Origin of the sequence: Pseudomonas sp. Marseille-P9899 (assembly GCF_903166565.1) — a bacterium.
Classification (GTDB): Bacteria; Pseudomonadota; Gammaproteobacteria; order Pseudomonadales; family Pseudomonadaceae; genus Aquipseudomonas; species Aquipseudomonas huaxiensis.
Map to the genome: position 1 here is coordinate 335,884 of NZ_CAESCG010000004.1, position 230,686 is coordinate 566,569.

General features: G+C 63.7%; 196 protein-coding genes, 1 tRNA gene, 2 pseudogenes and 2 riboswitches (1 of these 201 cut by a window edge). Of the genes and pseudogenes, 101 read left to right on the forward strand and 98 right to left on the reverse strand.

Features of this window, described 5'->3' with window-relative positions; genetic code table 11:
- Positions 1-237: 237 nt before the first annotated feature.
- A pseudogene (locus HWV67_RS21325) lies at positions 238-552 on the forward strand (thymidylate synthase); the annotation flags it as partial.
- Positions 553-605: 53 nt separating this feature from the next.
- Here the strand turns inward: HWV67_RS21325 and cadR are convergent.
- Complete coding sequence (cadR, locus tag HWV67_RS21330) at positions 606-1,049, reverse strand: Cd(II)/Pb(II)-responsive transcriptional regulator (RefSeq protein ID WP_175652659.1); 444 nt, start codon at positions 1,047-1,049, stop codon at positions 606-608.
- Between the two features lie 84 nt (positions 1,050-1,133).
- Between cadR and HWV67_RS21335 the strand changes: the two genes are divergently transcribed.
- The 7 genes from HWV67_RS21335 to HWV67_RS21365 all read left to right on the forward strand — a co-directional run bounded on the left by HWV67_RS21335 (position 1,134) and on the right by HWV67_RS21365 (position 10,117).
- Complete coding sequence (locus HWV67_RS21335; RefSeq protein ID WP_175652660.1) at positions 1,134-3,419, forward strand: heavy metal translocating P-type ATPase; 2,286 nt, start codon at positions 1,134-1,136, stop codon at positions 3,417-3,419.
- An 8-nt stretch (positions 3,420-3,427) separates the two neighbouring features.
- Positions 3,428-4,297 (forward strand): LysR family transcriptional regulator, encoded by an 870-nt coding sequence (locus HWV67_RS21340; protein ID WP_175652661.1) that lies wholly within the window; start codon positions 3,428-3,430, stop codon positions 4,295-4,297.
- 129 nt (positions 4,298-4,426) lie between these two features.
- A complete protein-coding gene (locus HWV67_RS21345) occupies positions 4,427-5,491 on the forward strand; it encodes a putative 2-aminoethylphosphonate ABC transporter ATP-binding protein (protein WP_175652662.1) in 1,065 nt (354 codons plus the stop codon).
- A 1-nt stretch (position 5,492) separates the two neighbouring features.
- On the forward strand, positions 5,493-7,217 hold the full coding sequence (locus HWV67_RS21350; protein ID WP_175652663.1) for a putative 2-aminoethylphosphonate ABC transporter permease subunit: 1,725 nt from the start codon (positions 5,493-5,495) through the stop codon (positions 7,215-7,217).
- A 46-nt stretch (positions 7,218-7,263) separates the two neighbouring features.
- Positions 7,264-8,289: a putative 2-aminoethylphosphonate ABC transporter substrate-binding protein gene (locus tag HWV67_RS21355; RefSeq protein WP_175652664.1), complete on the forward strand. Its 1,026-nt coding sequence runs from the start codon at positions 7,264-7,266 to the stop codon at positions 8,287-8,289.
- 146 nt (positions 8,290-8,435) lie between these two features.
- Positions 8,436-9,563: a TIGR03364 family FAD-dependent oxidoreductase gene (locus HWV67_RS21360; RefSeq protein ID WP_175652665.1), complete on the forward strand. Its 1,128-nt coding sequence runs from the start codon at positions 8,436-8,438 to the stop codon at positions 9,561-9,563.
- Positions 9,560-10,117: a phosphonate degradation HD-domain oxygenase gene (locus tag HWV67_RS21365; RefSeq protein ID WP_175652666.1), complete on the forward strand. Its 558-nt coding sequence runs from the start codon at positions 9,560-9,562 to the stop codon at positions 10,115-10,117. Before HWV67_RS21360 ends, HWV67_RS21365 begins: the two co-directional genes overlap by 4 nt.
- A 51-nt stretch (positions 10,118-10,168) precedes the next feature.
- Here HWV67_RS21365 and HWV67_RS21370 read toward each other — a convergent pair whose 3' ends face one another.
- Positions 10,169-11,533 carry a GTPase/DUF3482 domain-containing protein gene (locus HWV67_RS21370; RefSeq protein WP_175652667.1) on the reverse strand — a complete coding sequence of 455 codons (1,365 nt, stop codon included), beginning with the start codon at positions 11,531-11,533 and terminating at the stop codon, positions 10,169-10,171.
- Positions 11,526-12,905 (reverse strand): DUF2868 domain-containing protein, encoded by a 1,380-nt coding sequence (locus HWV67_RS21375; RefSeq protein WP_175652668.1) that lies wholly within the window; start codon positions 12,903-12,905, stop codon positions 11,526-11,528. The genes HWV67_RS21370 and HWV67_RS21375 overlap by 8 nt, the downstream gene beginning before the upstream one ends.
- A 77-nt stretch (positions 12,906-12,982) precedes the next feature.
- On the opposite strand from HWV67_RS21375, the gene HWV67_RS21380 reads away from it, so the two are divergent.
- Positions 12,983-13,501, forward strand: coding sequence for a dihydrofolate reductase (locus HWV67_RS21380; RefSeq protein ID WP_175652669.1), 519 nt, complete (start codon positions 12,983-12,985; stop codon positions 13,499-13,501).
- 55 nt (positions 13,502-13,556) lie between these two features.
- Here the strand turns inward: HWV67_RS21380 and HWV67_RS21385 are convergent, their stop codons facing one another.
- The gene (locus HWV67_RS21385) at positions 13,557-14,948 is read right to left on the reverse strand and encodes an L-cystine transporter (RefSeq protein WP_175652670.1); all 1,392 of its coding nucleotides are present in this window, start codon (positions 14,946-14,948) and stop codon (positions 13,557-13,559) included.
- A 243-nt stretch (positions 14,949-15,191) separates the two neighbouring features.
- Between HWV67_RS21385 and HWV67_RS21390 the strand changes: the two genes are divergently transcribed.
- The 4 genes from HWV67_RS21390 to darG all read left to right on the forward strand — a co-directional run bounded on the left by HWV67_RS21390 (position 15,192) and on the right by darG (position 18,650).
- Positions 15,192-16,247 (forward strand): haloacid dehalogenase-like hydrolase, encoded by a 1,056-nt coding sequence (locus tag HWV67_RS21390; protein ID WP_175652671.1) that lies wholly within the window; start codon positions 15,192-15,194, stop codon positions 16,245-16,247.
- Positions 16,248-16,309: 62 nt separating this feature from the next.
- Entirely contained in the window at positions 16,310-16,924 is a 615-nt protein-coding gene (locus HWV67_RS21395) for a DarT ssDNA thymidine ADP-ribosyltransferase family protein (RefSeq protein ID WP_256680161.1), read from the forward strand.
- On the forward strand, positions 16,921-17,565 hold the full coding sequence (darT, locus tag HWV67_RS21400) for a type II toxin-antitoxin system toxin DNA ADP-ribosyl transferase DarT (protein ID WP_175652672.1): 645 nt from the start codon (positions 16,921-16,923) through the stop codon (positions 17,563-17,565). The genes HWV67_RS21395 and darT overlap by 4 nt, the downstream gene beginning before the upstream one ends.
- The gene (gene darG, locus HWV67_RS21405) at positions 17,562-18,650 is read left to right on the forward strand and encodes a type II toxin-antitoxin system antitoxin DNA ADP-ribosyl glycohydrolase DarG (protein ID WP_175652824.1); all 1,089 of its coding nucleotides are present in this window, start codon (positions 17,562-17,564) and stop codon (positions 18,648-18,650) included. The genes darT and darG overlap by 4 nt, the downstream gene beginning before the upstream one ends.
- A gap of 55 nt (positions 18,651-18,705) precedes the next feature.
- On the opposite strand, the gene ilvD is transcribed toward darG, so the two are convergent.
- Entirely contained in the window at positions 18,706-20,547 is a 1,842-nt protein-coding gene (ilvD, locus tag HWV67_RS21410; RefSeq protein WP_175652673.1) for a dihydroxy-acid dehydratase, read from the reverse strand.
- A 338-nt stretch (positions 20,548-20,885) separates the two neighbouring features.
- On the opposite strand from ilvD, the gene HWV67_RS21415 reads away from it, so the two are divergent.
- Complete coding sequence (locus HWV67_RS21415) at positions 20,886-21,368, forward strand: DUF2867 domain-containing protein (RefSeq protein ID WP_157969695.1); 483 nt, start codon at positions 20,886-20,888, stop codon at positions 21,366-21,368.
- Between the two features lie 67 nt (positions 21,369-21,435).
- Here the strand turns inward: HWV67_RS21415 and HWV67_RS21420 are convergent, their stop codons facing one another.
- Positions 21,436-22,632, reverse strand: coding sequence for a class I SAM-dependent rRNA methyltransferase (locus HWV67_RS21420; RefSeq protein ID WP_175652674.1), 1,197 nt, complete (start codon positions 22,630-22,632; stop codon positions 21,436-21,438).
- A 155-nt stretch (positions 22,633-22,787) separates the two neighbouring features.
- Here HWV67_RS21420 and HWV67_RS21425 point away from each other — a divergent pair, with 155 nt between their 5' ends.
- On the forward strand, positions 22,788-23,654 hold the full coding sequence (locus HWV67_RS21425; RefSeq protein WP_175652675.1) for an HDOD domain-containing protein: 867 nt from the start codon (positions 22,788-22,790) through the stop codon (positions 23,652-23,654).
- 3 nt (positions 23,655-23,657) lie between these two features.
- Entirely contained in the window at positions 23,658-24,470 is an 813-nt protein-coding gene (gene mutM / locus HWV67_RS21430) for a bifunctional DNA-formamidopyrimidine glycosylase/DNA-(apurinic or apyrimidinic site) lyase (RefSeq protein WP_175652676.1), read from the forward strand.
- A gap of 308 nt (positions 24,471-24,778) precedes the next feature.
- Here mutM and ggt read toward each other — a convergent pair whose 3' ends face one another.
- The 6 genes and pseudogenes from ggt to HWV67_RS21460 form a co-directional block, all read right to left on the reverse strand.
- Positions 24,779-26,464: a gamma-glutamyltransferase gene (gene ggt / locus HWV67_RS21435; protein ID WP_175652677.1), complete on the reverse strand. Its 1,686-nt coding sequence runs from the start codon at positions 26,462-26,464 to the stop codon at positions 24,779-24,781.
- Positions 26,464-26,715 (reverse strand): YfhL family 4Fe-4S dicluster ferredoxin, encoded by a 252-nt coding sequence (locus HWV67_RS21440; protein ID WP_175652678.1) that lies wholly within the window; start codon positions 26,713-26,715, stop codon positions 26,464-26,466. The genes ggt and HWV67_RS21440 overlap by 1 nt, the downstream gene beginning before the upstream one ends.
- A gap of 111 nt (positions 26,716-26,826) precedes the next feature.
- On the reverse strand, positions 26,827-27,306 hold the full coding sequence (gene coaD / locus HWV67_RS21445; RefSeq protein ID WP_175652679.1) for a pantetheine-phosphate adenylyltransferase: 480 nt from the start codon (positions 27,304-27,306) through the stop codon (positions 26,827-26,829).
- Positions 27,307-27,561: 255 nt separating this feature from the next.
- Positions 27,562-29,160, reverse strand: a pseudogene (locus tag HWV67_RS21450) (GMC family oxidoreductase N-terminal domain-containing protein).
- 17 nt (positions 29,161-29,177) lie between these two features.
- Positions 29,178-29,699, reverse strand: a complete 522-nt coding sequence (locus HWV67_RS21455; protein WP_175652680.1) for a twin-arginine translocation pathway signal protein — start codon at positions 29,697-29,699, stop codon at positions 29,178-29,180.
- A 22-nt stretch (positions 29,700-29,721) separates the two neighbouring features.
- Positions 29,722-31,137, reverse strand: coding sequence for a coniferyl aldehyde dehydrogenase (locus tag HWV67_RS21460; protein ID WP_256680162.1), 1,416 nt, complete (start codon positions 31,135-31,137; stop codon positions 29,722-29,724).
- A 165-nt stretch (positions 31,138-31,302) separates the two neighbouring features.
- On the opposite strand from HWV67_RS21460, the gene HWV67_RS21465 reads away from it, so the two are divergent.
- Together HWV67_RS21465 and HWV67_RS21470 are read left to right on the forward strand one after the other, a co-directional pair.
- Positions 31,303-31,968: a TetR/AcrR family transcriptional regulator gene (locus tag HWV67_RS21465; protein ID WP_095156356.1), complete on the forward strand. Its 666-nt coding sequence runs from the start codon at positions 31,303-31,305 to the stop codon at positions 31,966-31,968.
- A 29-nt stretch (positions 31,969-31,997) separates the two neighbouring features.
- Entirely contained in the window at positions 31,998-32,852 is an 855-nt protein-coding gene (locus HWV67_RS21470; RefSeq protein WP_175652682.1) for a sulfurtransferase, read from the forward strand.
- Here HWV67_RS21470 and HWV67_RS21475 read toward each other — a convergent pair.
- The 6 genes from HWV67_RS21475 to HWV67_RS21500 form a co-directional block, all read right to left on the reverse strand.
- On the reverse strand, positions 32,849-33,847 hold the full coding sequence (locus HWV67_RS21475) for a hydrolase (RefSeq protein ID WP_175652683.1): 999 nt from the start codon (positions 33,845-33,847) through the stop codon (positions 32,849-32,851). The two genes, HWV67_RS21470 and HWV67_RS21475, sit on opposite strands and share 4 nt — an antisense overlap.
- Positions 33,848-33,886: 39 nt before the next feature.
- Entirely contained in the window at positions 33,887-35,335 is a 1,449-nt protein-coding gene (locus HWV67_RS21480; protein ID WP_175652684.1) for a M16 family metallopeptidase, read from the reverse strand.
- Positions 35,328-36,686, reverse strand: coding sequence for a M16 family metallopeptidase (locus tag HWV67_RS21485; RefSeq protein WP_175652685.1), 1,359 nt, complete (start codon positions 36,684-36,686; stop codon positions 35,328-35,330). Before HWV67_RS21485 ends, HWV67_RS21480 begins: the two co-directional genes overlap by 8 nt.
- A 93-nt stretch (positions 36,687-36,779) precedes the next feature.
- The gene (rsmD, locus tag HWV67_RS21490; RefSeq protein WP_175652686.1) at positions 36,780-37,361 is read right to left on the reverse strand and encodes a 16S rRNA (guanine(966)-N(2))-methyltransferase RsmD; all 582 of its coding nucleotides are present in this window, start codon (positions 37,359-37,361) and stop codon (positions 36,780-36,782) included.
- On the reverse strand, positions 37,361-38,836 hold the full coding sequence (locus tag HWV67_RS21495) for a M16 family metallopeptidase (protein WP_175652687.1): 1,476 nt from the start codon (positions 38,834-38,836) through the stop codon (positions 37,361-37,363). The genes rsmD and HWV67_RS21495 overlap by 1 nt, the downstream gene beginning before the upstream one ends.
- Positions 38,833-40,185: a M16 family metallopeptidase gene (locus tag HWV67_RS21500; RefSeq protein WP_175652688.1), complete on the reverse strand. Its 1,353-nt coding sequence runs from the start codon at positions 40,183-40,185 to the stop codon at positions 38,833-38,835. Before HWV67_RS21500 ends, HWV67_RS21495 begins: the two co-directional genes overlap by 4 nt.
- A 234-nt stretch (positions 40,186-40,419) precedes the next feature.
- Between HWV67_RS21500 and ftsY the strand changes: the two genes are divergently transcribed.
- The 4 genes from ftsY to rpoH all read left to right on the forward strand — a co-directional run bounded on the left by ftsY (position 40,420) and on the right by rpoH (position 44,559).
- On the forward strand, positions 40,420-41,898 hold the full coding sequence (ftsY, locus tag HWV67_RS21505; protein WP_175652689.1) for a signal recognition particle-docking protein FtsY: 1,479 nt from the start codon (positions 40,420-40,422) through the stop codon (positions 41,896-41,898).
- Complete coding sequence (gene ftsE, locus HWV67_RS21510) at positions 41,895-42,566, forward strand: cell division ATP-binding protein FtsE (RefSeq protein ID WP_095156349.1); 672 nt, start codon at positions 41,895-41,897, stop codon at positions 42,564-42,566. The genes ftsY and ftsE overlap by 4 nt, the downstream gene beginning before the upstream one ends.
- Positions 42,563-43,591 (forward strand): permease-like cell division protein FtsX, encoded by a 1,029-nt coding sequence (gene ftsX, locus HWV67_RS21515; RefSeq protein ID WP_175652690.1) that lies wholly within the window; start codon positions 42,563-42,565, stop codon positions 43,589-43,591. Before ftsE ends, ftsX begins: the two co-directional genes overlap by 4 nt.
- 113 nt (positions 43,592-43,704) lie before the next feature.
- Positions 43,705-44,559 (forward strand): RNA polymerase sigma factor RpoH, encoded by an 855-nt coding sequence (rpoH, locus tag HWV67_RS21520; RefSeq protein ID WP_095156347.1) that lies wholly within the window; start codon positions 43,705-43,707, stop codon positions 44,557-44,559.
- A 70-nt stretch (positions 44,560-44,629) separates the two neighbouring features.
- Here rpoH and mtgA read toward each other — a convergent pair whose 3' ends face one another.
- Positions 44,630-45,331, reverse strand: a complete 702-nt coding sequence (mtgA, locus tag HWV67_RS21525; protein ID WP_175652691.1) for a monofunctional biosynthetic peptidoglycan transglycosylase — start codon at positions 45,329-45,331, stop codon at positions 44,630-44,632.
- A gap of 69 nt (positions 45,332-45,400) precedes the next feature.
- On the opposite strand from mtgA, the gene HWV67_RS21530 reads away from it, so the two are divergent.
- The 4 genes from HWV67_RS21530 to trmB all read left to right on the forward strand — a co-directional run bounded on the left by HWV67_RS21530 (position 45,401) and on the right by trmB (position 47,653).
- Positions 45,401-45,772: a DUF423 domain-containing protein gene (locus HWV67_RS21530; protein ID WP_175652692.1), complete on the forward strand. Its 372-nt coding sequence runs from the start codon at positions 45,401-45,403 to the stop codon at positions 45,770-45,772.
- A 102-nt stretch (positions 45,773-45,874) separates the two neighbouring features.
- A complete protein-coding gene (thiS, locus tag HWV67_RS21535) occupies positions 45,875-46,075 on the forward strand; it encodes a sulfur carrier protein ThiS (protein WP_095156493.1) in 201 nt (66 codons plus the stop codon).
- 48 nt (positions 46,076-46,123) lie between these two features.
- Positions 46,124-46,918, forward strand: a complete 795-nt coding sequence (locus HWV67_RS21540; RefSeq protein WP_175652693.1) for a thiazole synthase — start codon at positions 46,124-46,126, stop codon at positions 46,916-46,918.
- 9 nt (positions 46,919-46,927) lie between these two features.
- Entirely contained in the window at positions 46,928-47,653 is a 726-nt protein-coding gene (gene trmB, locus HWV67_RS21545) for a tRNA (guanosine(46)-N7)-methyltransferase TrmB (RefSeq protein WP_175652694.1), read from the forward strand.
- A gap of 112 nt (positions 47,654-47,765) precedes the next feature.
- Here trmB and HWV67_RS21550 read toward each other — a convergent pair whose 3' ends face one another.
- From HWV67_RS21550 to HWV67_RS21590, 9 genes are all read right to left on the reverse strand, one after another.
- Positions 47,766-48,092: a DUF3392 family protein gene (locus tag HWV67_RS21550; RefSeq protein ID WP_095156343.1), complete on the reverse strand. Its 327-nt coding sequence runs from the start codon at positions 48,090-48,092 to the stop codon at positions 47,766-47,768.
- A 9-nt stretch (positions 48,093-48,101) separates the two neighbouring features.
- Entirely contained in the window at positions 48,102-49,316 is a 1,215-nt protein-coding gene (gene hemW, locus HWV67_RS21555; RefSeq protein WP_256680163.1) for a radical SAM family heme chaperone HemW, read from the reverse strand.
- Positions 49,313-49,909: an RdgB/HAM1 family non-canonical purine NTP pyrophosphatase gene (gene rdgB / locus HWV67_RS21560; RefSeq protein WP_110970329.1), complete on the reverse strand. Its 597-nt coding sequence runs from the start codon at positions 49,907-49,909 to the stop codon at positions 49,313-49,315. The genes hemW and rdgB overlap by 4 nt, the downstream gene beginning before the upstream one ends.
- Positions 49,906-50,340, reverse strand: coding sequence for a DUF4426 domain-containing protein (locus HWV67_RS21565; RefSeq protein WP_175652695.1), 435 nt, complete (start codon positions 50,338-50,340; stop codon positions 49,906-49,908). Before HWV67_RS21565 ends, rdgB begins: the two co-directional genes overlap by 4 nt.
- A gap of 23 nt (positions 50,341-50,363) precedes the next feature.
- On the reverse strand, positions 50,364-50,984 hold the full coding sequence (metW, locus tag HWV67_RS21570) for a methionine biosynthesis protein MetW (RefSeq protein ID WP_095156339.1): 621 nt from the start codon (positions 50,982-50,984) through the stop codon (positions 50,364-50,366).
- 7 nt (positions 50,985-50,991) lie between these two features.
- A complete protein-coding gene (gene metX / locus HWV67_RS21575; RefSeq protein ID WP_175652696.1) occupies positions 50,992-52,131 on the reverse strand; it encodes a homoserine O-succinyltransferase MetX in 1,140 nt (379 codons plus the stop codon).
- Positions 52,132-52,279: 148 nt separating this feature from the next.
- On the reverse strand, positions 52,280-52,870 hold the full coding sequence (locus tag HWV67_RS21580; RefSeq protein WP_095156337.1) for a YggT family protein: 591 nt from the start codon (positions 52,868-52,870) through the stop codon (positions 52,280-52,282).
- A 10-nt stretch (positions 52,871-52,880) separates the two neighbouring features.
- Positions 52,881-53,699, reverse strand: a complete 819-nt coding sequence (gene proC, locus HWV67_RS21585) for a pyrroline-5-carboxylate reductase (protein WP_175652697.1) — start codon at positions 53,697-53,699, stop codon at positions 52,881-52,883.
- 38 nt (positions 53,700-53,737) lie between these two features.
- Positions 53,738-54,424, reverse strand: a complete 687-nt coding sequence (locus tag HWV67_RS21590; protein WP_175652698.1) for a YggS family pyridoxal phosphate-dependent enzyme — start codon at positions 54,422-54,424, stop codon at positions 53,738-53,740.
- A 67-nt stretch (positions 54,425-54,491) separates the two neighbouring features.
- Here HWV67_RS21590 and HWV67_RS21595 point away from each other — a divergent pair, with 67 nt between their 5' ends.
- Complete coding sequence (locus HWV67_RS21595; RefSeq protein ID WP_175652699.1) at positions 54,492-55,526, forward strand: type IV pilus twitching motility protein PilT; 1,035 nt, start codon at positions 54,492-54,494, stop codon at positions 55,524-55,526.
- Here the strand turns inward: HWV67_RS21595 and HWV67_RS21600 are convergent.
- The gene (locus HWV67_RS21600) at positions 55,523-56,149 is read right to left on the reverse strand and encodes a C40 family peptidase (RefSeq protein ID WP_175652700.1); all 627 of its coding nucleotides are present in this window, start codon (positions 56,147-56,149) and stop codon (positions 55,523-55,525) included. The two genes, HWV67_RS21595 and HWV67_RS21600, sit on opposite strands and share 4 nt — an antisense overlap.
- A 157-nt stretch (positions 56,150-56,306) precedes the next feature.
- Here HWV67_RS21600 and HWV67_RS21605 point away from each other — a divergent pair, with 157 nt between their 5' ends.
- Positions 56,307-56,726, forward strand: a complete 420-nt coding sequence (locus HWV67_RS21605; protein WP_175652701.1) for an NINE protein — start codon at positions 56,307-56,309, stop codon at positions 56,724-56,726.
- A gap of 50 nt (positions 56,727-56,776) precedes the next feature.
- Here the strand turns inward: HWV67_RS21605 and HWV67_RS21610 are convergent, their stop codons facing one another.
- From HWV67_RS21610 to HWV67_RS21620, 3 genes are all read right to left on the reverse strand, one after another.
- The gene (locus tag HWV67_RS21610) at positions 56,777-57,466 is read right to left on the reverse strand and encodes an SPOR domain-containing protein (protein WP_175652702.1); all 690 of its coding nucleotides are present in this window, start codon (positions 57,464-57,466) and stop codon (positions 56,777-56,779) included.
- A gap of 1 nt (position 57,467) precedes the next feature.
- Entirely contained in the window at positions 57,468-59,204 is a 1,737-nt protein-coding gene (gene argS / locus HWV67_RS21615) for an arginine--tRNA ligase (protein WP_175652703.1), read from the reverse strand.
- Positions 59,205-59,307: 103 nt separating this feature from the next.
- A complete protein-coding gene (locus HWV67_RS21620; protein WP_175652704.1) occupies positions 59,308-61,527 on the reverse strand; it encodes a primosomal protein N' in 2,220 nt (739 codons plus the stop codon).
- Between the two features lie 169 nt (positions 61,528-61,696).
- On the opposite strand from HWV67_RS21620, the gene rpmE reads away from it, so the two are divergent.
- Both rpmE and HWV67_RS21630 read left to right on the forward strand, forming a co-directional pair.
- Positions 61,697-61,909, forward strand: coding sequence for a 50S ribosomal protein L31 (gene rpmE, locus HWV67_RS21625; RefSeq protein ID WP_175652705.1), 213 nt, complete (start codon positions 61,697-61,699; stop codon positions 61,907-61,909).
- Positions 61,910-62,316: 407 nt separating this feature from the next.
- Positions 62,317-63,585, forward strand: coding sequence for a malic enzyme-like NAD(P)-binding protein (locus HWV67_RS21630; protein ID WP_095156327.1), 1,269 nt, complete (start codon positions 62,317-62,319; stop codon positions 63,583-63,585).
- Positions 63,586-63,726: 141 nt separating this feature from the next.
- Here the strand turns inward: HWV67_RS21630 and HWV67_RS21635 are convergent, their stop codons facing one another.
- Positions 63,727-66,156, reverse strand: coding sequence for a penicillin-binding protein 1A (locus HWV67_RS21635; RefSeq protein ID WP_371929321.1), 2,430 nt, complete (start codon positions 66,154-66,156; stop codon positions 63,727-63,729).
- 185 nt (positions 66,157-66,341) lie between these two features.
- On the opposite strand from HWV67_RS21635, the gene pilM reads away from it, so the two are divergent.
- From pilM to HWV67_RS21690, 11 genes are all read left to right on the forward strand, one after another.
- On the forward strand, positions 66,342-67,250 hold the full coding sequence (gene pilM, locus HWV67_RS21640) for a type IV pilus biogenesis protein PilM (RefSeq protein WP_175652707.1): 909 nt from the start codon (positions 66,342-66,344) through the stop codon (positions 67,248-67,250).
- Positions 67,250-67,798, forward strand: a complete 549-nt coding sequence (locus HWV67_RS21645; RefSeq protein WP_175652708.1) for a PilN domain-containing protein — start codon at positions 67,250-67,252, stop codon at positions 67,796-67,798. Before pilM ends, HWV67_RS21645 begins: the two co-directional genes overlap by 1 nt.
- Positions 67,795-68,676, forward strand: a complete 882-nt coding sequence (gene pilO / locus HWV67_RS21650) for a type 4a pilus biogenesis protein PilO (RefSeq protein ID WP_175652709.1) — start codon at positions 67,795-67,797, stop codon at positions 68,674-68,676. Before HWV67_RS21645 ends, pilO begins: the two co-directional genes overlap by 4 nt.
- A 20-nt stretch (positions 68,677-68,696) precedes the next feature.
- Positions 68,697-69,965, forward strand: a complete 1,269-nt coding sequence (locus HWV67_RS21655; RefSeq protein WP_175652710.1) for a type IV pilus secretin PilQ — start codon at positions 68,697-68,699, stop codon at positions 69,963-69,965.
- A 4-nt stretch (positions 69,966-69,969) separates the two neighbouring features.
- A complete protein-coding gene (gene aroK, locus HWV67_RS21660; protein ID WP_095156321.1) occupies positions 69,970-70,488 on the forward strand; it encodes a shikimate kinase AroK in 519 nt (172 codons plus the stop codon).
- Positions 70,489-70,588: 100 nt separating this feature from the next.
- Positions 70,589-71,686: a 3-dehydroquinate synthase gene (gene aroB, locus HWV67_RS21665; protein ID WP_175652711.1), complete on the forward strand. Its 1,098-nt coding sequence runs from the start codon at positions 70,589-70,591 to the stop codon at positions 71,684-71,686.
- A gap of 16 nt (positions 71,687-71,702) precedes the next feature.
- Positions 71,703-73,349 carry an SPOR domain-containing protein gene (locus tag HWV67_RS21670; protein ID WP_095156319.1) on the forward strand — a complete coding sequence of 549 codons (1,647 nt, stop codon included), beginning with the start codon at positions 71,703-71,705 and terminating at the stop codon, positions 73,347-73,349.
- Between the two features lie 365 nt (positions 73,350-73,714).
- Entirely contained in the window at positions 73,715-78,160 is a 4,446-nt protein-coding gene (gene gltB, locus HWV67_RS21675) for a glutamate synthase large subunit (RefSeq protein ID WP_175652712.1), read from the forward strand.
- A gap of 120 nt (positions 78,161-78,280) precedes the next feature.
- A complete protein-coding gene (locus HWV67_RS21680; protein ID WP_110970348.1) occupies positions 78,281-79,699 on the forward strand; it encodes an FAD-dependent oxidoreductase in 1,419 nt (472 codons plus the stop codon).
- 128 nt (positions 79,700-79,827) lie between these two features.
- The gene (gene hemE, locus HWV67_RS21685) at positions 79,828-80,892 is read left to right on the forward strand and encodes a uroporphyrinogen decarboxylase (RefSeq protein ID WP_175652713.1); all 1,065 of its coding nucleotides are present in this window, start codon (positions 79,828-79,830) and stop codon (positions 80,890-80,892) included.
- Between the two features lie 106 nt (positions 80,893-80,998).
- Positions 80,999-81,352 (forward strand): NirD/YgiW/YdeI family stress tolerance protein, encoded by a 354-nt coding sequence (locus tag HWV67_RS21690; RefSeq protein WP_095156314.1) that lies wholly within the window; start codon positions 80,999-81,001, stop codon positions 81,350-81,352.
- Positions 81,353-81,492: 140 nt separating this feature from the next.
- Here HWV67_RS21690 and HWV67_RS21695 read toward each other — a convergent pair whose 3' ends face one another.
- Complete coding sequence (locus HWV67_RS21695; RefSeq protein ID WP_218585612.1) at positions 81,493-82,758, reverse strand: MFS transporter; 1,266 nt, start codon at positions 82,756-82,758, stop codon at positions 81,493-81,495.
- A gap of 121 nt (positions 82,759-82,879) precedes the next feature.
- Here HWV67_RS21695 and HWV67_RS21700 point away from each other — a divergent pair, with 121 nt between their 5' ends.
- A complete protein-coding gene (locus HWV67_RS21700; protein WP_175652715.1) occupies positions 82,880-83,767 on the forward strand; it encodes a LysR family transcriptional regulator in 888 nt (295 codons plus the stop codon).
- Positions 83,768-83,773: 6 nt separating this feature from the next.
- Here HWV67_RS21700 and HWV67_RS21705 read toward each other — a convergent pair whose 3' ends face one another.
- From HWV67_RS21705 to HWV67_RS21810, 22 genes are read right to left on the reverse strand one after another with little or no spacing between them, the layout of a single operon-like run.
- Complete coding sequence (locus HWV67_RS21705; RefSeq protein ID WP_175652716.1) at positions 83,774-84,220, reverse strand: excinuclease; 447 nt, start codon at positions 84,218-84,220, stop codon at positions 83,774-83,776.
- A 16-nt stretch (positions 84,221-84,236) separates the two neighbouring features.
- Positions 84,237-84,680: a hypothetical protein gene (locus HWV67_RS21710; RefSeq protein WP_110970354.1), complete on the reverse strand. Its 444-nt coding sequence runs from the start codon at positions 84,678-84,680 to the stop codon at positions 84,237-84,239.
- Between the two features lie 28 nt (positions 84,681-84,708).
- Positions 84,709-85,935, reverse strand: a complete 1,227-nt coding sequence (locus tag HWV67_RS21715; RefSeq protein ID WP_175652717.1) for a beta-ketoacyl-ACP synthase — start codon at positions 85,933-85,935, stop codon at positions 84,709-84,711.
- On the reverse strand, positions 85,935-86,663 hold the full coding sequence (fabG, locus tag HWV67_RS21720; RefSeq protein ID WP_175652718.1) for a 3-oxoacyl-ACP reductase FabG: 729 nt from the start codon (positions 86,661-86,663) through the stop codon (positions 85,935-85,937). Before fabG ends, HWV67_RS21715 begins: the two co-directional genes overlap by 1 nt.
- A complete protein-coding gene (locus HWV67_RS21725) occupies positions 86,660-87,127 on the reverse strand; it encodes an ApeP family dehydratase (RefSeq protein WP_095156307.1) in 468 nt (155 codons plus the stop codon). The genes fabG and HWV67_RS21725 overlap by 4 nt, the downstream gene beginning before the upstream one ends.
- Entirely contained in the window at positions 87,124-88,323 is a 1,200-nt protein-coding gene (locus tag HWV67_RS21730; protein WP_175652719.1) for a beta-ketoacyl-[acyl-carrier-protein] synthase family protein, read from the reverse strand. The genes HWV67_RS21725 and HWV67_RS21730 overlap by 4 nt, the downstream gene beginning before the upstream one ends.
- Positions 88,320-88,814, reverse strand: a complete 495-nt coding sequence (locus HWV67_RS21735; protein WP_175652720.1) for a hypothetical protein — start codon at positions 88,812-88,814, stop codon at positions 88,320-88,322. Before HWV67_RS21735 ends, HWV67_RS21730 begins: the two co-directional genes overlap by 4 nt.
- Positions 88,811-89,554, reverse strand: coding sequence for a class I SAM-dependent methyltransferase (locus tag HWV67_RS21740; RefSeq protein ID WP_110970359.1), 744 nt, complete (start codon positions 89,552-89,554; stop codon positions 88,811-88,813). The genes HWV67_RS21735 and HWV67_RS21740 overlap by 4 nt, the downstream gene beginning before the upstream one ends.
- Positions 89,551-90,798: an NAD(P)/FAD-dependent oxidoreductase gene (locus HWV67_RS21745; RefSeq protein ID WP_110970360.1), complete on the reverse strand. Its 1,248-nt coding sequence runs from the start codon at positions 90,796-90,798 to the stop codon at positions 89,551-89,553. Before HWV67_RS21745 ends, HWV67_RS21740 begins: the two co-directional genes overlap by 4 nt.
- Positions 90,785-91,945: a sodium:proton antiporter gene (locus tag HWV67_RS21750; protein ID WP_175652721.1), complete on the reverse strand. Its 1,161-nt coding sequence runs from the start codon at positions 91,943-91,945 to the stop codon at positions 90,785-90,787. Before HWV67_RS21750 ends, HWV67_RS21745 begins: the two co-directional genes overlap by 14 nt.
- Positions 91,942-94,260 (reverse strand): MMPL family transporter, encoded by a 2,319-nt coding sequence (locus HWV67_RS21755; RefSeq protein ID WP_175652722.1) that lies wholly within the window; start codon positions 94,258-94,260, stop codon positions 91,942-91,944. The genes HWV67_RS21750 and HWV67_RS21755 overlap by 4 nt, the downstream gene beginning before the upstream one ends.
- Positions 94,250-94,849 carry an outer membrane lipoprotein carrier protein LolA gene (locus HWV67_RS21760; protein WP_175652723.1) on the reverse strand — a complete coding sequence of 200 codons (600 nt, stop codon included), beginning with the start codon at positions 94,847-94,849 and terminating at the stop codon, positions 94,250-94,252. Before HWV67_RS21760 ends, HWV67_RS21755 begins: the two co-directional genes overlap by 11 nt.
- Positions 94,846-95,271 carry an acyl-CoA thioesterase gene (locus tag HWV67_RS21765; protein WP_110970364.1) on the reverse strand — a complete coding sequence of 142 codons (426 nt, stop codon included), beginning with the start codon at positions 95,269-95,271 and terminating at the stop codon, positions 94,846-94,848. The genes HWV67_RS21760 and HWV67_RS21765 overlap by 4 nt, the downstream gene beginning before the upstream one ends.
- Positions 95,264-96,808 (reverse strand): HAL/PAL/TAL family ammonia-lyase, encoded by a 1,545-nt coding sequence (locus HWV67_RS21770; RefSeq protein WP_175652724.1) that lies wholly within the window; start codon positions 96,806-96,808, stop codon positions 95,264-95,266. Before HWV67_RS21770 ends, HWV67_RS21765 begins: the two co-directional genes overlap by 8 nt.
- Positions 96,789-97,721: an LpxL/LpxP family acyltransferase gene (locus HWV67_RS21775; RefSeq protein WP_175652725.1), complete on the reverse strand. Its 933-nt coding sequence runs from the start codon at positions 97,719-97,721 to the stop codon at positions 96,789-96,791. The genes HWV67_RS21770 and HWV67_RS21775 overlap by 20 nt, the downstream gene beginning before the upstream one ends.
- Entirely contained in the window at positions 97,718-98,452 is a 735-nt protein-coding gene (locus HWV67_RS21780; protein WP_175652726.1) for a glycosyltransferase family 2 protein, read from the reverse strand. The genes HWV67_RS21775 and HWV67_RS21780 overlap by 4 nt, the downstream gene beginning before the upstream one ends.
- On the reverse strand, positions 98,445-100,118 hold the full coding sequence (locus tag HWV67_RS21785) for an acyl-CoA synthetase family protein (protein WP_175652727.1): 1,674 nt from the start codon (positions 100,116-100,118) through the stop codon (positions 98,445-98,447). The genes HWV67_RS21780 and HWV67_RS21785 overlap by 8 nt, the downstream gene beginning before the upstream one ends.
- Positions 100,115-100,660: a hypothetical protein gene (locus HWV67_RS21790; protein ID WP_175652728.1), complete on the reverse strand. Its 546-nt coding sequence runs from the start codon at positions 100,658-100,660 to the stop codon at positions 100,115-100,117. The genes HWV67_RS21785 and HWV67_RS21790 overlap by 4 nt, the downstream gene beginning before the upstream one ends.
- Positions 100,657-100,911, reverse strand: a complete 255-nt coding sequence (locus HWV67_RS21795) for an acyl carrier protein (protein WP_110970370.1) — start codon at positions 100,909-100,911, stop codon at positions 100,657-100,659. The genes HWV67_RS21790 and HWV67_RS21795 overlap by 4 nt, the downstream gene beginning before the upstream one ends.
- Positions 100,912-100,920: 9 nt before the next feature.
- On the reverse strand, positions 100,921-101,190 hold the full coding sequence (locus HWV67_RS21800) for a phosphopantetheine-binding protein (protein WP_175652729.1): 270 nt from the start codon (positions 101,188-101,190) through the stop codon (positions 100,921-100,923).
- A complete protein-coding gene (locus tag HWV67_RS21805) occupies positions 101,162-101,977 on the reverse strand; it encodes a lysophospholipid acyltransferase family protein (RefSeq protein WP_175652730.1) in 816 nt (271 codons plus the stop codon). Before HWV67_RS21805 ends, HWV67_RS21800 begins: the two co-directional genes overlap by 29 nt.
- Positions 101,953-102,669: a beta-ketoacyl synthase chain length factor gene (locus HWV67_RS21810; RefSeq protein ID WP_175652731.1), complete on the reverse strand. Its 717-nt coding sequence runs from the start codon at positions 102,667-102,669 to the stop codon at positions 101,953-101,955. The genes HWV67_RS21805 and HWV67_RS21810 overlap by 25 nt, the downstream gene beginning before the upstream one ends.
- A gap of 318 nt (positions 102,670-102,987) precedes the next feature.
- Between HWV67_RS21810 and HWV67_RS21815 the strand changes: the two genes are divergently transcribed.
- Complete coding sequence (locus HWV67_RS21815; protein ID WP_175652732.1) at positions 102,988-103,761, forward strand: ParA family protein; 774 nt, start codon at positions 102,988-102,990, stop codon at positions 103,759-103,761.
- A gap of 174 nt (positions 103,762-103,935) precedes the next feature.
- On the opposite strand, the gene selO is transcribed toward HWV67_RS21815, so the two are convergent.
- From selO to betI, 6 genes are all read right to left on the reverse strand, one after another.
- Positions 103,936-105,396 (reverse strand): protein adenylyltransferase SelO, encoded by a 1,461-nt coding sequence (gene selO / locus HWV67_RS21820; RefSeq protein ID WP_175652733.1) that lies wholly within the window; start codon positions 105,394-105,396, stop codon positions 103,936-103,938.
- Positions 105,397-105,454: 58 nt separating this feature from the next.
- Positions 105,455-108,793, reverse strand: a complete 3,339-nt coding sequence (mscK, locus tag HWV67_RS21825) for a mechanosensitive channel MscK (protein ID WP_175652734.1) — start codon at positions 108,791-108,793, stop codon at positions 105,455-105,457.
- A 40-nt stretch (positions 108,794-108,833) separates the two neighbouring features.
- Entirely contained in the window at positions 108,834-110,576 is a 1,743-nt protein-coding gene (locus HWV67_RS21830) for a potassium/proton antiporter (protein WP_095156287.1), read from the reverse strand.
- A 292-nt stretch (positions 110,577-110,868) separates the two neighbouring features.
- Positions 110,869-112,566, reverse strand: coding sequence for a choline dehydrogenase (gene betA / locus HWV67_RS21835; RefSeq protein ID WP_110970378.1), 1,698 nt, complete (start codon positions 112,564-112,566; stop codon positions 110,869-110,871).
- An 83-nt stretch (positions 112,567-112,649) separates the two neighbouring features.
- Complete coding sequence (gene betB / locus HWV67_RS21840; RefSeq protein ID WP_175652735.1) at positions 112,650-114,122, reverse strand: betaine-aldehyde dehydrogenase; 1,473 nt, start codon at positions 114,120-114,122, stop codon at positions 112,650-112,652.
- A 29-nt stretch (positions 114,123-114,151) separates the two neighbouring features.
- Positions 114,152-114,817, reverse strand: coding sequence for a transcriptional regulator BetI (betI, locus tag HWV67_RS21845; RefSeq protein ID WP_175652736.1), 666 nt, complete (start codon positions 114,815-114,817; stop codon positions 114,152-114,154).
- A 480-nt stretch (positions 114,818-115,297) separates the two neighbouring features.
- Here betI and HWV67_RS21850 point away from each other — a divergent pair, with 480 nt between their 5' ends.
- Positions 115,298-117,244, forward strand: coding sequence for a BCCT family transporter (locus HWV67_RS21850; protein WP_256680174.1), 1,947 nt, complete (start codon positions 115,298-115,300; stop codon positions 117,242-117,244).
- Between the two features lie 86 nt (positions 117,245-117,330).
- Here the strand turns inward: HWV67_RS21850 and HWV67_RS21855 are convergent, their stop codons facing one another.
- From HWV67_RS21855 to HWV67_RS21870, 4 genes are all read right to left on the reverse strand, one after another.
- A complete protein-coding gene (locus tag HWV67_RS21855; protein ID WP_175652738.1) occupies positions 117,331-118,890 on the reverse strand; it encodes a diguanylate cyclase in 1,560 nt (519 codons plus the stop codon).
- 152 nt (positions 118,891-119,042) lie between these two features.
- Positions 119,043-120,221, reverse strand: coding sequence for a choline ABC transporter ATP-binding protein (gene choV / locus HWV67_RS21860; RefSeq protein WP_110970383.1), 1,179 nt, complete (start codon positions 120,219-120,221; stop codon positions 119,043-119,045).
- Positions 120,218-121,066, reverse strand: a complete 849-nt coding sequence (gene choW, locus HWV67_RS21865) for a choline ABC transporter permease subunit (protein ID WP_175652826.1) — start codon at positions 121,064-121,066, stop codon at positions 120,218-120,220. The genes choV and choW overlap by 4 nt, the downstream gene beginning before the upstream one ends.
- Before the next feature lie 65 nt (positions 121,067-121,131).
- The gene (locus HWV67_RS21870; RefSeq protein ID WP_095156279.1) at positions 121,132-122,079 is read right to left on the reverse strand and encodes a choline ABC transporter substrate-binding protein; all 948 of its coding nucleotides are present in this window, start codon (positions 122,077-122,079) and stop codon (positions 121,132-121,134) included.
- Positions 122,080-122,529: 450 nt separating this feature from the next.
- Here HWV67_RS21870 and HWV67_RS21875 point away from each other — a divergent pair, with 450 nt between their 5' ends.
- Together HWV67_RS21875 and HWV67_RS21880 are read left to right on the forward strand one after the other, a co-directional pair.
- Entirely contained in the window at positions 122,530-123,906 is a 1,377-nt protein-coding gene (locus HWV67_RS21875; protein WP_175652739.1) for an L-serine ammonia-lyase, read from the forward strand.
- Positions 123,907-124,301: 395 nt separating this feature from the next.
- A complete protein-coding gene (locus tag HWV67_RS21880) occupies positions 124,302-125,405 on the forward strand; it encodes a GlxA family transcriptional regulator (protein WP_095156277.1) in 1,104 nt (367 codons plus the stop codon).
- A 96-nt stretch (positions 125,406-125,501) separates the two neighbouring features.
- Here HWV67_RS21880 and HWV67_RS21885 read toward each other — a convergent pair whose 3' ends face one another.
- From HWV67_RS21885 to choX, 5 genes are all read right to left on the reverse strand, one after another.
- Positions 125,502-125,762, reverse strand: a complete 261-nt coding sequence (locus HWV67_RS21885; RefSeq protein WP_095156276.1) for a hypothetical protein — start codon at positions 125,760-125,762, stop codon at positions 125,502-125,504.
- A gap of 275 nt (positions 125,763-126,037) precedes the next feature.
- On the reverse strand, positions 126,038-126,508 hold the full coding sequence (locus HWV67_RS21890; RefSeq protein ID WP_175652740.1) for a thioesterase family protein: 471 nt from the start codon (positions 126,506-126,508) through the stop codon (positions 126,038-126,040).
- A gap of 14 nt (positions 126,509-126,522) precedes the next feature.
- Positions 126,523-127,488: an L-carnitine dehydrogenase gene (locus HWV67_RS21895; protein WP_175652741.1), complete on the reverse strand. Its 966-nt coding sequence runs from the start codon at positions 127,486-127,488 to the stop codon at positions 126,523-126,525.
- A gap of 16 nt (positions 127,489-127,504) precedes the next feature.
- A complete protein-coding gene (locus tag HWV67_RS21900; RefSeq protein WP_175652742.1) occupies positions 127,505-128,389 on the reverse strand; it encodes a 3-keto-5-aminohexanoate cleavage protein in 885 nt (294 codons plus the stop codon).
- A 177-nt stretch (positions 128,390-128,566) separates the two neighbouring features.
- Positions 128,567-129,499, reverse strand: coding sequence for a choline ABC transporter substrate-binding protein (choX, locus tag HWV67_RS21905; protein WP_175652743.1), 933 nt, complete (start codon positions 129,497-129,499; stop codon positions 128,567-128,569).
- 171 nt (positions 129,500-129,670) lie between these two features.
- Between choX and HWV67_RS21910 the strand changes: the two genes are divergently transcribed.
- Positions 129,671-130,618 carry a GlxA family transcriptional regulator gene (locus HWV67_RS21910; protein ID WP_175652744.1) on the forward strand — a complete coding sequence of 316 codons (948 nt, stop codon included), beginning with the start codon at positions 129,671-129,673 and terminating at the stop codon, positions 130,616-130,618.
- Between the two features lies 1 nt (position 130,619).
- On the opposite strand, the gene tssM is transcribed toward HWV67_RS21910, so the two are convergent.
- From tssM to tssH, 4 genes are read right to left on the reverse strand one after another with little or no spacing between them, the layout of a single operon-like run.
- Positions 130,620-134,297 (reverse strand): type VI secretion system membrane subunit TssM, encoded by a 3,678-nt coding sequence (gene tssM, locus HWV67_RS21915; RefSeq protein ID WP_175652745.1) that lies wholly within the window; start codon positions 134,295-134,297, stop codon positions 130,620-130,622.
- Positions 134,294-135,736 (reverse strand): type VI secretion system protein TssA, encoded by a 1,443-nt coding sequence (gene tssA, locus HWV67_RS21920; protein ID WP_175652746.1) that lies wholly within the window; start codon positions 135,734-135,736, stop codon positions 134,294-134,296. Before tssA ends, tssM begins: the two co-directional genes overlap by 4 nt.
- On the reverse strand, positions 135,733-136,476 hold the full coding sequence (gene vasI, locus HWV67_RS21925; RefSeq protein ID WP_256680164.1) for a type VI secretion system-associated protein VasI: 744 nt from the start codon (positions 136,474-136,476) through the stop codon (positions 135,733-135,735). The genes tssA and vasI overlap by 4 nt, the downstream gene beginning before the upstream one ends.
- A gap of 14 nt (positions 136,477-136,490) precedes the next feature.
- On the reverse strand, positions 136,491-139,058 hold the full coding sequence (tssH, locus tag HWV67_RS21930) for a type VI secretion system ATPase TssH (protein ID WP_175652747.1): 2,568 nt from the start codon (positions 139,056-139,058) through the stop codon (positions 136,491-136,493).
- A gap of 491 nt (positions 139,059-139,549) precedes the next feature.
- Between tssH and tssB the strand changes: the two genes are divergently transcribed.
- The 13 genes from tssB to HWV67_RS32205 all read left to right on the forward strand — a co-directional run bounded on the left by tssB (position 139,550) and on the right by HWV67_RS32205 (position 154,409).
- The gene (gene tssB / locus HWV67_RS21935; protein ID WP_175652748.1) at positions 139,550-140,053 is read left to right on the forward strand and encodes a type VI secretion system contractile sheath small subunit; all 504 of its coding nucleotides are present in this window, start codon (positions 139,550-139,552) and stop codon (positions 140,051-140,053) included.
- 67 nt (positions 140,054-140,120) lie between these two features.
- Positions 140,121-141,602 (forward strand): type VI secretion system contractile sheath large subunit, encoded by a 1,482-nt coding sequence (gene tssC / locus HWV67_RS21940; RefSeq protein ID WP_175652749.1) that lies wholly within the window; start codon positions 140,121-140,123, stop codon positions 141,600-141,602.
- Positions 141,599-142,045 carry a type VI secretion system baseplate subunit TssE gene (gene tssE / locus HWV67_RS21945; protein WP_175652750.1) on the forward strand — a complete coding sequence of 149 codons (447 nt, stop codon included), beginning with the start codon at positions 141,599-141,601 and terminating at the stop codon, positions 142,043-142,045. Before tssC ends, tssE begins: the two co-directional genes overlap by 4 nt.
- 22 nt (positions 142,046-142,067) lie before the next feature.
- Complete coding sequence (tssF, locus tag HWV67_RS21950) at positions 142,068-143,834, forward strand: type VI secretion system baseplate subunit TssF (protein WP_175652751.1); 1,767 nt, start codon at positions 142,068-142,070, stop codon at positions 143,832-143,834.
- Entirely contained in the window at positions 143,798-144,817 is a 1,020-nt protein-coding gene (gene tssG, locus HWV67_RS21955) for a type VI secretion system baseplate subunit TssG (RefSeq protein WP_175652752.1), read from the forward strand. Before tssF ends, tssG begins: the two co-directional genes overlap by 37 nt.
- On the forward strand, positions 144,814-146,145 hold the full coding sequence (gene tagH / locus HWV67_RS21960) for a type VI secretion system-associated FHA domain protein TagH (protein WP_175652753.1): 1,332 nt from the start codon (positions 144,814-144,816) through the stop codon (positions 146,143-146,145). Before tssG ends, tagH begins: the two co-directional genes overlap by 4 nt.
- A complete protein-coding gene (tssJ, locus tag HWV67_RS21965; protein ID WP_175652754.1) occupies positions 146,145-147,164 on the forward strand; it encodes a type VI secretion system lipoprotein TssJ in 1,020 nt (339 codons plus the stop codon). Before tagH ends, tssJ begins: the two co-directional genes overlap by 1 nt.
- Positions 147,161-148,498: a type VI secretion system baseplate subunit TssK gene (tssK, locus tag HWV67_RS21970; protein ID WP_175652755.1), complete on the forward strand. Its 1,338-nt coding sequence runs from the start codon at positions 147,161-147,163 to the stop codon at positions 148,496-148,498. Before tssJ ends, tssK begins: the two co-directional genes overlap by 4 nt.
- Position 148,499: 1 nt before the next feature.
- The gene (gene icmH / locus HWV67_RS21975) at positions 148,500-149,366 is read left to right on the forward strand and encodes a type IVB secretion system protein IcmH/DotU (RefSeq protein WP_175652756.1); all 867 of its coding nucleotides are present in this window, start codon (positions 148,500-148,502) and stop codon (positions 149,364-149,366) included.
- Between the two features lie 120 nt (positions 149,367-149,486).
- Positions 149,487-150,005: an Hcp family type VI secretion system effector gene (locus HWV67_RS21980; protein ID WP_175652757.1), complete on the forward strand. Its 519-nt coding sequence runs from the start codon at positions 149,487-149,489 to the stop codon at positions 150,003-150,005.
- Positions 150,006-150,348: 343 nt separating this feature from the next.
- Positions 150,349-152,964 (forward strand): T6SS effector BTH_I2691 family protein, encoded by a 2,616-nt coding sequence (locus tag HWV67_RS21985; protein ID WP_175652758.1) that lies wholly within the window; start codon positions 150,349-150,351, stop codon positions 152,962-152,964.
- Positions 152,965-154,149 carry a DUF6708 domain-containing protein gene (locus HWV67_RS21990; RefSeq protein ID WP_175652759.1) on the forward strand — a complete coding sequence of 395 codons (1,185 nt, stop codon included), beginning with the start codon at positions 152,965-152,967 and terminating at the stop codon, positions 154,147-154,149.
- A complete protein-coding gene (locus HWV67_RS32205) occupies positions 154,146-154,409 on the forward strand; it encodes a PAAR domain-containing protein (protein WP_175652760.1) in 264 nt (87 codons plus the stop codon). The genes HWV67_RS21990 and HWV67_RS32205 overlap by 4 nt, the downstream gene beginning before the upstream one ends.
- Positions 154,410-154,431: 22 nt before the next feature.
- Here HWV67_RS32205 and HWV67_RS22000 read toward each other — a convergent pair whose 3' ends face one another.
- From HWV67_RS22000 to HWV67_RS22020, 5 genes are all read right to left on the reverse strand, one after another.
- A complete protein-coding gene (locus HWV67_RS22000) occupies positions 154,432-155,475 on the reverse strand; it encodes a GlxA family transcriptional regulator (protein ID WP_175652761.1) in 1,044 nt (347 codons plus the stop codon).
- A gap of 128 nt (positions 155,476-155,603) precedes the next feature.
- Positions 155,604-156,455: an ABC transporter permease gene (locus HWV67_RS22005; RefSeq protein WP_175652762.1), complete on the reverse strand. Its 852-nt coding sequence runs from the start codon at positions 156,453-156,455 to the stop codon at positions 155,604-155,606.
- Positions 156,452-157,303 carry an ABC transporter permease gene (locus HWV67_RS22010; RefSeq protein WP_175652763.1) on the reverse strand — a complete coding sequence of 284 codons (852 nt, stop codon included), beginning with the start codon at positions 157,301-157,303 and terminating at the stop codon, positions 156,452-156,454. Before HWV67_RS22010 ends, HWV67_RS22005 begins: the two co-directional genes overlap by 4 nt.
- Entirely contained in the window at positions 157,300-158,397 is a 1,098-nt protein-coding gene (locus HWV67_RS22015; protein ID WP_175652764.1) for a quaternary amine ABC transporter ATP-binding protein, read from the reverse strand. The genes HWV67_RS22010 and HWV67_RS22015 overlap by 4 nt, the downstream gene beginning before the upstream one ends.
- A gap of 106 nt (positions 158,398-158,503) precedes the next feature.
- Positions 158,504-159,355 carry a glycine betaine ABC transporter substrate-binding protein gene (locus HWV67_RS22020; protein WP_175652765.1) on the reverse strand — a complete coding sequence of 284 codons (852 nt, stop codon included), beginning with the start codon at positions 159,353-159,355 and terminating at the stop codon, positions 158,504-158,506.
- A 581-nt stretch (positions 159,356-159,936) separates the two neighbouring features.
- Between HWV67_RS22020 and HWV67_RS22025 the strand changes: the two genes are divergently transcribed.
- The 6 genes from HWV67_RS22025 to HWV67_RS22050 all read left to right on the forward strand — a co-directional run bounded on the left by HWV67_RS22025 (position 159,937) and on the right by HWV67_RS22050 (position 167,198).
- Positions 159,937-160,659: a GntR family transcriptional regulator gene (locus HWV67_RS22025; protein WP_110968727.1), complete on the forward strand. Its 723-nt coding sequence runs from the start codon at positions 159,937-159,939 to the stop codon at positions 160,657-160,659.
- A gap of 92 nt (positions 160,660-160,751) precedes the next feature.
- The gene (locus HWV67_RS22030; RefSeq protein ID WP_175652766.1) at positions 160,752-162,071 is read left to right on the forward strand and encodes an NAD(P)/FAD-dependent oxidoreductase; all 1,320 of its coding nucleotides are present in this window, start codon (positions 160,752-160,754) and stop codon (positions 162,069-162,071) included.
- A gap of 190 nt (positions 162,072-162,261) precedes the next feature.
- Entirely contained in the window at positions 162,262-163,590 is a 1,329-nt protein-coding gene (locus HWV67_RS22035; protein ID WP_175652767.1) for an MFS transporter, read from the forward strand.
- Between the two features lie 41 nt (positions 163,591-163,631).
- Complete coding sequence (locus tag HWV67_RS22040) at positions 163,632-164,534, forward strand: dihydrodipicolinate synthase family protein (protein ID WP_175652768.1); 903 nt, start codon at positions 163,632-163,634, stop codon at positions 164,532-164,534.
- A gap of 1 nt (position 164,535) precedes the next feature.
- Positions 164,536-166,026 carry an aldehyde dehydrogenase gene (locus HWV67_RS22045; RefSeq protein WP_175652769.1) on the forward strand — a complete coding sequence of 497 codons (1,491 nt, stop codon included), beginning with the start codon at positions 164,536-164,538 and terminating at the stop codon, positions 166,024-166,026.
- Positions 166,027-166,292: 266 nt separating this feature from the next.
- Positions 166,293-167,198, forward strand: coding sequence for a DMT family transporter (locus HWV67_RS22050; RefSeq protein ID WP_175652770.1), 906 nt, complete (start codon positions 166,293-166,295; stop codon positions 167,196-167,198).
- 27 nt (positions 167,199-167,225) lie between these two features.
- On the opposite strand, the gene HWV67_RS22055 is transcribed toward HWV67_RS22050, so the two are convergent.
- A complete protein-coding gene (locus HWV67_RS22055) occupies positions 167,226-167,432 on the reverse strand; it encodes a DUF3079 domain-containing protein (protein ID WP_175652771.1) in 207 nt (68 codons plus the stop codon).
- A gap of 339 nt (positions 167,433-167,771) precedes the next feature.
- On the opposite strand from HWV67_RS22055, the gene gabP reads away from it, so the two are divergent.
- The gene (gabP, locus tag HWV67_RS22060) at positions 167,772-169,175 is read left to right on the forward strand and encodes a GABA permease (protein WP_175652772.1); all 1,404 of its coding nucleotides are present in this window, start codon (positions 167,772-167,774) and stop codon (positions 169,173-169,175) included.
- Positions 169,176-169,445: 270 nt separating this feature from the next.
- On the opposite strand, the gene HWV67_RS22065 is transcribed toward gabP, so the two are convergent.
- Entirely contained in the window at positions 169,446-169,751 is a 306-nt protein-coding gene (locus tag HWV67_RS22065) for an NIPSNAP family protein (protein WP_175652773.1), read from the reverse strand.
- A gap of 216 nt (positions 169,752-169,967) precedes the next feature.
- Between HWV67_RS22065 and HWV67_RS22070 the strand changes: the two genes are divergently transcribed.
- Genes HWV67_RS22070 through HWV67_RS22080 form a run of 3 tightly spaced genes read left to right on the forward strand, consistent with a single transcriptional unit; the run spans position 169,968 to position 173,771 of the window.
- Complete coding sequence (locus HWV67_RS22070; protein WP_175652774.1) at positions 169,968-171,326, forward strand: glutamine synthetase family protein; 1,359 nt, start codon at positions 169,968-169,970, stop codon at positions 171,324-171,326.
- Between the two features lie 49 nt (positions 171,327-171,375).
- Positions 171,376-172,461 (forward strand): polyamine ABC transporter substrate-binding protein, encoded by a 1,086-nt coding sequence (locus tag HWV67_RS22075; protein WP_175652775.1) that lies wholly within the window; start codon positions 171,376-171,378, stop codon positions 172,459-172,461.
- 14 nt (positions 172,462-172,475) lie between these two features.
- Positions 172,476-173,771 carry an NAD(P)/FAD-dependent oxidoreductase gene (locus tag HWV67_RS22080; RefSeq protein ID WP_175652776.1) on the forward strand — a complete coding sequence of 432 codons (1,296 nt, stop codon included), beginning with the start codon at positions 172,476-172,478 and terminating at the stop codon, positions 173,769-173,771.
- A gap of 146 nt (positions 173,772-173,917) precedes the next feature.
- Here the strand turns inward: HWV67_RS22080 and HWV67_RS22085 are convergent, their stop codons facing one another.
- Positions 173,918-174,787, reverse strand: a complete 870-nt coding sequence (locus tag HWV67_RS22085; protein WP_175652777.1) for a helix-turn-helix domain-containing protein — start codon at positions 174,785-174,787, stop codon at positions 173,918-173,920.
- 208 nt (positions 174,788-174,995) lie between these two features.
- Here HWV67_RS22085 and HWV67_RS22090 point away from each other — a divergent pair, with 208 nt between their 5' ends.
- Positions 174,996-175,724, forward strand: coding sequence for a TorF family putative porin (locus HWV67_RS22090; RefSeq protein WP_175652778.1), 729 nt, complete (start codon positions 174,996-174,998; stop codon positions 175,722-175,724).
- A 15-nt stretch (positions 175,725-175,739) separates the two neighbouring features.
- Positions 175,740-177,605, forward strand: coding sequence for a CocE/NonD family hydrolase (locus tag HWV67_RS22095; RefSeq protein WP_175652779.1), 1,866 nt, complete (start codon positions 175,740-175,742; stop codon positions 177,603-177,605).
- 341 nt (positions 177,606-177,946) lie between these two features.
- Here the strand turns inward: HWV67_RS22095 and HWV67_RS22100 are convergent, their stop codons facing one another.
- The 3 genes from HWV67_RS22100 to HWV67_RS22110 form a co-directional block, all read right to left on the reverse strand.
- A complete protein-coding gene (locus tag HWV67_RS22100) occupies positions 177,947-179,254 on the reverse strand; it encodes a J domain-containing protein (protein WP_175652780.1) in 1,308 nt (435 codons plus the stop codon).
- A gap of 6 nt (positions 179,255-179,260) precedes the next feature.
- Positions 179,261-180,952, reverse strand: a complete 1,692-nt coding sequence (locus HWV67_RS22105) for a molecular chaperone HscC (protein WP_175652781.1) — start codon at positions 180,950-180,952, stop codon at positions 179,261-179,263.
- Positions 180,953-181,125: 173 nt separating this feature from the next.
- A complete protein-coding gene (locus tag HWV67_RS22110) occupies positions 181,126-181,752 on the reverse strand; it encodes a LysE family translocator (RefSeq protein WP_095158762.1) in 627 nt (208 codons plus the stop codon).
- 290 nt (positions 181,753-182,042) lie between these two features.
- Between HWV67_RS22110 and HWV67_RS22115 the strand changes: the two genes are divergently transcribed.
- Positions 182,043-182,117 (forward strand) — tRNA-Gln (locus HWV67_RS22115).
- Between the two features lie 308 nt (positions 182,118-182,425).
- A complete protein-coding gene (locus HWV67_RS22120) occupies positions 182,426-184,126 on the forward strand; it encodes an amidase (RefSeq protein ID WP_175652782.1) in 1,701 nt (566 codons plus the stop codon).
- Positions 184,127-184,183: 57 nt separating this feature from the next.
- Here HWV67_RS22120 and HWV67_RS22125 read toward each other — a convergent pair whose 3' ends face one another.
- A complete protein-coding gene (locus HWV67_RS22125) occupies positions 184,184-184,450 on the reverse strand; it encodes a hypothetical protein (protein ID WP_095158760.1) in 267 nt (88 codons plus the stop codon).
- A gap of 84 nt (positions 184,451-184,534) precedes the next feature.
- A complete protein-coding gene (locus tag HWV67_RS22130) occupies positions 184,535-185,107 on the reverse strand; it encodes an RBBP9/YdeN family alpha/beta hydrolase (protein WP_256680166.1) in 573 nt (190 codons plus the stop codon).
- Positions 185,108-185,212: 105 nt separating this feature from the next.
- On the opposite strand from HWV67_RS22130, the gene HWV67_RS22135 reads away from it, so the two are divergent.
- From HWV67_RS22135 to HWV67_RS22145, 3 genes are all read left to right on the forward strand, one after another.
- Positions 185,213-185,728 (forward strand): sigma-70 family RNA polymerase sigma factor, encoded by a 516-nt coding sequence (locus tag HWV67_RS22135; RefSeq protein WP_175652783.1) that lies wholly within the window; start codon positions 185,213-185,215, stop codon positions 185,726-185,728.
- Positions 185,725-186,693: a FecR domain-containing protein gene (locus HWV67_RS22140; RefSeq protein ID WP_256680167.1), complete on the forward strand. Its 969-nt coding sequence runs from the start codon at positions 185,725-185,727 to the stop codon at positions 186,691-186,693. The genes HWV67_RS22135 and HWV67_RS22140 overlap by 4 nt, the downstream gene beginning before the upstream one ends.
- Before the next feature lie 109 nt (positions 186,694-186,802).
- Positions 186,803-189,262, forward strand: coding sequence for a TonB-dependent siderophore receptor (locus HWV67_RS22145; RefSeq protein WP_175652785.1), 2,460 nt, complete (start codon positions 186,803-186,805; stop codon positions 189,260-189,262).
- 45 nt (positions 189,263-189,307) lie between these two features.
- Here the strand turns inward: HWV67_RS22145 and HWV67_RS22150 are convergent, their stop codons facing one another.
- A complete protein-coding gene (locus tag HWV67_RS22150) occupies positions 189,308-190,318 on the reverse strand; it encodes a hypothetical protein (RefSeq protein WP_256680168.1) in 1,011 nt (336 codons plus the stop codon).
- Positions 190,319-190,415: 97 nt separating this feature from the next.
- Between HWV67_RS22150 and HWV67_RS22155 the strand changes: the two genes are divergently transcribed.
- Positions 190,416-191,483, forward strand: a complete 1,068-nt coding sequence (locus HWV67_RS22155; protein ID WP_175652786.1) for a helix-turn-helix transcriptional regulator — start codon at positions 190,416-190,418, stop codon at positions 191,481-191,483.
- Between the two features lie 81 nt (positions 191,484-191,564).
- Here HWV67_RS22155 and HWV67_RS22160 read toward each other — a convergent pair whose 3' ends face one another.
- The 4 genes from HWV67_RS22160 to HWV67_RS22175 all read right to left on the reverse strand — a co-directional run bounded on the left by HWV67_RS22160 (position 191,565) and on the right by HWV67_RS22175 (position 198,176).
- The gene (locus HWV67_RS22160; RefSeq protein WP_175652787.1) at positions 191,565-194,009 is read right to left on the reverse strand and encodes a TonB-dependent siderophore receptor; all 2,445 of its coding nucleotides are present in this window, start codon (positions 194,007-194,009) and stop codon (positions 191,565-191,567) included.
- Positions 194,010-194,106: 97 nt separating this feature from the next.
- Entirely contained in the window at positions 194,107-195,096 is a 990-nt protein-coding gene (locus tag HWV67_RS22165) for a FecR family protein (RefSeq protein ID WP_175652788.1), read from the reverse strand.
- Positions 195,093-195,581, reverse strand: coding sequence for a sigma-70 family RNA polymerase sigma factor (locus tag HWV67_RS22170; protein WP_175652829.1), 489 nt, complete (start codon positions 195,579-195,581; stop codon positions 195,093-195,095). Before HWV67_RS22170 ends, HWV67_RS22165 begins: the two co-directional genes overlap by 4 nt.
- Positions 195,582-195,719: 138 nt before the next feature.
- Positions 195,720-198,176 carry a TonB-dependent siderophore receptor gene (locus tag HWV67_RS22175; protein WP_175652789.1) on the reverse strand — a complete coding sequence of 819 codons (2,457 nt, stop codon included), beginning with the start codon at positions 198,174-198,176 and terminating at the stop codon, positions 195,720-195,722.
- A gap of 180 nt (positions 198,177-198,356) precedes the next feature.
- Here HWV67_RS22175 and HWV67_RS22180 point away from each other — a divergent pair, with 180 nt between their 5' ends.
- From HWV67_RS22180 to HWV67_RS22195, 4 genes are all read left to right on the forward strand, one after another.
- Positions 198,357-198,875, forward strand: coding sequence for a sigma-70 family RNA polymerase sigma factor (locus tag HWV67_RS22180; RefSeq protein WP_175652790.1), 519 nt, complete (start codon positions 198,357-198,359; stop codon positions 198,873-198,875).
- On the forward strand, positions 198,872-199,825 hold the full coding sequence (locus tag HWV67_RS22185) for a FecR domain-containing protein (RefSeq protein WP_175652791.1): 954 nt from the start codon (positions 198,872-198,874) through the stop codon (positions 199,823-199,825). The genes HWV67_RS22180 and HWV67_RS22185 overlap by 4 nt, the downstream gene beginning before the upstream one ends.
- Before the next feature lie 147 nt (positions 199,826-199,972).
- Positions 199,973-200,998, forward strand: a complete 1,026-nt coding sequence (locus HWV67_RS22190; RefSeq protein ID WP_175652792.1) for a hypothetical protein — start codon at positions 199,973-199,975, stop codon at positions 200,996-200,998.
- Between the two features lie 88 nt (positions 200,999-201,086).
- On the forward strand, positions 201,087-202,103 hold the full coding sequence (locus tag HWV67_RS22195; protein WP_256680169.1) for a hypothetical protein: 1,017 nt from the start codon (positions 201,087-201,089) through the stop codon (positions 202,101-202,103).
- A gap of 98 nt (positions 202,104-202,201) precedes the next feature.
- Here HWV67_RS22195 and HWV67_RS22200 read toward each other — a convergent pair whose 3' ends face one another.
- Positions 202,202-202,615: a hypothetical protein gene (locus HWV67_RS22200; RefSeq protein WP_175652793.1), complete on the reverse strand. Its 414-nt coding sequence runs from the start codon at positions 202,613-202,615 to the stop codon at positions 202,202-202,204.
- A gap of 806 nt (positions 202,616-203,421) precedes the next feature.
- Between HWV67_RS22200 and HWV67_RS22205 the strand changes: the two genes are divergently transcribed.
- The 8 genes from HWV67_RS22205 (at position 203,422) to uca (ending at position 212,773) form a co-directional block, all read left to right on the forward strand.
- Positions 203,422-203,847 carry a hypothetical protein gene (locus HWV67_RS22205; protein WP_175652794.1) on the forward strand — a complete coding sequence of 142 codons (426 nt, stop codon included), beginning with the start codon at positions 203,422-203,424 and terminating at the stop codon, positions 203,845-203,847.
- A 318-nt stretch (positions 203,848-204,165) separates the two neighbouring features.
- Positions 204,166-204,531, forward strand: a complete 366-nt coding sequence (locus tag HWV67_RS22210; protein WP_175652795.1) for an SMI1/KNR4 family protein — start codon at positions 204,166-204,168, stop codon at positions 204,529-204,531.
- Positions 204,532-204,824: 293 nt separating this feature from the next.
- Positions 204,825-204,924: riboswitch (guanidine-I (ykkC/yxkD leader) on the forward strand.
- Positions 204,925-204,983: 59 nt separating this feature from the next.
- Positions 204,984-206,048, forward strand: coding sequence for a putative urea ABC transporter substrate-binding protein (locus HWV67_RS22215; RefSeq protein WP_175652796.1), 1,065 nt, complete (start codon positions 204,984-204,986; stop codon positions 206,046-206,048).
- Positions 206,049-206,070: 22 nt separating this feature from the next.
- Positions 206,071-206,886, forward strand: coding sequence for an ABC transporter permease (locus HWV67_RS22220; protein ID WP_110972910.1), 816 nt, complete (start codon positions 206,071-206,073; stop codon positions 206,884-206,886).
- Positions 206,883-207,683: an ABC transporter ATP-binding protein gene (locus HWV67_RS22225; RefSeq protein WP_175652797.1), complete on the forward strand. Its 801-nt coding sequence runs from the start codon at positions 206,883-206,885 to the stop codon at positions 207,681-207,683. The genes HWV67_RS22220 and HWV67_RS22225 overlap by 4 nt, the downstream gene beginning before the upstream one ends.
- Positions 207,684-207,685: 2 nt before the next feature.
- Positions 207,686-208,414 (forward strand): urea amidolyase associated protein UAAP1, encoded by a 729-nt coding sequence (locus HWV67_RS22230; RefSeq protein WP_175652798.1) that lies wholly within the window; start codon positions 207,686-207,688, stop codon positions 208,412-208,414.
- A gap of 9 nt (positions 208,415-208,423) precedes the next feature.
- Positions 208,424-209,059 carry an urea amidolyase associated protein UAAP2 gene (locus HWV67_RS22235; RefSeq protein WP_175652799.1) on the forward strand — a complete coding sequence of 212 codons (636 nt, stop codon included), beginning with the start codon at positions 208,424-208,426 and terminating at the stop codon, positions 209,057-209,059.
- A gap of 156 nt (positions 209,060-209,215) precedes the next feature.
- Positions 209,216-212,773 carry an urea carboxylase gene (uca, locus tag HWV67_RS22240; RefSeq protein WP_175652800.1) on the forward strand — a complete coding sequence of 1,186 codons (3,558 nt, stop codon included), beginning with the start codon at positions 209,216-209,218 and terminating at the stop codon, positions 212,771-212,773.
- Between the two features lie 45 nt (positions 212,774-212,818).
- On the opposite strand, the gene HWV67_RS22245 is transcribed toward uca, so the two are convergent.
- The 3 genes from HWV67_RS22245 to HWV67_RS22255 all read right to left on the reverse strand — a co-directional run bounded on the left by HWV67_RS22245 (position 212,819) and on the right by HWV67_RS22255 (position 216,821).
- Entirely contained in the window at positions 212,819-215,266 is a 2,448-nt protein-coding gene (locus HWV67_RS22245; protein WP_256680170.1) for a TonB-dependent siderophore receptor, read from the reverse strand.
- A 95-nt stretch (positions 215,267-215,361) separates the two neighbouring features.
- Positions 215,362-216,315: a FecR domain-containing protein gene (locus HWV67_RS22250; RefSeq protein ID WP_175652801.1), complete on the reverse strand. Its 954-nt coding sequence runs from the start codon at positions 216,313-216,315 to the stop codon at positions 215,362-215,364.
- Positions 216,312-216,821: a sigma-70 family RNA polymerase sigma factor gene (locus tag HWV67_RS22255; protein ID WP_175652802.1), complete on the reverse strand. Its 510-nt coding sequence runs from the start codon at positions 216,819-216,821 to the stop codon at positions 216,312-216,314. The genes HWV67_RS22250 and HWV67_RS22255 overlap by 4 nt, the downstream gene beginning before the upstream one ends.
- Before the next feature lie 99 nt (positions 216,822-216,920).
- Positions 216,921-217,122, forward strand: a riboswitch (cobalamin riboswitch).
- A gap of 146 nt (positions 217,123-217,268) precedes the next feature.
- Here HWV67_RS22255 and HWV67_RS22260 point away from each other — a divergent pair.
- Genes HWV67_RS22260 through HWV67_RS22280 form a run of 5 tightly spaced genes read left to right on the forward strand, consistent with a single transcriptional unit; the run spans position 217,269 to position 221,942 of the window.
- Entirely contained in the window at positions 217,269-218,285 is a 1,017-nt protein-coding gene (locus tag HWV67_RS22260; RefSeq protein WP_175652803.1) for an ABC transporter substrate-binding protein, read from the forward strand.
- Positions 218,285-219,325, forward strand: a complete 1,041-nt coding sequence (locus HWV67_RS22265) for a FecCD family ABC transporter permease (RefSeq protein WP_175652804.1) — start codon at positions 218,285-218,287, stop codon at positions 219,323-219,325. The genes HWV67_RS22260 and HWV67_RS22265 overlap by 1 nt, the downstream gene beginning before the upstream one ends.
- Positions 219,322-220,113, forward strand: coding sequence for an ABC transporter ATP-binding protein (locus HWV67_RS22270; RefSeq protein WP_175652805.1), 792 nt, complete (start codon positions 219,322-219,324; stop codon positions 220,111-220,113). The genes HWV67_RS22265 and HWV67_RS22270 overlap by 4 nt, the downstream gene beginning before the upstream one ends.
- An 18-nt stretch (positions 220,114-220,131) precedes the next feature.
- On the forward strand, positions 220,132-220,569 hold the full coding sequence (locus HWV67_RS22275; protein WP_175652806.1) for a pseudoazurin: 438 nt from the start codon (positions 220,132-220,134) through the stop codon (positions 220,567-220,569).
- A gap of 35 nt (positions 220,570-220,604) precedes the next feature.
- Positions 220,605-221,942, forward strand: a complete 1,338-nt coding sequence (locus tag HWV67_RS22280) for an OprD family porin (protein WP_175652807.1) — start codon at positions 220,605-220,607, stop codon at positions 221,940-221,942.
- A 7-nt stretch (positions 221,943-221,949) separates the two neighbouring features.
- Here the strand turns inward: HWV67_RS22280 and HWV67_RS22285 are convergent, their stop codons facing one another.
- Complete coding sequence (locus tag HWV67_RS22285; RefSeq protein ID WP_175652808.1) at positions 221,950-222,453, reverse strand: GNAT family N-acetyltransferase; 504 nt, start codon at positions 222,451-222,453, stop codon at positions 221,950-221,952.
- Positions 222,454-222,569: 116 nt separating this feature from the next.
- On the opposite strand from HWV67_RS22285, the gene HWV67_RS22290 reads away from it, so the two are divergent.
- From HWV67_RS22290 to HWV67_RS22315, 6 genes are all read left to right on the forward strand, one after another.
- The gene (locus HWV67_RS22290) at positions 222,570-223,172 is read left to right on the forward strand and encodes a tetratricopeptide repeat protein (protein ID WP_175652809.1); all 603 of its coding nucleotides are present in this window, start codon (positions 222,570-222,572) and stop codon (positions 223,170-223,172) included.
- A 98-nt stretch (positions 223,173-223,270) separates the two neighbouring features.
- The gene (locus HWV67_RS22295; RefSeq protein ID WP_110972922.1) at positions 223,271-224,173 is read left to right on the forward strand and encodes a LysR family transcriptional regulator; all 903 of its coding nucleotides are present in this window, start codon (positions 223,271-223,273) and stop codon (positions 224,171-224,173) included.
- Between the two features lie 295 nt (positions 224,174-224,468).
- Positions 224,469-226,049: a flavin monoamine oxidase family protein gene (locus HWV67_RS22300; RefSeq protein WP_175652810.1), complete on the forward strand. Its 1,581-nt coding sequence runs from the start codon at positions 224,469-224,471 to the stop codon at positions 226,047-226,049.
- A gap of 19 nt (positions 226,050-226,068) precedes the next feature.
- Complete coding sequence (locus tag HWV67_RS22305; RefSeq protein WP_175652811.1) at positions 226,069-226,575, forward strand: RidA family protein; 507 nt, start codon at positions 226,069-226,071, stop codon at positions 226,573-226,575.
- Positions 226,576-226,707: 132 nt separating this feature from the next.
- Positions 226,708-229,080: a TonB-dependent receptor plug domain-containing protein gene (locus HWV67_RS22310; RefSeq protein ID WP_371929322.1), complete on the forward strand. Its 2,373-nt coding sequence runs from the start codon at positions 226,708-226,710 to the stop codon at positions 229,078-229,080.
- Positions 229,081-229,631: 551 nt separating this feature from the next.
- Positions 229,632-230,686, forward strand: the 5' portion of a protein-coding gene (locus HWV67_RS22315; RefSeq protein ID WP_110972925.1) for an LLM class flavin-dependent oxidoreductase. Its footprint extends 280 nt past the window's final position; only the first 1,055 of its 1,335 coding nucleotides appear in the window; the start codon lies at positions 229,632-229,634; the stop codon falls past the right edge of the window.

The following is a 230,686-nucleotide window of genomic DNA, read 5'->3' on the forward strand; positions in this document are numbered from 1 at the left end:
TCCCCCGACATTATGGATAGCACATTGCCAGGGTGAGTCAACTTCTTGGCTGCAGGCCCCGTATTTCGGGGGCTTCAGGAGAAAGGGAACTGCGGGCGGGACTTAAAAAAACTGGTGGTTTATCCAGCATTAGGGGTTGCGCAGGTAATGTGCAAAAGCTATAATGCACATATACCAAGTTGCTTGGAAGGCATTACAAGTCAGCGTAATGTGCAGTAAAGGTGGGGGGTGAAGCTATTGGGCACGCCGTTCAACCTTACCGAAGGCGCTGCGCTGCTGTCGCTGGTGGGTCGCCTGACCGGCTACACGCCGCGCTGGTTCACCTATTTCATCGGTGACGCGCACGTCTACGAGAACCACCTGGACATGCTCAACGAGCAGATGCGCCGCGAGCCGCTGGCAGCGCCGAAGCTGGTGATCAGTGACCGCGTGCCGGAGTTCGCCAAGACCGGTGTCTACGAGCCGGAGTGGCTGGAGAAGATCGAACCGAGCGACTTCAGCCTGGAAGGGTATGAGCACCATCCGCCGCTGACGGCGCCGATGGCGGTTTAACACTGCCGCAGTTGGAGCTGGCTTGCCAGCTCCAACTGGGTTCGTGGCCAGCCTCAATGCCCGTGGCTTCTTCCCACATGCGAATGCTCCGTCTCCGGCACTGAAACCGCCCCATTCACCTCCAGCCTTTCCAGAATCGCGCAATGCTCGCCTTCGGCCTGACAGCGCCGACGCAGTTCTACCAACTGCTCCTGCAACGCCATCAATCCGTCGATCCGCGCCTGTACATGGTCGATATGCTCGTCGATCAGCGCGTTGACGCTCCCGCATTGGTCCTGCGGGCTGTCCCGCAGTCGCAGCAGGCTGCGGATTTCTTCGAGGGTCATGTCCAGCGTCCGGCAGTTGCGGATGAAGGTCAGCCGCTCGACATGGGCCTGGGTGTAGACCCGGTAGTTGCCGTCGCTGCGCGCCGGTTCCGGCAGCAGGTTTTCACGCTCGTAGTAACGGATGGTTTCCACCGCGCAGTCGGTGGCCTTGGCCAGTTCGCCGATCTTCATCTGCAAATACCTCGACAGGTTGCTTGACCCTATAGTGGCTACAGGGTGTTCACTTGGCAACAGGACATTTAGGGACAAACCTTCATGAATCAGCCTGTCAGCTCAGATTCACTCAAAAAGCCACACGATCACGACCATAGCCAGCACGATCATGCGCATGAGCATAAGCACAGTTGCTGCGCGCCCAAACCGGCCGCGCATGCCCACGGTTGCTGCTCCGGCTCTTCTGAAGCTCCGGCGCTGATTCAGTTGCGCGAAAGCGCCAGTGCTGACGCCCGGCTCAGTCGTTTCCGCATCGAGGCCATGGACTGCCCGACCGAGCAGACGCTGATCCAGAACAAGCTGGGCAAGCTCGACGGCGTCGAGCAGCTTGAATTCAACCTGATCAACCGCGTCCTCGGCGTGCGCCACACGTTCGCCGACACCCAGGCCATCGAGCAGGCCATCGCCTCGCTCGGCATGCACGCCGAGCCAATGATCGCCAATACCAGCGAAGCCGCACCGGCCCCGGCGAAGAAGGCCTGGTGGCCGCTGGCGTTGTCCGGCGTTGCTGCGCTGGCTGCGGAAGTCGTCCACTTCACCAATGCCGCGCCGGAATGGGCGGTGGCTGCGCTCGCGCTGGTGGCCATCCTCGGCTGTGGTCTGGGCACCTACAAGAAGGGCTGGATCGCCCTGAAAAACCGCAACCTCAATATCAACGCGCTGATGAGCATCGCCGTGACCGGCGCTGTGCTGATCGGTCAATGGCCGGAAGCGGCCATGGTGATGGTGCTGTTCACCCTCGCCGAAGTGATCGAAGCCCGCTCGCTGGACCGTGCACGCAACGCCATCGGCGGCTTGATGCAATTGACCCCCGACGTGGCCACGGTGCAGCAGGCCGATGGCCAGTGGCGGGAAGTCGAGGTGGCGCAGGTGGCCCTGGGCGCTCGGGTGCGTTTGCGGCCGGGTGAGCGGGTCGGGCTGGATGGCGAGGTATTGAGCGGACAGTCCACGATTGACCAGGCGCCCATCACCGGTGAAAGCCTGCCGGTGGAAAAAGGCCCGGGGGACAAGGTTTTCGCCGGCACCATCAACCAGTCCGGCGAACTGGAATACCGCGTCACCGCCGCCGCCGGGCAATCGACCCTGGCCCGGATCATCCACGCCGTGGAAGAAGCCCAGGGCGCACGGGCGCCGACTCAACGCTTCGTCGATCAGTTCTCGCGCATCTACACGCCGGCGGTCTTCGCCTTTGCTCTGGCGGTGGCGGTGATTCCGCCATTGTTCATGGCCGGCGCCTGGTTCGACTGGATCTACCGCGCCCTGGTGCTGCTGGTGGTGGCCTGCCCATGTGCACTGGTGATTTCCACGCCGGTGACCATCGTCAGCGGCCTTGCCGCCGCGGCGCGCAAAGGCATTCTGATCAAGGGCGGCGTGTATCTGGAGGGTGGGCGCAAGCTGGACTTCCTCGCCCTCGACAAGACCGGCACCCTGACCCACGGCAAGCCGGTGCAGACCGACATGCAGGTGCTCGACACCCTGTTCGAAGACCGCGCCCAGCGCATCGCCGCCAGCCTCGCCTCCCGTTCCGATCACCCGGTGTCCATGGCCATTGCCCGGCACGCTGAGGAAAACGCGTTGGCGCTGGAGTCTGTGGATAACTTCCAGGCCCTGATGGGGCGTGGCGTCAGCGGTGAGGTCGGTGGCGTGAGCTATCACCTGGGTAACCACCGGTTGGTTGAAGAACTGGGACTGTGCTCGCCGCAACTGGAAGAAAAACTCGACGCCCTGGAGCGCCAGGGCAAGACCGTGGTGTTGCTGCTCGACAGCTCCGGCCCGCTGGCGCTGTTTGCCGTGGCCGACACGGTCAAGCAGAGCAGCCGCGAGGCCATCGCCGAACTGCATGAGCTGGGCATCCGCACCGTCATGCTGACCGGCGACAACCCGCACACCGCCGATGCGATTGCCGCCCAGGTCGGTATCGACGAAGCCCGCGGCAACCTGCTGCCGGCGGACAAGCTGGCGGCCATCGAAGAACTGTATGGCAAGGGGCACCGGGTCGGCATGGTCGGCGACGGTATCAACGACGCCCCGGCGCTGGCTCGCGCCGAAATCGGTTTTGCCATGGCCGCAGCCGGCACTGACACCGCCATCGAGACCGCCGACGTCGCGCTGATGGACGACGACTTGCGGAAAATCCCGGCCTTCGTCAGGCTCTCGCGGCAAAGCGCGGCGATCTTGGTGCAGAACATCGTTCTGGCCCTGGGGATCAAGGCGATCTTCCTGGCGATCACCTTCGCTGGCATGGCCACCATGTGGATGGCAGTGTTCGCGGACATGGGCGTCAGCCTGCTGGTGGTCTTCAACGGGCTCCGGCTGTTGAGAAAGTAAGAGGTTGTATGTTGAGTTCCGAGCTGAAGGCGTTTTTCATGGTGGCCCGCCTGGGCAGCATCACCCTTGCCGCGAAGAAGCTCGGGCTCAGCCAGCCCACCGTCACCACGCAGATCCGCAACCTGGAAAGCAGCTACGGCGTCGAGCTGTTCTACCGTGGTGGCCGACGCCTGGCGCTGAGCGAAGACGGCGCGCGGCTGCTGCCGATGGTCAAGGTGCTGTTGCAGCAAGAGGCCGATATCGAGTTCTTCCTGCGCAACAGCGGGCTGGGGCAGGGCGCATTACGGGTGGCGGCGACGGCGCCGTACTACATCCTTGATCTGGTGAAGATCTTCCGCGAACGTCTGCCGCAGGTGGAGGTGTCGGTGGAAATCGGCAACTCCCAGCAAGTGCTGGAGCTGCTGGAGGATTACCGGGTGGATGTGGCGGCGTCCTCGCAGTTGCTGGAAGACACCCGGCTGGTGCGGCGGATACTGGGCACCGATCCGCTGGTGGTGGCGGTGCACCGCAGCCATCCGCTGGCGTCGCGCGATTCGATCCCGCTGGCGGCGCTGGCCGGGCATTGCCTGTTGATGCGCGAGCAGGGCTCGACGACCCGCAAACTGACCGAGCAGATGCTGGAGGATGCCGGCGTCAAACCGGGCGCCTTGCTGGAGATTGGCAGCCGCGAGTCGATTCGCGAAGCGGTGCTCCGGAATATCGGCATCAGCATCATTGCCCGGCATGAAGTGCCGCATAACCCGGAGTTGCGGGTGATCTGCCTGGAAGGGGCGCCGGTGATGCATGAGTATCTGTATTGCTTGAAGGAGCGGCGTCAGGCGCGGTTGCCGGCGGCGTTTCTGGGATTGGCGCAGGAGATGTCGGCGCTGGAGTCCTGATTCTTCTTTGCCCTTGAGGCCCCCAAACAAAATCTGCCAATACCACTATCACCAGCTTTTGCCCCAACGCCACAGAACCTTCTTAAACCCTCCCTAGCATGACCCTCATCTGTACGGTGAGGTCCTGTCATGAACAACACGCTCGCAAATCCCGGCGCCCAGTTGCGCGTTCGCGGTATCCACAAGCGCTTCGGCGCGTTCACGGCGTTGAACGATGTCTCTCTCGATGTCGCCGCCGGCGAACTGGTCTGCCTGCTTGGCCCATCTGGCTGCGGCAAGACCACGCTGCTGCGCTGCATCGCCGGGCTCGAGCGCCAGGACCGCGGCGAACTGAGCATCGGTGAGCGTGATATCTCCACCTTGCCGCCTCAAGCCCGTGACTACGGCATCCTGTTTCAGTCCTACGCGCTGTTCCCCAACCTCACCGTCGAAGCCAATATCGCCTACGGCCTGGCGGGCGCTGGGCGCAATGAGGTGCGCCAGCGCGTCGGCCAGATGCTGGAACTGGGGGGCCTGACCGGCAGCGAGAAGAAATACCCCGGCCAGCTTTCCGGTGGCCAGCAACAACGTGTGGCCCTGGCTCGTGCCTTGGCGCCGGCCCCTTCGCTGTTGCTGCTGGACGAGCCGATGTCCGCGCTCGACGCCCGGGTCCGCGAACACCTCTGCACTGAGCTGCGCCAACTTCAACGCCAACTCGGCATTACCACCCTGATGGTGACCCACAACCAGGACGAGGCCATGTTGATGGCCGACCGCATCGCCGTGATGAACAACGGTCAGGTCGAGCAGTACGCCACCGCCCAGGAAATCTACGACAAGCCGGCCACGCCGTTCGTCGCCGAGTTCATCGGCCAGGGCAACTGGCTGCCGTTCCAGCGCTGCAGTGACAGCCATGCCCAGGTTGGCGGCCTCAACCTGCGTCTGGCGCCCGGCGCGCGGGCGAGCGGCAGCGGTCGGTTGTTCTGCCGCCCCGAGGCGATCAGCGTCAACCCGATCGTGCATGAAGAAAACCTGTTCCCGGCGCGCCTGCGCGAGATCACCTTCCTCGGCAATCGCTGCCGCATGAGTTTCGAGCTGCACCAGTTGCCCGGTCATGCCCTGCTCGCCGAAGTGGCGCCAGAAGCCATGCCGCAACTGGGCTCGCAAGACATCTGGGTGGCGCTTCCGCCGCGCAGCCTCCAGGTGTTTGCCTGAGATGGCCGCGCCAATCGTCCTGCCGATCGCTCACGCGAAGGCCAGGTCGCGCAGCGGTGTTGCGTTCGGTGACCGTCTCTTCGTGGTCGGCGGCAAATGGCTGCTGCTGATCTTTCTCGCCATTTCGGTGCTGATGCCGCTGCTGGCGATCTTCTGGCGCGGCTTCAGCGGCGACGCCGGGCAAGGCGGCGGCCTGGTCGCAGCGCGCGCGCTGTTCGCCAGCGAAAACTTCCACTGGCTGCTCGGCAACAGTCTCAAGGTTTCCGTCAGCGTTGCGGCCATCGTCGTACCGCTGGCTTACCTGTTCGCCTACGCGCTGCAACGCACCCTGATTCCGGGCAAGGCCGTGTGGCGCGGGATTTCCCTGCTGCCGCTGCTGGCGCCGTCGATGTTGCCGGCCATCGCGCTGGTCTATCTGTTCGGTAACCAGGGGCTGCTGCGCGGGCTGCTCAGCGACAACATCTATGGTTTCTGGGGCATCGTGCTGGGCGAGGCGATCTACACCTTCCCGCATGCGCTGATGATTCTGCTGTCGGCCTTGTCGCTGGCCGATGCGCGCCTGTTCGACGCCGCGTCCAGCATGGGCGCCGGGCCGTGGCGGGCGTTTCACAGCATCACCTGGCCGGCCACCCGTCAGGCCGTGTTCGCCGCGTTCTGCCTGGTGTTCACCCTGACCATCACCGACTTCGGCGTGCCCGTCGTGGTCGGCGGCGATTATCAGGTGCTGGCGCTGGAAGCCTACAAGGCGGTGGTCGGACAGCAGCAGTTCGGTCGCGGCGCACTGATCGGCATGGTGCTGTTGATCCCGGCGCTGCTCAGCTTCGGCGTCGATGCCTGGCTGCGCCGCCGTCAGGGTGAGGCCATGAGCGGCCGGGCCCAGGTGTTCGAACCGGCTGTGTCGCGGCGTCGCGATGCCTGTTTCCTCGCCATTGTCCTGCTGGTCTGCGCCGTTCTGTTGCTGGTGGTGGGCATGGCGGTGTACTCGTCGCTGGTGAAGTTCTGGCCCTACAACCTGTCGCTGTCGCTCAAGCATTACCAGTTCGATGAAACCGCTGGCGGTGGCTGGCTGGCCTACCGCAACAGCCTGACCATGGCGGTCGGCACTGCACTGATCGGCAGCGTGGTGATCTTCAGCGGCGCCTACCTGATGGAGAAGACCCGCGGCCAGCGCGCCCTCAACCTGATCCTGCGCCTGCTCAGCTTTGTGCCGATGGCCGTGCCGGGGCTGGTGCTGGGCCTGGGCTACGTCTTCTTCTTCAACCTGCCGGGCAACCCGCTGCATGTGCTGTACGGAACCATGGTGCTGCTGGTGATGTGCACCGTCGCTCACTACCTGACCACCGCGCAGATGACCGCCACCACCGCCCTGCGCCAGCTCGACGGCGAGTTCGAAGCCGCCGCGTTGTCGCTGAAAGCGCCGCTGTACCGGCACTTCATGCGGGTCACCGTGCCGATCTGTCTGCCGGCGTTGCTGGACATCATTCGCTACCTGTTCGTCTCGGCGATGACCACGGTGTCGGCGGCGATCTTCCTCTACAGCCCGGACACCATCCTCGCCGCTGTCGCCGTGCTGAACATGGACGACGCCGGCAACGTCGGCGGCGCGGCCGCCATGTCGACCCTGATTCTGCTGACCAGCGCGGCCGTGTCGCTGCTGCTGGCCTGGGCCTCCCGTGGCCTGCTCAGCCGTTCCCAGGCCTGGCGCCAGCGCGCGCCGGGCCATTGATTGCGCCAACCCAACCTGACCAACGTCCCTTCAAAGGAACCGCATCATGTTCAAGCCACTCGCTCTTGCCGCTGCCGTCCTCTCCGCGTTCAGCCTGCAGGCCAGCGCCGCGCAGACCTCGCTGACGGTCTACACCGCGCTGGAAGCCGAACAGCTCAAGAGCTACAAGCAGGCGTTCGAAAAGGCCAACCCGGACATCGAGATCAAGTGGGTGCGTGATTCCACCGGGATCATCACCGCCAAGCTGCTGGCCGAGAAAGACCGCCCGCAGGCCGACGCCGTGTGGGGCCTGGCTGCATCGAGCCTGGCGATCCTCGATCAGCAAGGCATGCTGCAAAGCTACGCACCCAAGGACCTGGCCAAGATCGGCGGCAACTACCGTGACCCAGCCAACCCGCCGGCCTGGGTGGGCATGGACGTATGGGCCGCGACCATCTGCTTCAACACCGTCGAAGCCGAGAAGCAGGGCCTGAGCAAGCCAGTGAGCTGGCAGGACCTGACCAAGCCCGAGTACAAGGGCAAGATCGTCATGCCGAACCCGGCGTCGTCCGGCACCGGCTTCCTCGACGTCAGCGCCTGGCTGCAGACCTTCGGCGAGCCGCAGGGCTGGGCCTACATGGACGCCCTGCACCAGAACATCGGCCAGTACGTTCACTCCGGCTCCAAGCCGTGCAAGCTGGCAGCCGCCGGTGAGTTCCCGATCGGCATCTCCTTCGAATACCCGGCCGTGCAGCTCAAGCGCCAGGGCGCGCCGCTGGACATCGTGCTGCCGAAAGAAGGCCTGGGCTGGGAGATCGAGGCTACCGCCGTGATCAAGGGCACCCCGAACGAAGCGGCGGCCAAGCGCCTGGCCGACTTCTCCGCCAGCCCTGCGGCGATGGAGCTGTACAAGGAAAACTTCGCCGTGCTGGCTCAGCCGGGCATCGCCAAGCCGCAGACCGAACTGCCGGCGGACTACGAGCAGCGCCTGATCAAGAACGACTTCGCCTGGGCCTCGAAGAACCGCGACCAGATTCTGAGCGAGTGGCGCAAGCGGTATGACGGCAAGTCGGAGAAGGTTGCCCAGCAGTAACAAGCGGGGACCGCTTTGCGGTCCTTCGCGAGCAAGCTCGCTCCCACAGGTACCTGAGCCGGACTTTGTGGGAGCGAGCTTGTCGGAGCGCCGAACCGTCGCGAAGGGCTGCAAGGCAGCCCCAAACAACACATGAAGGACTCTACATGACCGATTTCCTGATTGTCGGCGCCGGCATCCTCGGCCTCTCCCACGCCTACGCCGCCGCTCGTCGCGGCCTGCGGGTGAAGGTCTTCGAACGCAGCGCCACACCGCTCGGCGCCTCGGTGCGCAACTTCGGCCAGGCGCTGGTCAGCGGCCAGCCGCCGGGCCAGATGCTCGACCTCGCCCGCGCCAGCCGTCCACTTTGGGCCCACTGGGCCGAACACGCCGGCTTCGCCCTCAAGCGCAACGGCTCGCTGCTGCTGGCGCGCACCGCGCAAGAGCGCGATGTGCTGGAAGCCTTCTGCGAAAGCCGCGCGGTCGAATATGGCTACCCGGCCCGCCTGCTCGAAGGCGCTGAACTCAACGCCCTCTACGACGGCCGTTTCAGCCATCACCGCGCAGCCCTGCATGGTCTGGAAGACCAGCAACTCTATTCCCGCGAAGCCCTGCCGACCCTGGTGGCCTGGCTGCGTGAGCAGATGGGTGTCGAGTTCCACTTTTCCACCCTGGTCCGGGATATCGAACCGGGTCGCCTGAGCACCACGGCCGGCACCTTCAGTGGCGGGCAGATCGTGGTCTGCTCCGGTCACGACTACCAGACCCTGCTGGCCGAGCCGATGGCCGCGCTGCAACCGCAGGTCTGCCGCTTGCAGATGCTCCGTGCCCGTCCGCGCTTCCAGCTGGACTTGCAACACTCGTTGCTCACCGGCCTGAGCTGCCTGCATTACGGTGCCTACGCTGACCTGCCGCAGGCGGCAGCCTTGCGCGAGCGGGTTCAGTCCCACAGTCCCCATCTGCTGGAGCACGGCATCCACCTGCTGATCAGCCCCACGCCTCACGGTGAGCTGATCATCGGCGACTCCCACGCCTACGGCAGCGATGCCTCGCCGTTCAACGCCGAGCAGGTGGACAACTGGATGATCGAACTGGCCGAGCACACCCTTGGTGGGCGCATCGAAGTGGTCGAGCGCTGGCAGGGCGTTTATGGCTCGGGTGGTCCGGGGCCGTTCTCGTTGCTGCCGGTGGCGCCGGGGATCAGCGCGGCGCTGATGCACACCGGCGTCGGCATGAGCGTTGGCCCGGCGCTGGCCGAGCGGCATGTGGCGCGCTTGCTGGGCGAGGTGTCGTGAGATCGCCGGAGCAGGTGGTGGACGCCGTGTTCGCCCTGTATCAGCAGCATGGCGACGCCGATTACATCGGTGAGCCGGTGTCGCAGTTGGAGCACATGTCCCAGGCCGCGCAACTTGCCTTGGCCGAGGGCTTCGACGATGAGGTGGTGCTGGCGGCGTTTTTCCACGATATCGGGCATATCTGCGGCGGGGCCGAGGGCGACATGGACGGCTTCGGCGCGGTCAGCCACGAGCGGGTCGGCGCCGAGTACCTGCGGCGCTGCGGCTTCGGTGAGCGCATGGCCAGGCTGGTGGAGTATCACGTCGAGGCCAAGCGCTACCTGACGCTGCGCCAGCCGGGTTATTACCAGCGCTTGAGCGAAGCGAGCCGGCGAACCCTGGTGTTTCAGGGTGGGGTGATGAGCGAGGCCGAGGCGGGTGCGTTCGAGCAGGACCCGCTATGCGCGGTGAGTTTGCGTATGCGGGTGTGGGATGAAGAGGCCAAGCTGAGTGAGGTGCCGGTGATAGACCTGGAGGTGCTCAAGGCAAAGGCCATTGGGCTGATTCTGCGGTGAGATTGAGGGCCCTATCGCTGGCGTGCCAGCGATAGGGACTTCCAGCCTGGCTCAGATCTCCTGCACCAGCGCTTCAATCTGCTCCAACCGCTCTGCCTGACTCAACCTGGCCCCCGGATTCAACGACGACCACTGCGGATGCGCCCGCGCCTTGCTCAGCGCAGCCGGCAGTTTGCCTTCGCGCCAGGTCTGGTCAGGCGGGGTGTCCAGTTTGATCCGGTTCATCGCCGCATGCCCGCGGCTGTCCAGCGCTTGCAGCAGTTGCTTCTGCCGCACGGCGAGCAGGCGCAACACCGCATCGTCCACGGTCAGTTCCTGTTGCCCCTTGAGTTTGCCCAGCAACCGCGAACCATAGCTGCGCGCCGTGCCCAGCGCGCCACCGGCGATGGCCCCGGCCAGCGCTGCGACGCCGAGGGTCAGGCCGCCGACCGCGAGGTCGATCCCGGCGCCGGCCGCGGCACCCGCCACAACACCGCCGCCCAGGCGAATGCCCAGTTGCTTGAGGGTTTCCGGGTTGAACAGGTCATCGCCCCAGCGCCCGTCCAGTAACGGCAGGTCGCTGGCGTTGGCGTCTTCGCGACGGAAGGCATACAGCTTGAGCAGTGCTTCGACGCAGCGTTGCTCGCGTTGGCGAATGGTGTCGCGCAGCTCGCGCACGGCGGCGGCTTCTTCGTCCGGTTTGGCCACCACGCTGCGCCGGCACGCTGCGCAATCCACCAGCAGTTCGGCGATCAGGCGTTTGCCGCTGTGCTGGCGAAGCTGGCGTTGCGCCTGCTGGTCGTCGATCAGCCGTTGCAGGGCCGGGCGAGCGTTTTCCAGCATCAGGGCGAGGCTCTCGTACAGCCGTCGTTCGCCGTCTTCGGGTGGCGCAACGCTGTCGAAACGCACCAGCGCGTGCAGCCCCAGCCGGGCCAGGGCCTCACGCCAGTCGGGTTCGCGGTGGTCGCTGCTGGCGGCGAAATTGAGCACCGGCAGCAGCGGCTTGCCGCAGCCGGCGAGCACTTCCAGTTCGTCGCGGTACTTGGCCAGCACCGGTTCGCGGGCGTCGATCACATAGAGCCCGGCGTCGCTGGCCTGCAACTGGCGCAACACCTTGGCCTCCTGTTCGAAGCGCTGGCGCGCCTCGCTGCTTTGCAGGAAGCGTTCGAGTCGCGCCGGGCCGTCGAGGCGCTCGCCGGGGCGCTCCAGACGTTCCAGATAATCGAGCAGGGCGATGGCGTCTTCCAGGCCGGGCGTGTCGTACAGCTCCAGTAGCGGCTGGCCGTCCACCGACAGCCGTGCACCTTCGACATGCCGGGTGGTGCTGGGGCGATGGGACACTTCACCGAAGCCGACATCGCGGGTCAGGGTCCGCAGCAGCGAGGTCTTGCCGACATTGGTGTGGCCGACCACGGCCAGCTTCAGCGCTTTAGTCATGACCGTGCTCCAGCCAGTTCAACGGTGCCGTGTCGGCGTAGGGCAAGGCCAGTTGGTCCAGGGCCTGATGCCAGTCGCCAAGACGCTCGGCGTCCAGCGCCTGGCCGGGTGGCGGCTGCATCAGCCAGATACGCGTGGCCGCCGCGCTGCGCGCCAGCTCGGCGAGCAGTGCGAGGCTGCCGCGATCCGGCGAGCGCCGTGGGTCGCAGGCAATCGCCAGGCGCGCCGGAGGAAAGTGGCTGAGCTGTTCCAGCAGGCGCTTGCGTGATTCGCGGCTGTCCAGCACGCCGGCGTTGGTCACCGAGGCCGGCAGGGCGGGCGGCCACGGACGTTGGTCGTCCAGTTCCAGGCCGACCAGCAGCGCGCCGTCGTGCTGCACGTCGTCCTGACCGCGTTCGATCTGCGGCAACTGATCGGGGGCAGCATCGTTTACGCCGAGGCGTTCGCTGCTGGGCATCAACGATTCGCGCAGGGCGCTGTAGCCGGGGAGTTTGAGGTCGAGGGCGAGCCGCGCGCGGCCCTGGCGCCAGCGCCACAGGCAGAGCGCCGCCAGCAGCAGGCGCGGCAGGATACCGTAGACGACAAGCACGCCGAGCAGCCAGCCGGCCCAGGCCTGACGGCTCAGTTCCAGCGCCGGCTGGCTGTCGCCGCTGGCGCGGATCATCGCCGCGTCCGGGGTGCTGAAACCGAGCAGGGACGGCAGGGCGCCGAGGGTTTGGGTCAGGCTGACGAAGGTGTCGGGCTGGAGCAGCGTGGTTTCCCAGACAAAACCGTAGCGCCGGGTCGAGAGCAGCATCAGCAGCAACACCAGCGCCGCGAGCAACGCCAGCAACCACAGGCCGTGGACCAGCGTGCCGAGCAGCCAGCGGGTCAGGCGCTGGCGTTGCAACAGGACCAGTAAAGCCGGGGCTAGGTGCGCGGCCTTGGCGTCGCGGGCGAGTTTTTCGCTGAGCCAGAGCCACAGCCGGCCGAGGCTCGCGCCCTGATCGCCGGCCATGGAAAGGCCGGTGGCCCAGCCCAGCAGCAACAGGAGGTTGAGCCCGAGCAGGCTGCCCAGAGCCCAGAACACATTCACCGGACGTTGACCGTCGCCAAGGGCGGCAAATGCCAGCCCGGCACCGCTGACCAGCGCCACCACCAGCAGCGCCAGCAAGGCCAGGCGGGCCCCGCGTTTGTAGTGTTCCAGCGCCTGGCGCAGGCCGTCGCGTTCGGCCAGGAAGAGGGCGCGGTGTTCGATGCGCTGGGCGAGGTCGCCGCCCTGCTGGCGGGCGCGGCGATTGGCTTCCTGGTCTTCCAGGGGCCCCGTGTGTTCTTCGCGCAGGCGCACCGCTTCGGTCAGCCAGCGCTTGTCCAGGTCGGTCAGTCCAGTCACGTACAGCTTCCGTTGAGCGAGTCAGTCTGGAAGCATAACCCAGGCATCCGCGAACGGGCTTTGCTATCCTCGCCGCCATGAAAACATCACGCCCTCTCAGCCTGATCGCGGCCCTCGCCGAGAACCGCGTCATCGGCATCGACAATCGCATGCCCTGGCATTTGCCGGGGGACTTCAAGTACTTCAAGGCCACCACGCTGGGCAAGCCGATCATCATGGGTCGCAAGACCTGGGATTCGCTGGGCCGCCCGCTGCCGGGCCGGCTGAACCTGGTGGTCAGCCGCCAGGCCGGCCTGCAACTGCAAGGCGCCGAGGTGTTCGCCTCGCTGGAAGACGCCATCGTCCGCGCCGACCAGTGGGCGGCGGAGCAGGGCGTGGATGAGCTGATGCTGATCGGTGGCGCGCAGCTTTACGGGCAGGCGCTGGAGACGGGACTGGCGGATCGCTTGTACCTGACCCGGGTGGAATTGAGCCCGGAAGGCGATGCCTGGTTTCCCGAGGTGGATGAGCGGGTCTGGACCAAGGTGTCCAGCGAGCAGGCGCCGGCGGAGGAAGGGAAGCCGGTGTATCACTTCGAGGTTTGGGAGCGGGGCTGAGGTTTTTCGGCCTTTTCGCTGCGGTTCGGCGCGCCGAACCGCAGCAATCAGAGTCCTACGAGTGACTCAACTGCACCTGCTCGTCCGCCGCCAGCAGCGTCTTGTCGGTCTGCCCCATGATCTGGCTGGTGATGGTCCCCGCCGTCATCGCGCCGCTGACATTCAGCGCCGTGCGGCCCATGTCGATCAGCGGTTCGACCGAGATCAGCAGCGCCACCAGCTCCACCGGCAAGCCCATCGCCGGTAGCACGATCAGCGCGGCGAAGGTCGCCCCGCCACCCACACCGGCCACCCCGGCCGAACTCAAGGTCACCACTGCCACCAGCGTCGCGATCCAGAGCGGATTCAGCGGGTCGATGCCGACTGCTGGCGCGACCATCACCGCCAGCATCGCCGGATACAGCCCGGCGCAACCGTTCTGACCGATGGTGGCGCCGAACGAGGCGGCGAAGCTGGCGATAGCCTGCGGCACGCCCAGGCGACGGGTTTGCGCTTCGATGCTCAGCGGAATGCTGGCGGCGCTGGAGCGGCTGGTGAAGGCGAAGGTCAGCACCGGCCAGACCTTGCGCAGGAAGCGCAGCGGGTTGACGCCGGAAAGGCTCAGCAACACGCCATGCACCACGAACATCAGCGCCAGGCCGATGTAGGACACCACCACGAAACTGCCCAGCTTGAGAATGTCGTCCAGGTTCGAGCTGGCGACCACTTTGGTCATCAGCGCCAGCACGCCATAGGGGGTCAGTTTCATCACCAGGCGCACCAGGCGCATCACCCAGGCTTGCAGGGTTTCGATGGCGGCGAGGGCGCGGTTGCCCTTTTCCGGTTCGTCCTTGAGCAACTGCAGCGCGGCCACGCCAAGGAAGGCGGCGAAGATCACCACACCGATGATCGAGGTCGGCCGGGCCCGGGCCAGGTCGCCCACCGGGTTGCTCGGGATGAACGAAAGCAGCAGTTGCGGGATGTTCAGGTCGGCGACCTTGCCCGCGTAATCGCTCTGGATCACTTGCAGGCGCGCGGTTTCCTGCGTGCCGGCCACCAGCCCTTCGGCGCTCAGGCCGAACAGGTTGGTGAGGACGATGCCGATCAGCGCGGCGATCGCGGTGGTGAACAGCAGCGTGCCGATGGTCAGCACGCTGATCCGGCCCAGCGACGAGGCATTGTGCAGACGCGCCACGGCGCCGAGGATCGAGACGAAGATCAGCGGCATGACGATCATTTGCAGCAACTGCACATAACCGGTGCCGACCAGGTCGAGCCAGCCGATGGTGGCTTTGAGCACCGGGTTGCCGGCGCCGTAGATCGCATGCAGCGCGGCGCCGAACAACACGCCCAGCACCAGGCCGACCAGCACTTTCTTGGCCAGGCTCCAGTTGCCATGACGGGTTTGAGCCAGGCCTAGCAGCAACGCCAGGAACACCAGCAGATTGAGAAACAGCGGCAGGTTCATTGAAGCTCCAGAAAAAACGACACGCATCGCCTCTGTGGGCGGTGGCTGAATCGAAAATGCTAACAGTCTGAAAACAAAGAACTTTATATCGATATGGAATTACTTGAGTCGTTTTTGGAATAACAGCAGGTCGTTTTTGGATAAGTGCCTGCCGTTGAGGCCGTTGCCGGGGTCGCTGTCAGAGCGGGGCGCGATCAAGGGACTGCTTAGGGTGGAGCGGACCCTTTTGCAGGAGACCCGCACATGACGTTCGCTCCGAAAATCCTCGCCGCCGGCCTGGCCCTGCTGTTCGCCGGGCAGACGCTGGCGGTGGAGTTGAAACACTGGCCGGCCCCGGCCGCGAAGCAGCTCGACGCGATGATTGCCGCCAATGCCCACAAAGGTAACTACGCGGTGTTCGACATGGATAACACCAGTTACCGCTTCGACCTCGAAGAGTCGCTGCTGCCGTTCATGGAAAACAAAGGCCTGCTGACCCGCGACAAGCTCGACCCCTCGCTCAAGCTGATCCCGTTCAAGGACACCGCCGAGCACAAGGAAAGCCTGTTCAGTTACTACTACCGCCTCTGCGAAATCGACGACATGGTCTGTTACCCGTGGGTTGCGCAGGTGTTTTCCGGCTTCACCCTCAAGGAACTCAAAGGCTACGTCGATGAGCTGATGGCGTCGGGCAAGCCGGTGCCGAGCACCTATTTCGAGGGCGATCAGGTCAAGGCCATCGAGGTGCAGCCGCCCAAGGTGTTCACCGGGCAGACCGAGCTGTTCAACAAGCTGATGGAGAACGGCATCGAGGTCTATGTGATGACGGCGGCTTCCGAAGAGCTGGTGCGAATGGTCGCTGCCGATCCGAAGTACGGTTACAACGTGAAGCCGCAGAACGTCATCGGCGTCAGCCTGTTGCTCAAGGACCGCGCCAGCGGCGCGCTGACCACCGCGCGCAAGCAGATCAGCGCCGGCCAGTACGATCCTGCCGCCAACCTCGGCCTGGAACTGACCCCGTACCTGTGGACCCCGGCCACCTGGATGGCGGGCAAGCAGGCGGCGATCCTCACCTACATCGATGAGTGGAAGAAACCGGTGCTGGTGGGCGGCGACACCCCGAGCAGCGACGGCTACATGCTGTTTCACAGCGTCGATGTGGCCAAGGGCGGGGTTCATTTGTGGATCAACCGCAAGGCCAAGTACATGGACCAGATCAACGGGATGATGGCCAAGCACGCGGCGGCCCAGGCCAGGGAAGGGTTGCCGGTGACGGCGGACAAGAATTGGGTGGTGGTGACGCCGGAGGAGATTCAGTAGAACTGTAAAGCCATATTTCTCAGGCTTGCTTATCTTTTGGATCCAATGACAGAGTGGCCATCATGTTGATGGCCATTTTGCGTGGGGTATCAGTGGTGAGCATTCGCGATAGAAGCTTTATTTATCATCTAACCAGCTTTGAAAATGTCTCTTCAATCCTGCGCAACGGGTTGCTGCCAAGAGCAGAGCTGCACCCTCGAGACTTTGCGGATGTAGCGGATGCAGAAATCATCGAAGGGCGAATGAACAACGGATTGGAAACATTTGTTCCATTTCATTGGTTCTCACGAAACCCATTCGACGGACGGGTTCAAGCTGACCACCCTGAAACAGCCTTCGTGTTGATCGCTGTTTACCGCGAGCATGCCAGAGATCAAGGCTGGCAAGTGATCCCCCGCCATCCATTGGCTGGCGGACGTCTCGAAATCATGGCGTATGAGGACGGCATAAACGCAATTGATTGGGAACTCATGGATCAGCGGGATTATTCAAACGCTGCCTGTCGTCATGTCTGCATGGCAGAATGTCTCTCCCCTGCTCCGGTTCCGGTTGGTGACTTCGCCAAAATCTTTACTCCGTCCGAAGCGCTCAGATTGAGAGTCGTGGAGCTGGCGCAAGAGCTTGGCCACCCGAGGCTCTGGATAGAGGCAAATCCCAACATGTTTTCAACCAGATGATTTTCAAGAACCTCAACGCTCAAAAAGCCCTGATCTGGAGAATCATTCATAGGGACAATCTGCCGTGGGTGTTATCCCACGGATTGGATGCTGTAGGGACCGGCAAGCTCACTGGCAACTACGTAAGCATTGGTAACCCAGACCTGATTTGCAAGCGCTTCCAGCGCACGGTGCACATTGCCCCTGGCGGTACTTTGGCAGACTACATTCCTTTCTACTTCACGCCTTTCTCGGTAATGATGAAGAACATTCATTCGGGGTGGGGGGTCCAGCAGCGGCCAAATGAAGAGATCGTGATTCTTGTCTCTAGTCTGTACCATCTCCAATCAATGGACCTTCGGTTCATCTTTACGGATGCTCATGCCTATCCGGATTGGACCGGCTATTACAGCGATCTGCAGCACTTGAACAAGATCGACTGGCCTCTCTTACAGCACCGGGACTTCAAGCGCGACCCGGATGACCCGCGTAAAATGGAGCGCTATCAGGCTGAGGCGCTGATCCATGGACACGTACCCGTCGCTGGTCTTCTGGGTATTGTCTGCTACAACGAAACTGTGAAACGAGGCGTCGACAAGGAGGTTCAGCGATGCCAGCTGAATCTCCCCGTGCATGCTCGACCTGGGTGGTATTTCCAATGATTCGCTTTACACAAGGTAACCTGCTGGAGGCCAAGGCCGAAGCATTGGTTAACACCGTCAATACCGTAGGGGTGATGGGTAAGGGGATCGCGCTGATGTTCAAGGAGCGCTTTGCCGAGAACTATCGACTTTATGGTGCTGCCTGCAAAGCGAGTGAGGTTGTCACCGGAAAAATGTTTGTAACAGAGGTGCGCGAACTGGATGGGCCACGCTGGATTGTGAACTTTCCCACCAAACGTCATTGGCGATCGCCTTCTCAACTGACCTGGATCGTTGAGGGGTTGCACGACCTGCGCAGTTTTGTCGTTGCCAATAGCGTTTCATCCATTGCAATACCTCCCTTGGGGGCGGGCAACGGCGGGTTGCCTTGGGCGTCCGTACGAGAGCAGATCGAGGCGATTCTTGGTGATCTCGACGCGGATGTTCTGGTTTTCGAGCCGACTGGAAAATACCAGAACGTGTCAAAGCGGAGTGGAGTTGAGCAGTTGACGCCGGCTCGCGCGCTGATTGCCGAGCTGGTACGCCGATATTGGGTATTGGGTATGGAGTGCAGCCTTTTAGAGATTCAGAAACTGGCTTGGTTTCTGGAACGGTCAATAGAGCGCTTCACACCTGGCAATAATCCCCTGGCCCTGAAGTTCGTTGCGCACAAATATGGGCCCTATGCTAATCGCCTGGAGCATTTGCTCGACAATCTCGACGGTAGCTATTTGCATTGTGGAAAACGCATCGGTGACGCTGGCCCTTCTGATGTGATCTGGTTTGATGATGGGCGCAAGGCATTTGTGCAGGCGTATTTGAATAGTGAAGCCAAGCTTTACCTACCTGCTCTTGAATTTACTGCTGATCTAATTGATGGGTTCGAATCGCCCTTCGGTATGGAGCTTTTGGCGACAGTAGACTGGTTACTGTCTCGAGAGGGCGTTGCACCTGATGTTCCCGTTATCAGAGAGGCCTTGAAAGGCTGGTCCGGTGGTGCAGGAGCAGGTAAGCGGAAAAGCAATATCTTTGACGATGAGTCGCTGAAAATTGCTCTTGAGAGGCTGTCAGCTTTCGGGGCTGGGCAGTTGCAGCCAGCGCATTGAGAGCATAAAAAAACCGGCACCCAAAGGCGCCGGTTTTTTCATTCCGCTCTACGACTCACAGCCCGTCGAGCAGAGCCTTGTCACGCACCGCACCCTTGTCGGCACTGGTGGCCAGCAGGGCGTAGGCTTTCAGCGCGGTGGTCACTTTGCGCGGACGCTGTTCCACCGGTTTCCAGCCTTTCTGGTCCTGAACGACGCGGCGCGCCGCCAGTTCTTCATCGCTGATCAACAGGTTGATCGAGCGGTTCGGAATGTCGATCAGCACCTTGTCGCCGTCCTTAACCAGGCCGATGGCGCCGCCAGCAGCAGCTTCCGGCGAGGCGTGGCCGATGGACAGGCCCGAAGTACCGCCGGAGAAACGGCCGTCGGTCAGCAGGGCGCAGGCTTTGCCCAGGCCCTTGGACTTCAGGTACGAGGTCGGATACAGCATTTCCTGCATGCCCGGGCCGCCTTTCGGGCCTTCGTAGCGAATGATGACGATGTCGCCTTCCTTCACTTCGTCGGCGAGGATGCCGCGTACCGCGCTGTCCTGGCTTTCGAAGATCTTCGCGTTGCCTTCGAACACGTGGATCGACTCATCGACGCCCGCGGTTTTCACCACGCAGCCGTCCAGTGCGATGTTGCCGTACAGCACGGCCAGGCCGCCTTCTTGCGAGTAGGCGTGCTCGACGCTACGGATGCAGCCGTTTTCACGGTCGTCATCCAGGGTTTCCCAACGGGTCGACTGGCTGAACGCGGTCTGGGTCGGGATACCGGCCGGGCCGGCCTTGAAGAAGTGGTGCACCGCTTCGTCGTCGGTCTGGGTGATGTCCCACTTGGCGATGGCTTCTTCCAGGCTGCGGGTGTGCACGGTCGGCACGTCGGTGTGCAGCAGGCCGCCACGGGCCAGCGAACCGAGGATGCTGATGATGCCACCGGCGCGATGGACGTCTTCCATGTGGTACTTCTGGATGTTCGGCGCGACCTTGCACAGTTGCGGCACTTTGCGCGACAGGCGATCGATGTCGCGCAGGTCGAAGGCAAGCTCGGCCTCCTGGGCCGCGGCCAGCAAGTGCAGGATGGTGTTGGTCGAACCGCCCATGGCGATGTCCAGGGTCATGGCGTTTTCGAACGCCTTGAAGCTGGCGATGTTGCGCGGCAGCACGCTCTCGTCGTTCTCGCCGTAGTAGCGTTTGCACAGCTCGACGATGGTACGGCCGGCGGTCAGGAACAACTGCTCGCGGTCGGAGTGGGTTGCCAGGGTCGAACCGTTGCCTGGCAGCGACAGGCCCAGGGCCTCGGTCAGGCAGTTCATCGAGTTGGCGGTGAACATGCCGGAGCACGAACCGCACGTCGGGCAAGCGCTGCGCTCGTATTCGGCGACTTTCTCGTCGCTGGCGGTGGAGTCGGCGGCGATGACCATGGCGTCGACCAGGTCCAGGCCGTGGCTGGCCAGTTTGGTCTTGCCGGCTTCCATCGGGCCGCCGGAAACGAAGATCACCGGGATGTTCAGGCGCAGGGACGCCATCAGCATGCCGGGGGTGATCTTGTCGCAGTTGGAGATGCAGACGATGGCGTCGGCGCAGTGGGCGTTGACCATGTACTCGACGGAGTCGGCGATGATCTCGCGGCTCGGCAGCGAATAGAGCATGCCGTCGTGACCCATGGCGATGCCGTCATCCACCGCGATGGTGTTGAATTCCTTCGCCACGCCACCGGCGCGTTCCACTTCGCGGGCGACCAGTTGGCCCAGGTCCTTCAGGTGCACGTGGCCCGGGACGAACTGGGTGAACGAGTTGGCGATCGCGATGATCGGCTTCTTGAAGTCCTCGTCCTTCATACCGGTGGCGCGCCACAGCGCGCGGGCACCGGCCATGTTGCGGCCGTGGGTGGACGTTTTGGAACGGTAATCAGGCATGAAGCACTCCTGGCGGCTAATCCGGTATCAATGAGGGGAGTGAGCTTCTCTTGTCCGTGGTACCGCAAGGCAGGTGGCCGCTGGTACGGATGAAGCCGAAGACGCCGCGGGATCGCCGTGCGCTCGGCCAGAGCTCATAAACCCGCCGGGGGATGACTGGCGATGAATAGGCCGATTCTACACCGCTGGCGGGCTTAGGGAATGGCGCAATAGACAGTTGGCGCGCGCGGCAAGGCGCTTTGTGTCGCAGACAAGCCCTTTTTTGGTCGGGCTCGCTTTCCGGGCGACGGGGCGCTACCGTGATCGGCTTCTCGTCCTGGACTTCCATGGAGGAATTTATGGTCCACCCTGCCGATGTTCCCGCCAGCAGCGTCCTGCGCATGCTCTCCACAACGGCCTGGTTCTTCGATTGCTTCGCCCGCCGGGTAACCCCCGAACAGGGCCTGACCGCGCTGGACGCCTACCAGCGCATGAGCCGCGCGGTGCCCGATTGGGTCAACAAGGCCATCCGCCTGCGCGACATGCTGGTCCGGCCCTTCGGCCTCAAGCCGGTCGCCGGCTTCAACCTGCGCGAACAGCAGACCCCACGGGTCGGCGACAACCTCGACTTCTTCCAGATCGCCGCGGTGACAGACAAGGAACTGGTGCTGTCGCTCAAGGACAGCCACCTGGATGTACTGATTTCCGTGCATCTGGACCCCAACAACCAGCTCAGCCTGACCTCCATCGTCGAACCGCACAATGCACTGGGTCGCTTCTACATGCGCCTGATCGCGCCGTTTCATCGGCGGGTGGTGAGGTCGATGTTGGGCAGGATCTAGTCCGCCACGGTTCGCGCCCATAAAAAATCCCGGCACCAGGCCGGGATTTTTCATTTCAGCGGCGCACTCAGCTGTTAGGCAGCAGGCGGCAGGTGATGCTCTTGATGTAGCGGGTTTCCGGGATTGCCGGGTGTACCGGGTGGTCCGGGCCCTGGCCGCCGCGCTCGAGTAGCTGAATGTTGCGGTCCAGGTGGCGGGCGCTGGTGAGCAGGATGTTCTGCAGGTCGTCTTCCGGCAGGTGCATCGAGCACGATGCGCTGACCAGGATGCCGTCCTTGCTGAGCAGGCGCATGGCCTGTTCGTTCAGGCGGCGGTAGGCGCCTTCGCCGTTTTTCAGGTCTTTCTTGCGTTTGATGAAGGCGGGCGGGTCGGCGACGATCACGTCGAAGCGCTCTTCCGAAGCCTTCAGCTCGCGCAGCGCGGCGAACACGTCGCCTTCGATGCAGGTCATTTTCTCGGCGAAGCCGTTCAGCGCGGCATTGCGCTCCACGCCATCGAGGGCGAAGCTCGAGGCGTCGACGCAGAACACTTCGCTGGCGCCGAAGGCCGCAGCCTGCACGCCCCAACCGCCGATGTAGCTGAACAGGTCAAGCACACGCTTGCCCTTGACGTACGGCGCCAGGCGCGCGCGGTTCATGCGGTGGTCGTAGAACCAGCCGGTCTTCTGGCCTTCCATCACCGGCGCTTCGAACTTCACGCCGTTCTCTTCCAGCGCAACCCACTCCGGCACTTCGCCGTAGGCGGTCTCGACATAACGCTCCAGGCCTTCGGCATCACGGGCGGACGAGTCGTTCTTGAACAGCACGCCGCTCGGCTTGAGCACCTGGATCAGCGCGGCGAGGACGTCATCGCGGTGACGCTCCATGGCCGGCGAGGCCAGTTGCACCACGAGGATGTCGCCGAAACGGTCGACCACCAAGCCCGGCAGCAGGTCGGAATCGCCGTAGACCAGGCGGTAGAACGGCTTGTCGAACAGGCGCTCGCGCAGCGACAGGGCGACGTTCAGGCGGTGCACCAGCAGCGACTTGTCCAGTGCCAGCTTGACGTCGCGCGACAGCAGGCGGGCGCAGATCAGGTTGTTCGGGCTCAGGGCAACGATGCCCAGGCCCTTGCCGCCTGCGGTTTCCAGAATGGCCTGGTCGCCGGCCTTGAAGCTGTGCAGCGGGGTGGCGGCGACGTCGATTTCGTTGCTGTAGACCCACAGGTGGCCAGCGCGCAGGCGGCGGTCGGCGTTGGCTTTGAGGCGAAGGGTGGGCAGGGACATGACGTCGCTCCGGGAAAAAAGAGCGGGAGTATAGCCTGTCGACCAGGCGAGCACTGCGCCGGCGCGACAAATTGCAGGCCAGCGGACGGTATTTTGCGTGGCGCCCCACTGTACTGATCAGGTTAGAATTCGCCGTCAGCCGCGAGTGTGAATTTATGACCCCGGAACTAACCGCCGAACAGATCCAGCAAGCCTTGCAAGGCATCAGCGTCCCGCCCCAACCGCAGATCATGGTGGACCTGCAGATGGAGCAGTACATGCCCGATCCCGACCTTGAGGTGATCGCCAAGCTGATTTCCCAGGACCCTGGCCTGTCTGGCGCGTTGCTGAAGATCGTCAACTCGCCGTATTACGGCCTGACCAACAAGATCGCCTCGATCCAGCGCGCGGTGAACCTGCTGGGCAGCCGTTCGATCATCAACCTCATCAACGCCCAGTCGATCAAGGGCGAGATGAGCGATGAAACCATCGTCACCCTCAACCGTTTCTGGGACACGGCCCAGGACGTGGCGATGACCAGCCTGACCCTGGCCAAGCGCTTTGGCTCCCAGGCGGTGGACGAGGCCTATGCTTTGGGCCTGTTCCACGATTGCGGCGTGCCGCTGATGCTCAAGCGCTTCCCCGAATACATGCGTGTGCTGGAAGACGCCTACGCCAGCGCCGGCGACAACCAGCGGGTGGTGGACACCGAGAACCAGGTGTTCAACACCAACCATGCGGTGGTGGGCTACTACACGGCCAAGTCCTGGCGCCTGCCGGAGCATGTCAGCACCGCCATCGCCAACCACCACAACGCCCTGGCGGTGTTCAGCGACGACTCGCCGCGCAATGCGCCGCTGAAGAACCTGCTGGCGATCCTGAAGATGGCCGAGCACATCTGCGCGTCGCACCGGGTGCTGGGCAACCAGAGCGTGGACCACGAATGGAATACCGTCGGGCACCTGGTGCTGGACTATATCGGCCTGTCGGAATACGACTTCGAGAGCCTCAAGCAAACCATCCGCGAACTGGGCAGCCATTGATCGATGCCGGAACTACCTGAAGTCGAAACCACTCGTCGGGGCATTGCCCCTTACCTCGAAGGCCAGCGTGTCAGCCGGGTGATCGTGCGCGAGCGCCGTCTGCGCTGGCCGATCCCTGAAGACCTTGACGTGCGCCTGTCCGGGCAGCGGTTCGTCTCGGTGGAGCGCCGCGCCAAATACCTGTTGTTGAATGCCGAGGTGGGGACGCTGATCAGCCACCTGGGTATGTCTGGCAACTTGCGGCTGGTGGAAATCGGCTTGCCGGCGGAAAAGCACGAGCATGTGGATATCGAGCTGGAGTCCGGCCTGGCGCTGCGCTACACCGATCCGCGGCGCTTCGGCGCGATGCTCTGGAGCCAGACGCCGTTGGAGCATGAGTTGCTGATCCGGCTCGGCCCAGAGCCGCTGACTGACCTGTTTGATGGCGAGCGGTTGTTCCAACTGTCTCGCGGGCGGTCAATGGCGGTGAAGCCGTTCATCATGGATAACGCCGTGGTGGTCGGGGTTGGCAATATTTATGCGACCGAAGCGCTGTTCGCGGCGGGCATCGATCCGCGCCGCGAGGCGGGCGGGATTTCCCGGGCGCGCTACCTGCGGCTGGCGATCGAGATCAAGCGCATCCTCGCGGCGGCGATCGAGCGAGGCGGCACTACCTTGCGAGACTTCATTGGCGGGGATGGTCAGCCGGGATACTTCCAGCAGGAGCTGTTCGTCTATGGGCGGGGCGAGGAGCCGTGCAAGGTGTGTGGCACGGTGTTGCGGGAAGTGAAGCTGGGACAGCGGGCCAGTGTGTTTTGTCCGCGGTGTCAGAAGTAGATCTTAGTTTTGCTGCATAGGTATCTATACATCTCGCAGGCAAGCACCGCGCTTCAGGTCACAGCGAACGGTGGGAGCGGATTCATCCGCGAAGGGCCGCGTAGCGGCCCTAAACCCATCCAGCACACTGTTTCTGCCTAGACTGGATCTCACATTCAGGCATCTTGAATGTCGACAGATACTCTGGATATAGACAGCCACCTCGTGCTGGATGGTTTTGGGGCCGCTACGCGGCCCTTCGCGGATGAATCCGCTCCCACAGTTTGCGGTGATGCTGACGCTCTGGGCTTGCCAGCGATGAGGCCATCTCAGGGCTTCACCACCTCTGAACTGCCCACCCCCCGCGGATCACTCGCCGCCTCCAGCTTTCCATCCCGCTTGTCCCAGAACAGCACCTGCTGATTGCCGTAGCTGCGTCCCAGATCCTTCAGCTCATAACCGCGTGCCCGCAGCGCCTGCTGCTCCGCCTTGCTGAATGCGCCCGGCTCATGTTCCACCACATCCGGTAAATACTGGTGGTGATAGCGCGGAACCTCCGGCCAGGTATTCACCGGCCGACCGTCCAGGTATTCCAGCATCGACAGCAGCACCATGCTCGGAATTCGGCTGCCGCCCGGCGTGCCGAAGGCTGCGAACTCTCCGGGGCTTTCGATGAAGCTCGGGCTCATGCTCGACAGCGGTCGCTTGCCGGCCGCCACGGCGTTGGCCTGGCTGCCGCTCAGGCCGTAGCTGTTGCTGCCGTGCGGGTCGGCGGCGAAGTCGTCCATTTCATTGTTCAGCACCACGCCGGTACCGGGCGCGGTGAAGGCTGCGCCGAAAGGCAGGTTGACGGACAAGGTCGCCGCCACGGCATTGCCGTCGGCGTCGATCACGGCGAAGTGGGTGGTGTGGTCGCCTTCGCGCCAGGCGGGTGACGGCGGCAGGCGGCTGCTCGGTGTGGCGTCGTGCACGTCGATGCTGTCGGCCAGCTCAACCAGGTGCGAGCGCGACAGCAGGCGCGGCACGGGGTTGTCCACATGGTCCGGGTCACCCAGCAGGCCACGGTCGCGGTAGGCCCGGCGCAAGACTTCCAGCACATAGTGGGCGCGCTGCACCTTGTCGGCGCTTTGCCATGGCAGTCGCTGGAGCATCGCCAGGCTCTGGGCGATGGCCACGCCGCCGGCGGACGGCGGCGGGGCGCTGATCAGTTCGCGCTGGTCGGCCAGGCGATAACGCAGCGGTTCGCGCTCGGCGGTGCGGTAGTTGGCGAGGTCGTCCAGGCTCCAGATGCCACCGGCCGCGTTGACTTCCCGCACCAGCGTTTGCGCCACCGGCCCTCGGTAGAAACCGTCGCGGCCCTGATCAGCCAAGCGCTGCAGGGTGGCGGCCAGTTCCGGCTGGCGGATCGCTTGGCCGAGGGCCGGTACTTCATTGCGGTCGAGAAACAGTCGGGCGCTTTCGGCGTCGTCGCGCAAGGCGCTGAGGCGCATCGTGGCGCGGTCGCGGTAGATGCGGTCGACGGCGAAACCCTGGTTGGCGAGGCGAATCGCCGGCGCCAGGCTGCTGCGCAGCGGAAGCTTGCCGTAGCGCGCGGCCAGTTCGTCCAGCGCTGCGGGCAGGCCGGGGATGGCCGCCGCCAGCGGACCGTTGATCGACAGGCCGGGCTCGACCTTGCCGTCTTTCAGGTACATGTCCGCCGTGGCGTTGCCCGGCGCCTTTTCGCGGGCGTCGATAAAGCGGTAGCCGGTGGGCGTGCCGGGCTGGCGCAGCAGGAAGAAGCCGCCTCCACCGAGGCCCGAACCATAGGGCTCGACCACGGCCAGTGCGGCGCTCACGGCAATCGCCGCGTCGAAGGCGTTGCCGCCCTGACTGAGGATTTCCCGCGCCGCGGCAGTCGCCTCAGGATGGGGCGTGGCGATCGCCGGGCGCCCCGGTCCGTCGGCCAGGGCCGCAACGCTGTACAGCGCCAGGCTGGCGCCGAAGAACAACGATCGGAGAGGGGCGACGCCCCGCATCAGGCCTTGCCGGTAATACGGCGGTATTTGGTCATCAGCTCGTCTTCGGTTTCCGGGTGGGCTTCATCCAGCGGGATGCAGTCGACCGGGCAGACTTGCTGGCATTGCGGTTCGTCATAGTGGCCGACGCACTGGGTGCACAGGGTCGGGTCGATCACGTAGATCTCTTCGCCCTGGGAGATGGCGGCGGTCGGGCACTCGGGGTCGCAGACGTCGCAGTTGATGCAATCGTCGGTGATGATCAGGGACATGGGGACTCCGGCCAGGCTCTTGCGCACTGGCAATTGAAAACCAATGGGCGCAATTGTGCCGTATTAGCGCCCGCAGTGCACGCGGGCGCGGGTTTCAGGCCGGAGTTGAGATTACTTCTTGAATCGCTCGGTGAGGGCTTCAGCCACTACCGGGTGGACGAACTTGGTGATATCGCCGCCCAGCGCCGCGATCTCGCGCACCAGCGTCGAGGAGATGAACGAATACCGCTCCGACGGGGTGAGGAACAGGCTTTCGACGTCGGGCGCCAGTTGCCGGTTCATGTTGGCCAGCTGGAACTCGTACTCGAAGTCCGACACCGCACGCAGGCCGCGCAGGAAGACATTGGCGCCTTGCTCCTTGGCGAAGTGCGCCAGCAACGTGGAGAAGCCAAGAACTTCGACGTTGGGCAGGTGCCGGGTCACCTCGCGCGCCAGTTCCACGCGTTGTTCCAGTGGGAACAGCGGGTTTTTCTTGGGGCTGGCGGCAACCGCGATGATCACATGATCGAACAGGCGTGAGGCGCGTTCGACCAGATCGCCATGGCCCTTGGTAATCGGGTCGAAAGTACCCGGGTACAACACTCGGTTCATCGCGTCGTCCTGGCAGGAGGGCGTTAGGCTCTGTATGAAAAACCTTGATACTTGGTGATGCTGCGTTGAAAACAGCCTCGGAATGCTCATTTACAACCCGTAAACTCCGCTTCCTCGGCTGTTTTCGCCTTGCCTGACCTTCGTCTCAAGGCTTTTCATACAGAGCCAGGGACTCGGATGGTAGCGCAGCCGATACTGTCGGGCCAAGTCGCCATCACCGGCCCAACGGACTATAGACAGCGCGGCCCGCTGTTGTCATGCAGGCATTTTCAGGCGTTTGGCGAGCTGCTCGCTGAGCCGGGCGCTGATGGCGTAGACCGACAATTGCGGGTTGGCGCCGATGCTGGTGGGGAACAGCGAGCCGTCGTGGATCGACAGGTTTTCCAGTTGATGATGCCGGCCAAGGCTGTCGCAGACGCTCTGGCGCGGGTCTTCGCCCATGGCGCAGCCGCCCATCACGTGGGCGCTGCCGAGACGGGTGAGGAACAGTTCCAGCGACAGGTCGTCGATCATCGAGCGGGCTTACGCAAGATTTTTCGCGGGGCGCGCATGGCTGTGCAGCGGCAGGACACTTTCGGCCCCGGCAGCGAACTGAATCTGCGCCATGCTGTGAAATGCCCGGCGCACGCCGTCCCAGGCATAGGCCGACACCGGGTAATCGAGCACCGGCGTGCCGTCTCCGCGCAAATGCACGCTGCCGCCGACGCTGTCCGGGTGGAAACCGTCGCGCAGCAGGGCCAGCATCACGTGGGTGTGGGGCAGGTCGGCCATGCGCAGGGCGTTGTCCTCGCCAAAGCCGCCGAGCAGCGTGGCGGCCAGGGCCGGGTGCAGCGGCGGTACTTCCAGCTTGTAGCCCATGGCGCCGGTGACGCCGCCGCGCCACTGGAAGTGGTCGCTGTAGATCGACTGCGGCGCGCCGTAGAACGGGTTCACCGGTTCGGCGAAGCGGGCCGCGCTGAAGTTGACCAGGTGCAGGAAGGTTCGCTTGCCGAGACGCTGATGCGGGTCCGGGGCGTCCGAGCGCAGCAGCAGGGCCGGGCTGTTGATGCCACCACCGGCCAGCAGGTAGTGCCGCGCCCTTACCCGGATGCGCCGATCCGTGGGCGCGACGCAACGCGGGTCCATGGCCACGCAGTGCAGTTCGCGGATGCGCTGGCCGTCGTGTTCGAAACGTTCGGCGCGGGCGAGGTAGAGCAGCTCGCCGCCTTTTTCCAGCGCCGCCGGAATGCTGGTGACCAGCATCGATTGCTTGGCGTTGAGCGGGCAGCCCATGCCGCAATAGCCAAGGTTGCCGCAGCCGCGCACATTGCGCGGAATCACCTTCCAGTCCAGGCCGAGGGCCGAGCAGCCACGGCGCAGCACGTCGTTGTTGGCGTTGGGCGGCACCTGCCAGGGCGCGATGTTCAGGCGTTGCTCCATGCGCTCGAACCAGGGCGCCAAGTCATCCGCGCCGAGGCCGCTGACGCCGTGTTCGCGGGCCCAGTGCTGCAAGGTCGGTTCCGGGGTGCGGAAGCTGGACGTCCAGTTGATCAGCGTGGTGCCGCCCACGGCGCGGCCCTGCAGGATGGTGATGGCACCGTCCTTGCTCATGCGGCCGATACCTTCCTGGTAAAGGCGGGCGTAGGCCTCGTGTTCGAGCATCTTGAAGTCGCTGCTGGTCTGCAGCGGACCTTCCTCGATCAGCAGTACCCGGTAACCGGCCGCGCTGAGGTGTTCCGCGCTGGTGGCGCCGCCCGCCCCGCTGCCGATGATGGCGATGTCGGTTTCCAGGGTCAGGTCCTGGCTCAGGGCGGAGCCGTCACGGGTTTTCCAGCCACGGACGAGGCCGTCGCGGAACAGATCGGGTACGGGCATGGGCGGGCTCTTGTCGGTCAGAATTTCGGCGGGCCGGGATAACCGCAGGTGCCCCAGGCGTCGGGCAGGCTGTACCAGGCCATCAGCAGCAGTTGCAGCAGCGAGCAGTAACCCTGGCGCAGCAGGTTCAGCGCGCTGTCCTGCCAGCGCAGCAGAAAGGCGCGGATGTCTTCGACGCTGGCCTGTTCCCAGGCGCCCCAGATGCCGGTGAGCGGACCGCGGGTCAGCGGCAGGGCGAGCACGTCGAGCAGTTGCCGGGTGAGCGCGAGCATTTCCGGCGAGAGGCTGGCCAGCGTGTCGTCGAGACGGGCGAGCACCGCTTCCGTAGCGCTGACGGGCGCGGCACCCGCGAGAATCACCGGCGTGATGGCGCGTAGCAGTGGCAGATCAGCGGTGCGCAGTACGCCGAAGCCGCTGGCCGGCGTTTCGGCGGTGCAACCGAGCAGGCTGGCGCCGCCGAGAAACAGCGTGGCGCCGAGGCTGAACTTGAGCAGGCCGCGGCGGTTGAGCGCGGCGGCGTGGGGCAGGCATGTTGTCATTATTGTCGGGCCTGTGCAGCGATCAGCGGATGAAGAAACGGTACACCAGTTGTTGCAGGCGCTTGCCATAAGGCGGGTAGATCAACCGCGCCAGGTTCAGGCGTTGCTTGGCCAGCACGCCCTTGGCCTGGCTGAAGGTCTGGAAGCCCTCGTAGCCGTGGTAGTGGCCCATGCCGGAAGGGCCGACGCCGCCGAACGGCAGGTCATCCTGGGCGACGTGCAGCAGGGTGTCGTTGAGGCAGGCACCGCCGGAGTGGGTGTTTTCCAGTACCAGGCTCTGTTCGCCGCGCTCGTAGCCGAAGTAGTAAAGCGCCAGCGGACGCGGTCGCTGATTGATGTAGGCAATGGCTTCGTCGATATGCCGGTAAGGCACGATGGGCAGTAACGGACCGAAAATTTCGTCCTGCATCACCTGCATCTGCGCGTGGGTGTCTTGCAACAGATAGGGCGGCAGGCGGCGACCTTGCCGCGGCTCGTCCGGGTACAGATTGGTCACTGTGGCGCCTTGCAGGCGGGCGTCATCAAGGTAGCCGTTGAGCCGGGCCAGGTGGCGATCGCTGATGATCGCCGTGTAGTCCGGGTTGCCCTGCACCTGTGGGTAAAAGCGTTTTACTGCCTCGCGGTAAGCGTCGATAAAGCCGGCGATCCGCTTTTCCGGCACCAGCACGTAGTCCGGCGCGACGCAGGTCTGCCCAGCGTTGAGGGTCTTGCCGAAGGCGATGCGCTCGGCGGCGTCGGCCAGCGGTACGCGGGTGGAGACGATGGCCGGGGATTTGCCGCCCAGTTCAAGGGTCACCGGGGTGAGGTTATCGGCGGCGGCGCGCATCACGTGGCGGCCGATGCTGGTGGCGCCGGTGAACAGCAAGTGGTCGAACGGCAGGCGGGAGAACGCCTCGCCGACGTCGGCCTCGCCCAGCACCACGCTGACCATGTCCGTGGGGAACACCGATTCCAGCAGGTTCTTGAGCACCAGCCCGGTGGCCGGCGTGGTTTCGCTGAGCTTGAGCATCACCCGATTGCCCGCAGCCAGGGCGCCGGTGAGCGGGCCAATGGCGAGAAACAGCGGATAGTTCCACGGCACGATGATCCCGACCACGCCCAGCGGTTGGTAGTGCACGCGCGCACTGGCCGGCTGGAAGGCCAGGCCGACGCTGCGGCGCCGGGGCTTCATCCAGTGGCCGAGGTGTTTTTCCGCATGGGCCAGGCCCAGCACGCTGGGCATCAGTTCAGCCAGCCGGGTTTCGTCGGCGCTGCGCCCGTTGAAGTCCTGGTCGATGGCGGTGACCAACTCGTCCTGCCGCTCGATCAGCGCCTGGCGCAGGGCCTTGAGCCATTGCCGGCGCTGGGCCAGGGGCGGCATGGGTAGGCGGTTGAAGGCGGCGCGCTGTTGTTCGAACAGGGCGTCGAGCCAGTCCAGTTGGGGCATCGGGACCTCCATGACTAATTGTTTCGGCTAGAGCATATACTCTAGTTGGTCTTTTTGTGTGGCTCTGTCGGGCCTCATCGCAGCGCTGAATTCCCCTGCATTCAGCAGATGCACGCACCCCATTGAGGCCGTAAGATTAACCAAACATTTCAAGCTCACGCTTTTGGAGCTGGCGTCATGGCCCCGCGTATCAAGACCCGCGAGCGCATCGTGCAAAACAGCCTGGAGCTGTTCAACCAGCAGGGCGAGCGCAGCGTCAGTACCAACCACATTGCCGCGCATATGGAAATCTCGCCCGGCAACCTCTACTACCACTTCGCCAACAAGCAGGAAATCATTGCCGAGTTGTTCAGTCAGTATGAGGAACAGGTGGAAAGTTTCCTGCACCCGCCCAAAGGCCGCCTGGCCACGGTCGAGGACAAGCGCTTCTACTTGAAGGCGATCCTCGCGGCGATGTGGAACTACCGCTTCCTGCACCGCGACCTCGAACACCTGCTCGACAGCGACAAGGAACTGGCCGCCCGCTACCGGCGCTTTTCCCAGCGCTGCCTGTTGCAGGGGCAGGCCATTTACACCGGCTTTGTCGAGGCGGACATCCTGGAAATGAACACGGTGCAGATCGAGTCGCTGACCCTCAACGCCTGGATCATCCTCACGTCCTGGGTCCGCTTTCTCTGCACCACCCGGGAAAATGCCGCGCATTTGAGTGAAGAAGCCATCAAGCGCGGCGTTTATCAGGTGCTGGTGCTGGAGCTCGGTTTTGTCACCGCCACGGCGCGCCCGGCGGTGGACGCGCTCTGCGAAGAATTCTACGTACCGCTGCAGCAGGCGCTGGAGCAGTAACGCCCCGTTCAATCGATATGGAGACTGTCATGCCTCACGCGCAACTGATTGCACCCCGGCAACTGGCGGAACGCCTCGGCGAGCCGAAGCTGGTGATTCTCGATTGTCGTTTTGCCCTGGAAGATCCGGATTACGGCCAGCGCAGCTATGCCGAGGGGCATATTGCCGGGGCGCATTTCGCCGATCTGGAACGCGACCTGAGCGCGCCAGTGGTCAAGGGTGTGACCGGGCGCCATCCGCTGCCGCAACCGGAGCGGTTGATCGAGCGCCTGCAGCAATGGGGTATCGATAACGACAGCGACGTGGTGCTCTATGACGACGGCCCTGGCGCGTTCGCCGCGCGGGCCTGGTGGTTGCTCGCCTGGCTGGGCAAGCGCAGCGGCGTGTACCTGCTCGATGGCGGCCTCAAGGCCTGGCACACGGCGGGCCTGCCGCTGAGCCTGGATCTGGCGGACAAGCGCGAAGGCACGTTCAGCGGCGAGCCGGATTCGGCGTTGCTGATCAGTGCCGAGCAACTGCGCGAGCGCCTGGGCGACCCGGCGCTGACCTTGCTCGACGCCCGCGCCCTGCCGCGTTTTCGCGGGGAAGTGGAGCCGATCGACCCGGTGGCGGGGCACATCCCCGGCGCGCAATGCGCGGCGTTCACCGACAACCTGGGCGCCGATGGCCGCTTCCTGCCCGCTGACCAGCTCAAGGCACGCTTCGCCAAACTGATCGGCGCGCGCAAGCCGGAGTCACTGGTGGCCTACTGCGGTTCCGGGGTTACCGCCTGCCACAACCTGTTCGCCCTGAGCCTGGCCGGTTATCCGCTGGCGCCGCTGTACGCGGGCTCGTGGAGCGAGTGGATCAATAATCCGCAGCATCAAATCGCGACCGGCGATTAACGCCCCGCCTGCTGCGCCAGCCACTCGGGGATACGCCGTTCCAGGTAATACCCCGGCTGGCGCAGACTGCCATCGATAAAGCCGACATGACCGCCATGCGCGTGCAGCTCAAGGTGGGTGGTAGTGGCCAGCTCACCGGCTTCGGGAAGGCTGTGGCTGAACACGAACGGGTCGTCGCGGGACTGGATGATCAGCGTCGGTGTGCGGTTCTCGCCCAGGTAGTAGCGGCTGGACGAGCGCTTGTAATAGTCGTTGGCGTCATCGAATCCGTTGAGCGGGGCGGTGACGCGTCCGTCGAAGTCCCAGAAGGTGCGCAGGTTGGTCAGCGGCCCGAGCCGCGCCAGGGTTTCCAGGCCTTCGTGCTGGCCATGGTGCTGGAAGTGCCGCTCCTTGTTCTTCAGGTAGGTGATCATTTCGCGGATGAAATGCGCCTGGTAGACCCGCGAGAAACCCAGGCCGATGCGGTCGGCGCACTGGTCTAGGCGAAACGGCACCGACACCGCCACGGCAGCCTGCAGCTGGCTTGCCGATCCGGTCTCGCCCAGGTACTTGAGCAGCACATTCCCGCCCAATGAATAACCCACCGCGTACAGCGGCGCCGACGGACGCTGGGCGCGCAGGTGGGCGATCACTTCCGCCAGGTCTTCGCTGGCGCCGGAGTGGTAGCTGCGCGGCAGCAGGTTCGGTTCGCCCGAGCAACCGCGCCAGTTCACCGCCACGCTGGCCCAGCCGCGGGCGTTCAGCGCGTGTTGCAGGCCGAGCACGTAATGCGAGGAGGACGAGCCGGTAAGCCCATGCAGCACCAGCACCAGAGGCGCGGTGTTGTCGTGGGGGCCGCTCCAGTCCAGATCAAGGAAATCGCCGTCGGCCAGCCACACGCGCTCGCGCTGGTGCGCCAGCGCTGTCGGCTTGCGCCACAGCGGACCCCAGAGGGTTTGCAGGTGAGGGTTGGAGAGGCCGAGGGCCGGGCGAAAATCGGAGGGAAGGCAGGACATGTCGATTATCCAGTGATGTCCTGCCTAACTTGCCACAAATCAGTAACGCTGTACCGCGGCGAGTGGGGCTTCGGACGGATAGCGAGGCGGCAGGTCGGTTTGCTTTTCGTCCGGGCCGATGCTGATGAACACGGCACGCTCCGGGTCCAGGTGACGCTGGAGCGCCGCCTTGATGTCAGCGGGCGTCAGGGCCGGTGCGTGTTGGAGGTTGGCGAAATACTGGTCGAGTGCTGCCCGGTCACCGTTGAACTGGGTCAGCAGTTCCGCCAGCGATCCGTTCTGTGACACCTGTTTCAGCGTGTGCACGGCCAGTTGCTGCTGGGCTTCGTCCAGTTCCTCCTGAGTCGGCCCCTGGCTGATCAGTGTTTTCACGGTTTCCAGCACCAGGTCCTGGGAGGCATCGTTGTGGCCGGCCGCAACATCCCACTCGATCCCCAGCATGCCGGCTGAGTCCAGGGCGATCAGATTGGCCCTGATGCCATAGCTCAGGCCCCGCGCGACACGCAGTTCTTGCATCAGGCGGGAACTGATGCCGCCGCCCAGAATCTCGCTGGCGAGCAGCAGCGGAAGGTAATCGGGGTCGTTTCGGCGCACCGTCAGCGCAAAGGCCAGCATCACGGTGGTCGCCGAGCCTGGGCGTTCGAGGTGGAGGATTTCCGGCTCGGCCAGGGCCGGAACCGGCAGTCGAGGCTGGGCGGTGCCTGTCGGCAGGGCTTGGCTGATCTTCTGCGCGATGGCCTGGGCATCGGCCTGGCTGAGATCGCCGACGATGGACAGGCTGAGGTTGCGGGCAACGTAATGGCTGGCGTGGAAGTTTTCCAGCTCCCGGACGGTCAACGCCTTGACCGTCTCCGCTAGGCCATGGGACGGCTCGGCATAGGGGTGACCGGCGAACAGGTGACGGTACAACCCGTTCTTCAGCATCGCGGCAGGTATGTTCCGCCGCCGTTCCTCGATCGCCAGCCATTGCGACTTCATGAGCTGCAGTTGCGCGTCCTTGAGGGCCGGGCGGGCGAGCATTTCGATCAACAGATCAACCGCCGCGTCCCGCTGTTCGGGCGCGCTGAGGCTGCGCAACGACAACTTCACGTAGTCCCGATGGATCGACTTCGAGAACTTGACCCCCAGGCTGTCGAGCCGCTCGGCCAGTGCGTAGGCGCTTCTGTCCCGGGTATCTTCATCGAGCATGTACAGCGTCAGTGCCGCCAGCCCCGGCTTGTCGGCGTCGGCCGCGCTGCCCGCCGCGATACGTATCTCGAGGTCGATCATCGGCAGTTCGCGGGCCGGCACGAACAGCACGCGGCTGCCCGCTTCGGTGTTCCAGGACTGCACCTCGGGAACGCGGATGTCAGTTTGCTGCCTGTCCGGCCCCGGCACCGAGGTCAGTCCGCCAAAACCATCATTCTGTTGCGCAGTGGCGAGGGCCGCATATGCCCAGGCGCACAGCAGGCCGGCGCCCATTCGCAGGGCTCTGTTCAGGTCACTCATGCGTGCGCTCCTTGTCGTGCATGTAGGTCACGGTCAGGCGCTCACGGGTCAGGTAGTCGCGAACCACGCCCTGTATCTGTAGCGCCGAGACCTTCTGAACCTCGCGGATTTCCGTGTCGAGCAGGGTCGGGTCGAGGCCGCTGGCGGAAAAGATGCCGATGGCGTCGGCCTGTCGATCCATCGAATCGCGCTCGAACACTATGCTGGAGGTGAGGCGGGCCTTGGCGCGTTGCAGTTCCTGCGCGCTGGGAGGGGACTGTCGGAGGTCCTCGATCAGGTTCCAGATCGCATCCTCCGCCTGGCGCAGGCTGATCTGCTTCTCCGCGTTGGGGAAGGCGTGGAGGGAGAACAGCGAGTCGCCTCGCTGGTAGGCCGAGTAATCGGAGCTGATATACGTCAGCAGTTCTTCCTCGCGCGCCAGTTTGCGCGTCAGGCGCGAGCTGACACCTTCGGTGAGCAGGTGCGGGAGCAGGCTCAGGGCATAGGCAGGGGCAGGGGATTCGGCGGTCGCGAGGCTGGGCGTATTGAAGCGCATGCTCACGCCTTCGTTTAGCCCCGGCAAGGTCACCTTCAGCCGTCGCTCCCCCGGAGGATCAAGCTCTCTGGGTACCCGGCTGGCGGGCAGTTCGGCTTTGCGCAGTGCGGCGAACTGCCGCTCGACCAGTGGCCGGAGCTGACTCAAGGTGATGTCGCCGACGATCACCAGCGTGGCGTTGTTTGGGTGGAACCAGGCTTGGTGCCAATTGCGCAGATCGTTCACGGTCATGCGTTCGAGGTCATGCCGGTAGCCGATCGTCGGGGTGCGATAGCTGCTTTGGCTGTACGCCACTGCCTGAGAGCGTTCTCGGGTCAGCACGAAAGGGTCGTCGTCATGGTGGGTAAGACGCTCGGCCATGACCACGGCGATTTCACGGTCGAACTCCGCCTCACCGAGCCGCGCACTGCCCATGGCATCGGCCATGGCCTCCAGGGCGACTTCCAGCCGGCTGACGGGCAAGGTCTGGTGGAACACGGTGGCGTCATCGAGGGTGAAGGCGTTTTCTTCGGCGCCGAGGCGGGACAGGATCCGGGAGTACTGTCCGGGGGCGATTTTGCTGCTGCCTTCGAACATCAGGTGTTCGAGGGCGTGGGAAAGGCCGGACTGTCCGGGTGGCTCATAGCTGGAGCCGACGTGGTACCAGAGCTGGGAGACCGCCAGAGGCGCCCGGTGGTCCTCACGCAGGTAAACCCGCAGGCCGTTGTCGAGGGTGAACTGCTGGAGTGGCGGTGGCGGGGGATTTGCGGCGGCCGCTGAAGAAAGGGCAGCGAGTAGAGCACCGGCAAGGCAATGCCGACGGTGGGGGGATCGCATGGTGGGAAGCTCCGCGGGTGATGGGCGGAGTAGTGTCCGTGACCGGAAAAACCGCCTGCGGTACTTAGGTCTCGCAGGCGGTTTTGGCTCAGATCAGCCGCGCTCCCACAGCGCGTAGTGCACCTGACCGGCTTTTTTCTCGCGGTGCAGGCGCCAGTTGCCCGGCAGGTTCAGCGACGAAGGCGAGATCTCGCTCTCGGTGTAGATCCAGGCGCGATCGGCCAGCCAGCCGCGCTCTTCGAGCAGGGCGCAGGTGCTCGGCAGCAGGTCCTGGTGGAACGGCGGGTCAAGGAACACCACGTCGAAGGCCAGTTTCGGTTCGCCCTGCAGGTAGCGCTGGGCATCGCTCTGGAACACCTGGCCACGCGGGCAGCGCAGCAGTTCGAGGTTCTGCCGCAGGCTGGCGATGGCCGCGGAGTTGCTGTCCAGCGCCACGGAGTCGCCGGCCCCGCGGGACAGGGCTTCCAGGTACAAGGCGCCGCTGCCGGTGAAGGCATCCAGCACCTTGGCGCCTTCGATGTGCGCGGCGAGCCAGTTGAATACGGTTTCCCGCACCCGGTCCGGCGTCGGGCGCAGGCCGGGGGCACTGGGGAAGCTCAGGCGACGGCTGCGCCATTCGCCGGCGATGATGCGCAACTGGCCTGGGCCCGTTTGCGGCTTGGATGGACTGGCCATTAATGCTCCGGTACGCCAAGCGGCTGCTCGGCGGGTTTATCGAGGGGTGGTGGCAGCGGCTGCTGCGGCACCTTGGGTCCGGCGGTGACGATCACCAGTTTGTCGGCCGACAGGTGGCGGTTCAGCGCGTCGCGAACCTGTTCCACGGTCAGTTCCTGGGACTGGCGCATGTAGTCTTCAAGGTAGGTCAGCGGCAGATTATAGAAGCCGATGGCGCCCAGTTGGCCGACGATGCTCGCGTTGCTGGCATTGGACAGCGGGAAGCTGCCGGCCAGTTCACGCTTGGCGTCGTCCAGTTCCTGCTGGGTCGGGCCGGTCTTCAGGTAATCGCTGAGGAGGTCCTGCACCAGCTTGAGAGTGCCTTCGCTGAGTTCCGCGCGGGTCTGCAGGTTGATCATGAACGGCCCTTGCGCCTGCATCGGCACGAAGGTGGAGTAGACGCCGTAGGTCAGCCCGCGCTTCTCGCGCACTTCGCTCATCAGACGGGTGCCGAACGAGCCGCCGCCAAGGATCTGGTTACCCAGCGAGAGGGCGGCGTAGTCCGGGTCGTTACGGTCGATGCCCAGTTGCGCCAGCAGCAGGTGTGTCTGCTTGGACGGGAAGTCGATGTGCGTCGCGCCGGCTTTGGGCTCGGCGGGCGCTTCGACCTTGGCCAGCGCCGGGCCTTTCGGCAACGCGGCGGACACTTGCGAGGCGATGGCCTCGGCGTCGGCGCGGCTGAGGTCGCCGACCAGGGCGATCACCGTGTTGCCAGCGGTGTAGGCCTTGGCATGGAAGGCGCGCAGTTGTTCCAGGGTGATCGGCGGAATGGTCTTGGCGGTGCCGTCGCTCGGGTGGCCGTAAGGGTGCTGGCCGTACAGACGCTCGAACAGTTCCTGGCTGGCAAGCTTGCCGGGGTTCTGTTTCTGGTATTCGAAGCCGGCGAGGATCTGGTTCTTGATCCGGGCCAGGGCGTCTTTCGGGAACGTCGGCTTGCCCACCACTTCGGCGAACAGCTTCAACGCCGGCTCGCGCTTGTCGGCAGCGCTCAGGCTGCGCAGCGAGGCTACCGCCATGTCGCGGTAGGCGCCGTTGCCGAAGTCGGCGCCCAGGCCTTCGAAGCCCTGGGCGATGGCGCTGACGTCCTTGCCGGCCACGCCTTCGTTGAGCATGGCGTTGGTCAGCGAGGCGATGCCGGGCCTCGCACCGTCATGGCTGCTGCCGGCGGCGAAGGTCAGGCGCAGGTCGAACATCGGCAATTCGTGGGCTTCGACAAACAGCACCCGGGCGCCTTCGGCGGTGTTCCAGGTCTGGATGTTCAGGGCGCGGTGGCTCGGTGCCTTGCCATCCAGCTCGGCCAGCGACTGCAGGGTGTTGGTCGGCTTGGCGGCGGAGGCCGGGGTGCTGTCGGCGTAGGCGGGCGCGGCCAGGGCTACGGCCAGCGCGAGAATGCCGAGGCCCTTGAGGTTGAAGCGGGGCAGGGTCTGCTGGCTCATTGGGCGCGCTCCTCGGGCAGTACATGGGCGATGCTCAGGCGCTCGCGGGTGAAGTAGGTGCGCGCGGCGTTCTGGATGTCCGCGGGAGTCACGCTTTTCAACTCGTCCAGCTCGTTGTCGATCAGTTTCCAGGACAGGCCGACCGTCTCCAGTTGGCCGATGGTGGTGGCCTGGCTGCTGATGGAGTCGCGGTCGTAGACAAGGCCTGCGATCACCTGGGCGCGCACGCGCTCCAGCTCTTCGGCGCTTGGCGGAGTGGTCTTCAGTTCGTCAAGCAACTGCCAGATACCGGTTTCGACCTGGGCGAGGGTCTTCTTCTTCTGCGTGTTCGGCGTGGCCGAGAGCACGAACAGGCTGTCGCCACGGGTGAACGGGTCGTAGCGGGTCGATGCACCGGCCACCAGTTCCTGGCCGCGCTCCAGGCGGCTGGCCATGCGGGCGCTGTAGCCGCCGTCGAGCAGGGCCGAAATCAGGCGCAGGGCATGCACTTCGCGGGGATTCTTCGCGGTGGCGAGGCCTGGCACGTTGAAGCCGTAGATCAGGCTCGGCAGTTGCGTGCGCACATGCACGGTCAACTGGCGTTGGCCGGGTTCAGCCAGTTCCAGCGGCAGCTTGGTCGGCGGCAGGGTACGTTTCGGGATGCCGGCGAACCAGCGGTCGGCCAGCTTGCGCACTTCATCGACGGTGATGTCGCCGACCACCACCAGGGTGGCGTTGTTCGGCGCGTACCAGGATTCGTACCAGTGACGCAGCTCTTCGACCTTCATGCGTTGCAGGTCGGCCATCCAGCCGATGGTCGGCGTGTGGTAGCCGCTGGCCGGGTAGGCCATCGCCTTGAACAGCTCGAATGCCTTGGAGCCAGGGTTGTCGTCGGTGCGCAGGCGGCGCTCTTCCTTGATGACCTCGATTTCGCGGCTGAACTCGTCGGCCGGCAGGCGCAGGCTGGCCATGCGGTCGGCTTCCAGTTCCAGGGCGACGTTCAGGCGGTCACGGGCCAGGACCTGGTAATAGGCGGTGTAATCGTCGCTGGTGAAGGCGTTTTCCTCGGCGCCGAGGTCGCGCAGGATGCGCGAGCCCTCGCCGGGGCCAACCTTCTCGCTACCTTTGAACATCATGTGCTCAAGAGCGTGGGACAGGCCGGTCTGGCCCGGGGTCTCGTAGCTGGAGCCGACCTTGTACCAGACCTGCGAAACCACCACCGGGGCGCGATGGTCTTCGCGCACGACGACTTTCAGGCCGTTGTCGAGGATGAATTCGTGGGTGGGTTGCGGGTCGGCGGCGAAGGCCGCGAGGGGCAGGCAAATCGTGCTGAGCAGCAGGCCAGCGGCACGGCGGGCTAGAGCATTCATTCGTAGTTCAACCTGTTGGGCTGCCCGCATGGCCTTAGCGTCGGCGGGCTAGGAGGTGCTAGGATACTGATCCGGTTGCCTGGCGACCATGCCTGTCGAGGATGTCGCCGCAAAGGCCCCCCGACAAAATAGACGACGCGCACGAACGAGCCGGATTTAAAAGAGTCTCTTCTGCGTTAAAAGAATTCTGACGCGCCAAGCAGGCGCATCGCCACCCTGAGATAGCCGTCTTCCATGTTTGGTTCCAACGACGACAAGAAAACGCCGGCTGCGCCCGGCGAAAAGAAAGGCCTGTTCGGCTGGCTGCGCAAGAAGCCCCAGCAACCTGTTGTCGAACAGCCTGAAAGCCCCGCCCCGATCGCTCCCGAGCCCGCTCCCGCCGTAGTGCCGGAGCCTCAGGTCAGCGCGGCGCCGGCCATCGCCCCTGAAGTGCTGGCTCCGGTTGCGCCTGAAGCGCCGCTCGCCGCACCGTCCAGCCTGGTGCTGCCGGTGCCGGAAGAGCCGGTCGCGCTGGTGCCTGACCTCGAACCTCACCAGCCACCGGTCATTCCCGAGCGGCCGGTTGATGTTGTGCCTGTCGAGCCCGAGCCCGAGCGGCAGCCCGCGCCAATCCCGCAACCCGAGCCGGTTCAGGTCGCACCTGCTCCCGAGCCTGTCGCGCCGATCGTCGAGCCTGCTCCGGTGGTTGTCGCTGCGGCTCCTGCTCCCGTTCCAGTCCCGACTCCGGTGGTCGAAGCGGTTGTCGAGCCTGCGCCAGCCCGCGCGCCTGTAGAAGAAGCCAAGACCGGCTTCTTCTCCCGCCTCAAGCAAGGCCTGTCGAAGACCAGCGCCAGCATCGGCGAGGGCATGGCCAGCCTGTTCCTCGGCAAGAAAGCCATCGACGACGATCTGCTCGATGAAATCGAAACCCGTCTGCTGACCGCTGACGTCGGTGTCGAGGCCACGTCGCTGATCGTGCAGAACCTCACCCAGAAAGTCGCCCGCAAGCAACTGGCGGACGCCGACGCGCTGTACAAATCGCTGCAGGACGAGCTGGCCGGGCTGCTCAAGCCGGTGGAGCAACCGCTGCGCATTCAGTCGCAGAACAAACCGTTTGTCATCCTGGTGGTCGGCGTCAACGGCGCCGGCAAGACCACCACCATCGGCAAACTGGCCAAGAAGCTCCAGCTCGAAGGCAAGAAAGTCATCCTGGCCGCCGGCGACACCTTCCGCGCCGCGGCGGTGGAGCAGTTGCAGGTCTGGGGTGAGCGCAACAACATCCCGGTCATCGCCCAGCACACCGGCGCCGACTCGGCCTCGGTCATCTTCGATGCCGTGCAGGCCGCCAAGGCCCGTGGTGTCGATGTGCTGATCGCCGACACCGCCGGTCGCCTGCACACCAAAGACAACCTGATGGAAGAGCTGAAGAAGGTTCGCCGGGTGATCGGCAAGCTCGACGCCGATGCGCCACACGAAGTGTTGCTGGTGCTCGACGCCGGCACTGGCCAGAACGCCATCAACCAGGCCAAGCACTTCAACCAGAGCGTTGAACTGACCGGCCTGGCCCTGACCAAGCTGGACGGCACCGCCAAGGGCGGGGTGATTTTCGCCCTGGCCAAGCAGTTCGGTCTGCCCATTCGCTATATTGGCGTAGGTGAAGGCATCGACGATCTGCGCGCGTTCGAAGCAGAATCCTTCGTTAAAGCACTGTTTGCCGAGCGGGAGCATCCATGATTCGATTCGAACAGGTCGCCAAGCGTTATCCGAATGGTCACGTTGGCCTGCATGAGTTGAGTTTTCGGGTACGGCGGGGCGAATTTCTGTTCGTGACCGGTCACTCCGGTGCCGGCAAGAGCACCCTGTTGCGCCTGCTGCTGGCCATGGAGCGTCCGACCAGCGGCAAGTTGCTGCTGGCCGGCCAGGATCTGGGCCAGATCACCAATGCGCAGATCCCGTTCCTGCGCCGCCAGATTGGCGTGGTGTTCCAGAACCATCAGTTGCTGTTCGACCGTACCGTCTTCAATAACGTCGCCCTGCCGTTGCAGATCCTCGGCCTGTCCAAGGTCGAGATCGCCAAGCGGGTCGACTCGGCATTGGAGCGGGTGGCGCTTTCCGACAAGTCCGCGCTGTTCCCCGGCGACCTGTCCACCGGCCAGCAACAGCGCGTCGGCATCGCCCGCGCCATCGTTCACCGCCCGGCACTGCTGCTGGCAGACGAACCTACCGGTAACCTCGACCCGCGCCTTGCCGCGGAGATCATGGGTGTTTTCGAAGATATCAACCGCCTGGGCACCAGCGTGCTGATCGCCAGCCACGACCTGGCACTGATCGCGCGTATGCGCCATCGCATGCTGACGCTGCAGCGCGGCCGCCTGATCGGCGATGGGGAGGCCGGGCAATGAGTGCGACACGCAGTCCAAAAGTATCCGAGCGCGTAGCGCCGAAACCGGCCGACACGCAATCGGATAAAAAGAAGAAGGGCCACGACGATGACGACGGCCCGGATTTCCGCACCCTGCTGCACGCCTGGCTGGAAAGTCATCGCGCCAGCCTGGTGGACAGCCTGCGACGCCTGGGCAAGCAGCCGATGGGCAGCTTCTTCACCTGCCTGGTCATGGCGGTGGCACTCAGCCTGCCGATGGGCCTGTCGCTGATCCTGAGCAATATCGAACGGCTTGGCGGCTCCTGGCAGCGCGCCGCGCAGATTTCCCTGTACCTGAAGCTGGACGCCAGCGCCCGCGACGGCGAGGCCCTGCGCGAGCAGATCAAGACCCTGCCGGGCGTGGCCGATGCCGAGTACGTGAGCCGCGAACAGGCGCTCAACGAGTTCCAGCAGCAGTCCGGTCTCGGCGAAGCGCTGCGTGAACTGCCGGAGAACCCGCTGCCCGGCGTGGTGGTGGTGACCCCGGCGGAAGTCGATAAAGCGACCCTTGAAGCCCTGCGTCAGCGTTTGTCGGAGCTGCCGCGGGTTGAGCTGGCGCAGCTCGATCTGGTCTGGGTCGAACGGCTGGCGGCGATCCTCAAGCTGGGTGACCGCTTCGTCTTTGGCCTTACCGTCTTGCTGGTCTCCGCGCTGCTGCTGGTGATCGGCAACACCATCCGGCTGCATATCGAGAACCGCCGGACGGAAATCGAAGTCATCAAGCTGGTCGGTGGAACCGACAGCTATGTGCGTCGTCCCTTCCTTTATATGGGTGCGCTGTACGGTCTGGGCGCGGGGATTCTGTCCTGGGGCGTGCTGGCATTCGGGTTGAACTGGCTGAATGACGCGGTGGTCGACCTGTCAGGGCTGTATGGCAGTGATTTCGCCCTGGCCGGCGTGCCGTCTGCCGATGGTCTGTCGCTCTTGCTTGGTGCGGTACTGTTAGGGTATATCGGTGCATGGATCGCGGTGGCCCGACATCTGAGTGAGCTGGCACCACGATAGTGTCTTTTTGCTGGTATTGACTCTTTTGGTTTTCAGGGAACTTGTTTAGCGGTTTCCGGTCAATGTTGGCAGTGCCCATGGGCACGAGTTTAGTGAGTCGGAGGTTTTTTCGTATGACCACTTCGTTGCAACCTGCCTACGCCTTGGTCCCGGGTGCGAACCTGGAGGCCTACGTACATACGGTGAACAGCATTCCACTGCTGACTGCCGAGCAGGAGCGTGAACTGGCCGAGAGTCTCTACTATGAGCAAAATCTTGAGTCTGCTCGGCAAATGGTGCTCGCGCACCTGCGCTTCGTTGTACACATCGCCCGCAGCTATTCCGGCTACGGGCTGGCCCAGGCCGACCTGATCCAGGAAGGCAACGTCGGCCTGATGAAAGCAGTCAAACGCTTCAACCCGGAAATGGGCGTGCGTCTGGTGTCCTTCGCGGTGCACTGGATCAAGGCCGAGATCCACGAGTTCATCCTGCGCAACTGGCGGATCGTCAAGGTTGCGACCACCAAGGCGCAGCGCAAGCTGTTCTTCAACCTGCGCAGCCAGAAGAAACGTCTGGCCTGGCTGAACAACGACGAAGTGCATCGCGTCGCCGAAAGCCTGGGTGTGGAGCCGCGGGAAGTCCGCGAGATGGAAAGTCGCCTGACCGGCCAGGACATGGCCTTCGACCCGGCTGCCGAAGCCGATGACGACAGCGCCTTCCAGTCGCCAGCCAACTACCTGGAAGACCACCGCTACGACCCGGCTCGCCAACTGGAAGATGCCGACTGGAGCGACAGCTCTTCGAACAACCTGCACGAAGCATTGCAGGGCCTGGACGACCGTAGTCGCGACATCCTTTATCAGCGCTGGCTGGCCGAGGAAAAGGCCACGCTGCATGACCTGGCGGCCAAATACAGTGTTTCGGCGGAGCGTATCCGCCAACTGGAAAAGAACGCGATGAACAAGGTGAAAGCCCTGATCGCAGCCTGATTTTCCAGGTGTCAGAAATAGAAAGCCCGACTCGAAAGGTCGGGCTTTTTTATTGGCTGTAGGGCCTGAATCACCGCCCCTGCAACTGCTCCAGATAACTGTCGCTACCCAACTGCCCCATTTGCTGCCGAATCCACCCGGCTCGCCGCGCTACATAGCTACTTGGCCGGCTGGCACTCCAGTTGCGCGGGTTGGGCAGTACGGCGGCGAGCAGGCTGGCCTGCTGGCGCGACAGCCGGCTGGCGTCGACGCCGAAGTGATGGCGGGCGGCGGCCTGGGCACCAAATACGCCGTCATCCCATTCCGCACTATTGAGATACACCTCAAGAATCCGCTCCTTCGACCAGAGCAATTCGATCAGCGCGGTAAACCAGGCTTCCAGCCCCTTGCGCACCCAGCTTCGGCCCGACCAGAGAAACTGGTTCTGGGCCCCCTGCTGGCTGAGGGTGCTGGCCCCGCGGACACTGCCGCCGCGCTCGTTATGCGCCAGCGCCGCCTGGATGGCCGTGAAGTCGAAGCCCCAATGGCTGGCGAATTTCTGGTCTTCGCCGGCGATGACCGCCACTTTCAGCTCATCGGAGATCCGTTCCCAGGGTTCCCAGTCGCGCTGCAAATCGATGGGCTGGCCGTCGAACCAGGACTCGATCTTGCGCTCGACCATCAACGCCGTGCCTGGCGGCGGTACCCAGCGGAAGATCAGCACCAGCACTACGCTGCCACCGGCGAACCAGAGCAGGGCACGAGCAAGGCGTCGAATTACGGATGACAGCATGGTGATGGCTTGGCCGGGGCGGATGAGCGGGCCATTATACAGGCCCTGTGCACCCCAAGGAGTTGTTCCATGCTTCGTAGCTTCCTGATGCTTGCGGCGTTCTTCGGCTTTACCGGCGTGGCCCTCGGCGCCTTTGCCGCCCACGGACTCAAGGGCCGGCTGACCCCTGAATACCTGGCGATCTTCCACACCGGCGTCACCTATCAACTGGTTCACGCGCTGGCGCTGATCGGCGTCGCGGTGCTCAGCGTGCACCTGCCCGGACGGCTGGTGAACTGGGCCGGCGGTCTGTTCGCCCTCGGCATCCTGCTGTTCTCTGGCAGTCTGTACCTGCTGACCCTGAGCGGTATCAGCAAGCTCGGTATCATCACGCCATTGGGCGGAACCGCCTTCCTCGCCGGCTGGTTATGCCTGGGTGTGGCGGCCTGGCGGATGAACTGACTCGCGGGTCGAAAATCGTGACGAATGGTGTCGCCCGGCCTTGGGTTCGGGCGCGGATCGGCGCTAGAATGCGGGCCCCTAAAAATAATGGCGGCCGTGCGCATGCGCATTCAACTGAACGGTGAACCCTTCGAATTGCCCGACGGCGAGAGCGTCGCGGCCCTGCTGAGCCGGCTTGACCTGGTTGGGCGTCGGGTGGCGGTCGAACTGAACCTGGACATCGTGCCGCGCAGCCAGCACGACAGCACCGCGTTGAGCGAAGGCGACCAGGTGGAAGTTGTCCACGCCATCGGCGGCGGCTAGGCCCCCGCGCTTCACCTGCAAGTCCCTCAACCTTCAAGAGGATTACCGATGAGCAACGTTCGTAGCGACAAGCCCTTCACCCTGGCCGGTCGTACCTTCCAGTCGCGCCTGCTGGTTGGCACCGGCAAGTACCGTGACATGGAAGAAACCCGCCTGGCCATCGAGGCCTCGGGCGCCGAGATCGTCACCGTCGCCGTGCGCCGGACCAACATCGGCCAGAACCCGGGCGAGCCGAACCTGCTCGATGTACTGCCGCCAGACCGCTACACCATCCTGCCGAACACCGCCGGTTGCTACGACGCGGTCGAAGCCGTGCGCACCTGCCGCCTGGCGCGTGAACTGCTGGACGGCCACAACCTGGTCAAGCTGGAAGTCCTGGCTGACCAGAAGACCCTGTTCCCCAACGTGATCGAAACCCTCAAGGCCGCCGAAGTCCTGGTCAAGGACGGTTTCGACGTGATGGTCTACACCAGTGATGACCCGATCATCGCCCGCCAACTGGCCGAAATCGGCTGCATCGCAGTCATGCCGCTGGCCGGACTGATCGGCACCGGTCTTGGGATCTGCAACCCGTACAACCTGCAGATCATCCTCGAAGAAGCCAAGGTGCCCGTGCTGGTGGACGCCGGTGTCGGTACCGCTTCCGACGCCACCATCGCCATGGAACTGGGGTGCGAGGCGGTGCTGATGAACTCGGCGATCGCCCACGCGCAGCAGCCGATCGTGATGGCCGAAGCCATGAAACACGCCATCGTCGCCGGTCGCCTCGCCTACCTGGCCGGCCGCATGCCGAAAAAACTCTATGCCAGCGCCTCGTCGCCGCTGGATGGCCTGATCAAGTAAGAGCCTCTGATGACTGAATCGCAAGAATCGCCGATCGCCGCCGAAGGCGAAGAGCGCCAACACCGCCGTATCAAGAGTTTCGTGATGCGCGCCGGGCGCATGACCGAAGGCCAGCAACGCGGCCTGGACCAGGGCGGCCCGCTGTACATCCTGCAACTGGCTGATAGCCCGGTCGACTACGACCAGGTGTTCGGTCGGTCGGCGCCACGCACCCTGGAAATCGGTTTCGGCATGGGTCACTCCCTGCTGGAGATGGCCGCCGCCGCGCCGGACCAGGACTTCATCGGTGTTGAAGTGCACCGTCCGGGTGTCGGCGCACTGCTCAACGGCGTAATCACCCAGGGCCTGAAAAACCTGCGGGTGTACGACTGCGATGCCATCGAAGTGCTGAACAAGTGCGTCGCCGATGGCAGCCTTGATCGCCTGATGCTGTTCTTCCCGGATCCGTGGCACAAGAGCCGTCACCACAAGCGCCGCATCGTCCAGCCGGAGTTCGCCGAGCTGGTGCGTCGCAAGCTGAAGGTGGGCGGTGTATTCCATATGGCGACCGACTGGGAACCGTATGCCGAATACATGCTGGAAGTCATGAACGTCGCCCCGGGTTATCGCAACCAGGCGGCGGACGGCACCTATGTGCCGCGTCCTGAAGAACGCCCGATCACCAAGTTCGAACGCCGCGGCGAGCGGCTGGGGCATGGGGTTTGGGATCTGAAGTACGAAAAGCTGGCTGATTGACGAACGGGACCGCTTTGCGGTCCTTCGAGACGGTTTGGCGCTCCGACAAACTCGCTCCTACGGTATACGCGCTCTTGTAGGAGCGAGCTTGCTCGCGAAGGCCCGATAAGCATCACCCCCGCCGATCAGCCACCACGCCGATCAACACCAGCACCACCAGCAACACCGGCGCCAGCGCATAGTTGTTGAACTGGCCCAGTCCCTTCACCACCCATGGGGTGGCATAGATCAGCGCAGCGCCGCTGCCGATCAGCACCAGCAGGGCCATGAACGGCACCCGCAAAGCCCCGGCCAGGCCGCCGAGGCGTCCTTCGACCCAGCTTTTGATATCGGTGCCGAACAGCACCAGCAGGCAGCCGACCAGCGCCAGCGAGATTTCCGAAAGGTTGCTACGGCTCCAGCGGGAGATGGTCGAGAGCAGGTCGAGTACCAGGTCCATGCGCTTTCCTTAGGTCAAGAAGTACTGCAACAGGTCGTTGAGGAACAACTGGCCACGCGCGGTGGCGACCAGTCGCGTCGGTTCGACTTGTAAAAGGCCTTTTTGTTCTGCTTCCCGGCGCGCCGCAGTGAGTTGTTCCAGTGGCAGCCCGGTTCGCTGGCTGAACAGCGCAGCGTCGACGCCGTCGGTCAGGCGCAGGGCGTTCATCAGGAATTCGAAGGGCAGCTCATCTACCGGCAGTAGCTTTTCGCCGGCCTTGAAGGCCTTGGCCGGATTCAGGTAGTCCTTGGGCAGGCGGGTTTTCCAGGTGCGCAAAATACGGCCATCCGGATGACTGAGCTTGCCGTGCGCACCCGCGCCGATACCGATGAAGTCGCCAAAACTCCAGTAGTTCAGGTTGTGTCGCGCCGCCCGCCCGGCTTGGGCGTAGGCGGAAACTTCGTACTGGTGGAAGCCGTTTTTCGCGAGCAGGGCCTGACCGGCTTCCTGGATATCCCAAAGGATGTCGTCTTCCGGCAGCACCGGCGGCTGGTTCCAGAACACGGTGTTCGGCTCCAGGGTCAACTGGTACCAGGACAGGTGCGTCGGGCCGAGGTCGATGGCTTGTTGCAGGTCGCCGAGGGCGTCGTCCAGCGACTGGTCCGGCAGGCCGTGCATCAGGTCCAGGTTGAAGTTGTCGAAGCCGGCATTGCGCGCCATGGCGGCGGCGCGGATCGCTTCGTCGCCGTTGTGGATGCGGCCGAGGGCTTCGAGCTTGGCCTGCTGGAAGCTCTGGATGCCGATGGACAGCCGGTTGATGCCCAACTGCCGGTAAGCCTTGAACTTCTCTTGTTCGAAGGTCCCCGGATTGGCTTCGAGGGTGATCTCGATATCGCTGGCAAACGGAATGCGCTGCTCAACCCCGACCAGCAGGCGGCCCAGCGCCTTGGCGCTGAACAGGCTGGGCGTGCCGCCGCCAAAGAAGATCGAGCTGATCGGCCGGCCATACACCGCAGGCAATTCCTGGTCGAGGTCGGCCAGCAGCGCGTCGACGTAGGCCTCTTCAGGCAGCTCGGGGGTGGCGGCGTGGGAGTTGAAGTCGCAATACGGGCATTTGCGCACGCACCACGGAATATGGATGTACAGCGCCAAGGGCGGCAGATGCGGCAAGGCCGCCCTTGGTGTTTGGGACGTGAAGCCAGCCTCGCCCAGATGCAGTGGCTGTGCCGGCGTTTTTTCGGTCATGCCAGGCCCAGACGTTGACGCAGCAGGCTCATGGCGCGGGCGCGGTGACTCAGTTGGTTTTTCTCGACAGGGGCCAGTTCGGCGCTGGAGCAGTTGCGCTCAGGCACCCAGAAAAGCGGGTCGTAGCCGAAACCGTGCTCGCCGCTGGCGGCGGTCAGGATGCGGCCGTGCCACAGGCCTTCGCAGAGGATCGGCAGCGGATCGTCGGCATGGCGGACCAGGGCCAGCACGCAAACGAACTGCGCGCCACGCTCGGCTTCCGGCACGTCTTTCAGTGCGTCGAGCAGCTTGGCGTTGTTCGCCGCGTCGCCCTTGCCGTCGGCATAACGCGCCGAATAGATACCCGGTGCACCACCGAGGAAGTCCACCGCCAGGCCCGAATCGTCGGCCAGTGCCGGCAGGCCGGAGATGCGCGCGGCGTTGCGGGCCTTGAGGATGGCGTTCTCGACGAACGACAGGCCGGTTTCTTCCGGCTCGACGCTGCTGAATTCACCGATGGAGCGCAGTTGCACGGTGTCACCGAGCATGGCCTGCAGTTCCTTGAGTTTGCCGGCGTTGTGGCTGGCCAATACGAGTTGCTTGATGTTCATCATTCGCCTGGGAAGACTTCCTGGTTGAAGCTGAAGGTGTTGTTGGCGTCACCCGAGCCGACCGTGATCGAGAAGGTCAGGGTTTCCGGCTGGTCCACCGGGAACTGGGCCAGGTAATAGACGGCGCCCTGGTCGCTGACCTGTTTGAAGCTGAGGTTGCTCTTGCGGCTGGTCAGGTCACTGACGGTGCCGCTGACGTTCGCGACGCCCGGCTTGCCGGCCTTGAGCACGGCAATGTTAAGCACGCCCTGGTTCTTGCTGCGTACCAGCCCGCTGGCCTGCGCCGTTTGGGGCTGCAGGAAGGTGGAGTTGAAGACGCTGTAATGCACGGTGACATCGCCGAAGACTTCCTTGCGCTCCGGTTTTGCGGCATCGGCAGCCAGCACTGGCAGGGCCAGGCACAGGCTGAACAGAAACATGGCTAAGCGACGCATGATCGTATCCTCTGGTGGACGGGTTAAACCGCGACCTTATGCTCCTGCAGGCCGGGGCTGCTTACACGATAAATGCCGATTTCCCCTAAAAGATTAGGCCAAAGCCGACCGCCCCATCCGTTGCGGTGACGATTGTCCACCGCCAGGCGGTTGAGGACCTGCGCACGGCGTTCGCTGCACAGGGCCTCGAAGTCTTCGAAGGTGCAGAAATGGATGTTCGGCGTGTTGTACCAGGTATACGGCATGAAGTCCGAGACCGGCATGCGACCCTTGGTCGCGAGGTACCAGCGGCAGCGCCAGTGGCCGAAGTTGGGGAAGGTGATGATGCACTGGCGGCCCACCCGCAGCATTTCGTCGAGGATCCGGTCCGGGTACTCCACGGCCTGCAGGGCCTGGGTCATGACCACCACGTCGAAGCTGTTGCTGGCGAAGTTGCCCAGGCCCTTGTCGAGGTCCTGTTCGATGACGTTGACGCCCTTGGCCACGCACTGGGCGATGTTGTCGGCGTCGATTTCCAGGCCATAGCCGGCGACCTGCTTGGTGTCGCGCAGCGAAGCCAGCAGTTCACCGTTACCGCAACCGAGGTCGAGCACGCGGCTGCCGGCGGGGATCCAGTCCTGGATGATTTCCAAATCGGCTCTCATGGATTCCTCAGCAGACGATGCGGTTCATGTAGTTGGAGAAACCCTGGATGTAGCGCGGGGTCGGGATCAGGAAGGCGTCGTGGCCGTAAGGCGAGTCGATATCCAGGTAGCAGACGTTCTTGCGCGCGGCGATCAGGGCGTCGACGATTTCCCGCGAGCGGGCCGGGGAGAAGCGCCAGTCGGTGGTGAAGGACATCACGCAGTAGTCCGCCGTGACATGGGCCAGGGTCGCGGCCAGGTCGCCGCCGTGGCTGGCGGCCGGGTCGAAGTAGTCCAGCGCCTTGGTCATCAGCAGGTAGGTGTTGGCGTCGAAGCGGCCGGAGAATTCCTCGCCCTGGTAGCGCAGGTAGCTTTCGACCTGGAACTCGACACTGTGGAAGTCGTAGTTGAGCTTGTCGCTCTTCAGCTCGCGGCCGAATTTCTCGCCCATGGAGTCATCGGAAAGGTAGGTGATGTGGCCCACCATGCGGGCCAGCATCAGGCCGCGCTTGGGGATCACGCCCTGGTCCTGGAACGAGCCGCCGTGGAATTCCGGGTCGGTGAGGATGGCCTGGCGTGCCACTTCGTTGAAGGCGATGTTCTGGGCCGAGAGCTTGGGTGCCGAGGCGATGTCCAGGCAGTGGCGCACGCGGTCCGGGTAGGTGATGGTCCATTGCAGCGCCTGCATGCCGCCGAGGCTGCCGCCTACCACCGCCGCCCACTGGTGGATGCCCAGTCGGTCGGCCAGGCGTGCCTGGCTGTGCACCCAGTCTTCCACCGTCAGCACCGGGAAATCGGCGCCGTAGGGCTTGCCGGTCGCCGGGTTGGTGCTGCTCGGGCCGGTACTGCCGTTGCAACCGCCGAGGTTGTTCAGGCTGACCACGAAGAAACGGTTGGTATCGATGGGCTTGCCGGGGCCGATGCAACTGTCCCACCAGCCGGGCTTGCGGTCATCGACGCTGTGGTAGCCGGCCGCATGATGGTGACCGGACAGCGCGTGGCAGATCAGCACGGCGTTGCTGGCACGGCTGTTGAGCGTGCCGTAGGTTTCGTAGGTCAGCTCGTAGGAAACCAGGGAGCGGCCGCAGGCCAGGGCCAGGGGCTCGTCGAACTGCGCCAGTTGCGGTGTTACCAGACCGACCGAATCTTCGGGAAAGACAGTGGACATCGACCCTGCTCACATCTGAATGAGGCGTAAGTCTAAAGACCACCGGAGTGGGCGGCAAGCAATGTGCCGGGGGTTGCGGGAATCGATGCCGGGCCCGGCGCCACGGGTGTTCGTGGCGCGGGCCTGGCGGGTGTCGCTGACGCTGCGATCAGACCAGTCGACGCAGCACTTCGGGCATGAGGGTCATGGCCGCGAGGTTGTTGATGACCAGCATGTCGAGCAGCTTGAGCGCCATGAACGCGAGGATCGGCGAGATGTCCAGGCCGCCCAGGTTCGGCAGGATGCGGCGGAACGGGGCGAGGAACGGATCGCAGATCTGGTTGATCAGCTCGGCGCCCGGGTTGTGGCTGCCGGGTGCGACCCAGGACAGGATCACGCTGATGATCAGGGCGTAGAAGAAGATGTTGAGGAACAGCGCGGTCACCCCGATCAGCGACCAGATCAGCAGCTGCAAGGGGTTGCCGATGGTGCCGTAGAGCAGCATCAGGATCGCGCCCATCAGTGCCATCTGCACGATGATCGCCAGCACCAGCGAAGACATGTCCAGGCCGAACAGGCTCGGGATGATCCGGCGCATGGGTTTGAGCAGCGGCTGGGTGGCGCGCACGGCGAACTGGCTGAGCGGGTTGTAGAAGTTCGCGCGGACCAGTTGCAGGATGAAACGCAGCATGATGATCAGCAGATAAAGACTGCCGATGGTCTGCAGGATGAAAATTGCAGCGGTACTCAGTCCAATCATTTCACGCTCCTTAGTTGCCCAGTTGTTCGGCCATTTCTGCCGAACGATGTGCTGCGGCGCCTAGCGCCTTCTCAACCAGTGCTTCGAAACCATCAGCCTGGAACGATTTGATTGCCGCTTCGGTGGTGCCGTTGGGCGAGGTGACCCGGCGGCGCAGCTCGGCGGCGTCGACATCGCTGGACACCGCCATGTGCGCGGCGCCTAGCGCGGTTTGCAGGGTCAGCCTGGAAGCGGTTTCCCGTGGCAGGCCGAGTTTTTCGCCGGCGGCGGTCATGGCTTCGATCAGCAGGAAGAAGTACGCCGGGCCGCTGCCGGAAACGGCGGTGACCGCGTCCAGTTGTTGTTCGCTGTCCAGCCACAGGGCGATGCCCACTGCCGAAAGCAGTTGCTCGGCTTGCTCGCGTTGCGCTGCGCTGACGTCAGCGGTGGCGTACAGGCCGCTCACGCCCTGGCGCAGCAGTGCCGGGGTGTTGGGCATGCAGCGAACGATCGGCTGCGCGCCGAGCCATGTGTTCATGCTGGCGCAGGTGATGCCGGCGGCGATGGAGACCACCAGTTGCTCAGGCTTCAGGCTTGGCTTCAAGGCTTCGCAGACCGCTTTCATGGCCTGCGGCTTGACCGCCAGTACCACCACGTCGGCGCCTTCGACGGCGCTGGCGTTGTCTTCGAACAGTTCGATGCCGTGTTCGGCGTGGATCTTCGCCCGTTGTTCGGCACCCGGGTCGCTGGCGCGGATCTGCGCGGCTTCCAGGCCCTGGGCGCGCAGACCGCCGATCAGGCTGGCGGCCATGTTGCCTGCGCCGATAAAGGCAATACGAGTCTTGCTCATGTCAGGTCCTTGGTAGAAGAAGGTGAAAAGTGCATGGATCAGGCCTGGCCATAGTCGCGGGCACCGAACAGCGCGGTGCCGATGCGGACCCAGGTTGCGCCTTGGGCGATGGCGCTTTCCAGGTCGTGGCTCATGCCCATGGACAGGGTGTCGAGGCCCAGTCCGAGGCTGTCTTGAAGCTCCCGCACACGGGCGAAGGCGGAGTCTTGCGCGGCGCGGTCGTCGGTGGGTTCGGGAATGGCCATCAGGCCGCGCAGGCGCAGGTTCGGCAGCGCGGCGACAGCGGCGGCCAGGGCCGGCAGTTCTTCGGGCGTGCAGCCGGACTTGCTGTCCTCACCACTGACGTTGACCTGCAGGCACAGGTTCAGCGGCGCCAGGTTGGCCGGGCGTTGTTCCGAGAGGCGTTGTGCGATTTTCAGTCGATCCACCGAGTGTACCCAGTCGAAATGTTCGGCAATGGCGCGGGTCTTGTTCGACTGAATGGGGCCGATGAAGTGCCAGGTCAAGGGCAGGTCGGTCAATTCTTCCTGTTTGCCGAGTGCTTCCTGAAGGTAATTCTCGCCGACATCGCGTACGCCGGCGGCGAAGGCTTCACGCACGGCTTCGGCGGGTTTGGTCTTGCTCACGGCCAGCAACTGGATGCTCGCAGGGTCACGTCCGCAAGCCGCGGCGGCGGTCTGGATGCGCCCGGCAAGCGTGGAAAGGTTGTCTGCTATGGTGGACATGGATTCGATGCCAGCGGGTCATTGGGTCCGGGGCATTCTACCCGCTTGTCAGTCTTTGGGGAGTCTTATGGAAATGACCGGGCTGTTGGCCCTGGCGCTCAGGGAGAGCGCTTCCGATCTGCATCTGGCGGCTGGCCGGGTGCCGAATATCCGTGTGGATGGGCAGATGCGCCCGCTGGATCTGCCGCCTCTGGAGCCGGCGGCGATGCGGGCGCTGCTGGCGCAGATCATGAGTGAACGGCAGCAGCGCGAGTTCGAGGAGCGCCGCGACCTGGACTTCGCCGTGGCCTTGCCGTACACACCGCGTTGCCGGGTGAATGTCTTCGAGCAATTGCATGGCGCCGGGGCGGTCTTGCGCTTGCTGCCGGAGCGGGTGCCGAGCCTGGAGCAACTGGGGCTGGGAGAGGCGTTCAAGCGGTTGGTGGACGTGGAGTCCGGGCTGGTGCTGGTCACCGGGCCCACCGGATCGGGCAAGTCCACCACCCTGGCCGCGCTGGTGGAGCACCTGAATCGCCAGCGCGCCTTGCACATCCTCACGCTGGAAGACCCTGTCGAGTTCATCCATGAGCCGCTGCGCAGCCAGGTCAATCAGCGGGAAATCCACCGCCACAGCCTTGGTTTCGCCCAGGCCTTGCGAGCGGCGCTGCGTCAGGACCCGGATGTCATCATGCTCGGCGAGCTGCGCGACCTTGAAACCATCCGCCTGGCCCTGACCGCCGCGGAAACCGGGCATCTGGTGCTGGCGACACTGCACACGGCGTCGGCGGTGAAAAGCATCGACCGCATTGTCGATGTCTTCGCCGGCGAGGAAAAGGCGATGGTGCGCAGCTTGCTGGCCGAGTCGTTGCGGGCGGTGGTGTCGCAAGTGCTGGTGCCGCGAGCGGCAGGCGGGCGGGTCGCCGTGCAGGAGATCCTGGTGGCGACCCCTGCTGTGCGCAACCTGATTCGCGAAGGCAAACAGGCGCAGTTGTATTCAGCAATGCAGACCGGCGCGGGGCAGGGGATGCAAACCCTGGACAGTTGCCTTCAGGGGTTGCTGGCGCGGGGAGATATCAGCGCGCAAAGCGCTCGGGCGAACATGCGTTCGCCCTCGGCTTTCTAGCGCTTGGCCAGGCGCAGTTGCTCTTGCTGTTGCGGCAGCACGCGCTTGGCCACTACGTAGCGTTTGTCCCAGTAAGGCTTGTTCAGCGTGTCGATGGTGACGCGCTTGCCGGTACGCGGGGCATGGATGAAGCGGTCGTTGCCGAGGTAGATGGCAACATGGTTCACCCGACGGCTCTTGATGTTGAAGAACAGCAGGTCACCCGGCTTGAGGTCACTGCGATCGACTTTCACGCCGTGGTCGCCACTGGCCATCGCGTTGGAGGTGCGCGGCAGGTCGACGGCGTCGATGTCGTTGAAGGCGTACTTGACCAGGCCACTGCAATCGAAGCCCTTGCCTGGGGTGCTACCACCCCAGCGATAGGGCGTTCCCAACTGGTTCACGGCGCGGCTGAGCACGTCGCTGCTCTGGCTCGGCGGCATCTGTGCCACCGTCTGCGAGGCGCCGTGGGTGCGGCGCGAGTGCTGGGGCTTGCTGGCTACGCTCTTGGTAGAGCGGGTAGCCGTGGAATGGGCGGTCGATCCGGAAAAGCCGGTGGGAAGACGTTGCTCACGGTTGGTGGCGTGGGCGGCCAGTGGCAATAATAGGCAAATAGTTAGCCATGTCTTGAAAAATGAACGCATTAGGCAGGGCTCTTGTTGGTGTAGGCGCGCAACTTTATAACAGCTTTTTGGTCATTTTCTGATCCACTGGTCGTCTCAAAAGTGTCATACGTCGGCTTGATCGGAAAAAGTCACATATTTGCTTAGAAAATTTTTCGATAAACCCGGGAGGCTATGAATGAACGGTTATCAACAGGAAGGGCGTCCTGACACCCACAGCAAGGTCATTGGTTACCTGTTGTGGATCTTTGGTTTTCTTGGCGCGCACCGCTTCTATTACGGCAAGCCGGTCACGGGGACGATCTGGTTCTGCACCCTCGGTCTGTTGGGTATCGGTTGGCTGATCGACCTGTTTCTGATTCCGGCCATGGACCGAGAAGCGGATCTGCGCTTCCACGCAGGGCCACTGGACTACAGCGTGGCGTGGCTGCTGCTGACATTCCTTGGGGTGTTCGGTGTGCACCGGATGTATCAGGGCAAATGGATCACGGGTGTGATCTACCTGTTCACTGGCGGGCTGTTCCTGATCGGTGTGCTGTATGACTTCTGGACCCTGAACACGCAGGTTTCGATGAAGAACGCGCAACAACGCTACTGAACAAAAAAGGCCCTGATTCGCATCAGGGCCTTTTTATTTGTGGCGGGGGATTACTGGCGAGTCTGGCGCTGCTGCAACAGCAGGTTGTTGAAGCCACTGCCGGCCAATTGCTTCTGAGCCACGGTCAATTGTTCACGGTTGCTGAACGGACCGACCAGCACTCGGTACCAGGTCTCTTCCTTGACCGTGCCGGACTCAACTTGCACCGACTGACCGAGCAGGATGATCTGCGCGCGGACTTTGTCGGCATCCGCCTGTTTGCGGAATGAGCCCGCCTGCAGATAGAACTGCGTGGTGGCGGCCGGCTTGATCACGGGCGGCGCCGGGGGCGGCACTTCGCCGTTGAGCGCGGCCTGGGCCCGGGCGGTGTCGATCTTCGCCGCTTCTGCTGGCGTGACCGGCGGTTGCGCTGGCACTGGCGGGGTTTTCTCGGGCACGGCTTCCGGCGGCACGATCACTTCCGATTCCGGCAGCAGGGTATAAAAGTCGTACTTCGGCTTCACCGGCTGCTGCGGGCTGGGCGGCGTCTTGTTCGCCTCGGCGACCTTATCGGCCTTCTGCTGCTCGGGTTTCTCCCGCTTGACCTCATCCCGACCCGGTTCGAGCTTCATCAGGAACACGATGAAGGCACCGACCGTCAGGCCGATCGCCATCCACAACCAGCCCGGAATCGGCTTTTTCGCTGGTGCCTGGTAGCGGCTGGCGCCGCGCTTCGGGGCGGGTTTCTTCTTGGCTGCCAACTTACATACGCTCCAGGGTTTCCAGGCCCAGCAGCTCCAGGCCCTGTTTCAGGGTACGACCGGTCAGTGCTGCCAGACGCAGGCGGCTCTGTTGTTGTTCCGGGGTTTCGGCACCGAGGATCGGGCAGTTCTCGTAGAAGCTGGAGAACAGGCCGGCAACGTCGTACAGGTAGCTGCACAGTACGTGCGGCGTGCCTTTTTCGGCGACGTTGTTGAGGATCTCGGCAAACTGCGCCAGGCGTGCGGCCAGGTCTTGTTCCTGCTGAGCTTGCAGAACGATCTGACCTTCAACTTCGCTGAAGTCCTTGCCGAGCTTACGGAAGACACCGGCCACGCGGGTGTAGGCGTACAGCAGGTAAGGCGCGGTGTTGCCTTCGAAGTTCAGCATCAGGTCGAAGTTGAAGCTGTAGTCGCTGGTGCGGTGCTTAGACAGGTCGGCGTATTTCACGGCGCCGATACCGACCACCTTGGCGATGGCGCGCAGGTCGTCTTCCGGCAGTTCCGGGTTCTTTTCCTTCACCAGGGTGTAGGCGCGTTCCTTGGCTTCGGTCAGCAGGTCGATCAGCTTCACGGTGCCGCCGTCGCGGGTCTTGAACGGACGGCCGTCCGCGCCGTTCATGGTGCCGAAGCCCATGTGCTCGGTCTGCATCGGGTGGTTGATGAAGCCGGCGCGACGGGCCACTTCGAACACTTGCTGGAAGTGCAGGGCCTGGCGCTGGTCGACGAAGTACAGCGCGCGGTCGGCGTGCAGCACGTTGCTGCGGTAGCGCACGGCCGCCAGGTCGGTGGTGGCGTAGAGATAGCCGCCATCGGCCTTCTGCACGATCACGGGCAGCGGGTCGCCGTCGGCGGTCTTGAATTCTTCGAGGAACACGCACTGTGCACCATTGCTTTCGACCAGCAGGCCCTTGGCCTTGAGGTCGCTGACCACGTTGGCGAGGTCGTCGTTATAGGCGCTTTCGCCCATCACGTCGGCCGGGGTCAGTTTGACGTTGAGCAGCTCGTAGGTCTTCTGGCAGTGCGACAGCGAGATGTCCTTGAAGCGGGTCCACAGCGTCAGGCAGTCGGCATCGCCGGCCTGCAGCTTGACCACCAGGCCGCGGGCGCGGTCGGCGAAGGCTTCGGACTCGTCGAAACGCTTCTTGGCGGCGCGGTAGAAGTTTTCCAGGTCCGACAGCTCGTCGCTGGTGATCGGGTTCTCTTCCAGGTAGGCCAGCAGCATGCCGAACTGGGTGCCCCAGTCGCCAACGTGGTTCTGCCGGATCACCTCGTCACCGAGGAACTCCAGAACCCGGGCCACGGCGTCGCCGATGATGGTCGAGCGCAGGTGACCTACGTGCATTTCCTTGGCCAGGTTCGGCGCGGACAGGTCGATGACCACTTTCTGCTGCGGGCCGGCCTTGTGCACGCCGAGCTTGGCGTCGGCCAGGGCGGCGTCCAGGCGCGAAGCCAGGGCCTGGGTGTTCTGGAAGAAGTTGAGGAAGCCGGGGCCGGCGATCTCGACCTTGCTGATCTGCGGATCGGCAGGCAGCGCGGCGATGAGCTTCTCGGCCAGGTCGCGGGGCTTCATGCCGGCCGGCTTGGCCAGCATCATGGCAATGTTGCTGGCGAAATCGCCGTGGGTCTTGTCCCGGGCGTTCTCCACCTGGATCGCCGGCGTCAGCCCTTCAGGCAGCACACCGTCGAGGGTGAGTTGGGTCAGGGCTTGCTGGATGAGCTGGCGAATGGTGTCTTTCATGGGATTCTCTTTCGACCGCAAGCGCGGCGGCGCTTCGATGCGCAGGTGGAAAAACTGGGCATTATCCGTTGCTGGTGCAAGGTTGCCAACCTTTGGGCCGGCGCTAGTACAGATCTACCGGGTCCACATCCAGTGACCAACGCACCTGGCGCCCGCTGGGTAACTGCTCCAACACTAGCAACCAGGCGCTGATCAGTCGATGCAGCGGCGCCCGCGCATTGGCCTGAAGCAGCAATTGTGCGCGGTAGCGGCCGGCACGGCGTTCCATCGGCGCCGGGACCGGCCCCAGCAATTCGATCCCATGCAGACCTTGCTCGGCCAGCAATCGTTCGGCTGCGGAGCAGGCTTCGTCGAGAAAACCTTCGGCCTGGCCCGGTTTGTGTGCCTCCGCGCGCAGCAGCGCGAGGTGCGCGAACGGCGGCAGACCGGCGGCGCGGCGCTCGCTCAGGGCCTGCTCGGCAAAGGCGAAGTAGCCCTGCTCGGTCAGTTGCACCAATAAAGGATGGTCGGCGAGGTGGGTCTGGATGATCACTTTGCCCGGCTCTTCGGCCCGCCCGGCGCGCCCGGCCACCTGCACGATCAACTGGGCCATGCGCTCGGCGGCGCGGAAGTCGCCGGAGAACAGCCCGCCATCGGCATCGAGGATCGCCACCAGGGTGACCCGCGGGAAGTGGTGCCCTTTGGCGAGCATTTGCGTGCCGACCAGGATGCACGGCTGGCCGCGCTGGATGGTGTTGAACAACTGGTTCATCGCGTCTTTGCGCGAGGTGCTGTCGCGATCCACCCGCAGAACCGGGAAATCAGGGAACAGAATGCTCAGGCGCTCTTCGGCGCGCTCGGTGCCTGCGCCCACCGGTCGCAGATCGACGTGGTTGCATTGCGGGCACTGGCGCGGAATGCGTTCTTCATGCCCGCAATGGTGGCAGCGCAGCTCGCCGGAGCGCTGGTGCACGGTCATTCGCGCGTCGCAGCGCGGGCATTCGGACAGCCAGCCGCAGTCGTGGCAGAGCAGGGTCGGGGCGAAGCCGCGGCGGTTGAGAAACACCAGGACTTGCTGGCCGGCGGCGAGGGTCTGGGCGATGGCCTGTTGCATCGGTCCGCTGATGCCGCTGTCCAGCGGTCGGCTTTTCACGTCCAGGCGCAGGAAGCGCGGGGCTTGGGCGCCGCCGGCGCGGTGGTTCAGGCGCAGCAGGCCGTAGCGGCCGGAGTGGGCGTTGTGCAGGCTTTCCAGCGATGGCGTCGCCGAGCCCAGCAGGATCGGGATGTTTTCCTGCCGCGCACGCACCAGCGCCAGGTCGCGGGCGTGGTAGCGCAGGCCTTCCTGCTGTTTGTAGGAACCGTCGTGCTCCTCGTCGATGATGATTAGCCCGGGATTCTTCATCGGCGTGAACAGTGCCGAGCGAGTGCCAATGATGATGTCGGCCTCGCCATCACGGGCGGCGAGCCAGGCGTCCAGGCGCTCGCGGTCGTTGACCGCCGAGTGCAGCAGGGCGATGCGCGCATTGAAACGCTGCTCGAAGCGGGCCAGGGTCTGCGGTCCGAGGTTGATTTCGGGAATCAGGATCAGCGCCTGCTTGCCGGCTTCGAGGGTTTCGCGGATCAGTTGCAGGTAGACCTCGGTCTTGCCGCTGCCGGTCACTCCGGCCAGCAGGAAGGCGTGAAACGTATCGAAACCGGCGCGCACGGCGTGGAAGGCGGCGCGCTGTTCATCGTTGAGCGGCAGTTCCGGCTGCGCCAGCCAGTGTTCGTGGCGGGCCTGCGGGGCATGGCGGCGCACTTCGACCTCCACCATCTCCTTGGCCAGCAACAGGTCGAGGCTGTCCTTGCTCAGCCCCAACTTGCCCAGCAGGCCATGGGCGACGCCGTGGGGATGCTGGGCGAGGGTGGCGAGGGCTTCGCGCTGGCGCGGCGCGCGGGCGATGCGCGGATCGTCCTGGCGAGCGTTGGGGGCGACTTGCCAGAAGCGCTCCTGACGCGCTTCGGCGGGTTCGCCCTGGCGCAACAGCACCGGCAGCGCCCAGCTCAGGGTGTCGCCGAGGCTGTGCTGATAATACTGGGCGGTCCACAGGCAGAGCTTGAACAGCGCCGGCGGCAGCGGCGAGACCGGGTCGAGCAGGACGATCGCCGGCTTGAGTTTGTCTGCGGGCACTTCGCTGTGCTCAGCGACCTCCACCAGAACGCCGATCATCTCCCGGCGGCCAAACGGCACGCGCACGCGCATGCCCGGTGTGAGCGTCTGGCGCGCCATGCTCGCCGTGGCCCTGTAGTCGAACAGCCGCCGTAGTGGCGAGGGCAGGGCAAGGCGAAGAATGACGTCGGACACGCGGAGGCTTCTCTGTAAGGGTAATTCCAGATGCCCGCGAGCCTAGCAGACGACAGTCGGTGCAAGCGACAACTTGCGCTGGGGCTTCGCTCTGGTATTATTCGCCGCCTAATTACGTGCGGTATTCAACAATGGTGTTGGGTGGCGGCACGCAGTCGAGGAAATGGCCATGAAAGCAGATATTCATCCAGTTTACGAAGTGGTTGCGGTCACCTGCAGCTGCGGCAACAAGTTCGAAACCCGTTCGACCTTCGGCAAAGCACTGCCAATCGACGTGTGCAACGAGTGCCACCCGTTCTACACCGGTAAGCAGAAGACTCTGGACACCGGCGGCCGCGTACAGCGCTTCGCAGATCGTTTCGGTACGTTCGGCAAGAAGTAAGAATGCGCTTGGCTGGCCCTATGGGTCTGGCCTGGTTGCAAAAAAAGGCGCCCCTTGTGGGCGCTTTTTTGTGGGCGCGATTTGGCAGTTGCCGGCGTTGGCGTTCTGCCTGGCGACCATTTCGAAGCGGTGCTGGATCGTTCCCGCAAAGGGGTGCTGAAACCGGGTCAGCAGCGTTGGTTGCTGCAATTGACTGGCCCGAGCATGCCGGAAAGGGTCAGAAGATAAAAAATTGTGGACATTTTTTTGCTCGATTGTACACATCGAAAGCCGCGTGCTACGCGGCTCTTGGCGGAAAGTCGTAGCTTAAAGGCCTTGACACAAGTGACCGGGCAGTCTTGTCGGCCCTTTGCTCTTTGCGTATCCTCGGCGGTCCGTCAGAACAGTAAACAAGCGGAATGCCCACCATGTCAGACCTGAAAACTGCCGCTCTTGAATATCATGCTCAGCCTCGTCCGGGGAAACTGAGCGTAGAGCTTACCAAACCAACCGCAACCGCTCGTGACCTGGCGCTGGCCTACAGCCCGGGCGTCGCGGAGCCGGTGCGTGAAATCGGTCGCGATCCCGAGCTGGCCTACAAGTACACCGGCAAGGGCAATCTGGTAGCAGTGATCTCCGACGGTACCGCCATTCTTGGCCTGGGTAACCTCGGCCCACTGGCTTCCAAGCCAGTGATGGAAGGCAAGGGTGTTCTGTTCAAGCGTTTCGCCGGTATCGACGTGTTCGACATCGAAGTCGACTCCGAAAGCCCGCAAGCCTTCATCGACACCGTCAAGCGCATCTCCATCACCTTCGGTGGCATCAACCTCGAAGACATCAAGGCACCTGAGTGCTTCGAGATCGAGCGCGCCCTGATCGAACAGTGCGACATCCCGGTTTTCCACGACGACCAGCACGGCACCGCCATCGTGACCGCCGCCGGCATGATCAACGCCCTGGAAATCGCTGGCAAAACCCTGGCCGACGCCAAGATCGTCTGCCTGGGCGCCGGTGCTGCGGCCATCTCCTGCATGAAACTGCTGGTGAGCATGGGCGCGAACATCGAGAACATCTTCATGGTTGACCGTACTGGCGTGATCCACGCTGGCCGCGACGACCTGAACCAGTACAAGGCAGTATTCGCCCACGCTACCGACAAGCGCAGCCTGGCCGATGCCCTGGACGGCGCCGACGTGTTCGTCGGTCTGTCCGGTCCGAACCTGCTGAGCGCTGAAGGCCTGAAGTCGATGGCGCCAAACCCTATCGTCTTCGCCTGCTCCAACCCTGATCCGGAAATCTCGCCAGAGCTGGCTCACGCCACTCGTAACGACGTGATCATGGCTACCGGTCGTTCCGACTACCCGAACCAGGTCAACAACGTTCTGGGCTTCCCGTTCATCTTCCGCGGTGCTCTGGACGTTCGCGCCAAGCGCATCAACGAAGAAATGAAGATCGCCGCCGCCAACGCTCTGAAAGACCTGGCCAAGCTGCCAGTTCCGAAAGAAGTCTGCGACGCGTACGGTGTTGCGGGTCTGGAATTCGGCCGTGAGTACATCATTCCGAAGCCAATGGACTCGCGTCTGCTGACCGTCGTTTCCGATGCCGTGGCCAAAGCCGCCATCGAGACTGGCGTAGCGACCCTGCCGTACCCAAAACACTACCCGCTGACCAGCGTGGATGAAGTGTTCAACGGTTGATCCGCTGACGTAACAAAAGAAAGCCCCGGCTCGTGAGAGTCGGGGCTTTTTTGTTGGGCAAACATGATGGTTTGGTGCGGAACCTGTGTGCGGCTGTTAGCCGCGAAGGGCCGCCACAGAATTGTGAGCGGCCAGCTTCAGTCAGAACAGATCCATCGGCGCCGCTTCATCCGCTGGCAGCGGGCTGCCCGGTGCGCTGCCATTGCCCAGTTCGTTGACCGAAGGCGGAGTGTCCTCGGCCTTGAACAGTTCGAAGTAGGCATTCGGCGTCCCCGGCGTTGCCGCGCGGCCACTGACCGGATCGACCCGCAAGCTGAGGATGCCTTCCGGCTCCGGCAGCCGGTGCTCGGGTTTGCCCTTGAGCGCGGGGCCCATGAAGCTCATCCAGATCGGCAGCGACACCGTGCCGCCATACTCGCGACGGCCCAGGGTTTCAGGCTGGTCGAAGCCCGTCCAGACCGTCGTGACGTAGTCGGCGTTGTACCCGGAGAACCAGGCGTCCTTGGATTCGTTGGTGGTCCCGGTCTTGCCGGCCAGGTCGTTGCGGCCCAGTGCCATGGCGCGACGCCCGGTGCCGCGCTTGATGACGTCCTCCAGCATGCTGGTGAGGATGTAGCTGGTACGCCCGTCGATGATCCGCTCTGCGGTCAACGGCACCTGTGGCTGCGTGGAAGGCGCTGCTGTGGCATCGGTAGTGATCGCCTGCACTTGCGGCGCAGCGATGCCAGCCTGGTCTTCCTGCCCCGACGGAACCCGCGCCGGATTGGCGGTGAACAGGGTTTCGCCGTTTCGGCTGTCGATACGATCGATCAGGTACGGACTGATCTTGAAGCCGCCGTTGGCGAAAGCACTCCAACCGGTGGCGATTTCCATCGGCGTCAGGGTCGCGGTGCCCAGTGCCAGGGACAGGTTGCGCGGCAGGTCCTGCTTGTTGAAGCCGAACTTGGCGATGTAGTCGATGGTCTTGTCGACGCCCATGCTTTGCAGCAGGCGGATCGACACCAGGTTGCGCGACTTGTACAGCGCCTCGCGCATACGGATCGGGCCGAGGAAGGTGTTGGTGTCGTTCTTCGGGCGCCAGACTTTGTCCAGGTACTCGTCGACGAACACGATCGGTGCGTCGTTCACCAGGCTGGCGGCGGTGTAGCCGTTATCCAGGGCCGCGCTGTAGACGAACGGTTTGAAGCTGGAGCCCGGCTGGCGCTTGGCCTGCATGGCGCGGTTGTAGTTACTCTGCTCGAACGAGAAACCGCCGACCAGTGCGCGGATCGCGCCGTTGTTCGGGTCGAGGGTGACCAGCGCGCTCTGTGCGCCGGGCACCTGGCTGAAGGCCAGGCTGCCGTCGTCCATCCGGCGGACCCGGATCAGGTCGCCGACCTGCGAAACATCGCTCGCCTGCTGCGGGCTGCGGCCCTGGCTATTGGTGTTGAGGAACGGGCGCGCCCATTTCATGGTGTCCCAGGCAACGGTGGCCTCGTCGCCAGACCTGGTCAGCACGCGCAAACCGGACTTGTCGACCTGGATCACGATGGCCGGCTCAAGGCCGCCCATGTTGCGCTGCTTGCCCAGCTCCTGCAGCCACGCAGCGCGGGTCTTGCCCTGCAGGCGCGATTCGGGGCCGCGGTAGCCGTGGCGCTGATCGTAGGAAGTAAGCCCGTCGAGTACGGCATTGTTGGCGATAGCCTGTAGGTCGCTCGGCACCGTGGTGGTGACCCGGAAACCTTCGGTGTAAGCGTCGCTGCCGTAGCGGCCGACCATTTCGGCGCGGGCCATTTCGGCGATGTAGGGCGCGTTCACTTCTGGCGTCGGCACGTGATAGCTGGCGTTCAGCGGCTCGGCCAGGGCGGCCTGGTAGCTGGAGTCGTCGATCTTGCCCAGCTTGTACATGCGCCCGAGGATCCAGTCGCGGCGCTCCTTGGCCCGGGCCGGGTTGGCCAGCGGGTTGAAGCGCGACGGCGCCTTGGGCAGGCCGGCGATCATCGCCATCTGCGCCAGGCTGATGTCGCGGATCGACTTGCCGTAATACACCTGCGCTGCGGCTTCGATGCCGTAGGCACGGTTGCCCAGGTAGATCTTGTTGACGTACAGCTCGAGGATTTCGTCCTTGGTCAGCTCCCGCTCGATCTGCAGGGCCAGGAGGATCTCGTTGGTCTTGCGCGAGAAACTGCGCTCGCTGGACAGGAAGAAGTTCTTCGCCACCTGCATGGTGATGGTGCTGCCGCCGGTCTGGATGTGCCCGGACTTGACCAGTTGGGAGGCGGCACGCATCAGGCTGCTGGGGTCAACACCGTAGTGGTTGAGGAAATTGTCGTCCTCGGCTGACAGCAACGCCTGAATGAAATGTGGGGGAATATCCGCGAAACGGATTGGAGAGCGGCGCATTTCGCCAAACTCGGCGATCAGCTTTCCGTCACTGCTGTACACCCTCAGGGGTATCTGCAACTGGATGCTTCGCAGCGCCTCGACCGAAGGGAGGCTGGGACTAAGATACAGAAACGCGCCACTCAGACCGAGTACGGCTGCGCAAATGACTGCGACGAAAGACCACCAGAAGAACTTCAGCAGGCGTATCAAGGCTTTGGGATGTCCAGTTGGAGTTTTGGGTTGAGCGCAGGGCCCGGCGGGCCGGAAAAACGCTGGGCATTATAAGCAATTTTCACTTCCCCGCGTGATTTGCGCCGGGTGTCAGGAGGGCGCCACTGGCGTCTTCCTGATCCTGGACGCTCTCGCTTTTTCCATGGAAATGAGGAAACAGGATGTTTGGACGCTCAGGCTGGGATGCCGGTTCACTGCTGGGGGTGGAAATCGCCTCTTGCGCTGTCAGGGTGCTGCAACTGGAACGCTGGGAGGAGGGGCTTCGCGTACGAGGCTGGGCGGTCGAGCCACTGCCGCGCGGTGCCGTAGTGGACGGCCGGGTGATTGATCATGAGGCGGTCGCCGCGGCCTTGATGCGCGCCTTTGCGCGCAGCGGCGCGAGTCGTCGCGAAGTTGCGCTGGCGGTGCCAGCCTCGGTGGTGATCCAGCATGCCGTGGCAATGCCGTCGGAGCTCGATGACGATGAAATCGACGAACGGCTGCGTGACGAGGCCGAGCAGTTCATTCCCTTCGCGGTGGAAGAGGCCGCGCTCGATTACCAGGTATCTGCCGGTGCTCCGGGCTTCCTGAGCGTGGCGTTCACGGCTTGTCGCCAGGAGTGGCTGGATGGCATGGAAGCGGTCATGGACCTGGCCGGCTTGCGGGCGCGGATCGTCGACATCGACAGTCATGCCTGGCAGCGGGTGTTGAACCGCCAGCCGACAGGACTGGCGGCGGTGCTGCAACTGGAGGCGGATGGCTGGGTGTTCCAGGCATTCACCAAGGAAGGCACGCCGTCGTTCAGCGAGCGCCATGTGCCGCTTGAGCCGCAACTGGAGAGGCTGGTCGAATTTGTTGACTTGTGCCTGCTACGTGAGCCGGGTGCGATGCCGGACCAGCTCTGGCTCGCGGGTGCGCGTGCTGACTGGGATGGGCTGGCCGGGCAATTGCGGCAGCGCCTCGGTGTGGTGACGCAGCCGTTCGACCCACTGGCGACGTTGCTTGAGCCACAGCAGGGCGCCGCCGACCTGCGTCAGGCCGCGCCGATGCTGGGTGTGGCCTGCGGGCTGGCGCTGCGAGGGTACGCCTGATGCATGCGGTCAACTTGTTGCCCTGGCGGGAATGGCGACGCCAGCGGGCGATCCGCACCTTTCAATACGGGTTGCTGGCGGCGGCGCTGCTGGGCGGACTGCTGATGGTGGTCGTCTTCGGACTGCTCAATCAGCGACTGAGCGCGCAATTGAAGGAAAACAGCCGCCTGGATGAACGGACTGCCGGGCTTGATGGCCCGGTGGCTGAGGTCGAAGGCCTGGTGGTCCGGCGTGACGCCCTTGTTGAGCAGCGCAACGAGCTGCAGGCGTTGCGGCGCCAAGGCCAATCCAAGGCCGAACTGCTGAACCACCTGACGCGGATCGTGCCGGCACAGGTCCGGCTCGATGGGCTGCAACTGGCCGGTGATGAACTGAAGCTGTCCGGGCTGGCCCGCTCGGGCACCGACGTCGCGCATCTGCTGCGCAACCTTGGGCAATCGCCTGGCTTGAGTGCTCCGGACCTTCAGGAAGTGAAGTCGTCCAGCCAGGGCGAGCGTTTTCAGATAGTGGTCAGCCTGCGCCCGGCCGCAGCTGTAGAGCCGTCATGAACGTGTCGCTGAGCACGGGGCCGCTATGGTCGAGGCTGGTGAAGTACTCCTGGCCAGTGAAGGCGCTGCTGATGGGCGGCTGCCTGTTGATCATTCCGCTGGCGGGCTTCGTCATTTATGGGCGTGGTCTGGTCGAGCGCATTGAGCAGGCTGAAGTTATCCACAGTCAGTCGCAGTCCCACTGGGAAGGCAGATCCGCACTGGCGGCACGGCTGGAGACGCATCAGGAGCAGGTGCGACAACTGGAGGCTGAACTGGCAGGCAATCGGCGCGAGTTGTTCGATGACGACGGCTTGGCGAGTCTGCTGCAAAACCTGACGCGCCTGGGTGTGGGGCTGACGTTCGAGCAGGTGACGGTCGAGGACGCCAGGACGCGGGAGCACCACGTCGAACTTCCTATCCAGGTGCAGGCCACGGGGGACTACTCGGCGTTGCAAGGGTTTCTCTCGGGGCTTGCCGGGCTTGGTCGGCTGGTCGCGATGCAGGAGTTGCATGTGGCGGCACCTGATGACCGTCCCACCGGGCCGCTGCATGTGCAACTGCGCCTCCAGGCTTACCGCGCTGCGCTGGTTGATACCTTGCCTGAGGTGTCGATGCTTCAGTCTGCGGAGCCTCGTGATCCATTCACGGCCGCTGAGTCGCTTGCGAGCGAGGCCGCGCCTTTGGCGGGGGTGACGATGGTCGGGCATCTGCGTGGCCAGCAAGGGCAGGTGGCGTTGGTCCGGGTCGGCGAGGTGCTTTATCCGCTGCGCGAGGGTGATCTGCTGGGGCCGGAACGGGTAGCGAGTATTAATGAGGGGCGGATCGAGTTGATCGCGCCGGAAGCGGCTGGGCCGATCCCACGCGTACTGCGCCTGGGATCGGTGGCCGAGGGATGATTAGCGTGAAAGGAGACGGAATGAACAGGATGTTCAGGTCCTTGGGGTTGTGCGTGGTGGTGCTGTTTTCGCCCCTTGTCGGCGCGGTATCTGCGCCTGGAGGTCACAGCGGCAAGCCGCTTTCGCTGAATTTCCAGGATGTCGAGGTGCGTGCGGTGTTGCAGGTGTTGGCTGACTTCACTGGGGTCAATCTGGTGGTCAGCGACGCGGTGCAAGGCTCGGTGACGCTGCGCTTGCAGGACGTGCCATGGGATCAGGCGCTCGATACGGTGCTGCGCAGCAAGGGGCTGGGCAAGCGCTTGGAGGGCAACGTGCTGATGGTGGCGCCGCTGGCGGAGTTGAACAATGCGGGGCTGCCATCATCCGGGGTGCGGGAGCAGGCCCTGCTGCAGGTCAATCACGCCCGGGCCACGGATATCGCTGCGTTGTTGCAGCCACTGTTGCAGGACAGCCCGGACGAAGCGCCCTGGGGTGCAATCAGCGTCGATGAACGCACCAATATGCTGATCACCAGCCAGAGTCCGGAGCGCCTGGAAATCCTGCGCCAGTTGCTTGGGCAACTGGATGTTCCGGTCCGTCAGATCATGATCGAAGCCCGTATCGTCGAAGCGAATGTGGACTACGAGCGAGGATTGGGCGTGCGCTGGGGCGGCTCGCTGGCGGGCGGCAGGTTGAAAGCCGTGGGGGCTGAGGCGCCAACCTTCGTCGATCTGGGGCTGGACAAGGCCACCTCAGGCATCGGCTTCGGCCTGGTGGGCGATGGCCGGCTGCTGGATCTGGAATTGAATGCCATGGAGAAGTCCGGAAACGGTGAAATCATCTCCCAGCCCAAGGTAATGACCGCTGACAAGGGAACCGCGCGGATTCTCAAGGGCAGCGAGGTGCCTTATCAGGAATCGGGGGCCAATGGCGCCACATCGACCACCTTTCGCGAGGCGTCGCTGTCGCTGGAAGTCACGCCGCAGATCATGCCCGGCGGGCGGGTGAGCATGCAGGTCAAGGTCACCAAGGACGAGCCGGACTACCTCAATCTTCAGGGCACGGTGCCGCCAATTCGCAAGAACGAGCTGAACGCGCGGGTGCAGATTGCAGATGGCCAGACCATCGTCATCGGCGGCGTGTACTCGACAACCAAAAGTAATGTGCAGGATAAGGTGCCATTTTTGGGCGATGTGCCGTATGTTGGGCGGCTGTTTCGTCGCTCCGCCATCATCGAGAAAAAATCCGAGCTGCTGGTCTTCCTGACTCCGCGTATCATGAATGACCAGGCGATTGCTGTGAGTCATTGATTCTGTGCGAAATTTGATACTTGTTGGGCCGATGGGTGCTGGCAAAAGCACCATCGGCCGCCTGCTGGCCAAAGAGCTACGCCTGCCATTCAAGGATTCCGATAAGGAAATTGAATTGCGCACGGGCGCCAATATCCCATGGATCTTCGACAAAGAAGGTGAGCCGGGTTTCCGTGACCGCGAGCAGGCCATGATCGCCGAGCTGTGCGCTGCCGACGGCGTCGTCCTGGCGACCGGTGGTGGCGCGGTAATGCGCGATGCCAACCGCAAGGCTTTGCACGATGGCGGCCGGGTGATCTACCTGCATGCTTCGGTGGAGCAGCAGGTGGGACGTACCGCCCGCGATCGCAATCGCCCCTTGCTGCGTACCGCGAATCCCGAGGAAACCCTGCGAGCATTGCTGACGATGCGCGACCCGCTGTATCGGGAGATCGCCGACCTGGTGGTCGAAACCGACGAGCGGCCACCACGCATGGTGGTGCTGGACATTCTCGAGCGCTTGCAGAAGTTGCCGCCCCGTTAGCGCATGACTATCCTCGGCGACCAGTCATGCCGTGACAGGGCAATCCGTTATCGCGCGGGCCGAATGTTCGAGCCCGCGCCTTTGTTCTTTGTGGGGACACATGCAGACACTTAAGGTCGAACTGGGCGAACGCAGCTACCCGATCTACATCGGCGGGGGCCTGCTGGATCAACCCGAACTGCTGGCGCCGCATATCGCGGGTCGGCAGGTCGCCATCGTTTCCAACGAGACCGTCGCGCCGCTGTACCTCGAACGCCTGAGCCGTACCCTTGGCGCTTACTCGGTATTGCCGGTGGTGCTGCCGGACGGCGAGTCCTTCAAGAACTGGGAAACCCTGCAACTGATCTTCGATGCCCTGCTCACCGCACGGCATGATCGCCGCACCACTGTGGTTGCCCTCGGTGGCGGCGTCATCGGTGACATGGCCGGCTTCGCCGCCGCCTGCTACCAGCGTGGCGTGGACTTCATCCAGGTACCGACCACGCTGCTGTCCCAGGTCGACTCGTCCGTGGGCGGCAAGACCGGCATCAACCACCCGCTGGGCAAGAACATGGTCGGCGCCTTCTATCAGCCCAACGCGGTGCTGATCGACACCGACAGCCTGCGCACCTTGCCGGCGCGCGAGTTGTCTGCGGGGCTGGCCGAGGTGATCAAGTACGGGCTGATTTGCGACGAACCTTTCCTCGGCTGGCTCGAAGAGCATGTCGATGCCCTGCGCAACATCGACGCCGTCGCCCTGACCGAAGCCATCCGCCGCTCCTGCGCCGCCAAGGCCGCCGTGGTCGGCGCCGATGAGCGTGAGACCGGAGTGCGCGCTACGCTGAACCTCGGCCACACCTTCGGTCACGCTATCGAGACGCACATGGGCTATGGTGTCTGGCTGCATGGCGAAGCAGTGGCAGCCGGTACGGTCATGGCCCTGGAAATGTCCATGCGCCTCGGCTGGATCAGCCAGCAGGAACGCGACCGTGGCATTCGCCTGCTGCAGCGCGCCGGATTGCCGGTGGTACCGCCGGAGGAAATGACGCCGGCGCAGTTCATGCAACACATGTCGGTGGACAAAAAAGTGCTCGATGGCCGTCTGCGTCTGGTTTTGCTGCGTCACATGGGCGAGGCCGTGGTAACCGACGACTATCCGCAAGAGATTCTTCAGGCCACGCTGGCGGCGGATTACCGCGCAATCGTGGCCCAGCTTTGAGGTTGATGAGAGTCCGATGACCAGTTTGCATGCCGACGAGGCCTTTCTCGGCCACTATCAGTTGAATCACGACCCCTTCGCCGCTCGCGTCCCCGGGTTCAAATTCTTCCCTGCCCAGCGCAAGCCGGTCCTGGGGCAACTGCACCACCTCGCCCGTTACAGCCAGTTGCTGCTGGTGGTGACCGGCCCGCAAGGCGCCGGCAAGACCCTGCTGCGCCAGGCCCTGGTGGCCAGCACCAACAAGCAGTCGGTGCAGAGCGTGGTGGTTTCCGCTCGCAGCGCCAGCGATGCGGCCGGCGTTCTTGCCCAGGTGGCGCAGTCGTTGGGCGTGGCCAAGGCCGAAGTGCCGCTGATTCTCGCCCAGGTGGTGCAACTGGGCTTGACCGGCCAGGAAGTCTATTTGCTGGTCGACGATGCGGAACAACTTGGCGAGTCGGCACTCCAAGCGTTGCTGGAACTGGCGGCGGGCACCGCGGAAGGTCGTCCCCACGTGTTCTTGTTCGGCGAGCCGTCACTGATCGCCGGCCTGGAAGCGCTGGAAATCGAGGAAGAGCGTTTTCATGTCATCGAGCTGCAACCCTACACCGAAGACGAAACCCGGGAGTACCTGGAGCAACGTCTGGAAGGTGCGGGGCGTGGCATCGAGGTGTTCACCAGTGAGCAGGTCGTCGATATTCACCACAACTCCGACGGCTGGCCTGGGGTCATCAACCAGGTCGCCCGCGATACCTTGATCGAAGCCATGATCGCCAGCCGCTCGACGGCGAAGCGACCATCTGTGGGGTTCTCTATGCCGAAGAAACATGTGCTGGCGCTGTCTGCCGTAGTAGTGATCGCTGTCGGCGCCGCCGTGCTGATGCCGAAGAAAGGCGACCAGCCGAAGACCGGCGCACCCGCCGAGCAGGCGCAACTGCCGCTGGGACAGGGGCAGCCGAGCAATGCACAGTCGAACAATGGCGGCCCGGCGATCGAGTTCGCCGGCTCGTCGCAGCCAATGCCACTGCCGCTGGTAGGCCAGTCGCAACCGGTAATGCGCGGTCCGCTGGCTGAAGCGGCCGGCATGAGTGAGGGTGAAGAGTCCGGTCCTGCCGGCAACACTGCGCTGCAACCGCCGACGGTGACCACCATCGCACCCCCTGCGGGCGCGGTAGCAGGCCCGGCGCCGACCCCGGCGCAGCCAATCCAGCCGTCTCAGACCATCGCCTCCGCACAGCCGGTTGCGCCTGCTCACCAGCCTGTCGCTCCAGCAGCCGCCAAGCCGGTTGCACCTGCGCCCAAGCCCGTGACTGAAGTGGCGACTGCCAAGCCCGCCGTTCCTGCCGTCAAACCTGCGGAAAAACCGGCCGCCAAGCCGGCTGCGGCACCTGCCGGTACGGCCGGTGGTGGCTGGTATGCTTCGCAAGCGCCGGGCAACTACGTTGTGCAGATCCTCGGCACCAGCTCCGAAGCCACCGCCCAGGCCTACGTGAAAGCCGAGGGTGGCGACTATCGCTACTTCAAGAAAAACCTTCAGGGCAAGCCGCTCTACGTCGTGACCTACGGCAACTTCTCCAGCCGCGATGCAGCCCTCAATGCAATCAAGGCCTTGCCAGCCAAGGTCCAGGCTGGTAAACCTTGGCCTCGCACTGTCGCCAGCGTCCAACAAGACCTGTCGACCCGCTGAAATAGCTCGGTGGCACTACCCCCGCCACCTGCTGAGCGACTCCTGAACCCTAGTCAAGCCTGCTGCGTCGAACGCGGCAGGCTTTTCTGTCCCAGACTGCCGGCCACAAGCTGCGTGTTGCAGTCCAGGCTGAAACGCTTCAGACTCGAGCATCGCTGTTATCACGGCATTCGCTTAAAAACATTCAAAAATGCGACATGGATTTTCGCTGATTCGTCAGCAAATTTGTGGGCGTCCCTGTCGCTGTGCAACAATGGCACCCGTATTGCCCCCGCAAAGCTGGCGTTCGTTCGGCGTGGATGGTAAGTGGTTGTATTAAAAAGAGATTTGCCTTTGTGAGAGGCGAACCTGGTGAGAATGTGTCTATGAAAACAGGTCTGTACCATCCCGAAGAATTCAAGGACAACTGTGGTTTTGGCCTGATCGCCCATATGACGGGCGAACCCAGCCACCACCTTTTGCAAACGGCTATTGAAGCCCTGACCTGCATGACCCACCGCGGTGGGATCAACGCCGACGGCAAGACCGGCGACGGTTGCGGTCTGCTGATGCAGAAGCCTGATGCGTTCCTGCGCGCAGTTGCCAAGGAGCATTTCGGCAACGAGCTGCCCAAGCAGTACGCCGTGGGCATGGTGTTCTTCAATCAGAACGACGCCAAAGCCGAAGCCGCGCGCGAAAACATGAACCGCGAGATCCTCGCTGCCGGCCTGCAACTGGTGGGCTGGCGCAAGGTCCCGATCGACACCAGCGTTCTCGGCCGCCTCGCCCTCGAGCGCCTGCCGCAGATCGAACAGGTGTTCGTCGGCGGTGAAGGCCTGAGCGATCAGGAATTCGCCATCAAGCTGTTCAGTGCCCGTCGCCGCTCTTCGGTTGCCAACGCCGAAGACACCGACCACTACATCTGCAGCTTTTCGCACAAGACCATCATTTATAAAGGCCTGATGATGCCGGCGGACCTCACCGCCTTCTATCCGGACCTCAGTGACGAGCGCCTGCAGACCGCGATCTGCGTGTTCCACCAGCGCTTCTCCACCAACACCCTGCCGAAGTGGCCGCTGGCGCAGCCCTTCCGCTTCCTCGCCCACAACGGCGAAATCAACACCATCACCGGTAACCGCAACTGGGCCCAGGCCCGTCGCACCAAGTTCGAGAACGAACTGATCCCGGATCTGGAAGAGCTGGGCCCGCTGGTCAACCGCGTGGGTTCCGACTCGTCCTCGATGGACAACATGCTCGAACTGATGGTCACCGGTGGCATCGACCTGTTCCGTGGCGTGCGGATGATCATTCCGCCAGCGTGGCAGAACGTCGAGACCATGGACGCCGACCTGCGCGCCTTCTACGAATACAACTCCATGCACATGGAGCCGTGGGACGGTCCTGCCGGCGTGGTAATGACCGAAGGTCGCCACGCGGTCTGCCTGCTCGACCGCAACGGCCTGCGCCCGGCGCGTTGGGTTACCACCAAGAACGGCTACATCACCCTGGCGTCGGAAATCGGCGTGTGGGATTACAAGCCTGAAGACGTCATCGCCAAGGGCCGTGTCGGCCCGGGCCAGATCTTTGCCGTGGACACCGAAACCGGCCAGATCCTCGACACCGACGCCATCGACAATCGCCTCAAGTCGCGCCATCCGTACAAGCGCTGGCTGCGCCAGAATGCCCTGCGCATTCAGGCCGACCTGAGCGACGACCAAGGGGCGGCGAGCTACGACACCGACCAGCTCAAGCAATACATGAAGATGTTCCAGGTCACCTTCGAAGAGCGTGACCAGGTACTGCGTCCGCTCGGCGAGCAGGGCCAGGAAGCCGTGGGTTCCATGGGCGACGACACGCCGATGGCGATCCTGTCGCAGCGCGTGCGTTCGACCTACGACTACTTCCGCCAGCAGTTCGCGCAGGTGACCAACCCGCCGATCGACCCGCTGCGTGAAGCTATCGTCATGTCGCTGGAGATCTGCCTCGGTGCCGAGCGCAACATCTTCCAGGAGTCGCCCGAGCACGCTTCACGGGTAATCCTCAGCTCGCCAGTGATCTCGCCGGCCAAGTGGCGTTCGCTGATGAACCTCGACCGCCCTGGCTTCGAGCGTCATGTCATCGACCTCAACTACGAAGAAAGCCTGGGTCTGGAAGCTGCGGTGCGCAACATCGCCGACCAGGCCGAAGAAGCCGTGCGCGCTGGCAAGACCCAACTGGTGCTGACCGACCGTCATATCGCACCGGGCAAGCTGCCGGCTCACGCCTCGCTCGCTGTGGGCGCCGTGCACCACCGCCTGACCGAAAAAGGCCTGCGTTGCGACAGCAACATCCTGGTGGAAACCGCCACTGCCCGTGACCCGCATCACTTCGCCGTGCTGCTCGGCTTCGGCGCCTCGGCGGTCTACCCGTACCTGGCCTACGAAGTGCTGGCCGACCTGATCCGCACCGGCGAAGTGCTGGGCGATCTGGACGAAGTCTTCAAGTACTACCGCAAAGGCATCTCCAAGGGCCTGCTGAAGATCCTGTCGAAGATGGGTATCTCCACCGTCGGCTCGTACCGCGGAGCACAGCTGTTCGAAGCGGTTGGTCTGTCGGAAGAAGTGGTTGGCCTGAGCTTCTGTGGCGTTGCCAGCCGCCTGAAAGGTGCGCGTTTCGTCGACATCGAGAATGAGCAGAAACTGCTCGCCGCCGAAGCCTGGAGCCCGCGCAAGCCGATCCAGCAGGGCGGTCTGCTGAAGTTCGTCCACGGTGGCGAATACCACGCCTACAACCCGGACGTGGTCAACACTCTGCAAGCCGCCGTGCAACAAGGTGACTACGAGAAGTTCAAGGAATACACCGCGCTGGTGGACAACCGTCCGGTGTCGATGATCCGCGACCTGCTCAAGGTGAAGACCGCCGACCAGGCGCTGGACCTGAGCGAAATCGAACCGCTGCAAGCGATCCTGCAGCGCTTCGACTCCGCCGGTATCTCCCTGGGCGCGCTGTCGCCGGAAGCCCACGAGGCGCTGGCCGAGGCAATGAACCGCCTGGGCGCGCGTTCCAACTCCGGTGAGGGCGGCGAAGACCCGGCCCGCTACGGCACCATCCGCAGTTCGAAAATCAAACAGGTCGCCACCGGTCGTTTCGGTGTCACCCCCGAGTACCTGGTCAACGCCGAAGTGCTGCAGATCAAGGTCGCTCAAGGCGCCAAGCCGGGCGAGGGTGGTCAACTGCCAGGCGGCAAGGTCAACGGCCTGATCGCCAAGCTGCGCTACGCGGTTCCGGGCGTGACCCTGATTTCGCCTCCGCCGCACCACGACATCTACTCGATCGAAGACCTGTCGCAACTGATCTTCGACCTCAAGCAGGTCAACCCGCAGGCGCTGGTATCGGTCAAGCTGGTGGCGGAAGCCGGTGTCGGCACCATCGCCGCCGGTGTGGCCAAGGCCTACGCCGACCTCATCACCATCTCCGGTTATGACGGTGGCACCGGTGCTTCGCCGCTGACCTCGATCAAGTACGCTGGCGCCCCGTGGGAACTGGGCCTGGCCGAAACTCACCAGACCCTGCGCGGCAACGACTTGCGCGGCAAGGTCCGGGTCCAGACCGACGGCGGCCTGAAAACCGGCCTCGACGTGATCAAGGCAGCCATCTTGGGCGCCGAGAGCTTCGGCTTCGGCACCGCGCCGATGATCGCCCTGGGCTGCAAATACCTGCGCATCTGCCACCTGAACAACTGCGCCACCGGCGTAGCGACCCAGAACGACAAGCTGCGCAAGGACCACTACATCGGTACCGTCGACATGGTGGTGAACTTCTTCACCTACATCGCCGAAGAAACCCGTGAGTGGCTGGCCCGCCTGGGCGTGCGCAGCCTCGGTGAGCTGATCGGTCGTACCGACCTGCTGGAAATGCTGCCGGGCGAAACCGAGAAGCAGAAACACCTCGACCTCAGCCCGCTGCTGGGCAGCCCGCACGTGTCGGCCGACAAGCCGCAGTTCTGCGGAGTTGACCGCAACCCGCCGTTCGACAAGGGCCTGTTGGCCGAGAAGATGGTGCAGATGGCCCTTCCGGCGATCCGCGACCTGAGCGGCGGTGAATTCGATCTGGATATCTGCAACTGCGACCGTTCCATCGGCGCGCGGATTTCCGGTGAGATCGCCCGTCTGCACGGCAACCAGGGTATGGCCAAGGCACCGATCACCTTCCGCTTCAAGGGCACTGCTGGTCAGAGCTTCGGCGTGTGGAACGCCGGTGGCCTGAACATGCACCTGGAAGGTGACGCCAACGACTACGTCGGCAAAGGCATGACCGGTGGCAAGCTGACCATCGTGCCGCCAGCCGGCAGCCCGTTTGCCACCCAGGACAGCGCCATTATCGGCAACACCTGCCTGTACGGCGCCACTGGCGGCAAGCTGTTCGCCGCCGGTACCGCGGGCGAGCGTTTCGCCGTGCGCAACTCCGGTGCCCACACCATCGTCGAAGGCACCGGCGATCACTGCTGCGAATACATGACCGGTGGTTTTGTCTGCGTTCTGGGCAAGACCGGCTACAACTTCGGCTCCGGCATGACAGGCGGTTTCGCCTACGTGCTGGACATGGACAACAGCTTCGTCGACAAGCTGAACCATGAACTGGTGGAAATCCAGCGGATCACCGGCGAGGCGATGGAGGCTTACCGCAGCCATCTGCACCGCGTGCTGACCGAGTACGTCGAAGAAACCGGAAGCGAATGGGGCCGCGAGCTCTGGGAAAACCTGGACGACTACGTTCGTCGCTTCTGGCTGGTCAAGCCGAAGGCGGCAAACCTGAAGAACCTGCTCTCCAGCACCCGGGCCAACCCGCAATAAGCAGCTGCAAGTGGCAAGCCTCAAGCTGCAGCCAAAAGCAGTGTGAGGTTTGCCTGGCAACGTGATCGTCTTGCGGCTTGCAGCTAATAGCTTGCAGCTGCTGTTAAGAGGTTTAGAAAAATGGCTGAACGTCTGAGTAATGACTTCCAGTTCATCGAAGTCGGGCGCAAGGATCCAAAGAAGAAGCTGCTGCGCCAGCGCAAGAAAGAGTTCGTGGAGATCTACGAGCCTTTCAAACCCCAACAGTCGGCCGAACAGGCCCACCGTTGCCTGGGTTGCGGTAACCCGTACTGCGAGTGGAAGTGCCCGGTGCACAACTTCATCCCCAACTGGTTGAAGCTGGTCTCCGAAGGCAACATCCTCGCGGCCGCGGAACTGTCGCACCAGACCAACACCCTGCCGGAAGTCTGCGGTCGCGTCTGTCCGCAGGACCGTCTCTGCGAAGGTGCATGCACCCTCAATGACGGCTTCGGTGCGGTCACCATCGGCTCGGTGGAGAAGTACATCACCGACACCGCCTTCGCCATGGGCTGGCGCCCGGACATGTCCAAGGTCAAGCCGACCGGAAAGCGCGTCGCCATTGTTGGCGCCGGCCCTGCTGGCCTGGGCTGCGCCGACATCCTGGTGCGCGGCGGCGTGACCCCGGTGGTGTTCGACAAGAACCCGGAAATCGGTGGCCTGCTGACCTTCGGCATCCCCGAGTTCAAGCTGGAAAAGACCGTGCTGAGCAATCGCCGCGAAGTCTTCTCGGGCATGGGTATCGAGTTCCGCCTGAACACCGAGGTGGGCAAGGACGTGACCATGGAACAACTGCTCGAAGAATTCGATGCGGTGTTCATGGGCATGGGTACCTACACCTACATGAAGGGCGGCTTCCCGGGCGAAGACCTGCCGGGCGTGCATGACGCGCTGGACTTCCTGATCGCCAACGTCAACCGCAACCTGGGCTTTGAAAAGTCGCCGGAAGATTTCGTCGACATGAAGGGCAAGAAGGTCGTGGTGCTGGGCGGTGGTGACACCGCGATGGACTGCAACCGCACCTCCATCCGCCAGGGCGCCAAAGCCGTGACCTGTGCGTATCGTCGCGACGAAGCGAACATGCCTGGCTCGCGCAAAGAGGTGAAGAACGCCAAGGAAGAAGGCGTGAAGTTCCTCTACAACCGTCAGCCGATCGCCATCGTTGGCGAAGACAAGGTCGAAGGCGTGAAAGTGGTCGAGACCCGTCTCGGCGAACCGGACGCCCGCGGCCGTCGCAGCCCCGAGCCGATCCCGGGCTCCGAAGAGATCATCCCGGCCGACGCCGTGGTCATCGCCTTCGGTTTCCGTCCGAGCCCGGCGCCATGGTTCGAGCAGTTCGGTATCCAGACCGACAGCCAGGGCCGCGTGGTCGCTCCCGAGAAGGGCGCGTTCAAGCACCAGACCAGCAACCCGAAGATCTTCGCCGGTGGCGACATGGTCCGCGGTTCCGACCTGGTGGTAACGGCAATCTTCGAAGGCCGCAACGCCGCCGAAGGGATTCTCGACTACCTGGGCGTGTGATATACCACTGGGCGCAACAATAAAAACTATTGACCCAGGGCACTCTGATAGACAAAAGGCACGGTCTCCACCGTGCCTTTTCTTTGCCTGTCTGAGAAAATGCCCGCACTTTTTTTCCGGATGCCGACATGACTGCCTTGAAGAACGATCGTTTCCTGCGCGCCCTGCTCAAGCAACCCGTAGACGTCACCCCGGTGTGGATGATGCGCCAGGCCGGCCGCTACCTGCCGGAGTACCGCGCCAGCCGTGCCAAGGCCGGTGATTTCATGAGCCTGTGCATGAACCCGCAATTTGCCTGCGAAGTGACCCTGCAGCCGCTGGATCGCTACCCGCTGGACGCCGCGATCCTCTTCTCCGACATCCTCACCATCCCCGATGCCATGGGCCAGGGCCTGTACTTCGAGACCGGCGAAGGCCCGCGCTTCAAGAAAGTCGTCAGCACCCTGGCCGACATCGAGGCGCTGCCGATTCCTGATCCGCAGAAAGACCTGGGCTACGTGATGGACGCGGTCAGCACCATCCGCCGCGAACTGAATGGCCGCGTACCGTTGATCGGTTTCTCCGGCAGCCCGTGGACCCTGGCGACCTACATGGTCGAAGGCGGCTCGTCGAAAGACTTCCGCAAGACCAAGGCCATGCTCTACGACAACCCACACGCCATGCACCTGCTGCTGGACAAGCTGGCGCAGTCGGTCACCAGCTACCTCAACGGCCAGATCCTCGCCGGTGCGCAAGCGGTGCAGATCTTCGACACCTGGGGCGGCAACCTGTCGGCGGCGGCGTACCAGGAGTTCTCCCTGGCCTACATGCGCAAGATCGTCAGCGGCCTGATCCGCGAGCACGAAGGGCGCAAAGTGCCGGTGATCCTCTTCACCAAGAACGGCGGCATGTGGTTGGAAAGCATCGCCGAGGCTGGCGCCGACGCGCTGGGCCTGGACTGGACCTGTGAAATCAGCGACGCCCGCCGTCGCGTCGGTGACAAGGTGGCGCTGCAGGGCAACATGGACCCGACCGTGCTCTACGCCAAGCCGGAAGCCATCCGTGCCGAAGTGGCGCGTATCCTCGCCAGCTACGGCCATGGCACCGGCCACGTGTTCAACCTCGGCCACGGCATCACCCCGGAAGTCGATCCTGAGCATGCAGGTGCGTTCATCAACGCGGTGCATGAGCTGTCAGCTCAGTACCACCAGTAAAAGCGAAACGCCCGGCACAAGCCGGGCGTTTTTCTGTGCGGATTAAGTTTCAATTCAGGCGTGCCCGCTAATCTGATCCCATCAAAACCTGCCAAGGATCAGAACCATGAAAACCCGTTACCTCGCCCTTATCCTCGCCCCTCTGTTCAGCACCGCAGCCCTGGCTGCTGGCGCCGGCTATACCGGCCCGGGTGCGCAATCCGTCACCACCGTGGCCGCGGCCAATGATGCCGCCGATGACACCCCGGTCGTGCTGACCGGTTATGTGATCAAGAAGGTCAACAACGACGACAAGTACGAGTTCAAGGACAACACCGGCAGCATCACCGTCGAAATCGACAACGAAGACCTGCCGCCAGTGGCGTTCAATGACAAGACCAAGGTCAAGCTCACCGGTGAGGTGGAGAAGCACCTGATGTCGCGGGAGATTGATGTGGATGTGGTTGAGATCGTCAACTGATCCAACATTTGGGGCCGCTTTGCGGCCCTTCGCGACGGTTCGGCGCCCCGACGAGCTCGCTCCCACATAAATCGACAGCACAACACGGTCTGTGTGGGAGCGAGCTCGCTCGCGAAGGGCTGCAAAGCAGCCCCAGGTCTTTACGCGGCTTTAGGCGGCAGCTTGCTCAGATACACCGCCACACCCAGCGCCACCACCAGCAAACTACCGATAAACACCCCGATCCCATTCCATCCGGCGTAATGCCACGCCACCCCGCCCGCCGTCCCCGCCACGCTCGACCCCGCGTAATAACTGAACAGGTACAGCGACGAGGCCTGCCCCTTGGCCTTCAGCGCGCGCCGGCCAATCCAGCTACTGGCCACCGAGTGAGCGCCGAAGAAGCCGAAGGTGAACACCAGCATGCCGATGATCACCAGCGGCAGCGCGGTGAACAGGGTCATCAGCATGCCGCTGAACATCAGCACGATGGTGCCCCAGAACACCCGGCGCCGGCCCAGCTTGTCCGCCAGCGCACCAATCTGCGCCGAGCTGTAGATGCCCGACAGGTAAACGATCGACAGCAGCCCCACCAGCGCCTGGCTCATGTGATAAGGCTCGGCCAGCAGGCGGTAGCCGATGTAGTTGAACAGGGTGACGAACGCACCCATCAGCAAGAAGGCTTCCAGGAACAACCAAGGCAGACCGGCATCGCGAAAATGCAGGACGAAGCCGTCCAGCAGGCTGCGCGGGTTCATCGAGCGGGCGCGGAAGTTGCGCGACTCGGGGAGGACCTTCCAGAACACCGCCGCCGCAATCAGGGCCAGGCCGCCGATCACCAGCATCGCCGTGTGCCAACTGACGAAGTCGATCAGCACGCCGGTAATCAGCCGGCCACTCATGCCGCCAATAGCGTTGCCGCCGATGTACAGGCCCATGGCCAGGCCGATGTGTTGCGGATGAATCTCTTCGCTCAGGTAGGTCATGGCCACTGCGGCCAGCCCGCTCAGCGACAGCCCCACCAGCGCGCGCATTGCCAGCACGCCTTCCCAGGTCGGCATCAGCGCGCTGGCGAGTGTGCAAAGCGCGGCGCAGAACAGCGCGAAAACCATCACCGGCTTGCGCCCGATGCGGTCGGAAATTGGCCCGGTAATCAGCAGGCCGAACGCCAGCAAGCCGGTGGACACCGACAGCACCAGGCTGCTCTGCGCAGCATTGATGGAAAACTCTTTCGACAGCAGCGGCATCATCGGCTGCACGCAATAAAGCAGGGCGAAGGTGGCGAAGCCGCCGCAGAACAGCGCCAGCACCGTGCGCATAAAGGCCGGGGTGCCTTTTTCGATCCAGATGTCTTGCAGCGTGGCGGCCGCGTCGTTGAGCGGGGCGGGGGGAACTTCGTGGGCGTGTGGCGCGACAGCAGTTTTCACGGAAACCTCGGCGGGGTGCGGCCTCGGGGGGCAACTGCAAAAAAGCATATAGCTGGCTAATGATCATTTCCAATATATTGTTCGACCTGTTTAAGAGGTTTTACGACCTATTGGAGTCCCCATGGAATTGCGCCACCTGCGTTACTTCATCGCTGTCGCCGAAGAGCTGCATTTTGGCCGGGCCGCGCAGGTGCTGGGGATATCCCAACCGCCGTTGAGCCAACAGATTCAGGCGCTGGAACAAGAGCTGGGCGCGCGCTTGTTCGAACGCACCAACCGACGAGTGGAACTGAGCGAGGCCGGCCGGCTGTTTCTCGAAGAGGCTCGCCAGGTGCTGGCGCAGGTGGACAAGGCCGCTGACGTGGCGCGCCGGGCGCAGTTGGGTGAGCTGGGTGAAATGAAGATCGGCTTCACCTCGTCGGCGCCGTTCAATTCCAGCATTCCCAAGGCGATCTACAGTTTCCGCCAGCGTTTTCCGGCGGTGCATCTGAACCTCAAGGAGATGAGTAGCCACGACGTCGCCGATGCGCTGCTCGACGAGCGCATCGAAGTGGGCCTGATGCGGCCCTTGCCGCTGCCGGAGAGCTTGATCGCCACCGAACTGTTCCGCGAGCCGCTGGTGGCGGTGCTCAACGCCGCCCATCCGCTGGCGCAGGGCAGCGAGCAGGGTGTGCATCTGGCGGACCTGGCCCACGAACCCTTCGTATTTTTCCCCCGCAGTTACGGCAGCGGCCTGCACGCGCAGTTGCTCAGCCTGGCCCGTCAGGCCGGATTCAGCCCGCACTTTGCCCAGGAAGCCGGCGAGGTGATGACCATCATCGGACTGGTGTCGGCGGGGTTGGGGGGGTCGGTGTTGCCGGCGTCGTTCCAGCGCATGCGGATCGACGGGGTGGTCTACCGCACGCTGCTGGATGCCGAGGCGGTGACGGCGGTGTGGCTGGTGCAGCGCCGGGAGCAGGCATCGGCGATGGCCGGGGCCTTCGTCGAGCTGCTCACCCGGAAAACGTGACCGTTATCAGTCGACGCGGGACAGGTCGCCCTTGATCGCGACACCGGCCATGACGGCGCCAGCGTGGCATTCGTAGGTGGTGGCGTCCTTGCGCTCGACCTTCTTGTAGAAGCTGGCGATGTTGGTAACGGCGTTGGCGTTCACCTTTTTCGCCGCGTCCTGCATGGTTATCAGGGCCGATTGCAGGGCCCATTCGCAGGCCGCTTCGTCGCTCTTGTTGAAGGCGTTGGTCTTCTTGTTGGTGACTGCGTTCGGGCTCACCACGGTGACCTTGCCGCGAGGCTGCACGCCGGCCAGGTAGAACTTCACCGAGCCGTCCAGTTTCTTCTCGGCGGTCATCTGCTGGACGACTTTCTCGAAGGGCAGGTACAGCGCGGTATCACGTGCCTGGCTCAGGCCTGGCAGGGCGCAGAGCAGCAGGGCGGTAGTGGCGGTCCAGGTTTTCAGACGCATCTATGTCTTTCCTTGATTAGTGAGCGGTGCTCGATTGTTGTTCACTGACTGCGCGCTGAACCATGCGGTCGGTTTCGATGCGTTTCAGCGCGCGCAGGATGCTTTTGTCCAGGTTCTTGACCCAGCGGTTGTAGTTGCGGTGGATCTTGCCGTCCTTGTAGTCCATCTCGCGGCTATCGCGGTAGTCGATGCGATAGTTGCTGAGGCTGTAGGTGATATCGACGCGGGCGTAGTACATGTTGCGCACCAGGATATCGGCCTGGATCACCTCGTCGCCGATGTTGCGCACGGTCCAGCCGCGCTCGGCGGCGCCGGTCAGGATGGCTTTCTTGATCTCTTCATGGCTGTAGGTGTGGCCAACCACCAGCAGTTCTTTCGGGGTCAGCAGGGGTTTGGTCGTGCAGCCGGCGAGGCCGATCAGAACCAGGCCCATCAGGGCCGCGCGAATGAGTGAAGACATTCCTTTTTCTCCAGGTGTTGTCAGGTGTTCAGGACCAGCGACGGAAAATCAGCGAGGTATTGACCCCGCCAAAGGCGAAATTGTTGCTCATGACATAACCATGGCTCATCGCGCGGAACTCGCCACACAGATAATCCAGTTCGCCACAGCGCGGATCGACGGTTTCCAGGTTCAGGGTGTGCACATAACGGTCGCTGTTCATCATTTCGATGCTGAACCACGCCTCCAGTGCGCCGCAAGCGCCCAGGGTGTGACCGAGGAAGCTTTTCTGTGAGCTGATCGGCATTCGTGGGCCGAATAGGCTGCTGGTGGCCAGGGTTTCGGCGATGTCGCCTTGTTCGGTAGCGGTGCCGTGGCCGTTGACGTAGCCGATCGCCTCGGGCGCCAGCGCGGCATCTTCCAGGGCCAGTTCCATCGCCCGGCGCATGGTCACCTGCTCCGGGCGGGTGGTGTGCTGGCCGTCGGCGTTGCTGCCGAAACCGACGATCTCGGCGTAGATGTGCGCGCCGCGCGCGAGGGCGTGTTCCAGTTCTTCCAGCACCAGCATGCCGGCGCCTTCGCCGATCACCAGGCCGTCGCGGCCGCTGTCGTACGGGCTTGGCGTGGTTTGCGGGGCGTCGTTTTTCAGGCTGGTGGCGTAGAGCGCGTCGAACACCATGGCCTCGGTCGGGCACAGCTCTTCGGCGCCGCCGGCAACCATCATCGGCAGGCGGCCGAACTTGATCGCCTCGTAGGCGTAGCCGATGCCCTGGCTGCCGCTGGTACAGGCGCTGGACGTCGGGATCAGGCGCCCGGTGAGGCCGAAGAAGATGCTGATATTGGCCGCGGTGGTGTGCGGCATCATGCGCACGTAGGAGTTGGCGTTGAGGCCCTCGGCCACCGAGTTGAGCAGCATGTTGCCGAACGCCTTGATGTCCTCGGTGCTGCCGGTGGACGAGCCGCACGCCACGCCCATGCGGCCGTCGCGGATCGACGGGTCGTCGAGCAGGCCGGCATCCAGCAGCGCGTTCTGCGACGCCGCGACCGCCATCCGCGAGACGCGGCCCATGCTGCGCAACTGCTTGCGGGTCCAGTTGGCGGGGACGGCGAAATCATCCACCGGCCCGGCCAGGCGGGTGTTGAGTTCCGCGAAGCGATCCCACTCGTCCATGCGGCGGATGCCGCTGCGATTGGCGGCGAAGTTGGCGGCGATGGTCGGCCAGTCGCTACCCAGGGAAGTGATGCCGGCCATGCCGGTGACAACCACACGTTTCATCAGCACAGGCCTCCGTTGACCGCCAGGACCTGGCGGGTGATGTAGGCGGCTTCCGCCGACATCAGGAAATTCACCGCGCCGGCGACTTCTTCCGGAGTACCCATGCGCTGCGCCGGGATCATTTTCAGCAGCTCATCGACCGGCACGTGCTCGTCCAGCATCGCCGTGTCGATCAGCCCCGGCGCAACGCAGTTGACGGTGATGCGGCGCTTGCCCAGCTCGATGGCGAGGGCCTTGGCGGCGCCGATCACGCCGGCCTTGGAGGCGCTGTAGTTGACCTGGCCGCGGTTGCCGATCAGCCCGGACACCGAGGTGATGCAAACGATGCGGCCCGGCGCGCGGCGACGGATCATCGGCATCGTCAGCGGGTGCAGGACGTTGTAGAAACCGTCGAGGTTGGTGCGCAGCACCTGATCCCAATCGTCGTCGGTCAGCGCCGGGAAGGCGCCGTCGCGGGTCAGTCCGGCATTGCACACCACGCCGTAGTAGGCGCCGTGGGTTTCCACGTCGTCAGTGAGAATGGCGGCGCAGGCGGCGCGGTCGGCGACATCGAACTGCAGCACCCGGGCCTGCTGGCCAAGGGCGCGGACTTCCTCGGCGACGGCCTCGGCTTCGGCGCGGCCGCTGCGGCAGTGCAGGACCAGGTCGTAACCGGCGCGGGCCAGGCGCAGGGCGATGGCCCGGCCGATGCCACGGCTGGAGCCGGTGACCAGGATGGTGTCAGTCATTGCGGGGACTCCTCGGAGCCTGCCTCGGCCAGGTAAGTGGCGGCCTGTGGCGGGCGAAAAACGTTCAGGCGGGCCGTGGCGTAAATGCCAGGGCCATGCAGATGGCACTCGAACACGCCCATGCCGTTCTCGTCTTCCAGCGAGCGTTGGGCGTGGATGCGCAGGTGCGAATCGGCGGGGAAATGCTCGACATCACATTGGAACTTGCGGGTGCCGAGCAAAAAGCCCAGCTCCACCGGCTTGCCCTGCTGGCGCGCGCGGCAGCCGGCGTAGGCGGCGACGGTCTGGGCCATCAGTTCGATGCCGACCCAGGCCGGCAGGCTGCCGTCCGGGCGATTGAACAGACCGCCGGGGCGGACGGTGACGTGGGCGTGGATCTGCTCCTCGTCGAACGACTCGATCCCGTCGATGAGGATCATGTCGCCGGCATGGGGCAGCAATTCGGCCAGTGGCCAGGCAATCATGGGGTGTCTCCGAGAATCAGGCTGACGTTGTTGCCACCGAAGGCGAACGAGTTGCTCATCAGGTGCCGCGGGCCTTGCAGCGGCAAGCGCTGGTCGCCATCGAGCAGGTTCAGCGGCGCCAGTTGCGGGTCGCGCGCGCCGTCCCAGACCTGCGGCGGCAGGCGGCCTTCGCGGTTGTCCGCGGCCAGTGCCAGCCAGCAGAACGCCGCTTCCAGCGCGCCGGCGGCGCCGAGGGTGTGGCCGGTCATCGGCTTGCTCGACGAGCAGGGCAGGCGCTCGCCGAACAGGGCGTTGACCGCCAGGCTTTCCATGGCGTCGTTGTGCCGGGTGGCGGTGCCGTGCAGGTTCAGGTAATCAATCTGGTCCGGCGCCAGGCGGGCATTTTCCAGCGCCTTGCGCATCGCCTGCAAGGCGCCGGTGCCTTCGGGATCCGGTGCGGAAATATGGTGGGCGTCGGAGCTGGCGCCGGCGCCGAGCAGGGCGACGGTGGCGCCTGTCGGGTTGGCCTCGCGGGTCATCAGGAACACCGCCGCGCCTTCGCCGATATTGATGCCGTCACGGTTGACCGAGAACGGGTTGCAGCGTTGTGCGCTGACCGCCTCAAGGGCGCTGAAGCCGTTGAGGGTCAGCTTGCACAGGCTGTCGACGCCGCCGCAGATCACCGCGTCGCACAGGCCCAGGTCGAGCAGGCGGCGGGCGCTCATCAGGGCCCGGGCGCCGGAGGTGCAGGCGGTGGAAATGACATAGGCCGGCCCGCTCAGTTCCAGCCAGTTGGCGAGGAAGGCCGCGGGTGCGCCGAGTTGCTGTTGGGCGTAGTCGTAGCTGGGCGGAAAATGCTGCTCGCGCAGGTGTTGGGCGATGCCCTGGCTGGCTTCTTCGATCCCGGAGGTGCTGGTGCCGAGGACCACGCCGACCCGCAGTGCACCAAAGCGCTCGATCGCCGCGCGCAACTGCGCTTCGATCTGCAGGCAGGCGGCGTACAACAGTTGGTTGTTGCGGCTTTGCTGATGCGCCAGATGCGTCGGCAGCACGGGCAATTCGCCGGGCACGGCCGCTACCGGGATGCTCCGTCCGGTCACCCAGTGATCGCTCTTGCGCATGCCGGAGCAGTCGCCGGCGAACAGACCGCGGGTAACTTCAGCCTGATCGCGGCCAAGGGCACACACCAGGCCCAGGGCATTCAGATAAGCGGTCATGGCGTGTTCTCGCGGGGCAGGGGGCTGACTAGATAACGCAGGCCCTGCCCAAGGTTCAAGGTGAAGTCGTCGGCTTGTCGATAGTCGACCCGCCAGCGTTCGCCCAGCCAGCGTTGTTTGTCTTGCTGGCGTGCCCCGGGATAGAGGCGTTGCAACTGCTCGGCGGGGGTCAGGGCGAACAGCAACCCGGCGAACATTTCACGGGCGGCCGGGTTGGGCGGCAGCAGGCCGTCGGCTTGCCAGGTGCCCTGATCGAGCAATTGCCGCGCCTGGGGAATGCCCAGCAAATCCATCAATGACCAGCGCAGCCGCTGGTCTTCGCGCTGGATCACCAGCAGCCAGTCCTGGCGCTCCCCAGCCTGTTCGCGCTGCACATGCAACTGCATCGGCAGCGCCAGTGGCGGCAACTGTTCGGGCAGCGGCGCGTTGCTGGCGCAGGCGCCGAGCAACAGGCAGACGCTCAGGACGAACAAGGGCAGCAGGCGTTTCATGAGGCGGGCACGTCCGGGGTCAGCGGTTTGCGGGCGACGACGTTGACCAGGGTTTCCTCACGCTGGCCAACGGGCGGGGGCTTGCGCAGGCCGGTGCGCTCCAGCAGGCCGAAGTCGCTGGAGCGGCTCCACCACAGGTACGGGTAGGAGACGTTGCGCGGGGTGAACTCGAAGCCCTGGTCGCGAAGCATCTGCAGATACCCTTCGGCGCTCTTTTGCACATGCATCGGATGGCGGAACAGCCAGCGGATCACCCAGGTGTCGATGTACGCCTCGGTGGACTCGGCAAACAGCAAGTAACCACCGGGCTTGAGCACGCGCCAGAACTCGGCGAGGGCTTTTTCCTGTTCGACCAGGTGATGGAAGGTCTGGTGGCAGAACAGGATATCGACGCTGGCGTCGGCGAATTGCAGCGCCGCGCAGTCACTGCCGCGCAGCTCCACGTTCAGGCCCAGGCGACGGGCCTCGGCCTGGCTCAGTTCGAGGCTGTGCGGGTCGGCGTCGGTGCCTTGCAACTGGCCCGGCGCGAACACTTCGTTGAGGCGGCGGAACGAGCGACCCTGGCCGCAGCCGACGTCCAGCAGCACCGGCGCCTTGGGCGGCTCCTGGTCGAACAGCGTGCGCAGGTCGTTGATCGCCACCCGCAGCACATGGTGCTGCCAGGTGTGGCTGCGCAGGAACCAGAAGCCGAAGCGAGTTTCCTCGACGTAGCTGTCGCTGAAGAAGGGTTGCTCGCTCATGCCGCCGTCCTTGCGCAGACTTCAGCGAGCATGCGCAGGCGGCGCTTGGGTTCGCTGACGAAGGGGTTCTTCTGGTCCCAGGCGTAGCCGGCGAGGATCGAGCTGATCATCGCGCGGATCTCGTCGGAGCTGCCCGGGTGGTAGATCACATCCTGGAAGCCGCCGTTGTACCAGCCTTCGACGTAGGCGCGGAAGGTGTCCACGCCGCGCTTGAGCGGGGTGGCGAACTCGCTTTCCCAGTCCACCGCTTCGCCCTGCAACTGACGGTGCAGCACGGCCGCGGCCATGCTCGCCGAACGCATGGCGATGGTTACCCCGGAGGAGAACACCGGGTCGAGGAATTCGGCGGCGTTGCCCAGCAGGGCGAAGCCTTTGCCGTGCAGCGTCTTGACGTTGGCCGAGTAGCCGCCGATGGTCCGCGCCGGGGTGTCCCACACGGCGTTGGCCAGCACTTTGGACAGGCTTGGGGTCTGCGCGACGAAGTCTTTCAGGCAGGCATCCAGGTCGCTCGGCGCGTTGGCGTAGTGCTCGGCGGCGGCGACCACACCGAGGGAGCAGCGACCGTCACTGAACGGGATGGTCCAGAACCAGATGTCGCGGTGCTCGGGGTGGGTGGTGATAAGGATCTTCTCGCGGTCGAAACCCGGGTGGTCAATGCGGTCTTCAATATGGGTGAACACCGCCTGGCGCACCGGGAAGCTGGACGGCGCTTCGAGGTCCAGCAGGCGCGGCAGCACGCGGCCGTAACCGCTGGCATCGAGGACGAACTGCGCTTCGACGCGGTACTCGCTGCCGTCCAGGCGACGGACGCTCAGGTGCGGGTGCTCGCGCTCGAAATCGGCGGCGATGATTTCTTCTTCGTAGCGGATCTCGACGCCTTGCAGGGCGGCCTGGTCGGCCAGCAACTGGTCGAAGCGCGCGCGCTGCACCTGGAAGGTGGTCGGCTTGCCGCGCGAGAAGGTCTCGCCGAAATCAAAGGCGCTGTACTCGTCGCCCCAGGCGAATGCCGCGCCGTTCTTGCGCTGGAACCCGGCCGCTTCGAGGGCTTCGAGCATGCCGGCTTCCTCGACGAAATCGAGGCAGTGCGACAGCAGGCTTTCGCCGATGGAGAAACGCGGGAAACGCTGGCGCTCGATGATCAGCACGTCATGGCCCTGGCGCTTGAGCAGGGCGGCGGCGATCGCGCCGGACGGGCCGGCGCCGATGATCAGGACCTGGCGTTGTTGCAATTCAGTGTTCGGCATAAGGCCTCCTTGCCGTCGGAATAGTCTTGAGAGGAATGCGGTGCAGCCCGGCGATGGCGGGCATGAGTGTGGCGACCAGGCTCATCAGCATCAGCGCGAAGTACAGCGCCGGGCTGATCAAGTGCTGTTGCAGGAGCAGGTTGAGAAAGACGATTTCGCTGAGGCCGCGAATGTTCAGCAGCAGCGTTTCGCGCCATTTGCTCGCGCCTTCGAACGAAGACCCTGCCCAGCTCAGGCCGAGCCAGTTGCCCAGCAGCTTGCTGACGATCGGCAGCAAGAGCAGGGCGGCCAGATGTACCGCATCGAAGCCTTGCAGGACGTGATGGATGTCAATCTGGATGATGCCGAAGGTGAGGATCAGCGGAATCGCCACGCCGTTCTGCAGGCGCTTGATCCACCGCGCGGGCAACGGCATGCGCAGTGGCAGCTTGAGCCAGGCCAGGCAGCACAGGTAACCGATGCCAAAGATCAGCGCGTTGAGGCGGTAGTGCTCGGCGATGAACAGCAACACCAGGAACAACAGGCCGTAGAGTGCCGGCCGGCGCAGACCGAGGGCGTACAGCGGCAGCGGCAGGCAGGCGCCGAGCAGCGGCAGGATCAGGCTCAGCGGTTGCAGGCTGCCCTTGCCCAGGCCGAACAGCAGCCAGCAGACCACGTCGATCATGATCGCCGCCTGCATCAACCGGCGCGTGGCGGCGGGCGGGTAATCGATATTGCTCAGGTACAGGTACAGCACCGGGATGGCGGTGATGGCGAAGACCAGGCCGAGGGCGAGCGAGGTCAGCCAGGGTTGCTCGGGCAGCAGCCACACACCGCAGGCCAGGCCGCAGGCGAAGGGCACAAGGAAACTGGGCAGGGCGATCTTCAGGCTCTGCCGGTCGAATTTCAGCTCCACCACATCCGAGAGAATGTGCCCCAGCAAGAGGGCGAAGCTCATGCCGTAGAGGGTTTTCAGCCAGAGGGGCGCGACCAGTTCCGCGCCGCTGAGCTGCCAGTTCGGCTCGACCCAGAACAGCATCAGCAGCGGCAGGCCGAGGGTCGCCAGCAGCAACTGGCTGACGATGCTGATCAGGCCCAGGCGCCGGCCAATCTCGCTGGCGATCAGGAATAGCGACAGGGCCAGGGCCCAGAACAGCAGAATGGTCATGCCGACGCTTCCTTGTGGCGGCTGGCGGCCCAGGGGGCCAGGACGAAGCTGAAGGCCAGGCCGAGGCTGACCGCCAGGCCGAAGTTACTCACCGCCGGCGTACTGGACACCGCCAGCAGGCCGAACGACAGCCAGGTGGTGGTCGCCGCCAGCAGGGTGCCGAGCAGGCTGACGGCGCTGCCGCCGATGTGTTCGTGCATGAGGATCGAGTAATCGACGCTGATGGCGGTGACCAGCAGCAGGCCGAACAGGCTGAACAACGTCAGCGGCTGACCCAGCCAGCCAAGACTGGCCAGGCTGCACAGTGCCGCCAGCAGCGGCAGGGCGACGATGCGCAGGGCGCCACCGAAGCCGAACGGCAGGATCAGCAGCAAGGCGATCAGCACGCAGGACAACAGCTTCAATTCGGCGGCGCTGATCTGGGTGGCGGCGAACAGGCGGTTGAGGTCGCCGAGGCGGTCCACCAGTTGCACGCCATCGAGGTCCACCACCTGCTGGCGCAGCAGCGCCGGATCGCTCAGGCCCTGGAGGCTGACGACGGCGGCCACACCCTGGTCGCCGGCACCGAGCCAGAGCGGCCGCCAGGCTTCGCCCAACGGCCCGGCCAGGACTTGATCGATATCCAGCGTCGGCAAGGCTTGCACCTGCTTCAACTCGTTTTCCAGGGTGGCGGATGGCACGCCGACGTCCAGCAGCGGCTGCCAGTGTTCGGGCAGGCGGGCCAGTGCGTCGCGTACCTGTTGTTGATCGGCGGAGCTGGCGATCGCCTGGCTGAGCGCCATATAACCTTTCAGCGTGCCAGCCTGGACCTGCTGGTCGAGGCGCGTGCCCAGTGCCTGCAAGCGCGAGAGCAGTTGGCTCTGGTCGACGCCGCGCACCAGGTAGAACTGGCTGGTGGGCTGGTAGCCGGTGATGCGCGCGACATCCTTGGCTTCCTCCAGCAGGCGCGGCGAGCTGCCCACCCACTGGCGAATGTCGTTGCGGGTCTCCAGGTGCCACAGGCCGCCGAGGCAGAACAGCAGCAACAGGCCGAGCAGCGCCGGGCTCGGCACCCGGCGCAGCAATGCTTCACGCAGGTTGACCAAGGCGGTGGCGAGGGTCAGCGGCCATTGCGCCGGTTGCAGTTCGACGCCCTTGAGCAGCGCCGGCAGCAGGCACACCGCGCTGAGGTAGGCGCCGATCAGGCCGGCGGCGGAAAAGGCGGCGATCTGGGTCAGTGCCGGGAATGGCGTGAACGCCAGCGCCAGGTAGCCGATGCAACTGGTGGCCAGGCTGAGGCTCATGCCCGGCAGGGTCAGGCGCACCGCAGGCCAACTGTGCCAGGGGCGCAGGCTCCAGCTTTTCGACAGGTAGTGCAGCGGGTAATCCACCGCCACGCCGATCAGGCTGGAGCCGAGAACCAGGGTCATCACATGCATCTGGCCGAACAGCGCGACGCAGGCGGTGGCGCCGAACAGCATGCCCACCAGCACCGGGACGAAGGCCAGTAGCGCCCGTGGTCGGCGGAACGCCAGCAGCAACAGCAGGATGATGCCCAGCGTGGCGCCGCCACCGACCCAGGTCATTTCGCGCTGCGCCTGTTGCTGGCCATCGGCGGCGTAGAGCAGGCCGCTGGCGGCAATCAGCCGGGCGCCTTGCTGGTCGGCAAGGTGGCGACCGTCGGCGAGCAGCCCGGCCACCTGCAACGGCAGCTTCATGTCGAAGGCGTTGCCTTGGGTGCGGGCGCGCAGCATCACCCAGTGCTGGCCGTCGGCTTCGGCGATCAGGCTGCCGCTGGCGGTATCGAACTGGATGGCCGCCGGACGCGGCTGGCTGTTCTGGATACGCCCGGTCAGGCCCAGCCAGTCATCCTGGCTCGGCACCAGGCTGAAGCCGGAAAAGGGGTCGAACAGGCTTTGCACGCGCTGCTGGATAAAGGCTTGGGGCGATTCCACCAGCGTGTGCCGGTCCGCCGCCGAGAGCATTGCCAGACGGCCTTGCAGCAATTGCGCACGCAGCGCGGCGATGTCGGTCTGCAAGCTCCACTGGACTTTCTCGAACAGGCCGCTGGCCTGCCATTGCTCGCCCAGTTGCGCCGCGAGGGCGATGGCTTTGTCACGTTCGGGATGGCCGACCAGCACCAGGATTTCGCGGTTCAGCGGCTCCTGCATGCGCTGTTCGGCACGCTTGACCAGCGGGTCTTCGGTAGCACCGGGGACCAGGCTCATCAGGTCGGCAGACAGCGGCGCGCCGCGATGCCACTGCCAGCCCGCCAGCAGCAGGACGGTGCAGAGGATCAGCAGGAACAGTCGCGGCAGCAGGCGCTCAGTCGACAAGGTCGTGGCGCTCCGCGTCGGTCAGGCTGGCGCTGGTGCTCGATGGCATGCGCAGGACCGTGCTGTCGCCCTGGGTCTCCTGCAACTGGATGCGCTCGACATAGCGGCCGCCATCAATGTCGATCTGGTTGAAGATCTGCTTGATCAGCAGCGACTTCGGCACCAGCCGCAGTTGCCAGCGCTGCGCGTCGCCTTGCAGGCTCAGCTCGAAGTCCCGCTCCAGGCCGCTGCTGTCGCCTTGCAGCACGGCGAAGAACAGCTTGTTCTGCTCGGTTCCGGCGGTGCGCGTCGGCACCATCTGCCAGCCGGACGCATCGCGGCGGGCGATGCCCTTGGCGTTGAGCCGGTAATCCTGTTGCAGCGGCGTTTGCAGCAGCCACAGCAGGCCGTGGTCGCGGGCGAGGACGAAGTGGCCCTTGCTCAGCAGTGGCTGGGGCAGGGCGCGCAGGTGTTTTTCCTGGACGAACTCGCCCTTGATCACTTCCGGCTCGCTCAATTGCTTGCGCAGGTCGTTCAGGTCGAACGCCTGGGCCAGCGCGCTGGCGCTCAGCAGGCCGAGGCAGAGCAGGCTTCGCAGCAGCGGCTTCATGACAGCACCTTGTTCACGGCGTCGAGCATCACCTGCGGCGAGGCCAGTTGCATCTCGCGGCTTTCGATGTGCACCGCGACCTGCACCGAGCTGGCGCGGGTCATGCGTTCGCCCGTGGCGGCGTCGCTGATCAGGTAGTTGATCTTCAGCCGGTTTTCCCACTCCACCAGGCTGGCGCGCACCTTCAGGCGCTGGCCGAACACTGCGCCGCGCACGTAGCGCAGTTGCAGGTCGATCACCGGCCACGCGTAACCCGAGGCGAGCATCTGCTGATAGTTGTGGCCGAGGTGGTCGAGCAGCGCGCAACGCGCCACTTCCAGGTATTTGACGTAATGCCCGTGCCAGACCACCAGCATGCTGTCGACGTCGAAGAACGGCACCAGCACTTCGGTGTCGACGTGCAGCGCTCCCTGACTACGCATGCAGCCTCCAGTGTTGTGCGGCGATACGTTGCAGGCACAGGCGCAGATCGCTTTCCAGCGCGCGGTCTTCGATCACCGGGGCGAAGTCGCCGAGCAGTTGGTCGTGCATTGCCGCCAGCGCGGGTGGCAGGTCACGGGCCTCGGCTTCGCGACCGCGCAGCCAGACGCCCTGGTTGGCGGCCAGCAGGGTGGCGGCGGCGACCTGTTCGGTCAGCTCCAGCACCCGCAGTGCGTCACGGGCGGCGATGGTGCCCATGCTCACCTTGTCCTGGTTGTGGCACTCGGTGGAGCGTGAGAACACGCTGGCCGGCATGGTGTTTTTCAGGGCCTCGGCGGTCCAGGCGCTGGTGCCGATCTGCACGGCCTTGAAACCGTGGTTGAGCATGGCGCGCTCGGCGCTGGCGCCGGACAGGTTGCTCGGCAGGCCGTGGTTGTAGCGCACGTCCACCAGCAGGGCGAGCTGACGGTCGAGCAGGTCGGCGACGTTGGCCACGAGGTTCTTCAGGCTGTCCATGGCGAAGGCGATGTGCCCGCCATAAAAGTGCCCGCCGTGCAGCACGCGCTCGGCTTCGGCGTCGATGATCGGGTTGTCGTTGGCGCTGTTCAGTTCGGTCTCGATGAACCCGCGCAGCCAGCCCAGCGAGTCGGCCAGCACGCCCAGCACATGGGGCGCGCAGCGCAGCGAGTAGCGGTCTTGCAGGCGGTGCAGCGGCGCGGTCGGTGCGTCGATGGCGAGGTCTTGGCGAATCCAAGCGGCCACTTGCATCTGGCCGGGGTGCGGCTTGGCGGCGAACAGGCGCTCGTCGAAGTGCTCCGGGTTGCCTTGCAGGGCGACCACGTTGAGCGCGGTGATGCGGGTCGCCAGCTTGAGCAGGTAATCGGCGCGGGCGAAGGCCTGGCAGGCCAGGCCGGTCATCACGGCGGTGCCGTTCATCAGCGCCAGGGCTTCTTTGGGCCGCAGCACCAGCGGTTCCCAGCCCAGCTCGCGGTGCACGTCGGCGGCCAGGCGGCGTTCGCCACGGAACAGCACTTCGCGCTCGCCGGAGAGGGTCGCGGCGACATAGGACAGCGGCGTCAGGTCACCGCTGGCGCCTACCGAGCCTTCTTCCGGGATCAGCGGCAGGATGTCGTGGGCGAGAAACGCCTGCAGGCGCTCCAGCAGTTCGATGCGCACCCCGGACACGCCGTGGCACAGCGACTGCAAACGGGCGGCGAGCACGGCGCGGGTCGCCGGGGCGTCCAGCAGACGGCCCAGGCCGCAGCCATGGAAGGTGTAGAGGTGACGCGGCAGGGCCTCGACGTGTTCCAGCGGCACGGCCACTACGCAGGAGTCGCCGTAGCCGGTGGTCACGCCGTAGATCACGCCTTCCTTGTCCAGCAGGGTGTCGAGGAACTGCGCGCCGCGGGCGATCCGGGCGCGGTAGTCAGCGTCGGCCTGCAGGCGCGATTCGGCCTGGCGCTGGCTCACGGCCTGGATGTCTTCGATTGAAAGCGGCGACTCGCCGAACGTTACAGGCTCATGCGGATGCATCGTCATCAGTCTTCCAGAATGGGTAGAAATTGAACCATTGCTGCGGCGCTTGCAGGCAATAGTGGCCAAGGCGCTCGGCGTAGCGGCCGGCCCAGTCGGCGATCACTTGATCGCGCTGGCCACGGCGCCATTCGATGGCCGGGGCAAAGGGTTCGAGGGTCACCTGGTAACGGCCATCGCGTTTCAGGCAGAAGAACAGGTTGGTCTGGCACTTGAGCAAGCCGGCCAGCAGCCACGGGCCTTGCGGGAAGGGCGCCGGATGGCCGAGGAAATCCACCGTGACCGTGCGCCCGCCGTGCAGCGGCACGCGGTCGCCGGCGATCGCCAGCCATTCGCCGCGCTCCAGGCGCTGGCTCAATTGCAGCATGATCGCCGGGTCCAGCTCGCTGACCTGGATCAGCCGCAGGTTGGTCGCCCCGGCCTCGCCCAGCAGACGGTTGAAGCGCTCGGCGTGCTTGGTGTGGACCAGCACGTTCATGGTCACTTGCTCGCCCAGTTCGGCGAGCGCCCGGCACACTTCGAGGTTGCCCAGGTGCGCGCCCACCAGCATCTGCCCGCGTTCGGCGCGCAACTGGCTGCGCAGGTTGGCGGGATCGACGATCTCGATCTGATCCAGGCCGAGCCGGCCGTTCCACACATCCAGCTTGTCCAGCAGGGCATCGGCGAAGGCCATGAACTGGCCGAACACCCGGCGATGGCTCGGCCGCAGTTCTTGCTGGCCGCTCCATTGCGCCAGGCGCTGCTGGTACTGCCAGGCGCTGTGGCGGGCACGGCGTCCGAACAGGAAGAAGTACAGGACGATGCCGTAGAGGATCGGGCTGAGCAGGCGCCGGCCCAGCAGCTTGACGCCGAAGGCGGTGAGCTTCATTAGCAGGAAGCTGCCGCGCTCTTCGTGGGCGGCCCAGTGCCGTTCGCTCATGCCCGCCACCGCCGCCAGAGAATGACCGGCGCGCGCAGGAGCATGCCGAAGAACAGCTTGGTGTGCATGGTCGAGATCAGCGCGTTGTCGTGGAACAGACGGAAATGCGAGAGGCCGTCCTGCGGGTAATGGACCTTGGTCGGCAGCCAGCGCATCGGCTGGTTGCGCCACGCCAGGCGGACGAGGATTTCCGGGTCGAAGTCCATGCGCCGGCCGAGGTTGACCGAGTTGATCAGGGCCAGCACCGGCGGCAGCGGATAGACGCGAAAGCCGCACATCGAATCGGGAATGCGCAGCGACAGGCTGTTGATCCACACCCACACGTGGGTCAGGTAGCGCGCGTACAGGCGGCCCTTCGGCACGCTTTCGTCGTACTGCGGAAAGCCGCAGATCAGCGCTTCGGGGTGTTCGCGGGACTGTTCGAGAAAGCGGCTGACATCGGCCAGGTCGTGCTGGCCGTCGGCGTCCACCTGCAGGGCGTGGCTGAAGCCCAGCCGCGCCGCTTCACGCAGACCGGCCATGACCGCACCGCCCTTGCCCTGATTGACCGCCAGGCTGACCAGAAACACCTGATCCTGCTCGGCGAGTTGTTGCAGCACGCGGGCGCAGGCCGGGCTGCTGGCGTCGTCCACCAGCACGCAGGGCAGGCCGGCAGCGCGCAGGTCGGCGACCACCGCGGGCACCGCGCCTTCGTGGTTGAACACCGGGATGACCGCGCAGGGCTTATTCATCGCTGGCCTCCAGCAGGATGCGGCCGCTGGAGCAGGGCGCGCCGTCGTTGCTGTAGGCGAAGTAGAGCTTGCCGCGTTCGGCGTCGAAACGCAGGGTCAGCAGCAGGCGGTCGCCGGGGCGCACCAGTTGCTGGAACTTCAGCACTTCCATGCCGGCGAAGCGCCGTGGTCGGTCCAGCAGCGCCTGGCCGAGGGCGATGGCCCAATCGACCTGGACCACGCCGGGCAGCACCGGGGTCTTCGGGAAATGGCCGTTGAAGTACACGAGGTCGCCGGAGATCGCCAGGTGCAGGTGAGTTTCCTCGCCGTGCTGCTCTTGCGAAAGGACGTCCGGACCGTGTGGCCGCGGTGCCTGCAACAGTGCATCGACCGTGGCCTGGGGCAGCTTGCCCTGGGCTGTGTAGGGCAGTTGTCGCAGCAGCCGCCAGCGCCGCGGCAGGGCCAGGGCTTCGCAGTGCGGGACGAGGTGCGCACGCAGGCTTTCGGTGACGGCGCGTCGGCCCTGGTTGCGCAAGGCGTGCAGGCCGGCGGCGCTGAGTTGCACCAGTGCGCCGAGGAAGGCCCGGCGTTCCTGGATCATCCCCAGGCGGGTGTCTTCGACCCACGGGTGTTCCAGCAGCGCCTGTTCCAGGGTCGGCAGGGCGATGCGTTTTTCTTCCAGCTTGACGATGCGGTCCAGCCGACCAAGCAGGCGGAAGCGCCCGTGCTCGTCGAACGACACGGCGTCGGCGCTCTGTTCCACATGGCCTTCGGGCAGGTAGGGCGACTCGATGCGCAGCGCGCCTTCGTCGCTCTGGCTCAGGTGGATCCCGGCGAACGGCTGCCACAGGCTGTCGTCCTGGCGCCAGGCGATGCCACCGGTTTCCGAGCTGCCGAGGATTTCCGTCGGCCGCTGGCCGAGGCGCTCTTGCAGGGCTTGCGCGGCGTCGGCCGAGAGCTCGCCGCCGGAGGAAAACACCCGGCGCACCGGGCTCAGGGCCGGCCAGTCGAGGTTGTCGCCCATGCGCTTGAGCAGCGCCGGGCTGGCGACCCAGGCGAACGCCGGGTGCTCGCGGCTGGCGCGTTGCAGGTCTTCGGGGAACGGCAGTTGCCGGCGCACGAACGGACGACCGGCGCACAGCGGCCAGAGCACGCGGAACAGCAAGCCGTAGATGTGCTGGGTGGCGACGCTGCCGATGATGCAGGCCGGGCCGAGGTCGGCGCCCCAGAGGTCTTCCAGCACCCGCACTTCGGCGGCCAGTTGGCGCAGTTGCTTGTCGATGCGCTTGGGCTCGCCGCTGGAACCGGAGGTGCACAGGCTGACGCGGCATTCGCGCAGGTCCAGCTCGGTCGCCGCCAGCGGGGCGTCGAACAGCGCTTCGGGGCTGTGGTCCTGCTCGCTGATCCACAGGTCGACCTGATCGGCCCAGCGCTGGCGGGTCTGCGCTTGCAGGTCCGCCGGCAGCAAGACCTGGACCCCGGCGCGCCAGGCACCGAGCAATGCCACGGCGAGTTGCGCGGCGTCTTCAAGGTACACGGCGACCCGGCGAATGCCCCGGCGTTGCAGGCCCGCGGCCAGTTGCAGGGCGTGTCCGGTCAGGTCGGCGTGATCCAGCGCCGGGGCGAAGGTGACTGGCCGCGCGGCATCGGCCGGCAGCAGCAGTCGCTCAAGGTTGATCCATTTCATGAGCGTCCTCGCACACGTTGTCTTATCAGCCATTCAATGGCGAACATCAGGCCCATCAAGCCGTAGGCGATCAGGCCGTTGTACAGGGTCCACCAGCTCAGCGGCGCCCACAGGGTCAGCGCCGCGGCGACCAGGCCGTTGGCCAGGAAGAAGCCGCTCCAGACCCAGGTCACCCGGCGGGTGTAGCGGATGGCGATGTCTGGAAGCTGCGGGTCGGTCAGGCGCGCCAGGCGCTCGACGATCGGCGGCCCGAACTTCAGGCTCAGGCCGAACAGCGCGAGCATGAACGCACTGACCAGCACCGGGTACCAGCGCAGCAGCGCCGGGTCGTCCACTACTGCCAGCAGCACGCAGAAACCGATCGCCACCAGGGCCATCCAGCGTCCGCCCTGGTTGTTCGGCTGGGTCAGCGCCCGCGCCAGCCACAGCCCGCCCAACAACAGGCCGAACTGCCACGGGGCGAAATGCTCCATGCCGAAATGCACCGCGAACGGATAAAGCAGACCGGCCAGGACCAGCCCGAGGCCGATCAGGCGCTTCATGCTTCCTGGGCGACCAGGCGGTACACGGCTTCGACCACGTCGTTGACGGTGCGCACGGCCTTGAACTCGTCGGCGGCGATTTTCTTGCCGGTCTGGCGCTTGATGTGATCGATCAGGTCGACGGCGTCGATGCTGTCGATTTCCAGGTCCTGGTACAGGTTGGCGTCCAGGGTGATGCGCGCGGCGTCCAGTTCGAACAGTTCGACCAGCGCGTCGCGCAGGATGTTGAAGATGTCTTCGCGAGTTTGCATGGTGCGGTCTCAGGCTGCCTGTTTGGCGGTGACGAAAGCCGCAAGGCTGGCCACGCTGGTGAAATGGTTGCGGGTGTCTTTGGCGTCGGCGTCGATCTTGATGCCATAGCGCTTCTGGATGGCCAGGCCCAATTCCAGGGCGTCGACCGAATCCAGGCCGAGGCCTTCGCCGAACAGCGTCTGGTCGTCGCCGATGTCGTCGGCGCTGATGTCTTCCAGGCCCAGGGCCTCGATGATCAACAGCTTGATGTCATTGTTCAGGTGCGTTGCTTCGCTCATCTTCGGCGAGCTCCTTGATGAAGTACTGGTGCAGATGGTCGTTGAGTTTGCGCGAGGCCTGGGGTGCCGGGCCTTGGCTGGCGAAATCCTGGATGGTGATATCGGCGCCGACGCGCAGGCTGAAGTGCACCCGGCGCGGCGGTATCCGGTACCAGGGCTCGGCCTTGGTCAGGGTGCTGGGGTTGACCCGGATGGTGACCGGGGTAATGAATTGCGCACCGCGCAGGGCGATGGCCGCCGCGCCGCGGTGGAAGGCCGGGGCCTGACCGGGCACGGTGCGGGTGCCTTCGGGGAAGATGATCAGCGTCTGGCCGCTTTGCAGGGCGCCGACCGCGGCGTCGAGCATGTCCATGCTGCCGTCGTTGCTGATGTACTGCGCCGAGGTCACCGGGCCGCGCGTGCACGGGTTGCGGAACAGGCTCTGCTTGACCACGCAGTTGGCCTGGCGCACCAGGCCGATCAGGAACACCACGTCGATCAGCGACGGGTGGTTGGCGATGATCATCTGGCCGGGGCGCCCGAGTTTTTCCGCGCCGCTGACTTCATAGGTGAGCACGCCGCAGGCGGCCATGAACCGGATGAACCGCCAGAACAGCCAACTGATGGTGTGGCGGGCGCGTTGCCGGTGGCGGGAACTGTCACCGGGCAGGCAGGCCAGCAACGGAAACACCAGCAAGCGCAGGCAGAGCCCGCCGACGCCGAACAGCAGGAAGCTGATGGCGGTGGCGACGAGGCGCCAGAGGTAGGCGTCCTTCGGACGGCTCAGGCCTTGCGTTGCCAGTTCCATGTGCGGCCCTTCAGCGAGTGTTGGAAAGCGGACTGGTCATCGAGCCGGCTTCGCAGCCAGCTCAAGGCGTGAGGTTCGGCGGCGCCGGCGCTGCCCGATGGCGGGGCCAGGGACAGGCTCCAGTCGTCGCCCGGGGTCAGCAGCAGGCCGACGGCGTAGGCAAACGGCACATCGGTGATCCACGGGCGATAGGCCTCGGGCGGTGTTTCTTCGGCCACGATCAGCAGCACGGCGGGCGCGCCGTCATGCAGCAGGCCGGCGGCTTCCAGCACGCCCTGCTCGAAACCGTCGTCGGCTGCGGCGATGGCGCTCATCTCGCTGCGTTCGCCGCGCAGGATCGACCACAGGCCGATCACGGCGTTGTGTACCGAGAGGCTGAACTGAGTGGGCGACAGGGGCTCGCCGTTGGCGAGGTCGCTGAGGATTTCGAAGGTGCGGGGTGTCTCGCCATGGCGGGAGACGAAGACCAGCGGCAGATCGTCCAGGCCCTCGGCCAACGGCCAGCCCACGGCGAACGCCATGCGTGCCAGGCGGCTGAGGCGGCGGCGTTGCATGGCCGGCAGGAACGACACGTCGGGTGCCTGTTCGCCGTCATCGGCGATGCTGGCGCCCTGGCTCCATTGCTGCCAGTCGCCCACCGTTTGAAGGCCCGGCGCCCAAGCGCGCCACTGGCTGATATTGAAATTGATCACGGTGTTGATTCTCGCCCTGAGGGACTTCCTTGCCGAGGGGTGACTCGGAGCAACGGCCAGCAGGGGCGACACTATCGCCGAGTGCCGCGCATTATCCGGGTGCAGTGGGCTCGTAGCAAACAAACTGACAAATAAAATTGCTTGACTGGGAGGCTCAGACCCCAGCTTGCCCATTGTATTTTCAGGCGCGGGCCTTTCCCGACAGGCGGTGGTATCGGGTTGTCGGTCGGCTGCCCCGATTCTTGAGCGTTACAACGCTGGTCAAGTCGGTGACGGACTCACATACTCGGACATTCCCTGATACACGGAGGTCTTTCCATGCGGCGCGTGGTGTTCAATCAGAAAGGTGGCGTGGGCAAGTCCAGCATCGCCTGCAATCTCGCGGCGGTGAGTGCCAATGAAGGCTATCGGACCCTGCTGATCGACCTGGATGCCCAGGCCAACTCCACCCAGTACCTCACCGGCCTCACCGGCGAGGACATTCCCATGGGGATTGCCGACTTCTTCAAGCAGACCCTGTCTTCCGGGCCGTTTGCCAAGAAGAACAAGGTCGATATCTACGAAACGCCGTTCGACAACCTGCACGTGGTTACTGCGACTGCGGAGCTGGCCGACTTGCAGCCCAAGCTCGAGGCCAAGCACAAGATCAACAAGCTGCGTAAATTGCTCGATGAGCTGGCCGAGGATTACGACCGGATCTACCTGGATACCCCGCCTGCGCTGAACTTCTATGCGGTGTCCGCGCTGATTGCTGCTGATCGTGTGCTGATTCCTTTCGACTGCGACAGCTTCTCGCGTCAGGCGCTGTATGGGCTGTTGGCGGAAATCGAAGAGCTCAAGGAGGACCACAACGAAGACCTGCAGGTCGAGGGGATCGTGGTCAACCAGTTCCAGCCCCGTGCGAGCCTGCCGCAGCAGATGCTTGATGAGCTGCTGGCTGAAGGTTTGCCGGTGTTGCCGGTGTACCTCAATAGCTCGGTGAAGATGCGCGAGTCACATGAGGCCAATCTGCCGCTGATTCACCTTGAGCCGCGGCATAAGCTGACTCAGCAGTTTGTTGAGTTGCATTCTCTGCTTGAAGAGAACGCTTGAGAGCTGTTTTGTCCTGAAGATCGATTGATCGCGAGCGAGCTCGCTCCTACAGGTTCATCGGTGAATCCTGTAGGAGCGAGCTCGCTCGCGATTTTCGGATGGTGCAGGGGCTCAGGTTTGTAGGAGCGAGCTCGTCGGGGCGCCGAACCGTCGCGATGTACGGTCGGCGCTAGCTCAGGAAGAACAGCTGATCTCCAGATGCTTGCCCCACTCCGGCGGCCGCTCGGCATAGGCTTCCATCCCCGGTTGTTCCTCGAATGGCCGGGTCAGCACTTCATGCAGCCGCCGCACTTCCGAGAAATCCCCACCCTGCGCCGCTTCGATAGCGCGCTGCGCCAGGTAGTTGCGCAGGATGTACAGCGGGTTCACGCCATGCATCCGCTCACGCCGCCCGCTGGCGTTATCGGGTTCCCGCGCCACGCGGGCCAGGTAATCCGCTGACCAGCCATCAAAGCCCGCCAAGTCGATGAAGTCATCCCGCACCACGTTCAGCGCCTGCTCCACCGGCTGGTCGCCCAGCTTGCGGAAGAACAGCGTGTAATCCACCGCGCCAGGCTGCATCAGGCTCAGCAGGCGCTGGATCAGCACCTTGTCGTCATCCTCGGCGGTGGTCAGGCCGAGGCGGCGGCGCATCAGGTCGAGGTAGTGCGCCTCGTACAGCGGCAGGAACAACCCAAGGCTTTCCTGCAACGCCTCGACGCTGATGAACGGCGTCAGTGCCTGGGCCAGCGCGCTGAGGTTCCAGTGGGCGACTGGCACCTGGTTGCTGTAGCTGTAGCGGCCCTGGTCGTCGGAGTGGTTGCAGATGAAGCCGGCGTCGAAATCATCAAGGAAGGCGAACGGGCCGAAGTCGAAGGTGATGCCCAGGATCGACATGTTGTCGGTGTTCATCACGCCGTGGCAGAAGCCGTAGGCCTGCCACTTGGCGGTCAGCTCGGCGTTGCGTTCGACGATGGTGCGGAACATCGCCAGGTAAGGCTCGTCGGCGTCGCGGCATTCCGGGAAATGCAGGTTCAGCACGTGCTCGGCGAGGATGCGCTGCTGCTCCGGCTGGCGGGTGTAGTAGAAGTATTCGAAGTGGCCGAAGCGGATATGGCTCGGTGCCATGCGCAGCAGCATGGCCGCGGTTTCCTTGGTTTCGCGCCACACCGGGGTGCTCGAACCGATCACGCACAAGGCCCGGCTGCTGGGGATGCCCAGTGCGTACAGCGCTTCGGAGGCGAGAAACTCGCGGATGGACGAGCGCAGCACTGCGCGGCCGTCGCCCATGCGCGAATACGGCGTCTGGCCCGCGCCCTTGAGGTGCAGGTCCCACGAGTCGCCGGCGTCGTTGCGCACTTCGCCCAGCAACAGCCCGCGGCCGTCACCCAGGCGCGGGTTGTAGGAGCCGAACTGGTGACCGGAATAGACCATCGCCCGCGGCTCGGCCTCGGCCCACAGTTTGTGGCCGCTGAAGATTTCGGCGAAGACGGGGGAATGGGCCTCGGTGGGCTCAAGGTCAAGCAGGGCCATGGCGGCCTCGCTGACGACCACCAGTTGCGGGTCGTCGAGCGGCTCGGGCAGCACCGAGGTGGAGAACGCATCGCCCAGGCGGGCGAAGCGATTGTCGAAGGTCAGTTCGTCGAGGGCTTTCAACGGCCATCTCCTTGGGAAAACCTGAGCATTCTGCAAGGGTATGGCCGTTGGCGTCCAGTCAGGCGGGCTTGTTGTCCGCCCCGCCGTCGGTGTTTTCCGGCGGCAGGATGGTTTTTTCCTTGGCCTCGGTCGGAACCAGTTTGTACTCCTGGCCCTGGGTGTTTTTCAGGTAGATCTCCATCTGGCGGAACGAGATGTTGATGTGCTGGCGCTTGAACTCTTTGTTGATATAGCGGTTGATCTCGTCCAGCACCGGGTTGCGGTCGCCGAGGTCACGCACGTGCATGCGCAGTTCGTGGTCCAGGGTGCTTTCGCCGAAGTTGAGGAAGTAGACGATCGGCGCCGGTTCCTTGAGCACCCGCGGGTTCTCGTTGGCCGCCTGCAACAGCAGGGTGCGCACCAGGTCCAGGTCCGAACCGTAGTCGACGCCCAGCTTGAGGGTTACCCGGGTGACCGTGTCGGTCAGCGACCAGTTGATCAACTGGCCGGTGATGAAGGTTTTGTTCGGGACGATGATGTCCTTGCGGTCGAAGTCGGTGATGGTGGTGGCGCGGATGCGGATCTTGCTCACCGTGCCCGACAGGTTGCCGATGGTGATGGTGTCGCCGATCCGTACCGGACGCTCGAACAGGATCATGATGCCGGAGATGAAGTTGGCGAAGATCTCCTGCATGCCGAAGCCCAGGCCCACCGACAGCGCGGCCACCAGCCATTGCAACTTGTCCCAGCTCACGCCGAGGGCCGACAGGGTCGAGACGAAACCGACCCCGGCAATCACGTAGGAAAGCAGGGTGGTGGTGGCGTAGGCGCTGCCTTGCGCCAGGTTCAGGCGTGACAGCACCAGCACTTCCAGCAGCCCCGGCAGGTTGCCGGCCAGGGCGATGGTGATGCCGATGATCACCAGGGCGCCGATCAGGTCGCCGAGGCTGATCGGCACCATGCTCATGCTCGCGCCGGTGCCGCTGGTGTATTCGTACAGGGTGATGTTGTCGAGGTAGGCGAACACGCTGATCAGGTCGGCCCAGACCCAGTACAGCGCGGCGAGGAAGCCGCCGAGCAGGGCCAGGCGGATCAGGCGCAGGGACTGCTGGTTGACCTGTTCGATGTCCAGGGTCGGTTCTTCCACCACCACTTCGCCGTCCAGGCCTTCCTTGACCGCCTGGCGTTTGCTCAGCGCGCGCTGGTAGGCCAGGCGCCGCGCTGCCACGGCAAGGCCGCGGACGAAGGCGGCTTCGATCACCAGCCAGAACATCAGCAAGTAGAGGGTGTCGATCAGCCGGTCGGTGAGTTTCAGCGCGGTGTAGTAGTAGCCGAAGCACACGGCGACGAACAGCGCGATCGGCAGTGCGGTGAACGCCACACCCACGGCCTTGCGGAACAGCGAGGTGTTGCGGTGGGTCGGGCTGCTCAGCAGCAGGCGGCTGAGCAGCCAGGCCATCAGGGCGTAGCAGGTCAGCACCACGCCGATACCCAGCACGTCATCGGCCAGCGCCGACGGCTGGTGTTCGGCCACCGCCACCACACCCACCAGGGCCAGGACCACGGTGCCGAGGCGGCGGATCCAGCTTCGCAGGAATTCGACCTGCGGTTTTTCCCAGCGGAAATGCAGCTCGGCGACGCCGCCCGGGGCCAGCACGCGGTAGGCGGTGTAGAACACCAGCCAGGCCTGGGCGATCTGCCAGAGCGCGGCGCCGAGGTTGGCGTTCTGACCGCGGGCGTCGATCTGCAGCGCGTAGCCGCACAGCGCGAGGAACAGGCTGACCGGCAGCGCCAGGAGGATGTTGATCAGGATCGCCTGGGGCGTATGCCACTGGCTGTCACGCTTGAAGTGGCCGACGTCGCCGTGGACCTTGCTCAGTTGCTGATACAGATATTTGCGCCGCCAGAGCAGGGCGCCGATCAGCAGCAGCAACGGCAGGAACAGCAGCGGGCGTTGCAGCAGGCCGTCGGCCAGCTCGTTGATCCCGGCGCCCCACGGCAGACTCATCACCTGTTTTTGCAGGCGCTCGGGGACGGTGCGCAGCCACTCCAGGTCCAGCGGCTTGTTGCTGGGGATCCAGAACATCTGCTCGTCGAGGGTGGCGCGCAGGTTCTGCGCGGTGCTCAGCAGTTGTTTCTGGTTCAGTTGCAGGGTGATGGATTCGTTGAGCAGCGCGCTCAGCTCGCGGTTCAGGCGTTCCAGCAGGTCGGAGCGGGTGATCGCCACTTCCAGCAGGGCCTTGCGCAGGTTCGGCGTGACCTGTTCGGCCGGCTGGTTTTCCAGCAGCTTGTCGACGTACTGGCTCGGCGTGCTGATCTGTTCGCGCTGCTGGTTGACCTCGAACTGGTAGAGGCGAATGTCGGCGATCTGGTCAGCCAGGTCGCGGTCGAGCTTGAGGTGCGGCAGCGCCTGCTTCTGTTTGTAGAGGATCTTCGACAGCAGCAGGCTGCCCTTGAGCACGCTGATCTGCTCGTCGAGGGCCTGGTTGGCCTGGGTCAGGCTGTCCAGTTGCTGTTTGGCCTGGAGGTTCTGCTGGGTCAGCTCGTTGAGGCGGTCGGTGCTGCGCAGCAGGTAGTCGGAGAGCTTGAGGTTGGCGGCGCTTTCGGTGGCCAGCAGCGTGCTGCCGCCGGCCTTCTGCGCTTCGATCGACTGCTCGGTGACGGTTTGTTGCGACTGGGCCAGGCGCTTTTCGTTGATCAGCGTCTGCAGGTCCTGGATTTCCTGCTCCATGCGCGCGGCGCGCTCGATCAGCAGGTCGTGCTGGCTGTTGCCGAGGTCTTGCAGCAGGCTGTTGCCGGCCAGTTCCTGGCGGCGCAGCAGGGTCAGGGCGCTGAGCGAGGCCAGTTCGGCATTGAGCTGGTTGCGCTGGTCGGCGGAGAGGGCTTTGCCGCCGTCCTTGCCGAGCTTGAGGCTGGTGTTGATCTGCTGGCTGCGGGTCTGGTTGTTGCTGATCTCGGCCTGGGCACGCTCGGGGCGGGTCTGGGAATTGATGATCAGGCTGTTGGCTTCGGACAGCGCCTTTTGCAGTTCACCTTGCTCGGTGGTGCGCTCGGAGAGCACCTGTTCCAGCTGCGGCACGCTCATCGCGGCGTAGCGCTGGGCCACCGGCACTGACTTGCTGGCCAGCAGCCTGGCCAGTTCGCGCTGGTTCTCGGCGGTCTGCTTCGGTGCGTCGGCCAGTTGCTGCTTGAGCGCGGTCAGACGCTTGTCGTAGTCGTCCTTGCTGGCCAGAAGCGACAGGGTCTGTTCGAGCACCTGTTGCAGCGCTTTCTGGTCGGCCTCCGGCAGTTTGCGCTCGGCGATCTTGTCGAGGCTGTGCTGGACGCTGGCGGTGGTGGGTGGCTCCGCCGCGAAGGCGAAGGAGAGAGACAGGCACAGCCCGAGCAGGGCTGCGCAGGACAGTGTGCGCAGTGACATAGGCAGAGAATTCGTGCAACCAGGCTGGAAAGACTGAAGTTTAGAGGAACAACCCGGGGCCGGGTCGGCTACCTTCCGGGAATTTGATCCCCACTTTCTGGATCTTGTTCCCTTCCATCAGAGCAACGGTCCAGGTCGTGTTGTTCCACTCGATCTGGTCACCGACGATCGGCGCACCGCCGACCTTCTGCTGGATGAAGTGTGCCAGCGGCATTTGCGGATCCTGGCCGTCGAGTTGCAGACCGTACAACGCGGCTACAGCCCCCAGTTCTGCGTCACCTTCGAGCACGAAGTCGCCGAAGAAGCGCAGGTCGAGGCCACGTTGCGGCGCCTGGCTGAACAGTTTTCCGAGGGCCGAAAGGTTGTGTTCGTGACCGATCACGCAGAGCAGATCACCGACTTCGAGCACCGTACTACCCGACGGATGGAGCAGTTGCTGGCCGCGAAACAGGGCCGCGATGCGGGTGCCTTCGGGCATTTTCAGCTCGCGCAGGGCAGCGCCGATGCACCATTTTTCCGCGCCGAGACGGTAGACGAACAGCTCCCACTCGCTGGTGATGTGCACTTCCAGGGCCGAACGCGAGATTGGCGCCGGGTCCGGCGGTACGGTCACTTTCAGCAGGCGCGCGACCCACGGCAGGCTGGTGCCCTGCACCAGCAGCGAGACCAGCACGATGAAGAACGCCAGGTTGAAGTACAACTGAGCCTGGGGCAGGCCGGCCATCAGCGGGAACACCGCGAGAATGATCGGCACCGCGCCGCGCAGGCCGACCCAGGAAATAAAGGCTTTTTCGCGGCCATGGAAGGCCTTGAACGGCAGCAGGCCGACCAGCACCGAGAGCGGCCGGGCGAACAGGATCATCCACAGCGCCAGGGCCAGCGCCGGCAGGGCGATGGGCAGCAGGTCGTGGGGCGTGACCAGCAGGCCGAGGACCAGGAACATGCCGATCTGCGACAGCCAGGCCATGCCGTCGAGCATGTGCAGGATGCCGTGGCGGCTGCGGATCGGGCGGTTGCCCAGCACCAGGCCGAACAGGTAGACGGCGAGGAAGCCGCTGCCGTGCAGGGCGTTGGTCATGGAGAAGATCACCAGGCCACCGGCGATCACCAGAATCGGGTAGAGGCCGCCGGCCAGGTTCATCCGGTTGACCAGTTGCAGCATCAGCCAGCCGCCGCCGAGGCCGAGCACGCCGCCGATGCCGAATTCGCGCACCAGGTGCAGCAACAGGCTCCAGTGCAGGCCGGTCTGGCCGCTGGCGATCATGTCGATGAGGGTGACGGTGAGGAACACTGCCATCGGGTCGTTGCTGCCGGACTCGATTTCCAGGGTGGCGGTGACCCGTTCGTTCAGGCCCTTGCCGCCCAGCAGCGAGAACACCGCAGCGGCGTCGGTGGAGCCGACGATGGCGCCGATCAGCAGGCCCTGCATGAGGTTCAGGTCGAACAGCCAGGCCGCGGCCATGCCGGTGAGGCCGGTGGTGATAAGCACGCCCACCGTTGCCAGCGACAATGCGGGCCACAATGCCACGCGGAAACTTGCCACCCGGGTGCGCAGGCCGCCGTCCAGCAGGATCACGGCCAGGGCGAGGTTGCCCACAAGGTAGGCGACGGGGTAGTTGTTGAAGATGATCCCGCCACCATCGACACCTGCGACCATGCCGACCGCGAGGATGATGACCAGGATAGGGATGCCCAGCCGTGACGACAGCGAACTGACCAGAATACTTGCACCCACCAGCAAAGCGCCGATCAAGAACAGGCTGTTGATGGTGCTCGCATCCAAAGGCGTTACTCCGGGACATCGCGGGGAAGAGGACCTGACTGATAAGCAGGTCGCGTGCCAACCGATTCTAACCTGATGAATTGGCGGGCTGTAAAGCGTTTCCGCAGATGTAGAAAAGGCACCTGTGCAAGGTGCCTTGTTCTTGTGCTGTCTGGACTGGGACCGCTGTGCGGTCCTTCGCGAGCAAGCTCGCTCCCACAGGTTCTGACTGAACTCCTTTTTTACGGGGCCAGACATTTCCTTGTGGGAGCGAGCTTGCTCGCGAAGGCCTGCAAAGCAGGCCCAAATACACTCAACCCTGCTTGAACTCGCGAGCAGGCTTGCCCTTCACCGGTGCGCCATTGGCCACATGGTATTTGGCGGTGCTGCGCGGCAATGGCTGACGATTGCGGATCTTGTCGGCGATTTTCTCGGCGATCATGATCGTCGTGGCATTGAGGTTGCCGGTGATGATGATCGGCATGATCGACGCATCGACCACCCGCAGACCTTCCATTCCGTGCACACGGCCCTGGCCGTCCACGACCGCCATCTCGTCGTCGCCCATCTTGCAGGAGCAGGACGGGTGGAACGCGGTCTCGGCGTGCTCGCGGATGAACTGGTCCAGTTGCTCGTCGGTCTGCACGTGCTCGCCCGGGCTGATTTCGCGGCCGCGGTAAGCGTCCAGTGCCGGCTGGGCCATGATTTCGCGGGTCAGGCGGATGCCGTCGCGGAATTCCTGCCAGTCCTGCTCGGTCGCCATGTAGTTGAACAGGATGCTCGGGTGCTGACGCGGATCCTTCGACTTCAACTGGATACGGCCACGGCTCGGCGAACGCATCGAGCCCATGTGCGCCTGGAAGCCATGTTCCTTCACGCCATTGGAGCCGTTGTAGTTAATCGCCACCGGCAGGAAGTGGTACTGGATGTTCGGCCATTCGAATTCCGGGCGGGTACGAATGAAACCGCCCGCCTCGAACTGGTTGCTGGCGCCGATACCGGTGCCTTTGAACAGCCACTCGGCACCGATGGCCGGCTGGTTCCACCACAACAGCGACGGGTACAGCGACACCGGCTGGGTGCAGGCGTATTGCAGGTACAGCTCCAGGTGATCCTGAAGGTTTTCGCCGACGCCCGGCAGGTCGTGGACCACCGGAATATCGAAGCTTTCCAGCAGCGCGCGGGAGCCCACGCCGGAACGTTGCAGCAGTTGCGGCGAAGCGATGGCGCCGGAGCAGACGATGACTTCCTTGCGCGCACGGGCTTCCACACGCTCTTCGCTGGCGCCTACCAGGTAGGTCACGCCAACGGCGCGCTTGCCTTCGAACAGCACGCGGTCGCTCAGGGCGTGGGTGACGATGGTCAGGGTCGAGCGCTTCTTGGCGGTGTCCAGGTAACCGCGGGCGGTGCTGGAGCGGCGGCCGTTCTTGGTCACGCTCCGGTCCATCGGACCGAAACCTTCCTGCTGGTAGCCGTTGAGGTCTTCGGTGCGCGGGTAACCGGCCTGCACGCCGGCTTCGACCATGGCGTGGAACAGCGGGTTGTTGCCGGCTTTAGGCGTGGCCACGCTGACCGGGCCGTCACCACCGTGGTAGTCGTTCGGGCCGATGTCACGGGTTTCGGCTTTGCGGAAGTACGGCAGGCAGTCCAGGTAAGTCCAGTCTTCAAGGCCCGGCAGCTTGGCCCAGCCGTCGAAGTCCAGGGCGTTGCCGCGGATGTAGCACATGCCGTTGATCAGCGAAGAACCACCCAGGCCCTTGCCGCGACCACATTCCATGCGGCGGCCGTCCATGTGCGGCTCGGGATCGGTCTCGTAGGCCCAGTTGTAGCGGCGGCCTTGCAGCGGGAAGGCCAGCGCGGCCGGCATCTGGGTGCGGAAGTCGGCGCGGTAGTCCGGGCCACCGGCTTCCAGCAGCAGGACGGTGACGCCTTCGTCTTCGGTCAGGCGGGTCGCCAGGGTGTTACCGGCCGAGCCGGCACCGACGATGATGTAGTCGAAAATATGGGACATGTTCAGTTCCCTCATTGGGCAGTAGGCGGGGAGAGCGGGAGGCGCCCGGCCAGCAAGGACCGGGCGCGGCTACAAAAGGGCGCTTAGAACACCGAGGTGTAGGAGCCCAGCTCGACCTGTACCGACTTGATGCGGGTGTACTGGGCCAGCGAGCTGACGCCGTTTTCGCGGCCGACGCCGGATTGCTTGTAGCCACCGACCGGCATTTCCGCCGGCGACTCGCCCCAGGCGTTGATCCAGCAGATGCCGGCTTCGAGCTTGTGGATGATGCGGTGGGCGCGGCTGATGTCGTTGGTGCAGACACCGGCGGCCAGGCCGTATTCGGTGTCGTTGGCGCGACGGATCACTTCTTCTTCGGTTTCGTAGCTGAGGATGCTCATGACCGGGCCGAAGATCTCTTCCTTGACGATGGTCATGTCGTCACGGCAGTCGGTGAACACGGTCGGCGCGACGAAGGCGCCCTTGGCGAATTCGCCGTCGGTCAGGCGCTCGCCGCCACACAGGACGCGGGCACCTTCTTCCTTGCCCTTGGCGATGTAGCCGAGGACGTTTTCCAGGTGCGCGAAGCTGACCAGCGGACCGAAGTTGGTGTTCTCGTCTTCCGGGTTGCCGACGCGGATGCGGGCGACACGTTCAACGATTTTCGCTTCGAAAGCGGCCTTCAACGATACCGGAACGAACACGCGGGTGCCGTTGGTGCAGACCTGACCGGAGCTGTAGAAGTTGGCCATCATGGCGATGTCGGCGGCCTTGTCCAGGTCGGCGTCGTCGCAAATGATCAGTGGCGATTTGCCGCCCAGTTCCATGGTCACTTCCTTCAGCGAGGAGCTGGAGGCGCTGGCCATGACTTTCTTGCCGGTGACGGTGCCGCCGGTGAAGGAGACTTTCTCGATGCGTGGGTGCTCGGTCAGCCAGGTGCCGACTTCGCGGCCGCTGCCGGTCAGGACGTTGAACACGCCGTCCGGCAGGCCGGCTTCGGTGTAGATCTCGGCCAGTTTCAGGGTGGTCAGCGAGGTGACTTCGCTCGGCTTGAAGATCATCGCGTTACCGGCGGCCAGGGCCGGGGCGGATTTCCACAGGGCGATCTGGATCGGGTAGTTCCACGCGCCGATACCGACGGTGACGCCCAGCGGCTCGCGACGGGTGTAGACGAACGACGATTCGCGCAGCGGGATCTGCTCGCCTTCGATGGCCGGGACCAGGCCTGCGTAGTATTCCAGCACGTCGGCGCCGGTGACGATGTCGACGTAGCGGGTTTCCGAGTAGGACTTGCCGGTGTCCAGGGTTTCCAGGGCGGCCAGCTCGTCGTTGCGCTCGCGCAGGATGTCGACGGCGCGGCGCAGGATGCGCGAACGCTGCATGGCAGTCATCGCGGCCCAGACTTTCTGGCCACGTTCGGCGCTTTCGACGGCGCGCTCGACGTCAGCCTCGGTAGCACGTTGCACATGGGCGAGGACTTCGCCGTTGGCCGGGTTGATGGCTTCGAAAGTGGCATCGCTGCCAGCGTCGACATAACCACCATCAATGTAGAGTTTTTGCGTTTCGAAACGGGCCATAGTGTCCTCGCAAGTGCAATGTGTTTTGGCTATCCGGCAGCGACTCCCGATTTGTTTCGGGTCTTGCTGCGCGGGGTTTCAGAGGCCTGGTTCTGTACGTCCGGGCTCGTCTGTTTCGCCAGTTGTAGATCCATGTATTCGTAAGCGATTTGTTGCGCCTGGGTGGTGTCGAAGGCGTCTCCGGACAGCGCACCGCGCAGCCACAGACCGTCGATCAACGCTGCCAGGCCGCGGGCTGCGCTGCGTGCTTCGGGCAGCGGCAACGCTCGGCGGAACTGGCTGCACAGGTTGGAATACAAGCGGTGATCGTTGATCCGCTGCAACCTGTGCAAGGACGGCTGGTGCATGCTGGTGGCCCAGAACGCCAACCAGGTTTTCATTGCCGGGCCATTGACCTGGCTAGCGTCGAAGTTGCCTTCGATGATCACCTGCAGGTGGGCACGCGGGCTGTCGTCCGTGAGTGCCTGGCGGCGAGCGGCGACGCCCTCGCTCAACACCGTCATCAAATACTGCATGGTCGCTGCGATCAGGCCGTTCTTGTCCCGAAAGTAGTGACTGATGATGCCATTCGACACACCGGCCAAACGGGCGATCAGCGCAATGCTGGCGTCCCCCATGCCGACCTGGTCGATAGCCGTGAGTGTGGCTTCGATCAACTGCTGGCGGCGAATGGGTTGCATACCGACCTTGGGCATCTGGCAAATCTCCTCAGGCCTGCGAGCAGACGACAAGCGGCTGACTCGGCGAAGGCCAGTCTATTTTGTTTTGATTGAACGTTCAATCAACAAAGAATAAGCTCTGCGACAATTTGTGCCATTGACAGGATTTTGAGCCCGTCAGAAGGCACGAATTGGCACCCCGGAAAGCCGTGGAGCCCCGTAAAACATGGTGTTTCACGCGCATAGACGCACCGTTGAACAGCGTTGCCGTCCGGCCAGTGGCCGCGCGGCGCAACCCTCGAGCCGGGGTTTTCAGCCTGTTTTTCAACGCATTCGATTTGGGACCACGGTTTTTCAAGGTGCTTTTATAACACCTGACGCAATGGGGCTATTGCACCAATTGCGCGGGTGAACGGGTCGTTTCACTTTTTCTCACGCACCGCCTGGAGCATCCGTGCAATGAGTTCTGCCTCCCTGATAAAGACCCCCGTCGAGAGGGTCCGGGTCAACAGCGTGGTGTTTTTCACCTCCACCCTGCTGATCCTGTTGTTGACTGCCTTGCTGATCGCAGTTCCGGAAACCGCAGGCCACGTGCTCGGTCAGGCTCAGGCCTGGCTGTCGCGCAGCTTCGGTTGGTATTACATGCTGGTGATCGGTGGCTACCTGGTGTTTGTCATCGCCATCGCCTTTTCGTCCTACGGCAAGCTCAAGCTCGGCGGCAAGGATGACAAGCCGGACTTCAGCTACGGCGCCTGGGCCGGCATGCTGTTTTCCTCCGGCATCGGCATCTCGCTGTTGTACTTCGGTGCTTCCGAGCCGCTGGATCACTACTACAACCCGCCCGAAGGTGCTTCGGCCAGCCTGCAGTCTGCCCGCGCCGGCCTGCAACTGACCTTCCTGCACTGGGGCCTGCACGGCTGGGCGATCTACGCGCTGGTCGGGTTGGCCGTGGCCTACTTCGCCTACCGTCACAACCAGCCGCTGGCCCTGCGTTCGGCGCTGTACCCGCTGGTCGGCGAGCGTTGGGTCAAGGGTGCCGCCGGGCATACCGTGGACATCTTCGGCATGTTCGTGACCCTGCTGGGTCTGGTGACTAACCTCGGCATCGGTTCGATGCAGGTGTCGTCGGGCCTGGAATACCTGTTCGGCATGGAACACAGCAACACCAACCTGCTGATCGTCATCCTGGTGATGAGCACGGTGGCGACCATCGCTGCGGTGTCGGGTGTGGAAAACGGCATCCGCCGCCTGTCCAACCTGAACATCATTCTGTTCAGCGGCCTGCTGCTGTTCGTCCTGCTCAACGGCCCGACCCTGCACCTGCTTAATAGCTTCGTGCAGAACATCGGTGACTACCTCAACGGCGCGATCCTCAAGACCTTCGACCTCTACGTCTACGAAGGCGATGCGGCCAAGTCCGAGCGCTGGCTGGGCCTGTGGACCGTGTTCTATTGGGCCTGGTGGATTTCCTGGGGTCCGTTCGTCGGCATGTTCATCGCCCGGATCTCCCGCGGCCGCACCGTGCGCGAGCTGGTGGCCGGCGTGCTGCTGATCCCGCTGGGCTTCACCCTGGCGTGGCTGTCGATCTTCGGTAACACCGCGCTGGACCTGGTGATGAACCACGGCGCGGTGGAGCTGGGACGAACGGCGCTGGAGCAGCCGTCGATGTCGATCTACCAACTGCTGGAGCACTTCCCGGCAGCCAAGATCGTCGTGGGTGTCGCCGTGTTCGTCGGTTTCGTGCTGTTCCTGACACCCGCCGACTCCGGCGCGGTGATGATGGCCAACCTGTCGTGCAAAGGCGGCAGCGTCGACGAAGACGCGCCGCACTGGCTGCGTATCCTCTGGTCCGCGATCATCACCATCGTCACCGTCGGCCTGCTTTTCGCCGGTAACTTCGAGGCGATGCAGACCATGGTGGTGCTGGCCGGCCTGCCGTTCTCGGTGGTGCTGGTGGTGTTCATGTTCGGCCTGTACAAGGCGATGAAACAGGACAGTCAGGTCGAGCAGGAACAGGCCGAATTGGCCGCGCGCGGTCGTCGTGGTTTCAGCGAGCGGCTAAGCCAGCTCGACCTGCAACCGACCCAGGCGATGGTCCAGCGTTTCATGGACAAGCAGGTCAGCCCGGCGCTGAAAGACGCCGCCGCGCAATTGCAGGGCATGGGCCTGGCGGTGGAAACCCGCGTCGGTCAGTCCCGCTCGTCCCTGGGTCTGCGCGTGACCATGGAAGAGGGCAACCCCTTCGTCTACGAAGTGAGCCTGGATGGCTACCTGGCCGCGCCGAACGAGGCGCCGGCGGAAGGCGAAAGCGAAGTGCGCCAGCGCTTCTACCGCGCCGAGGTCTACCTGCACAACGGCAGTCAGGAATATGACCTGATGGGCTTCACGCCCGACCAGATCACCCGTGACGTGCTGGATCAGTTCGACAGCCACCGCCAGTTGCTGGGGCGCGTGTATAGCTGATCGTCGATCGCTGAAATGAACAAAGGGCCTTGCCGGTGACGGTGAGGCCCTTTTTCATTCCGGCTTCCAGACCCTGCGTAATACCGTTAACCCACCACCCGATTGCGCCCGCCTTGCTTGGCCCGGTAGAGGTTCTCGTCCGCCTGCTTGAGCACTTCGGCGGCGCTGTTCGCCTGCGGCCCGCGGCAGCCGACGCCGATGGACAGGGTGATGTGCCCGACCCCGGTCACGGCCGTGGCCTCGATGCTGGCGCGGATCCGCTCGGCGATGGCGCAGGCGGCGGTGACGTCGGTGTCCGGCAGCAGCAGGACGAACTCTTCACCGCCCGCACGGCAGGCCAGATCGCCGGTGCGCGAGTGCCGGGCAATGATCTCGGCCACCTGCTTGAGCGCCACATCGCCGGCATCGTGGCCGTAGGTGTCGTTGACCCGTTTGAAGAAATCGATATCCAGCTCCAGCGCCGAATAGGCTTGCTGCGACTGGTCGAGCAAAGCCAGTGCGGCGTCCATTGCGCGGCGGTTTGCGAGGCCGGTCATCGGGTCGCTCTGGGCTTGTTCGTTGAGCCGGCCGATCTTGCGGTGGATAAGGCTGACGCTGTCGATCAGAGCCTGGCGGATGGCGGCCGGCTCCTTGTACCAGGCCTTGATGCGGCCCAATTGATCGATGGTCTGTGGTTGCGACAGGCGTGTCGCGTTGTCCGCCAGTTGTTGCAGTGGGTGGGTGATCCAGCGGGCACCGAACCAGAGCAGCAACAAGCCGATCACGCTGGCCGGGAGCAGGTCCACGAACATGTCGCGCATCAGCCGGCCAAGGGTGGACAGGGCGATACCCCGCGGTTGTTGCGCGACCACCGCCCAGTCGGCATTGGCCACCGGGGCATAGCCCGCGAGCATAGGCACGCCCTGGGAATTGTTCGCCTCAAGGGTGCCGCTCTCTCCGTGCAGGGCCGCATCCACCGTGGCGCTGCTGCTGAGGACTTCGCCGATGCGGTTGGCGTCGGGATGATGCAGCAGGCGCCGGTGCTTGTCGGCGACGAAGGCGAACGTGCCGTCGTTGTGGAAATGGTTCGAGACGATCGTGCTCAGCGCGCTGTCCTTCTGGATATACACCGCTCCGCCGAGTACACCGAGAAAAGTGCCGTCCGCGGCGAAAATGGGCTGTGAGATGAACACCATCAGGTTGCCGTTGGCGGCGGGGTAGGCGGGGCTGACCAGCGGGCGGCGCAGCGTCACGGCCCGCTGCATTTCCTCTGAGTCCAGCTTGCTGCCCACGGCCAGCAGGTTATCGGGATGGCTGTGCAGCACCATGCCCCCGGCGTCAGTGATGACCACCGTGTTGAATGCGTTGTCCTGGGCTTGCAAGCGTTTGGCTTCGGCGTGCATGAGGTGAGGGTTTGTGTAGTCCTCGGCCAGTTGCAGCGCACTGTAGTGCAGGTGGGCGTGGGCCGATTTGATAAAGGCGCCGATGCTGGAGGCCACCTTGGCAGCGTAGGCGTGGTTGGCTTCCAGGGTCGCGTGGATGAGGGCGTCACGCTGGACGCCATAGGCCACCGCCAGGCTGTTGGCCAGGGTCGCCAGGGCCGAAAACAGGGCGAAGGCCAGCATCAGGCTGCGCAAGTTGAGGAAGTGGAAGGTGCGGCGTTTCATCGCGTGCGGGACGTCCTTGAGAAGGGCACGCGATTGAGGATAGGCGGGATTGGCGAATGTATTGGGACCGCTTTGCGGTCCTTCGCGAGCAAGCTCGCTCCCACCAGGGGATGAGCCGCGCTCTGCTTGCTCGCGAAGGACCGGATCAAGGCTCAGCCGTGGTTTTTGCCCAGCAGCGCGTGATACAGCTCGCTGTCGCCGAGAATCCCCACCACACGGTTGTCCTCTTGCAGCACCAGCTTGTTGCCGGTCTGGTAGCGGATCTGCAGCGCTTCGCGCATGCCGATGTTGACGTTGACCAGCGTCGGTTTGCGGCCAAGGCCTTCCACGGCCTCGCCCGGCGCCCAGTTCTGCAGGTCGAGGCCGTTCACGCCCTGACGGGCACCCTTGATGGTGTTGCCTTCGGCCAGGTCGAGCCAGGAATCGCCGCTCGGGTCCAGGCACACCGAGCCATTGATACGTTTGCACTGGTCCAGCGTGCGCATCAGGCTGCGACCGCAGAGGACGTTGAGCGGATTGGTATGGGCCACGAAGGTGCGCACGTAGTCGTCCGCCGGGTTGAGGACGATCTCTTCCGGCTTGCTGTACTGGATGATCTTGCCGTCTTTCATGATGGCGATACGGGTACCGAGCTTCAGCGCTTCGTCTAGGTCGTGGCTGACGAAAACGATGGTCTTGTTCAGCTTGTGTTGCAGTTCCAGCAGTTCGTCCTGCAAGCCCTGGCGGATCAGCGGGTCAAGGGCTGAGAACGGTTCGTCCATCAGCAGGATGTCGGCATCCATGGCCAATGCACGGGCGAGGCCGACGCGCTGCTGCATGCCGCCGGAGAGTTCGTCGGGCTTCTTGTTGCGCCACTGGGTCAGGCCCACCAGTTCCAGCTTCTCGTCCACCAGCTTGCGCCGCTCTTTCTCCGGGCGACCCTGCATTTCGAGGCCGAAGCTGATGTTCTCGCGTACCGTCAGCCAGGGCATCAGGGCGAACTTCTGGAACACCATGGCGATGCGCTGGGTGCGCATCATCTTCAGTTCCGCCGGGGTGCAGTGGGCGATGTCGATGTGCGAGCCTTCATGCTCGACGTACAGCTTGCCGCGGCTGACGGTATTGAGACCGTTGATGCAGCGCAGCAGGCTGGATTTGCCCGAACCGGACAGGCCCATCAGCACGCAGATTTCGCCTTTGTTGATGTCCAGGTTGGCTTTTTCCACGCCCACCACCAGCCCGGTCTTCTTGAGGATTTGCTCCCGCGTAAGGCCTTGGTCTAGCAGGCTGAGTGCCTCACGCGGTCGATTGGAGAAGATGACGTCTACGTCTTCGAAGCGAATGATGCTCATGCCTCACCCCTTACCTGTACATCGGGTTGTTTGCAGATACGGTCGAGCATGATTGCCAGCAGTACGATCGCCAGGCCCGCTTCGAAGCCCAGGGCGATATCGGCAGTGTTCAGTGCGTTGACCACGGGTTTGCCCAGGCCATCGGCCCCCACCAGCGCGGCAATCACCACCATCGACAGCGACAGCATGATGCACTGGGTGATACCGGCCGCGATGCTTGGCATCGCATGGGGCAGTTCAATACGGGACAGCAGTTGTCGGCGCGAGCAGCCAAAGGCCTTGCCGGCGTCGAGCAGTTCCTGGGGCACGTCGCGGATACCCAGGTAGGTCAGGCGGATCGGCGCGGCGATGGCGAACACCACCGTCGAAATCAGCCCGGGAACCACACCCAGACCGAACAGGGTCAGGGTCGGGATCAGGTAAACGAAGGTAGGAACTGTCTGCATCAGGTCGAGGACCGGGCGCATGGCGGTGTAGAACATCGGCTTGTGCGCGGCGACGATACCCAGCGGCACGCCGATGGCCACGCAGACCAGGGTGGCGAACAGCACCTGGGCCAGGGTCTCCATGGTTTCCTGCCAGTAACCCAGGTTGAGGATCAGCAGGAACGACGCCACGCAAAAGGCGGTCAGCGCCCACTTTCGCTGGATCAGGTGTGCGCCCAGTGCGATCAGCCCGATGAGGACGAACGGGTTGAACCAGGTCAGTGCCCCGGTCACTCCGTGAATCATCCATTCCAGCGCCGCGGCGAAGGCATCGAAGTAATTGGCGCCGTGTTGGGTCAGCCATTCAACGAAGGCCGCGATGTGCTGGCCCAAGGGTATTTTTTGATCGATCAGCATGATAGCGAGCGTCCACCTGCAAGGATTCGAAAACTCCCCGCGGCGGTCTCGCCGCCGCGGGGGCGTGCTTACTGCGTGAGTTTGGCCTTGGCCGCTTCCAGGCCGGGTTTGCCGTCTACGGTGGTTACGCCGGCCAGCCAGGTGTCGAGCACCTGCGGGTTGTTTTTCAGCCAGGCCTTGGCGGCGGCGTCGGGTTTGGTCTTGTCGTCGAGGACGTTGCCCATCAGCGTGCTTTCCATGTCCAGGGTGAAGGACAGGTTTTTCAGCAGTTGACCGACGTTGGCGCATTCCTGGGTGTAACCCTTGCGGGTGTTGGTCAGCACCGTGGCCTTGCCGAAGTCAGGGCCGAAGAAGTCATCGCCGCCGCTCAGGTACTGCATCTTGAAGCGCTTGTTCATCGGGTGCGGTTCCCAACCGAGGAACACCACATCGGTGCCGCGTCGTGCTGCGCGATCGACTTGCGAGAGCATGCCGGCCTCGCTCGATTCGACCACCTTGAAACCGGCGTCTTTCAGGCCGAAGGCGTTCTTGTCGATCATGCTCTGGATGGTGCGGTTGCCGTCGTTGCCGGGCTCGATGCCGTAGATCTTGCCGTCAAGCTCCTTCTTGAATTTGGCGATGTCGGCGAAGTCCTTCAGGCCTTTGTCATACAGCGCCTGGGGGACCGCGAGGGTGTACTTGGCGTTTTCCAGGTTGGCGCGGACGGTTTCCACGGTGCCGGCATCGCGGTACTGCTTGATGTCGTTTTCCATGGTCGGCATCCAGTTGCCGAGGAACACGTCCATGTTCTTGCCGTCGGCCAGCGACTTGTAGGTCACCGGGACGGAGATCATGGTGGTGCGGGTCTTGTAGCCCAGCGCTTCGAGAACGGCGCTGGTCACAGCGGTGGTCACGGTGATGTCAGTCCAGCCGACATCGGAGAAGTTGACGGTGTGACACGCTTCAGGCTCGGCGGCCTGGGCCAGCGCCGGGAGGCTCAGTAGCGCGGCCAGTAACAGCGAAGGTGAACCTTTCATGAATGGACTCCTTAGTGTTTTTTTTCGGGTGTCCCACGGGACCGCCGTGCTTTATGTCTGCATTCGGTCGGGCCTGGCTGCCGGGCGACAGCGGGACGAGTGCCGTGCAATCGAGTCGATACCGATCATCTACCAGCGAAAAACAAACGCCTACAGGGTGCGTCGTAACCAGTACAGGCAGGGTCGCATCCAGTGCCAATGAGGTCGCATATGGATTCATCGGCCCCGATAAACGCTCTTTCGTCCAATCTGCGCCGCAAAAAAACGGCGCTTTCAGGCCGCTCGCAAGGGGCGGCGTTGCTGGACAAGAGTGAGTCGGTTGCAGACGTCAGGGGCAGTGCCAAAAGCCTGATGATGCGCGGAATCGGCGGATTGCCGCCCAGTCAGCGTAGCAGCTGTGGCCTCCGTGCCCGGGCTGCGTACACCTGCCCAATCAGGAGGTTCGTGGCCATGGCCATCAGTGTGTTCGACCTGTTCAAGATCGGCGTCGGCCCGTCCAGTTCCCATACCGTCGGGCCCATGCGCGCCGCGGCTCTGTTCGTCCAGGGCCTGCGCGAGCGGGGCGAGCTGGAGCAGGTGCGCCGCGTCGAAGTGCGCCTCTACGGTTCGCTGTCGGCCACCGGTGTCGGCCACGGCAGCGACAACGCCGTGATCATGGGCCTGATGGGCGAATGGCCGGACGCGATCGACCCGTCGCAGATCGGCATCCGCATCGCCACCCTGCGCGAAACCGACACCCTGCTGCTCGACGGCCGCCTGTCCGTACCCTTTATCTGGCAGCGCGACATGCGCCTGCTGGACGAGAACCTGCCCTACCATCCCAACGCCATGACCCTGGTGGCCGAAGGCGCTGACGGCGAGCTGCACAGCGACACGTATTACTCGGTAGGTGGCGGCTTTGTGGTCGACGCGGCGCAGGCCGCCAGCGGTGTGCTGGACAGCGACAACACCGTGCTGCCCTACGATTTCAACAGCGCCGAGGAACTGCTCGAACGCTGCAAACAAAACGACATGCGCGTGTCGCAATTGATGCTGGAAAACGAGAAGGTCTGGCGCAGCGAAGCGGAGATTCGCGCCGGCCTGATGAAGCTCTGGCAGGCCATGCAGGACTGCGTGGAAAGCGGCCTGAAATACGAAGGCATCCTGCCCGGCGGCCTCAATGTGAAACGCCGCGCGGCCAAGTTGCACCGCAGCCTTCAGGAGCTGGGCAAGCCCAATGTGATCGGCTCGACCCTGAGCGCGATGGAGTGGGTCAACCTCTACGCCCTGGCGGTCAACGAAGAAAACGCCGCAGGCGGGCGCATGGTTACCGCACCCACCAACGGCGCGGCGGGGATCATTCCTGCGGTGCTGCATTACTACATGCGCTTCAGCGATGAAGTCAGCGAAGCCTGCGTGGTGGACTTCTTCCTCGCAGCAGCCGCGGTGGGCATCCTGTGCAAGAAGAACGCGTCGATTTCCGGTGCCGAAGTCGGTTGCCAGGGCGAGGTCGGCTCGGCCTGCGCGATGGCTGCGGCGGGGCTTGCCGAAGTGCTCGGCGCGACTCCGGCGCAACTGGAGAACGCCGCCGAAATTGGCCTGGAACACAATTTGGGTCTGACCTGCGACCCGGTCGGCGGATTGGTCCAGGTGCCGTGCATCGAGCGCAACGCCATCGCCGCAGTCAAGGCGATCAACGCCGCGCAGATGGCCTTGCGCGGTGACGGCGAGCACTTCATTTCCCTCGACCGGGTGATCCGCACCATGCGCGATACCGGCGCCGACATGCACGACAAGTACAAAGAAACCTCCCGCGGCGGTCTGGCGGTCAGCGCCATCGAGTGCTGAGTTCGCTGCGCCGTTTTCGCTCACCTGCCCACGCCCGCGCCGCCTTTTGGCGCGTGGGCGAAAGGCCAGTTTTTCCTACGCTGAAAATCCCTCCGTACTACCTCAGGTGACACTCTTTCGTGTCGCTTCTGGGCAACTTTCCCACCAGTGCTACCGAACTGCTCACCACGCCTGCCGATGAGCCCTGGACCGGCCCTTTCCGTTCACTGGAGCGGCTGTCCGAGGGCGCTTTTTAGACGTGTCGCGACGTCGCTTTCAGGATTTATTGAATAGCTGTTCAATTTCAGGCATGGCATTTGCGTTGTGATTGGCAAAGCCCCTGCATTCGAACCGGGGCGAAAACAAAAAAGCCCCATGCCTGAGGCGCAACCTGCATTGTGTGAGGAGAGATCGCGATGACGTCGTACAACTCCGGGGCCCAACCCCAAACCCGCACGCCCCAATCCATCGGTTTCCTGCTGTTGGACAACTTCACGCTGATTTCCCTGGCATCCGCCGTTGAACCGCTGCGCATGGCCAACCAGTTGTCCGGCCGCGAGCTGTATCGCTGGCATACCCTGAGCGTGGATGGCGGCCAGGTCTGGGCCAGCGACGGTCTGCAGATCACCCCCGATGCAGCGATGCACAAGGCGCCGCCGATGGACACCGTGATCGTCTGCGGCGGCATCGGCATCCAGCGCACCGTGACCCGTGAACACGTCACCTGGCTGCAGAGCCAGGCCCGTCAGTCGCGCCGCCTTGGCGCGGTGTGCACCGGAAGTTGGGCGCTGGCCTGTGCCGGCCTGCTCGATGGTTTCGATTGCAGCGTGCACTGGGAGTGTCTGGCGGCGATGCAGGAAGCCTTCCCGCGAGTGAGCATGAGCACCCGCCTGTTCACCCTCGACCGTAACCGCTTCACCAGCTCCGGCGGCACCGCGCCGCTGGACATGATGCTGCACCTGATCAGCCGTGATCACGGCCGCGAACTGTCGGCGGCGATTTCGGAAATGTTTGTCTACGAGCGCATCCGCAACGAACAGGATCACCAGCGTGTGCCGCTCAAGCACATGCTCGGCACCAACCAGCCGAAGCTGCAGGAAATCGTCGCGCTGATGGAAGCCAACCTTGAAGAGCCGATCGACCTGGATGAACTGGCGGTGTACGTCTCGGTATCGCGGCGCCAGCTCGAACGGCTGTTCCAGAAATACCTGCACTGCTCGCCGTCGCGCTACTACCTCAAACTGCGCCTGATCCGCGCGCGGCAACTGCTCAAGCAGACGCCGATGTCGATCATCGAAGTGGCGTCGGTGTGCGGGTTCGTCTCTACGCCGCACTTCTCCAAGTGCTACCGCGAGTACTTTGGCATTCCGCCGCGGGATGAGCGTGTGGGTTCCAATACGGCCCAGCAGGTGGCGATGATGCCGATCCCGCAGGCGCTGGTGTTGTCGCCGTTGGCAGGGCCGATGGCGGCGTTGAGCCAGGCGAGGAACGAGTCGACGTTTGCGAGTGTGAGGTTGTAAGAGCGAGCTTGCTCGCGATTCTCTCTTGGGGCCGCTGGCCCCATCGCGAGCAAGCTCGCTCCTACAGCTCTGGAGCGGCTTGTAGGGCGACTTCGATTACCGATGAGCCGCCTTGAACTCCGCCAGCGCCGGCAACAACTGCTTTTCAATCGCCTGACGTACCGCCGGCAAGATCGTCGCGCTGCCGGTGTACATCTGCTCGACCATTCCTTTCAGCGCCTTGGCCTGTGGCTCGCTCAGCCCGCGCACCGCGTGCTCGCATGCCTGCTCGGCACTGACCCCGGAAGGTGTTTCGAAACCGAGGGCGCGCAGGTGCCCAACCAAGTCGTCCTGATCAATCAAATCCGCGTGCATCATGGCGTTAGTCCTTGTGGCAGGTGAGATCGTGGATCGATTCTGGAAGCGCTCGGCGAGCGCGGCAAGGGCAGATTGTCGCGATGGCCGCATTACCTATGAACAGGTCGTTTTCGGCAATATTGCGCGACGCGGGAGTGTGCACACTGAGGCCATGCACAGGTTGAGGGCGGTTTGGTCACCGGTCTTCTGGCAGCAGGTAATTTGCTCACTCTTCGCCCCGGACGCGTCACGGCTATCCGGGGCTGTTTTTTTGGGCGGTTGAAAACCAGAGGAACTCAGCCCGGCAGCCCGATCACCCGGCCGACAAACTCCGCCGCCGGCAAATCCGCCTGCTCCGCGACGATCCCCCGCAGCCGCTCCACCACCTCCTCGGCGAAGGGCGCCGATTTCGGCCCCGCCAGGTCCACATGCAGCAGCATCTGTTCATTGGCCGCCAGCGCCGGCTCGAAGCCTTCACGGTGCAGGCTGTGATAGAGGTGCAGGCGCTTGCGATCGAAGCCGATCACTTGCGTGTTCACCCACACCGGCGTCCCCAGCTTCACCTCATGCAGGTAGTTCAGGTGGCATTCCAGGGTGAACAGCGAATGCCCCGTGGCATCGCGGTTGTCGCCGTCCAGGCCGATGCGCTCCATGAACGCATCGGTGGCGTAGCTGAAGATCAGCAGGTAGAAGGCATCGCGCAGATGCCCGTTGTAATCCACCCAGTCTTCCAGCACCGGGGTCTGGTAGGTCAGCAAGGCAGGCATCGCGTTTCTCCGGGTCAGTCGCTGAACGTCATGCCGTGGCGGGCCTTGGTGGTTTTCACTGCGTCCAGCACCGCCAGCAGGCAGTCATCACGATAGCGCTCCAGCGAGGCAATGCTGCGCTCGCCGCGCTGGTCGGTGGTGCCATCCACCACGGCGTCGATCAGTTCGTCGGTCAGCGCCGGGGCGGGCAGGTAGGTCCACGGCAGTTGCAGCGCCGGGCCGAACTGCGCCATGAAGTGGCGCATACCAGCATCGCCACCGGCGAGGGTGTAGGTCAGGAACGTGCCCATGAACGACCAGCGCAGACCGGCGCCGAAGCGGATCGCGTCGTCGATTTCGCCGGTGGTGGCCACGCCGTCGTTGACCAGGTGCAGCGCCTCGCGCCACAGCGCTTCGAGCAGGCGGTCGGCGATGAACCCGGGGACTTCCTTGCGCACATGCAGCGGTTGCATGCCGAGGGCGCTGTAGACCTGTTTCGCGGCCTCGATAGCCTCGGGCGCGGTGTTCCTGCCGCCGACGATTTCCACCAGCGGCAGCAGGTACACCGGGTTGAACGGATGGCCGACCACGCAGCGCTCCGGATGGATGGACGACTCGTAGAACTCGCTGGGCAACAGGCCCGAAGTGCTGGAGGCGATCAGTGCATTGGGCTTGGCTGCCGCGCTGATCTTGCCGTGCAGGTCGAGCTTGAGTTCCAGCCGCTCTGGCGCGCTTTCCTGGATGAAATCGGCGTCGCGCACGCATTCCTCGATGGTCGCTACGAAGCGCAGCCGTTCCTGCGACGCGCCGGGCGCCAGACCTTGTTTTTCCAGCGCAGGCCAGGCGTTGGCGATGCGTTTGCGCAGGGCCTGCTCGGCGCCGGGTGCCGGGTCCCAGGCCACCACGTCGAGGCCGTGGGCCAGGGCGCGGGCGACCCAGCCGCTGCCGATCACGCCGCTGCCCAGGGCGGCGAAAGTTTTGATATCAGTGATAAAGCGCATGTGTGGCTCCTGTGGCTCAGCGACGGGTCAGGTTCATTTTGGCGCGGCCTTCGGCGGGGGTCAGAACCCGCGCGCCCAGGCGGTGAAGGATCTCGGCGGCGCGCTCCACCAGTTGGCCGTTGCTGGCCAGCACGCCTTTTTCCAGCCACAGGTTGTCTTCCAGACCGACCCGCACGTTGCCGCCTAGCAGCACCGCTTGCGCGGCCATCGGCATCTGCATGCGACCGATGCCGAACCCGGCCCAGGTCGCGCCTGGCGGCAGGTTGTCGACCATAGCTTTCATGGTGGTGGTGTCCGCCGGCGCGCCCCACGGGATGCCCAGGCAGAGCTGGAACAGCGGGTCGTCCAGCAGGCTTTCCTTGATCATCTGCTTGGCGAACCACAGGTGGCCGGTGTCGAAGATTTCCAGCTCCGCTTTCACGCCCAGCTCGGTGATGCGTTTGGCGCCGGCGCGCAGTTGGCTCGGGGTCGAAACATAGATGCTGTTGCCGTCGCCGAAGTTGAGGGTGCCGCAGTCCAGGGTGCAGATTTCCGGCAGCAGTGCTTCGACGTGGGCCAGGCGCTCCAGCGGACCGATGAGGTCGGTGCCGGGGCCGAATTCCATGGGCATTTCGCCGGGGCCGATCTCCAGGTCGCCGCCCATGCCGGCGGTGAGGTTGACGATGATGTCCACGTCCGACTCGCGGATGCGTTCCATCACTTCGCGGTAGAGCGCCACGTCGCGGCTGAAGCGGCCGGTCTCGGGATCACGGACGTGGCAGTGGACCACGGTGGCGCCGGCCTTGGCCGCTTCCACCGCGGCGGCGGCAATCTGCTTCGGCGTGACCGGGACCAGGTGGCTTTTGCTGGCGGTGTCGCCGGCGCCGGTGAGGGCACAGGTGATGATGACGTCGTGGTTCATTGCGGGGTTCCTTGGGGCGTGTCTGTCTGGTTCGTGGCCTGGGTGGGCGACGAAAAATCATGGGTATCGCGTAACACTTCTGTAGGAGCGAGCTTGCTCGCGATGGCTGTGTCGCGGGCTCTGTGAGGGCCTTGTCGCGAGCAAGCTCGCTCCTACAGGGAAGGGAGGGCGGTGGGGTCAGTTGGCGGTGAGCTTGAGGTTCTCAGCGGCGGGTTGCCCGTCCAGCGTGGTCACCCCCTCCAGCCAACGGGCCTTGTCCTCGGGATGGTCCTTGAGCCACTGCCGCGCCGACTCCAGCGCGTCCTTGTGGTCCAGCAGCGGTTGCATCATCCGGCTCTCGGCTTCGGCGCTGAAAGTCAGGTTGCTCAGCAGGCGGCTGACGTTCGGGCAGCGGCTGGCGTAGTCCGGCGCGGTGACGGTCCACACCGTGGCGCGGCCTTCATCCGGGCCGAGAGCGTCTTCGCTGCCGCTCAGGTAGGCCATGTCGACATTCACGTTCATCGGGTGCGGCGCCCAGCCGAAGAACACCACGGCTTCCTTGCGCCGCACGGCGCGATCGACCGCCGCGAGCATGCCGGCCTCGCTGGACTCCACCAACTGGAATTTGCCCAGGCCGAACTGGTTCTTGGCGATCATCGCCTTGATCTGGGTATTGGCCCCGGAACCCGGCTCGATGCCGTAGATCTTGCCGCCCAGCTCCTTCTGGAATTTTTGGATGTCGGCGAAGGTTTTCAGGCCCTTGTCGGCCAGGTATTTCGGCACGGCAAGGGTGGCGCGGGCGTCGTTCAGGCTGGGAGTGTCGAGCACCTTGACCTGCCCGGCGTCGATGAACGGGGTGATGGTCTGGGTCATGATCGGGTTCCAGTAGCCCAGGAACAGGTCCAGCCGCTGGTCACGGATACCGGCGAAGATGATCTGTTGCGAGGCGCTGGTCTGTTTGGTCTGGTAGCCGAGGCCGTCCAGCAGCACCTGGGTCATGGCGCTGGTGGCCATCACGTCGGTCCAGTTGACGACACCCAGGCGGACGTTCTTGCAGGCGGCCGGCTCGGCGGCCAGTGCGTTGGTGCTGAGGATTGCGGTACCGACGAGCATCAGCAGCGATCTGTACATGGTGGCTCCTCCAACGGCAGTTCTAATTGTTATGGGGATGCGGCTTCTGCGAGCCGTGGTGCTCAAATTACGCGGGGTTCAGCGTAGAAAATCGCACTGTAGCGACCGACGCTTGCACAGCGGCGACCTGCGCGGTATTAACCGCACTTCCCTGGCTGTCGAGTCGCCACCATGTCCCAGGATTTCCACTTTCTGCTGCTGCCCGGATTCTCCGCGCTGGGCTTCATTTCGGCGCTTGAGCCGCTGCGGGTGGCCAACCGTTTCCGCACCGGGCTGTATCGCTGGCGAGTGCTGAGCCTGGATGGCGGGGCGGTGCTGGCGAGTAACGGCATGTCGGTCAACGCCGACGGTCCCTTGGAGTCGCTGGGCAAGGGCGCGACGCTGTTGGTGGTAGCCGGTTTCGAGCCGCTGCAGAGCTACAGCCCGGCGTTGGCGCACTGGTTGCGCAAGCTCGATCACGACGGCGTGGTGCTCGGAGGCATCGACACCGGCACGCTGGTGCTGGCCGAGGCCGGGCTGCTCGACGGCCACCGGGTGACCTTGCACTGGGAGGCGCTGGAAGCCTTCAAGGAGCGGTATCCGCGTTTGGAGGCGACGCAGGAACTGTTCGAAGTGGATCGCCGCCGCATCACCTCGGCGGGCGGCACTGCGTCCATCGACCTGATGCTCGACCTGATCGCCCAAGCCCATGGCGCCGAGCTGGCGATTCAGGTGTCCGAACAGTTCGTGCTCGGGCGCATCCGCCCGCGCCAGGACCACCAGCGCATGCAGATCCCCTCGCGTTACGGCATCAGCAACAGCAAGCTGGTGCAGGTGATCGGCGCGATGGAGCGCAATACCGAGGTGCCGCTGAACACCCTCGACCTGGCCGGCTCGGTGCAGGTCAGCCGGCGCCAACTGGAGCGGCTGTTCCGCCTGTACCTGAACGACACGCCCAGCGGCTTTTACCTGCGCCTGCGCCTGGACAAGGCGCGGCAACTGCTGCGCCAGACCGAGATGAGCGTGCTGGAGGTGAGCATCGCCTGCGGCTTCGACTCACCGTCGTATTTCACTCGCAGTTATCGGGCGCGGTTCCAGCGGTGCCCGCGGGAGGACCGGCGGGCTGTCAGTGGTGGGTGATCTATAGCCCGTCCTGCAACAACTTCAGCGGCAAAGCAAAGCCCTTGAACAGCGGCTGGGTGAACGGGTTGTTGGCTTTCTCCGTACTGATGCGGTAACGCATGCTGCCGTCCGGGGCGGAGAAACTGAGGTCCACGCTGGTGCTGGTGGTGCCGTTCAGTCGCGCCTGGCTCAGCAGTCGATAAAGCGACCAGGGCCCGCGATAGACCAGGCCGCTGCTGCTGCCGCCAGCATTGACGAGGCTCATGCGGCTTTCGTTGTTGGGGGCCAGGGTGTTGGGCCAGATCAGTGCCGTGCTGGTCGTCGGGCCATGGTTGTAGGTGACCAGTTGTCCTTCGACGCTGAGCGAGCTGCTGCGCTTGTTGGGCGCCAGGCCCAAGGGCTCGATATAGAACTGCACGCCGAGTAGCCCGCGACTGTTGAAGAAGGCATCGCGGATGCGATCGGCCGACTCCAGACGGGTCTGCACGTCAGCCCGCACCAGATAGCCGCCGAGGCGCTCGGAGTAGAGGGCCTCCAGGTTTTCTTCGAGAAACAGGTTGAGGTACTCCACGCGGAATTGCTGCAGCCGACCCTGTGGACCGAAGAACGCGGTGAAGTCTTCCAGCGAAACTTCCTCCCGGCTGGTGGGGCTGAATGGATAGCGATCAGCCAGCCGCTCGCGGTAGAAGCGATGAATGTCGCTATCCCAGCGCCGCTCCAGCTCGCGCAGCGCTTCCACCAGAATCACCCGTGAGGATTCATTGGCCAGCTTGGCCACCTGGCGGTTCATCGGCTCGGGCAGGCCAGCGGCAACCCGCTGCAGGTTGGCGATGGGGTCGGGGCCTTTCAGCGAGAAGCGTTCCACAACCATGGCGAGGGCGGCTTTACCGCGGTCAGGACTGTCGTGCACCAGGCGGACCTTTTCCTGCACGCTGCCAATTGCCAGCATCGTTTCCTCCAGGTAGGACGCTCGTTCTCCCCGGGCTTCAAGCAGTTGGGTCAATGGCGTGAAGGCACGCACGATTTCCAGGGTCATTGGTGTCTGAGTGGCATCAGCGCTGACCTTGGCCACCTGATCGGTCAGTGTTGCAGTCTTGTCGATCAGATTCGCCGTGCTGCTGGCGGGAACGGGTCTGGCTCCGAACTCACTGTTGTCACGCACCGTTTCGACCAGACGACGCAGCGGATCGGCCGGGCCTGTGATGCTGCCCAGGATGCTGACGGCGTCGGTGATGTCGTGGAAGTCGCGGACCTCAAGCTGGCTGAGGTTGCGCCGCCAGGTGTCGACGTAGGCGCGGCTGTAGATCGCGCGGATTCGCTCGGCCAGGATGGTTTTATCAGCCTGCGAATAATCAATTCCGCCGCGCTCGCCCAAGGCCCATTGATCGACCATCGCCAGCTCGGTGAGGCCCTCGTTGTGTTGGGCAAAGTAGCTGCGATAGCCGCTGGCGGTCAGCAGGGCATCGATGCGCCCGTCGGAAGAAAGAGACTCCCCTTCAGGCCCTTCCGCCGTTTCGGGTTCGCTCTGGTAGACGATATCGAAGGCCGGGCCGATTTCGTTGCGCAGATCCAGGGGCGAACGCAGCGACGCACCGGCCTCCTGGCGCATGGTCATGTACACCCGCTCTGGCAAGGGAATCTGCTGCAGATGCCGCTGAACCACAGCAACCCGATCGTGATAGTTCGCAAGCTGTGTGTCGGCGTACTTCATGGCGTATTCCAGATGCCGCATCAATGCGCGCTGGGTGCCGTCGTTGCCCGGGAACGCCCGTTGCCAGTAGGCCGCCATCCAGCCTTCCACCACCGGCGCGCGGCGATTGGGGCGGTCTTCGATCATTCGATAAACACGCAGGGCCGCCAGTTGAGCGTCACCCTCGATGTCGGCGCCGTCCAGTGCTTCCATGACGCCGCTGGCCAACGCCGGCAGAAAACGCTGAGAGAGTAACGCCAGGTAGGCTTCGTCTACCTTGGGGCCTATCGCTCGGCCCTGATACAAACCCATGTTGGCCACCAGTGGCCAGGCATCGCGGTAGTCGCCATAGACGGCGACCGCGTTGCTGATCTGGTCCAGAGGCTGCAACAGGTTGTATCCGGTTGGGTCCAGCGTGCCGTCGATGGCGCTGGCGCTGAAGTCGCGGCTGCGCTCCATGACACTCGAGGCCTTGTCGCGGTTGACGGTGTAATAGTGGTGCCAGCCGCCGATGATCATCAGGCTGCCCAGCGACGCAATGCCGAAATGCAGGGCTAGGGCGTGTTTCTTCTGTCTCAGGACACGCGGGTTGTCGCCGGCCAGGCCGGACTCGGGATAGATGATGCGCTGGAACAGTTGCTGGGCAAAATAGACCATTGCCCGCCCGCTGGGGTGCATCGTGTTGGCCGATTCGCGCAGGCCGTAGGTCTTGGCCGCCGATGTCACGAAGGCGTTATTGAGCACGCCTTGCTGATACACCGACGAGAAGAATACGCCGCGTGGCAAGGATGGCGTGGCGAAGCGATCACTGCCCATCACATCCGCGAGGAAGTCCAGCAGCACCGAGCGCAGACCGGACATCTGCCGCACCAGCGAATACAGGGATTCGCGCTGCGACGTTTCGCCGACATCCGCCATGGCGTCGAAGACCTGCTCGTTCAGGCGGTCGAGGAAGCTGTCGTAGCGCACGCCCAGCTCCTCGAGCCACGCGTCGTAGTCTCGTACCGAATCCAGGGTGAAGGTGAAGCCGAAAATATCCTCGCGTGCCGACTTGGGCAGGCGGGCAAACAAGGGCTCGAAGCCTTCGAGCAGATCGAACTTGCTGAGCACGACATACAACGGCGGGCGTGTGCCCAGTTCGCGGCTGAGTTCGATCAGTCGTGCCCGCAGCAACATGGCCAGGGCTTTGCGGTCGCTGGGTTTCTGGTTCAGCAAGGTCACCAGGCTGACCATCAGGACGACGCCATTCAGTGGCCGGCGGCTGCGATTGCGTCCCAGCCAGCTGACGAAGCTGTTCCACAGGCGGGAATGGAGGTCTTCCGGCAACCCGGCGGTGGCGCGTCGCAGCGAAGTATCCCGGTCGACAGGGGCCGGGTCCGGTACGTCCTTTTCTTGCGGGTTTGCTGCAACCCGCGGCTGGCTGATGATCTCGCCAGGAGGGTCGATGAGCACCGCCTGGTCGCCGATGCACCAGTCAATCGGGTAGAGCCTGTCCGGGTCTTCCTGTGTGCGCCAACTTCCCGCTTTCATCTCTCCCGTCAGGGAGAAGCTCGGGTTGGAGCGGTTGACGAAGCTGGTCTTGCCCGAGTTTTCCTGTCCGAGAACCAGATACCAGGGCATCTGGTACAAGGCATTGCGGCCTTTGAGGTTGGATTGGAGCAGCGCCAGGCTTCGGTCGAGGTCGCGTTCCTGCGCTTCGATGTAGCGCAGGCAGCTATCGGTCTGCACTTGCTGATCATGTTTGCGTTCCGCCTCCAATAGCCGAGTGTGCCGACGCAGGTGAAGCGCCCAACCCAGCAACGGAATCACCAGCAACACGATCGTGGCCAGGAACCTCGCAGTCAGGTTACCGAGGGGCTGCCGCTCGGCAACGGTCCACAGCGGGCCGAGCCACCAGATGGCAATCACGGCCATTGCCAGGGCCAGCAGCATGAGCGGCATGCCGGGTTTGACCCAGTGCAGAACGGACCGGCCGTATTGTTGCAAGGTGGACCAGATGTTCCTCAAAGCAATGCTCCTGTTGAATTCTTGTGTTCTTCGCCAGCCGGCGCGTGCCGCACCAGCAACGCGTAGAGTTCCGGTTCCCACGCCGGGGTGGAGACGCTGTCCATGACGCTGCGCGCCCGGGCATACAACCCTTCGGCGAGCCAGGCCAGCCCACGGGAGGCGAGCAGGTCGGCTGCGATGGCCATGACATGACAGCCATGTCTCACATCGGTCTTTTGCTGCTGGAGTGCTTCCAGGCGCCGCAGCATCGACTCCACGCCTGTGGCGTCGAGCAACGCACTCAGTTCGTCTCGCAGTGCCGGGTATTCCAGGCCGGAGCCGGTTTCGCTGTTCTGCGTGGCACCGCTCAGCCAGGCTTGGGTGTCGTCATCGATGAAGGGGCGGCCATCGGCAAATTCCAGCGTGGTCAATGCCGGGAGGCGGGTCACGAAGCGTTCGCTGGCTTGTCGTATGGCCTCGGCTAGCCGTGGCATTTCCAGCTTGCGAGCGGTGTCCGCCGACAGGTAGCTGCCGCGGAGCCAGTAAGGCGACGAGGCAACGCTGCGTTCGATCTGTTGCAAGAGGGTCGGGCCGACGCTGTTGGTTGTCAGGGCTTCGGCGTAGCGGTCGGCAACATCCCGTGGGACCGCCATCAACTCTGTGCGGTTGTCCTTGGCCGCCGAGGGCACCTGTGTCAGGTGTGACCACAGGGCGAACCGGCGCAGCAGATAGCCGGTCGGGTCATAGGCATCCTGCTGATTGATGATCTCGGCGGCCGAGAGCAGTGAACGGCGGTTTTCCCGTCCATTGCCCGGATTGGAGTGCAGGGGAACGAGGAGCGTATCGGCCAGCGCCTCGCTTCGGGAGGGCAGATAGACGGGATGTTCGGCCAGCTCCGGAGCGCGGGTGGCTTCGGTGTGCTGTCGCAGCTTGCCTTCCAGCCTGGTTAGCTCCGGAACGTCCAGCCCGGTCAGAGGGGCATTTGCCTGGAGGTTGTCGAGCGCCTGCTGGCCCGCCTTGTAGAAGTCTTCGGCGTAGCCTTTGCGGTCCAGCCTGGGCAGGGCCTCGCTCAGCCGCTCCAGATACTGCTCAACCAGGCGGCGCTTGCTCGAATAGCCCGTGGCACCCGGCTTGGGGTGCCCTGTTTCCCAGTATTTTTCTACCATGCCGGCCAGTACGCCTGCGGCTTCGGCCCAGCTCCGCCAACTGTTCGTGCGCAGGTGCGCCGTCATCAGGTGGCCGGCGATGCGGAAGTGCTTGCAGTGGTTGCTCAGGTACTGCCGAGCATTCTGGTCGACGAGGTTCCAATCGATGGCCTGTTCCTGCAGGCCGCCGAGCTTGATCATTTCATGATCGATGTCCTGGAACAGCGGGTTCTCTTCATCGAACGTCCCCGCAGGCTGGCGCTCATCCAGCGGCGTCAGCAGCGCCTTGAGGTCGAGCGGGGGAAGCTGCCTCACCACTGACAGGCCTCCCGTTGTCTCGACATCTGTTCGGCCAGCGCGCTGGCATCGAAGCGCATGCCATCGAACGGACCGTGATTGCTCTCGACTTGCAGCAGTTGCGCTGGACGGGTCAGGTGCCGCAACTGCTCGATGGCCACCAGCCCACGGCCGGCGTCGCTAACCGTGCCGTCTTCCAGCACTTGCCAGGGACGGGTGGGCGTAATCGGTGTGCCATCCAGCAGAAGCCTGATGGTGATGTGGTTCACCGGCAGTGGGTCGGCGCTCAGCAACTGCAGCCGGGATATGTTCGACAGGCAACTGATCGCCAGGTAGGTTTCGGCGGCAGTACCGCTCAGCGCGGGTGCGGAAATCACCACCTTGTCCTGCCCAGGCAGGGCATCCGCGCTGCGACTGATCCTTGAGGCGGTCTCCTCCGGGCGCCTTCCTGCCTCATTGGCATGGACCAGGCGTGTGATGTGGGGCGCCTTCACCACCGGCTCGGCAGCGGCAACGACCGCGTCCGCTGGCGGTTGTTGTGAAGGATAAGAGGGTGGCGTTTCGGCTATGGCATCGAAGCAGGCGAGGCGCTCCAGCGCGGAGGTGATCCGGGTGCAGTCAGGGCCGGCTGCCGTGGTGGGTCCACCGCTATCGCAGCCAGTCAGAATCACCACCGCCAACACTGTCAGTTTCATCAGCTTCATGTGGGGGAACTGGAGCTGTTTGCACAGAAGTGGCGCAACATCCATGGAATTCATTTCGTCCTCCGGGCTCAGGTCAACGTTGCCGCGAAGGCGCCATCGGTCCAGTCCAGTTCCGCATGCTGGATTTTTTCTCGGCGAGACAGTCGTTGCAGTACGGCCAGTGACAGGGGTGGGAGCAACTCGCCATCGATGATTGCATCGAGCATACGCGCTCCATTTCGATGCCGCGCACAACGTGCCCGCAGCTCACTGCGCGCGGCATCGGTGACTGCCAGCGTGGCTTCGTGGCGTTGCTGAAGTTGCTGTTCCAGGCGTTGCAGACGGCCGCCGATAATTTCGGCGATTACGTCCTCGTTCAGGTAGCGATACGGAACGATCTGCAGACGGGCCAGCAATGCCGGTTTGAAAAAGCCCATGAGCCGCTGGCGCAGCACATCGCCTTCCAGGTCTTGCAGCGACTCATCGTCCTGGTCGAAGCCCAGGTTGGAGGTCAGGAAAAACAGCACGTTCTGACAGTCGATGCGCCGGCCTTCGCCATCGTTCAGCTCGCCCTTGTCGAAGGCTTGGTAAAACAGGTCGAGCACTTCCGGATGGGCTTTTTCCACCTCATCGAGCAGCACCACCGAATAGGGTTGCTTGCGAATGGCTTCGGTGAGAACGCCCCCCTCGCCATAGCCGACATAGCCAGGCGGAGCACCCAGCAGGCGAGATACGGTGAACTTCTCCTGGTACTCGGACATGTTGATGGTGGTCAGGAACTGTTCACCACCGAAGAGCGCGTTCGCCACCGCCAAGGCGGTTTCCGTCTTGCCGACGCCACTGGGGCCGACCAGCAGGAAGGCGCCCATCGGCGTGCCTGGGCGGCGCAGGTCTGCCAGCGCGGTGAGCAGGCGTCGGTGCAGAATTCCAAGGGCAGCGTCCTGGCCTTTGATGCGGTTTTTCAGGTTCGACGGCAGTCTTTCCAGACGCGCCATCTGGTCGCTGTTGATCGTGGTGGCCGGAATGCCCGTCCAGTCGGCAATCACCTGGGCTATCTGTTCAGCGCCGACATCGGCGTGCACCAAGGCGCCTGCACGCTGGAGCTCGCTCAACTGTGCGACCTTTTCGGCCAGTACCCGGGTAACCGCCTCGTCGTCGTTGCCAGCTCGCAGGCCGACGATTTCGTCCACCAGTGCTTTCTGTTGCTCCCATGCCTGACGCAGTTGCCCGGTGTTATCCAGCATGCGCTTTCGGGCGGTGGCCAGCACTTCCAGCCGACCCGAGGCGACCGATCGGCCAGCCTTGCCGTCACGTATCAGTTGGGCGGATTCGGCGTCGATCTGTTTGAGTTCGTTCTCCAGTGCGTTGAGTCGCCTTGGCGGTTCGGCCAGCGCAGACGCGACTCGGGCACAGGCGGTGTCGAGCACGTCGATGGCCTTGTCTGGTAACTGCCGTCCAGAGAGGTAGCGGCTCGACAGGGCGGCGGCGGCTTGCAGCGCGTCATCGCCGATGAACACCTGATGCGATGCTTCGTAGACGGGGCGCAAGCCACGCAGGATGTGCACGGCCTGTTCGGTGCTGGGTGACTCCAGCTTGACCAACTGGAAGCGGCGGGTCAGGGTGGGGTCCTTCTCGAAGTATTTCTTGTACTCCGACCAGGTCGTAGCGGCGATGGTGCGCAGCTCGCCCCGCGCGAGCGCCGGCTTCAGCAGGTTTGCCGCGTCGCTGCCGCCGGCGAGGTTGCCGGCGCCGATCAGGGTGTGGGCCTCGTCGATGAACAGGATGATCGGCCGGGCGGCGCCCTTGACCTCGTCGATGACCGCCTTCAGGCGTTTTTCGAACTCACCCTTCACGGCAGCGCCTGCCTGCAGGGCACCCAGGTCCAGCCCCCACAGTTCGACCCTGCACAGCGGCTCGGGCACGCGGCCCTGCACGATCCGCAAGGCGAGGCCTTCTACCACCGCGCTCTTGCCGACGCCCGCATCGCCCACCACGATGGGGTTGTTCTTGCGCCGGCGCGAAAGGATATCGATCATCAGATCCATCTCGGCATCGCGGCACAGCACCGGGTCCATACGTCCTTCGCGCGCCTGGGCGGTGAAGTTGTGGCCGAACCTGGCCAGCGCACTGTCCTCGTCTGGCTTTGCCGTCGATGCCTGGGGTTCAGTCGCAGCCTGCAGCGTTTCCGCCGAGGCCGCCAACTGCGTCGCAAAGCGTTTGCGCAGCGATTCGCGGTTGACCCCGTCGAGCAAGCGGATGGCCGCCAGAGGCAGGTAGCGTGCGGGGCTGAGCAAGGCCGCCAGCAAGACCGCGCCGCTGCGTATGTGCGGTTGCCCCAGTTCTACCGAACTGAGCAGCCAGGCATCTTGTAAAACCTCGACAAGAAGCGGGGAGAAGGACGGGTATTGGCTGCGACCTGAATCACGGACCTCGAAGCCGCTGGACAGGGCATGCCGCACGGCATCGACGGCCAGGCCGGCGCTGGCGATCATGACGCGGACGTCGCAGGCAGGCTGTCCGAGGAATGCCGTCAGCAAATGCATAACGGTCACTTCCGCGCCGCCCTGGTCGATGCACAGATTTCCTGCTTCTTCCAGCGCCTGCCGGCAGCAGGGGCTTAGACGTTCTAATAGCGCAGCCGGATCAACCGTGATCATTTCTGTAGTTCACCTTTGGATAAGCAGGAAGTACTTCCTTGTTGCGCGGCCGCCCACATCTGTGGGGCGTGTCGATTGTCCCGCGTGATACTTCGTTTTTATTGAAAAAGCACAGCGAAAGTAGAGGTGCGCAACGACCTGAAAAGAAAGCATTAAAGTTAATTACTTGTATATAGGAAGATTCCGATAGTGCTTTGGAAGGTTTCTTCTAGTTTGTTACTTAAAATTTGAAGGAATTTCTTCGTGATAATGAGGAAATTTCCTATTTTTTTGCTGTTGGGCCTTGTTCTAGTCTTGCTGCTGTTTTGAGTTGAGGCGAGTTCGCTGGCCTTGCTCCGGTGTTGGTACGGGGCGAAATGGCCGATCTATTCGTGGGCTGGATAATTTCTATGTGATTCGATGAGTTCATCGGGGCGCCGCGTTTCATCGCATCCGTCTAGTGGTATTTCGATGAGCGCCAACTAACACGCGAACTTCCGGAGAAGTAGTTCATGGCAAATAAAAAAGGCTCGGTCGCCCCCAAGGAGCGAATCAATATCACCTATATTCCCGCCACCAATGGTGAGCAGGAAGAGGTGGAGCTCCCTTTGCGATTGCTGGTGGCGGGGGACTTTATCGGGCGAGAGGAAGACAGTGCGCTCGAAGATAGAATCCCGGTTCGTATCGACAAGGACACCTTCAATAGTGTCATGGCGGAACAATGTATCGGCCTCAAGGAAAGTGTCTCAAGCACACTTTCAGAAAGTGCGGATGACACGCTTGATATAGACCTCAAGTTCCACACCATCGATGACTTCGGCCCTGATGCGGTCGCCCGCCAGATTCCTGAGCTGAACAAGTTGCTCGAATTGCGCGAGGCGTTGGTTGCCCTCAAGGGGCCCCTTGGCAATGTTCCGGAGTTTCGCAAGCAACTGCAGGCCATGTTGGGTGACGAGGCTGCGCGCGGCCAGCTTGCCAAGGAGTTGGAGGCAGTGCTGGGCGAAAGCCTGAGCTGATCCGGTTCTGTCCGGCCCGAATGGGCTGGCGAGCAATTCATCCATTCATTTTTCAAGGGATATGAGCATGACCGAAGCGCAATCCGCCCCTGTCGAGCAACAACGTTCTAATCATGAAGGTGGCCTGCTGGCCCAGATCCTTGCTCAGACGCGAATCGAGCCAAGCCAGGAGGGGTATGCCGTTGCCGAGCGCGGTGTAGCTGCTTTCATTGCCGAAATGCTCAAGTCGTCTGATCAACAGCGACCGATCAATAAGCAACTGGTTGACCAGATGCTGGCGCAGATCGACGCCAGGATCGGCAAGCAAATGGACGTAGTCCTGCATCACCCGAAGTTCCAGGCGCTGGAGTCGAGCTGGCGTGGTCTCAAGTTCTTGATCGACCGTACGGACTTCCGCGAAAACACGATCATTGACCTGCTGCACGTGACCAAGCCGGAGTTGCTTGAGGACTTCGAGAGCGCCAGCGATATCACCCGCAGTGGCCTCTATCGACACGTCTACACCTCCGGTTACGGTCAGTTTGGTGGTCTGCCGGTGGGCTGCATGGTCAGTAATTACACCTTCGGACCGTCGGCGCCGGACATCAAGCTGCTCGGCTATGTCGCCTCTGTCGGAGCAATGGCTCATGCACCATTCCTCGGCGCTGTTGGCCCGGAAATGTTCAATCTGGAATCGTTCCAGGAGCTGTCGAATCTCAAGGAAGTGAAGGACATCTTCGACGGGCCACGCTTCACCAAGTGGCGCGGCCTGCGCGACTCCGAGGATGCGCGTTATCTGGGGCTGACCATGCCGCGCTTCCTGCTGCGCCAGCCTTACGATCCACTCGAGAACCCGGCTCGCAGTTTTGACTATCGCGAGACCATCGACGGCGATCACCACAACTACCTCTGGGGTAATACCTCGTTCGCGCTGGCTGGTCGCATCGTCGACAGCTTTGCCAAATACCGTTGGTGCCCGAACATCATCGGCCCGCAGTCGGGCGGCACCGTAGATGACCTGCCGGTTCATCTCTACGAATCCCTCGGCCAGCTTCAGGCCAAGATCCCCACCGAAGTGCTGGTCTCTGACCGCCGCGAGTTCGAGCTGTCCAGCGAAGGCTTCATTCCGCTGACCATGCGCAAAGACAGCGACAACGCGGCCTTCTTCTCGGCCAACTCGGTGCAGCGCCCCAAAGTGTTCGCGAAGACGCCCGAAGGCCAGGCGGCGCAGACGAACTACATGCTCGGCACGCAGTTGCCCTACATGATGATCATCAATCGGCTCGCCCACTACCTCAAGGTGCTCCAACGTGAGCAGATCGGTAGCTGGAAGGAGCGCCCGGACCTGGAGCGGGAGCTCAACAACTGGATCCGGCAATACGTCGCCGACCAGGAAAGCCCGTCTTCCGATGTGCGCAGCCGTCGACCTCTGCGCGCGGCGAAAATCGTGGTGCAGGACGTCGAGGGTAATCCTGGTTGGTATCAGGTATCGCTGTCGGTTCGTCCGCACTTCAAGTACATGGGCGCCAACTTCGAACTCTCGCTTGTCGGTCGGCTCGACAAGGAATGACGGTGAATTCGACCGTATCGCCCTCGCCAGGTCTGGGGAGCCTGTTTCAGCGGCTCGACCCGGACCTGCCGCCCCGACGCTTGTGCACCCGGCAGGCATTGGCTTCCGAGCGGATTCTGGCCATCAAGACCAACCTGGAGCAGTTGCTCAACGCCCGCCAGGGTGGCTCGCAGAGCAGCCCTGGCTTGGGGTTGCCCGACATGAATGATGCCGCTGCCGGGCAGTTGGAACTGAGAAATCAGATCTGTCAGAACATCCGGGAAATGATCGCTCTCTATGAGCCTCGCGTCCGGGTGCTGGACGTTCGCATGCTTGCTGCGGCCGAGCAGCCGCTGGGTCTGTGCTTTCGCCTGCACTGTCAGATCCCGCTTGCGGAGGCTTCCGAGCAGGTCGAGATAGACCTGCTGGTTCATCAGCGGCAGCAACGGATTCAGGTGCTGTGAATACACTGGCCGAGGAGGCGGGATGCCACTGAAGAGCAAGTTTCGGGAGGAGCTGGATTATTTGCGTCGGCTCGGTCGAGTGTTCTCGCGCAACAATCCGCAACTGGCTCGGTTTCTGGGCGACGAGGCCACCGACCCGGATGTCGAGCGGCTGCTGGAGGGCTTCGCGTTCCTGACGGCCAAGCTACGGCTGAAGATCGACGATGACTTTCCCGAACTGACGCATCCTCTGTTGCAACTGCTGTGGCCGAACTATCTGCGGTCGCTTCCCAGTGCCACCATCATGCAGTTTCCACCCGTGGACCGGTCGATTACCGTCCGCCAGCGTATCGCCAAGGGCGCGCGTATCCGCTCGCGCAGCGTCGACGGTGTGGAGTGCGAATTTCGCACCTGCGCGAACGTCGATGTCTACCCGTTGCAGATCAGTGAAATCAGCGATGCGCATTCGCTGGAGAAATCGACGGTCCGCGTGGACCTCATCACCCTGAGTGGAAATCCGCCAAGCACCTACGACTGCGACCGCCTGGATTTCTACCTGAGTGGCAGCGACTACACCGCCATGACCTTGTATCTGTGGCTGTCCAGATACCTGGTCGATGTGCGTCTGGAGTGTGACGGCGTGGTCAGGCACATACCTGCCAGCCAGATCGTTTTTCCGGGGTTCAGCCCGGACGAAGCATTGCTGCCCTACCCGAAGAACGCCCTGGACGGATACCGCATCCTGCAGGAGTACTTCCTTTTTCCCCGCCGCTATTTCTTCTTCGGGCTCGTTGGGCTGCGTGCCCTTTGGCCCACCACCAGCACCGAGCGTATCCGCCTGGAGTTCCGCTTTACCCGGCCCATGCCGGACGATGTGCGCGTGCAGACCGGTGACATGGCGCTGTACTGTGCGCCTGCGGTCAACCTCTTCGAGCACGACGCCGAACCGGTGAGGCTGACCGGGAAGACCCTCGATCATCGCGTGCGCCCAGCAGGCAAGCGGCCCGATGCCTATGAGGTGTTCAGCATCGATCGCGTCGACGGCTGGAAGAGCGAAGCTGCCGATCAGCCTGGCGCCTGGCTGCGAACCTACCAACCGTTCGAGTCCCTTCGTCATCAGATCGATTTCGAGCAGGGCCGGACCGTCCTCTACTACCGCACCCGAATCGACCCTTCGCTGATGAGTGCCGGTGTCGAGCACCGGGTATCGTTCGTGCGCAGCGATGAACAACGCTACATCGGGCGGGAGGAAACCGTTTCTTTCGCCCTGACCTGCAGCAATCGTGACCTGCCACAGGCATTGGCGATGGGCGATATCTGCATACGCACGCCGGGCATGCCTACCTTCGTAGCCTGCCGCAATCTGACCCCGCCCACCCCGTCATACCGACCGGTGCTGGAAGGTGATTTGCTGTGGACGCTTATCTCCAACCTGTCGCCGACTTACCTGTCGCTACTGTCGGCCGAGCCCTTGAAGGCCGTTATCCGTGCCTATGATTTCGCCGCCCACCATGACGTCCAGCGCGCACGCTCCACACAGATGCGCCTGGGGGCTTTGCTGGAGGTGCAGACCGCGCCAATCGATCGCATGTTCAAGGCACTCCCCATCCGTGGATTGCGCACCGTGGTCAAGCTCGATCAGGACGGGTTCTCCTGCGAGGGCGATCTGTACCTCTTTGGCACGGTGCTAAGCCACTTCCTCTCCGTGTACGCCAGCATTTCCTCCTTCCATGTACTGGAGGCCATCAACGTCAAGAATCAGGAGCACTACGCATGGCCGATGCGCAGCGGAACCCAGCCCCTGATTTGAATGACGTCTTGCTTGGCGAGGCCAGGAGTCATGACTTCTTCTGCCTGCTCGAGCGCCTGCATGGGTTGCACGGCGATGATCTGGAGTCTGCTGAAGCCTACGCAGCTGACGGGCAGCGCATTCGCCTGAGCAATTTTGCCGGCGTCGGATTCCCGGCCTCGGATGTCTTCCTGGCGCAGCGCCTGGAGGGGAATCTGCCGCATCAGTACCTTGTGCAGGCGACCTTCTTCGGTATGCACGGCCCCGACTCCCCGCTGCCGTCGTACTACCTCGAACGCCTGGCTTACGAGGCGGGGCAGGGCGAGGGTATCCGTCCTGCCTTTTTCGACTTTTTCAATCACCGCCTGTTGACCCTGCTTCACCAGGCCTGGCGCAAATACCGCCACTACATTCGCTTCCGTCCGGGCGCGAGTGACCGGCTTTCGCAGCGTCTCTTCGCCCTGGTAGGGCTCAAGGATGATGCCATTCGCGGCGCCACGCCGATCGCCTGGAGCCGGCTGCTCAGCTTCGCCGGTGCCGTGGTTCACCGCAGCCGCTCGCCTGCCATGGTGACGGGGCTCATTGCTCACTGCTTCGACCTGCCGGACGTCAGCATCCGCGATTTCGAGCTGCGCTATTCCGATATCGCCCCGGACGACCGCACGCAGCTTGGGCTGCGCAACGGGCAACTGGACGAAAGCTTTCGCATCGGCGACAGCGTCCGAACGCGTCACTGCAAATTCACCATCGTTATCCACAGCCTGTCGGAGGCACGTTTTCGCGAGTTCCTGCCCAACGGCGAGAACTTCGAGCGGTTACGCATGCTGATCGCCTACCTGCTGCGCGACCAGACCCCTTGCGACCTTGAACTGGGGCTGTGCGAGAACGAAATCCCCGCCTTCAATCTGGGGCACGACAACGGCGGCCAGCTTGGCTGGACCAGCTTTCTCGAGCAGCCGCAGTTGCGCACGCCTCCCCCTGTTCGACTCACGGTACGCACATGACTGTAGATAACGCCGTTCGGCGCCTGTCCCTGGTGGTGGACAACCCCCAGGCGCTCCAGCAAGGCAGCAAGCCTGGCCATGTCTTCGTTGCCGAAGGCGGCACCATCGGATCGCAGAACGCCAGCTGGACACTGCGCGACCGCGAGGGTGGGGTCAGCGTCCTGCATTGCGAAATTCTCCTCGAGGACGGTGCTTTTCTGGTGATCGACCGCTGTGGCGACACCACCGTCAATGACCAGACACAACCGCTCGGCGCCAATGCCTGCGCCAGGTTGAGCAATGGCGACAGGTTGCACATCGGCCCGTACCTGATTTCCGTTCACCTGGGCGATGAACTTCACCCTTCGGGCGATTCCGGGCTTCATTCCAGCGAACCGGGACATCTGCCCATGGATTTTCTGGAGGCATTGCCCAACGCCGAAGCGCATGACGTCGATAGCGAATATCGACAGCAATCAGGCTGGACCGAGTTCCAGGCGCTCGGTGCCCCGCAAGGACCTCAAGGTCTGCTCGATCCTCTCGAAGCACTCGACGTCGCCCACGACGGCTCAATTGCCCATCTCGATCCGAATCACTACGGACAAACGCCGCTGGCCGCCCAGGCCGACGTCGGCAGCACCCGATCCGAAGCCATCTACGGCGCACCCATGCATGCCCCAGGAGAACCCAACATGTCGGAACAGGACACACCGCCCGCGGCCGCCCGAGAGTGGATTCAACGCCAGTTTTCCAGCAACGCAGAGCCGGTCGGCCTGGTCGAGCCTCTGGTGGACGGTATTGGCGCTGCGGTTGGAGCGATGGACGAACAGGAGGCCTACGCGCTGCTGAACGAGTCGGGACGTGCACTCGGCGCGCTGATTCGCGGCCTGTGCGCCCTGAATGCTCCCCAGGCTGACGATCAGCAAAGAATTTCCCTGGCCGGGCGCACGCTGCAGCCCATCGAAGACAACCCTTTGCGTCTGGGACAAAACTACCCGGACACCGTGCGAGCGCTTTTTTCTGCCGAGCGCAGTGTTGTTCACCTGTCACCCTCGGCGGCGGTTGAAGAGTCGCTTGAGCAGATTCGCCGACAGCAGGTGGCGACACACAAGGCCATCACCGCCGGGCTCGCCGCGCTCTTGCAAGCATTCTCGCCCGGACAGTTGGAGCAGAGATTCCAGCGCTATCGCCCTGCACGCAGCGGGCAGCCGCAGACTGCCGATTGGGCGTGGCAAATGTACGGGCACTATTACGACGAACTGACCTCCGGTCGGCAGCAAGGCTTCGACAAGCTGTTCTGGGAAGTTTTCGAACAGGCCTTCGATCAGGCGCTGCGCGCGGAGGCATGATGAGGCACGCCATCGCGCTCCTGCTGGCCTCGGCCACGCTTGTCGGCTGCAGCACCGTGGGCAACGTGCTCACAAAGACGGGCCAGGTGCTGATGAGTCCGTCCATCCAGGTCGGTGCTGCGCAGGACCAACCTTCGCAGGTCGCTCTGAGCTTGTACGCCAGCCCGGACGTCAACCCCAACTCGCTCAGCTACCCGGCTGCCGCGCCTGTCGACGAAGCGGAGCCAGCGCCATGGGACCAGGAAGAGCAGGGGCCTTTCGCAGTCAATTTTCGCAGTGCGAGCAAGGACGACCTGATCGAGCATCTGCGTGCCCTGCTCGGTCATTTCGAGAACGAGCGAACGAGCGCCTTCACCACCCTCGCTGTGCGTCAGCGCCTGGCCATTCCCGGCCTGGTCGTAGACGAGCACGCGCCACCCTTGACCCTTGGCAAATCACAGCCCGAAACCCTGTTCGCCGGCACCACGACCGCGCGATGGCCACGCCCCTCGAACTGGATGCTGCGCCAAGGGCCGGCGCCGTCTACCCGTGAAGGTGGCGTCGGGGCTTCTGCCATGGCTAGCCAAGATCTGGGCCAGTACGGCCATGGCCCGGTCCTGGCCCAGGCGGCCGAAGAGCGTGCGCCACCGAACAACGCCACGCCCATTGGTTTTCGCGTATTGCAGTTGAAGGACGACTCCATGCTCGAAAACGCCGACCCCGAATTGCTCCGCAACACGCCCGACAAAGTATTGGGCAGCACCCTCCTGGCTTCGGACGACTACATCCTCACGCCTGGCCAGTTCAAGTTCATCGAGTTTTCCGACGTCGACGAAAAGGCTCGCTACATCGCGGTGGTGGCGGATTTCCACGACCCCAATGCGGAGCGTTGGCACGACGTTTTTCGCATCGAGCCTCGCGGTCGCAAATACCCGCTCATGGTGATGCTGCAAGGCAGCCGTGTTGCGCTCACCGATGAAAGCTACCGCTCTGCGCCAACCCCTGGCGACGCCTCCTCCCCTGCGAGAACTTACCGATGACCACCCGCAATCCCGTCGTCTGGGGCGAAGGACTCTTCGTCAAACCCCAGCATTTCCAGCAGACCACTCGGTATCTGGAGCACTGCATCAATGCCCGCAGTGGTAGTCGGTACTGGTATGGCTTCACCGAACTGGAGCTGAACCAGGAGTTTCTCGCCTTCGGCAAGATCGCCATCATTCGCGCCCGCGGTGTCATGCCCGACGGTACGTTGTTCGACATCCCGCATGACCAGCCGCCGCCGGACCCACTGGCCATCCCCGACGCCAGCGCGGCCAACCAGACGGTCTATCTCACGCTGCCGTTGCTTTCGGACGGCACCGGCCAGGTGCGCTGGCCTGACAGCTATGGCAATACCCGCTATCTCCTGAACTCGGAAGATGTCCGTGACACTCACAGTCACCAGGGCAATCACGCCCCGCTGGACCTGGCTGTGCCCAACTTGCAGTTGGCACTGGAGCGCGACGATCGCAGTGCCTTCACCAGCCTGGCCCTGAGCCGCATTCTGGATCTGCGGCCCGACGGCAGCCTGCTGATGGACGCAGGGTTCTACATCACCGGTCTGCATCTCAATGCCATTCGTCCGCTGGCGCATTTCATGGAGGAAATCTCTTCGCTGATGCACGAGCGGGCCAAGAGCATCGCTCAGCGCATCGGCTCGCCCGGTCAATCCGGCGTAGCGGATTTCACTGATTTCAGCCTTCTGCAGGCCCTCAATCGCTGGCAGCACCAGTTCCGCCATCTGGCGCGGGATCCCGACGTGCGCCCGGTCGATGCCTATCTGGCCTGCGGGCAGGCCAGCGGTGAGCTAGCCACCTGCATCGACGGCTCGCGTCTTGCGCCCGAGTTCCCCGCCTATCAGCACGACAACCCGAAAAACACCTTCCTGATGCTGGAGCAAACCCTGCGCCGCCTGCTCGGCACCGTGCTGCAGCCGCGCGCCGTGTCGCTTCCGCTGGTCAAGCAGGCGCACGGCATTCTCACCGCGCAGATCAACGATGGCAGCCTGATGGACAGTGCCGATTTCATCCTTGCTGTGCATGCCCGAATGCCGCTGGAGAAGATGCGTCATTTGTTCCTGCAGCAGGCCAAGGTGGCCTCTCAGCAAACCCTGCTCGACCTCATCCGCCTACAACTGCCAGGCATCCCGCTCAGTCCGCTGCCCGTGGCGCCCAGACACCTGCCGTTCCACGCCGGCTTCACCTATTTCCAGCTCGATCGCACCGCCGGCAACTGGCAGAAGATGATGCCGAAAGGCGCTGACAGCTTCGGTTTCCACATCAGCGGTGATTTCCCGGAACTGCAATTGCAGTTCTGGGCGATCCGGAGTCAATGACATGAGCACTTCAACCCAGACCGGCAACGACCTGTCCGAGGCCCCCGAGTCGTCAGCGCCTGGTCGGGCGCGGGACGACTTGCAGCGTTCTGCGGCAGCCGAGAGCATTCAGGACAAGAACAGGCTGCTCTTCGAATCCTCGAGCAATACCGACCAGGACACCGACCTGCAATTCCAGTTGCGCGGTCACAGCCTCAACCCGCTGATAGATGCCGCCCAGCCAATGCTCGGCCTGGTGATACGCCTTCGTCGGCTTGACCGCTGCGAGGACATACCTGCGCTCTATTCCACGGTTCGCGACCAGATCACGGCGCTCTCCGAAGAAGTCCGTCAGCGGGGTTACGACGGCGCCACGCAACTGGCCTACCGCTACGCACTTTGTGCCTTCATCGACGAAGCCGTGATGGCCACCGAGTGGGGACGCGCCTCTCTATGGCGGGAGCGCTCGCTGCTCAGCTACCACCACAACGAAACCTGGGGTGGCGAGAAGTTCTTTACCGTCCTCGCGCGCATGCAGATAGACCCGGCTCGCTACCGTGACGTGCTGGAGTTCAAGTACCTCTGCCTGTGCCTGGGTTTCCAGGGCAAGTACGGCCAGCAGCACAACAACAAGGATGTTCTCAACGGCGTCATTGGCAAGCTGCATCGAATCCTCCGTGCGCAGCGCGGCGACAGCCCCGAGCGCCTGATCGACCCGCCGGACAACGTGGCATCCCGTCGCTATCGCCTGGCACGGCAATGGCCGCTTTGGACGCCCTGGGCGATTGCCGGTGTGGTCCTGTTCGCGGCTTATCTCTACTTCTCCATCAGTCTGGGAAGCACCACCGAAGAGGTGCTCAAGTCCCTCGACTTCATCCTCAAATCCTGACGTTCGAGCCGTTCAGCCACTGCTCATGACTTTGAAGTAACGCTTGCTTCAAACCCTTGCCATCACCGATGGCGCCATGGCCCACAAGGCCTTTACACCAACGAAACAAGGAGGCAGTCCATGCCAAGTCCTGCATATATCAGCATCCATGGAAAAACCCAGGGATTCATTACCGACGGGGCATTTACCGCCGAGTCCGTGGGTAACATCTTTCAGCAGGGGCACGAGGAGCAGATCCTGGTCCAGGAAATCGAACACCTGATCAGCACTCCGACCGATCCGCAAAGCGGCCAGCCTGCCGGTCAGCGCGTGCACGGGCCTTTCACTTTCACGTCGTCGATGAACAAGGCCATACCGATGTTGTACCAGGCACTATCCACCGGCGAGACCCTGACGGAGGTAGAAGTGAGGTGGTATCGCACCTCCACCGATGGGGATCAGGAGATGTTCTTCACCACCCGCCTCGAAGACGCCACCATCGTCAGCATCAATACCGCCTTGCCCCACGCCCAAGACCCTGAAATGGCCGGGTACACCCAACTGGTCAAGGTCGCCATGGCCTACCGCAAGATCATCTGGTCCCATGTCATCTGCGGTACCGAGGCCTCGGACGACTGGCGCAACCCTAAGGAAGCCTGATTACCAGGTACTTCTGGCGACCGGCGTGGTAGCGCGCCGGTCTTTTCCTCTCGCACAAGGAGCAGTGGCCCGACACCGGGCTGAGGAGGCCTTTCCATGCCGTCCAATCCGCCCTGCGCTTCCCCTTCACCGCCGGCTCCGATGACTTTGAAGTCGTCGAGTTCCACCTTACCGAAGGCCTCTCCGAAACCTTCCGCCTCGAAGTCAACCTGAGCTGCGCCAACCCTGCGGTCGGCTTTGGCCAGACCCTCGAACGCCCGGCTCTGCTCACACTCTGGCAAGGCGGCCAGCCCGTTCGCTATGTGCACGGTTCGGCGTAGTCAAACAAACGAGAGCATTCAGCATGTCGAAACCTTCCCGTTCCTTGAGCGAACTGCTCGCCATCAGCCGCGAGGCCTCCAACCGAACGAACAGCAATAAGCCTGAGGGTCCGTGTGTCAGTTGCAAGCGCACCCTCACGATCTTGCCGCTGCGCTACAGCGTGATGTCCGGTCTGGACCGGGCCAGCGTCGAAAAGCTGGCTCCCGTGCTCCCCCCTCACCTGGGCAAGAGGCTGGCGCCCTCGCTTGCTCACAGCCGCTATGCCATACGCAGCGTGCGCGAGGGTTACGTCTACGTATTCGTCAAGCGCATGGGCAAGGACTACGTGTGCGAAGCCACCTACCGGGCGCACGACAGCGGCTTGCTGGAACCCGTGCTACCGCTCTATCCAGGTACCCCGGTGGGTGGTGCTCTGGCGCTGGGAGGATGGACCCTGACCGTAGCGGATCCGGAAGATGTGGACGAGGCGCGGCTGTTGTTCACACCGGACCCACTTAGTGCCGAAATGCTCGAGCGTCACCTGAGCATCAATCGCGACCGTGACCGCCTGCAGAAGTTTGACCTGCGCACGTTGGCCAACAGTTGTGGCGTCTTCGACGACGTCATTACCCCATCGCATGTCGACAGCCTCGTTGCGGAGTTCCTGGCCGTCGGTGATGTCGCCGCGAGGGCCGTGCTGGAGAAACAGGCCTTTCCGCCCTTCCGCAGCGCGCTGGCCCCTGGGGATGTACCCAGGGACATGGATTCCATTTACCGCAACGCGCTGGAGCGCCTGATGGACGGCGGCGGTGTTGCCGTTGTCCTCGATGACCCGATTGGCATCGTTCAGGAACTGAATGCCTGGCGCAATGACTCCATCGAGATGAATCTGCCCTGGCTCAAGACCGTCGATGCGCAAGGCATCAGCAATGAGCGCCGGTATGTAGTGGCCGAGGCGCTGGACGACGTGAAGATGGCCATGGAACTGGGGTATGTCGAGAAGGCTGTCGAGAAGGCCGCTCGGCAGGACCGGGACGCCAAGGGCCGCGCCATGATGCACGAGGCCCGTTTCGGGACCAATTACGCAAAGCTGGAAAGACGCGAGCCGTATGACCCAGAGCGCGTAAAAAGCCAGGCCGAGTCCGAAAAGGAGTCGGCCTTCAAGCCGTACCAAGACAGGCTCGACTGGAAAGCCAAGGAGCGGATTCAGGCCGAGTTCGCCAGGGTTGATCGCAAGGCCCAGGAGGAAATGGACAGACGCGGGGACGACCATCTCGCCTGGCTGGACAGCGAGATGCTGGAACAGGCGCTCGACGTCTACGACCGTCATCAACCGGTCTGGGGGCAGGCGTTCGCGAGCCAGATTGCCTTGTGCCTGCTCGGCATGAACGCAAGCAGCAAGGGCGCTGCGAAGCTGGCGTCGTGGTGGTCGGACACCGACATCAGCAAGCGCAATCTGGCCTGGCGCGCCTTGACGCGTAACAACATCGACATTGCAAGGGAAGCCCGGGCGGCATTTGCCACTGCAAAAGCCGCAGCCAACGGCCTGACCGTCGATAACCTCGTCACCGAGCTGGGTGCTGCCAGCGCCTGGTTTCAGAGAGTCGTCGACCTTTTGATAAAGGTGGATGCAGCCGTTCAGATGGCGATCGTGGGGGGTGGCGCTCGCTGGTTCGATCCGCAGCGGCTTCCCCTTACGCTGTCGCTTTTCGCGTCCCTTCACGAATACATGTTGAAGCTGCTACCGGTTAACGCGACGAACCGCCTGCTATTGAGTCCGATGCTCGGTTTCGTACATGCCATGCTGGGAGAGGTGACGACCCGTCTACGACTGAGCGAACTGGCGGCGGCTGGGCTAACGGCCAATCCCAACCGGGTTTCGGGTCAGGTGAATTCCCATATCGCCCGGGTTCGGAACTCCGTAATGCGGGAATTTCAGAACACTGGAAAGGGCATCTTTCACCAACTGCGTGGCGGCACACTGCTGGCGTTGCTCGAAGCCATCATTCTGGGCGTGAAGATCTCGAAAATGGACGAGGGTGAAAAGGAATACCTGGAGTTCAAGGCGGCACTCCTGATTACCACGGCTGCAACAGTCGAGTTGACGGCACTGGGGGTGCAAATGGTTGCGGATCGGTATGCGTCTTCGGGGGTTACGGGGCGTGGGGCCACGGTTTCGTTGGGTGGATTGAGACTGTTGGGTGGAGGGCTGGCGACTGTTGGGGGTGTGATGCTTGGTTTGATTGATTACGAGGATTATAAAAATTTCAAAGAGAAGAAGTACACGCTTCTTAGTGCTGCCTACTTGGCGCGAGCTGTCGTGTCGTTTGGGGTCGCTGGGTTGGGAGCGTTAGTGTCTCTCTCGTATTCAGCTCCATTGCTCCGATTGATTTTCGAACGGCATAGCTGGGTGATCCGGTCAATAGAAATACTTGGTAGGCCCGGGGTTATGCCGATCTTGCTGCGTCTGATGGGAATTGGAAGTCTTGTTGTTCTGGGAGTTAGTGTCGCCATCGTCTACTTGTCTCCTAGCAAAATGGAAGAGTGGTGCTGGCATAGCTGTCTTAAGAAATGGAAGTCGGATGCCTTATTGAAGCCATTCAAAGATCAGGAAACAGAGCTGCAAAAACTCTATGAGGCACTTGAGGAGGAGCTCTGAATGTATTGGATTGAATGGATGTTGTGGTACGTGCAGACCTCTCGTTTCGACAGTGAAATGTGGCAGGAAGAAAAAGAAAAATACCTGGCTGAAAAACTTTCCGGAAAATACAAGCACGAAGACAACTTGCCAGGAGTTAGAGACCGGGTCAGTGAAGCTCCGCGTGCGGACGGTTCGATCTATGAGCTCAATGAAACCTACATTGAAATTATGGCAGGAGAATCACAGGAGCGGCGCGGCGTTATTACTTATCTAACAGTGTTCGCTATTTATTTCCTTTGCACTCTTTCTGGTGATGTGGCGTTAGACAATACGGTCTGGTTCACAGGCGTATATTACTGGGGGAAAGACGATGCAACAGTAGGCGACTATGTGTTCGCGGCTTTCACCGGTGCTCTGACCATTGGATGCTTTTACGTAGTAATCCGATATGCACGCATTTTCATAAACCTTGAAAACTTCGTCCAACGCCGAATTTTGATCCGTTTCAATCGAGTCACGCGTCAGGTCTATCTGCACCGGCCCCGATTCGCGGGGGGCATTACCGTTTTGGACTGGGAAAAGGTAATCGTTGACGCGGGAGTGGGCCACGAGGAAAGCGCTCACACAGGCACAAAACTCATTCTTTTATGGGAGCCTTCCACGCCCGACCACCCTTATCTCCATATGGTCTTCGTTGGCAAACGCGCCGATGGCACCAGCGATATCGTCAACCTTTGGGAATTCATACGCCTCTATATGGAAGAGGGGCCGCAATCGGTACCCGCACCGAAGAAGTTGCTGGGCAAGGTGCCATGGCCGTGGCTGTCGGTAATGGCGCCACTGAGTTTTTTCAGGCCACTGTGGCGCGCCGGGCTGCGTTGGCAGGTCGCCTGCATTGTGGCGCTGGTTTCTCCGGCGTTGGCATTGCATGCCGTTGGCCACTGGATATCGCTGCTGCTGTGCTGGGAACCTCGCTGGCCGCGCATTATTCGGGAGGCTGGCCTGCCTGGAAAACCAGTTCCGGCATTATCTACCGCTGCAGACTGGCCTCCCTTGCCCAAGGTGGAGCCCCGAGAAAAAAGACCAGGGCGTGCACGAAGGCTATCCCGGAGTGAAGAGCCGTTGGCTGAAAAAGAGCCGCAGACAGTTCCCGAGGCTCCTACCGACCTTGGGCCCGAAACTCATCGGCAGACATTGAAATGACCCTTGCCTTTATCGTTCTAGGTGACACCAGCAGCCATGGTGGCACTGTGCAGAGCGCAACTACCGGGTTCACCGTCAATGGTATTGCCGTAGCGGGAGATGGCGACTCGTTTGAGTGCCCGCTGCACGGGACAGTCGCGATTCAAGCTACCGGGCGCGGGATACGAGGCAATGGCAAAGTTCCCGCGCGGCATGGTGACACCGCCGTCTGCGGGGCCAGCCTGATTGCCTTCCAGAAGGGAATCACCTGGTCTCTTTGACCTTGGCAGCTACGCATAACCACTAGGATGCCTTCTTGCCCTTCCCCCCCTTCACCAAACCATGGCGAAGCTCCTTCGACGGCCCGTAGCCATAAAAGGACGCATAGCACTTGCTGAAATGGCTCGGCGAAACGAAACCGCAGGCCAGCGCCACGTCGATCAATTGCAGGTCGGAATGCTGCAGCAGCCGACGACTTTCGGTAATCCGCAGTTCCAGGTAATAGCGCACGGGCGTGGTGCCAAGCTGGGTCATGAACAACCGGCCGATCTGCCGTTTGGAGCGGCCGACGTAATGGGCCAGTTGGTCCTGGCTCAAGGGCTCTTCGATGTTGGCGCTCATCAGGTTGATGGCTTCGCGCAGCGGCTCGCTCATTTTTTCGTGCAGGGTCGGCCGCGCCCGGCGGTAGCGGGACTCTTCGAAGGCGAGGATATCGACGATGGCGTCGACCATGCCACGACCATGCAAGGTATTGATCCACTCGAGCACCATGTGGAACGCCCCCGCCGGACTGGCGGCGGTGAGACGGTCGCGGTCGACGATGTAGCTTTCGCTGGTGACCTGGCTGTCCTTGGCGATCTCGGCCACGGCGCCACGGTGTTCGGGGTGCACGGCGCAGCGGTAGCCATCGAGCAATCCGGTCTGGCCAAGAAACCAGGCGCCGTTCCACAGGCCAGCCAGAGCCACCTGCTTCTCGGCCGCACGCAGAAGCATCTGCGTCAGTTCCGGAATCGGCTTGAGCACGGTGCGCAAGCCGCCGCAGACCACCAGCAGGTCGAGGTCGTCCAGGCTGGCGGAATTGAGGGCGGCATCCGGGCAGATCACCAGCCCCAGGTCGCTGACCCGTGAGCCGCCGTCCATGGTGAACGTTCGGTAGGTGAAAGACGCCGACTGGATCAGGTTGGCGGTGACCACGGTGTCCAGCGCCTGGGTGAAGGCCGGCAGGGAGAAGTGTTCGAGCAGGATGAAACCGACCCGGCCCTGGGCAATCGCCGGTTGCCCTTTCTCGCCCGTGAAGCGCAGGTTTGAGCCCTGCAGGGCATCACTGAAATGCCTTCTTTCAACCACGTCGTTGCCTCGTTCGATCTTGTTCTGGTGTTGCCGGAGGGATGACGGAAACCGCAACGCCGGCGTGCATCGTTCGCATGATGCACGCCGGCGCGGCGCTTATCCAACAGCCATTGTGGGATTTTTCGTCAGGTGGCGGCCCGTATACGCCGCCCTTGCAAGGCGCCGCGAGACAACCGGTCGAGCAGCAGCGCCACGGCGACGATGGTCAGGCCGGCACGCAAGCCAAGGCCCATTTCCATGCGGGTCAGGCCGCGGGTCACTTCCGCGCCGAGGCCGCCCGCCCCGACCAGCCCGGCCAGTACGACCATGGCCAGCGACAGCAGAATGCACTGGTTCAAGCCCACCAACAGGGTCGGCATGGCCGACGGCAGCTCGATCTTCAGCAGGATGCCGCGCGGCGTGGCGCCCATGGCCTGGCCCAGTTCCAGCAGGTCGCGGGGCACCTGGTTGAACGCCAGGGTGGTCAAGCGCAGCATCGGCGGAATGCCGTAGATGATGGTGGCGAGGATCGCCGGCACCTTGCCCAGGCTGAAGACCATGACGGCGGGAATCAGGTAGACCCACGGCGGCACGGTCTGCATCACGCTGAGGATCGGTTGCAGCACCGCGTCCAGGCGCTTGGCCCGTGACGCCAGCACGCCCAGCGGAAAGGCGATGGTCACCGAGATCAGCACCGCCACCGTGACCAGGGCGATGGTCTGCATCGACGCCACCCAGAACCCGGAAAGCAGGCAGAAACCCAGCATCGCCGCCGCCAGTACGGCGGCGCGCAGGTTGATCAGCACCCCGGCGAGCAGCGCAACCAGGGCGATCATGCCGTAGGCCGGGACTGCCAGCAGCACGCCTTCGATACCGCCCAACACCATCTCGATAAAGCGGCTGATGGCGGCGAACAGGCCATGTAGGTTGGCGTTGAGCCAATCCACCGACGGCGCCAGCCAGGCGCCGGGGGAAAACTTGAAATCAGTAAGGTTCATGCAGCGGCCCTCCTGCCGAGGCGCGTGGCGCTTTGCGCCATCCGGTCGAGGATCAGGGTGAGAATGACGATGGCGATCGCGGCGTTGATCGACATGGCGATATCCAGGGTGCGGATCGCGCCGTAGATCACTTCGCCCAGCCCGCCGGAGCCGACGATGCCGGCGATCACCACCATGCCGAAGGCCATCATCAGGCCCTGGTTGACCCCGGCCATGATGCTCGGCAGGGCAAACGGCAGGCGGATCTTGTAGAACTGCTGCCAGCCGGTGGTGCCGCTGGCGTGGCCCAGTTCGATGAACACCTTGGGCGTCATGCGGATGCCGAGGGAGGTCAGCCGCACCACCGGCGGCACCGCGACGATAAAGGTGGCGACCAGCGCCGTGCCCGGCCCGTAGCCCAGCAAGGCGATGGCTGGCAGCAGATAAATGTAGGGCGGCAGGGTCTGGATCAGGTCGAGCACCGGCTCGCTGATCCGGTCCAGCGACGGCATCAGGCCGGCGGCAACACCGACGGGAATGCCGACGATCAGTGCCATGCTGGTGGCGGCCAGTACCAGCGCCAGAGTGCTCATGGTCTGCAGCCACAGCCCCATGATCACGCAGAGCACCAGGCCGAGCATCGCGCCCACGGCGAAGCGCCAACTGCCGGTAAGGCGCCAGCCGAGCACGCCGAACAGCAGGATGATCACGTAGAACGGCACCAGCGTCAGACCGCTGTAGATGACCTGATAACCGCCCTGCAATACCGCGTTGAGGCCGTCGAAGAACCACGCGCCGTTGTCTGACAGCCACTCCAGCCGCGCATCGACGAACGCATCGAAGGCCGCGGCGAAACCGGAGCCGTTCATAGCGCGGCCTCCAGTTGCGCAGCCGGCTGCTCGACCGCCGGCGCGCCCTGCACGCCACGCAGCAGGTCTTGCTGGGTGATGACGCCGAGCACCTGGCCGTGCTCCACCACCGCCAGCGCATCACCGCCGGAGCTGATCATCAGGTTGATCAAGGCATCCAGGTCGGTGTGCGGTCCCGCGCCCGGAAGGCGCGACGGATCGAGCTGTGGATGCGCCGCGACGGAGGACATGATCGAGTGCGCCTTGACCAGGTGCAGCCGAGAAATCCCCGCAACGAACTCGGCGACATACGCATCGGCGGGCTTGAGCACGATGTCCTCGGCGGTGCCCTCCTGGATGATCACCCCGTCTTTCATAATCGCGATGCGATCACCAATGCGGATGGCCTCTTCCAGGTCGTGGGTGATGAACACCGCAGACTTGCCCAGGGATTTGGTGAGCTGGCGGAATTCGTCCTGCAGTTGCCGGCGGATCAGCGGGTCGAGGGCGCTGAAGGGTTCATCCATCAGGATCACTTCCGGGTCGGAGGCGATCGCCCGGGCCAGGCCAACACGCTGCTGCATGCCGCCAGACAGCTCGTCGGGGTAACGCTGGGACCAGTCGCTCAAACCCACCTTGGCCAGCGCCTGCTCGGCGATCGCGTGGCGCTCGGTCTTGCCGACGCCGCGCACCTCCAGGCCGAAGGCGGCGTTTTCCAGCACGGTGCGGTGCGGCAGCAAGGCCACGCTCTGAAACACCATGCCGATCTGGCGCGCGCGGGTTTCGCGCAGGGCCGCAGCGTCGAGGGCGGCGAGGTCCTTGCCCTTGATCAGGATCTTGCCGGAGGTCGGGTCGATCAACCGGTTGAACATACGGATGAGGGTCGACTTGCCGCTGCCGGACAGCCCCATGATGCAGAATATTTCGCCACGCTTGACCTTGAGGCTGACCTCCGAAACGCCGACCACGCAGCCGTAGTCCTGGAGAATCTGCTTCTTGCTCAAACCACGCTCTTTATAAGCACGCATGGCGGTATCGGCGTTCTTGCCAAAAATCTTCCAGACCGATTGGCACTCCACCAATACGTCATCTGCTACATCGCTTGCTGTGTTCATCTCGCACCCGTCGAACCAGGAATCTGGTTGGCTTTTTTATTACGTTCAGTTCGGCAGTGTTCAAGGCGTTGTCCGGGAAATGCCCCGAACAACGCGGTGTTCCAAATCAGTATTGTTTGATGTTTTCCCAGCGCTTGATCAGGTCGGCGTTTTTCGTCGACCAGTCGGCAACCGCCTCTTCCACGGTCTTGCCGTCCTTCATCGCGCCGTTGATGGCGGTGATATCGGCCAGCGGCAGGTAGACCCCGGCGATCAGCTCGCGGGCCTGCGGGTATTCAGCCGAGAAGCCTTTGTGGCCGATCCAGTAGTAACCCTGCGCTGGTGCGAACGAGCCTTTCGGGTCCTTGAGGAATTTCACGTCGAACTTCTGGCTCATCCAGGACGGCTCCCAGGTGGTGACCGCGATCCATTCCTTGCGGTCCACCGCCGATTTCAGCGCGGCGGCCATGGCTGCGGTACTGCCTTCGAGGAGGTTGAGCTTGAGGCCGTAGTCGGTCACCGCCTTGGCGGCGTCGCTCATCAGGCCCGAACCCGGCTCGATGCCGACGATCTTGTTGCCGAACTTGTCGGCGTTGGCGTTCAGCTCTTCCAGCGAGTCGATGGTGACGTAGCGCGGTACGGCGATCGCCTGGTAGAGGCCGTGGGAAACCGGCGAGATCTTTTCCAGACGGTTCTTGTTCTTTTTCCAGTAATCCTGGGCGGCGTAATCGATCTGCGACGCCAGGATCTGGATATCACCCTTGCCCAGGGCGGCGTAGGCGATGCCCCATTCGGAGAAGTTGGTCACCTTGACGGTGTAGCCAGCATCTTCGAGCACTTTCTTGGTGACGGTGGTGATGGGAGTGAGGTCTTCCCACGAGAGCGTGCCCATGGTGATGGTCTTTTCCTCGGCGTGTGCCTGGAACACCGTGAGACCGACCATTGCGAGCGTACAGAGAGCCTTCCGGAAGAATTTCATTGTTGTTCATCTCCTGGTTGTGGTGCTGGCAGGGCAATGGCTTGCCCATTCATTGTTGTTGGTTTCGAGCACTGCGTGTTTCAGGGTGCAGGCAGTTTCACCGGCATCCGCTTCACAACTTTCTGGCGGGGTATTTCTGGCGCCGGGATCACCGGTTGACCAGGGGAAGTGCCCGCGAACACTGGCCTTGAGGCGAGATTCGCACGGGTTCAGGAGGCGGTCAACGGAATTGTATTCTTTGTGTATACCTAAGGAATTCAAAAAGAATTCATTGGAAGTGCTATTTTCCCCAGTGTTTTCAGGGCTCTGACGCCCTGAACGCTGCCTGAAACCTTGTCGCGGACTGACATGTCAATGGCGGGATTTGATAAGAGTGCGTCTCGTGGATGCCATAAAGACCCTCTTTGCGGGTAGCTTTAGCACCTGCGCACCAACAAAACCGGGGATCTGACCCTGTCACAGTCACCTCGATCAGCGGCCAATACCGCTCATCGAAATATCTGTAGACACATTGTCTAATCCTCCCCTATATTCGTTATACAAATTGTAGACACAACCTGATGAGTACAAAAAAGGCTCCCATGAAAGCCCCCGCAGCCGTCTCCCCGTCCATTGCCGATGCCTCCCCGGATCGCAAGGCGCTTCTCTCCGAAGCCCTGCGCCGCCGCATCCTGAGCATGGAACTGGCGCCCGGCGCGGTGGTAGATGAACTGGCACTGTGCGAAGAGTTCGGGCTGTCCCGACCGCCCGTTCGCGAGTTGCTGCGGCAGATCGCCGCCGAGGGCTACATCGAGCTGGAGGCCAACCGTGCCCCGCGTGTCGCCGCCATGAGTCATGAGTCGCTGCGGGCCTTCTTCCTGGCCGCGCCGCTGGTCTACATCGCCACCACCCAGTTGGCCGCCACCCGCGCCACTGCGGCGGAGATCGAAGAGCTGCGCCGGATCCAGGCCCTGTTCCGCCAGGCCATCGAAGCGCAACACGTGGAAAACCGGGTCATCTACAACGACGAGTTCCACCTCGAAATCGGCAAGATGGCACACAACGATTACCTGATGCCGAGCCTGCGCCGGGTCCTGATCGACCACGCACGCCTGGGCAAGATTTTCTACCGCCACCCCACTACCAGCGACATGCAGAAAGATCTGGAACTGGCCTGCGACCAGCACGACCAGATCATCGAAGCCATTGCACGTCACGACAAGGAAGCGGCGGGACAACTGATTCGCGAGCATATGGAACTGTCGCGCCGGCGCATGGCGGAATACGCCGCACCGGAAGGCATGGAGGTATCGCTCGCGTTTTGAAATACCCCGGAGCATGAAGGTTGGCGAGGTTCGCCAGTCATTTCGGCCTGGGTGGCAACACCGGATCAAACAAGAACAGCCAGGTCCCTGAAATGACAAAAGTAACCTCGTTGCCGGCCGATGATAAATCGTGCGGCTGGTATCACCTGAGCCCTTCGCGCACACCGCGGCCCGCCCATGTCGGCAACCGCAACGCGCGTTGGGTGGTGCTCGGCGCCGGCTATGTCGGCCTCGCTGCCGCGCGCCAGTTGGCGCTGAAGTTTCCTGACGAAGAGATCGTCCTGATCGAAGCGCAGGAAGTCGGCTTCGGCACGGCCGGCCGCAACGCCGGCTTCGCCATCGATCTGCCCCACGATATCGGTGCCGAGGACTACATCGGCGACATCGGTACCGCAAAAATCTCGCTGCGCCTGAACCTCACCGGCCAGAACTACCTCAAGGATCTGGTGGCCGAGCACGGCATCGACTGCCAGATGAAGTTCTGCGGCAAGTACCAGGCCGCTGTCGAAGAGCGCGGCATCGCCGTCCTCGACGCCTACCGCCGCGGCCTGGAAAAGCTTGGCCAGCCCTTCGAAGTGATCGAAGGCGCCGACCTGCCGGACCACATTGGCACCGACTTCTACCGCAAGGCCCTGTTCACCCCCGGCACCGCCTTGATCCAGCCGTCGGCGCTGGTCAAGGGCCTGGCCGAAAGCCTGCCGTCCAACGTCACGCTGTATGAATGGACGCCCATCACCGATGTCGAATACGGCGCGAAAACCGTATTGCGCCACGCCAACGGCAGCATCACCGCCGACAAGCTGGTGCTGGCCAACAATGCCTTCGGCGGCCACTTCGGCTTCCTCAAGGGCACCATGCTGCCGGTCTTCACCTACGCCAGCCTGACCCGCCCGATGACGGCCGCGGAACAGGCGCGCCTGGGCGGCAAACCGTACTGGGGCGTGATCCCCGCCGACCCGTTCGGCACCACGGTGCGCCGCACCCCGGACAACCGCTTGCTGATTCGCAACAGTTTCAGCTTCAACCCCAGCGGTCGCGCCGACAGCAAGTACCTTGAGCGCTTCATCAGCCGCCACAAGGCCTCGTTCGACCGCCGCTTCCCGATGCTTCCGGATGTCGGCATCGAGTACACCTGGGGCGGCGCGCTGGCGATGTCGCGCAACCACGAAAGCTTCTTCGGCCAACTGGCACCGAACGTCTATGGCGCGCTGTGCTGCAACGGCCTGGGCGTCACCCGTGGCACCGCCACCGGCAAACTGCTGGCGGACTGGCTGAGCGGAGAAAGGAGCGACCTGATCGACTTCCTGCTGCGCTCGCCGGGCCCCAACGTCAACCCGCCCCAGCCGTTCCTGTCGCTGGGCGTGAATGCCAATTTGAAGTGGGGACAAATGCGAGCCGGCAAAGAAAGCTGATTCACCCGGAGTTTCAACGCAGTTCTTATTAACAATTGCCGCACTGTCGAAGTGTGGCGATGCGGGTTAGTGCACCCGTAAACAACGTCGCGATGGCCGTTTGCAAGTTCCCGGACTGAAGTCTTTTTTTCAGCGCCGCGGACCCACTCGGCCTCGAGAAACCCGACGCTCGATAATGCAGGAAATAATAATGACAACGCCTACTTGTTCAGTTGAAGACGTTCCACTCAATCGCTTTCACCAGTTACTCACCGTGCGCTCAGGCGGCGGTTCGTTCGTTGACGGTTATGTGCTCAGCATCATTGGCGTGGCCATGGTGCAGATGTCCGCAGGCCTGAGCCTCACCGCGTTCTGGCAGGGCATGATCGCCGCCTCGGCACTGATCGGCATTTTCTTCGGCGGCTTCTTCGGCGGCTGGCTGACTGACCATTTCGGGCGCAAACGGATTTTCTTCGTCGGCCCGATCCTGTTCATGCTCGGCTCGCTGGTGCAGTTCTGGGTCGAGTCCGGCCCGGAGCTGTTCGCCCTGCGCTTTTTGATCGGCGTCGCGGTCGGCATCGAATACCCGGTAGCTACCGCGCTGCTGGTGGAATTCCTGCCGAAGAAATACCGCGGCCCGCGCCTGGCCACCCTGACCATCCTCTGGTTTGCCGGTGCCGCCTTCGCCTACATCCTCGGCCACTTCATCCTCGCCGCCGGTGGCGAGAACGGCTGGCGCCTGGTGCTGGCAAGCCCGGTGATCATCGGCGCGATCCTGTTCGCCGTGCGCATGGGTACCCCCGAGTCGCCGCGCTGGCTGCTGAGCAAGCACCGCCCGCAAGAAGCCGAGGCCATCATCAAGCAGGTGTACGGCAACGACTTCTCGCTGAAGAACCTGCCGGAACAGGCCCAGGAGAAAAAGACCTCGCTGCTCAGCCTGCTCAGCTCCGGCTACGGCAAGCGCATGTTGTTCGTCGCGATGTTCTGGTCCTGCTCGGTGATCCCGGTGTTCGCCGTCTACTCCTTCGCGCCGAAGGTGCTCGAAGCGCTGAACCTCAAGGGTGACTGGGCGTCCTTCGGCTCGGTGGCGATCACCCTGCTGTTCGTGGTCGGCTGCATCATCGCCACCCGCCTGATCAACAGCATGGGCCGGCGCAGCATGCTGATCCACAGCTTCCTCTGGTCGGGCCTGGCCCTGCTCGGCCTCGGCGCCTCCCACGACAGCTCGCCGATGGCGGTGCTGGTGCTGTTCGGTGCTTACGCCCTGTTTATCGGTGGCGCCCAGGTGCTGCAACTGGTCTACCCCAACGAGCTGTTCCCCACCGAAATCCGCGCCAAGGCGGTCGGCATCGGCACCTCGTTGTCGCGTGTCGGCGCTGCGGTCGGCACCTGGCTGGTACCGATGTCGCTGCAGACCCTGGGCATCGCCCAGACCATGTACGCCGCCGCCATCGTCACCCTGATCGGCCTGCTGTTCGCCTGGGCCCTGGCTCCGGAAACCCGTTCCCTGACTCTGCAACAAGCCGCCTCGCTGAACTGAGCGCGGCCCGAACCTTCCTTGCGTCCCACTGGAGAAAACACATGAAATTCGAAGGCATCTACACCCCCGCAGTCACCCCGCTGAACGCTGACGGCAGCATCGACAAGGCCGGCTTCGCTGCGGTGCTGGACTACCTGGTGGAATCGAAGATCCACGGCATCATCATCGGCGGCTCCACCGGCGAGTACTACGCCCACACCGCCCAGGAGCGCGTCGAGCTGGCCGCCCAGGCCAAGGACGTGATCAACGGCCGCATCCCGCTGATCATCGGTACCGGCGCGATCCGCACCGAAGACTCGGTGGCCTACGCCAAACACGCCAAAGAGATCAAGGCCGACGCGCTGCTGGTGGGCACCCCGCCGTACGCTCTGCCGACCCAGCAGGAAATCGCCGTGCACGTCAAAGCCGTGGACGCCGCCGCCGACCTGCCGATCATGCTCTACAACTACCCAGGCCGCATGAGCGTAAGCATGGGCCCGGAGTTCTTCGACGCGGTGGCCGACGTCAAGAACATCGTCGCCATCAAGGAAAGCTCCGGCGACATGAACCAACTGCACCGCCTGGCCACGAAGTACCCGCACATCTCGCTGTCCTGCGGCTGGGACGACCAGGCCCTGGAGTTCTTCGCCTGGGGCGCGCAAAGCTGGGTCTGCGCCGGTTCCAACTTTATCCCGCGTGAACACGTCGCCCTGTTCGAGGCCTGCGTGATCGAGAAGGACTTCGCCAAAGGCCGCCGCATCATGGCGGAAATGATGCCGCTGATGGACTTCCTCGAAGGCGGCAAATTCGTCCAGTCGATCAAGCACGGCGTCAGCCTGCACGGCCTGCGCACCGGCGGCGGTCGCGCTCCGCTGCAAGGCCTGGACGCTGCCGAACAGGCCGCGCTGGCCGACGTGGTCGCCACCTTGAAACGTAACATCGCCGCTATCGTCGAGGGCAAGTGAAATGACCGACCTCCTGAGCAAGGAACAGTACGTCGCGATCGCCGCCGGCCTGATGCCGCGCAACCAGGCCTTTATCGACGGTGAGTTCCGCGACGCCATTGGCGGGCGCACCTTCATCACCACCAACCCGGCCACCGGCAAGCCACTCGCTGAAGTCGCCGCCTGCGACGTGCAGGACGTCAACGTCGCCGTCGCCGCGGCCAAGGCCGCCTTCGAAGACGGTCGCTGGAGCGCACTGAGCCCGGGCGCCCGTAAAAAGGTGCTGCTCAAGTTCGCCCAGTTGCTGGAAGACAACGCCCATGAACTGGCCGTGCTGGAAAGCCTGGACAGCGGCAAGCCGGTCAGCGAATGCCAGAACGTCGATGTGCCGGAAACCATCCACACCCTGCGCTGGCACGCCGAGCTGATCGACAAGATCTACGACGCCACCGCGCCGACCGGTTCCGCCGCCGTAACCATGGTGGTACGCGAAGCCATCGGCGTGGTCGGCCTGGTCCTGCCGTGGAACTTCCCGCTGCTGATGCTGGCCTGGAAGATCGGCCCGTCGCTGGCCGCCGGTTGCTCCATCGTGGTCAAGCCGGCCAAGGAAACCACCCTCACCGCCCTGCGCGTCGCCGAACTGGCCCACGCCGCCGGCATCCCGGCCGGTGTGTTCAACATCGTGCCTGGCGGTGGTCGCGAAGCGGGTGAGGCCATCGGCCGGCACATGGACGTGGCCATGGTCAGCTTCACCGGCTCCACCGACACCGGTCGCCTGTTCCTCAAGTACGCCTCCGAGTCCAACCTCAAGCGCGTGGTGCTGGAACTGGGCGGCAAGAACCCGGCCGTGGTCATGAACGACTGCGAAGACCTCGACGCCGTGGCCCAGTTCGTCACTGCCGGCGCCTTCTGGAACATGGGTGAAAACTGCTCGGCCTCCTCGCGCCTGATCGTCCACCAGGACGTCAAGGACGAGCTGCTGGGCCTGATCGGCAAGCACATCAAGGATTGGAAACTGGGCGACCCGCTCGACCCGGAAAACCGCCTCGGCGCCATGGTCAGCAAGGCGCACTTCGAGAAAGTCCGCTCGTACCTGGAATACGCCGCCGAACAGCAGCTCAACGTGGTCCAGGGTGGCGAAACCCAGGACGGCGTGTTCGTGCAGCCGACCATCGTCGACGGCGTCACCCGCGACAGCCGACTGTTCGTCGAAGAAATCTTCGGCCCGGTGCTGAGCGTGACCAGCTTCGCCACAATCGATGAAGCCATCGAACTGGCCAACGACACCATCTACGGCCTGGCCGCCTCGGCCTACACCGGCAACCTGCGCAACGCCCTGCGCCTGTCGCGGGAAATCCGCGCCGGTGTGGTCACCGTCAACTGCTTCGGCGAAGGCGATGCCTCGACGCCGTTCGGAGGCTACAAAGAGTCCGGATTTGGCGGTCGCGACAAGTCCATCTGGGCGCATGATCAGTACACGGAGCTGAAGACCATCTGGATCGACGCTTCGTGAGCTGAAAACGCGGTGCTGTTCTGACGGAGTTCGGCACCACACCCCGGCCACCGCCCCACGCAGGCGGTGGCCGACCCCTTTTCGGTTTCTGTTTCATCTCGCAGTACGGCGAACAAGCAGCACGGCCCATGCAGGCCACTACAACGCTGCGGCGCTGACGGCTTCCGGTCCCGGAAGACCACACATATCCCTATACCCAAAAACCAGTCCGCACGACCACCGGAGAGTGCTCGCGTGCGCACACTTGCACAGACTTTCTACTGCCCATGCTCGCTTCCAACGTTTCAACCCAGGGTGCAACCCTGGGGCATCGCAATGCGCTGATCATCGCCCACCTGGCCGCCGTGTTGTTCGGCTTGACCGGCATCCTCGGCCACCTGATCGACGCCAGCGCCTCGGTCATCACCTTCGGTCGCGCGGCGTTCGCCGTGCTCGCATTGGGCGCCGTGGCGCAGTTCCAGCGCCGTGGCGTCTTCCATCAACTGAACTGGCGCAAGCTGGCGATGATTGCCCTCAGCGGGGTCATGCTGATGGCTCACTGGGTGACCTTCTTCATCGCCATCAAGGTCGGCGGCGTAGCCGTGGCCACCCTCGGTTTCGCCAGCTTCCCGGCGTTCATTGCCCTGCTCGACCTGGCGGTTTTCCGCGAACGCATCGGCGCCAGCGAAGGCTTGTTGTTGCTGCTGGTAAGTGCCGGCCTGGTGCTGGTGGTGCCGTCTTTCGATCTGTTCGATCAGGGCACCATCGGCTTGCTTTGGGGCCTGGCCTCGGGGCTGTCCTTCGCCTTGCTGGCGATCACCAACCGCCGTGGCCTGCAAGGCATGAACGCGGTGCAGGTGGCCTTCTGGCAAAACATGACCGTCGCCCTGCTGGTCGCGCCGTTCGCCCTCGACAACATGATGATCCGTGGCCTGAGCCACAGCGACTGGCTGTACCTGGCGATGCTCGGCGTGTTCTGCACCGGGTTGTCGCAGTACCTGTTCGTCAAAAGCCTGGAAGGGCTGGAGGCGCGAAGCGCGGGAATGATCATCGCCCTCGAGCCGGTCTACGCCATCGCCTGCGCCTGGTGGCTGTTCGGCGATCAACCGTCGCTGCGAATGGTCGCGGGAGCGTCGTTGATCATCCTGGCGACGGTGTTGTCGGCCTGGGGGAAGCTGGCGACGTCTGAATGAGGGCCCAAGTTGGGCCTCGTTGAAGTATCAGGGCGCCGGGCTCTCGTCGCTGGCGTCCGGTAGCGCCAACCCCCAGTCACCCGGCTCATGCCAGTCGTCACCGAAGGTCTCGGCAGGGTGCATGGTGCGGTCGGCGCCATTGCCGCAATCCAGCTTGCTGGCCGCGCAATAGCGGTCGCAACCCCAGCAGATCCTTTCAGGGTTCTTGGGGTTGAGGGGAAAAGGTTTGGCCATGGCGTCGGGTCCTGTTCCGTGCTGTTGCATCAGCCTAACCCGCGCTGGCCGCGAGGCGCCTTGATCCGGGTCAACGGGCCGGCCGGCTTGACCGGCAAGGTGCCGCAGACATCTTTCTGCTGGATTTTCTGCAAAAAACTTCGCAACAACGCCGCTGCTCCCCCCTGCCCCGCCGCCCTCTGGCATGCCGATGTCGCTTTCAGTCATGAATGCGGCAAACCCAGGCATTAGACGCTCCCCATGACAGCGATAGCTTGCCAGTCGGGGGATCGCCCGTGCTGCGGCGCCGCCCCCGTCGTGCCGTTTCATAACAAGTCCAATAACAAAAAGGCCTTCAGGATGAATACATCTACCCAGCGCGATCGCGCCGAACTGGCGCAGGGCTTCAAGCCGCGCCACGTCACCATGTTGTCCATCGCCGGGGTCATCGGTGCCGGGTTGTTCGTCGGCTCCGGCCACGCCATCGCCGCCGCCGGTCCCGCCGCTATCCTCGCCTACGTCATGGCCGGCAGCCTGGTGGTGCTGGTAATGCGCATGCTCGGTGAAATGGCGGTCGCCAGCCCCGATACCGGCTCCTTCTCCACTTACGCCGACAAGGCCATCGGCCGTTGGGCCGGGTTCAGCATCGGCTGGTTGTACTGGTGGTTCTGGGTGCTGGTGATCCCGATCGAAGCCATCGCCGCCGGCGTAGTGCTCAACGCCTGGTTCCCGCAGGTCGATGCCTGGCTGTTCGCCCTCGGCCTGACCGTGGCGCTGACCACCACCAACCTTGCCAGTGTCGGCAAGTACGGCGAGTTCGAGTTCTGGTTCGCCATGCTCAAGATCATCGCCATCGTCGCCTTCATCGGACTCGGCTTCTACGCCTTGCTCGGCGGTTTGCCGGGCCGCGAGGTGAGCGGCCTGAAGCAGTTGCTGGACACCCAGGGCGGCTTCGTGCCCAACGGCTGGGCGGCGATCATCGGCGCGCTGCTGACCACCATGTTCAGCTTCATGGGCACCGAAGCGGTAACCATCGCCGCCTCGGAATCGAGCAACCCCGCCGGCAACATCGCCCGCGCCACCCGTTCGGTGATCTGGCGCATCAGCGTGTTCTACCTGCTGTCGATCTTCGTGATCATCTCCATCGTGCCGTGGAACGACCCACTGCTGCCGCTGCAGGGTTCCTACCAGCGCGCGCTGGAAATCATGCAGATTCCCTACGCCAAGCTGCTGGTGGACGGCGTGGTGCTGGTGGCGGTCGCCAGTTGCCTGAACTCGTCGATCTACATCTCGTCGCGGATGGTCTTCTCACTGGCCAAGCGCGGTGATGCGCCGGGGTTCATCCAGCGCACCTCGTCTCGCGGCGTGCCGCGAGCGGCAGTCATCGTCAGCACGCTGATCGGCATGGTCACCACGGTGGTGAACTACTTCGCCCCGGCCCATGTGTTCCAGTTCTTGCTGGCCACCTCGGGTTCCATCGCCCTGCTGGTGTACCTGGTGATCGCCTGCTCGCAACTGCGCATGCGCGGCATCCTGCGCCGCGAAGGCAAGCTGCCGGAATTTCGCATGTGGCTGTTCCCGTGGCTGACCCTGGCAGTGATCGCCTTCATCGTGTTTGCGCTGGGCGTGATGTTCGTCATGCCGGAGCACCGGATGGAAGTGACGGCGACCCTGGCCCTGGCGGGAGTGACCGTGCTGCTGGGCGTGATGCGCGCAAGGCAGCATGAGGCTGTCGAGGCTGGGCGGGTGTTGAGCCGGTCCTGATTGATTGGGGCTTCAAACGCCATCGTCGGCTTGCCGGCGATGGCCACAGGTTTCGCGTCAAACCGCTGTGTTTGCCTGCGAGAGGTATAGATGCCCACACTTCCCACCGGGATCACCGGGCTAGCCGCCGGCGAGCGGCGCCATCATTCCTGCCAGCAACGCCTCCGTCAGTGCCTGGCTGATGCGAGCTTGCTCGCGAAGATCCACAAAACAGGCACAAACGCTCTTACGTTGCGCCTCCACGGCCCATCTCGCTCCACCCGGCCCGGATCAACCCAGCACCGGCCGCAAAAAGCTCCGTTCGTAGCTGACAATGAATTTTTTCTCCAGCGCCAACGCCACTGCTGCCACACATTCCGGGTCATCCTCGGCCTGCTTGCGGTAATGCTCGTACTCCGCCAATCCCGCAAAGCTGAACAGGCAGTAGGCAATATTGTTGGCGCCCTCGGCGGGCAGGAAATAACCGTGGTGCTGGCCGCCCATGCGCTCTACCAGCTTGATCCACAGGCGTGCGTAGGTTTCGAACGCCGGGATCTGATAGGGGTCGATTACGTAACGGACGTGGCAGGTGATCATCGCGAACACTCCTTGCTGATGGGCGAGCGCAGCAGTCTACCCGGCTCGCGCCGCGGCACGCTTGAACGAACTTGCCATTTCATCGACACCCGCCATTCCTGCACAAAACGGATAGAACCGCCCCCCGCCTCCAGCGAACACTAGCCCCGTCGGCACCGACCACCCACTCGGTCGCCTGCCTTCGAGTGCCTAAACAACTACCCGCTAGAGGTTTGCATGAACACCCCCGCGCATCAGCTGGCCACCTGGCTGAAGCAACACCAGATCACCGAAGTCGAATGCATTGTCAGTGACCTCACCGGCATCGCCCGCGGCAAGATATCCCCCACCAACAAGTTCCTCGGCGAAGGCGGCATGCGCCTCCCGGAAAGCGTGCTGTTGCAGACGGTTACCGGCGATTTCGTCGATGACGACATCTACTACAGCCTGCTGGACGAGGCGGATATCGACATGTTCTGCCGCCCCGATGCCGACGCGGTGTTCCTGGTGCCCTGGGCCATCGAGCCCACCGCGATGGTGATTCACGACACCTACGACAAGCAGGGCAACCCGGTCGAGCTGTCGCCGCGCAACGTGCTCAAGCGCGTGCTGCAGCTCTACAAGGACAAGGGCTGGACGCCGATCGTCGCGCCGGAAATGGAGTTTTACCTGACCAAACGCAGCAGCGACCCGGACTTCCCGCTGGAAGCGCCGATCGGCCGCTCCGGTCGCCCGGAAAGCGGCCGGCAGAGTTTCTCGATCGATGCCGCCAACGAATTCGATCCGCTGTTCGAGGACGTCTACGACTGGTGCGAAGCCCAGGGCCTGGACCTCGACACGCTGATCCACGAAGACGGCCCGGCGCAGATGGAGATCAACTTCCGCCACGGCGACGCGCTGTCGCTGGCCGACCAGATCACCGTGTTCAAGCGCACCATGCGCGAGGCGGCGCTCGAGCACAACGTGGCGGCGACCTTCATGGCCAAGCCGATCACCGATGAGCCGGGCAGCGCCATGCACATCCACCAAAGCTTGGTGGACAGCGAGTCGGGCCGCAATATCTTCGTCAATGAAGACGGCTCGATGAGCGAGCTGTTCCTGCACTACATCGGCGGCCTGCAGAAGTACATTCCCAAGGTGCTGCCGATGTTCGCGCCGAACGTGAACTCGTTCCGTCGCTTCCTGCCGGACACCTCGGCGCCGGTCAACGTCGAGTGGGGTGAAGAGAACCGCACCGCCGGCCTGCGTGTGCCGCCCTCCTCGCCTGAAGCCATGCGCGTGGAAAACCGCCTGCCCGGCGCCGACGCCAACCCGTACCTGGCCATCGCCGCCAGCCTGCTGTGCGGCTATCTCGGCATGGTCGAGCGGATCGAGCCGAGCGCGCCGGTCCAGGGTCGCGCCTACGAGCGCCGCAGCCTGCGTCTGCCGGTCACCATCGAAGACGCACTGGCGGCCATGGAAGAGTGCGCGGTGCTGGAACAGTACCTCGGGCGCAAGTTCGTCCAGGGCTACGTCGCGGTGAAGCGCACCGAGCACGAGAACTTCAAGCGCGTGATCAGCTCGTGGGAACGGGAGTTCCTGCTGCTGAGCGTCTGACGCGAGCACACGCCTTCGAAAAACAACAACAGGATGGACAGGAGCCGCTATGAATCTGTTGAAACGCCTTGCGCCCTTCACCTTGCTGGCGCTGCCGCTGGCTGCACTGGCGCAGCCGAGCGTGAGCATCTACAACTGGACCGACTACATCGCGCCCGACACGCTGACCGGTTTCCAGAGCAGCACCGGAATCAAGCCGGTGTACGACGTGTTCGACTCCAACGAGACCCTGGAAGGCAAGTTGCTGGCGGGCAAGACCGGCTATGACGTGGTCGTGCCCTCCAACCACTTCCTCACCCGTCAGGTTGACGCCGGAGTGTTCCTGGAGCTGGACCGCAGCAAGCTGCCCAACTGGAAGCACATGGACCCGGCTCTGCTCAAGCTGCTGGAGCAGAACGATCCCGGCAACCGGCATTCGGTGCCCTACCTGTGGGGCACCAACGGCATCGGCTACAACGTCGAGAAGGTCAAGGAAGTGCTCGGCGTCGACCATATCGACTCCTGGTCTGTCCTGTATGAACCCGAGAACCTGAAGAAGCTGCAGAAGTGCGGCGTGGCCTTCATGGACTCAGCCGACGAGCTGATCCCGTCCATCCTCAACTACCTGGGCCTGGACCCCAACAGCACCAACGCGGCCGACTACGCCAAGGCCGAAAAACGGCTGCTGGAGCTGCGCCCCTACGTGACCTATTTCCATTCGTCCAAGTACATCTCGGACCTGGCCAACGGCAATATCTGCGCGGCGTTCGGCTTCTCCGGCGATGTGCTGCAGGCCGCCAACCGGGCCAAGGAAGCGAAGAACGGCATCCAGATCGCGTACAGCATTCCCAAGGAAGGCAGCAACCTGTGGTTCGACCTGATCGCGATTCCCGCCGACGCGAAAAACCCCGACCAGGCCCACGCGTTCATCAACTACGTGCTTGAGCCCAAGGTCATCGCCGAGGTCAGCGACTACGTCGGCTACCCCAATGCCAACGTCGATTCCAAGGCCTTCATCGACCCCGAGACGCTGAACAATCCCGAGGTCTATCCGCCGCAGGCCGTGCTCGACAAGCTGTACATCTCCAATGCGCCATCGCCGAAGATCATGCGGCTGATGACCCGTAGCTGGAGCAAGGTCAAGTTCAACCAATGAGCCGGGACAGCGTGATGAATCGAACCGGCGAACATACCGCGTCGTACTACGCCGCCACCGCGCGCGACCGCCACACCTACCCGACGCTGGACGGCGAAATCCGCGCCGACGTGTGTGTGATCGGCGGTGGCCTGACCGGCGTCAACACAGCGCTGGAACTGGCGCTGCGCGGTCATTCGGTGGTGCTGCTGGAAGGCCGGCGCATTGGCTGGGGCGCCAGCGGGCGCAACGGCGGCCAGTTGATCCGCGGCATCGGCCATGACGTCAGCGGCTTTGCCAGGTACGTCGGCGAAGACGGTGTGCGTTACCTGCAACGTGCCGGCGAAGACTCGGTCACTCTGGTGGCCGAGCGCATCGCCGAATTCGCCATCGACTGCGACCTGCGCTGGGGCTTCTGCGAGTTGGCCAACACCCCGGCGCAATTTGCCGCGATGGTCGATGAGCAGAAGGCCTTGCGCGCGTCGGGTTATGCCCATCCCATCGAACTGGTGGAACCCGGGCGCATGCACGAGGTGGTGGCCAGCGACTGCTACGCCGGGGGCCTGATCGACATGGGCTCCGGGCACCTGCACCCGCTGGACCTGGTCACCGGCGAAGCCCGGGCCGCAAGCCGGCTGGGGGTTCAGGTCTTCGAACAAAGCCCGGTGCTGCGTATCGAGCACGGCAGCCAGGTCACGGTGCATTGCGCCCGCGGCCGGGTACGGGCAGACAGCCTGGTGCTCGGCTGCAACGCGCACCTGGACGAACTGGAACCGAAGCTGAGCGGCAAGGTGCTGCCGGCGGGCAGCTACGTCATCGTCACCGAGCCGTTGCCGGAAGCAGTAGCAGCACAGTTGATCCCGCGTAACCTGGCGCTGTGTGACCAGAAGGTCGGGCTGGATTACTACCGCCTGACCGCCGACCGCCGCCTGCTGTTCGGCGGTGCTTGCCACTACTCCGGTTCCGACCCGAAAGACATCGGCGCCTACATGCGGCCGAAGATGCTCAAGGTCTTCCCGCAACTGGTTGACGTGCGTATCGACTACCAGTGGGGCGGCATGATCGGCATCACCGCCAACCGCTTCCCGCAGGTTGGCCGGCTGAGCCAGCACCCGAATGTGTACTTTGCCCAGGGCTATTCCGGGCATGGGCTGAACGTTACCCACTGGACGGCAAAGTTGCTGGCGGAAGGGATTTCCGTGGGCCAAAGCACCGGGCTGGATGTGTTCAGCGCGGTGCCGCACCTGACGTTTCCCGGCGGGAAACTGTTGAGGTCGCCATTGTTGGCGTTGGGGATGCTTTGGTATCGGATGCGGGAGGTGATGGGTTAGTCGGTGGTTGTTTCTGAGGGCCTCATCGCTGGCAACGCCAGCTCCCACAGGTTTTTGTGTCAGGCCTCAGTTTTGTGCCCGGCTCAAAACCCTGTGGGAGCTGGCGTTGCCAGCGATGAGGCCCTCAAACCCCACAAAGAACCTGCCTACCCCCGCTTCAACGTCGCCTTCGGATACTCCCCGAACAGCGCGTGATACGACTGCGAAAACCGCCCCAGGTGCCAGAACGACCAGCGCATCGCCACTTCGGCCACGGTCACCTGACCAGGGTCTGCCGCCAGCAAATCACGCCTGACCGCATTCAAGCGGCGATTGCGCAGCCAGACCGTCGGCGGCATGTCCGCGTAGCGCATGAACGATTGCTGCAGATGCCGCACCGACACCCCCGCCGCTTCCGCGAGGTCAAGCACGCCGAAGCTGTCCTGCGGGCAATCGTTGACCACTTCCTTGACCCGCTCGACCACCCGCCGCGCCTGGTTCTCCGAACGCCGGCGTGCGCCGACGTCCAGCGCCTCGTCCAGCAACAGGAAGCAACCCTCGGCAATCTGCTCGGCGAAGCCCGGTGCATCGACGTCCACATGACCTTCCAGCGCACCAGCCAGCACGCCGCTCAGCGAGTCTTCGAACGAGCGGCAGCCGGTCGAGCGCAGCGGTTGCAACACCAGTTGGCGAAACTCCGCGGCAGAACGCTTCCAGGCCGCCGGCTGCTTCAGCACCACCGCCACCTCGCGGTAGTTCTCCGGGGTGACCCAGGCATTGCGGGTCTGGCCATCGAGCAGGTATAGCGCGTCATCGCTCATGTCGAAGCTGAACACCAGGGCATCAGGCGGGGCATGGAATTCCTGTTCGACGCGCAGGTTCATGTGCTCCTCGTACAGCTCGACGGCGCCCGTCTGCGCATGCCCCAGCCGGCCATGAAAATGGCCCGCCGACATCTGCGTGTACTGCTCCTGCCAGCCCGGCAACGCCACACGATGCTCGCTCACTTCGTGAGCTTCCAGCACCTTGATCGCCATGGTCTTACCCCGGTCATTTGTTAATTTTATTAATCATCTACCCGTTTCATGCGCAAGACGGATAGAGGCACGCCGCATAAAGCCAATAAATTAAGGATGTCGGCGACAATGACGCATCGCACGACAAGCCTCACACAACAAAATCAGTAATACAAATAACTATTAAAGCGTCAATCTGCCGTCAAGAATAATAAACGGAGCGGAGCAGATGAAAGCGATTACAGTGCGCCTCGGCGCAGCGGTCTTGCTGAGCCAGGCCATATCAGCACAGGCCGTGGAGCTGAACCCGGATTTCACCCTCGATGTGCTGGTCGCGGCGATAAGCGACTACCGCACCGGCGGGATCTCGCAAACCCTTAACAAACCGGCCTTGCAGTTCGATGTCAGCCTTCACCATTCGAGCGGCCTGCTGGCAGGCATCTTCACATCCAACGTCGATTTCGACAGCGATGCCCGTCGCGAATACGACTATTACGTCGGTATCGAGCATGCCTTCAACGACACCCTGAGCGCCTCGCTCATTTACTACGAATACGACTACCCGCGGGAGAGCGCCTTCAACTACGGCGAGTGGATCGGCACGCTGTCGGCCTGGAACGCCACGCTGGGCGTGAAGTACACCCGTGACGTCAAACCCTACGGCGACGACCGCGGCGTGATCTGGGCCGGCTACACCCTCGACCTACCCTGGGAGTCGACGCTGGACCTGCGCCTCGGCTACTCCGACGCCAAGGACCCGGTCTATGTCAGCCACGACGGCAACACCCGCAGCGGCTATCGCGACTGGGAGGTGGGGCTGAGTAAGGAACTGCTGGGCGTCGCCTGGCGCCTCGCCTACGTCGATACCGACCTCTCGAAAGCCGAATGCGAATCCACCCAGGGCATCGACGACATCTGCTCGGCGACGCTGATGGTTTCCGCCTCGAAACGCTTCTGACCCAGGGTGCTCATCATGCTTTTTCGCACAACTGCAATTGCCGCCAGCCTGGCGGCCGCAACACTGCTGGGCGGCACCGCGCACGCCGCCCAGGACATTCCCGGCCAGGACGTCAGTTCCGCCCCGGCTCGTCAATGGCAACCCTTCTGGGCCAAACGCGAAACCGGCTACATCAAGACGGCGGACGGCACCGAGCTGCGCTATTCGGCGCTGCTGCCGGCCACCCAGGGCCGTTTCCCGGTGCTGGTCCGCTACAGCGGCTACGACTCCGGCAGCATCGGCGGCAGCGCCTACCTAGCCGACGATGAAACCTTCTCGGTCGACCTCGACAAGCAACTGGTGAGCCTCGGCTATGCCGTGGTCGGCGTGCAGGCGCGGGGCACCGGCTGCTCCCAGGGCACCTTCGATTTCCTCGGTCCGGCCTACGGCACCGATGGTCGTGACGCCATCGAGTTCATCGCAAAACAGGCGTGGTCCGACGGCAAGGTCGGCATGTTTGGCTGGTCCTGGTCCGGCATGTCGCAACTGATGACCGCCGCCGAGCGCCCTGCGAGCCTCAAGGCGATCGCCCCCGGCATGGTGCTGGGCGATGCCCGCGGCGACAGTTGGGCACCGGGCGGCGTGCCGGCGCCGGAGTTCGTCACCGGCTGGCACTGGTACCTCGACCAGCGCTGGGCCGCGGTCAAGGCCAGCGCCACCAGCGAAAACGACAGCCGCTGCCTGAGCCAACTGGCGAAGAACGAGGCGGACATCGGCAAGCACGCCCTGACCTACCAGTTGATTCGCCATCCGCTGCGCGACGAGTGGGTCAACCAGCGCAACATCCGCGACCGCACCCACCTGATCCAGGTGCCGATCCTGTCCTTCGAAGCCTGGCAGGACGAGGCGGTCATGGCCCGCGAGGGCTACTACCACGAGACCGTGCGCCCGGAACACCTGTGGACCGTACAGAGCAACGGCCCGCACGATCTCTACGAGTCCCGGCATTTCCGCGACAAGCTGGTGGCCTTCTTCGATCACTTCGTCAAAGGTCAGGACAACGGCTTCAACCGCACCCCGCACGTCGAAATCTGGCAGGAGACCGCAAGCGCACAACGCGACACCCCGCACGACCTCAATGAAACCGCCGCCCCCGGCTGGACGCTGCAACGCGAGCGCCTGCCGCTGGACATCACCCCAGTGCGCTTCGCCCTGGCCGGCGGCGGCAAGCTGATCGAAGGCGGCAAACCCGAGGGCGAGCCGGACGAATACAACTACCCGGTGGCCGGGCCTGACGTGAACACCTACGAGGAAGACAACGCCTGGGGCCAGCTCAAGCCGGGCTGGGAGCACGGCAGCCTGGCGTATACCAGCGCGCCGCTGACCCGCGACCTGCTCAGCTATGGCCCCGGCAGCGCCGACCTCTGGCTGTCGACGCCGATGGGGCCGGACCTGGACGTGCAGGTCACCCTCACCCAGTTGCTGCCCGACGGCCAGGAAGTTTTTATCCAGCGCGGTTGGCTGCGGATGTCGGCACGCAAACTGGATGACGGCAAGTCCACCGCGCTGCGCCCGTGGCGGCTGGATACCCCGGATGCCGTCGAACCGATGCTGCCGGACACGCCCGTGCTGGGCCGGGTGGAAATCCCGCCGTTCTCCCATCCGTTGCGCGCAGGCTCGAGAGTGCGCCTGTGGATCGACGCGCCTGGGCGCACCGGAGGTTACGGCTTCGACACCTTCGCCCTGCCCGCCAAGCCGAAACTGCTGCATGACGCGCAGCACCCTTCGACGCTGGTGTTGGGTGAACTCAAGGGCGTCCAGATACCTGCGGCGCAACCGGCTTGCGACAGCCTGCTGAAACAGCCGTGCCGGCCCGACCCGCTAAGCCCGGCAGCCAACTGACCCGTGAGGAATCGATCATGAATGCATTACTACTGTCACACCGTGCCGTCCGCCAGGACTCCGCCGGGTAAAGGGCTATACCCACGTCGGCACGATCGATGACGTCAGCGACAGTGAAGTGCTGATCGGCGTGTACCGGGTCGACGGGGTCTGAGGCAACAACGTCAATGGGGTTCCACTCGTTTGCCCTCGCACTGTCAGGTTGCGAGGGCTTTTTTTGCAGAAGATTCTCGGTAGTGCCGCCGGGAGATGAACAGGCGCATCTTCGAAATCAGTCTGGTGATGACTCTGTAGGAGCGAGCTTGCTCGCGAAGATCACCCCCCAAACCCCTCAGGAAACATCACCAACCCGCCTCATCCGTCGGCCGCGTCATGGCCTGGTACATCCGGCTCCACGGCGCAGGAATGGTACCCCGCAAGGTGGCATTAGCGAGGTACAGCACCAACGGAAACACCGCCAACGGCACCGGCCACCAAGTCGATGACAGTTCCCGCAGATTCCACGCCGCCAGCCACGACAGCGCCGCGCACGGCAACACATGACGCAGGATCAACAGGCCCGCGCCCCGGCGATAAAGCCTGTCCGGCAACACCGCGCGACTGAGGGGCATGTCCAGCCGCGTCAGCCACATGGCGATCCTGCGCCAGATGACGTAAGCCCATACACTGCCCGCCGCCGCCAGCAAACCCGATACCACCACCCGGATGACGTATTCGGAAGGTCGGGTCTCGGCCAGAGGCAGGTGTTTCAGCGCGATGAATCCACTGGCAAGCAACCACAAATAGAGACAGAACGGCACCGCCGTGCGCGGCAGCCACGCCCGCCAGTCATCCACCAGTTCAAGTCCCAACCGCTGCAGCGTTGTCGGATTGCGCTGTTCGAAGCTTTCCGCCACTTGCTGACAATGCGCCCACTGGCCCGCGTCCATGCCATCGGCCAGTTGCCGTCGGTCGAGATCGCTTTGCCGCACGAACAGGAACGACAGCACCGCGTCCGGGTTTGGGCTCTGCACGTCACGCCGCACGCGGTCCACCTCGAACGCTGCCGCACGCAAGTCCATCAGGTGGCGCCAGCGCGCCCCCGAGCAGGGGATATGACCCTTGGCATCGCTCCAGTCCATACGCGCGGCCAACTGATCGAAGAACGCGGGGGACCAATGGCCCTCATGCTCCAGGCAGTCCAGCAGTTGCTCCTCGAACCATTGCCGGCGATCGAACGACAGCATCCATTCGCTGGCGAGAATCTGCGGCAATACCGACAGCAGCCGATGCTCGTGGCCCTCGGCGAACCACTGACGAATTTGCCCCATCGAGATAACCGGCTCCGGAATGGCGCGAACGTATGCGGCATAGTCCGGTTCCTCCGGCGCAGCCCGAACCGGCGCGGGTGCGGGCGCGACTGACAACGCCCCGCCTTCATCGATTGCGGCCAGCACCGGCTGCGGCTCCGGTGCCTCGTCCTGTTCTTCCTCCTCCCACTGCGCCCGCCAACGCAGCTCGGCCAACGCGGTTTCGTAGGCTTCGCGCAGTTGCTGAAAGGCCGCTGCATCTTCGTCAGGACGATGAATCTTGAGCAACCGGGCATAGGCGCGTTTGACCGCACGCTCGTCCGCTTCGGGGGTCAGGTCCAGCAATTGCCAATGACTCATGAACCCTCAGCCCTCCTGCTCGATCTGCGCCAGGTGCTCGGCAACGCTGCTGTAGGCCTTGCGCACCTGATGTTCATCCTGGGTTTCCAGCGCCTGCTGGAAGTATTGGGCCAGTTGCGCGATGTGCTCGCGGCGATGGCCGAGGTGCTCCTGATACAGGCGCTCCAGTCGCGCCAACAGCAAGGTGTTGGTCTGCTGATCGCGGGGATGGACCTTCAATTGCTGCAGGTCAGCCAGGCGCCGGGCGATTTCGTTCTTGTCCAGTACGCCGGGGTTGTTCTCGATCACCAGGGTGCGCGTCTCGCCATTGATCGGCAGGTGCACCTGGGCCTCCAGCAGGCCGTTGTTGTCGTAGGTGAAGCGCACGTCGAGGTCGACTTCGCCGGCCCGGCGCTTGGGCACCGGGATATCCAGTTCGCCGAGGAAAATGTTGTTCTGCACCAGCCGGCCTTCACCCTGGAAGATGCGCACCCGCACATGCTCCTGGCCATCGCTCAAGGTGGACACCACCCGCGAACGGCTCACCGGCACCACGCTGTTGCGCTCGATGATCGGCAGGTAATGCCCGCTCTGATAACCCTGCGCCACCTGCACCGAGGTCTCGATCCCGAGGGTGTAGGGGCAGACATCGGTCAGCACTACTTCTTCCAGCGAAGCATCGCGGGCCTTGAGCGCCGCCTGGATCGCCGCGCCCTGGGCGACCACTTCGTCCGGGTTCAATTGCATGGAGGGAATGCGCCCGAACAGCGACGCCACCAGCTTGCGCACCAGCGGCATACGCGTGGCGCCGCCCACCAGCAGCACCTCGTCCAGTTCCGCCGCCTTGATCCGGGCGTCCCGCAGCGCTCGTTCGATGGGCGCGCGCAGACGGTCGAGCAAGGGACGAACCACCGTGGCGAGGTCGTCCTGGGTCAGGTCGAGGTGCCATTCGCGGCCGTCGTCACTGAGGTTGAAACGCGCTTCGCTGGCGTGGCCCAGGGCATGGCGGACACGCTGCGCTTCACGGCGCAAACGCTGGGCCAGTTCCGGGCGATTGACGTCTGGCAGGTCTTTCGCGCCGATCCGCGCGACGAAGTACGCCACCAGGCTGTCGTCGAAATCTTCGCCGCCGAGGAAGTTGTCGCCGGCACTGGCGCGCACTTCCATTACCCCTTCGAACAGCTCCAGCACCGACACGTCGAAGGTGCCGCCGCCCAGGTCGAAGACCAGGAAGGTGCTTTCGTCCCGCTGATGCAGCCCATAGGCCAGGGCGGCGGCAGTCGGTTCGTTGATGAGCTTTTCGACGGTCAGCCCCGCCAGCTCGCCGGCAATGCGCGTGGCCTTGCGCTGGGCGTCACTGAAATAGGCCGGCACGCTGATCACCGCTTCGCTGACCGTCTCGCCAAGTGCCCGCTCGGCATCCGCCTTGAGGCTACGCAGCAGCATCGCCGACAGTTCTTCGGGGCGATAGGCGCGCTGGCCGAGGCGGGTTTCGCGGCCGCTGCCCATGTGTCGCTTGAACAGCGCGGTGGTCAATTGCGGGTGAGTCTGCAGGCGCTCGCGGGCGATATCGCCCACCACCAACTGGCCCTCGTCGTCGAGGCCGACGACGCTGGGCGTCAGATAATTGCCAAGAGCGTTGGGCAGCAGGCGCGCGGACTCGCCGTCCCATACCGAGACCAGACTGTTGGTCGTACCCAGATCGATGCCAATGATCACGGTCACTGTTCCTTGTGTAATGCGGAAAACCGGCGCGGGCCAGCCCGAGCCGCGGGTTTGCTATTAGAGCGACGCGATGGGGCCACGTAAAGTGGCCCGTGGGAGATGCGACACACCCCTTGAACGAAAATTCCCGGGCAGTCTTCAGTCGCGTGCCAAACCGAGGGCAGGATTTATTTCTGGGTCAGCGCCACCACCGAGACACCCGAGGCAACGAACGTCACCCCTGCTCCGACATTCAGGCCGTTGACCAGCCGTGGCCGCTGGCGCAGCGACTGGGTCAGCGCGGTGGCGAACACCCCCATCAGCGCAAAGCCCACCGCCGTCAGCGCGGCGAACCACACGCCATAAACGAACATCTGCAGCGTCACCGAACCCAGTTGTGGATTGACGAACTGCGGAATGAAGGCCAGCACGAACAGGCCCGGCTTCGGGTTGAGCGCTGCGGACAGAAAACCGGTGAGGAAGATGTTGCGCAGCGGCTGCCGGGCTGCCGGCGCGAAGTTGATCAGGTTGCGCGAGCGCAGCACCTTGATGCCCAGCCAGAGCAGGTAACCGGCACCGATGATCTTGACGACCCAGAACGCTACCGCCGACGTCTGCATCAACAGGGTCAGGCCCAATGCCGCGGTGGTGGTGTGGAAGAGAATGCCGGCCCCCGACGCTACCCCCGAGACGATCGCCGCCAGCCGCCCTTGGCTCAGACCGCGACCGATCGCCAGCAGGTTGTCGGGACCGGGGGAAATCACCAGCAGCAGACAGGCAGCGGTGTAGGCCAGCCAGATATCCAATGGGAACACGATCGCTCTCCTTCCTTGGGGATGTGGGAAATTTCGCTAGATGCGGTCCGCAACCCTACCCCAACTGAGGACGCCAACGCGATGCTGTTGGCTTTTCGCCGGTGCCAATGACGGTGACCCGCAAACTAAGTCGCTGTTTTAAAACCCCTTTCGTTTTAAAAGGGGCTTCACAGACGTAACAAAAGTTGATAAATTGCCGCCCATCCTGCAACGGACCACTAGGTTCATCGCGAAATCGTCTTCGCAAACAGCAGGATTCTGCATCTGGATGTTCTTTCATCCGTCGCAACAGGGGCGTCGCCAAGCGGTAAGGCAGCAGGTTTTGATCCTGCCATGCGTTGGTTCGAATCCAGCCGCCCCTGCCATTTTCTTCTTCTGTTTCACCCTCCCTTCTGAATGATCCTGATGCCTCGGCAGACAGCGTTCGACTGTTCGTATTTTTCTACACCTCCAAATAGCGAAAGCTGCCCTTTATCGCCAAAATCATCAGGTCTGGCGTAGTCCCCATTCCCTTGTTCATCGCCAAGTGTTAAATATATCGCCCACTTTAGGCCGCCCTGTTGCGTAAAGCCGCACAACGGGGTATCGAACGAGATAACAATTTGAAAAGCCTGATGTCCCTGCGTGAGGGAAGCACTTTCCCTGTTACCTGTCAGTCACCGGAGCAAGCTGCATGATCGAGGTCACCGAAGTTTCCATTGCCCAACTGCGTGCCGCGCTCGAATCCGGGCAAACCACCGCAGTTGAACTGGTCAAGGCCTACCTTGCCCGGATCGATGCCTACGACGGCGCCGACACGCCCACCGCACTCAATGCGGTGGTGGTGCGCAACCCCGAAATCCTCAAGGAAGCCGAAGCCTCCGACGCCCGCCGCGCCCGGGGTGAAACCCTCGGCCCACTGGACGGCATTCCCTACACCGCCAAGGACAGCTATCTGGTCAAGGGCCTGACCGCCGCGTCCGGCAGCCCGGCGTTCGCCGAGCTGGTGGCCTATCGCGACGCCTTCACCATTGAGCGCCTGCGGGCTGCCGGGGCGATTTGCCTGGGCAAGACCAACATGCCGCCCATGGCCAACGGCGGCATGCAGCGCGGCGTTTATGGCCGCGCCGAAAGCCCGTACAACGCCGCTTACCTCACCGCGCCGTTCGCCTCCGGCTCGTCCAACGGTGCCGGTACTGCCACCGCTGCGAGCTACTCGGCGTTCGGCCTGGCGGAAGAAACCTGGTCCAGCGGTCGCGGCCCGGCCTCGAACAACGGCCTGTGCGCCTACACCCCGTCGCGCGGGGTGATTTCGGTTCGCGGCAACTGGCCGCTGACGCCGACCATGGACGTGGTGGTGCCCTATGCACGGACCATGGCTGACCTGCTCGAAGTGCTCGACGTAGTGGTCGCCGAAGACAAGGACACCCGCGGCGACCTGTGGCGCCTGCAAACCTGGGTGCCGATCCCGAGCGTCGCCTCGGTGCGTCCGATCTCTTATCAGGAACTGGCGGTGGGCGCCGGCGCCCTGGCCGGCAAACGCCTGGGCGTGCCGCGCATGTACATCAATGCCGATGAACTGGCCGGCACCTCGGAAGCACCAGGCATTGGCGGCCCGACCGGCCAGCGCATCAACACCCGCGCCTCGGTCATCGACCTGTGGAAGCAGGCGCGCCAGGCCCTGGAAGCGGCCGGTGCCGAAGTGATCGAAGTGGATTTCCCGCTGGTATCCAACTGCGAAGGCGACCGCCCCGGCGCGCCGACCGTGTTCAACCGCGGCATCGTCTCGCCGGAATTCCTCCACCATGAACTGTGGGACCTGACCGCCTGGGCCTTCGACGATTTCCTCCAGGCCAACGGCGATCCGAAGCTCAATCGCCTGGTGGATGTGGACGGGCCGAAGATCTTCCCGCACGACCCCGGCACCCTGCCCAACCGCGAAGGCGACCTTGCTGCCGGCATGGACGAATACGTGAAGATGGCCCAGCGCGGCATCACCCCGTGGAACGAAATCAGCACCGTGCCGGACGGTCTGCGCGGCCTGGAGAAGACCCGCAAGATCGACCTGGAAGACTGGATGGATGAGCTGAAGCTGGACGCGGTGCTGTTCCCCACCGTGGCCGATGTTGGCCCGGCGGATGCCGATGTGAATCCCGAGTCGGCGGATATCGCCTGGAGCAACGGCGTCTGGGTCGCCAACGGCAACCTCGCGATTCGCCACCTCGGCGTGCCGACCGTCACCGTGCCGATGGGCGTGATGGCCGATATCGGCATGCCGGTGGGGCTGACCTTCGCCGGTCGCGCCTATGACGACTCGAACCTGCTGCGCCTGGGCGCGGCGTTCGAGGCCACCGGCAACCGGCGGATGATTCCGCCGCGTACGCCGGTGCTGTAACAGCGCAGGCAACCGCGACGGTTTGGGGGCGCCGGACCGTCGCGGTCGCTGCAACGATTAACGTCCCTGAGCGCCTGCTCCATCCGCCCGCCGCGCGGCATCGACGCCGGCACTGGTCAGCTTGATCGGAAAGGTCACCGACGGTTCATGGTCCTGCACCGTCACCGGATTGCCGTGGATCAGATTGCGTTCCTGCAGGTGTTTGAGCGTCCCGGCCACGGCCTTTTCACCGCGGTAGTTGTCGAGAATTTCCTTGCCCAGTCCTTCCGGGTGCGCGTGCAACAAACGGGTCAGGACTTCACGCTCCAGTTCATCATTGCTCATGAATACCTCTCTGCCCTGCGGGCTCGATTGGGGATGGTCGACATTTTTGTGACCACCCCGAACAGGCAGAGATTCATTCGAAAATCAGCCCGCCGCCGAAACCCTCAGTGCATCCAGCAGTTCCCTGCCCTGCGCCCAGTCGCTCAGTCCGCTCTGGCCATTGATGTGCCCGCGTGCGCCCACCTCGACGAAACGGCTGCCCCACGCCTCGGCGCAGTGCCGGCTGAAATCCAGACTGGCGTAGGGATCATCGCTGCTGGCCACCACGAGCGTGGGGAATGCCAAACGCTGCATCGGCAGGTCGCCGAACCCTGACGCCTGCGACGGAAACGTAGGTCCTTGCGGGTCTGGTGGTGCCACCAGCATTGCACCGGCAATCTGTACATCGCGCGCCTGCGCCCAATGAATGACCTGCAGACAGCCGAGGCTGTGCGCCACCAGAATCGTCTCGGGGCCGATACGGCGCAGTGTCCTGTCGAGGTTCTCGACCCACTGCTCGCGTACCGGCTGGTCCCAGTCCTGCCCGTCGATCAGCGTCATGCCGGCGTCGCTGTCTGCCCAAATCCGCTGCCAGTGCCCGGGACCGGAGTTGCCGATGCCTGGAAGGAGCACTATCTGTTGTGCCATGTCGGTCTCCATGTCGATGGTGGCCGTCAACCCTAGGACCATTTCCCTCCCGGCTCAATAGCCGTAACAAGTCATTGCAAACCCCGCGACAACAAGGTGAGAATTGCAACCAATTCTCATTAGTGATGTTTTCTCATGCCCGCCGACGATATCGCCCTGCGTTCCGCCGTCCATGACCTCTACGCCACCCATTGCGGCTGGTTGCGTGGCTGGTTGCGCAAGCGTCTGGACAACAGCAGCGATGCCGCCGACCTGGCCCAGGACACCTTCGTGCGGGTAATCAAGGCGCGTCAGGCCCTGGATATCCGCGAGCCGCGGCAGTACCTGAGCACCGTGGCCAAGGGCCTGGTGATCGACCTGTTCCGCCGCCGCGCACTGGAGCACAGCTACCTCGAAGCCCTCGCCGCCCTGCCCGAGCGTGAGCATCCCTCTCAGGAAGAACAGGCCATCGTCCTGGAGACGCTGGTGGAGATCGACCGCATGCTTGATGCCCTCGGTGACACGGTGAAGCAGACCTTCATCCTGTCCCAGTTCGAGGGCCTGAGTTACCCGAAGATCGCCGCGCGCCTGGGCATTTCCCTGCGCACGGTGAACAACCACATGGCCAAGGCCGTCGAGCATTGCTGCCTGATGCAGATGGGGTTGCTGTGAGCGAGCCGCGCCCCGTCCTCGACCCGGCCGAACGCGATGCCCTGCGCAGCGCGGCGCAGTGGTACGCGCGGCTGTCGTCGGGCTGCGAGTCCGAGGCCGAGCGCCAGCAATGGCAGCTCTGGCACAACGCCGATCCGCTGAATCGCCAGGCATGGCTGCAGGTCGAACAGGTGCGGCGGATGGTCGAAGGCGTACCGGGCAAGGTCGCTGCCTCGGCGCTGCGCAACGCCGGGCAGACACGCAGGCGGGTCATGCGCCAGTTGCTGGTGTTGGCCGGAGTCGGTGCGCTGGGCTGGCGGACCTGGGACAGCGACTGGCGCGTGGCGATGACCGCCAGCTACCACACCGGCGTCGGCGAGCAACGCCGTCTGACGCTGGCCGACGGCAGTTCGCTGCTGCTCGACAGCCATTCGGCACTGGATGTGGCGTTCGACAACGACCGCCGCCTGTTGCGCCTGCTCAGCGGCCGGCTGCTGGTAGAGACCGCGGCGGACTCACTGGCTCGGCCCTTCCTGGTGGAGACCGCACAAGGCCAGGTCCGCGCCCTCGGCACGCGCTTCACGGTGCAAAGCGACGACGCCTGGTGCGAGGTCGCGGTGCTGGAAAAAGCCGTGGAAGTGCGCCCGGCGCTGAGCCCGCAAGTACTACGCCTGGAAGCCGGCCAGCAGGTACGCTTCGACCGCACCAGCCTCGGCGCGGCCAGGACCAGCGACGCCACGGTCGCCTCCTGGCGCAACGGCAGCCTGATTGCCATCGAGCGGCCGTTGGGCGATCTGCTCGCCGAGCTGTCGCGCTATCGCCATGGCTGGCTGCGTTGCGATCCGGCCATCGCCGGGTTGAAGATTTCCGGCGCCTTCCCGCTGGACGACACCAACCGCGCGTTGGCGGCGCTGGAAAGCGGCTTCGGCCTGCGGGTGGTGCGGCGCAGCGATTACTGGGTCACGGTGCTGCCCGCCGGCGCGTGATCGCCCGGCGCGAAAAATAATTTCAGGGGCGTTGCACGATTTGCCTTTCCTGCTCGGCCAATCCCTCGACAAGTGCCGTTTGCACGGCCTCATTTGGGGGAGGAACACCATGAAGTACCCACACGCACGCCTGCTGAACCCCGTGGCCGTGGCCATTCGCCTCGGGCTTTGCGCCATTGCCGTCGGCAGCCTGCCAGGCGTCGTCAGCGCCGCCGAAGTCAGCGCCGAGCAGCATTACCGGATTGCCGCCGGCAGCCTGACCTCGGTGCTCGCCGCCTTCGGTTCGGCGTCCGGCACCGCCATCTCGTTCGATGCCGCCTTGACCGAGGGCCGCCAGTCCGCTGGCCTCGACGGGCGCTACAGCGTCGCCCAAGGCTTCGCCATTCTGCTGCAGGGCAGCGGCCTGCAAGCGCTGCCGCAGAGCAACGGCAGCTACGCATTGCGGCCACTGCCTAAAGCGGACGGCTCGCTGGAACTGGGCGCTACCACCATCAACAGCGCCGCCCTCGGCGCGACCTCCGAAGGCACCGGCGCCTACACCGTCGGCCAGAGCGCCTCGGCCACGCGCATGGACCTGTCGCTGCGCAAGACGCCGCAATCGGTCAGCGTGGTGACCCGCCAGCAGATGGACGACCAGGGCCTGGTCAACCTCGCCTCGGTGCTGCAACAAACCCCCGGCGTCACCGTCAACCGCGAGAACTCCGAGGGCTACACCTACTATTCCCGCGGCTTCGAAATCCAGGCCTTCCAGTACGACGGCATTCCCAGCCTGAGCACCGACGGCGGCAACGTGCGCGACAACTACAGCATCGGCAACTCGCTGATCTACGACCGCGTCGAAGTGCTCAAGGGCGCCACCGGCCTGGTCAACGGCATCGGTTATCCGTCCGGGGTGATCAATCTGGTGCGCAAGCGCCCGACCCGTGAATTCCAGGGCCATGTCGGCGCGGGCGCCGGGTCCTGGGACCGCTACAGCACCGAGCTGGATGTGTCCGGCCCGCTGGTGGACAGCGGCGCCCTGCGCGGGCGGCTGGTCGCCGGCAGCGAGCAGCACGACAGCTTCATCGACTACCAGAAAGGCGAGCAGCAGGTGTTCTACGGCATCCTCGAAGCCGACCTGAACGACGCCACCACCCTCAGTGCCGGTTTCGATTACCAGAAGAACAGCAACGACGCGACCAGCAACGCCCACCTGCCGGTGTTCTACAGCGATGGCCGGCGGGTCGATCTGTCGCGCTCCAGCAACCCGGCGGACAAGTGGGCCTACCGCAACCAGGACACTTCGCGCGGCTTCGTCGGCATCGAGCACCGCCTGGACAACGACTGGATGCTCAAGGCCACCGCCACCTACCGCAAGTACAAATCGCGGGAAATCCTCGCCGGGCTGTCGGCCGCGCACATCGACCCGGCCACCAACACCATCGACCACGGTTTCTATTACGGCGGCGCCTCGAAGTTCGATACCGACACCGAGGAAAAGTCCTTCGACGTCTACGCCAAGGGGCCATTCCAGCTTTTTGGCCGCGAACATGAACTGGTGGTCGGCTACAACTATTCGAAGACCGACGCCGAATCACGCCGCACCGACGGCACCACCGACGAGACCGTCAACCCGTTCACCTGGAACAACAACGCCACCTACCCGACCGACTGGGCGTGGTGGTCGACGCAGAAAATCGATGCCACGCAGAAGGTCAGCTACGCGGCCGTGGTACTCAAACCCACTGATGCCTTCAACGTGATCATCGGTGCCCGGGTCAACGACTATGACTGGACCCTGAGCAGCCTCAACGCGCTTGGCCGGACCAACAGCTACCCGACCCACAACAGCGGCGAAGTCATCCCTTACGCCGGCATCACCTACGACCTCAACGAGCAGTACACCGTCTACGCCAGCTACACCGACATCTTCAAGCCGCAGCCGTACAACAAGGACGCCAACGACAAGCCGATCGACCCGCTGACCGGCGAAAGCTATGAAGTGGGGATCAAGGGCGAGTACTTCGACGGCCGCCTGAATGCCAGCCTGGCGCTGTTCCAGCTCAAGCAGGACAACCTCGCCGAAAGCACCGGCCGGACCAACAGCGCGGGCAATGCCGAGATGCGTCCGGTGTCGGGCGCTTCCACCAATGGCGTGGAGCTGGAAATCGCCGGCGAGTTGCTGCCGGGCTGGAATGTCAATGCCGGCTACGTCTACCAGGCATCCTATGACGCCGACCATGTGCGGGTTGCCGCCACCCAGCCGCAGCACCTGCTCAAGGCCGCCACCAGCTATCGCTTGTCCGGCGCGCTGAACAAGGCCACCGTCGGCGGCAATGTGCAGTGGCAGAGCGCAAGCTTCTTTATCGACGACAGCTTCGACGAGCAGGTCGGGCCGCAGAAACTCAACCGCGGCAGCTACGCGGTGGTTGGCCTGCTGGCCAGCTACGATTTCACTGACGAGTTCAAAGGCACGGTGAACCTCAACAACCTGTTCGACCGGGTGTATTACAGCGGTATCGGCAACTACAACACCGCCTACTACGGTGACCCGCGCAACGTGATGTTCAATGTGAAATACAGCTTCTGAATCGAGGCGTGGGGGCCGCCAACACGGCCCCTCTCGCCTCACGCTTCAGACCCGCCCGCTGTTGTTCTCCCGCGCCGCCTTGATCATTTCATCCAGTTGCCCGATCAGCTCATCGGCGTCGATCTCGACACAGTCCTCTTCCGCGACCGTCAGAATCCGTTGGGCGAATTCGTCGCTGTATTCCTGCACACCGTCGTCCGTGCCCAGGTCATAGCCGATCATGAAACACGCGGCTTCCAGCGCTCGCAAAGGCGTAACCGGCCCGGTCACTCGATTGAAACGGCTGTCCGCCGCCGCCGGATGCGCCAGCACCGCACTGAGCAGCCAGCTTGCCCGCAGGTTCCACAGCGCATGGTGATGCCCGGCGCGCAGGCGCTTGAACTGCAGTTGCGGGTTGCCCGGATTGCGCTGCTTCGGCGAGGCGCTGTTGACCCCCTCCTTGGCCGCCGCCCAGGGGAAGCACAACTCGGCCGGCACCCAGGCCAGGTGCTTGGCCTTGCAGTACTTGACCACCAGCCAGCCCAGCGCCGCCGCCACGCGGCTGTCGTAGATCAGGAAGTCTTCACAGAGCAGCGAGTAGACCTTGGTCATCCCGGAGTTGAAGCGCAAGCCCTTGTCGCGCAGTACCGGCGCTTGCGAATCGCCGGCGTCGAGCGCCGCCTTGACCGTGTGCAGGGTCTGCGCCAGGCCGTGCTCGTTGGTCTTGAGCCAGTCGGCATTGCGGGCGCTGACGCCGCCCCAGGCCATCACGTCCAGCGAGGCCAGCAGGCTGCGCTCGTCATCGCCGCTGGCCGCCAGCAGATCATGGCGCAGAGCATCGAGGGCGATGGCGTTGCTGCGTGGGCAGTCGCCGGCGTCGTAGCCCAGGCGCTCGTTGCCGGGGTGGTTCCAGCGGTAGCCTTCGAAGGCGTCGAACAGGTCGCTGCACTGCCAGATGGACGCCTTGCGGCGGTCGACGTATTGGTGGCGGAACAGCGAAACCGATTCAAGCTCGGTGGCCAACCAGTCGATAAAACCGGCAACGTGAGTAGCAGCGAGGTAGGACTGACGCTTCATGTGATGCTCCTGTGGGCTGGCGCAGGCACTATCGCCTGTCAGCCCGGGTATGAAAACAGCCAGCCTTCCCACTTTTTGTCCAGGTCCGCCAGATTCGATGAAAAATTTTGAAATTCGCCGCGAGCGGCTTCTCCAGGCGCTGGGCCGCCAGCAGCAAGCGCAACCCGCCTCGACCCTGCTCAAACTGATGCACGGCGCTGACAGCGAATGGTCCGGCTCGCTGAAAACCATCAATCGCGACCTCGAATGGCTCGAAGGAAAAGGCGTGGTGCAGCCTGAGGAACAGGGCAACGGCCTGCCGATCCTGTGGCGGATCAGCAAATACCAGCATGAGCTGAAACTGCTGCCGATCGAGGCCATGACCCTGTCGGCGATCTTCGATCATGCCGAGCGCTTCGGACTCAAGACTCACACCGAACAACTGACCGAACTGCGCAACTTCGCCATCCGCGTGATGAACCATCAGACCCCGCGCGGGATTGATCTGGGCCGGCGCATCACCTCTGGCACCCGCTTCATGGTGCTGCGGCCGGGGCGCTATGACGCCGCGTTGCTGATCCGTCTGCACCAGGCGATCTACCACGACGAGCCACTGGCAGTGACCTATCGCCCGCGGGACGCGGACGACGCGCTGTGTGTCTATCAGCTCAAGCCGCTGGCCCTCTCCCTCCAGGATTCCAACACGTATCTATCGGCGCTGGTGGCGGAGGAACAGTGGCTCGATGGTTATCAACCCGACCCGCAAAAACCGCGCGGCAAATACGGCAGCAACGGGCCGGGCGAGTTGTGTGCGTTGATGCTGCACCGGATTGTCGCGATCGACACGGGTCGAGTGAACATCGCCGACCCCGAGGGTTACGACGTGCATTCGCTGGAGGCCCAGCGGCACTTGATGACCTTGCATGGCGACGGCGAAATCCGCCTGGAATTGCGCTTGGGCGCCAACCTGTACAACCGGCTGTGGGAGAACCCGCTGACCGATGATCAAGTGTTGCAAGCCGATGGCGCCGAGCACTGGAAGCTGACCTGCAACCTTCTCGACAGCCAGGGCTTGCGCCTGTTTTTGTTGAGCAATGCGGCGGATATCGAGGTGTTGGGGCCGGTGGCGTTGCGCGAGCATGTGCGGGATAACCTGCGCAAGGCAGTGGCGCTTTATTCGGCGTGAGGTGGGCCCTTCGCGGGCAAGCTCGCGCCTACAGAGATTGCACTGAACTGTAGGAGCGAGCTTGCTCGCGATGATGTCAGCTCACCACCTGTACGTCAGATCCGCCGTCACCTTCCGCTCCGCCCCCAGCAGGCAGCCGACCGTGGCGAAGCAACCGGCGACGTAATACTTGTCGGTCAGGTTCTTCACGTTCACCTGCGCCTTCAGGCCATCGAGGCTGCGATCCGCCTTGCCGAAGTCGTAGCTGACCATCGCATCGACCACGGTGTAATCCGGCACCTGAAAGGTGTTTTGCGCATCGCCGTAGGTCGAGCCGGTATAGCGAACGCCCGCCCCAAAGCCGAGTCCCGCCAGCGGGCCGGATTGCAGGGTGTAGTCGGACCACAGCGAGGCCAGGTGCTCAGGTGTGCGGGCCGGGGTCTTGCCCTTGTTGCTGACGCCGGCAATGTTGGGGTTGTCCTTGCTCACCTCGACCTTGTTCAGGGTCCAGGAGGCGATCACGTTCAGCCCTTCGACCGGCTTGAGCACGCCTTCCAGCTCGATACCCCGTGAAGAGACTTCACCCTCCTGAACACTGAAACTCGGCGCCGCCACATCGGTGGTCAGCACGTTCTGCCGGCGCAGGTCGAAAGCCGACAGCGTGACGTAGCTGTCGTAGCCAGTCGGCTGGTACTTCACGCCCACTTCATACTGCTTGGCGGTTTCCGGCTGGAAGGCCGAACCGCTGCGGTCGGTGCCGGAGGTCGGGACGAAGGATTCGGTGTAGCTGATATACGGGAACACCCCGGTGTCGAACAGGTAACCGAGGCCGACGCGGCCGGTGAAGTCTTCCGCGTCCACGGTCTGTAACCCGCCCGTGGTGCGGTTGCTGGCGACGGTGTAGGTGCGGCTGTCGGTGTCCTGGCTAGCCCAGTCGTAGCGCCCGCCGAGGGACGCGACCCAGTTGCCCAGCTTGATCTGGTCCTGCAGGTAGACGCCCAGTTGCCGGCTCTTGTCGGCGGTGTTCATCAGGCTGGTGTACGCCGTGGTGTCGATGATCGCGTTGCGGTCCGGTGCGTAGATGTTGATCGCCGGCGCGTTACCGGTCTGGATCTGGTTGGAGCGCTTGCTGTGCTGATAATCCACACCGCTGAGCAAGGTGTGGCTGAACGGCCCGGTATCGAAGGTGCCGAGCAACTGGTTGTCGATGGAGAAGTTGTCGTTCTCGTAGTCGCGCATCTGGTAATAGCGGTTGATGGTGGTGGTGTTGATCACCCCGCTGTTGCGGAACAACTGGTTTTCATAACCGGTGTAGTGAGTGAAACGGGCGTTCTGGCGGAAGGTCCAGTGTTCGCTGAGGGCGTGGTTGAGTTCGTAGCCGAGGCTGGTCTGCTCGGACTTTTCGGCATCGAAGCCGGGCTCGTTCAGCGAGCGGTGGCGCGGCACCCGGCCATTGGGGTTGGAGCCGTCGAACAGCGAGTACGGCATGTTGCTGGTGAACAGGTTCTTGTTGCGCTGGTACGAGGCGAGCAAGGTCAGCGAGGTGTCTTCGTTCGGCGCCCAGGTCAGGCTCGGGGCGATGTAGACACGATCATCCTTGATGCCGTCGATGCCGTTGTTGGCGTCACGACCGAGGGCAACCACGCGGTACGCCAGGGTCTTCTGCTCATCGAGCACACCGGCGACGTCGGTGTAGAGCTGCGCGCGGTCATGGCTGCCGGCGGAAATACCCACTTCGCGCTGCTCAGTGAAGGTCGGACGCTTGGACACAAAGTTCACCGTACCGCCCGGCGAGCCCTGGCCGTAGAGCACCGAGGCCGGGCCCTTGAGCACTTCGATGCGCTCCATGCCGTAGGGCTCGGGAGCGTAGTAGCCGATCTGGTTGTTGCGCAGGCCGTCGGTGTAGGCGTTGGCGTTAATCTGCTGGAAACCGCGAACCATGATGGTGTTGTCGGTGGGGTTGTTGCCGGCGACGTTGGCGTGCACGCCCGCGGTGTAGCCAAGGCTTTCGCTGACGGTCTGCGCGCCCTGCACGGCCATGCGGTCGCGGGTCACTACCGAGATCGACTGGGTGGTTTCCAGCAGCGGCGTGTCGGTCTTGGTGGCGCTGCTGGCGCGGGTCGCCAGGTAGCCGTCCACCGGCCCTTTGGGATTCTGCGAGGCGAGAACGCCATTGATGCTGGTGGCGTCCAGTTGCAGCGCCGCGCCCTGCTCCGGCTTCGGCACCAGCACATAGCCCGCGGCGGTCAGTGCGAAACCATAGCCGCTGCCAGCCAACAGGTGACGCAAGCCGTCCTCGGCGGTGAAGCTGCCGTGCAGGCCGGCGCTGCGCAGGCCGGACACCAGACGGCCATCGACCGCCAGGTCGATCCCGGCCTGGGCGGCGAACTGGCTGAGCACATCGCCCAGCGCACCCGCGCCGATGCTGTACTGCGCGCCCGTTTGTTCGGCGTGAACCTGGCCGGCGATGCCCAGCGGCAGTGCGCAGGCCAACTGGATGGCCAGGAACAACGGTTTGATCCGGGTGCGGATGCGTGGTTGCGACATGGTGAAGCGTCTCCCTGTGTTGAATTTCATTCTCATGAACCTCAACGCACCACCCGAAAAAAGACGAACCACCGCCGCGAAAAATCTTTCACGCAGCCTACTCGCGCCGCAACTGCACCCGCGTCAACCACGGCGTCACGCGGCTGACCTCGATCGGCAGGCTGGCTTCCAGCAACTGCAACGCCCGCTGCGGATTGTCCAGCGGCAGCGAGGCGAACACCTGGATCGACGCCAGCGCCTCGCGGTCGAAACTGAGCACCCCGACATACTGCCGCTCCAGTTGCTCCAGCACCTGCGACAACGGCAAGCCGCGTGCCAACAGGCGATGTTGCTGCCAGGCCTGATCGGTGGCTTGCGGGTCGATGACCTGCAGGCTATCGAGGCCGTCGCGACGAATCCGCACCTGCTGCCCCGCCGCGACCACCGCCTCGTCCTGCCCTTCACGGGCGCGGGCGACGACTTTCGATTCAAGCATGCTCAGGTCGGTGGCCTCGGCCTGCTTGCTGACCACGAACCGCGTGCCCAACGCGCGAATGCTGCCCTCGCGGGTCAGCACCAGGAATGGCCGCTGCGCATCGGCGGCGACTTCCACGCGGATATCACCGCGCAGCAACTCCACCTCGCGGCCGGACGCAGTGAAATGCAGATTCACCGCACTGCCGCCCGCCAGAATCAGGCGGCTGCCATCTTCCAGACGTGTCTCCTGCCACTGACCGGTTGCGGTATCCAGATCGGCAAACAGCAACGCGCCGGGATAGTGCTGCCAGGTCAGCCAGCCCGGCACCAGCAACATCAGGCTCAGACCCAGCACCGCGCCGAGCCGCTTGTTGCGCCGCCGACGCTCGGTAAAACGTACTTCGCCGTCGATCAAGCGGTGCAGGCGCTGATCGCTGGCGGGCTCCTGGCGTATTCCGCGCAGGCTCGCCAACAGACGCTCCATGCCCTCGGCAGCCTCGGCATGGGCGGGACTGAGGTACTTCCACTGCTGGTAATCACGCTCGGCCTGCTCGCGCTCGACGGGATCGTCGGCGCTGAGCAGCACCAGCCATTCAGCGGCCTGCAGGGCCAGGTCGTTGTCGTCGCTCACGGCTGCTCGCGCACCTTCTGGCAATGCAGCAGCACCTGCACCAGATGCTTCTGCACCATGCGCACGCTGATCCCGAGTTGTTCAGCGACCCGCGCCTGCGGCTGGCCTTCGAGGTAATGCAGCAGAAACGCCTGCCGCGGCTTGGCGCCGAGGCCTTCGAGCAACGCACAGATCTGCTCCAGCGCGTCGAGGGTTTCCCAGATCCGCTCGGCGCTCGGCGCGCCGGGATGCTCCAGAGCAAGCAGCGCCAACTCTTCCAGATAGGCCTTTTCCAGCCGTTGGCGACGGGCGCGGTCGATCAGCAGGTTGCGCGCGGTGGTCGCGATATAGCCCCGCGACTGGCTCGCCAGCAGCAAGGCATCGCGGGACGAGAGAATTCTGAGGAAGGTGTCCTGTGCCACGTCCGCCGCGTTATGCGCGCAGCCGAGCTTCTTGCGCAGCCAGCCGAGCACCCAGGCGTGGTGTTCGCTGTAGACGTCGTGCATCAGCTTGTTGGTGTCAGCCACGGCAAGGGGCTCTTGGATGAATGGGATTGAGAATTTATCTCATTCGCCACGAAAGGGCCATGGCTGTCTGGAATCATGCCGGAGAGGCAGCCCACCCCGCAGGGGGTGAGCTAGTGATCAGAAGGAATACTTTGCCGTCAGGGTGAAGTTCCGCGGCTCGCCGTACACGTCATACGGGCTCCACGAGTTGTTCATCGCCAGGCCCTGGTAATACTTCTTGTCGAAGACGTTGTTGAAGTTGAGCTGGGTGTCGATGTCCTTGCTGACCTTGTACCCCGCCATCAACCCGACCAGCACGTAGGCGTTCTGCTCGATGTGGTAATTGCCGTAGGTGGAGGAAACGCCCTTGTTGAAGATGCGGCTCTGCGCATACAGGTCGCCGCCCACGCGCCACTGGTTCAGCTCGCCCGGCAGGTGCCAGGTGGTGTTGAGCTTGAACAGATGGCGCGGGATGTCGGTGTCGAACAGGCGCCCTTCCTTGGCCTTGTCGGCATCCTTGCGGTACTTGGCCTGGGCGAAGGTGTAGCCGGCGCCCACCTGCCAGTCCGGGGTCAACGCCCCGATCACTTCGAACTCCACGCCCTGGCTGCGCACCTTGCCGGAAGCTTCCGAGCAATAGCTGCCGGCGGGCTGGCCGGTACAGCGGCTGATGTCCTCGACATCGGCGGCGCGGTTGAGCTGGTCGGTCTGGAACAGGGTCGCGCTGGCGGTCAGGGTGCGGTCGAAGTACTCGCCCTTGATGCCCAGTTCGTAGTTCTTGCCGGTGATGGGCTTGAGGGTGCCGCCGCTGGTGTTCTTCTCCCGTTGCGGTTTGAAGATGTCGGTGTAGCTGGCGTAGACCGAGTGGTTGTCGTCTAGGTCGTAGATCACTCCGGCGTACTTGGTGACGTTGCGCACGATGCGCACTCGCGGGTCGGCGTCCGGGGTGTAGTAGGCGTCGGTGGTGCTGTACAGCGCGACGGAGTCGTACCAGTCCAGGCGCGCGCCGAGGATCAGCTTCAGCGGATCGGCGAGGTTCCAGCGCGTGGTCAGGTAAGCGCCTTCCTGGGTGGTCTTCTCCGCCTGGGTGTAGAGGTCCGGGACCACCGGCCGGTCGAGGCTGTGGGCGTCCCAGTTGTCGATGCCGCCCACCACGTGGATGAGGCTGCCACCGCGCACGCTGTCGCGGACCTCGCGCTTGCTGGCCCCGACCACCAGCTCATGCTCGCGTCCCAGCAGACTGAAAGGACCGCTGGCGTAGGCGTCGTAGGAGGACTGATCGTAGTCGTGGCGCTGGTTGAAAATGCGCTGCTGGTAGCTGGCGTAATGCTCCAGCACCGCGCCCATCAACTCGTAGTCCGACCAGCTTTTCGAGGCTGCCAGATGCAGGCGCCAGTCGTTGTCCAGGCGGTGGTCCACCTCGACGAACAGGGTTTGGGTGTCGGTGTCCTGATGACCCCAGCTATAGCCGAGGTTGGTGGAGCGCGGCACGTTCAGGTGGCTGCCGTCGCGGTTGACCGGCAGGCCGCCCCAGTTGCTGTTGAGGTTGTCGTTCTGGTTGGTGAGGCCCAGGGTCAGGGTGGTGTCTTCGCTCAGGTCGGCCTCGCCGATGGCATAGAGCACGCTGCGCTCCTTGCCGGTGTAGTCCTGGAAGCCCTGCTTGTCTTGATACGCGCCGACCAGGCGCCCGCGCAGGCTGCCGTTGTCGTTCAGCGGACCGGACAGGTCCAGCTCGCCGCGGTAGTTGTCCCAACTGCCGACGCTGCCCTTGACGCTGCCCTGGAACTCGCGGGTCGGGCGCTTGCGCACCATGTTGATCGCCGCCGACGGCTCGCCCGCGCCCTGCATCATGCCGGTGGCGCCGCGGACCACTTCGACGCGGTCGTAGGGCGCCATGTCGGCGTTGCTCACCCAGTCGGCGTTGTAGGTGGTGCTCAGGCCATCGAACATCAGGTTGGTGATGGGAAAACCGCGGGAGAAGAACTCGTTGTTGGTCGGCCGCGCCGCGCTGTTGCGCAGGCCGGGGGTGGCCTGTACCACTTGATCGAGGGTGCGCAGCTCCTGGTCGTCCATGCGCTGGCGGGTGATGACGGTCACCGACTGCGGCGTCTCGCGCAGCGACAGCGGCAGCTTGGTCGCGGTCTGCATTGCACCGGTGGTGTAGGAACCGGAATGCTCGCTGGTGCTGCCCAGGCCCTGGCCGTTGATGCTGGTGGCGCCCAATTGCACGCTGCCGCTTTCGGCAGCCGGGACCAGCACAAAGCTGCCATCAGCGCCGACCACCGCCACCAGGCCGCTGCCGGCCAGCAACACGGCGAAGCCCTGCTCGACACCGTAGTTGCCACTCAGGCCATTGCTCTGCTTGCCCTGCGTCAGCCCGGTGTCGAACGACAGCGCCACGCCCGCCTCGGTGGCGAAGCGGTTGAGCACGCTCCCCAGCGACCCCGCGCCGATGCTGTAGCTGTGGATGGCAGTGCTGCTGGCGGCAGCGGCCTGGACGTGCGCGGTGCTGGCCAGTGCCAGGCACAGCGAGGCGCTGAGCAGTGCCCGTTTGAACGGCAAGCCGCGGTTGGCTGTGAAGCGGTCGTACTGCATGGTGTCTCCTGATGCCCAAGTGTTTTTTCAAGTTCTGTAGTGCAGTCGCGCACCTGGACGGAAACCGACAATGCCCCGCGAAATTTTTTTCAATCACGGCTTCGCCTCCTCGAAGCGATTGCCGGAGGCGGCAAGTTTACATATATTGCGACTCATTCCCATTCATGCATTCCCGTCCCCATGGCCTATCCCCTCAACCCCGTCGCAGAGCTGTACTCCCGCCATCAGCCGTGGCTGGTCAGTTGGTTGCGCCAGAACACTGGCTGCTCGCAGCAGGCCGCTGACCTGGCCCAGGACACCTTCATCCGCGTCCTCCTGGCCGAACAGCGCAGCCCCGTGGCGGCCAGCCTCAAAGAGCCGCGGAGCTTTCTGCTGACCATCGCGCGGCGGGTGATGATCGACAGCTTCCGTCGCCAGTCGGTGGAGCGCGCCTACCTGGAAGTCCTCGCCGAAGAGCCGGAGCACTACGATCTGTCTCCCGAGGAGCGGCTGGTGATGCTGCAGACCTTGCAGGCCCTCGACCGCATGCTCAGCGGCCTCGGCGTGAAGGCCAAGACGGCGTTCCTGCTGTCGCAATTGCAGGGCCTGACCTACCCACAGATCGCTGCGCAATTGAATGTCTCGGTCAGCTCGGTGACCAAGTACATCGCCCGCGCCACCGAGCATTGCCTGCTGTTCGCCCTGGAATCCGCCGAGTGACCAGCCCCCGCGAACGCCAGGCCCTGCGCGACGCCTCACAGTGGTTCGCGCGGATGGGCGCCAGCCCCGACAACCCGGATATCCAGGCGCAATGGCTGGCCTGGCACCACGAACACCCGAGCCATCAATGGGCCTGGGAGCGCCTGAACCTGTTGCAATCGCAGATGGGCGCCGTGCCGCGACCACTGGCTTATCGGGTACTGGACAAGGTCACACGACAAGCCCCCGGCGTGGACCGGCGCACCCTGCTCAAGGGCCTCCTTCTGGGTGTTGGCCTGGGAGCGGTGGGCTGGGGTGGCTACCGCGAGTCGGGCATCTGGCTGGCCGACCGGCGCACCGCGACTGGCGAGCGGCGCAGTGAAATCCTCGCCGACGGCACCCGCCTGACCCTCGACACCGCCTCCGCCGTGGACCTGCGCTTCGACGCGGGTACCCGCCTGCTGATCCTCCGGGCCGGAGCAATCCACCTCGCCACCGGCAGCGATCCGCGCCCGTTGATCGTGCGCAGCGCCGAAGGCGACATGCGCGCCCTCGGCACCCGCTTCAGCGTGCGCCAGGAAGACCGCCAGACCCGCCTCGACGTATTCGAACACGCCGTCGCGGTGCGACCGCGCCAGGTGACCGGCGCAGAGCAAGTGATCCAGGCCGGCCACTCGGTGCACTTCAGCGATACCCGCCTGACGACCTCCGATGCCTCCTCCAGCGAGGCGGAAAACTGGACCCGTGGCCGCCTGGTAGTGGACGGCTGGCGCCTCGACCGCCTGCTCGCCGAACTGCAGCGCTATCGCAGCGGCTACCTCGGTTGCGCGGCGGAAATTGGCCACCTGAAGGTGTCCGGCAGTTACCCGCTGGACGATATCGACATGGCCCTCGGCGTCATCGCCCGCGCCCTGCCGGTGCGTGTCGAGCGCTACACCCGTTACTGGACCCGCCTTGTCGCGGCCAACTAGCGACACCCTTCGCCCTGAAAGCGCAAAGCCCCGCCCCAGAGCCATCCCACAATGATGGCAAACTGCAACTTTCACTCGCCTCAGGTCCTTGGCGCCGGTATCTTGTCGCCGAACCGGAAACCGGTCTTACCAATACGAGGATACGAAGTGAGCTTTATCATCTTTCTGCTGACGGTCGCTGCCGGCTACGCGGCATTCAAGCGCAAATCGGCGCTGGGCTTCGCCGGCGCGGGTGCTTTGGCGGCCTTCTGGTTCATCTATGAGTCCGAAATCGATCTGATGTACAACATCGAAATCGTCACCTCCTACCGTTGGCCTTGGCTGGCCATCGGCGCGGCGATCGGCTACGTCGGTTTTTCGATCTGGCAGCGTGGCAAATCCGGGCGCACCGTGTTCGGCGACAGCACCAATGCCTTGGACGACATGCAGCTGCTGGTCGGCCGCGTGCTGGACACCAGAACCAACCACACCGTGTTCAGCAACACCACCGTCCAGCAGAACGCCTTCGGCAACCTGGAAAGCCACACCAGCCATGACGTGCAGGTCAGCCACAACACCTGGCTGTACGACATCAACCGTGACACCGACGTGACCTACTCCGGCAACGGCAACCTGCAGGCGCGCCCGGGCCACATCTTCGGCACCATGAGCTGGAAAGGCCGCAGCTTCCTCGACATCAACTACTCCACCAGCAAGAAATTCGTCGATACCGGCACCAAATACCACCCCGTGGCCTCGCTGGTCTGGGGCGGCATCCTGGTGGCCTTCGGCTGGGCGATGTTCCCGCTGTTCGCGCTGATGTCGCCGCTGGTCTGGGCGGGCTGGATCAACTGGAACGGCAATGGCGGCATCTACACCAAGAACGTCGTGCCGGGCTCGCACAAGATCGAAGCCCTGCTGACCTACGGCGGCGGCCTGATCTACCTGGCGGCGTTCGCGTTCATGATGACGCAACGCCGCAGTGACGACATCGTTACCGCGCTCATCGTCGGCTACGCAGCACTCACCGCCCTGCACTACTTCGTAGTGAAGAAAATTGCCCAGTCTCAGGAAGAGCTGATTGCCCGTGGTGAGGCCGAGCTGGACAAGCTCTACGCCAGCGGCATGGCGCGCCAGAATGCGCGGGCGGCGGCAGAGGCACAGGCTGCTCAGGCGGCGGTTGTAGCGTCCTGATTGCGCTTTTTATGTGATACAAAACGGCATCCTTCGGGATGCCGTTTTGCTTTTACTTCAAGAAAATCTCGGCTAAGGACGACCAACGATGAGCGAATCCCCCTTTCTCAAATACAAGGACGTCCTCGTCCATGATCATCGGGCGTCCGCTAGATGTTTACGCGCGATTGTACTGTCGATGCAGGAGTGTTCTGGCTACACCGTCAACGCGGATGATCTGGCGCAGCTCAGCCCGGAACATTTCGAGGCGGCGCAGGCCCTGTTGAGGGTTTACAAGGAAGGCTTGAGTACGGACCCGGAGGCCATGAATGTGCTCCGCGAGGTGGCGAAGAGCTGGCCGGACTATCGAAACGTCCCTTATGGCCTATACCCGTTCCCGGAGCCAGAAACGGTGTTCGTGGAAGATCAGGCCGACCTCCTCGAGCACTTGCAACCGTTTTTCGGCATTGATCTGAGTGTGGTGAACCCAGAGTGGTCGGGCTATCTGACGATGTTGGGGCCGCTGGAGCCCACCGAGCATGAGTACGTTGGCCAGGCGACCGAAGATACCCCTTGGCACTCCCCGCTTTTGCAGACCAACTGGATTGGTTTCAAGGTCGAAGAAGGGCGCTACCGGTTGATGGGTGATCCCCGTTATTTCTTCCTGCATCCGGGCAATGAGCACCTTCCTGATCCGTATGTCGAAGCGCGGGAAAGTTTGCTGGCGCATTACGCTGACCAGAAAGCGGCTTATGAGGCGGCGCGAAAGAAGTACCACGAATCAGGGGTGCTGCTTTGCCCATCGGACCTGGCGGAGAACGTGCCGCTGCACCGGGTTGAGCGGGTGGCGTTCGTCGAGCAGATCGGCGGGGTGGCGGACTTCATGAAGTTTCCGGCGTCCAGCCTGACGGTTGGTTACGAGGAATACGAGAAGAGCGGGATCACGGCGGGGTATCCGTGTAGTCCTGCGGGTAATCCGTTCCACCATGTGGCTAGCGTGCCTGCGTATCACTATCAAAGTTGGGGGGCGGATCTGGTGATGATGTTTTATGAGCCGGTGGACGGGTTGGTGTTGTTTGGATTTTATTGGGAAGACAGTGAGAGGAGCGCTAGGTTGGCATATTAGCCCGGGCCTGAGCGAGAGGTGAATCGCCCCAGTTTAGTAGACGTTCGATTGACGGTTTGCGACGCAAAACAGACGTCAGGACTATAGTTTTATACCGCTCAGAAAACGATTTCGCACCGTGCTTCAGCGGCCTGTACTCGTAATGTCAGACCAGATTCGAAGCACATGACAAGGTGATGATCTGGTTGGATGTTATCCGTGAGGTAGAAGGCTTGTGTCTCGGAGTCGGACTCCACTTCTCCAATCGAATGAATAACACAACCGTCGCCGTCAACTGGGTTTTCATCCCCCCCACTCGCTGAAAAGTAGTCGACCTCATGGAAGCTGAGAGTAATCTTGCGTGCTTCTTCGGGCGGCACCCAAGCTTCAGTCCGTCGAGTAAAGCTGAGCACAAGCGACCGACCCACGATGTCGTAATTGATGGCACTGGCTTGGTAGAAGTTATGCAGATCGTACGCACGGTCGTGAATCTCAACCTCGATATGCCCGAACGCGAAGCCGTGGAATTGCATGGGTTAACTCTAATGATCTAACGGTAGGCGTGCATCGTAATGCATCTTCGCAATGTCCGCTTCTGGCCGCTTGCTGCCCCTCACGACAGGCAGCAAGCGGCCAGAAGCGGACATGCGGGAAGGACAACAATCGCCATTTTCACGAAAGCTTGTTCCAAGGCAGAGACTGAAGGAAAGATAGCGCAAGTCCATTTTTCTGTTTCCAGTGGTGGTCATTCAAACTACCGTACCGAGCTTACGCGCGAGGACTGACCTCATGATTCCCAAACCAGCCCACCGTATTTGTGATCGTTGCGGCCAGTCGATAACGGCTTATTGTCCTTCGATTGAAACGTTATCAGCTATCGGAAGCTTGCTTGACGCGAGTGATCCAGCAGTAGTAGATGAGATAGTCCGCCGGGAAAATACTGATCCAAAAATCGTATGGGAGTACCTCGACCACCGAATGAGATTACGATGCCAGCAAAAAGTGGCCTTCTGCTCATTCTGCGGTGGAAAGCTGAGAACATGGCGCGCACAACAGTGCATGCACTGCCTAAAGGATTGGCACTGAGCGGCTGCTTCGGCTCGCAATCGGCCAATCACCACGACACAGCACCACAATGCATGAAGAAAAGGGGACTGAAGAAAAGGGGACTCTGGCGGAGAGCAGTTCACGGCGAGAAAGCGGTCACTCAGGTTCTTGCGGCATAAGCGCAATCATTTACTTAACGAGTTGAAAAATCTACGCAACGGGCCCGGAATGTATCTACGAAAACCAGGGTAGATCATTATGAGCTGATTTCCCTCTAAGCGAGATGTGGCACATGGATGGCAATAGTTGGGGCTTTCACCTGTTTGGGGCGAATTTTTTCAGTGATGAAGAGGCAAAATTATTCACTTTCGAACAATGGGAACCAGAACCTCCCGCAACCGCCACAGATACCGAATTTAGTGACTGGGAAGATCGCAATCCAACATGGCGGCTGGCTGACGAGCTCGAGTTCCATATGGATTCCGACTTTGTGGAACTGCCAAGCGGGCTCGATAGTGTCGTTTCTCAGATGAACAGCCCAGCCGAGCGGGCCGAGGTGATCGCAAAGGGATCTCAGTTCACTCATTTCATAATGATTGGCACAAATCCTGACGCTATATGGCACGACCGTCGCTCGCATTCCTTTCAAGTCGAGCCCGTAACGCGATTGCCTGAAAGCACTTCCACCCTCACCTACTTGGGCAAATACAACTGCTAACTGGCTTTCATCGGGCAGCAAGCGACAGACTGTTGGTGCTGATACGATTTTGGCCTAGTGCCCCGCTCGGGTAGTTCGTTAATTTAAAAGCCCCGGAATCACTGGGCGAAACCATTTAAGTAGATAAACGAATTAACCGTGCGGGACACTAGCTGCTGACCGCCGCTGGCCGATTGCTGCCTTTGGCCACTGGCAGCTTTGGGTCGATAGCTGACATTCATGAGCGGCCGATATCGACCCAAAGCGGACATCTACATACTCTGATTGACTAAACCATCGCCCATCGCACGATACTGATCAGCACTCGGACTTGAACAAATGACAGACAATCCTTTTCGTATTCCAACGGATGCTGAAATTGCTGACGCAGAGAGCAGGCTCAATTTTCGCTTTCCCGATGAATATATCCGCTTCCTGAAAGGTGGCAGCGATGTCGCAAACGCCGCATTTGAACCAGCGGTGATTTTTGGGGGATGCAGCCATCTGGATATCTTTGAAATTACCGAAGCCGCCTGGGCCCAGGGCGTGCCTCGAGATTGGTTGCCTTTCATTGAAGACAACAGCGACTACTTCTGCATATCGCGGACTGGTGTTGTCCGGTACTGGTCACACAACGGAAGCACAGACGAAAGTTGGCCAACCTTTGCCGCCTGGTTCAAACAGGTCTGCATAGCCCTTGAGTAGCGTCTGTACGATATCTGCAATCCATATCAAATGTTCGATGCTGGCCGATAGCTGCCCTCCGCGAAGGGCAGCTATGGGTCGTAATCCGCCAATCACCACAACCCAGCACCACAATGCATCACCCCTCCCCACCCACGCCTCATAACCGGGCACCCTCCTCCCCACTCCAACCTCACCAAACTCCCACACCCCACACAATCCGCACCTCCCCCAAACCCGGCACACCTCTTGCTCTGACCTCCACCGTGCAGGAGTCACCGGCCCACCCCGGCCAACGCAGCACCACAATTCGAGAAATGGACAGCTAGGGTTCCGGCTCGCTACAACGAGTGTCTGGTCCGAGAGCTGTCGACCTCCAGCGAGGTTACACGGCGGGATAAAAGCCCGGGAGAAGAGAGCGCCAACGCGCCGCTCGACTCCTGCCCGCCCGATAACCGAACCGGAGGTTTCTCATGCGTACACCCCGTCTGCTCTCTCTGCTGGCCGCGAGCCTCGCCGCCGTGCTGCTGTCCCCGGGCGCTTTCGCCAAAGACCGTTTCAACATTTGCTGGACTATCTACGCCGGCTGGATGCCGTGGGAATACGGCGCCAGCGAAGGCATCGTGAAGAAGTGGGCGGACAAGTACGGGATCGAGATCGAGGTCACTCAGCTCAACGATTACGTCGAGTCGATCAATCAGTACACCGCCGGCCAGTTCGACGGCTGCACCATGACCAATATGGACGCGCTGACCATCCCCGCCGCCGGTGGCGTGGACAGCACGGCGCTGATCGTCGGTGACTTTTCCAACGGCAACGACGGTGTGGTGCTCAAGGGCAAGGGCAAGACCCTCGCCGATCTGCGCGGTCAGTCGGTCAATCTGGTGGAGCTGTCGGTCTCGCATTACCTGCTGGCCCGCGGCCTGGAACAGGCCGGTCTGAGCGAGCGCGATGTGAAGGTGGTGAACACCTCCGACGCCGATCTCGCCGCGGCCTTCAACACCCGAGAGGTGACGGCGGTGACTACCTGGAACCCGATTCTCTCCACCGTCGCGGCCACCCCGGACACTTCGCTGGTGTTCGATTCGAGCAAGATCCCCGGCGAGATCATGGACCTGCTGGTGGTCAACAGCGACACCCTCAAGGCCCACCCTGAACTGGGCAAGGCGCTGACCGGCGCCTGGTATGAAATCGTCGCACTGATGCACGACAGCGGCCCGCGCGGCCAGGCGGCGCTGGAGCATATGGCCAAGGCCTCGGGCACCGATCTCGCCGGCTACCAGGCGCAGTTGAACGCCACCCGCCTGTTCGCGACGCCGAAGGAAGCGGTGGCCTTTGCCACCAGCGCGGCGCTGCCGGAGACGATGGACCGGGTCGCGCGCTTCAGCTTCGACCACGGTCTGCTCGGCGAAGGCGCGCAAAGCGCCGATGCGGTGGGCATGAGTTTCGCCAATGACGTGGTGCGCGGCGATGCCGGCAACCTGCGCCTGCGCTTCGACCCGCGCTACATGCAAATGGCCGCCGACGGCAGCCTCTGAGTCACTGACCGGGATACTCGCCATGCGTCTGATCAACCGTCAGCCCGACCGGGCCGGGCGCCTGCTTCTGGTGCTTTTGCCCTTCGCTTTGCTGCTGTTCGCCTACTTCACCGGGTCGGCGGCGCGGCTCAGCGAAAACCCCAACGACAAACTGCTGCCCGGCGCCGCGCAGATGGTCGACGCCGTGCAGCGCATGGCCTTCACCGAGGACAAGCGCACCGGCGACTACCTGTTGTGGAAAGACACCGCCGCCAGCCTCACCCGCCTCGGTCTGGGCATCGGCATCGCTGCCCTGCTCGGCCTGACCCTGGGCATGCTGTCCGGCACCCTGCCGCTGTTCGGCACGCCGCTGTCGCCGTTGCTCACGGTGTTGTCGATGGTGCCGCCGCTGGCGATCCTGCCGGTGCTGTTCATCGTCTTCGGCCTCGGCGAGCTGTCCAAGGTGGTGCTGATCGTCATCGGCATCGCTCCGGCCATCGCCCGTGACCTGGAGCAGCGCGCCCGGGAAATCCCCCGCGAATTGCTGATCAAGGCGCAGACCCTTGGCGCCAATACCTGGACCCTGCTGCTGCGAGTGGTGCTGCCGCAGTTGCTGCCGCGTCTGCTGGTGTCGCTGCGGCTGAGCCTGGGCGCGGCATGGCTGTTCCTGATCGCCGCCGAAGCCATCGCCGCCACCGACGGCCTCGGCTACCGGATCTTCCTGGTCCGCCGCTACCTGGCCATGGACGTGATCCTGCCCTACGTGGTGTGGATCACCGTGCTGGCCTGGCTGATGGACCTGGGTCTGCGCCTGCTGTCGCGCCGCGCCTTCCCCTGGTACGAAGGAGCGCGGCCATGAGCGCCTTTCTTGAAGTGAAAAACCTCTGGCAGGTGTACGACGATCAGGTGGTGCTGGAAAACCTTTCGCTAAGCGTCGCGGAAGGCGAGTTCTGCACCCTGGTCGGCACCTCCGGCTGCGGCAAGTCCACCTTTCTGCGCCTGCTGCTCGGCCAGGAGCGCCAGAGCCGCGGCAGCATCCTGCTGGACGGCAAGCCGCTGGTGGCCGAACCCGACGCCAGCCGCGGCGTGGTGTTTCAGCGCTACTCGGTGTTCCCGCACCTGAACGTGCTCGACAACGTCGCCCTCGGCCTGGAGCTACCGCGCGCACCATTGCTCGGTCGCTTGCTGGGCCGGCACAAGCGCGAAGCCCGCGAGCAGGCGGCGCAGTTGCTGGAGAAAGTCGGCCTCGGCCACGCGCTGGACAAGTACCCGGCGCAGCTTTCCGGCGGCATGCAGCAACGCCTGGCGATCGCCCAGGCGCTGGTGATGAAGCCACGCGTTCTGCTGCTGGACGAGCCCTTCGGCGCCCTCGATCCGGGTATCCGCAAGGACATGCACGCGCTGCTGCTGGAACTGTGGCGGGAAACCCGGCTGACCGTGTTCATGGTCACCCACGACCTCAGTGAAGGCTTCAGCCTCGGCACCCGCCTGCTGGTGTTCGACAAGATTCGCCGCGAGGTCCAGGCGCCCAACGCCTACGGCGCGCGGATCACCTACGACATCCCGCTCAACAGCGAGCGCCGCGCCGCCCGCAGCGCCCTCGACGTGCTGCCACCACGCATCGCCAGCCAATTGCACGCTACACAAGGAGCCTGACCATGACTGCCTCACTGCAACTGCGCCCCACCCTGTACGAGGAAACCGTCCCCGGCGGCGGCCACACCTCGTTCGTGCTCAAGCGCGGGCAACTGCTGCGCATCACCGACAGCGAAGGCGGCGCCAACGCCAGCCTGCTGTTGCTCAACGCCCATGAGAAAAGCGAGCGGCTGAACCTGCCGGACACCCTCAAGTGCCAACACACCGCCCGCCTCACCAGCGGCCACTGCCTTTACTCGGACATGGGCCGGGTGCTGGCGGCGATCACCGCCGACACCTGCGGCTGGCACGACAGCCTCGGCGGCGTGCTCAACGCTGACGAGGTGCGGGAGAAATACAGCGACGGCCGCTACCAGGAGCTACGCAACGGCTTCCACCGCAACGGCGTCGACAACCTGCTGGTGGAAATGGGCAAGTGGGACCTGGGCCTGGCCGACCTGCTGATGAACATCAACCTGTTCAGCCGGGTGGACGTGGATGCCGACGGTTCCCTGCACTTCGTGCCGGGTAATTCCAAGGCCGGCGATTACATCGAACTGTACGCGCCGATGGATACCCTGGTGGTGCTCACCGCCCTGCAACACCCCATGGACCCGTCGCCAACCTACGCGCCCAAACCGCTGCACCTGAGCTGGCATCAGGTCCAGGGCGACAGCGTCAGCCTGCTCTGCCGCACCTCGCGCGCGGAAAACACCCGCGGTTTCCACAACACCGAACGCCTGTACGTCTGAGGGCCCGCCATGAACGCGACAACCGAAATCCGTAGCGCCGAGACCGCCATCTACCAGGCCACCATCGCCGCCGGCGAGCCCTTCATCTGCGAGGTCAAGGCCGGCCAGACCCTGCGCCTGCTCGACCTCGAAGGCAACCAGGCCGTCGACACGCTGTTCTTCAATGCGCGCAACCCACGCGAGCGCTACGACCCGCAACGCACCTTGCGCAAACAGGGCCGGGTGTACCTCGGCGAAGGCAGCGTGCTGTATTCCAATCTCGGCCAGCCGATGCTGACCATCACCCGCGACCTGTGCGGCCGCCACGACACCCTCGGCGGCGCCTGCGCCCAGGAAAGCAACACCGTGCGCTACGCCCTGAGCACCCGCTACATGCACAGTTGCCGCGACAACTTCCTGCGCGCCAGCCTGCACGACGGCCGCCTGGGCAAGCGCGACATCAGTGCCAACATCAACTTCTTCATGAATGTGCCGGTCACCGCCGAGGGCGGCCTGACCTTCGAAGACGGCCTGTCCGGCCCTGGCAAATACGTGGAGCTGCTGGCGCACATCGACACCCTGGTGCTGATCTCCAACTGCCCGCAACTGAACAACCCGTGCAATGGCTGGAACCCGACTCCCGCGCAGGTGCTGATATGGAACTGAAACGTTTGCGTCGCTGGCTGTTCTCCCTCTGCCAGAGCCGTGCCGGGCAATGCCTGGCGAGCCCTTCGAAGCAACGCTGAGCGCGTTCAGCCACGGACGACCGTGGCGCAGATGATTACCGGCGGGACGACCCGCCCTCCCCGTTAGGACAGCCTCATGTTCGAGAAGCTGCTGATCGCCAACCGTGGCGCCATCGCCTGCCGTATTCTGCGCACCCTGCGCCAACTCGAGGTGCGCGGCGTTGCCGTGTACGCCGAAGCCGACGCCGCCAGCCAGCACCTGCAACAGGCCGACCAGGCCATCAGCCTGGGCGAAGGGCCCGCCGCCAGCACTTACCTGGTGGTCGACAAGATCCTCGCCGCCGCCCGTGACAGCGGCGCCCAGGCCATCCATCCCGGCTACGGCTTCCTCTCGGAAAACGCCGCCTTTGCCGAAGCCTGCGAAGCCGCCGGCATCGCCTTCGTCGGCCCGACCCCGGAACACCTGCGCACCTTCGGCCTCAAGCACACCGCCCGCGCCCTGGCCAAGGCTCATGGCGTGCCGCTGCTGGAAGGCAGCGACCTGCTCGACGACCTCGCCGTCGCCCATATCGCCGCAAGCCAGGTCGGCTACCCGGTGATGCTCAAGAGCACCGCCGGTGGTGGTGGCATCGGCATGCGCGTGTGCCGCTCGGCGGCCGAGCTGGAAGACGCCTTCGACGCGGTCAAGCGCCTCGGGCAGAACAACTTCAGCGATGCCGGGGTGTTCGTCGAAAAGTACATCGAACGTGCCCGCCACCTTGAGGTGCAAGTGTTCGGTGACGGCCAGGGTGAAGTGATCGCCCTCGGCGTGCGCGACTGCTCGGTGCAGCGGCGCAACCAGAAAGTCATCGAAGAAACCCCCGCGCCGAACCTGCCGGCAGGCATGGCCGAGCAACTCTGCGACGCTGCCATCGCCCTCGCCAAGGCGGTGAGCTACCGCAGCGCCGGCACCGTCGAGTTTGTCTACGACAGCCAGGCCGAGCGCTTCTACTTCCTGGAAGTGAACACCCGCCTGCAGGTGGAACACGGCGTCACCGAACAGGTGTGGGGCGTGGACCTGGTGCGCTGGATGATCGAACTCGCGGCCGGCTGCCTGCCGCCGCTGGCGCAACTGGTCGCCGAGCTGAAACCCGGCGGCCATGCGATCCAGGCGCGGCTGTACGCCGAAGACCCGGGCCGCAACTTCCAGCCCTGCCCCGGCCTGCTCACCGAAGTGGCCTTCCCCGAGGCCGATGGCCGCGCCTTGCGTATCGACACCTGGGTCGAGGCCGGCTGCGAGATCCCGCCGTACTTCGACCCGATGATCGCCAAGCTGATCGGGTGGGCGCCAAGCCGCGAACAGGCCAGCGCCGCCCTCGACAAGGCGCTGGGCGACACCCGCCTGTATGGCGTGGAAAGCAACCGCGAGTACCTGCGGCAGATCCTCGGCTTCGCCCCGTTCGCCAGCGGCGAGCCCTGGACCCGCTGCCTGGAGCAGTTGCACTACCAGGCCGACACCTTTGAAGTGCTGGCAGGCGGCACCCTCACCAGCGTCCAGGATTTCCCCGGCCGCCTCGGTTACTGGGCAGTCGGCGTGCCGCCGTCCGGGCCGATGGACAGCCGCGCCCTGCGCCACGGCAACCGCCTGCTGGGCAACCCGGAAGGCATGGCCGGCCTGGAAATCACCATGAGCGGCCCGAGCCTGCGCTTCAACTGCGACGCCGTGGTAGCGGTGACCGGCGCAGCGCTGCCGGTCAGCCTCGATGGCGTCGAGCAGCCGATGGACACGGCCTTGCTGATCCCTGCCGGCTCGGTCCTGAGCCTCGGCGCCATCACGGGCGTCGGCGCGCGCAGCTACCTGTGCCTGCGCGGCGGCCTGGAACTGCCGGACTACATCGGCAGCAAAAGCACCTTCACCCTCGGCCAGTTCGGCGGCCACGCCGGGCGTGCGCTGCGCGCCGGGGACGTGCTGCACCTCAATCCGCTGACCGACCGCAGCGCCGGCCAAAGCCTTGCCGACAGCGAACGCACCCGCCTCGCCGCCGTGCGCACCCTGCGGGTGATCTACGGTCCCCACGGCGCCCCGGAATACTTCAGCGCCGAGTACATCCAGACCTTCTTCGCCAGCGAGTGGGAGGTGCATTTCAACTCCAGCCGCACCGGCGTGCGCCTGATCGGCCCCAAGCCGCAATGGACCCGCGACAGCGGCGGCGAAGCCGGCCTGCACCCGTCCAACATCCACGACAACCCCTACGCCATCGGCGCGGTGGACTTCACCGGCGACATGCCGGTGATCCTCGGCCCGGACGGCCCGAGCCTGGGCGGCTTCGTCTGCCCGGTCACGATCATCCAGGACGACCTCTGGCAACTGGGGCAACTGAAAGCCGGCGACAAGCTGCGCTTCGTCCCGGTCAGCGTCGAACAGGCCCACGCCGGTGGCGCGCCGTTCGACGCCACCCACCTCATCGACCCGGTCGTGCTGGATCGCGGCGAAGCCGACCAGCGCCTGGTGGCGCGGCTGTCCGGCGATACCCACCTGCTGCTGGAAATCGGCGCGGCGGAGCTGGATCTGGTCCTGCGTTTCCGTGGCCATGCGCTGATGCAGGCGCTTGAGGCCAAGGCACTGGCGGGGGTGATCGACCTGACGCCGGGCATCCGTTCGCTGCAGGTCCACTACCAGCCGCAGGTATTGCCGCTGCGTGATCTGCTGGGCATCGTCAGCGATGTCTGGGACGAGGTCTGCGAACAAAAAGACCTGCGCGTGCCGTCACGGGTGGTCCATCTGCCGCTGTCCTGGGACGACCCGGCCTGCCAATGGGCGATCGAGAAATACATGACCACCGTGCGCAAGGACGCGCCCTGGTGCCCGAGCAACCTGGAGTTCATCCGCCGCATCAACGACCTGCCGAACCTGGACGAAGTGCAGCGCACCGTGTTCGACGCCAGCTATCTGGTGATGGGCCTGGGCGACGTCTACCTCGGCGCGCCGGTGGCCACGCCACTGGATCCGCGCCACCGCCTGGTGACCACCAAATACAACCCCGCGCGCACCTGGACCGCGGAAAACTCGGTGGGCATCGGCGGCGCCTACATGTGCGTGTACGGTATGGAAGGCCCGGGCGGCTATCAGTTCGTCGGTCGCACCTTGCAGATGTGGAACCGCTACCGCGAGGTTGCCGCGTTCGGTGGCAAGCCGTGGCTGCTGCGCTTCTTCGACCGGATCCGTTTCTATCCGGTGTCGGCGGACGAACTGCTGCGGATTCGCCGTGATTTCCCGCTGGGGCGCTACCCGTTGCAGATCGAAGAGAGCGAACTGTGCCTCGCCGATTACCAGGAGTTCCTGGCCCGCGAGGCGGCGGGAATCGACGCCTTCCGCACGCAGCAACAGGCGGCGTTCAACGCCGAGCGCGAGCGCTGGATCGCCTCCGGCCAGGCTCATTTCGAAAGTGACGAAGCGGCAGCACCTGCGGCTGAAGAAGCAGCGCTCGAAGCCGGCCAGCTCGGCGTGGACAGCCCGATCGCCGGCAACCTGTGGCAGGTGCAAGTGAGCACCGGCGACCGGGTCAAGGCCGGCGATGTGCTGGTGGTGCTGGAGTCGATGAAGATGGAAATCCCGGTACTGGCGCCGCACGATGGCCGGGTGGTCGAAGTGCGCGTGGAACCGGGCTCGCCGGTGCGGGCGGGGCAGCGGGTGGCGGTTTTGGAAGCCATCTGACGATGGTGGGAGCGAGCATGCTCGCTCCCACTCAGCCACGCGGCGTCAGAACTGGTACTTGAGGCCGACCGTCATGTTGCGCGGATCACCGTAGAACGCGCTGCTGTACAGGCCATAGCCGGAATAGTATTCGCGGTCGAAGAGGTTGTTCAGGTTCAGCGAGGCGCTGAGGTTCTTGCTCACGTCGTAACGTGCCATCAGCCCCACCACGGCAAAGCTGCCCTCGTCCGCGCGCGCCTCCAGCGGATAGGAAATCCCGGAGTAGGTTGAACTCTGCCAAGTCACGTTGCCGCCAACCGTGAGGTCACGCAAGGCACCCGCAAGCTTGTAGGCCGTGGACAGTTTGAACTGGCGCTCGGGCAGGTTGGTGTTGATGCGATTGCTGTCCTTGTCCCGCGGCTGGGCGTAGGTGAAGCCGGCAAGCATCTGCCAACCCGGCGTCAACTGACCGGACACCTGCATTTCAAAGCTCTTGGTGGTGGTGCCACTGATGGCTTTGTAGGCGGTTTGGCCGCCAGTGCGAACGCCGTCTTCGGCACCCAGGTTGTCCTGTTTGATCGTGAACACGGCAACACTGGTGTTAAGCGCGCCGTCGAAGTATTCGGACTTCAAGCCGGCTTCATAGCTCTGCCCTGTCAGCGGTTCCAGCGCCTTGTCGTTTTTGTCGAACAGCGCCTGCGGGGTGAAGATGTCGGTGTAGCTCACGTAGACCGAGTGGATGTCGTTGAGGTCGTAGACGATGCCCGCATACGGCACGACCTTGCCGGTTTTCTTCGCGCTGTCATCCGAGGGTTCATTGGGCCGCCAGCCGTAGGTCAGGGTCCCTTCACGCTCGTAGTTGACTACCCGGCTGCCCAGAATCACATGCCAGTCATCCAGCGGGTTCAGGCGCAATGCCGCGTACCCGCCGGACTCCTTGATCTTGTAGCCCTGGCTTTGCTGGAAGGTGAACCCGTCCGGCTGGGGCGGGTTGTTGCCCCAGGTGTCGTAGTTCACGTTGATGCTGCCACCGTCCAGCGACTGGTAGTCAGACCGGCGATTGCTCGCGTTCAAGCCCACCACCAGTTCATGGGTACGGCCCAGCAGCGAGAACGGCCCCGTCGCGTAGGCATCGATGGAATCGGCGTTGATGGTGTAGGTCACGCGGCTGCGCTGCAGTTCGGCAAGGCGGGTGGTTTCGTCGGGGAACGGTCCCCAGCCCACGATGTTGCCTTGCAACTGGTCAGTACTGCCCTTCCAGTGGCTGGCCTCGATACGCAGCATCCAGTCATTGTCGAAGTGCTGTTCAACGCCGCCGAAGTACTTGGTGCTCTGGCTATCGGCGTAGGTCCATTTCGCTGCGGGGTTGGTCGAGCGCTTGAAGTGGGCGCGGTTGCCATCGGAGTTGTACAGCGGCAGTTGGCCAAAGCTGGAGCCATCGGAGTCGATGTTCTGGTAATCGATCCCGGCGTACAGCGTCGTGTCCGGCGTGATCTGCGCCTCGCCAATGGCGTAGAACACGTCTTTTTTCTGCGAGTAGTAGTCGATGAACGAATGGTTGTCCTGATGGGCCGCCACCACGCGTCCGCTCAAGGCGCCGTTTTCGGACAACGGGCCGGAGAGGTCCAGCTCCGTGCGGTAGCGATCCCAGGTGCCACCGCTGCCGGAGACGTAGCCCTGGAATTCCTTGGTCGGACGCTTGCGTACCAGGTTGACCACACCGGCCGGGCTGCCGACGCCGCTCATCAACCCCGTCGCCCCGCGTACTACTTCAACGCGGTCATAGATGGCCATGTCGCGTACGCCCAGGCCGTTGGTGTTGGTGGTGAAGTCAGACGTCGGCACGCCGTCGTACTGGAAGCTGTCCAGAGCAAAGCCGCGGGAGTAGAAGTTGTAGCGCTCACTGTCGTCGTGCATCACCGTCACGCCCGGCGTCTGTCCGAGGACTTCAGCGATAGAGCCCAGGCCCTGGTCATTCATCTGCTGGCGGGTGATCACGGTCACCGACTGCGGCGTTTCGCGCAGCGACATCGCAAGCTTGGTCGCCGTGCTGGTGCTGCCGGTGGTGTACGAACCGGAATACTCCGTGGTCTGGCCCAGTTGCTGGCCGGTGATGCTGGTGGCGCCCAGTTCAATGCTCGCCCCGTCTCCCAGCGGATACAGGGTGTAAGACCCGTCACCTGAGACTGCGGCGTTCAGGCCGCTGCCGCGCAGTAGCTGGCGCAATCCATCGTCGACACTGGTGTTGGCATTGAGCCCGGCACTGCGTTTGCCTTCCACCAGGGCCGGGTCGATCGGCAGGGTGATGCCGGCCTGGCTGGCGAATTCGGCCAATGCGGCACTCAAGGAGCCGGCGGAAATGGCGTAAACGCGCACCTGTTGCTGGCCAGCAGACTCGGCCAGCACTGCCGGGCTGCTCAGGCCTGCCCCGGCAACCAGCAAGCCCAAGGCCGCCCCGCGTACCGCCTGGGCCAAAGCGTGGAAGGGTTGATCGTGACGTTGTGTTTGCTGCATTGCGTGTGGTTCCCCGTCGAGTCGTGTTGGCTGTTTTACGAGGAGGACGCACAAGCGCTGAAAAACACGACAGCGATTCCTTGGGGCTATGAGATTCAGCTTTGCCGACCGGTGATGGTCACCCAGTAACGGCTGCGCGAACGGATTTCCACCGGCAAGGTGCGAGCCAGGGCCGCCAGCGCCTGGTCCGTGTCATTCAACTGAAAAACGCCGGAAATGCGCCAGTCGGCCACCGCTGGATCGCAGTGCAACAGGCCGGGACGGTAGCGGCCCAGCTCGACGGCGAAGTCGGCCAGGCGCATCTTTTCGACGCGCAATACGCCTTGGGTCCAGTCGCTGGCACTGCGTTGCAGGGCGATGGCGGGCGTGATCAAGGTGCGGCTGAAATCAGTCTGCTGGCCCGCGTCCAGACGCAGCGAGTCGGTGGCTTGCGCGGGAGAGACCTGCACCGCGCCTTCAAGCACGGCGATGCGGGTTGTGCCATCGAGTTGGCGCACGTTGAAACGTGTGCCGATCGGGCGCAACAGGCCTTCGGCGGTTTCCACCAGCAGCGGCCGCTGCTCGGGGTCGGCAGCCGTGCTGACGAGAATCTCCCCGGCAAACAGGCGCAGCAGGCGTTGCCGCTGGTCGAAGCGAATGTCCATGGCGCTGGCGGTATTGAGCATGACCTCGGTGCCGTCAGGCAGGACCAGCTCGCGGCGCTCCCCGGCGACGGTGCGCTGGTCTGCGCTCCATTCTCGCCAGGGAAGAGCCTGGTAGGCGAAGGTGCCCAGGGGCGCGGCGATGATCAGGGTGGTGAGCAGTTTGAGGGTACGGCGTCGATCGAGGCTTTCCGGTCGACCCAAGGTCGGCACGCCGACCTCTGCGGGAATATCGTCAAAACGGGCGTGAAACAGCTCGGCCAGTTGCCAGGCGCGCTCGTGGTCGGGATGGCTGGCGCGCCAGTGCAGGCAGGCTTCCCGATCACCCGCGCTGGCGTTGCCTTGCAGGCGCACGAACCAGCGCGCCGCCTGGCGAGCAATGCGGCGGTCGATGGGCTGGCCGCTCACGATTGGGTCGTGGCCAGCATGATGCATTCCTCGTAGGCGCGGGCCAGATGGCGTTGCACCGAGCGCACATGGATACCCATGTGGTGGGCGATTTCTTCCTGGGTATAGCCTTCGAGCTGGGCCATGAGAAACGCCTGGCGCGTCCGGGCCGGCAGGCAGGAAAGCACTTGGTCAACCTCATGCAAGGCTTCGAGCACCAGCGCCTGGCTCTCCAGCGACAGAACACTTTGCTCGGGCAGATGCGCCAGCGTCTCCAGCCAGGACTTCTCCAGCGAGCGACGGCGGTACAGGCTGATTAGCAGGCGGTTGGCGACGGTGGCGAGGTAAGCGCGCGGGCTATCGATGGCAAGAGGCTTTGCCCCCAGCAGGCGGATGAAGGTGTCGTGGGTCAGGTCGGCGGCATCGGCGCTGTTGCCCAGCCGCTGGCGCAACCATTCCACCAGCCAGCCGCGGTGGTCGCGATAGAGGTCGCCGATGTTCTGGTGGGGACTGGTAGGGACGGGCATTGGGCTTTTGGTTGACCAAGGGCATGCAAGTGAGAATTGCTCTCATTCTAGCTGCGGCGTTGTCTTGCCTGCAAGGCTGGTCCTGTGCCGCTCTATCCCGTACCATCGCGCCCCGCCGGTTTCCGAAAGGAACTAACAGGGAATTCGTCCGCGCCGCTTCCCGGTGCGAAAACGGAACTGCCCCCGCAACTGTAGGCGCCGAGCCTGCTCCTTTTTCACACGCCACTGGGCCACGCCCGGGAAGGCAGGAGCATAGCCATGACGCGCCAGTCAGGAGACCTGCCGGCCAGCAGCATCGCAAACCCGCCGGCGGGGTGTCCGGGAAGGGCATTCCGTTTCCGCACGGCAACCGTTCACGGCTGCCCCGCGCGCTCACGCTTTTTCGGGATGTGTTTTCCAGACCTGTGCCGTCCGCCACGCACACGTTCGAATGGAGATCGCATCCGCATGCCCCTGTCCCGCCTCACGCTCGCCCTGCTCGCCAGCCTCGGCCTCGCCAGCACCGCCCTCGCCGCGCCCACCGCGTACCCGCTGACCGTCGATAACTGCGGCACCCCGCTGACCTTCGACCAGGCTCCGGCACGCGCGGTCACCATCGGCCAGTCCGGCACCGAGATGTTCTACGCCCTCGGCCTTGAGCAGAAGCTGGCCGGCACCTCGCTGTGGTTCAGCGACGTGCCGGAGCGTTTCAAGGCGCAGAACGCCAAGGTCGAGCGCCTGGCCGACAACGACCCGAGCTTCGAAGCGGTGATCGGCAAGCGTCCCGGCCTGGTGGCGGTGCAGTTCGAGTGGATGGTCGGCCCGCAAGGCGTGGTCGGCACCCGCGAGCAGTTCGCCGACCTCAAGGTCCCGGCCTACGTGATGCCATCCGACTGCGAAGGCAAGGACAACCTCAGCGGCGCCGACGGCACGCGCCTGCAGGCATTCCAGATCGACAGCCTGTACAAAAGCATCGAGCAACTGGCGCAGATCATGGACGTCCAGGACCGTGGCGACGCCGTGGTCAATGACCTCAAGACGCGCCTGGCCAAGGTCACCGCCAGCGCCGGCCAACGCCGCGATCAGGATCAGTCGGCGGTGTTCTGGTTCTCCAGCGCCGATCTCGATATCGATCCTTACGTGGCCGGGCGCAAGGGCATTCCCGACTTCATGCTGAACAGCCTGGGCATGCGCAACGTCATCGCCTCCGACGAAGAATGGCCCACCGTGGGCTGGGAAACCATCGCCAAGGCCAACCCGACCTTCCTCGTTATCGCTCGTATGGACCGCCGCCGCTTCCCCGCCGATGACTACCTGAAGAAGCTCGAATTCCTCAAGAACGACCCGGTCACCCGCAACATGGACGCGGTGAAAAACGACCGCATCATCATCCTCGACGCCAACGCCATGCAGGCCAGCCTGAGCCTGGTCGACGGCATCGAAACCCTGGCCGCGGCCAGCCAGAAGCTGCGGCAGGATCACTGATGTCCCACGCTGTCGCCCGCCTCGTCCTGCGCCTGCTGGGCCATGCCCTGTGGGTCGGCGTCCTGCTGGCGCTGGCGGTGACCCTCGCCGCCAGCATCGGCGAAACCCGCCTCGGCCTTTCCGTGGTGCTGGACGTGCTGGGCAACAAGCTGTGGGGCGCCGGGCATCTGCTCGACCCGATCGACGAAGGCATCATCTGGAACTACCGGCTGCCGCGCGCGCTGGTGGCCGGCGCCTGCGGGGCCGGGCTGGCGATGTCCGGCGTGGTGTTGCAGGCGCTGCTGCGCAATCCGCTGGCCGATCCGTACCTGCTGGGCATTTCCGCCGGCGCGTCGACCGGCGCGGTGCTGGTGGCGATCATCGGGGTCGGCGCCGGCACCTTGTCGATGTCCGGCGGCGCCTTTATCGGCGCCCTCGCCGCCTTCGCCTTGGTGGTGCTGCTGGCGCGCGGCGCACGCGGTGCCGGCAGCACCGGGCAGATCATCCTCGCCGGGATCGCTGGCTCACAGTTGTTCAACGCCCTGACCTCGTTCCTGATCACCGCCTCGGCCAGCGCCGAGCAAGCCCGCGGCCTGATGTTCTGGCTGCTGGGCAACCTCAGTGGCGTGCGCTGGCCGGCGGTCGGGCTGGCGCTGCCGGTGGTGTTGCTGGGGCTGGTGCTGTGCCTGTGGCATCGGCGCGCGCTGGACGCCTTCACCTTCGGCGCGGACGCCGCGGCGGCGCTGGGCGTTCCGGTGCGCCAGGTGCAGATCGTGCTGGTGGCATGCGCGGCGCTGATGACTGCGGTGCTGGTGTCCATCGTCGGCTCCATCGGCTTCGTCGGCCTGGTGATTCCCCATGCCGTGCGCCTGCTGGCCGGGCCGCGACACACCCGCCTGCTGCCCTTGAGCGCGCTGTGCGGCGCGCTGTTCCTGATGGCGGCGGATGTGCTGTCGCGCACCCTGATCAAGGGCCAGGTGCTGCCGATCGGCGTGATCACCGCGCTGGTCGGCGCGCCAGTGTTTGCCCTGATCCTGATCCGGGGACAACGTTCGCGATGAATGCCTTCGATCCGACACAGCACTGCGCCGCCCTCGCCTGCACGGGCCTGGGTTACCAGATCAAAGGTACGCCGTTGGTGGCGGAGGTGGACCTGCTGGTCCGCCCCGGCGAAACCCTCGGTATCGTCGGGCCCAACGGCTCGGGCAAGTCCACCCTGTTGAAGTTGCTCGCAGGTCTGCTCAAGCCTCACAGCGGCGAAGTCCGGCTCAACGATCAGCCTCTGGCGAAGCTGCGCCGTGGCGAAATCGCCCGGCTGCTGGCGGTGGTGGAGCAACAGGCCAACACCGATGACGCTGTCAGCGTGCGCGACGCCGTCGAGCTGGGCCGCACGCCCTGGCTGTCGGCGCTGTCGCCATGGAGCGCGGCCGATGACGCCATCGTCGCCCAGGCCCTGCAGGCGGTGGCCATGGCGCACCTGGCGCAACGCACTTGGCACAGCCTCTCCGGCGGCGAACGCCAGCGCGTGCACATCGCCCGCGCCCTGGCCCAGCAACCGCAGATCTTGCTGCTGGACGAGCCGACCAACCACCTCGATATCCAGCAGCAACTGAGCATCCTGCACCTGGTGCGAGCGCTGCCGGTGACTACATTGATCGCCCTGCACGACCTCAACCAGGCGCTGGACTGCGACCGCCTCGCGGTGATGCAGCACGGCCGGCTGGTGGCGCTCGGCACGCCGCTGGAAGTCCTGACCCCACAACGCCTGCACGACACCTTCGGCGTGCACGGCCATTTCATTGACGATCCGCTGGACGGCAGCCGCTTCCTGCGCCTGCGTCCGCGCTGAATTTTTTCGAGGTTTCCAATGCACCTTCTTTCCAGGCTGGCGTTGCTGGCCCTGCTGTCCAGCCCCGTGGCCATGGCCGAGGTCCATGAGGTGAAAATGCTCAACCGTGGCGCCGCGGGTGCCATGGTCTACGAGCCGGATTTCCTGCGCCTGCAACCCGGCGACAGCGTGCGCTTCCTGTCCACCCAGAGCGGCCATAACGCCGCGACCATCGACGGTCTGCTGCCCGCCGGCGCCGAGCCATTCAAAAGCAAGATCAACCAGCCGCTGGAAGTGAAGTTCGACGTTCCGGGTTTCTACGGCATCCAGTGCAGTCCCCATGTGTCGATGGGCATGGTCATGGCGATCCAGGTCGGTGAGCCGGACGCTGCGACGCCGGTGCCGCCCGCCAGCCTCAATCCCCGCGCCAGCCAGCGCCTGACCACCATCATCCAGCGCGAACTGCCGCCACGCTAAACCGCGATTTTCATTTGCTACGGAAGGATCCGCCCGTGATCAAGCTCCACCATCTCGCCCTGGCCCTCGCGGCTCCGGCGTTGGCACATGCCGAATCGGCCCAGGACCAGGCCAACGGCTTTATCGAAGACAGCACCTGGCTGCTGCTCAACCGCAGCGTGTTCGACCAGCGCGACTACCGCCATGGCGCCCGCAGCAACGGCGCGCGCAACGCCTACAAACCCCGCGACCAACGCAACGGCGCCGCCGAAGAATGGGCCTATGGCCTGATGGGCAGCGTGCAATCGGGCTTTACCCAAGGCACCGTCGGGGTTGGCGTCGACGCCCACCTCTACTATGCGCGGCAACTGGACAGCGGCGGCGGCCGGGCCGGCAAGGTGCGGCTGCTGGGTCTGGACAACGAAGGTCATCCCAAGGACAACGCGGCGCGCGGTGGCGCAGCGGTCAAACTGCGGCTGTCCAACACCACCCTGAGCTACGGCGAGCAACGCGTGAAGACGCCGGTCTTCAGCTCCTCCGACAGCCGCCTGCTGCCGGAAACCGCCACCGGTTTTTTCCTCACCAGCCAGGAAATCCCCAACGTCAAACTGGTCGCCGGCCACTTCAACGAAAGCACCGACCGCAACGCCTCCAGCCATGATCGCGGCTTCGTGGTGAATTACTCCAACGGCAAACAGGGCAACAGCTTCGACCTGGCCGGCGTGGTCTACGACGGCGTGCCGGGCCTGGTGACCAGCCTCTACACCTCGCGCTACGAAGACAGCTGGCGCCAGCACTACCTCAGCGCCAGCTATCGCAAGCCGCTGGCGGGTGACCGCTCGCTGGGGCTGGACCTCAACCTCTACCGCACGAGCGACACCGGCAAGGCGTTGTCGGGTGACATCGACAACACCACCTGGAGCCTGATGTCGAACTACCGCAGCGGCGCCCACACCTTCAGCCTCGGCTATCAGGAAGTGGACGGCAACACGCCGTTCGACTACGTCACCCGTGGTGCCATCTTCATCGGCAACGCCGTGCAACTGTCCGACTTCAACGCCCCGAACGAACGCTCCTGGCAGGCGCGTTACGACCTGGCGATGCAGTCCTTCGGCGTGCCCGGGCTGGTATTCAGCGCGTTGTATGTGCGCGGCAGCGGGATCGACGGCAGCCATGTCGATCCGCGGGGTGGTTATGCCTGGTTGGGGTATGGCGAGGGTGGCCGGCATTGGGAGCGGGATCTGGAAGCCCGTTATGTGGTGCAGAGCGGCCCGGCGAAAAACCTGGCGCTGTCGCTGCGGCACAGCGTGCACCGCGGCAATGCGGCGCAGGCGGAGACCGATGCTGATCAGATTCGGTTGGCGGTTGAGTATCCGTTGAGTGGTGGGTTCTGAGGGGGCCTCAGACCCCCAATTCCATATGCGTAGTCCGCCAAACCGGATCGTCCTCCACCTCCACAATCCGGAACCCTTGCCGCTGCCAGAACTCGATGGCCCCCGGCAAGAACGGATGGGTGTGCAGGTACAACACCTCCACGCCCTGCTCCACCGCCAACGCCTTCAGCGCCTCGTACAACCGCCGCGCCAACCCGCCCCGCCGGTACGCCGGCTCGACGAATAAGCGCACAACCTCCACCACCCGCCGCCCGCGATAGTCGAGCTGGGCAAAGCGGTGGTCATACGGCAGATAACCGATGGCCGCGACGATACGCTCACCGTCACGGGCAATCAGAAACCGCCCCTGCGCGGGCGGCAGGTAGCTACCGGCAAAATCCGCCAGATCAGCCGGCATCGGCGAATCCGCCAGCATCGGAAAGATCACCGCGCGGGCAGCCATGACGAACGCCACCGTGGCGGTAATAGAGCCCTCGCCCGGCGCCTCGATGCGGACATCCACCGCACTCATGTCAATAAGCCACAAAAAAAGCCCGGATTTGCTTGACCCACTCCAGAAACCTCCCATTAAATCCGCGAACTCTAACAAAAACATCGGCCGCCGCCCGGCATCTTCAAGGACGCCCCATGCTCAGCACCGTCATCGATAACGCACGCGTCCTCGAACTCAACAACCAGGCCGTGCATTACAGAAACCACGGTTACCTGGACAAAGCGCAAGACTGTTTCCTCGAAGCACTGGCCCTGGCCGAAGCCATCGACGGTTTCGATCCGGCCAGCCTGGCGACCGTGCGCAACGGCCTGGCCGGCCTGCGTTGGGCGCAGCAGCGGCACGCCGAAGCGCTGGCACTTTACCTCGACGTGCTGCGCAGCCGCGAAGCGCTGTTTTCCCCCAGCCACATGGTGGTCGGGCAGAGCCTGCAAACCCTGGGCAACTGCTACCTGGAACTGGGCCAACTGCCGGAGGCCGCGCAGACGCTGGAGCGCGCCGTGCAGGTCTACCGCGAAGACACCCCCGACGACCTCGCGCCCGTCGGCGCCTGCCTCGCCTCGTTGGGCGTGGCCCACCTGCAACAAGAGAACCTTCCCCAAGCGCACAAGGCGCTCAGCGAATCCCTCGGCATCTATCAGGTGCAACGCCCGCGAGACGAGCAAGTCATCGCCGTGCTCTGCGAGCAATTGAAAGCCATCGAAAGCCGCGCCAAGGGCGCGTGGTGGCGCTTCTGGTGAGGCGGCGCTACCGCTGACGCACAATCCTGAGCACGGTCGGCCAAGAAGGATTATTCTGCAAAAACATTTCCCCGGCTCAGAGTATGTGAGAAGCGAATATGAAGATCGATGACATGGACGCCTTTGTCGCCGTCATCCGCTGCCAGTCGACCAACCTCGCCGCCGAGGCGTTGCAGTTGACCCAGCCGGCGATCACGCGGCGGGTGCAGAATTTCGAGGAAGATCTGGGCGCCAATCTGCTGGATCGCAACACCAAGCCGCTCAAGCCGACGCCCATGGGCTGGCGGGTCTATGAGCAGTGCAAGGCGATCCTGCGGGAGATCGACACCCTGCGCGAGCTGGTCGCCAGTGACGGCGCGCCCAGCGGCACGCTGCGGCTGGGCGTGCCACAGACTATCGGCGACGTGGTGCTGCTCGATGCCCTGGCGCAGATCCGCGAGGCGTACCCGGACCTGCGCACCTCGGTGGTCAGCGGCTGGGGCAGTTCGCTGATCGCCAAGATGGAAAACGGCGATCTGGACGCTGCCGCCGCGCTCTTCCCCACCGGCAAGATTTTCCCCGAAGGCATCGCCAGCCGGTCCATTGGCCGCATGCAGTTGCGGGTGGTGGCGGCCAAGGGCACGGCAACCAAACGCAGCTACAAGCTCAAGGACTGTTACCTGCGGGGCTGGGTGTTGAACCCGGACGGCTGCGGTTTCCGTGCCGGCCTGCAGCGGGCGCTGAGCGAACAGGGGCTGTCGTTGCAGATCAATCTGGAGACCTTCGGCACCGAGCTGCAACTGGGCCTGGTGGCCAACGGTCAGGGCCTGGGCCTGGTGCCGGAGCCGCTGCTCGCCACCAGTCGCCACCGCGATCAACTGGAGGTCCTCAACGTCAGCGACTTCAAGCCGCAAGTGGACCTGTGGCTGTTCCATCCGCGCTACCTGGGCAACCTGCAGGAGCCGGTGGAGTTGTTCGGCGCGGTCTCGGCGCAGCGCCTGGATGGCAACAAAATATCCTGATCGCATGTTAGAAAACGATCTTTATGCCATTTTCTGATAATTAACTTAGAACCAAAAAGCCTTTCACAAGCGCGTTTCAGACGCTTATGTTCGTATTACCGACCCCAACCTGGTGGAGGCAAATGGATTTCTGCCACCGCCAGCGGGTCTGCCCTTTCCGCTTCTCCCCGCCTTTGCGGCATCTCCCTGGCCGTGTGCAGAACGCCGACATCCCAACCTCGCGGTTGCCTGTCGGGTCGTGCTGCCTTTCCCCTTCGCGCAGCGCACCTCCGGCAACCTTATGGAGATACGCGACATGGGGCTCACCCGTAGAGATATGATTTCCCGCCTGGCCGCCATCGGTGGCTATTCGGCAGCGCTTGGCGGCCTGTCCGCACTGGGCCTGCCAAGCTCGGTCCAGGCGGCGACCTTCGAACCACTGAAACTGGCCAGCCGTGCCGGCAACGGCAAAAAAGTCCTGATCGTTGGCGGCGGCATCAGCGGCCTGGTCTCGGCCTACGAGCTGCGCAAGGCCGGCTTCGAGGTCAAGCTGCTGGAAGCCCGCGACCGCATCGGCGGCCGGGTCTGGACGCTGCGCAATGGCGACCGCATCGAGCACAACGACGGCAGCAAGCAGACCGTGGAATTCGACAACGGCCTGTTCTTCAATGCCGGCGCCGCACGCCTGCCCAGCCACCACCTGACCATCCTCGGCTACTGCCGCGAGCTGGGCGTGGAGCTGGAAGTGCTGGTCAACAGCAGCCGCAACGCCCTGGTCCAGCCGGACCTGAGCAAGCCGCCGCTGCTGCTGCGCCAGGCGGTCAACGACACCCGCGGGCACCTGAGCGAGCTGCTGGCGCGCAGTGTCCAGCGCAACAGCCTCGACCAGGAACTGAACGCCGGCGAGCGCAAGGCGCTGCTGGATTTCCTCAAGGTCTATGGCGACCTCAACGACGAGCGCCAGTACCGCGGCTCGGTACGCTCGGGCTACACCCGCTTCGCCGGGGCCGGCGACCAGACCCCGGTGCAGCGCACGCCAGTGGAACTCGACCGCCTGCTCGACAGCAACCTGCTATTGCCGCTGGTGTTCGATGAAATCCCGGAATTCTCCGCGACCATGTTCCAGCCCGTGGGCGGCATGGACCAGATCCCCAAGGCCTTCTATCGCCAGGTCAAGGACGCGGTGCAACTGAACGCCGAGGTGCAGTCGATCCAGACCTCCGACCGCGGCAGCCGCGTGGTCTGGCGCGACCGCACCACCGGCCGCCAGCACACCGAAGACGCCGACTACGCCGTGGTCGCCCTGCCCCTGCCGCTGCTGCGCAAGCTCGACAGCAACTTCACTCCGGCCTTCAAGCAAGCGCTGGAACTGGCCAAGCCGGACAAGGCCAACAAGGTTGCCTGGCAGTCGCCGCGCTTCTGGGAAACCGATTTCCAGATCTACGGCGGGCTTTCGTACATCAACCATGACGCGCGTTTCCTCTGGTACCCGAGCGACCGCCTGAACAGCGCGCAAGGCGTGCTGGTGGCGACCTACAACACCGGCGAGATCGCCGAGCGCTTTGCCGGCAAGAGCTGGCAGGAGCAATTCGCCTCGTCCCGCAGCGCCGTGGAATCGCTGCACCCCGGCCACGCGCAGAAGCTCGGGCGCTCGGTGGCGGTCAACTGGTCGAAGATTCCCTTCAGCGAAAGCCCGTGGATCGTCCACGACGAAGTGGTGCAACCGGCCTACGACACGCTCAACCAGCCCCAGGGCCGCACCTGGCTGGCCAGCGACGCCCTGGCCCATGGCGGCGTCGGCATCTGGCAGAACAGCGCCGCCGAATCCGCCCGTCGCGTGGTCGGCCTGATTGCCGAGCACGCCAACCAGACCACCCGCAACGTTGCCGCCGCCTGACCGACAAGGAATGTCCCCAATGAACACCAACACCTTCACTGCCCTGACCTTCGGAGCCCTCATGAGCCTGACCCTGAATGCCGCCCACGCCGACAGCATCCAGCGCGTCAGCCCGCCGGGCTCGACCTTCCCCATCTCGCAACTGGTCACGGTGCCGGCCTCGGCGCAACTGACCTTCGTCAGCGGCACCCTGCCCGATGTCGCCGATCCCAAGGCGCCGAAAGGCAGCATCCAGGCCTATGGCAACACCGAAACCCAGACCCTCTCGGTGCTGAACAAATTGCGCACCGCGCTGCAAAGCCAGGGCCTGGACCTTGGCGATATCGTGCAACTGCGGGTGTTCCTCGTCGGTGACCCGGACAAGGGTGGCACCCTCGACTTCGCCGGCCTGCAGGCCGCCTACACGAAGTTCTTCGCCACCGCCGAACAGCCGAACAAGCCGACCCGCACCGCGCTGCAAGTAGTGGCTCTGCCGCTGCCGGGCGCACTGGTGGAAATCGAAGCCGTCGCCGCCAAGGCGCCTTGAGCCCGGCCACCCGTTCCCGTCCTCGCACGAAAAAAACAGCACAGGAAACACGCCTTGAACACTGCCCCTTTGTCCCGCTGGCCAGCGGCGACCGCGCGCACCCCACTGTTGGGCGCGGCACTGCTTGCCAGCCTGAATATCGCAACCGTCAACGCCGAAGAACCGAGCGACCCCGCCGCCAGCGGCTCGCGCCTGGAAACGGTGATCGTCACCGGTAGCCGCGGCAGCGAAAAACGCACCGTGACCACCAGCCCGGCGCCGATCGACGTGATCAGCGCCAAGCAACTGCAAGACACCGGCAAGCCCGGCCTGATGGAAGCACTCAGCGCCAGCGTCGCCTCCTTCACCCTGCCGGAAAAGACCGGCTGGGACGCCAGCGGCATGGCCCGCGCGCCGAGCCTGCGCGGGCTCAACGCGGCGCAGGTGCTGGTACTGGTCAACGGCAAGCGCCGGCACACCAGTGCCACCCTGAATATCAGCGGGATCAACGCCGGCGCCGCGCCCGCCGACCTCGACCTGATCCCCATCAGCGCCATCGACCACGTCGAAGTGCTGCGTGACGGCGCCGCCGCCCAGTACGGCTCCGACGCCATCGCCGGGGTCATCAACGTGATCCTCAAGGCCGACACCAGCGGCACCGCGGTGACCAACGCCGGCCAGGGCTACGACGGCAAGAAGCAGACCGTGCAGCAGAGCCTGAACAAGGGCTTTGAAATCGGTACTGACGGCGTGCTGCAACTGGCGCTGGATGCGCGCAGCCAGAACGACGACAACAAGGCCAGCGCCAACGGCTACAGCGTCGCCGAAGCCCACGAGAAAGCCGGCAAATCCACCTACGGCGGCTACGGCACGCCGAAGATCAACCTGCTGACCCTCGGCTACAACGCCGAACTGCCGGTGAACGATGACCTCAGCCTGTACTCGTTCAGCACCTGGTCCTACCGCAAGGCCGAGCAGGGCCAGAACTTTCGCCTGCCGACCATCGTCAACACCATCACCACCGGCCCCAATGGCCGCCCGGCCGGCTACACGCCAACCTGGTACATCGAGGAAGAAGACTTCCAGGCCGCGTTCGGCGCCAAGGGCCTGGCCGCCGATTGGGACTGGGATCTGTCCAGCACCTACGGGCGCAACAGCGCCGAACAAGGCACCTGGAACAACCAGAACCCGTCGCTGGGCGAAGCCACCCCGAACCACTTCAAGTCCGGCACCTGGATCTCCACGCAACTGACCAGCAACCTCGACCTGCACCGCGGCTTCGATGTTGGCCTGAGCAAACCGCTCGACCTGTCCTGGGGCCTGGAACAGCGCCGCGACGGCTATGAAGTGGAAGACGGCGACTGGGCCAGTTGGGCCAACGGCGGCTACTGCGTGTCGCCCGGCAACTGCGCCTCGTCGGGGGCTCAGGTCACCAACGGCATCTCCCCGGCCGAAGCCACCAGCGAGCACCGCAACAGCGTCGCCAGCTACCTCGACGTCGGCTTCAACCCGTTGCCGCAGTGGTACGTCGGCACCGCGCTGCGCTACGAGCACTATGACCAGGGCATCGGCGCGACCCGCAGCGGCAAGCTCAGCACCCGCTACGAGTTCACCCCGCAACTGGCGGTGCGCGCCACGGTGAGCAACGGCTTCCGCGCGCCATCGTTGGCCAACAGCCTGTTCAGCGCCCGCTCTACCACCTATGGCGTGGTCGATGGCGTCTACCAGTCGATCAACTACGGCGTACTGCCGGTGGATTCGGCGGCGGCCAAGGCCCTGGGGGCCGAAGCGCTGAAACCGGAAAAGTCCGCCAACTACAGCCTTGGCTTGACCTTCCAGCCGACGGACCGGCTGTCGTTCACCGCCGACGCCTACCTGATCAACGTGCGTGACCGCATCACCCTGACCGGCACCCTGCTCGGCAGCGAAGTGACCCAGACCCTGGTGGCCAACGGCATCACCTCGACCTCTGGCGGGCAGTACTTCACCAACGGTGCCAACACCCGCACCAAGGGCGTGGACCTGGTCGGCAACTACGACCAGGATCTCGGCGCGCTGGGTAGCGTCAAGTGGACCGCGGCCTGGAACTGGAACGACACCGAGATCCTCGACTACAAGGAAAGCGTCAACATTCTTGGCCGCAACTACGACCTGATGAACCGCCAGGCGCGCAACTTCATCACCGGCGTGCAGCCGAAAACCAAGCTGATCCTGGGTGGCAACTGGCGGCTGGACCGCTACAACGTCAACCTCGGCCTGACCCGCTACGGTTCGTACCGCGAGGTCAACGACGCCAACGACCGCTCACTCGACCGGGTCTACAAGGCGCGCTGGATCACCGACCTGGACGTGGGCTACCAGTTGACCAAGAGCCTGAATCTGGCGGTCGGCGCGAAGAACCTGTTCGACATCTACCCCGAGCGGCAGTCGCCGAGCAGCAAGACCATGGTCAAGAGCTATGGGGCGTATTCGCCGTATGGCTTTACCGGGGGGTATTACTACACGCGGTTGACGTATGACTTCTGATTGATCTTTGGGGTATCGACACATCTCTCCGCCAGTCGCAAACCGCCAGTCACATGCGATTCGGTGGGAGCGGATTCATCCGCGAAGGGCCGCACAGCGGCCCTAAACCCATCCAGCACATTGCTTCTGCCTGGACTGGATCTCACATTCAGGCATCCTGAAGGTCGACAGATATTCTGGATATAGACAGCCACCTCGTGCTGGATGTTTTCGGGGCCGCTGTGCGGCCCTTCGCGGATGAATCCGCTCCCACCGAATCGCATGTGATTGGCGGTTTGCGACTGGCTTAGAGATGTGTAAATACCCATGCAGCGATGAGCCCCTGAAGCCCAACACATTACTCAACATCAAAATTCAATTTATTGATATTAATCAATTTATGTAATGCGTAATTTACATAATTAGCATAGAAGAAAATGTGCTTTCACAGGCAGCTTTCCCGCGTTTAAGGTCTATCCCACAGACCGACCCCTTTCCTGGCGGAGGCCGTTATCGACGACTGAAGCCGGGCCTCTCCCCGCGCTTCGTCCCCTTCTCCTCAGGAGCGAAGCATGAGCAAACGACAGATCAAACTCGGCGCGATGATCCACGGTGTCGGTCACGGCTGGGGCGAGTGGCGCCACCCGGACGCACTGGCCGACGCCAGCGTCAACTTCGGCTACTACAAGCAACAGGCGCAACTGGCCGAAGGCGCGAAATTCGACTTCGCCTTCATCGCCGACAGCCTGCACATCCACGCCAAATCCAGCCCGCACTACCTCAACCGCTTCGAACCACTGACCATCCTCTCCGCCCTGGCCGCCGTCACCGAGCACATCGGCCTGGTCGCGACCATCACCGTCAGCTACACCGAACCCTTCCAGGTCGCCCGGCAACTGGCCTCGCTCGACCATATCAGCGGCGGTCGCGCCGGCTGGAACGTGGTCACCTCGTGGCTGTCCGGCACCGCCGACAACTTCGGCAAGGCCGAGCACCCGCCGCATGCCGAGCGCTACCGCATCGCCAAGGAACACGTGCAAGTGGTCCAGGGCCTGTGGGATTCCTGGGAAGACGACGCGCTGGTGCGGGACAAGCAGAGCGGCCAGTTCTTTGACCCGGACAAGCTGCACGCGCTGGAGCACAAGGGCGAGTTCTTCAAGGTCAAGGGACCGCTGAACATCGCCCGCTCGCGCCAGGGCCAGCCGCTGATCTTCCAGGCCGGCACCTCGGAGGACGGGCGCAACTTCGCCGCACGCCAGGCCGACGCGATCTTCGTCAGCCCCGACGGTTTCAGCGACGCCCGCGCCTACTACCAGGACCTCAAGCAGCGAGCGAAAAACTTCGGCCGCAACCCGGACGAGCTGTTCATTCTGCCGGGCATCCGCCCCATCGTCGGCCTCGATGCCGACGACGCCGAGCAGCGCTACCAGCAAGCAGCGGCGCTGGTCAGCATCGATGACGCGCTGGTCGCCCTCGGCCGGCCGTTCAACGACTACGACTTCAGTGGCCATGACCTCGACGCGCCGTTCCCAGACCTCGGCGACCTCGGCAGCCAGAGCCACAAGGGCTCCTCCGACTACCTCAAGCAACTGGCCCGCGACGAGGGCCTGAGCTTGCGCCAGGTGGC

Coding starts and splice junctions, on each gene's coding strand:
- cadR (WP_175652659.1), bottom strand. CDS start 1,049: ATGAAGATCGGCGAACTGGCCAAGGCCACCGACTGCGCGGTGGAAACC.
- HWV67_RS21335 (WP_175652660.1), top strand. CDS start 1,134: ATGAATCAGCCTGTCAGCTCAGATTCACTCAAAAAGCCACACGATCAC.
- HWV67_RS21340 (WP_175652661.1), top strand. CDS start 3,428: ATGTTGAGTTCCGAGCTGAAGGCGTTTTTCATGGTGGCCCGCCTGGGC.
- HWV67_RS21345 (WP_175652662.1), top strand. CDS start 4,427: ATGAACAACACGCTCGCAAATCCCGGCGCCCAGTTGCGCGTTCGCGGT.
- HWV67_RS21350 (WP_175652663.1), top strand. CDS start 5,493: ATGGCCGCGCCAATCGTCCTGCCGATCGCTCACGCGAAGGCCAGGTCG.
- HWV67_RS21355 (WP_175652664.1), top strand. CDS start 7,264: ATGTTCAAGCCACTCGCTCTTGCCGCTGCCGTCCTCTCCGCGTTCAGC.
- HWV67_RS21360 (WP_175652665.1), top strand. CDS start 8,436: ATGACCGATTTCCTGATTGTCGGCGCCGGCATCCTCGGCCTCTCCCAC.
- HWV67_RS21370 (WP_175652667.1), bottom strand. CDS start 11,533: ATGACTAAAGCGCTGAAGCTGGCCGTGGTCGGCCACACCAATGTCGGC.
- HWV67_RS21380 (WP_175652669.1), top strand. CDS start 12,983: ATGAAAACATCACGCCCTCTCAGCCTGATCGCGGCCCTCGCCGAGAAC.
- HWV67_RS21385 (WP_175652670.1), bottom strand. CDS start 14,948: ATGAACCTGCCGCTGTTTCTCAATCTGCTGGTGTTCCTGGCGTTGCTG.
- HWV67_RS21390 (WP_175652671.1), top strand. CDS start 15,192: ATGACGTTCGCTCCGAAAATCCTCGCCGCCGGCCTGGCCCTGCTGTTC.
- HWV67_RS21395 (WP_256680161.1), top strand. CDS start 16,310: ATGTTGATGGCCATTTTGCGTGGGGTATCAGTGGTGAGCATTCGCGAT.
- darT (WP_175652672.1), top strand. CDS start 16,921: ATGATTTTCAAGAACCTCAACGCTCAAAAAGCCCTGATCTGGAGAATC.
- darG (WP_175652824.1), top strand. CDS start 17,562: ATGATTCGCTTTACACAAGGTAACCTGCTGGAGGCCAAGGCCGAAGCA.
- ilvD (WP_175652673.1), bottom strand. CDS start 20,547: ATGCCTGATTACCGTTCCAAAACGTCCACCCACGGCCGCAACATGGCC.
- HWV67_RS21415 (WP_157969695.1), top strand. CDS start 20,886: ATGGTCCACCCTGCCGATGTTCCCGCCAGCAGCGTCCTGCGCATGCTC.
- HWV67_RS21420 (WP_175652674.1), bottom strand. CDS start 22,632: ATGTCCCTGCCCACCCTTCGCCTCAAAGCCAACGCCGACCGCCGCCTG.
- HWV67_RS21425 (WP_175652675.1), top strand. CDS start 22,788: ATGACCCCGGAACTAACCGCCGAACAGATCCAGCAAGCCTTGCAAGGC.
- mutM (WP_175652676.1), top strand. CDS start 23,658: ATGCCGGAACTACCTGAAGTCGAAACCACTCGTCGGGGCATTGCCCCT.
- ggt (WP_175652677.1), bottom strand. CDS start 26,464: ATGCGGGGCGTCGCCCCTCTCCGATCGTTGTTCTTCGGCGCCAGCCTG.
- HWV67_RS21440 (WP_175652678.1), bottom strand. CDS start 26,715: ATGTCCCTGATCATCACCGACGATTGCATCAACTGCGACGTCTGCGAC.
- coaD (WP_175652679.1), bottom strand. CDS start 27,306: ATGAACCGAGTGTTGTACCCGGGTACTTTCGACCCGATTACCAAGGGC.
- HWV67_RS21455 (WP_175652680.1), bottom strand. CDS start 29,699: ATGACAACATGCCTGCCCCACGCCGCCGCGCTCAACCGCCGCGGCCTG.
- HWV67_RS21460 (WP_256680162.1), bottom strand. CDS start 31,137: ATGGAGGTCCCGATGCCCCAACTGGACTGGCTCGACGCCCTGTTCGAA.
- HWV67_RS21465 (WP_095156356.1), top strand. CDS start 31,303: ATGGCCCCGCGTATCAAGACCCGCGAGCGCATCGTGCAAAACAGCCTG.
- HWV67_RS21470 (WP_175652682.1), top strand. CDS start 31,998: ATGCCTCACGCGCAACTGATTGCACCCCGGCAACTGGCGGAACGCCTC.
- HWV67_RS21475 (WP_175652683.1), bottom strand. CDS start 33,847: ATGTCCTGCCTTCCCTCCGATTTTCGCCCGGCCCTCGGCCTCTCCAAC.
- HWV67_RS21480 (WP_175652684.1), bottom strand. CDS start 35,335: ATGAGTGACCTGAACAGAGCCCTGCGAATGGGCGCCGGCCTGCTGTGC.
- HWV67_RS21485 (WP_175652685.1), bottom strand. CDS start 36,686: ATGCGATCCCCCCACCGTCGGCATTGCCTTGCCGGTGCTCTACTCGCT.
- rsmD (WP_175652686.1), bottom strand. CDS start 37,361: ATGGCCAGTCCATCCAAGCCGCAAACGGGCCCAGGCCAGTTGCGCATC.
- HWV67_RS21495 (WP_175652687.1), bottom strand. CDS start 38,836: ATGAGCCAGCAGACCCTGCCCCGCTTCAACCTCAAGGGCCTCGGCATT.
- HWV67_RS21500 (WP_175652688.1), bottom strand. CDS start 40,185: ATGAATGCTCTAGCCCGCCGTGCCGCTGGCCTGCTGCTCAGCACGATT.
- ftsY (WP_175652689.1), top strand. CDS start 40,420: ATGTTTGGTTCCAACGACGACAAGAAAACGCCGGCTGCGCCCGGCGAA.
- ftsE (WP_095156349.1), top strand. CDS start 41,895: ATGATTCGATTCGAACAGGTCGCCAAGCGTTATCCGAATGGTCACGTT.
- ftsX (WP_175652690.1), top strand. CDS start 42,563: ATGAGTGCGACACGCAGTCCAAAAGTATCCGAGCGCGTAGCGCCGAAA.
- rpoH (WP_095156347.1), top strand. CDS start 43,705: ATGACCACTTCGTTGCAACCTGCCTACGCCTTGGTCCCGGGTGCGAAC.
- mtgA (WP_175652691.1), bottom strand. CDS start 45,331: ATGCTGTCATCCGTAATTCGACGCCTTGCTCGTGCCCTGCTCTGGTTC.
- HWV67_RS21530 (WP_175652692.1), top strand. CDS start 45,401: ATGCTTCGTAGCTTCCTGATGCTTGCGGCGTTCTTCGGCTTTACCGGC.
- thiS (WP_095156493.1), top strand. CDS start 45,875: ATGCGCATTCAACTGAACGGTGAACCCTTCGAATTGCCCGACGGCGAG.
- HWV67_RS21540 (WP_175652693.1), top strand. CDS start 46,124: ATGAGCAACGTTCGTAGCGACAAGCCCTTCACCCTGGCCGGTCGTACC.
- trmB (WP_175652694.1), top strand. CDS start 46,928: ATGACTGAATCGCAAGAATCGCCGATCGCCGCCGAAGGCGAAGAGCGC.
- HWV67_RS21550 (WP_095156343.1), bottom strand. CDS start 48,092: ATGGACCTGGTACTCGACCTGCTCTCGACCATCTCCCGCTGGAGCCGT.
- hemW (WP_256680163.1), bottom strand. CDS start 49,316: ATGACCGAAAAAACGCCGGCACAGCCACTGCATCTGGGCGAGGCTGGC.
- rdgB (WP_110970329.1), bottom strand. CDS start 49,909: ATGATGAACATCAAGCAACTCGTATTGGCCAGCCACAACGCCGGCAAA.
- HWV67_RS21565 (WP_175652695.1), bottom strand. CDS start 50,340: ATGCGTCGCTTAGCCATGTTTCTGTTCAGCCTGTGCCTGGCCCTGCCA.
- metW (WP_095156339.1), bottom strand. CDS start 50,984: ATGAGAGCCGATTTGGAAATCATCCAGGACTGGATCCCCGCCGGCAGC.
- metX (WP_175652696.1), bottom strand. CDS start 52,131: ATGTCCACTGTCTTTCCCGAAGATTCGGTCGGTCTGGTAACACCGCAA.
- HWV67_RS21580 (WP_095156337.1), bottom strand. CDS start 52,870: ATGATTGGACTGAGTACCGCTGCAATTTTCATCCTGCAGACCATCGGC.
- proC (WP_175652697.1), bottom strand. CDS start 53,699: ATGAGCAAGACTCGTATTGCCTTTATCGGCGCAGGCAACATGGCCGCC.
- HWV67_RS21590 (WP_175652698.1), bottom strand. CDS start 54,424: ATGTCCACCATAGCAGACAACCTTTCCACGCTTGCCGGGCGCATCCAG.
- HWV67_RS21595 (WP_175652699.1), top strand. CDS start 54,492: ATGGAAATGACCGGGCTGTTGGCCCTGGCGCTCAGGGAGAGCGCTTCC.
- HWV67_RS21600 (WP_175652700.1), bottom strand. CDS start 56,149: ATGCGTTCATTTTTCAAGACATGGCTAACTATTTGCCTATTATTGCCA.
- HWV67_RS21605 (WP_175652701.1), top strand. CDS start 56,307: ATGAACGGTTATCAACAGGAAGGGCGTCCTGACACCCACAGCAAGGTC.
- argS (WP_175652703.1), bottom strand. CDS start 59,204: ATGAAAGACACCATTCGCCAGCTCATCCAGCAAGCCCTGACCCAACTC.
- rpmE (WP_175652705.1), top strand. CDS start 61,697: ATGAAAGCAGATATTCATCCAGTTTACGAAGTGGTTGCGGTCACCTGC.
- HWV67_RS21630 (WP_095156327.1), top strand. CDS start 62,317: ATGTCAGACCTGAAAACTGCCGCTCTTGAATATCATGCTCAGCCTCGT.
- pilM (WP_175652707.1), top strand. CDS start 66,342: ATGTTTGGACGCTCAGGCTGGGATGCCGGTTCACTGCTGGGGGTGGAA.
- HWV67_RS21645 (WP_175652708.1), top strand. CDS start 67,250: ATGCATGCGGTCAACTTGTTGCCCTGGCGGGAATGGCGACGCCAGCGG.
- pilO (WP_175652709.1), top strand. CDS start 67,795: ATGAACGTGTCGCTGAGCACGGGGCCGCTATGGTCGAGGCTGGTGAAG.
- HWV67_RS21655 (WP_175652710.1), top strand. CDS start 68,697: ATGAACAGGATGTTCAGGTCCTTGGGGTTGTGCGTGGTGGTGCTGTTT.
- aroB (WP_175652711.1), top strand. CDS start 70,589: ATGCAGACACTTAAGGTCGAACTGGGCGAACGCAGCTACCCGATCTAC.
- HWV67_RS21670 (WP_095156319.1), top strand. CDS start 71,703: ATGACCAGTTTGCATGCCGACGAGGCCTTTCTCGGCCACTATCAGTTG.
- gltB (WP_175652712.1), top strand. CDS start 73,715: ATGAAAACAGGTCTGTACCATCCCGAAGAATTCAAGGACAACTGTGGT.
- HWV67_RS21680 (WP_110970348.1), top strand. CDS start 78,281: ATGGCTGAACGTCTGAGTAATGACTTCCAGTTCATCGAAGTCGGGCGC.
- hemE (WP_175652713.1), top strand. CDS start 79,828: ATGACTGCCTTGAAGAACGATCGTTTCCTGCGCGCCCTGCTCAAGCAA.
- HWV67_RS21690 (WP_095156314.1), top strand. CDS start 80,999: ATGAAAACCCGTTACCTCGCCCTTATCCTCGCCCCTCTGTTCAGCACC.
- HWV67_RS21700 (WP_175652715.1), top strand. CDS start 82,880: ATGGAATTGCGCCACCTGCGTTACTTCATCGCTGTCGCCGAAGAGCTG.
- HWV67_RS21705 (WP_175652716.1), bottom strand. CDS start 84,220: ATGCGTCTGAAAACCTGGACCGCCACTACCGCCCTGCTGCTCTGCGCC.
- HWV67_RS21710 (WP_110970354.1), bottom strand. CDS start 84,680: ATGTCTTCACTCATTCGCGCGGCCCTGATGGGCCTGGTTCTGATCGGC.
- HWV67_RS21715 (WP_175652717.1), bottom strand. CDS start 85,935: ATGAAACGTGTGGTTGTCACCGGCATGGCCGGCATCACTTCCCTGGGT.
- fabG (WP_175652718.1), bottom strand. CDS start 86,663: ATGACTGACACCATCCTGGTCACCGGCTCCAGCCGTGGCATCGGCCGG.
- HWV67_RS21725 (WP_095156307.1), bottom strand. CDS start 87,127: ATGATTGCCTGGCCACTGGCCGAATTGCTGCCCCATGCCGGCGACATG.
- HWV67_RS21730 (WP_175652719.1), bottom strand. CDS start 88,323: ATGACCGCTTATCTGAATGCCCTGGGCCTGGTGTGTGCCCTTGGCCGC.
- HWV67_RS21735 (WP_175652720.1), bottom strand. CDS start 88,814: ATGAAACGCCTGCTGCCCTTGTTCGTCCTGAGCGTCTGCCTGTTGCTC.
- HWV67_RS21740 (WP_110970359.1), bottom strand. CDS start 89,554: ATGAGCGAGCAACCCTTCTTCAGCGACAGCTACGTCGAGGAAACTCGC.
- HWV67_RS21745 (WP_110970360.1), bottom strand. CDS start 90,798: ATGCCGAACACTGAATTGCAACAACGCCAGGTCCTGATCATCGGCGCC.
- HWV67_RS21750 (WP_175652721.1), bottom strand. CDS start 91,945: ATGACCATTCTGCTGTTCTGGGCCCTGGCCCTGTCGCTATTCCTGATC.
- HWV67_RS21760 (WP_175652723.1), bottom strand. CDS start 94,849: ATGAAGCCGCTGCTGCGAAGCCTGCTCTGCCTCGGCCTGCTGAGCGCC.
- HWV67_RS21765 (WP_110970364.1), bottom strand. CDS start 95,271: ATGCGTAGTCAGGGAGCGCTGCACGTCGACACCGAAGTGCTGGTGCCG.
- HWV67_RS21770 (WP_175652724.1), bottom strand. CDS start 96,808: ATGACGATGCATCCGCATGAGCCTGTAACGTTCGGCGAGTCGCCGCTT.
- HWV67_RS21775 (WP_175652725.1), bottom strand. CDS start 97,721: ATGAGCGAACGGCACTGGGCCGCCCACGAAGAGCGCGGCAGCTTCCTG.
- HWV67_RS21780 (WP_175652726.1), bottom strand. CDS start 98,452: ATGAATAAGCCCTGCGCGGTCATCCCGGTGTTCAACCACGAAGGCGCG.
- HWV67_RS21785 (WP_175652727.1), bottom strand. CDS start 100,118: ATGAAATGGATCAACCTTGAGCGACTGCTGCTGCCGGCCGATGCCGCG.
- HWV67_RS21790 (WP_175652728.1), bottom strand. CDS start 100,660: ATGAAGCGCCTGATCGGCCTCGGGCTGGTCCTGGCCGGTCTGCTTTAT.
- HWV67_RS21795 (WP_110970370.1), bottom strand. CDS start 100,911: ATGCAAACTCGCGAAGACATCTTCAACATCCTGCGCGACGCGCTGGTC.
- HWV67_RS21800 (WP_175652729.1), bottom strand. CDS start 101,190: ATGAGCGAAGCAACGCACCTGAACAATGACATCAAGCTGTTGATCATC.
- HWV67_RS21805 (WP_175652730.1), bottom strand. CDS start 101,977: ATGGAACTGGCAACGCAAGGCCTGAGCCGTCCGAAGGACGCCTACCTC.
- HWV67_RS21815 (WP_175652732.1), top strand. CDS start 102,988: ATGCGGCGCGTGGTGTTCAATCAGAAAGGTGGCGTGGGCAAGTCCAGC.
- mscK (WP_175652734.1), bottom strand. CDS start 108,793: ATGTCACTGCGCACACTGTCCTGCGCAGCCCTGCTCGGGCTGTGCCTG.
- betA (WP_110970378.1), bottom strand. CDS start 112,566: ATGTCCCATATTTTCGACTACATCATCGTCGGTGCCGGCTCGGCCGGT.
- betB (WP_175652735.1), bottom strand. CDS start 114,122: ATGGCCCGTTTCGAAACGCAAAAACTCTACATTGATGGTGGTTATGTC.
- betI (WP_175652736.1), bottom strand. CDS start 114,817: ATGCCCAAGGTCGGTATGCAACCCATTCGCCGCCAGCAGTTGATCGAA.
- HWV67_RS21855 (WP_175652738.1), bottom strand. CDS start 118,890: ATGAAACGCCGCACCTTCCACTTCCTCAACTTGCGCAGCCTGATGCTG.
- choV (WP_110970383.1), bottom strand. CDS start 120,221: ATGAGCATCATTCGCTTCGAAGACGTAGACGTCATCTTCTCCAATCGA.
- HWV67_RS21870 (WP_095156279.1), bottom strand. CDS start 122,079: ATGAAAGGTTCACCTTCGCTGTTACTGGCCGCGCTACTGAGCCTCCCG.
- HWV67_RS21875 (WP_175652739.1), top strand. CDS start 122,530: ATGGCCATCAGTGTGTTCGACCTGTTCAAGATCGGCGTCGGCCCGTCC.
- HWV67_RS21880 (WP_095156277.1), top strand. CDS start 124,302: ATGACGTCGTACAACTCCGGGGCCCAACCCCAAACCCGCACGCCCCAA.
- HWV67_RS21885 (WP_095156276.1), bottom strand. CDS start 125,762: ATGATGCACGCGGATTTGATTGATCAGGACGACTTGGTTGGGCACCTG.
- HWV67_RS21890 (WP_175652740.1), bottom strand. CDS start 126,508: ATGCCTGCCTTGCTGACCTACCAGACCCCGGTGCTGGAAGACTGGGTG.
- HWV67_RS21895 (WP_175652741.1), bottom strand. CDS start 127,488: ATGCGCTTTATCACTGATATCAAAACTTTCGCCGCCCTGGGCAGCGGC.
- HWV67_RS21900 (WP_175652742.1), bottom strand. CDS start 128,389: ATGAACCACGACGTCATCATCACCTGTGCCCTCACCGGCGCCGGCGAC.
- choX (WP_175652743.1), bottom strand. CDS start 129,499: ATGTACAGATCGCTGCTGATGCTCGTCGGTACCGCAATCCTCAGCACC.
- HWV67_RS21910 (WP_175652744.1), top strand. CDS start 129,671: ATGTCCCAGGATTTCCACTTTCTGCTGCTGCCCGGATTCTCCGCGCTG.
- vasI (WP_256680164.1), bottom strand. CDS start 136,476: ATGAATTCCATGGATGTTGCGCCACTTCTGTGCAAACAGCTCCAGTTC.
- tssH (WP_175652747.1), bottom strand. CDS start 139,058: ATGATCACGGTTGATCCGGCTGCGCTATTAGAACGTCTAAGCCCCTGC.
- tssB (WP_175652748.1), top strand. CDS start 139,550: ATGGCAAATAAAAAAGGCTCGGTCGCCCCCAAGGAGCGAATCAATATC.
- tssC (WP_175652749.1), top strand. CDS start 140,121: ATGACCGAAGCGCAATCCGCCCCTGTCGAGCAACAACGTTCTAATCAT.
- tssE (WP_175652750.1), top strand. CDS start 141,599: ATGACGGTGAATTCGACCGTATCGCCCTCGCCAGGTCTGGGGAGCCTG.
- tssF (WP_175652751.1), top strand. CDS start 142,068: ATGCCACTGAAGAGCAAGTTTCGGGAGGAGCTGGATTATTTGCGTCGG.
- tssG (WP_175652752.1), top strand. CDS start 143,798: ATGGCCGATGCGCAGCGGAACCCAGCCCCTGATTTGAATGACGTCTTG.
- tagH (WP_175652753.1), top strand. CDS start 144,814: ATGACTGTAGATAACGCCGTTCGGCGCCTGTCCCTGGTGGTGGACAAC.
- tssJ (WP_175652754.1), top strand. CDS start 146,145: ATGAGGCACGCCATCGCGCTCCTGCTGGCCTCGGCCACGCTTGTCGGC.
- tssK (WP_175652755.1), top strand. CDS start 147,161: ATGACCACCCGCAATCCCGTCGTCTGGGGCGAAGGACTCTTCGTCAAA.
- icmH (WP_175652756.1), top strand. CDS start 148,500: ATGAGCACTTCAACCCAGACCGGCAACGACCTGTCCGAGGCCCCCGAG.
- HWV67_RS21980 (WP_175652757.1), top strand. CDS start 149,487: ATGCCAAGTCCTGCATATATCAGCATCCATGGAAAAACCCAGGGATTC.
- HWV67_RS21985 (WP_175652758.1), top strand. CDS start 150,349: ATGTCGAAACCTTCCCGTTCCTTGAGCGAACTGCTCGCCATCAGCCGC.
- HWV67_RS21990 (WP_175652759.1), top strand. CDS start 152,965: ATGTATTGGATTGAATGGATGTTGTGGTACGTGCAGACCTCTCGTTTC.
- HWV67_RS32205 (WP_175652760.1), top strand. CDS start 154,146: ATGACCCTTGCCTTTATCGTTCTAGGTGACACCAGCAGCCATGGTGGC.
- HWV67_RS22005 (WP_175652762.1), bottom strand. CDS start 156,455: ATGAACCTTACTGATTTCAAGTTTTCCCCCGGCGCCTGGCTGGCGCCG.
- HWV67_RS22010 (WP_175652763.1), bottom strand. CDS start 157,303: ATGAACGGCTCCGGTTTCGCCGCGGCCTTCGATGCGTTCGTCGATGCG.
- HWV67_RS22015 (WP_175652764.1), bottom strand. CDS start 158,397: ATGAACACAGCAAGCGATGTAGCAGATGACGTATTGGTGGAGTGCCAA.
- HWV67_RS22020 (WP_175652765.1), bottom strand. CDS start 159,355: ATGAAATTCTTCCGGAAGGCTCTCTGTACGCTCGCAATGGTCGGTCTC.
- HWV67_RS22025 (WP_110968727.1), top strand. CDS start 159,937: ATGAAAGCCCCCGCAGCCGTCTCCCCGTCCATTGCCGATGCCTCCCCG.
- HWV67_RS22030 (WP_175652766.1), top strand. CDS start 160,752: ATGACAAAAGTAACCTCGTTGCCGGCCGATGATAAATCGTGCGGCTGG.
- HWV67_RS22035 (WP_175652767.1), top strand. CDS start 162,262: ATGACAACGCCTACTTGTTCAGTTGAAGACGTTCCACTCAATCGCTTT.
- HWV67_RS22040 (WP_175652768.1), top strand. CDS start 163,632: ATGAAATTCGAAGGCATCTACACCCCCGCAGTCACCCCGCTGAACGCT.
- HWV67_RS22045 (WP_175652769.1), top strand. CDS start 164,536: ATGACCGACCTCCTGAGCAAGGAACAGTACGTCGCGATCGCCGCCGGC.
- HWV67_RS22050 (WP_175652770.1), top strand. CDS start 166,293: ATGCTCGCTTCCAACGTTTCAACCCAGGGTGCAACCCTGGGGCATCGC.
- HWV67_RS22055 (WP_175652771.1), bottom strand. CDS start 167,432: ATGGCCAAACCTTTTCCCCTCAACCCCAAGAACCCTGAAAGGATCTGC.
- gabP (WP_175652772.1), top strand. CDS start 167,772: ATGAATACATCTACCCAGCGCGATCGCGCCGAACTGGCGCAGGGCTTC.
- HWV67_RS22065 (WP_175652773.1), bottom strand. CDS start 169,751: ATGATCACCTGCCACGTCCGTTACGTAATCGACCCCTATCAGATCCCG.
- HWV67_RS22070 (WP_175652774.1), top strand. CDS start 169,968: ATGAACACCCCCGCGCATCAGCTGGCCACCTGGCTGAAGCAACACCAG.
- HWV67_RS22075 (WP_175652775.1), top strand. CDS start 171,376: ATGAATCTGTTGAAACGCCTTGCGCCCTTCACCTTGCTGGCGCTGCCG.
- HWV67_RS22080 (WP_175652776.1), top strand. CDS start 172,476: ATGAATCGAACCGGCGAACATACCGCGTCGTACTACGCCGCCACCGCG.
- HWV67_RS22085 (WP_175652777.1), bottom strand. CDS start 174,787: ATGGCGATCAAGGTGCTGGAAGCTCACGAAGTGAGCGAGCATCGTGTG.
- HWV67_RS22090 (WP_175652778.1), top strand. CDS start 174,996: ATGAAAGCGATTACAGTGCGCCTCGGCGCAGCGGTCTTGCTGAGCCAG.
- HWV67_RS22095 (WP_175652779.1), top strand. CDS start 175,740: ATGCTTTTTCGCACAACTGCAATTGCCGCCAGCCTGGCGGCCGCAACA.
- HWV67_RS22100 (WP_175652780.1), bottom strand. CDS start 179,254: ATGAGTCATTGGCAATTGCTGGACCTGACCCCCGAAGCGGACGAGCGT.
- HWV67_RS22120 (WP_175652782.1), top strand. CDS start 182,426: ATGATCGAGGTCACCGAAGTTTCCATTGCCCAACTGCGTGCCGCGCTC.
- HWV67_RS22125 (WP_095158760.1), bottom strand. CDS start 184,450: ATGAGCAATGATGAACTGGAGCGTGAAGTCCTGACCCGTTTGTTGCAC.
- HWV67_RS22135 (WP_175652783.1), top strand. CDS start 185,213: ATGCCCGCCGACGATATCGCCCTGCGTTCCGCCGTCCATGACCTCTAC.
- HWV67_RS22145 (WP_175652785.1), top strand. CDS start 186,803: ATGAAGTACCCACACGCACGCCTGCTGAACCCCGTGGCCGTGGCCATT.
- HWV67_RS22150 (WP_256680168.1), bottom strand. CDS start 190,318: ATGAAGCGTCAGTCCTACCTCGCTGCTACTCACGTTGCCGGTTTTATC.
- HWV67_RS22155 (WP_175652786.1), top strand. CDS start 190,416: ATGAAAAATTTTGAAATTCGCCGCGAGCGGCTTCTCCAGGCGCTGGGC.
- HWV67_RS22160 (WP_175652787.1), bottom strand. CDS start 194,009: ATGTCGCAACCACGCATCCGCACCCGGATCAAACCGTTGTTCCTGGCC.
- HWV67_RS22170 (WP_175652829.1), bottom strand. CDS start 195,581: ATGCACGACGTCTACAGCGAACACCACGCCTGGGTGCTCGGCTGGCTG.
- HWV67_RS22175 (WP_175652789.1), bottom strand. CDS start 198,176: ATGCAGTACGACCGCTTCACAGCCAACCGCGGCTTGCCGTTCAAACGG.
- HWV67_RS22180 (WP_175652790.1), top strand. CDS start 198,357: ATGGCCTATCCCCTCAACCCCGTCGCAGAGCTGTACTCCCGCCATCAG.
- HWV67_RS22195 (WP_256680169.1), top strand. CDS start 201,087: ATGAGCGAATCCCCCTTTCTCAAATACAAGGACGTCCTCGTCCATGAT.
- HWV67_RS22200 (WP_175652793.1), bottom strand. CDS start 202,615: ATGCAATTCCACGGCTTCGCGTTCGGGCATATCGAGGTTGAGATTCAC.
- HWV67_RS22205 (WP_175652794.1), top strand. CDS start 203,422: ATGGATGGCAATAGTTGGGGCTTTCACCTGTTTGGGGCGAATTTTTTC.
- HWV67_RS22210 (WP_175652795.1), top strand. CDS start 204,166: ATGACAGACAATCCTTTTCGTATTCCAACGGATGCTGAAATTGCTGAC.
- HWV67_RS22215 (WP_175652796.1), top strand. CDS start 204,984: ATGCGTACACCCCGTCTGCTCTCTCTGCTGGCCGCGAGCCTCGCCGCC.
- HWV67_RS22220 (WP_110972910.1), top strand. CDS start 206,071: ATGCGTCTGATCAACCGTCAGCCCGACCGGGCCGGGCGCCTGCTTCTG.
- HWV67_RS22225 (WP_175652797.1), top strand. CDS start 206,883: ATGAGCGCCTTTCTTGAAGTGAAAAACCTCTGGCAGGTGTACGACGAT.
- HWV67_RS22230 (WP_175652798.1), top strand. CDS start 207,686: ATGACTGCCTCACTGCAACTGCGCCCCACCCTGTACGAGGAAACCGTC.
- HWV67_RS22235 (WP_175652799.1), top strand. CDS start 208,424: ATGAACGCGACAACCGAAATCCGTAGCGCCGAGACCGCCATCTACCAG.
- uca (WP_175652800.1), top strand. CDS start 209,216: ATGTTCGAGAAGCTGCTGATCGCCAACCGTGGCGCCATCGCCTGCCGT.
- HWV67_RS22245 (WP_256680170.1), bottom strand. CDS start 215,266: ATGCAGCAAACACAACGTCACGATCAACCCTTCCACGCTTTGGCCCAG.
- HWV67_RS22255 (WP_175652802.1), bottom strand. CDS start 216,821: ATGCCCGTCCCTACCAGTCCCCACCAGAACATCGGCGACCTCTATCGC.
- HWV67_RS22260 (WP_175652803.1), top strand. CDS start 217,269: ATGCCCCTGTCCCGCCTCACGCTCGCCCTGCTCGCCAGCCTCGGCCTC.
- HWV67_RS22265 (WP_175652804.1), top strand. CDS start 218,285: ATGTCCCACGCTGTCGCCCGCCTCGTCCTGCGCCTGCTGGGCCATGCC.
- HWV67_RS22270 (WP_175652805.1), top strand. CDS start 219,322: ATGAATGCCTTCGATCCGACACAGCACTGCGCCGCCCTCGCCTGCACG.
- HWV67_RS22275 (WP_175652806.1), top strand. CDS start 220,132: ATGCACCTTCTTTCCAGGCTGGCGTTGCTGGCCCTGCTGTCCAGCCCC.
- HWV67_RS22285 (WP_175652808.1), bottom strand. CDS start 222,453: ATGAGTGCGGTGGATGTCCGCATCGAGGCGCCGGGCGAGGGCTCTATT.
- HWV67_RS22290 (WP_175652809.1), top strand. CDS start 222,570: ATGCTCAGCACCGTCATCGATAACGCACGCGTCCTCGAACTCAACAAC.
- HWV67_RS22295 (WP_110972922.1), top strand. CDS start 223,271: ATGAAGATCGATGACATGGACGCCTTTGTCGCCGTCATCCGCTGCCAG.
- HWV67_RS22300 (WP_175652810.1), top strand. CDS start 224,469: ATGGGGCTCACCCGTAGAGATATGATTTCCCGCCTGGCCGCCATCGGT.
- HWV67_RS22305 (WP_175652811.1), top strand. CDS start 226,069: ATGAACACCAACACCTTCACTGCCCTGACCTTCGGAGCCCTCATGAGC.